This window comes from Pseudomonas sp. GW460-LB5 (assembly GCF_059423245.1).
Window position 1 is genome coordinate 48,629 of record NZ_JBWKXT010000002.1, and the last position, 225,323, is coordinate 273,951.

General features: G+C 62.5%; 203 protein-coding genes and 3 pseudogenes (1 of these 206 cut by a window edge). 110 read left to right on the top strand and 96 right to left on the bottom strand.

Translation table 11 applies throughout. The features are described from left to right. Positions 1 to 96 precede the first annotated feature (96 nt). The 16 genes from AC07XM_RS02315 to tssB form a co-directional block, all read right to left on the bottom strand. Entirely contained in the window at positions 97 to 558 is a 462-nt protein-coding gene (locus tag AC07XM_RS02315) for a histone-like nucleoid-structuring protein, MvaT/MvaU family (protein WP_256596970.1), read from the bottom strand. 330 nt (positions 559 to 888) lie between these two features. After that, positions 889 to 1,146: a PAAR domain-containing protein gene (locus AC07XM_RS02320; RefSeq protein WP_102689910.1), complete on the bottom strand. Its 258-nt coding sequence runs from the start codon at positions 1,144 to 1,146 to the stop codon at positions 889 to 891. After that, the gene (locus AC07XM_RS02325; protein WP_096425922.1) at positions 1,143 to 2,033 is read right to left on the bottom strand and encodes a hypothetical protein; all 891 of its coding nucleotides are present in this window, start codon (positions 2,031 to 2,033) and stop codon (positions 1,143 to 1,145) included. Before AC07XM_RS02325 ends, AC07XM_RS02320 begins: the two co-directional genes overlap by 4 nt. 2 nt (positions 2,034 to 2,035) lie before the next feature. Then, entirely contained in the window at positions 2,036 to 5,026 is a 2,991-nt protein-coding gene (locus AC07XM_RS02330) for a T6SS effector BTH_I2691 family protein (RefSeq protein WP_495044080.1), read from the bottom strand. Then, positions 5,019 to 5,882, bottom strand: coding sequence for a DUF4123 domain-containing protein (locus tag AC07XM_RS02335; protein WP_256596959.1), 864 nt, complete (start codon positions 5,880 to 5,882; stop codon positions 5,019 to 5,021). The genes AC07XM_RS02330 and AC07XM_RS02335 overlap by 8 nt, the downstream gene beginning before the upstream one ends. A gap of 56 nt (positions 5,883 to 5,938) precedes the next feature. Beyond that, positions 5,939 to 8,107: a type VI secretion system Vgr family protein gene (locus AC07XM_RS02340; protein ID WP_102689610.1), complete on the bottom strand. Its 2,169-nt coding sequence runs from the start codon at positions 8,105 to 8,107 to the stop codon at positions 5,939 to 5,941. 71 nt (positions 8,108 to 8,178) lie between these two features. Then, entirely contained in the window at positions 8,179 to 8,703 is a 525-nt protein-coding gene (locus AC07XM_RS02345; protein ID WP_023048048.1) for an Hcp family type VI secretion system effector, read from the bottom strand. Between the two features lie 131 nt (positions 8,704 to 8,834). Continuing rightward, positions 8,835 to 9,704, bottom strand: a complete 870-nt coding sequence (gene icmH / locus AC07XM_RS02350) for a type IVB secretion system protein IcmH/DotU (RefSeq protein WP_096425928.1) — start codon at positions 9,702 to 9,704, stop codon at positions 8,835 to 8,837. Between the two features lies 1 nt (position 9,705). Next, positions 9,706 to 11,043, bottom strand: a complete 1,338-nt coding sequence (gene tssK / locus AC07XM_RS02355) for a type VI secretion system baseplate subunit TssK (protein ID WP_096425929.1) — start codon at positions 11,041 to 11,043, stop codon at positions 9,706 to 9,708. Positions 11,044 to 11,098: 55 nt separating this feature from the next. Continuing rightward, entirely contained in the window at positions 11,099 to 11,896 is a 798-nt protein-coding gene (gene tssJ / locus AC07XM_RS02360) for a type VI secretion system lipoprotein TssJ (RefSeq protein ID WP_023048046.1), read from the bottom strand. After that, positions 11,893 to 12,462, bottom strand: a complete 570-nt coding sequence (locus tag AC07XM_RS02365) for an FHA domain-containing protein (protein WP_096425930.1) — start codon at positions 12,460 to 12,462, stop codon at positions 11,893 to 11,895. Before AC07XM_RS02365 ends, tssJ begins: the two co-directional genes overlap by 4 nt. Continuing rightward, positions 12,459 to 13,475, bottom strand: coding sequence for a type VI secretion system baseplate subunit TssG (gene tssG / locus AC07XM_RS02370; protein ID WP_102689611.1), 1,017 nt, complete (start codon positions 13,473 to 13,475; stop codon positions 12,459 to 12,461). The genes AC07XM_RS02365 and tssG overlap by 4 nt, the downstream gene beginning before the upstream one ends. Further along, positions 13,439 to 15,205 (bottom strand): type VI secretion system baseplate subunit TssF, encoded by a 1,767-nt coding sequence (tssF, locus tag AC07XM_RS02375; protein WP_023048043.1) that lies wholly within the window; start codon positions 15,203 to 15,205, stop codon positions 13,439 to 13,441. The genes tssG and tssF overlap by 37 nt, the downstream gene beginning before the upstream one ends. 3 nt (positions 15,206 to 15,208) lie before the next feature. Beyond that, positions 15,209 to 15,619: a type VI secretion system baseplate subunit TssE gene (tssE, locus tag AC07XM_RS02380; protein ID WP_031312002.1), complete on the bottom strand. Its 411-nt coding sequence runs from the start codon at positions 15,617 to 15,619 to the stop codon at positions 15,209 to 15,211. Next, positions 15,616 to 17,106, bottom strand: a complete 1,491-nt coding sequence (tssC, locus tag AC07XM_RS02385) for a type VI secretion system contractile sheath large subunit (protein ID WP_102689612.1) — start codon at positions 17,104 to 17,106, stop codon at positions 15,616 to 15,618. The genes tssE and tssC overlap by 4 nt, the downstream gene beginning before the upstream one ends. Positions 17,107 to 17,123: 17 nt before the next feature. Further along, a complete protein-coding gene (gene tssB, locus AC07XM_RS02390) occupies positions 17,124 to 17,627 on the bottom strand; it encodes a type VI secretion system contractile sheath small subunit (protein ID WP_102689613.1) in 504 nt (167 codons plus the stop codon). 327 nt (positions 17,628 to 17,954) lie between these two features. On the opposite strand from tssB, the gene vasI reads away from it, so the two are divergent. From vasI to tssM, 3 genes are read left to right on the top strand one after another with little or no spacing between them, the layout of a single operon-like run. Next, a complete protein-coding gene (gene vasI / locus AC07XM_RS02395; RefSeq protein WP_172455913.1) occupies positions 17,955 to 18,605 on the top strand; it encodes a type VI secretion system-associated protein VasI in 651 nt (216 codons plus the stop codon). After that, a complete protein-coding gene (gene tssA, locus AC07XM_RS02400; RefSeq protein ID WP_070086878.1) occupies positions 18,593 to 20,056 on the top strand; it encodes a type VI secretion system protein TssA in 1,464 nt (487 codons plus the stop codon). Before vasI ends, tssA begins: the two co-directional genes overlap by 13 nt. Then, positions 20,053 to 23,679 (top strand): type VI secretion system membrane subunit TssM, encoded by a 3,627-nt coding sequence (gene tssM, locus AC07XM_RS02405; protein WP_102689614.1) that lies wholly within the window; start codon positions 20,053 to 20,055, stop codon positions 23,677 to 23,679. Before tssA ends, tssM begins: the two co-directional genes overlap by 4 nt. 19 nt (positions 23,680 to 23,698) lie before the next feature. Here tssM and AC07XM_RS02410 read toward each other — a convergent pair whose 3' ends face one another. Genes AC07XM_RS02410 through AC07XM_RS02425 form a run of 4 tightly spaced genes read right to left on the bottom strand, consistent with a single transcriptional unit; the run spans position 23,699 to position 28,276 of the window. Continuing rightward, on the bottom strand, positions 23,699 to 25,381 hold the full coding sequence (locus tag AC07XM_RS02410; RefSeq protein ID WP_102689615.1) for an FAD-dependent oxidoreductase: 1,683 nt from the start codon (positions 25,379 to 25,381) through the stop codon (positions 23,699 to 23,701). 42 nt (positions 25,382 to 25,423) lie between these two features. Further along, entirely contained in the window at positions 25,424 to 25,744 is a 321-nt protein-coding gene (locus tag AC07XM_RS02415) for an NIPSNAP family protein (protein WP_016486126.1), read from the bottom strand. Next, positions 25,729 to 27,462: an FAD-dependent oxidoreductase gene (locus AC07XM_RS02420; protein ID WP_016486127.1), complete on the bottom strand. Its 1,734-nt coding sequence runs from the start codon at positions 27,460 to 27,462 to the stop codon at positions 25,729 to 25,731. The genes AC07XM_RS02415 and AC07XM_RS02420 overlap by 16 nt, the downstream gene beginning before the upstream one ends. 4 nt (positions 27,463 to 27,466) lie before the next feature. Next, positions 27,467 to 28,276 (bottom strand): shikimate dehydrogenase family protein, encoded by an 810-nt coding sequence (locus tag AC07XM_RS02425; protein ID WP_096425936.1) that lies wholly within the window; start codon positions 28,274 to 28,276, stop codon positions 27,467 to 27,469. A gap of 153 nt (positions 28,277 to 28,429) precedes the next feature. Here AC07XM_RS02425 and AC07XM_RS02430 point away from each other — a divergent pair, with 153 nt between their 5' ends. After that, positions 28,430 to 29,200, top strand: a complete 771-nt coding sequence (locus AC07XM_RS02430) for an IclR family transcriptional regulator domain-containing protein (RefSeq protein ID WP_102689616.1) — start codon at positions 28,430 to 28,432, stop codon at positions 29,198 to 29,200. Between the two features lie 162 nt (positions 29,201 to 29,362). Here the strand turns inward: AC07XM_RS02430 and AC07XM_RS02435 are convergent, their stop codons facing one another. After that, on the bottom strand, positions 29,363 to 31,216 hold the full coding sequence (locus tag AC07XM_RS02435; protein ID WP_016486130.1) for an ABC transporter ATP-binding protein: 1,854 nt from the start codon (positions 31,214 to 31,216) through the stop codon (positions 29,363 to 29,365). Positions 31,217 to 31,578: 362 nt separating this feature from the next. Between AC07XM_RS02435 and dapA the strand changes: the two genes are divergently transcribed. From dapA to AC07XM_RS02470, 7 genes are all read left to right on the top strand, one after another. After that, on the top strand, positions 31,579 to 32,448 hold the full coding sequence (gene dapA, locus AC07XM_RS02440; protein ID WP_023049339.1) for a 4-hydroxy-tetrahydrodipicolinate synthase: 870 nt from the start codon (positions 31,579 to 31,581) through the stop codon (positions 32,446 to 32,448). A gap of 212 nt (positions 32,449 to 32,660) precedes the next feature. Continuing rightward, a complete protein-coding gene (locus AC07XM_RS02445; protein ID WP_102689617.1) occupies positions 32,661 to 33,212 on the top strand; it encodes a YdeI/OmpD-associated family protein in 552 nt (183 codons plus the stop codon). Positions 33,213 to 33,294: 82 nt separating this feature from the next. After that, positions 33,295 to 34,119: an AraC family transcriptional regulator gene (locus AC07XM_RS02450; RefSeq protein ID WP_023049340.1), complete on the top strand. Its 825-nt coding sequence runs from the start codon at positions 33,295 to 33,297 to the stop codon at positions 34,117 to 34,119. Positions 34,120 to 34,191: 72 nt separating this feature from the next. After that, on the top strand, positions 34,192 to 34,578 hold the full coding sequence (locus tag AC07XM_RS02455; RefSeq protein WP_016486135.1) for a cupin domain-containing protein: 387 nt from the start codon (positions 34,192 to 34,194) through the stop codon (positions 34,576 to 34,578). Positions 34,579 to 34,863: 285 nt separating this feature from the next. Next, complete coding sequence (locus AC07XM_RS02460) at positions 34,864 to 35,388, top strand: sigma-70 family RNA polymerase sigma factor (RefSeq protein WP_016486136.1); 525 nt, start codon at positions 34,864 to 34,866, stop codon at positions 35,386 to 35,388. Next, positions 35,381 to 36,340: a FecR family protein gene (locus AC07XM_RS02465; RefSeq protein ID WP_016486137.1), complete on the top strand. Its 960-nt coding sequence runs from the start codon at positions 35,381 to 35,383 to the stop codon at positions 36,338 to 36,340. The genes AC07XM_RS02460 and AC07XM_RS02465 overlap by 8 nt, the downstream gene beginning before the upstream one ends. Positions 36,341 to 36,412: 72 nt before the next feature. Then, on the top strand, positions 36,413 to 38,836 hold the full coding sequence (locus tag AC07XM_RS02470) for a TonB-dependent siderophore receptor (protein WP_102689618.1): 2,424 nt from the start codon (positions 36,413 to 36,415) through the stop codon (positions 38,834 to 38,836). Between the two features lie 196 nt (positions 38,837 to 39,032). Here the strand turns inward: AC07XM_RS02470 and AC07XM_RS02475 are convergent, their stop codons facing one another. The 4 genes from AC07XM_RS02475 to AC07XM_RS02490 form a co-directional block, all read right to left on the bottom strand. Beyond that, on the bottom strand, positions 39,033 to 39,758 hold the full coding sequence (locus AC07XM_RS02475) for a Crp/Fnr family transcriptional regulator (protein ID WP_016486139.1): 726 nt from the start codon (positions 39,756 to 39,758) through the stop codon (positions 39,033 to 39,035). 92 nt (positions 39,759 to 39,850) lie between these two features. Beyond that, entirely contained in the window at positions 39,851 to 48,508 is an 8,658-nt protein-coding gene (locus AC07XM_RS02480; RefSeq protein WP_102689619.1) for a glycoside hydrolase family 94 protein, read from the bottom strand. Between the two features lie 231 nt (positions 48,509 to 48,739). After that, entirely contained in the window at positions 48,740 to 49,192 is a 453-nt protein-coding gene (locus AC07XM_RS02485) for a GNAT family N-acetyltransferase (protein WP_016486141.1), read from the bottom strand. Continuing rightward, positions 49,164 to 50,948: an NAD(P)H dependent flavin oxidoreductase family protein gene (locus tag AC07XM_RS02490; protein WP_102689620.1), complete on the bottom strand. Its 1,785-nt coding sequence runs from the start codon at positions 50,946 to 50,948 to the stop codon at positions 49,164 to 49,166. The genes AC07XM_RS02485 and AC07XM_RS02490 overlap by 29 nt, the downstream gene beginning before the upstream one ends. On the opposite strand from AC07XM_RS02490, the gene pdxR reads away from it, so the two are divergent. Further along, a complete protein-coding gene (gene pdxR / locus AC07XM_RS02495) occupies positions 50,949 to 52,424 on the top strand; it encodes a MocR-like pyridoxine biosynthesis transcription factor PdxR (protein WP_016486143.1) in 1,476 nt (491 codons plus the stop codon). It abuts the gene before it with no gap. A gap of 162 nt (positions 52,425 to 52,586) precedes the next feature. On the opposite strand, the gene AC07XM_RS02500 is transcribed toward pdxR, so the two are convergent. Continuing rightward, complete coding sequence (locus tag AC07XM_RS02500; protein ID WP_102689621.1) at positions 52,587 to 53,831, bottom strand: DUF1835 domain-containing protein; 1,245 nt, start codon at positions 53,829 to 53,831, stop codon at positions 52,587 to 52,589. A gap of 226 nt (positions 53,832 to 54,057) precedes the next feature. Between AC07XM_RS02500 and AC07XM_RS02505 the strand changes: the two genes are divergently transcribed. The 4 genes from AC07XM_RS02505 to AC07XM_RS02520 all read left to right on the top strand — a co-directional run bounded on the left by AC07XM_RS02505 (position 54,058) and on the right by AC07XM_RS02520 (position 60,614). Next, entirely contained in the window at positions 54,058 to 54,948 is an 891-nt protein-coding gene (locus tag AC07XM_RS02505) for an alpha/beta fold hydrolase (protein ID WP_102689622.1), read from the top strand. Positions 54,949 to 55,103: 155 nt separating this feature from the next. Continuing rightward, a complete protein-coding gene (locus AC07XM_RS02510) occupies positions 55,104 to 56,729 on the top strand; it encodes a methyl-accepting chemotaxis protein (protein WP_016486146.1) in 1,626 nt (541 codons plus the stop codon). A 765-nt stretch (positions 56,730 to 57,494) separates the two neighbouring features. Beyond that, a complete protein-coding gene (gene mgtA, locus AC07XM_RS02515; RefSeq protein ID WP_102689623.1) occupies positions 57,495 to 60,209 on the top strand; it encodes a magnesium-translocating P-type ATPase in 2,715 nt (904 codons plus the stop codon). A gap of 21 nt (positions 60,210 to 60,230) precedes the next feature. Beyond that, positions 60,231 to 60,614, top strand: a complete 384-nt coding sequence (locus AC07XM_RS02520) for a DUF2493 domain-containing protein (RefSeq protein WP_016486148.1) — start codon at positions 60,231 to 60,233, stop codon at positions 60,612 to 60,614. A gap of 255 nt (positions 60,615 to 60,869) precedes the next feature. Here AC07XM_RS02520 and AC07XM_RS02525 read toward each other — a convergent pair whose 3' ends face one another. Both AC07XM_RS02525 and AC07XM_RS02530 read right to left on the bottom strand, forming a co-directional pair. Then, complete coding sequence (locus tag AC07XM_RS02525; RefSeq protein WP_024717803.1) at positions 60,870 to 62,096, bottom strand: MFS transporter; 1,227 nt, start codon at positions 62,094 to 62,096, stop codon at positions 60,870 to 60,872. Between the two features lie 183 nt (positions 62,097 to 62,279). Then, the gene (locus AC07XM_RS02530) at positions 62,280 to 62,990 is read right to left on the bottom strand and encodes a TetR/AcrR family transcriptional regulator (protein ID WP_016486150.1); all 711 of its coding nucleotides are present in this window, start codon (positions 62,988 to 62,990) and stop codon (positions 62,280 to 62,282) included. Between the two features lie 246 nt (positions 62,991 to 63,236). Between AC07XM_RS02530 and AC07XM_RS02535 the strand changes: the two genes are divergently transcribed. Next, a complete protein-coding gene (locus AC07XM_RS02535; protein ID WP_231995325.1) occupies positions 63,237 to 63,620 on the top strand; it encodes a GNAT family N-acetyltransferase in 384 nt (127 codons plus the stop codon). Positions 63,621 to 63,647: 27 nt separating this feature from the next. On the opposite strand, the gene AC07XM_RS02540 is transcribed toward AC07XM_RS02535, so the two are convergent. The 3 genes from AC07XM_RS02540 to AC07XM_RS02550 form a co-directional block, all read right to left on the bottom strand. After that, positions 63,648 to 64,523, bottom strand: coding sequence for a universal stress protein (locus AC07XM_RS02540; RefSeq protein ID WP_102689624.1), 876 nt, complete (start codon positions 64,521 to 64,523; stop codon positions 63,648 to 63,650). Between the two features lie 153 nt (positions 64,524 to 64,676). Further along, entirely contained in the window at positions 64,677 to 64,979 is a 303-nt protein-coding gene (locus tag AC07XM_RS02545; protein ID WP_024717802.1) for an AzlD family protein, read from the bottom strand. Then, positions 64,976 to 65,695: an AzlC family ABC transporter permease gene (locus AC07XM_RS02550; RefSeq protein WP_102689625.1), complete on the bottom strand. Its 720-nt coding sequence runs from the start codon at positions 65,693 to 65,695 to the stop codon at positions 64,976 to 64,978. Before AC07XM_RS02550 ends, AC07XM_RS02545 begins: the two co-directional genes overlap by 4 nt. A 78-nt stretch (positions 65,696 to 65,773) precedes the next feature. Between AC07XM_RS02550 and AC07XM_RS02555 the strand changes: the two genes are divergently transcribed. Further along, complete coding sequence (locus AC07XM_RS02555; protein ID WP_024717801.1) at positions 65,774 to 66,028, top strand: Lrp/AsnC ligand binding domain-containing protein; 255 nt, start codon at positions 65,774 to 65,776, stop codon at positions 66,026 to 66,028. A gap of 43 nt (positions 66,029 to 66,071) precedes the next feature. Here the strand turns inward: AC07XM_RS02555 and AC07XM_RS02560 are convergent, their stop codons facing one another. After that, positions 66,072 to 67,010 carry a LysR family transcriptional regulator gene (locus tag AC07XM_RS02560; protein ID WP_102689626.1) on the bottom strand — a complete coding sequence of 313 codons (939 nt, stop codon included), beginning with the start codon at positions 67,008 to 67,010 and terminating at the stop codon, positions 66,072 to 66,074. 142 nt (positions 67,011 to 67,152) lie between these two features. Between AC07XM_RS02560 and gbd the strand changes: the two genes are divergently transcribed. The 3 genes from gbd to AC07XM_RS02575 all read left to right on the top strand — a co-directional run bounded on the left by gbd (position 67,153) and on the right by AC07XM_RS02575 (position 70,740). Then, positions 67,153 to 68,295, top strand: coding sequence for a 4-hydroxybutyrate dehydrogenase (gene gbd / locus AC07XM_RS02565; RefSeq protein WP_102689627.1), 1,143 nt, complete (start codon positions 67,153 to 67,155; stop codon positions 68,293 to 68,295). 45 nt (positions 68,296 to 68,340) lie between these two features. Continuing rightward, the gene (locus AC07XM_RS02570) at positions 68,341 to 69,684 is read left to right on the top strand and encodes an MFS transporter (RefSeq protein ID WP_102689628.1); all 1,344 of its coding nucleotides are present in this window, start codon (positions 68,341 to 68,343) and stop codon (positions 69,682 to 69,684) included. Positions 69,685 to 69,954: 270 nt separating this feature from the next. Further along, positions 69,955 to 70,740, top strand: a complete 786-nt coding sequence (locus AC07XM_RS02575) for a 2-keto-4-pentenoate hydratase (RefSeq protein WP_102688839.1) — start codon at positions 69,955 to 69,957, stop codon at positions 70,738 to 70,740. Here AC07XM_RS02575 and AC07XM_RS02580 read toward each other — a convergent pair. Then, positions 70,730 to 71,548 (bottom strand): helix-turn-helix domain-containing protein, encoded by an 819-nt coding sequence (locus AC07XM_RS02580; protein WP_024717800.1) that lies wholly within the window; start codon positions 71,546 to 71,548, stop codon positions 70,730 to 70,732. The genes AC07XM_RS02575 and AC07XM_RS02580 overlap by 11 nt on opposite strands. A 107-nt stretch (positions 71,549 to 71,655) precedes the next feature. On the opposite strand from AC07XM_RS02580, the gene AC07XM_RS02585 reads away from it, so the two are divergent. Together AC07XM_RS02585 and AC07XM_RS02590 are read left to right on the top strand one after the other, a co-directional pair. Next, positions 71,656 to 71,970 (top strand): DUF2834 domain-containing protein, encoded by a 315-nt coding sequence (locus AC07XM_RS02585; protein WP_016486161.1) that lies wholly within the window; start codon positions 71,656 to 71,658, stop codon positions 71,968 to 71,970. Positions 71,971 to 72,142: 172 nt separating this feature from the next. Further along, a complete protein-coding gene (locus AC07XM_RS02590; protein ID WP_016486162.1) occupies positions 72,143 to 72,370 on the top strand; it encodes a hypothetical protein in 228 nt (75 codons plus the stop codon). Between the two features lie 75 nt (positions 72,371 to 72,445). Here the strand turns inward: AC07XM_RS02590 and AC07XM_RS02595 are convergent, their stop codons facing one another. Beyond that, complete coding sequence (locus tag AC07XM_RS02595; protein ID WP_102688840.1) at positions 72,446 to 72,826, bottom strand: termination factor Rho; 381 nt, start codon at positions 72,824 to 72,826, stop codon at positions 72,446 to 72,448. A 188-nt stretch (positions 72,827 to 73,014) separates the two neighbouring features. Here AC07XM_RS02595 and pstS point away from each other — a divergent pair, with 188 nt between their 5' ends. The 9 genes from pstS (at position 73,015) to AC07XM_RS02640 (ending at position 82,812) form a co-directional block, all read left to right on the top strand. Next, positions 73,015 to 74,046 carry a phosphate ABC transporter substrate-binding protein PstS gene (gene pstS / locus AC07XM_RS02600; RefSeq protein WP_016486164.1) on the top strand — a complete coding sequence of 344 codons (1,032 nt, stop codon included), beginning with the start codon at positions 73,015 to 73,017 and terminating at the stop codon, positions 74,044 to 74,046. A 70-nt stretch (positions 74,047 to 74,116) separates the two neighbouring features. After that, entirely contained in the window at positions 74,117 to 75,085 is a 969-nt protein-coding gene (pstC, locus tag AC07XM_RS02605) for a phosphate ABC transporter permease subunit PstC (protein WP_016486165.1), read from the top strand. Continuing rightward, positions 75,082 to 75,975: a phosphate ABC transporter permease PstA gene (gene pstA / locus AC07XM_RS02610; protein ID WP_016486166.1), complete on the top strand. Its 894-nt coding sequence runs from the start codon at positions 75,082 to 75,084 to the stop codon at positions 75,973 to 75,975. The genes pstC and pstA overlap by 4 nt, the downstream gene beginning before the upstream one ends. A 50-nt stretch (positions 75,976 to 76,025) precedes the next feature. Continuing rightward, positions 76,026 to 76,814 carry a phosphate ABC transporter ATP-binding protein PstB gene (pstB, locus tag AC07XM_RS02615; RefSeq protein WP_016486167.1) on the top strand — a complete coding sequence of 263 codons (789 nt, stop codon included), beginning with the start codon at positions 76,026 to 76,028 and terminating at the stop codon, positions 76,812 to 76,814. Positions 76,815 to 76,907: 93 nt separating this feature from the next. After that, the gene (locus AC07XM_RS02620; RefSeq protein ID WP_016486168.1) at positions 76,908 to 77,606 is read left to right on the top strand and encodes a hypothetical protein; all 699 of its coding nucleotides are present in this window, start codon (positions 76,908 to 76,910) and stop codon (positions 77,604 to 77,606) included. Then, a complete protein-coding gene (locus AC07XM_RS02625; protein ID WP_016486169.1) occupies positions 77,606 to 78,205 on the top strand; it encodes a trehalose-phosphatase in 600 nt (199 codons plus the stop codon). The genes AC07XM_RS02620 and AC07XM_RS02625 overlap by 1 nt, the downstream gene beginning before the upstream one ends. Positions 78,206 to 78,453: 248 nt before the next feature. After that, complete coding sequence (locus tag AC07XM_RS02630; RefSeq protein WP_016486170.1) at positions 78,454 to 79,641, top strand: porin; 1,188 nt, start codon at positions 78,454 to 78,456, stop codon at positions 79,639 to 79,641. 140 nt (positions 79,642 to 79,781) lie between these two features. Continuing rightward, positions 79,782 to 80,945 carry a nitric oxide-sensing protein NosP gene (gene nosP / locus AC07XM_RS02635; protein ID WP_016486171.1) on the top strand — a complete coding sequence of 388 codons (1,164 nt, stop codon included), beginning with the start codon at positions 79,782 to 79,784 and terminating at the stop codon, positions 80,943 to 80,945. Next, positions 80,914 to 82,812 carry a PAS domain-containing hybrid sensor histidine kinase/response regulator gene (locus AC07XM_RS02640; protein WP_016486172.1) on the top strand — a complete coding sequence of 633 codons (1,899 nt, stop codon included), beginning with the start codon at positions 80,914 to 80,916 and terminating at the stop codon, positions 82,810 to 82,812. Before nosP ends, AC07XM_RS02640 begins: the two co-directional genes overlap by 32 nt. A 61-nt stretch (positions 82,813 to 82,873) precedes the next feature. Here AC07XM_RS02640 and AC07XM_RS02645 read toward each other — a convergent pair whose 3' ends face one another. The 6 genes from AC07XM_RS02645 to AC07XM_RS02670 form a co-directional block, all read right to left on the bottom strand. Further along, a complete protein-coding gene (locus AC07XM_RS02645; protein ID WP_060516772.1) occupies positions 82,874 to 83,539 on the bottom strand; it encodes a response regulator transcription factor in 666 nt (221 codons plus the stop codon). 52 nt (positions 83,540 to 83,591) lie between these two features. Continuing rightward, positions 83,592 to 84,140 carry a PQQ-dependent catabolism-associated CXXCW motif protein gene (locus AC07XM_RS02650; protein WP_016486174.1) on the bottom strand — a complete coding sequence of 183 codons (549 nt, stop codon included), beginning with the start codon at positions 84,138 to 84,140 and terminating at the stop codon, positions 83,592 to 83,594. Positions 84,141 to 84,301: 161 nt separating this feature from the next. Next, positions 84,302 to 85,093, bottom strand: a complete 792-nt coding sequence (locus AC07XM_RS02655; RefSeq protein ID WP_102688841.1) for an ABC transporter permease — start codon at positions 85,091 to 85,093, stop codon at positions 84,302 to 84,304. Continuing rightward, positions 85,090 to 85,830: an ABC transporter ATP-binding protein gene (locus AC07XM_RS02660; protein ID WP_102688842.1), complete on the bottom strand. Its 741-nt coding sequence runs from the start codon at positions 85,828 to 85,830 to the stop codon at positions 85,090 to 85,092. Before AC07XM_RS02660 ends, AC07XM_RS02655 begins: the two co-directional genes overlap by 4 nt. After that, positions 85,827 to 86,816 (bottom strand): YVTN family beta-propeller repeat protein, encoded by a 990-nt coding sequence (locus AC07XM_RS02665; RefSeq protein WP_060516768.1) that lies wholly within the window; start codon positions 86,814 to 86,816, stop codon positions 85,827 to 85,829. Before AC07XM_RS02665 ends, AC07XM_RS02660 begins: the two co-directional genes overlap by 4 nt. A 30-nt stretch (positions 86,817 to 86,846) precedes the next feature. Beyond that, complete coding sequence (locus AC07XM_RS02670) at positions 86,847 to 88,034, bottom strand: ABC transporter substrate-binding protein (RefSeq protein WP_016486178.1); 1,188 nt, start codon at positions 88,032 to 88,034, stop codon at positions 86,847 to 86,849. 150 nt (positions 88,035 to 88,184) lie between these two features. Between AC07XM_RS02670 and AC07XM_RS02675 the strand changes: the two genes are divergently transcribed. Both AC07XM_RS02675 and AC07XM_RS02680 read left to right on the top strand, forming a co-directional pair. Continuing rightward, positions 88,185 to 89,459, top strand: a complete 1,275-nt coding sequence (locus tag AC07XM_RS02675; RefSeq protein WP_096425950.1) for a sensor histidine kinase — start codon at positions 88,185 to 88,187, stop codon at positions 89,457 to 89,459. Beyond that, positions 89,459 to 90,097 (top strand): response regulator, encoded by a 639-nt coding sequence (locus tag AC07XM_RS02680; RefSeq protein ID WP_023046938.1) that lies wholly within the window; start codon positions 89,459 to 89,461, stop codon positions 90,095 to 90,097. The genes AC07XM_RS02675 and AC07XM_RS02680 overlap by 1 nt, the downstream gene beginning before the upstream one ends. A 159-nt stretch (positions 90,098 to 90,256) precedes the next feature. Here AC07XM_RS02680 and AC07XM_RS02685 read toward each other — a convergent pair whose 3' ends face one another. Both AC07XM_RS02685 and exaA read right to left on the bottom strand, forming a co-directional pair. Further along, the gene (locus AC07XM_RS02685) at positions 90,257 to 90,916 is read right to left on the bottom strand and encodes a pentapeptide repeat-containing protein (protein ID WP_016486181.1); all 660 of its coding nucleotides are present in this window, start codon (positions 90,914 to 90,916) and stop codon (positions 90,257 to 90,259) included. Between the two features lie 109 nt (positions 90,917 to 91,025). After that, a complete protein-coding gene (gene exaA, locus AC07XM_RS02690; protein ID WP_024717797.1) occupies positions 91,026 to 92,921 on the bottom strand; it encodes a quinoprotein ethanol dehydrogenase in 1,896 nt (631 codons plus the stop codon). Between the two features lie 254 nt (positions 92,922 to 93,175). On the opposite strand from exaA, the gene pedF reads away from it, so the two are divergent. The 9 genes from pedF to AC07XM_RS02735 all read left to right on the top strand — a co-directional run bounded on the left by pedF (position 93,176) and on the right by AC07XM_RS02735 (position 103,271). Beyond that, positions 93,176 to 93,637: a cytochrome c-550 PedF gene (gene pedF, locus AC07XM_RS02695; RefSeq protein WP_016486183.1), complete on the top strand. Its 462-nt coding sequence runs from the start codon at positions 93,176 to 93,178 to the stop codon at positions 93,635 to 93,637. A gap of 5 nt (positions 93,638 to 93,642) precedes the next feature. Further along, complete coding sequence (locus AC07XM_RS02700; protein WP_102688843.1) at positions 93,643 to 94,518, top strand: substrate-binding periplasmic protein; 876 nt, start codon at positions 93,643 to 93,645, stop codon at positions 94,516 to 94,518. A gap of 152 nt (positions 94,519 to 94,670) precedes the next feature. Next, positions 94,671 to 95,432, top strand: a complete 762-nt coding sequence (locus AC07XM_RS02705; protein WP_095114908.1) for a quinoprotein dehydrogenase-associated SoxYZ-like carrier — start codon at positions 94,671 to 94,673, stop codon at positions 95,430 to 95,432. Positions 95,433 to 95,472: 40 nt separating this feature from the next. Beyond that, on the top strand, positions 95,473 to 96,405 hold the full coding sequence (locus AC07XM_RS02710) for a quinoprotein relay system zinc metallohydrolase 1 (RefSeq protein WP_016486186.1): 933 nt from the start codon (positions 95,473 to 95,475) through the stop codon (positions 96,403 to 96,405). 163 nt (positions 96,406 to 96,568) lie between these two features. Further along, positions 96,569 to 98,356: a PQQ-dependent alcohol dehydrogenase PedH gene (gene pedH, locus AC07XM_RS02715; RefSeq protein WP_016486187.1), complete on the top strand. Its 1,788-nt coding sequence runs from the start codon at positions 96,569 to 96,571 to the stop codon at positions 98,354 to 98,356. Between the two features lie 140 nt (positions 98,357 to 98,496). After that, a complete protein-coding gene (exaC, locus tag AC07XM_RS02720) occupies positions 98,497 to 100,017 on the top strand; it encodes an acetaldehyde dehydrogenase ExaC (protein WP_102688844.1) in 1,521 nt (506 codons plus the stop codon). Positions 100,018 to 100,247: 230 nt separating this feature from the next. After that, on the top strand, positions 100,248 to 100,319 hold the full coding sequence (gene pqqA, locus AC07XM_RS02725; protein ID WP_010455123.1) for a pyrroloquinoline quinone precursor peptide PqqA: 72 nt from the start codon (positions 100,248 to 100,250) through the stop codon (positions 100,317 to 100,319). A gap of 140 nt (positions 100,320 to 100,459) precedes the next feature. Next, positions 100,460 to 101,623: an alcohol dehydrogenase-like regulatory protein ErcA gene (gene ercA / locus AC07XM_RS02730; protein WP_016486189.1), complete on the top strand. Its 1,164-nt coding sequence runs from the start codon at positions 100,460 to 100,462 to the stop codon at positions 101,621 to 101,623. Then, entirely contained in the window at positions 101,607 to 103,271 is a 1,665-nt protein-coding gene (locus AC07XM_RS02735; protein ID WP_016486190.1) for a PAS domain-containing hybrid sensor histidine kinase/response regulator, read from the top strand. Before ercA ends, AC07XM_RS02735 begins: the two co-directional genes overlap by 17 nt. Positions 103,272 to 103,341: 70 nt before the next feature. On the opposite strand, the gene dsdC is transcribed toward AC07XM_RS02735, so the two are convergent. From dsdC to AC07XM_RS02805, 14 genes are all read right to left on the bottom strand, one after another. Continuing rightward, positions 103,342 to 104,280, bottom strand: coding sequence for a DNA-binding transcriptional regulator DsdC (gene dsdC, locus AC07XM_RS02740; protein WP_102688845.1), 939 nt, complete (start codon positions 104,278 to 104,280; stop codon positions 103,342 to 103,344). Positions 104,281 to 104,315: 35 nt separating this feature from the next. Continuing rightward, positions 104,316 to 105,665 (bottom strand): D-serine ammonia-lyase, encoded by a 1,350-nt coding sequence (gene dsdA / locus AC07XM_RS02745; RefSeq protein ID WP_060516754.1) that lies wholly within the window; start codon positions 105,663 to 105,665, stop codon positions 104,316 to 104,318. A gap of 34 nt (positions 105,666 to 105,699) precedes the next feature. Continuing rightward, positions 105,700 to 107,043, bottom strand: a complete 1,344-nt coding sequence (locus AC07XM_RS02750) for a GntT/GntP/DsdX family permease (protein WP_016486193.1) — start codon at positions 107,041 to 107,043, stop codon at positions 105,700 to 105,702. A gap of 139 nt (positions 107,044 to 107,182) precedes the next feature. Next, positions 107,183 to 108,319 carry an MFS transporter gene (locus AC07XM_RS02755; RefSeq protein WP_070086342.1) on the bottom strand — a complete coding sequence of 379 codons (1,137 nt, stop codon included), beginning with the start codon at positions 108,317 to 108,319 and terminating at the stop codon, positions 107,183 to 107,185. Between the two features lie 219 nt (positions 108,320 to 108,538). After that, complete coding sequence (locus AC07XM_RS02760; RefSeq protein ID WP_016486195.1) at positions 108,539 to 109,261, bottom strand: proteasome-type protease; 723 nt, start codon at positions 109,259 to 109,261, stop codon at positions 108,539 to 108,541. A gap of 73 nt (positions 109,262 to 109,334) precedes the next feature. Further along, entirely contained in the window at positions 109,335 to 110,114 is a 780-nt protein-coding gene (locus AC07XM_RS02765; RefSeq protein ID WP_023049127.1) for a transglutaminase family protein, read from the bottom strand. Next, positions 110,111 to 111,061 (bottom strand): alpha-E domain-containing protein, encoded by a 951-nt coding sequence (locus AC07XM_RS02770; protein ID WP_016486197.1) that lies wholly within the window; start codon positions 111,059 to 111,061, stop codon positions 110,111 to 110,113. The genes AC07XM_RS02765 and AC07XM_RS02770 overlap by 4 nt, the downstream gene beginning before the upstream one ends. A gap of 3 nt (positions 111,062 to 111,064) precedes the next feature. Further along, entirely contained in the window at positions 111,065 to 112,474 is a 1,410-nt protein-coding gene (locus AC07XM_RS02775; RefSeq protein ID WP_016486198.1) for a circularly permuted type 2 ATP-grasp protein, read from the bottom strand. Positions 112,475 to 112,892: 418 nt separating this feature from the next. Next, a complete protein-coding gene (locus AC07XM_RS02780) occupies positions 112,893 to 113,264 on the bottom strand; it encodes a RidA family protein (RefSeq protein WP_102688846.1) in 372 nt (123 codons plus the stop codon). Between the two features lie 28 nt (positions 113,265 to 113,292). Then, positions 113,293 to 113,988 (bottom strand): DUF3726 domain-containing protein, encoded by a 696-nt coding sequence (locus AC07XM_RS02785; protein ID WP_016486200.1) that lies wholly within the window; start codon positions 113,986 to 113,988, stop codon positions 113,293 to 113,295. Positions 113,989 to 113,990: 2 nt separating this feature from the next. Further along, positions 113,991 to 115,685 (bottom strand): hypothetical protein, encoded by a 1,695-nt coding sequence (locus AC07XM_RS02790; RefSeq protein ID WP_102688847.1) that lies wholly within the window; start codon positions 115,683 to 115,685, stop codon positions 113,991 to 113,993. 26 nt (positions 115,686 to 115,711) lie between these two features. Next, positions 115,712 to 117,262 (bottom strand): BCCT family transporter, encoded by a 1,551-nt coding sequence (locus AC07XM_RS02795; protein WP_102688848.1) that lies wholly within the window; start codon positions 117,260 to 117,262, stop codon positions 115,712 to 115,714. 55 nt (positions 117,263 to 117,317) lie between these two features. Next, positions 117,318 to 118,304 carry a dipeptidase gene (locus AC07XM_RS02800; RefSeq protein WP_016486203.1) on the bottom strand — a complete coding sequence of 329 codons (987 nt, stop codon included), beginning with the start codon at positions 118,302 to 118,304 and terminating at the stop codon, positions 117,318 to 117,320. 13 nt (positions 118,305 to 118,317) lie between these two features. Continuing rightward, positions 118,318 to 119,760, bottom strand: a complete 1,443-nt coding sequence (locus AC07XM_RS02805) for an aldehyde dehydrogenase family protein (protein WP_102688849.1) — start codon at positions 119,758 to 119,760, stop codon at positions 118,318 to 118,320. A gap of 95 nt (positions 119,761 to 119,855) precedes the next feature. Here AC07XM_RS02805 and AC07XM_RS02810 point away from each other — a divergent pair, with 95 nt between their 5' ends. Beyond that, positions 119,856 to 120,743: a LysR substrate-binding domain-containing protein gene (locus AC07XM_RS02810; RefSeq protein WP_016486205.1), complete on the top strand. Its 888-nt coding sequence runs from the start codon at positions 119,856 to 119,858 to the stop codon at positions 120,741 to 120,743. A gap of 9 nt (positions 120,744 to 120,752) precedes the next feature. Here AC07XM_RS02810 and AC07XM_RS02815 read toward each other — a convergent pair whose 3' ends face one another. Further along, positions 120,753 to 121,667 (bottom strand): LysR family transcriptional regulator, encoded by a 915-nt coding sequence (locus tag AC07XM_RS02815; protein ID WP_095114916.1) that lies wholly within the window; start codon positions 121,665 to 121,667, stop codon positions 120,753 to 120,755. A gap of 267 nt (positions 121,668 to 121,934) precedes the next feature. Between AC07XM_RS02815 and speB the strand changes: the two genes are divergently transcribed. The 14 genes from speB to AC07XM_RS02885 all read left to right on the top strand — a co-directional run bounded on the left by speB (position 121,935) and on the right by AC07XM_RS02885 (position 139,287). Further along, positions 121,935 to 122,906 (top strand): agmatinase, encoded by a 972-nt coding sequence (gene speB / locus AC07XM_RS02820; protein WP_016486208.1) that lies wholly within the window; start codon positions 121,935 to 121,937, stop codon positions 122,904 to 122,906. Between the two features lie 15 nt (positions 122,907 to 122,921). Beyond that, positions 122,922 to 124,430 carry an aldehyde dehydrogenase family protein gene (locus AC07XM_RS02825; protein WP_102688850.1) on the top strand — a complete coding sequence of 503 codons (1,509 nt, stop codon included), beginning with the start codon at positions 122,922 to 122,924 and terminating at the stop codon, positions 124,428 to 124,430. Positions 124,431 to 124,526: 96 nt separating this feature from the next. Beyond that, positions 124,527 to 124,706 (top strand): hypothetical protein, encoded by a 180-nt coding sequence (locus AC07XM_RS02830; protein WP_016500197.1) that lies wholly within the window; start codon positions 124,527 to 124,529, stop codon positions 124,704 to 124,706. Beyond that, complete coding sequence (locus tag AC07XM_RS02835) at positions 124,703 to 126,172, top strand: cytosine permease (protein ID WP_102688851.1); 1,470 nt, start codon at positions 124,703 to 124,705, stop codon at positions 126,170 to 126,172. The genes AC07XM_RS02830 and AC07XM_RS02835 overlap by 4 nt, the downstream gene beginning before the upstream one ends. Positions 126,173 to 126,176: 4 nt before the next feature. Further along, positions 126,177 to 127,865: a choline dehydrogenase gene (gene betA / locus AC07XM_RS02840; protein WP_060516742.1), complete on the top strand. Its 1,689-nt coding sequence runs from the start codon at positions 126,177 to 126,179 to the stop codon at positions 127,863 to 127,865. Positions 127,866 to 128,313: 448 nt separating this feature from the next. Next, complete coding sequence (gene cycA / locus AC07XM_RS02845; protein ID WP_016486213.1) at positions 128,314 to 129,738, top strand: D-serine/D-alanine/glycine transporter; 1,425 nt, start codon at positions 128,314 to 128,316, stop codon at positions 129,736 to 129,738. Positions 129,739 to 129,831: 93 nt separating this feature from the next. Continuing rightward, a complete protein-coding gene (gcsR, locus tag AC07XM_RS02850; protein ID WP_016486214.1) occupies positions 129,832 to 131,364 on the top strand; it encodes a transcriptional regulator GcsR in 1,533 nt (510 codons plus the stop codon). 261 nt (positions 131,365 to 131,625) lie between these two features. Next, positions 131,626 to 132,003, top strand: coding sequence for a glycine cleavage system protein GcvH (gene gcvH / locus AC07XM_RS02855; RefSeq protein ID WP_023047041.1), 378 nt, complete (start codon positions 131,626 to 131,628; stop codon positions 132,001 to 132,003). 15 nt (positions 132,004 to 132,018) lie between these two features. Then, entirely contained in the window at positions 132,019 to 134,889 is a 2,871-nt protein-coding gene (gene gcvP, locus AC07XM_RS02860; protein WP_102688890.1) for an aminomethyl-transferring glycine dehydrogenase, read from the top strand. A 63-nt stretch (positions 134,890 to 134,952) separates the two neighbouring features. Beyond that, on the top strand, positions 134,953 to 136,206 hold the full coding sequence (gene glyA, locus AC07XM_RS02865; RefSeq protein WP_016486217.1) for a serine hydroxymethyltransferase: 1,254 nt from the start codon (positions 134,953 to 134,955) through the stop codon (positions 136,204 to 136,206). A gap of 104 nt (positions 136,207 to 136,310) precedes the next feature. Beyond that, positions 136,311 to 137,279, top strand: a complete 969-nt coding sequence (gene lipA, locus AC07XM_RS02870; RefSeq protein ID WP_102688852.1) for a lipoyl synthase — start codon at positions 136,311 to 136,313, stop codon at positions 137,277 to 137,279. A 251-nt stretch (positions 137,280 to 137,530) separates the two neighbouring features. Beyond that, positions 137,531 to 137,671, top strand: coding sequence for a hypothetical protein (locus tag AC07XM_RS02875; RefSeq protein WP_016486219.1), 141 nt, complete (start codon positions 137,531 to 137,533; stop codon positions 137,669 to 137,671). 88 nt (positions 137,672 to 137,759) lie between these two features. Next, positions 137,760 to 138,266 (top strand): peroxiredoxin, encoded by a 507-nt coding sequence (locus tag AC07XM_RS02880; RefSeq protein WP_016486220.1) that lies wholly within the window; start codon positions 137,760 to 137,762, stop codon positions 138,264 to 138,266. Between the two features lie 82 nt (positions 138,267 to 138,348). Further along, on the top strand, positions 138,349 to 139,287 hold the full coding sequence (locus AC07XM_RS02885; protein ID WP_016486221.1) for a LysR family transcriptional regulator: 939 nt from the start codon (positions 138,349 to 138,351) through the stop codon (positions 139,285 to 139,287). Here AC07XM_RS02885 and AC07XM_RS02890 read toward each other — a convergent pair. Further along, positions 139,264 to 140,394: a porin gene (locus AC07XM_RS02890; RefSeq protein ID WP_016486222.1), complete on the bottom strand. Its 1,131-nt coding sequence runs from the start codon at positions 140,392 to 140,394 to the stop codon at positions 139,264 to 139,266. The genes AC07XM_RS02885 and AC07XM_RS02890 overlap by 24 nt on opposite strands. 372 nt (positions 140,395 to 140,766) lie before the next feature. Here AC07XM_RS02890 and AC07XM_RS02895 point away from each other — a divergent pair, with 372 nt between their 5' ends. The 4 genes from AC07XM_RS02895 to xth all read left to right on the top strand — a co-directional run bounded on the left by AC07XM_RS02895 (position 140,767) and on the right by xth (position 144,635). Next, complete coding sequence (locus tag AC07XM_RS02895) at positions 140,767 to 142,068, top strand: MFS transporter (RefSeq protein ID WP_102688853.1); 1,302 nt, start codon at positions 140,767 to 140,769, stop codon at positions 142,066 to 142,068. 1 nt (position 142,069) lies between these two features. Then, entirely contained in the window at positions 142,070 to 143,269 is a 1,200-nt protein-coding gene (locus tag AC07XM_RS02900) for a M20 aminoacylase family protein (RefSeq protein WP_371919266.1), read from the top strand. Between the two features lie 320 nt (positions 143,270 to 143,589). Beyond that, positions 143,590 to 143,832, top strand: a complete 243-nt coding sequence (locus AC07XM_RS02905) for a hypothetical protein (RefSeq protein ID WP_016486225.1) — start codon at positions 143,590 to 143,592, stop codon at positions 143,830 to 143,832. Continuing rightward, a complete protein-coding gene (xth, locus tag AC07XM_RS02910) occupies positions 143,829 to 144,635 on the top strand; it encodes an exodeoxyribonuclease III (RefSeq protein ID WP_016486226.1) in 807 nt (268 codons plus the stop codon). The genes AC07XM_RS02905 and xth overlap by 4 nt, the downstream gene beginning before the upstream one ends. 41 nt (positions 144,636 to 144,676) lie before the next feature. On the opposite strand, the gene AC07XM_RS02915 is transcribed toward xth, so the two are convergent. The 3 genes from AC07XM_RS02915 to AC07XM_RS02925 form a co-directional block, all read right to left on the bottom strand. Further along, positions 144,677 to 146,464, bottom strand: coding sequence for a thiamine pyrophosphate-requiring protein (locus AC07XM_RS02915; RefSeq protein WP_102688854.1), 1,788 nt, complete (start codon positions 146,462 to 146,464; stop codon positions 144,677 to 144,679). Between the two features lie 159 nt (positions 146,465 to 146,623). Then, entirely contained in the window at positions 146,624 to 147,088 is a 465-nt protein-coding gene (locus tag AC07XM_RS02920; RefSeq protein ID WP_023047032.1) for a PA2171 family ribosome-binding persister protein, read from the bottom strand. 147 nt (positions 147,089 to 147,235) lie between these two features. Continuing rightward, a complete protein-coding gene (locus AC07XM_RS02925) occupies positions 147,236 to 148,093 on the bottom strand; it encodes an SDR family oxidoreductase (protein ID WP_070086340.1) in 858 nt (285 codons plus the stop codon). Between the two features lie 197 nt (positions 148,094 to 148,290). Here AC07XM_RS02925 and AC07XM_RS02930 point away from each other — a divergent pair, with 197 nt between their 5' ends. Then, positions 148,291 to 148,815 (top strand): hypothetical protein, encoded by a 525-nt coding sequence (locus AC07XM_RS02930; protein WP_016486230.1) that lies wholly within the window; start codon positions 148,291 to 148,293, stop codon positions 148,813 to 148,815. Between the two features lie 58 nt (positions 148,816 to 148,873). On the opposite strand, the gene AC07XM_RS02935 is transcribed toward AC07XM_RS02930, so the two are convergent. Next, entirely contained in the window at positions 148,874 to 149,413 is a 540-nt protein-coding gene (locus AC07XM_RS02935) for a type 1 glutamine amidotransferase domain-containing protein (protein ID WP_024717794.1), read from the bottom strand. A 272-nt stretch (positions 149,414 to 149,685) separates the two neighbouring features. Between AC07XM_RS02935 and AC07XM_RS02940 the strand changes: the two genes are divergently transcribed. From AC07XM_RS02940 to AC07XM_RS02970, 7 genes are all read left to right on the top strand, one after another. Then, the gene (locus tag AC07XM_RS02940; RefSeq protein ID WP_016486232.1) at positions 149,686 to 150,537 is read left to right on the top strand and encodes an STAS domain-containing protein; all 852 of its coding nucleotides are present in this window, start codon (positions 149,686 to 149,688) and stop codon (positions 150,535 to 150,537) included. Between the two features lie 4 nt (positions 150,538 to 150,541). Continuing rightward, a complete protein-coding gene (locus AC07XM_RS02945) occupies positions 150,542 to 150,904 on the top strand; it encodes an STAS domain-containing protein (protein WP_016486233.1) in 363 nt (120 codons plus the stop codon). Further along, positions 150,901 to 151,305 carry an anti-sigma regulatory factor gene (locus tag AC07XM_RS02950; RefSeq protein WP_016486234.1) on the top strand — a complete coding sequence of 135 codons (405 nt, stop codon included), beginning with the start codon at positions 150,901 to 150,903 and terminating at the stop codon, positions 151,303 to 151,305. The genes AC07XM_RS02945 and AC07XM_RS02950 overlap by 4 nt, the downstream gene beginning before the upstream one ends. Continuing rightward, on the top strand, positions 151,296 to 152,312 hold the full coding sequence (locus AC07XM_RS02955) for an ATP-binding protein (protein WP_102688855.1): 1,017 nt from the start codon (positions 151,296 to 151,298) through the stop codon (positions 152,310 to 152,312). The genes AC07XM_RS02950 and AC07XM_RS02955 overlap by 10 nt, the downstream gene beginning before the upstream one ends. Then, positions 152,305 to 153,180 carry a sensor histidine kinase gene (locus AC07XM_RS02960; protein ID WP_016486236.1) on the top strand — a complete coding sequence of 292 codons (876 nt, stop codon included), beginning with the start codon at positions 152,305 to 152,307 and terminating at the stop codon, positions 153,178 to 153,180. Before AC07XM_RS02955 ends, AC07XM_RS02960 begins: the two co-directional genes overlap by 8 nt. Continuing rightward, on the top strand, positions 153,170 to 155,116 hold the full coding sequence (locus AC07XM_RS02965; protein ID WP_023047031.1) for a PAS domain-containing hybrid sensor histidine kinase/response regulator: 1,947 nt from the start codon (positions 153,170 to 153,172) through the stop codon (positions 155,114 to 155,116). The genes AC07XM_RS02960 and AC07XM_RS02965 overlap by 11 nt, the downstream gene beginning before the upstream one ends. A 300-nt stretch (positions 155,117 to 155,416) precedes the next feature. Then, on the top strand, positions 155,417 to 156,760 hold the full coding sequence (locus tag AC07XM_RS02970) for a cation:proton antiporter (protein WP_102688856.1): 1,344 nt from the start codon (positions 155,417 to 155,419) through the stop codon (positions 156,758 to 156,760). Between the two features lie 29 nt (positions 156,761 to 156,789). On the opposite strand, the gene AC07XM_RS02975 is transcribed toward AC07XM_RS02970, so the two are convergent. The 6 genes and pseudogenes from AC07XM_RS02975 to AC07XM_RS03000 all read right to left on the bottom strand — a co-directional run bounded on the left by AC07XM_RS02975 (position 156,790) and on the right by AC07XM_RS03000 (position 163,136). Beyond that, positions 156,790 to 158,139, bottom strand: coding sequence for an SDR family oxidoreductase (locus AC07XM_RS02975; RefSeq protein ID WP_102688857.1), 1,350 nt, complete (start codon positions 158,137 to 158,139; stop codon positions 156,790 to 156,792). A 203-nt stretch (positions 158,140 to 158,342) separates the two neighbouring features. Next, a pseudogene (locus AC07XM_RS02980) lies at positions 158,343 to 158,579 on the bottom strand (DUF72 domain-containing protein); the annotation flags it as partial. 64 nt (positions 158,580 to 158,643) lie between these two features. Beyond that, a complete protein-coding gene (locus AC07XM_RS02985) occupies positions 158,644 to 160,842 on the bottom strand; it encodes a xanthine dehydrogenase family protein molybdopterin-binding subunit (RefSeq protein ID WP_102688858.1) in 2,199 nt (732 codons plus the stop codon). After that, positions 160,839 to 161,840: an FAD binding domain-containing protein gene (locus tag AC07XM_RS02990; protein WP_016486242.1), complete on the bottom strand. Its 1,002-nt coding sequence runs from the start codon at positions 161,838 to 161,840 to the stop codon at positions 160,839 to 160,841. The genes AC07XM_RS02985 and AC07XM_RS02990 overlap by 4 nt, the downstream gene beginning before the upstream one ends. After that, positions 161,837 to 162,364, bottom strand: a complete 528-nt coding sequence (locus AC07XM_RS02995) for a (2Fe-2S)-binding protein (protein ID WP_102688859.1) — start codon at positions 162,362 to 162,364, stop codon at positions 161,837 to 161,839. The genes AC07XM_RS02990 and AC07XM_RS02995 overlap by 4 nt, the downstream gene beginning before the upstream one ends. A gap of 382 nt (positions 162,365 to 162,746) precedes the next feature. After that, positions 162,747 to 163,136, bottom strand: coding sequence for a hypothetical protein (locus AC07XM_RS03000; protein WP_102688860.1), 390 nt, complete (start codon positions 163,134 to 163,136; stop codon positions 162,747 to 162,749). Between the two features lie 271 nt (positions 163,137 to 163,407). Between AC07XM_RS03000 and AC07XM_RS03005 the strand changes: the two genes are divergently transcribed. Then, the gene (locus AC07XM_RS03005; protein WP_023049284.1) at positions 163,408 to 163,680 is read left to right on the top strand and encodes a PepSY domain-containing protein; all 273 of its coding nucleotides are present in this window, start codon (positions 163,408 to 163,410) and stop codon (positions 163,678 to 163,680) included. Between the two features lie 79 nt (positions 163,681 to 163,759). On the opposite strand, the gene AC07XM_RS03010 is transcribed toward AC07XM_RS03005, so the two are convergent. Both AC07XM_RS03010 and AC07XM_RS03015 read right to left on the bottom strand, forming a co-directional pair. After that, positions 163,760 to 164,893 carry a pyridoxal-phosphate-dependent aminotransferase family protein gene (locus tag AC07XM_RS03010; protein ID WP_102688861.1) on the bottom strand — a complete coding sequence of 378 codons (1,134 nt, stop codon included), beginning with the start codon at positions 164,891 to 164,893 and terminating at the stop codon, positions 163,760 to 163,762. A 200-nt stretch (positions 164,894 to 165,093) separates the two neighbouring features. Next, positions 165,094 to 165,603, bottom strand: coding sequence for a ProQ/FinO family protein (locus tag AC07XM_RS03015; RefSeq protein WP_016486247.1), 510 nt, complete (start codon positions 165,601 to 165,603; stop codon positions 165,094 to 165,096). A 295-nt stretch (positions 165,604 to 165,898) separates the two neighbouring features. Between AC07XM_RS03015 and AC07XM_RS03020 the strand changes: the two genes are divergently transcribed. Further along, positions 165,899 to 166,207, top strand: a complete 309-nt coding sequence (locus AC07XM_RS03020) for a hypothetical protein (protein WP_016486248.1) — start codon at positions 165,899 to 165,901, stop codon at positions 166,205 to 166,207. Between the two features lie 62 nt (positions 166,208 to 166,269). On the opposite strand, the gene arsH is transcribed toward AC07XM_RS03020, so the two are convergent. The 3 genes from arsH to AC07XM_RS03035 all read right to left on the bottom strand — a co-directional run bounded on the left by arsH (position 166,270) and on the right by AC07XM_RS03035 (position 167,871). Beyond that, complete coding sequence (arsH, locus tag AC07XM_RS03025) at positions 166,270 to 166,971, bottom strand: arsenical resistance protein ArsH (RefSeq protein ID WP_016486249.1); 702 nt, start codon at positions 166,969 to 166,971, stop codon at positions 166,270 to 166,272. Positions 166,972 to 166,984: 13 nt separating this feature from the next. Continuing rightward, positions 166,985 to 167,455, bottom strand: coding sequence for an arsenate reductase ArsC (locus tag AC07XM_RS03030; protein ID WP_060516709.1), 471 nt, complete (start codon positions 167,453 to 167,455; stop codon positions 166,985 to 166,987). A 68-nt stretch (positions 167,456 to 167,523) separates the two neighbouring features. Continuing rightward, a complete protein-coding gene (locus tag AC07XM_RS03035; protein WP_016486251.1) occupies positions 167,524 to 167,871 on the bottom strand; it encodes a metalloregulator ArsR/SmtB family transcription factor in 348 nt (115 codons plus the stop codon). A gap of 275 nt (positions 167,872 to 168,146) precedes the next feature. Here AC07XM_RS03035 and AC07XM_RS03040 point away from each other — a divergent pair, with 275 nt between their 5' ends. Genes AC07XM_RS03040 through AC07XM_RS03050 form a run of 3 tightly spaced genes read left to right on the top strand, consistent with a single transcriptional unit; the run spans position 168,147 to position 171,182 of the window. Beyond that, positions 168,147 to 169,133 carry a DUF1852 domain-containing protein gene (locus AC07XM_RS03040; protein WP_023049282.1) on the top strand — a complete coding sequence of 329 codons (987 nt, stop codon included), beginning with the start codon at positions 168,147 to 168,149 and terminating at the stop codon, positions 169,131 to 169,133. Positions 169,134 to 169,160: 27 nt separating this feature from the next. Beyond that, the gene (locus tag AC07XM_RS03045; protein ID WP_031312561.1) at positions 169,161 to 170,210 is read left to right on the top strand and encodes a methionine synthase; all 1,050 of its coding nucleotides are present in this window, start codon (positions 169,161 to 169,163) and stop codon (positions 170,208 to 170,210) included. A gap of 27 nt (positions 170,211 to 170,237) precedes the next feature. Further along, positions 170,238 to 171,182, top strand: a complete 945-nt coding sequence (locus AC07XM_RS03050; protein WP_060516707.1) for a LysR family transcriptional regulator — start codon at positions 170,238 to 170,240, stop codon at positions 171,180 to 171,182. A gap of 7 nt (positions 171,183 to 171,189) precedes the next feature. Here AC07XM_RS03050 and AC07XM_RS03055 read toward each other — a convergent pair whose 3' ends face one another. Then, positions 171,190 to 172,197 carry a zinc-binding alcohol dehydrogenase family protein gene (locus AC07XM_RS03055; protein ID WP_023049280.1) on the bottom strand — a complete coding sequence of 336 codons (1,008 nt, stop codon included), beginning with the start codon at positions 172,195 to 172,197 and terminating at the stop codon, positions 171,190 to 171,192. Positions 172,198 to 172,485: 288 nt separating this feature from the next. Here AC07XM_RS03055 and AC07XM_RS03060 point away from each other — a divergent pair, with 288 nt between their 5' ends. Together AC07XM_RS03060 and ku are read left to right on the top strand one after the other, a co-directional pair. Next, the gene (locus AC07XM_RS03060) at positions 172,486 to 172,623 is read left to right on the top strand and encodes a PSPA7_2676 family Cys-rich small protein (RefSeq protein ID WP_305728981.1); all 138 of its coding nucleotides are present in this window, start codon (positions 172,486 to 172,488) and stop codon (positions 172,621 to 172,623) included. Positions 172,624 to 172,632: 9 nt separating this feature from the next. Then, the gene (ku, locus tag AC07XM_RS03065; protein WP_016486256.1) at positions 172,633 to 173,469 is read left to right on the top strand and encodes a non-homologous end joining protein Ku; all 837 of its coding nucleotides are present in this window, start codon (positions 172,633 to 172,635) and stop codon (positions 173,467 to 173,469) included. Between the two features lie 32 nt (positions 173,470 to 173,501). On the opposite strand, the gene AC07XM_RS03070 is transcribed toward ku, so the two are convergent. From AC07XM_RS03070 to AC07XM_RS03085, 4 genes are read right to left on the bottom strand one after another with little or no spacing between them, the layout of a single operon-like run. Further along, positions 173,502 to 173,969, bottom strand: a complete 468-nt coding sequence (locus AC07XM_RS03070; RefSeq protein WP_016486257.1) for a DoxX family protein — start codon at positions 173,967 to 173,969, stop codon at positions 173,502 to 173,504. A 10-nt stretch (positions 173,970 to 173,979) separates the two neighbouring features. Further along, positions 173,980 to 174,735, bottom strand: a complete 756-nt coding sequence (locus AC07XM_RS03075) for an HvfC/BufC N-terminal domain-containing protein (RefSeq protein WP_096425969.1) — start codon at positions 174,733 to 174,735, stop codon at positions 173,980 to 173,982. Then, positions 174,732 to 175,565 carry an MNIO family bufferin maturase gene (gene bufB / locus AC07XM_RS03080; protein WP_016486259.1) on the bottom strand — a complete coding sequence of 278 codons (834 nt, stop codon included), beginning with the start codon at positions 175,563 to 175,565 and terminating at the stop codon, positions 174,732 to 174,734. The genes AC07XM_RS03075 and bufB overlap by 4 nt, the downstream gene beginning before the upstream one ends. A gap of 16 nt (positions 175,566 to 175,581) precedes the next feature. Further along, the gene (locus AC07XM_RS03085) at positions 175,582 to 175,869 is read right to left on the bottom strand and encodes a BufA1 family periplasmic bufferin-type metallophore (RefSeq protein WP_016486260.1); all 288 of its coding nucleotides are present in this window, start codon (positions 175,867 to 175,869) and stop codon (positions 175,582 to 175,584) included. A 184-nt stretch (positions 175,870 to 176,053) separates the two neighbouring features. Between AC07XM_RS03085 and AC07XM_RS03090 the strand changes: the two genes are divergently transcribed. Together AC07XM_RS03090 and AC07XM_RS03095 are read left to right on the top strand one after the other, a co-directional pair. Continuing rightward, complete coding sequence (locus AC07XM_RS03090) at positions 176,054 to 176,638, top strand: sigma-70 family RNA polymerase sigma factor (protein ID WP_016486261.1); 585 nt, start codon at positions 176,054 to 176,056, stop codon at positions 176,636 to 176,638. Then, positions 176,628 to 177,269: a DUF1109 domain-containing protein gene (locus tag AC07XM_RS03095; RefSeq protein ID WP_102688862.1), complete on the top strand. Its 642-nt coding sequence runs from the start codon at positions 176,628 to 176,630 to the stop codon at positions 177,267 to 177,269. Before AC07XM_RS03090 ends, AC07XM_RS03095 begins: the two co-directional genes overlap by 11 nt. A gap of 67 nt (positions 177,270 to 177,336) precedes the next feature. Here AC07XM_RS03095 and AC07XM_RS03100 read toward each other — a convergent pair whose 3' ends face one another. Beyond that, entirely contained in the window at positions 177,337 to 178,155 is an 819-nt protein-coding gene (locus AC07XM_RS03100; protein ID WP_102688863.1) for a helix-turn-helix domain-containing protein, read from the bottom strand. Positions 178,156 to 178,311: 156 nt separating this feature from the next. Further along, positions 178,312 to 179,163, bottom strand: a pseudogene (locus AC07XM_RS03105) (zinc-binding dehydrogenase); the annotation flags it as partial. 199 nt (positions 179,164 to 179,362) lie between these two features. On the opposite strand from AC07XM_RS03105, the gene AC07XM_RS03110 reads away from it, so the two are divergent. Next, positions 179,363 to 180,289, top strand: coding sequence for a universal stress protein (locus AC07XM_RS03110; protein WP_060516701.1), 927 nt, complete (start codon positions 179,363 to 179,365; stop codon positions 180,287 to 180,289). A gap of 26 nt (positions 180,290 to 180,315) precedes the next feature. Here AC07XM_RS03110 and AC07XM_RS03115 read toward each other — a convergent pair whose 3' ends face one another. Beyond that, positions 180,316 to 180,864 (bottom strand): GNAT family N-acetyltransferase, encoded by a 549-nt coding sequence (locus tag AC07XM_RS03115; protein ID WP_095114953.1) that lies wholly within the window; start codon positions 180,862 to 180,864, stop codon positions 180,316 to 180,318. A gap of 483 nt (positions 180,865 to 181,347) precedes the next feature. After that, positions 181,348 to 181,917, bottom strand: a complete 570-nt coding sequence (locus tag AC07XM_RS03120) for a GNAT family N-acetyltransferase (RefSeq protein ID WP_016486268.1) — start codon at positions 181,915 to 181,917, stop codon at positions 181,348 to 181,350. A 349-nt stretch (positions 181,918 to 182,266) separates the two neighbouring features. Between AC07XM_RS03120 and AC07XM_RS03125 the strand changes: the two genes are divergently transcribed. The 8 genes from AC07XM_RS03125 to AC07XM_RS03160 all read left to right on the top strand — a co-directional run bounded on the left by AC07XM_RS03125 (position 182,267) and on the right by AC07XM_RS03160 (position 189,248). After that, positions 182,267 to 182,944, top strand: coding sequence for a thermostable hemolysin (locus tag AC07XM_RS03125; RefSeq protein WP_016486269.1), 678 nt, complete (start codon positions 182,267 to 182,269; stop codon positions 182,942 to 182,944). Then, entirely contained in the window at positions 182,934 to 184,397 is a 1,464-nt protein-coding gene (locus AC07XM_RS03130) for an AMP-binding protein (RefSeq protein WP_095114955.1), read from the top strand. The genes AC07XM_RS03125 and AC07XM_RS03130 overlap by 11 nt, the downstream gene beginning before the upstream one ends. Positions 184,398 to 184,405: 8 nt before the next feature. Then, positions 184,406 to 185,086: an iron-containing redox enzyme family protein gene (locus AC07XM_RS03135; RefSeq protein WP_095114957.1), complete on the top strand. Its 681-nt coding sequence runs from the start codon at positions 184,406 to 184,408 to the stop codon at positions 185,084 to 185,086. Next, entirely contained in the window at positions 185,073 to 185,879 is an 807-nt protein-coding gene (locus tag AC07XM_RS03140) for an SDR family oxidoreductase (protein ID WP_016486272.1), read from the top strand. Before AC07XM_RS03135 ends, AC07XM_RS03140 begins: the two co-directional genes overlap by 14 nt. Further along, a complete protein-coding gene (locus AC07XM_RS03145) occupies positions 185,876 to 186,517 on the top strand; it encodes a hypothetical protein (protein ID WP_060516697.1) in 642 nt (213 codons plus the stop codon). Before AC07XM_RS03140 ends, AC07XM_RS03145 begins: the two co-directional genes overlap by 4 nt. A gap of 2 nt (positions 186,518 to 186,519) precedes the next feature. Next, a complete protein-coding gene (locus AC07XM_RS03150; RefSeq protein WP_016486274.1) occupies positions 186,520 to 187,182 on the top strand; it encodes a response regulator in 663 nt (220 codons plus the stop codon). Continuing rightward, positions 187,179 to 188,543 carry a sensor histidine kinase gene (locus tag AC07XM_RS03155; protein WP_024717791.1) on the top strand — a complete coding sequence of 455 codons (1,365 nt, stop codon included), beginning with the start codon at positions 187,179 to 187,181 and terminating at the stop codon, positions 188,541 to 188,543. Before AC07XM_RS03150 ends, AC07XM_RS03155 begins: the two co-directional genes overlap by 4 nt. A 162-nt stretch (positions 188,544 to 188,705) precedes the next feature. After that, positions 188,706 to 189,248: a cytochrome b gene (locus AC07XM_RS03160; RefSeq protein WP_096425975.1), complete on the top strand. Its 543-nt coding sequence runs from the start codon at positions 188,706 to 188,708 to the stop codon at positions 189,246 to 189,248. Between the two features lie 66 nt (positions 189,249 to 189,314). Here AC07XM_RS03160 and chrA read toward each other — a convergent pair whose 3' ends face one another. Next, entirely contained in the window at positions 189,315 to 190,532 is a 1,218-nt protein-coding gene (gene chrA, locus AC07XM_RS03165) for a chromate efflux transporter (protein ID WP_102688865.1), read from the bottom strand. 214 nt (positions 190,533 to 190,746) lie between these two features. Between chrA and AC07XM_RS03170 the strand changes: the two genes are divergently transcribed. The 6 genes from AC07XM_RS03170 to AC07XM_RS03195 all read left to right on the top strand — a co-directional run bounded on the left by AC07XM_RS03170 (position 190,747) and on the right by AC07XM_RS03195 (position 194,495). Further along, positions 190,747 to 191,307 carry a hypothetical protein gene (locus AC07XM_RS03170; protein WP_016486278.1) on the top strand — a complete coding sequence of 187 codons (561 nt, stop codon included), beginning with the start codon at positions 190,747 to 190,749 and terminating at the stop codon, positions 191,305 to 191,307. A gap of 99 nt (positions 191,308 to 191,406) precedes the next feature. Continuing rightward, positions 191,407 to 191,934, top strand: coding sequence for a chalcone isomerase family protein (locus AC07XM_RS03175; RefSeq protein ID WP_024717790.1), 528 nt, complete (start codon positions 191,407 to 191,409; stop codon positions 191,932 to 191,934). An 11-nt stretch (positions 191,935 to 191,945) separates the two neighbouring features. After that, on the top strand, positions 191,946 to 192,482 hold the full coding sequence (locus AC07XM_RS03180; protein WP_060516728.1) for a DUF3833 domain-containing protein: 537 nt from the start codon (positions 191,946 to 191,948) through the stop codon (positions 192,480 to 192,482). Then, a complete protein-coding gene (locus AC07XM_RS03185) occupies positions 192,479 to 192,784 on the top strand; it encodes a DUF6482 family protein (RefSeq protein WP_102688866.1) in 306 nt (101 codons plus the stop codon). The genes AC07XM_RS03180 and AC07XM_RS03185 overlap by 4 nt, the downstream gene beginning before the upstream one ends. Before the next feature lie 8 nt (positions 192,785 to 192,792). Continuing rightward, positions 192,793 to 194,316, top strand: a complete 1,524-nt coding sequence (locus tag AC07XM_RS03190) for a cryptochrome/photolyase family protein (RefSeq protein WP_095114967.1) — start codon at positions 192,793 to 192,795, stop codon at positions 194,314 to 194,316. Then, positions 194,313 to 194,495 carry a DUF2256 domain-containing protein gene (locus tag AC07XM_RS03195; protein WP_082421981.1) on the top strand — a complete coding sequence of 61 codons (183 nt, stop codon included), beginning with the start codon at positions 194,313 to 194,315 and terminating at the stop codon, positions 194,493 to 194,495. The genes AC07XM_RS03190 and AC07XM_RS03195 overlap by 4 nt, the downstream gene beginning before the upstream one ends. Here AC07XM_RS03195 and AC07XM_RS03200 read toward each other — a convergent pair. The 7 genes from AC07XM_RS03200 to AC07XM_RS03230 all read right to left on the bottom strand — a co-directional run bounded on the left by AC07XM_RS03200 (position 194,433) and on the right by AC07XM_RS03230 (position 199,938). Beyond that, the gene (locus AC07XM_RS03200) at positions 194,433 to 194,921 is read right to left on the bottom strand and encodes a DUF2878 domain-containing protein (protein WP_016486283.1); all 489 of its coding nucleotides are present in this window, start codon (positions 194,919 to 194,921) and stop codon (positions 194,433 to 194,435) included. The two genes, AC07XM_RS03195 and AC07XM_RS03200, sit on opposite strands and share 63 nt — an antisense overlap. After that, entirely contained in the window at positions 194,921 to 196,183 is a 1,263-nt protein-coding gene (locus tag AC07XM_RS03205) for an SAM-dependent methyltransferase (protein WP_070086335.1), read from the bottom strand. The genes AC07XM_RS03200 and AC07XM_RS03205 overlap by 1 nt, the downstream gene beginning before the upstream one ends. After that, positions 196,158 to 196,967, bottom strand: coding sequence for a DUF1365 domain-containing protein (locus AC07XM_RS03210; RefSeq protein ID WP_102688867.1), 810 nt, complete (start codon positions 196,965 to 196,967; stop codon positions 196,158 to 196,160). Before AC07XM_RS03210 ends, AC07XM_RS03205 begins: the two co-directional genes overlap by 26 nt. Beyond that, entirely contained in the window at positions 196,964 to 198,211 is a 1,248-nt protein-coding gene (locus tag AC07XM_RS03215) for an NAD(P)/FAD-dependent oxidoreductase (RefSeq protein WP_102688868.1), read from the bottom strand. The genes AC07XM_RS03210 and AC07XM_RS03215 overlap by 4 nt, the downstream gene beginning before the upstream one ends. A 6-nt stretch (positions 198,212 to 198,217) precedes the next feature. Next, positions 198,218 to 198,970: an SDR family NAD(P)-dependent oxidoreductase gene (locus AC07XM_RS03220; protein WP_102688869.1), complete on the bottom strand. Its 753-nt coding sequence runs from the start codon at positions 198,968 to 198,970 to the stop codon at positions 198,218 to 198,220. Continuing rightward, on the bottom strand, positions 198,967 to 199,389 hold the full coding sequence (locus tag AC07XM_RS03225; protein ID WP_016486287.1) for a nuclear transport factor 2 family protein: 423 nt from the start codon (positions 199,387 to 199,389) through the stop codon (positions 198,967 to 198,969). The genes AC07XM_RS03220 and AC07XM_RS03225 overlap by 4 nt, the downstream gene beginning before the upstream one ends. A 102-nt stretch (positions 199,390 to 199,491) precedes the next feature. Then, positions 199,492 to 199,938: a PAS domain S-box protein gene (locus AC07XM_RS03230; protein ID WP_016486288.1), complete on the bottom strand. Its 447-nt coding sequence runs from the start codon at positions 199,936 to 199,938 to the stop codon at positions 199,492 to 199,494. A 154-nt stretch (positions 199,939 to 200,092) separates the two neighbouring features. Here AC07XM_RS03230 and AC07XM_RS03235 point away from each other — a divergent pair, with 154 nt between their 5' ends. After that, positions 200,093 to 200,980: a MerR family transcriptional regulator gene (locus AC07XM_RS03235; protein ID WP_060516683.1), complete on the top strand. Its 888-nt coding sequence runs from the start codon at positions 200,093 to 200,095 to the stop codon at positions 200,978 to 200,980. Positions 200,981 to 201,050: 70 nt separating this feature from the next. Here the strand turns inward: AC07XM_RS03235 and AC07XM_RS03240 are convergent, their stop codons facing one another. From AC07XM_RS03240 to AC07XM_RS03260, 5 genes and pseudogenes are all read right to left on the bottom strand, one after another. After that, positions 201,051 to 202,892, bottom strand: coding sequence for a potassium transporter Kup (locus AC07XM_RS03240; RefSeq protein WP_049870375.1), 1,842 nt, complete (start codon positions 202,890 to 202,892; stop codon positions 201,051 to 201,053). A 226-nt stretch (positions 202,893 to 203,118) separates the two neighbouring features. Continuing rightward, positions 203,119 to 203,610 carry a DUF1543 domain-containing protein gene (locus tag AC07XM_RS03245; RefSeq protein ID WP_102688870.1) on the bottom strand — a complete coding sequence of 164 codons (492 nt, stop codon included), beginning with the start codon at positions 203,608 to 203,610 and terminating at the stop codon, positions 203,119 to 203,121. An 89-nt stretch (positions 203,611 to 203,699) separates the two neighbouring features. Further along, positions 203,700 to 204,020, bottom strand: a pseudogene (locus AC07XM_RS03250) (type II toxin-antitoxin system YhaV family toxin); the annotation flags it as partial. After that, positions 204,020 to 204,337, bottom strand: a complete 318-nt coding sequence (locus tag AC07XM_RS03255; protein WP_096425982.1) for a type II toxin-antitoxin system PrlF family antitoxin — start codon at positions 204,335 to 204,337, stop codon at positions 204,020 to 204,022. The gene AC07XM_RS03255 and the pseudogene AC07XM_RS03250, both read right to left, overlap by 1 nt. Positions 204,338 to 204,521: 184 nt before the next feature. Continuing rightward, positions 204,522 to 205,865 (bottom strand): MFS transporter, encoded by a 1,344-nt coding sequence (locus AC07XM_RS03260; protein ID WP_231995328.1) that lies wholly within the window; start codon positions 205,863 to 205,865, stop codon positions 204,522 to 204,524. A gap of 239 nt (positions 205,866 to 206,104) precedes the next feature. Between AC07XM_RS03260 and AC07XM_RS03265 the strand changes: the two genes are divergently transcribed. The 4 genes from AC07XM_RS03265 (at position 206,105) to AC07XM_RS03280 (ending at position 210,080) form a co-directional block, all read left to right on the top strand. Beyond that, entirely contained in the window at positions 206,105 to 206,872 is a 768-nt protein-coding gene (locus tag AC07XM_RS03265) for a 2-dehydro-3,6-dideoxy-6-sulfogluconate aldolase (protein WP_033731983.1), read from the top strand. A 106-nt stretch (positions 206,873 to 206,978) separates the two neighbouring features. After that, positions 206,979 to 208,376 (top strand): MFS transporter, encoded by a 1,398-nt coding sequence (locus AC07XM_RS03270; protein ID WP_095114978.1) that lies wholly within the window; start codon positions 206,979 to 206,981, stop codon positions 208,374 to 208,376. Further along, positions 208,369 to 209,328 (top strand): 2-hydroxyacid dehydrogenase, encoded by a 960-nt coding sequence (locus tag AC07XM_RS03275; RefSeq protein WP_016486297.1) that lies wholly within the window; start codon positions 208,369 to 208,371, stop codon positions 209,326 to 209,328. The genes AC07XM_RS03270 and AC07XM_RS03275 overlap by 8 nt, the downstream gene beginning before the upstream one ends. Next, a complete protein-coding gene (locus tag AC07XM_RS03280; protein ID WP_016486298.1) occupies positions 209,328 to 210,080 on the top strand; it encodes a TSUP family transporter in 753 nt (250 codons plus the stop codon). Before AC07XM_RS03275 ends, AC07XM_RS03280 begins: the two co-directional genes overlap by 1 nt. Before the next feature lie 27 nt (positions 210,081 to 210,107). On the opposite strand, the gene AC07XM_RS03285 is transcribed toward AC07XM_RS03280, so the two are convergent. Continuing rightward, entirely contained in the window at positions 210,108 to 211,169 is a 1,062-nt protein-coding gene (locus AC07XM_RS03285) for a LacI family DNA-binding transcriptional regulator (RefSeq protein WP_016486299.1), read from the bottom strand. A 228-nt stretch (positions 211,170 to 211,397) separates the two neighbouring features. Here AC07XM_RS03285 and AC07XM_RS03290 point away from each other — a divergent pair, with 228 nt between their 5' ends. The 11 genes from AC07XM_RS03290 to AC07XM_RS03340 all read left to right on the top strand — a co-directional run. After that, complete coding sequence (locus AC07XM_RS03290) at positions 211,398 to 213,152, top strand: solute:sodium symporter family transporter (RefSeq protein WP_016486300.1); 1,755 nt, start codon at positions 211,398 to 211,400, stop codon at positions 213,150 to 213,152. Further along, the gene (locus AC07XM_RS03295) at positions 213,149 to 215,188 is read left to right on the top strand and encodes an alpha-glucosidase (protein WP_102688871.1); all 2,040 of its coding nucleotides are present in this window, start codon (positions 213,149 to 213,151) and stop codon (positions 215,186 to 215,188) included. The genes AC07XM_RS03290 and AC07XM_RS03295 overlap by 4 nt, the downstream gene beginning before the upstream one ends. Before the next feature lie 88 nt (positions 215,189 to 215,276). Next, positions 215,277 to 216,377 carry a porin gene (locus AC07XM_RS03300; protein WP_102688872.1) on the top strand — a complete coding sequence of 367 codons (1,101 nt, stop codon included), beginning with the start codon at positions 215,277 to 215,279 and terminating at the stop codon, positions 216,375 to 216,377. 12 nt (positions 216,378 to 216,389) lie between these two features. Then, positions 216,390 to 217,304 carry an aldose 1-epimerase gene (locus AC07XM_RS03305; RefSeq protein WP_102688873.1) on the top strand — a complete coding sequence of 305 codons (915 nt, stop codon included), beginning with the start codon at positions 216,390 to 216,392 and terminating at the stop codon, positions 217,302 to 217,304. Next, complete coding sequence (locus AC07XM_RS03310; protein ID WP_016486304.1) at positions 217,301 to 218,176, top strand: 6-deoxy-6-sulfogluconolactonase; 876 nt, start codon at positions 217,301 to 217,303, stop codon at positions 218,174 to 218,176. The genes AC07XM_RS03305 and AC07XM_RS03310 overlap by 4 nt, the downstream gene beginning before the upstream one ends. A 31-nt stretch (positions 218,177 to 218,207) precedes the next feature. After that, positions 218,208 to 218,990: a sulfoquinovose 1-dehydrogenase gene (locus AC07XM_RS03315; RefSeq protein WP_102688874.1), complete on the top strand. Its 783-nt coding sequence runs from the start codon at positions 218,208 to 218,210 to the stop codon at positions 218,988 to 218,990. A gap of 136 nt (positions 218,991 to 219,126) precedes the next feature. Next, on the top strand, positions 219,127 to 220,866 hold the full coding sequence (locus tag AC07XM_RS03320; protein WP_102688875.1) for a 6-deoxy-6-sulfo-D-gluconate dehydratase: 1,740 nt from the start codon (positions 219,127 to 219,129) through the stop codon (positions 220,864 to 220,866). Between the two features lie 22 nt (positions 220,867 to 220,888). After that, positions 220,889 to 222,349 carry a 3-sulfolactaldehyde dehydrogenase gene (locus AC07XM_RS03325; protein WP_016486307.1) on the top strand — a complete coding sequence of 487 codons (1,461 nt, stop codon included), beginning with the start codon at positions 220,889 to 220,891 and terminating at the stop codon, positions 222,347 to 222,349. Between the two features lie 78 nt (positions 222,350 to 222,427). Continuing rightward, positions 222,428 to 223,150: a gluconate 2-dehydrogenase subunit 3 family protein gene (locus tag AC07XM_RS03330; protein WP_060516667.1), complete on the top strand. Its 723-nt coding sequence runs from the start codon at positions 222,428 to 222,430 to the stop codon at positions 223,148 to 223,150. A 2-nt stretch (positions 223,151 to 223,152) separates the two neighbouring features. Continuing rightward, positions 223,153 to 224,925 (top strand): GMC family oxidoreductase, encoded by a 1,773-nt coding sequence (locus tag AC07XM_RS03335; RefSeq protein WP_102688876.1) that lies wholly within the window; start codon positions 223,153 to 223,155, stop codon positions 224,923 to 224,925. Positions 224,926 to 224,936: 11 nt separating this feature from the next. Beyond that, on the top strand, positions 224,937 to 225,323 hold the 5' end (the start) of the coding sequence (locus tag AC07XM_RS03340; protein WP_102688877.1) for a cytochrome c. 909 nt of this gene lie beyond the right edge of the window; the window shows 387 of its 1,296 coding nt (coding positions 1–387); it begins with the start codon at positions 224,937 to 224,939; the stop codon falls past the right edge of the window.

Below are 225,323 nucleotides of genomic sequence, written 5' to 3' on the forward strand. Positions count from 1 at the left end.
GGGTAAACCCGCTCCCACAGGTAATCGCGCAGGCTTCAGGCTTATGCAGTACCTGTGGGGACAACTGTCTTGCACAACGCCTAAACGCCAGCGCGATCACTGTGGGAGCGGGCTTGCCCCGCGAACACCGGCAAAGCCGGTGCCATCCACCGCGCTAGATTCTTCGCGGGCACGCCCGCTCCCAGTTGCCCAGCTTTCGACCTCCTCCCGGCCGTACTGCTGAATCCACAACCGCACGGTTTTGTGCAGGGTGCTCTTTGCTTCAACTTCCTGCCCTGTGTGTGGGTTTATATAGTATTTGCTTTGCCGGGCTCTATAAAGTCGGGGCGGTGCGACAGGACGGCATTGCTGATAGACCTCGTCAATGTTGGTCGTGCATTCGCTCTCGATGATGGCCAGGACATGGGACAGATTGAATTGATATTCGGCAAGCAGCATGTGGAGTTTGCTTTCAAATTCGAAGTCACGGATGAGGTTGGGGTCGATTTTAATGAAGGAAAGTTCGGGCTTTGCCGTAAGCAGTCGTTCGAGGGCACGGAATTCGGCGAGGCGGGACATGGCTTATCTCCATCGGGCGATGAGATAAGTGTTAGTGGTTGTCGGGCGTAAATGCAAGCGGTGAAATAATTTGATGGATTTTTCTTGATAACCCATGGGGCTGTGTTGAGCGTGGGCTGTTTAGTTCTAAGTGCCCTGTGTAAGAATATTCCCACGCTGGAGGCTATTATAATATCATCAATTACCATGGGGTACTGTGCCTGTGAGCGCATCCTCGTTATTTGGACCGAAGAACGGCCCAATCAATTGATTGACCGGCTTCAAAACCGAGGGAGAGGTTTGGTTTTAACGCTGGGGTTTACCGCATTCGGCTCAGTGCCGGTTTTGCTTTCAATCAATGAGCCAACCCTGGTCCCCCTCGATCAGAGCCCCTCCGTGGCTGGTAGTGTCTCCCTCCCTCGCTGCGGGTTGGCCCTCGATAATCGTGCATGCAGCGCCGGTTTCGATGACTGCGCCACAACTGATGCGGTCGCCCACGCGTACGACGGCCCTGCCATCCACGAATGTTGCGCTTGCGCCGGTTTCCACAGTGCCTTCGCCATGGAGCGGGCAGCTATGGCGATGGCCTACCAGTACGATGGGTTTCATTTGCGCTTCCTTTTGCGGAGTTGAACGGGGGGTTCTTCGAAGGCTGCTGGGGGCGGTGGTGCTGCTCGGACGTTGAAAAGTTTGCAGATGAAGTACCAGCAGATGGCAACGGTGAGGTTGTAGGGGAACAGCACGGCCCAGAACGGCAGTTGCCAGTTCTTTTTGCCCTGCATTTCACCGGGCTCGCCGGTTCGCCAGGGGGCGTAGTGTTGCCAGGCTTCTGCCGGCGTCAGGCAGATGGCGTGCAGCGGTTTGTACCACCAGTTGGGTTCGCCGGGTGGGGGGAGCTTGTCCGGGCCGTGGGCCATGAAGTGTCGGAGGTATTCCCAGACTTCAGCGACGTGCTTTACGCCGGGTTCGGTGGGTTCGTTGCTGTCGATCCAGAGGCAGTCTTTTTGGTGGAGACTGCCATCCGCTCGGCGAGGGGCGAAGGCGAGGGCATAGCTGGTGCTGAAGGATGAGCCGCCGTATTCGGTGCGTTTGAATATGCCCCCTCCGGTATTGCTCCACTCGAAGACTAATACTTTGCTCAAGCGTTGGTAGTAGATTTTTTGGGTTGAGCGGTTGAGGCAAAAGTTTGATAGGTTTTTTATAAAATAGATACGATAAATTAGAAATGGAACGAAAGGAAATGGAGAGATTAAGAACAAAAGCATTAATGCAGCATTTTTATTGTAGAGGTCTAAGGTGATTGGGAGGATTTGAGGGTAAAATCCGATGAGTGATATGACTGTTATTGCGCAGTACAGTTTTCCCATGAATACGGAGTCTGTTACCCATGGGTTTCGCAGGCATAAGATATTTTCGGATGCGTTTGCCAGCTGTCCCCCAATTGCAGGTTTGTGTCCAGAGTCTGACGTTGAATTGAATATCCAGGTGGTTGCCATAATTAACGCTTCAGATGAAAGACTGATTGGGTCTCATTATCTTCGTCCAAACCTTGATTGGCGCTGTAAGATAAATGCAGTGAGACATGACTTTGGTTGGCCAGTGTGTTCTCGAAATGAAGAACCAAACCACCACCTACGATATGGCCGGTCGGGGCGGCTGGGAATACGTGCATTCCTTGGTCGTCATGTAGGGTGCTCAAACTTCCTGACCATTCGCTTACCCCAGGCACAAAGCCAGGCAGCAGCACGGTGAACTCAACGGTTGGTTGAGGTGTGGGTACTTCGTTATGGGTGATGGCAATCCAGTTGGGCGGAGACCAGTGATCGTTCCGATGCCATTTAGTGTCAACTTTAGTTATGCCGAGTGACAGGGCCTGTTCGGCCGTTAGTAGTTTTGGTCCGTAATGCTCGTTGTGCCAGGCTTTGATTTCAGTTTGTAGCGAGGCGAAGGCAGGAAGTTTATTTTCAAAATCCAAGGTGATGCCAGGGTGCGACTCTCCATCATTAATACGATTGCCGAAGACGGTGCGTGCTGCCCACAGCTCAATTGGGCTATGAAGGTGCTCATGTGCCTTTGCGTGTAGATAGAGGCCTCCTGCAACGATGGCTACGCCTACGAGGACAAGGGCAGCTGCGGCCCATCCGGCAAACGGCACAACCGATGTAGCACCCGCAACGGCAAGTCCGGCTTCAAGGACGACAGCAGAACCAATAGCCATAGTTAAGCCACCAGTCATCGTGTATCCGGCAGCTGCCAGATTGCCGTTCGCTCTCTGGCGCCTCATCTTGGCGAAGTCAGAAGACAGGCTAAATGCTATCGCTGGGTAACCTGCTAAACGCGCAAATAGATTGCTACTCAAGAACTTGACAATCCCGTTACCAAAGGCCATGCCTGGTGCGGTCGGACTCAATCTCAACATCACGGCCTTCTGCGTTGCTCGCACGCTGACCATCGTCGCCGCCGCTGCACCGATCACCCCAAAAATCGATGAAGCAAAGCCCAAGGTGTATTCCGGTGCATCGTTCTTCTGCAGGCTGTTATAGGCCGTCTTCAGCGATAAGATGTTGAACCACAGCATCCCCGCATTCAAACCACCCCCGCCGCCCGAGGTGAGCAACCCGAGAAAGTTGGGCTTCACTCGCGCAGTGGTGGTCAGTTCTATCGATATTGTCCGGCTACCCGAGATCCGCAGTTGTTTCATTTCCTCAACCTGCGCCATGCCGCTCTTCAAATACTTCTGTGCCTCCTGGCTGAATGGATTTTCCGTGATGGCCTGCTCGGTGATCCGGTAGCGTTCCGCCAACAGCCCCAACGCCTTCTCGGCATTCGCCTCCCGCGCCGCCAACAGTACCTGCTGACGCAGGCCATGACTGGCATCCCAGCGGGTTTGCCCGCGCAGGCGCTTGAGCACTACGGTATTGACCGCCTGGGCGGTAAGGTCGGTGATGTCGGCCATGGCCGGGAAGCGACCCACCAATCCTTCGATCACGTTGTCGCTGGCACCGAACAAAGAGCCGGTCGAATCCGCTTTGTCCTTGAACGGATTGAACGGCGCCAAGGCGGTGTAAAGCGGGCTGTCGTGCTGGTCCAACCATTGCTCCAGGCGTTTGAAGCGTCGGTCATGCTCTTCGGTGCCGGGTGTCGGCTGGCCCATCGGGTGAATCAGCAAAGCCAGCGAGATTTCCAGGCCGCGGGCGGAGGTGCGTTCGTCGCGGTCGTAACACGCCAGGGCGGCGGCCAGGCTGTGGGGGTTGTCGATATGTTGCGATTCGGCAGTGGCCAGCCAGGCGTCATGATCATTGCTGGCTTGCAACGCCAGGTTGCGCAGGGCTGCAATACGCCGTTCGACCTCGTCGCGTTCGGCAAGGAAACGCCGGTATTTGGCGATATCGATGCGCTTTGCCAGGCGCGCGCCGTTGGGGGAGTAATCCTCATGGGTGAGGGCCTGGAAATGTGACTCGGCCGCAGACAGCGCAGGGCCACGCCGCTCCGTGCCCAGCCTGAACGCGGCCAGTTCCGGTGAAGGCGCATCGGCCGGGTACATGCTTTCCAGCGTCTTGTTCAGCAGCATGCCCACCAGGTTGCGATGGTGAAAATCGCGGCTGTGCACGCTCAGTTGCTCGGCATCCAGGCGGTAGCACGCCGGCACGGGTTCCTGCTCGGGAGGTTGCGCGGGTTTTGTGTGTGCCAGTTGTTCGGCGGGCATCAGGTCGCGCATTTGATGCTGGTAGGCCGAGACCGACAGGCTCAGGTCCAGGGCCATGCCTTCGGCGTCGGCGAGTGCTATCACCACCGGTACCTTCGGTTGGGTCCAAGGGTAGTGACGCGCCACGGCGACCAAGTTGCCGATAGGCAAGGTTTCGGTGATCGGGTCGCTGCTCCAGGTCAGCGGCATGCGCCGTTCGGTTGGCTTGAAGTCTTCGACCCAGGTTTGCAGGGCACTGACCGGCAACACATGGGGCTGGGTGGATGGCGCCTGGCTGCTGGCGATCAGTTCGGCCATGTCCAGCTGGCGCATATGCCGTTTGCGCAGGGCTGATGAACCGGTGATGCGGGCGGTCACGGCGTTGGTCCACAGGTGGGGGCTGTAGCCGATCCACACTTGCCTGGCGGTATCGGGGCAGGTATCGGCCCACACCCAGCCCATGCTCCGGCTGGAGAGATAGCGATCACGCAGGTGGTAGTTTTCCAGCCCTTTGTAACTCAGTTCTTTGTAAAGACCCGCGCCAACGTACTCATGGATGACCAGCTGTTCGCCCTTCGGACCTTTCATGAACACGTAGACATAACCCGGGCGCAAAGCGCGCAGGGTGTAGGCAGAGTGTTGCAGCGGGGGGAAGCTTTGTTCCAAATTGAAACCCGCACTGGCATAGCGGCAGGCGGGTGTGTCGCCGGTGCGTGGCACGATGGCATAGCGCACCGGCAGGATGGGGATGCGTGCGCTGCAGGCAGGGCCGGAGGTGGCACTGCTGACACTGGCGTCATTCATGGGTGGGTTCCTTGCTTTCGATCAGTGCATGCAGCTCGCGGAGGCGGCCTTGGGGTGACTCCTCAAGGTTGGTGTAGATCTTCCCCGCGTGGTCATCGGTCATGAGCCACATGTGCCTGGCAACCAGCCTGATGAATTCCCCAGTGACTTCCTCATCGCCAAAGTTGAGGGCTTTCAGTTGCGGCAGCAGGCGTTCGATCCATTGCCGGATGTCGGCCAATGTGTGGGTGGCGTGTTGTGGCAGTGCTAACACCTCATGCGCCAACGTGAGCACGAAGTGCTCGTGCATGCCTGCTTGCAGCCGCTCAAGTTCAAGCTGGCGAAGGGGTAATGCAGGTTCCTGATAAGAGCGGGCAGTGGTCGGGCTGCGCTCAAGCTTTTTCCACGCGTGCACCGGCCCCCAGTTGATTCGCCAGGCCAGCGACGTCACAGGGCCAAGCCACGTAGCTGCATGGTCTTCATCCAGTGCATCCAGCCAGGCCGCAAGGTGGTCAGGTTTGAATTGGTAAGTGGCCAGCCCCTGGTCTGGAAGCGCGATCTGCACAAGGCTGGTGAAGTGGTCTGCCAACGGGGCAAGGCCGATCTCGGCATCCAGCGCGATGGCACCGCCAATGGGCATCCAGGTCGATATTGCATGGGCAAGCAGTTCGGGCGCTTCTGACACGTCTACCAGCAATGGTCCAAAGTCGTGACGGTCGTCCAGGGTGCTGCGCCTCCACAGCCAGGCGTGCTGGGTATTTCGGCTGATTTCATTGATGAGCTCGAGTACCGAAGGGGCATAGGCCGGGACCCGTTCGCCCTCTTGAGGTATTGGTCGGTAGGCCCAGTGCTCGAGCACGCGGGTCAACAGCAACATGAACCGAGCGTTATTTGCGAAGTGCTCGTCTGGCCGCGCATTTGAAATGGCTGTTTTCATTGGCCTGGCCCTCTGATGCAGCGGCAGTCGGGCAAAGTGCAGGTGCCATCGGGCCGGCGTCCGCACTGGCGCTCCAGGGGCTTCCCATTGACCGGCGCGCCGCTGATGGAAAAGAGGTTGCTTGCCCCATCTGCCGACTTGAGCATCTGGCCGGTGATGCGAATCGTCGGGCTGTCCAGTGTGATGCCGGTTTCATCGATTCGAATGGAGCCCCCAGGGCCTTGGATGACCACTGCTTCCGATGCTCGAAGTTCATAACGGCGAGTACGTCTGCGGATTTCCCCTCGGGCTTCAAGCTCGGCATGCCCTTCGACCTGCTGCTCAAGGTTGCCGCCAATGCGGGTGTGGTGATTGGCTGTGATCTGGTCGTGGCGGTGATTGCCGATGGTTTCCACACGATCCTTGGCGATCTTGATTGTGTGGTTTTGACCGATGTCGAGCGTGGCGTCATGCCCGATGGTGACGTGCTCATCGTTGCCAACCGTTTCATTACGGTCGTGGCCGATCAGGATTGATTCGTCGTTATTGACCTGTTCTTTGCGGTCATTGCCTACCTGCGTATTCTCATCGTGCCTGACCACATTGTTCTGGTCCTTCTGGGCATGAATGAACACTTCCTCCTGACCCAGTTCGTCCTCAAAGCGCAGCTCATTGAAGCCATCGCCCTTGTGGGTCTGGCTCTTGATGGTCATGCGGGTCTTGTGGCGGGGAAGGTCATACGGCGGCAGCTGGTTGCCGCAGTAGGTACGGCCGGTGATCATCGGCTGATCGGGGTCGCCATTGACGTAATGGATGATCACGTCCTGGCCGATGCGCGGGATGGCCATCGAGCCCCAGCTGCCGCCGGCCCAGCCCTGGGATACCCGAATCCAGCAGGAACTGAATTCGTTGTCCTGGCTTTCGCGGTCCCAGGGGAAGCTGACCTTGACCCGGCCCCATTCGTCGCAGTAGATCTCTTCACCGGGTGGCCCGACCACAGTGGCCATGTGCGGGCCGTCAACGCGTGGTTTGGGCAACGATGCCGGGCGCCACTCGGTTCTGCCCGGCACCAGTACCGCCTTTTGCTCGTATCGTGTGCTCTGGTCAGCCCCGGCAGCTTCTTCCTGCAGGCTGGTGAACTGGCTGCCTTCGTGGCTGACTGTGCTCACTCGCCAGTGCACATTCAGGTCTTCGCGCGGGTGGCCGGTCAGGGTGAAGCTCAGGCCCGGTTGCAGGCGTATATCGTCGCCTTGCACCTCGGCAATGCGCACGTCGTGGCGCAAGGCGGTGATGCGGTTTTCGGTGAACGGCTTGCCAACGGCATCGCGTTTGTAGCGGCCTGGGTAGTCGAAGCACTCATAGTCGGCGGACTGGTGCTTCAGATAGGGGCCTGAGGCCCTGTGTTCCTGGCGGTAGGCGGGGTGGGTGAAGGTGTAGTCGCGTTGAACCTGCCGTGCGGGACGCACCTGTTCGCTGTAGCGCAAGCGCCGCAGGCAGGGTTGGGGCTGGTCGCCGCCTCTGTTGGCGTGGTACAGCACTGTGTAGGGTTTGGTTGATTCATCGCCATCGACAAACCCTTCATCGATGATCTTTGCTTTAGCTGCGTTGCACTCGATGTGTCCCAATGTCAGCAGTCGGTCGGTGATGATCAGCTTGTGATGCTTTTCAGTGTGCTCGAACCGATAGACCAAACCTTCTTCAGCAGCGATGCGCGCAAAAAAGTCGAGATCGGTTTCGCCGGCCTGTACGCAGAATTCCCGCGGGTGATAGTTGAAGCCAGTTCCGAAGTGATACTGGGTGATGCCTTGTCGTTTCAGCATCATTTCGAGAATTTGCGGCGCGGTCTTGTGCTGGAAGATGCGCCAGTTCGAGCGCAGTCTGGCGCGGGCCAGTTGCGGCTCGACCAATGCGTGATAGTAAGTGCGGTGGAAGCCGCTCTCGCCCTGGCTGAAACTGCTGACCAAGCCGTGCACGTAGCGGACGGGGCGTTCACCATCGCAGATGGTGAACAGCACGGGCTTGTCGAGCAGGTGGCCGAAGTCGACATCGTGTTCGAAGCTGATGAGTTTCAGGGTCAACTTGAACGGTTGGCTGAGTTCCTCCTTGAGCTCGAACGACACCACTTCGAATTCAGTTTTTCCGACCACGGGCTGGAAGCTGTATCGCAAATCAGATTGGGTAGGCATAAGCAGTCCTTGTCCGCCGTCTGAAGTATCAGAAGTCCGGGCAGGCAAGCCTGCCCGGCTCCGCAGCTAGATCACACAGCTGTTTCTTTGGGCTTGCGCCAGTCGTCTGCACCTGCGGTACTTGCCGTAATGTGCTCCCACTCAATGCCGCGGTAGGCCATCGAGACTTTGAAGAACTGGGTGAAGTCGCTGTTGTCCTTGTCCTGCACGTGTGGCATTTCGAGGTCGATATCGATGATCACAGCGTCGATCAGCTTGGTCGTAAAAAAGCGTTCCTGGGTGCCTTCAACCGAGGTCCGATACCAGCTGAGCTCGACATTGGGCAGCATTTCTCCGCTGGACAGCGCGCTGTAAAGCAGCGGTACCGCCTTGTTCAGGGCACAGGTGAAAATCAACGGCCCGTGTACCCGTTGGCCGGCCGGCTGCCCGCTTTGCGGATCTGTGGGCACGGTGATGCGGTGATTGACTTCCTGCACCAGGATCTGGTCTTCGTGACCTTCTACGTAGATGTTGCCGACTGAGTCGGCGGTGAAGGCGCCTTTGGTGATGTTGCCTTGGGTCTTGCCTTCGATGGCGATGTAAGCGGGTGTTGGCATGGCAGTTTCTCCTGCGTCCATGTGGATTGACACGCGCACAACAGTGGCGTGGCCATCGGAAACGATGGGCTTTTCAACAAGGCCGAAGCCTCATCAATTCGTTGATTTCTGTTGGCCTGGATAACCGCGGCTTACTGCTGCAAGATGCCGTTGAGCGACTCCAGTACCTCGGTGGTAATCAGGTGCAGGCGATAGCTGTAGATGCCGTAAGCGACCGCCATGGCGATGGCCGAGATCACCAAAGGACTCCACCAGGGCCACTGCCGGTTCATGCGGAAATTGCGTGGGGCCACGTTGGTGTAGGGGTCGCAGACTTCTTCTGGCGTGGGGCCGCGCAGTTCGCGGATGATTTCGTGCAGTTGGTGAATCAGTGCGTTGAGTGTTTCTTCGCCTTTTGGCGCGAGCGCATACTTGCCTTTCAGCCCAAGGCACAGGGCGTAGTACATGAACTCCAGTACGTCCTGATAACGCGTGGGCTCCTGCATCAGGCGGGTAATCACGGTGAAGATTTTTTCCCCGCCCCAGGTTTCGTCGTGGAAGATGCTCAGCAGTGGCTCCTGGCTCCAGCAACTGCTCTTGCCCCAGGATCGTTCCATGACGGCCTCGTCTATGAACAGGCACAGGCCGTAGGAATACGCCAGCAACTGAGCGGGCTCGTAACCGTGCTGGCGCATTTCTTCCTGAATGTTGTCGATCTGGTTACGTACTTGCTGGTGCACATCCTTGATGTTTGGCAGTTCGTCCAGCGTGCGCAGGCGTATGACCAAGCCGAACAACGGTGACGCGGCATCCAGCATCAGGTTGGCGAAGCCGCCACGCAGCTGAAATTCCGGGTCGGCGGGGTAGCCTTCCGAGGCGGGCTCTGGTTCAGGGGTTGCCGTGGATGCTTGCGCATTGGTTGCAGTGGCCTGGGCGCTGGATGCCGGCTTTTTAAGGGTTGGATCAAGCGGGCTGACTTCAGCGTTTTTGTCATCGATGGGCGTTTTATTGTCTTCTCCCATTTCACTCACTCCTGATTGCCCAGAACTGCAGTTCAAGCCCTGGGAAATCGCCCGCAATATGGATGCCGAAGCCATTCGCCTTGGCCATGCATGCCCAGGCGGGATCGCGCCGGTCCAGCTCGAAGTAACTGAAGCCCGCATGGAAGGGCAGGTCGCGTGGCGCCACCGGTAATGGCAACAGAGGGATACCCGGCAGTTGCAGCGGCACCAGGTTGCTCAGTGACTCAAGCGAGGTGATCTTGGCTTTCTGGATGAACATCTGGCGCAACGTTTGCGGTGGCAGGTCGGCGCGCACGGCGAGGATGAAGTCGGCTTCGTCGATCAGCCGACGGTCTTGTAGCGTGGTCGTCATCACGCCGAATTGTTCGCTTTCCAGCGGCAGTGAAACAGCGCGTGGCTGCAACACGGTGCTCAGGGACCGGCGCAGGGTGTCTTCCAGGGGCTTGAACGAGGCGCGCAGCGCAGTGTGGTGGTACGCGGGGTACTCTTGCGGCAGCCTGTTCTGGTCGGTGAAGGTGACGAATTCGCCACAGGCTTGGCTCATGCACAGGTACAGCTGCTCGGGGTGCGTTTGCGCTTGCCTGGCCAGATGCTGGAAACACGGCCACCAACGGTTCATTGCCTGCAGCAGGTTGAAGTCGCGGATGTCGGCGATACCGGACTGGCCCGAAGCGCCTATACGCGTGGCAAGGCCGCGCGCCCGCTCGCGCAACGTGTTGGTGATTTCGTCAAGGAACCGTTGCAGTGCCGGCACCGCCCGCACCGACACGCTGGTGGGGTAGAACGCTTCGTCCAGTTGCACGCTGCCGTCGGGGCGTCGTCCCAGAATACGTGCCAGGGCGAGGCGGGTGTAGGCGCTGCTGTCTTCGGTGGTGCGTCTGAGCTGCAGGTTGGGCACGGCAAGGTCTACCTGTACCAAGTCACCGTCAGCGGTGTGGGTATCCTTGATTTCCTGTGCCTGGGCGGTGTAGCGGAAGTTGGCGGCATTGTCGGGCCAGCTCACTTCGCGGCCGCCATTGGTGCGCAGCGGCAGGCACAGATACACCTCGCTGTCTTTACAGGCGTCGTCGTCGATTTCCAGTGGCGGCGGTGGAGGCAGGTCGGCGGGAATATCGAACACCGTCCCGTCCGGCATGACGCCCCGCGCCCGGGTGATGGCGATCTTGCCCAGGCTCAGGTATTCGTCGTTCAGCTGAAGTTCGCTGAAGCCGTAGAAGGCTGCATTGAGGCTGGCGAGGCGCTGGTGCAGGGCTGCTTCGCTGGCCCTGGCCGCCTGCTGGAAATGTTGTGGTTTGACGAACAGGCCTTCGGGCCAGAGGACGGGGTTACGTGAACTCATGGGCGCTCCGTGTCAGCGTGCGTAAGCAGTAAGGGCAAAGGGTGTCGAGGCGCCATCAGTCTTCTTCCTTGAGCAGGATGTGCGTGTCGTTGACCAGCACCGACAGCATGATCTGGCGGCCGCGCGGCGGAATGCGCAGCACTTGCCGCCAGGTGGCGTTTTCATGGCCTCGGTAGTCGCCAATCACCGCGACGAAGCGCGTTTCGGCGTGGATGGGCTCGAACGGGATGTACTTGAACTGGCCAGGGCGCAGCAGGTAGTCGTCACCACGGATGTAGGTACTGCGCAGTGCCTTGGCCGGGTCCTGGTCCAGCAGCTGGTACACCGTGTTGCGCAGCAGTGAGTCGTCGCGCAGTTGCAGGATCTTGATGGCGATAGGCGTGGCCACAGGCTCTGAGGTAACGGCCGTGGTGCGCGGCAAGGTCAGCACCACGGCAGGGTCGTCGTAGCTGCCAGGTGCGCCTTCTTCCAGGGGCGAGCGTGCCGGGTCGCTTTCGTCTTCGTCGTGCATTTCGACCGGGGACATCGCAGGAAATTGCACCTGCAGGTATTCGAACAGGGTCCCGATTTTTTCGGTCAGCGCATAGGGGTCCCCGGCACTCAGGGTCACTGCGTAGGGGCTGGGTTCCAGGGCCGGCTCCTGTTCGTCCGCTACGTCAAGGCTATTCGGATTGCCGTTGAGGGTAGGGCTGGCATTGATGCTGAACGCGACCTGGGTCGCATGATCCTTGGGCGGCCCGATGGGCAACGAAGGGTCCATGACGACCTGGCTCGCTCTGCTCAAAGAGGTGCAGCCGGTGAGCCCGACCAACGCAAGCAGCAGCGGCGCGATCAGTAGTGGATGACGCGTCATGGGTGTTCTCCTGCAATCAGGCGCTGCAGTGGGCATTCTCCGAATGCCTCGGCATCAGCCGCTGCGTCCAGCGCTGCCAGAGGGTCATTGCCCACGGCTGCCTTGAAGACCGAGCAGATCTCGACCGCTGGTTGAGGGGCAGAAGGATTTTTTGGCCAAGGGGTGGCAGGCTCTTCGGCTATCAGGCGGTCGAGCACCCTTTGGTCCGGGTTGAACAGGTCCTCCAGCGAGCGTGTGCAGGCTTGATCCTGGGCGTACTGAACCTGTAGCCGGTAAGCACCAATGCGAAGCTGGTCACCTTCAACAAGACGCCTGGGTGCAAGCGTTTCCAGGCTGGTGGAGCTGTCATTAAGGTAGGTGCGGTGGCAGTGGTCGATCACGCAGAAGCTGCCTTCGAGCCAGCGTATTTCGCAGTGCAGGGGCGCAACGGTCTGAGCACGGTCATTGATCCGCCAGCTTGCCCGTTCGCTGCCGATGGTGCCGCCCTTGCAATCGAACCGGTGCCGGGCAGTAACGTCGTGCTGCAGTTGGTCGAGGTTGGTGATGCTCAAGGTCACTGAATTCATGAACGTCCCCGGAAGCGTACAATCGGGCTGATCTGGCCATGCCGATCATCGACGAAGCTGGTCCAGCCCAGGTAAGCGCCCTGGCTGCGGTGCAAGCAGAAGGGTGACAACGCGTTCTGTTTCAAACGCAGCTCCAGGTCGTAGGCCAGACCGTCACGCAGCAGGAAGTCAATCAGTGCGCGCAAACGGCCGAAGTTGATGCCGCTGGGCAACAAGTCCCGCAGCTGGGCCTGGTCGAGCTCGCTGATCACGATGGTGAACTTGCTGCTGCGGGTGCGCGTGCGGCTGCCGACCATGAACGTGCTGCCCAACTGCCCGTTGGCACGCCCCAGGCTTACAAGCTGCCTGGATGTGGTGGTGACTGAGCGCGTCTCGAACTCGCGGATTTGCACATGCTTGAGGTCGAAGCAGTGCGCAATGATGCCGGCCACAGTGCCCGGCGCACGGCTGCGGCTGGCGATCACCCCGGCAAAACTGAGCAGGCGGCTCCAGGGCAGCGCCGTGTCCCCTCGTAACTGCGCGTCGTTAAGCCCCAGCAGGGCAAACACATACTGCGAAAACCCGTCACTGGCACCCGGCTGGAAACGGATGTAGTAGCGGTACTTGCGCCATATACGGTGCAACAGGCTGAGCAGGTAGTGGTTGAAAAAGTCGAAGAAGGCCGGGCGTACACCGATGCCCTGCGCATGTTCATAGGCCACCTGTTCCAGGTAGTAGGTGGGCAGTGGCGAATCGGTGCCATGCAAGCCCAGAAACGTGGCAACGACGCGGTAGCGTTCTTGCTCAGCGGGCATCCTCTGGGCTTTGTACACGTCCGACACCGGGAAGCTCAGCCGTGGGTCGCAGGCCAGGCGCACCCGCCGCCGGGTGACTTCGTCTGGCCAACGGGGTTCGAGGTCATCGCCATGCAGCCCGTGTAGCCGCTCCAGCAACTGGAAGAAGTTGTACTGATGCGCCTCCGAGAGCAGCTTGTCGGCTAGATCAGCGGTTGCTTGCCGGTCTGTATTGGCCATGTGTAGTGCTCGTTATTGGTGGTGTTGATCACTTCCAGCTGATGGAAGGAGTTGATGCTGGCGTACAGGGCGAAGAAGTGGGCCAGCACGCAGCTGAACAGGTACAAGTCGCCTTCGCAGAGGAAGGCGGTCTGGTCCAGTTTCAGGCGGGTGTGCAGGCCGCGAATGGGCTGCCCCTTGATCAGCCAATCCATGGGCTGTGTATGAATGTCGCGCATGCCGGCCAGGCGTTTACGGGTGGTGCGGGCCTGCTGGATGTCGTGCAGGGCCATGAAGTCGTAGGCGCGGATCACGGCTTTCAACGGCTCTACCGAGAGCAGGGACAGGTAGTTGAGCGACATGTTGGAGATCAATGCCCACTGCAACTGGCCGTCCAGCACCGGCCGACAGGGGCGGGTGGGCTTACAGAGATTGGTGTAGGTGGCCAGCGGGGGCGTCAGTTCGGTCAGGACGTTGATGTCATCGATGCCCAGCGCCAGCGGCAGGTCCCGATTGGTGCAGGTCAGGTCGATGGACGCGGTTTCCAGTTCGCCTATGTAGCTGTTGGCATCGGCGCGGACGAAGGCGATTCGATGCGTGACGCCATCGCCGCGCAGAGACTCTTCCAGCTGGCAGCGGTAGTACAGCGCTGTGCGCCCCTGAACCTGCTCGATTTCATGGGCGAACGACTCGAAGGGGCGGAAGGTTCGCAGCTGCTCACCGGTGTTCCCGTCAGTCGTCGTTCGGGTGCTGATGACCTGGTCGACACTGAAGATTTCGTAGCCGTGCGGCTCTGTGCCCTTGGGCTTCAGTGGAACAAGGGCCTCCTGGCCGGACAGGTCGATGGGCTCGGCGCTGTGCTGGAACAGGTTGACCGCAGGTGCGCAGAACAGGTTGAAATCTGCTCTGCCGACACGCAGCGTGTCGGGTAGCTGGCGGGTGAAGTGAAATTCGAGGCTTACCTGCTGGCTGTAGTGAGCTGGCCAGATTTTTTCCAGCCCGGTCACGCTGAAAAAATGGAAACGTTGGGGGAAGGCGAAGTATTCCTGCAGGATTCGGTAGCCATCAAAGACGTTCTGCGGGTAAGGCAGCAAGGCGTCGTCGGGGCTGAACCCCGGGAATGCGATGCTGTTTGCCGGCAGCCGGCGAACCTCGCCATTGATGGTCACGCTGACATGCTTGAGGTATTGAGAAACCCACAGGTAAAGCGTGCGCGCGCTGAGGGTATCGCCACTGAGGTAAAAGTCGAGGCTGGTACAGCCCAGGCTGTTCAACGGCCGCTCGACCAGTGTTTGAAGGCCGATGCAGACCACGGAACTGTCGAGTGTCTGGGTGGCGCCCACCGTGTCGATCTCGAACGGATGAATGTTGACCGCTGTGCAGGTGCGAAACTCGCAGGCCACACCGTCCACCCGTTTCGAGAACAGCCGCGACCCTCTTGGGATGCGCTGTGACTGGCTGAGGGATTGCCTGACCGGGCTGAACTGGATGATTGTCGCGCTGGGCAGGGGCCGCAAATAGTTCGGCCACAACAGCTGCAGCATGGGATGGGTCAGCTCTGGCAAGTCGTCTTCCAGCTTCAGCCGTAGCTTGGCGGTGAGGAACGCAAAGGCTTCCATCAGGCGTTCGACATCGGGGTCGCTGGCACCTTTGCCAAGCAACCGGGCAAGTTGTGGGTTGTCTTTGGCGAAGTCGTTGCCGAGTTCGTGCAGGTAACGCAGTTCTTCGCTGAAACTGTCTTTCAGTGACATCGGTCACCTCACTCGGGTGTAGCGGTTGTGCCCGTTGACCATCAGCTCGAGCTGCAGGTGCTCTGCGTGGTTGTTGACCTGGACCAGGCAATCCAGCCTGAAATGCAGCTCTAGCGGCGTATGAGCATCGGGCACTGCTTTGAGCGTGCGTATCTGTATGCGTGGCTCGAAGCGCTGTAGGGTGCGGCGGATATCCGCGCTCACCTGTACAAGCAGGTCGCCGTTGTTCACGTCATGCCCGTTGAAGTCGCGCAGGCCCAGCTCAGGGCTGCTCTGGGAGCACCCCAGGCGGGCATTCAGCAGCGTTTCGAGGTGGCACTTGATGGCGGCGAACTTGTGGGAAGCGCTCTCCCGTCGGGAAGGCTCCCGGCTGGTATCCTGATCCCGCATCAAACGATCAAAAAGACCACTCATTGCGTATCGAGCCGCCCGACCAGGGAGATTTCGAAATTCGCGCCCATGTACTTGAAGTGCGGGCGCACGGCGAGCGAAACCTGGTACCAGCCTGGGTCACCGGCAACATCCGAGACCTCGATTCTGGCGGCTCGAAGTGGCCGGCGGCTGCGAACGTCGGCAGATGGATTCTCCTGGTCGGCGACGTACTGCTTGATCCATTTGTTCAACTCGGACTCAAGGTCACGGCGCTCCTTCCAGCTACCGATCTGCTCGCGCTGTAACACCTTGATGTAGTGAGCCAGCCGGTTGACGATGAACAGGTAGGGCAACTGGGTACCCAGCTTGTAGTTGGTCTGAGCCTCCAGACCCTCGGGGGTTTTCGGGAAGTTCTTGGGCTTTTGCACCGAGTTGGCCGAGAAAAACGCCGCGTTGTCGCTGTCTTTGCGCATGGTCAGGGCGATGAAGCCCTCTTCGGCCAGTTCGAATTCCTTGCGGTCGGATATCAGCACCTCGGTAGGAATCTTGGCCTGCAACTGGCCGAGGGATTCGTACAGGTGAACCGGTAAGTCGTCGACGGCGCCGCCCGATTGTGGGCCGATGATGTTCGGGCACCAGCGGTAGCGGGCGAAGCTGTCATTGATGCAGCTGGCCAACAGAAACGCAGAATTGCCCCACAGGTAGTTGTCGTGCTGCCCGGCGATATCTTCGTCGTAGTTGAAGCTCTGGATCGGTTGTTCCTGCGGGTGGTAAGCGGAACGAAGCATGAAGCGAGGCCCGGCCAAGGCGACGTGGCGGGCGTCTTCGCTTTCACGAAATGCACGCCACTTGGCATGCCGTGGGCCGGCGAAGAGGTCTTTTATTTCCTTGAGGTTGGGCAGCTCCTCGAAACTGCTCAAGTTGAAGAACTCGGGGGCAGGTGCGGCAAGAAATGGAGCATGGGACATGGCGCCAACGGAGGCCATGTAACTCAGCAGCTTGATATCAGGGGAAGAGGGGCCGAAGTTGTAGTTGCCAACTATGGCCGCAACCGGCTCCCCCCCGAATTGGCCGTAACCTGCGGTGTAAACATGTTTGTAGATACCGCTGCAGGTAATGTCCGCAGCATTTTCGAAGTCGTCCAGCAGGTCCTCTTTACTGGCATGCAAGATTTCGAGCTTGATGTTTTCCCTGAAGTCCGTGCGGTCGACCAGAAGTTTCAGGCTGCGCCATGATGATTCGAGCTGCTGGAACTCAGGCTGATGCAGAATGGCATCCATCTGTTTGCCGAGTACCCGGTCGATTTCGGCAATCATCTGGTCGGCCCGGTGCTTGTTGATCAGTTGATCCGGGTCATTGCTTTTGAGGATTTCGGCAATGAACGCAGATACGCCCTGCCTGGCAACCTGGTAGCCCTCTTGAGCAGGTACCAATTTGGTTTCTGCCATGATCTGGTCCAGCAAGGAGGTACTGCCCAACGTGTCGGTCGTTGCGTCAGTGGTGATGGTGGTGTTGCTTGGCTTAGGCATGGGGACGCTCCGTTGTCTCAGTCTTTGTCGGGTGCTTCAAGCACCAGGTCCAGTTCTTGGGCGAGTTGTTTACGGGCCTGCTCGTTGTTAAGCAGGTGCTGCAGTTGCTTGCGGAAGGCGGGGACGTTGCCCAGCGGGCCTTTCAGGGCGACCAGCGCTTCACGCAGCTCCAGCAGCTTGTTCAGCTCAGGCACCTGGCGCGCGATCCGGTCCGGTCCGAAGTCGTTGATGGACCTGAACTGCAGGTGGACCGCCAGCTCGGCATCCGGGGCGGTGCTGAGCCTGGAGGGCACAGACACGTCCAGGCTCACGTCGGCGTCGTTCAACACGCTATTGAATGTGTGTTTATCAATGCGCACGACCTGGCGGTCCTCAAGCGCACGGCTGTCATCCAGGCCAAAGTCGCCCAGAACCAGCATCTTGTGGGGCAGCTCCACCTCAGCCTGCTCATTGCTCGTCGCGGGGACATACTTGATATTGACGCGTTCTTTAGGTGCGACGGATCCCGTGCTTTTAGACATCAGTACGTAACTCCCTGTTGAGTTGTAGGAGATTTAGAATCAAGTTGTGTTTAATGTTGTTGTGATCTTGTAGGAAGTTTCCTGCATATGTTTAATTGGTCGGGCTGGCTGCCCGTCTTCTATAAAAACCATGCATGGAAAAGTGTCCGGTGGTCGAGCGTGAAGATGTAAGTAAATATTTGTTTGTGTGCATTCGGAACTCTGTACTAGGCTTCCGCTGGATGTGTTCGAGTTGGCGGCATGCGCATATGTGCATTGGCATTTTTTTGTAGGAAATTTCGCGCCGTAATATAGGCCGTTTGTACTATTTCAGAGAGTAAGTTCAGGATGATTAACCGCTGTGCATATGGCGCTGGTCTCTCGTTGCTGTTTTGTCTGCAATCGGTGCTGGCGGGGCCCACGCGGGACTGCCCCCGGATTGTGTCCAACGTCGAGCGACTGGCCTGTTTCGATCAGGCCGCGGGCACGCCTGCGTACACACCAAAGCGACAGTGGTCAGCACCGGAGCAGCAGGCCCCCAGTGTGTTGCGCGTGATGGCAAATGAAGCTGCACGGGCACCGGATGACCTGACGTTTCGCATCGGCAGCCAGACGCAGGACAGCCCAGGCGCACCAGCGCTCGTGATTTCGGCACCCGCCATTGCATCGGGTGATGAACGTACCTACATGGCGATCAGTTGCATCCAGGCCATCTCCCGGCTACAGCTGATTGCCAGGCGCCCGATCGATGCAAGTTGGGTCAAGGTACGGCTGACCGGGGAGGGCTGGTCTACCCGTGAGACGTCCTGGCAGGTGATGGAGAACGGGCAGGTGCTCGATGCCGGGCGGGGCCTGCCAGCCATCGAGCAGATCAGGAAGCTGATCGGTGCCCAGCGTATCGAGGTTGTGAGTGAGCACGGCGAGGTCGACGGGCTGACCTTCGATGCTCAAGGCCTGGATCCGCTGATCAGCCAGGCGCGAAGCACATGCCGGTGGTAGCGCAGGTATCCGCGGCCGAAGTCGCTCGGCTGCTCGCACCGATTGATCCAGCGGTGCCTGCCGGGCTGTTCGATGTCGAGGACGAAACCTACCAGGCCATAGACCAGGAAATGGTCAAGCTGGGTGGGCTGCAGGACGCCTCGATCGACTGGGTCTACATCGAAGAAGCGTCCCGACAGTACCTGAGCCAGCAATGCAAGCATTTGCGAATTGTTGCGCACCTGAGTGCCGCATGGCTGCGTAGCGGCTGCTGGCAGCGTTGGGGATTCAGCTTGGCGCTGTTGGCCGGCATGATCGAGTGCTACTGGGAAACTGCTCATCCCAAGCCTGGGCCGAAAGGCTTTCTGGGCAAGCGCAAGTTGGTTGGCCTGGTGGTCAGCCGCTTGGTCGAGGCGCTACCGCGTCTTGACCGTTTCACCTTTAGTCCTACTCATGCAGCGGCGGCGCAGGCGGCGTTCAACCACCTGCAGCAACAGGGCACGGCACAGCTGGAGGCAGCTGTTCTCGACGAATTGGGGCGCCTGCTGCGAAAGCACATAGAGCTCGCCAACGGTGTCGGCGAGGGTGCGATACCCAAGCCACCGGCGGCGAGCGTGAAACCTGCGCCGCTGGCCGACGTCATCGCCACACCCGCGTCACACCTGTCGATGGGCAATGAGCGTGAGACACGGCGGGCTGTGCTCGCCATGGCCGAGCTCATCAACCAGCAGGACCCTTATGACGCTACTGGCTACCAGTTACGGCGTTTTGGGTTGTGGGCGCACATTCAGGCTGCTCCCCCGGCCAGGCAGGGCAACCGTACGGAATTGATGGCGGTTCCGCTGGATATCACGCGGGTCTATGAAGAGGCCATTGCCAGTACGGCATTTGACCCTGCACTGCTTCAGCGTATTGAAAAAAGCGTGACGGCTTGCCCCTACTGGATTCGTGGCAGCTTTCTGGCTGCGACCGTTGCCGCACGGCTGGCGATGGGCGAGGTGGCTGAAGCCATCCGTTGTGCGACTGCCCGGTTTGTACAGCGAATGCCGGCGCTGCAGCAGTTGTGCTTCAGTGACGGCACGGTGTTTGTCGACGACCAATGCCTGGCCTGGCTCAAAGGCATGCAAGGGCCCTCCGAGCAAAGTTCAACCTCCCACGAGTTTGGCGGCCTGCGCGAGGAGCTGGTCAGCCAGCTGGAAACCACTGGTGTAGAGCCGGTGCTCCTCAGGCTGCAAGGGCTGCAAGCGGGCTTTCGTGCTCCCCGTGAGCGCTGCCACGCCACCGTGATCGCTGCCGACCTGCTGGCCGCGCGGGGGGTGTCGTGGCTGGCCCAGAACCTGTGCGCCAGCGTTGCCCAAACGATGCAGCAAACCACCGCCAGCGCGTGGGAGCCAGAAGTGTTCCAGCGGCTTCAGCAGTACGCGACATCCCCAGCGCTGGCAGTTCAAGACAAGGAACAGGAGCCTCGATGAATCAAATATGGACGCAACTCAAACGTTGGGGCTTGCCGTGGGTAACGCGCATTGGCCTGGCGCTGCCGCTGCTGCTTGGGCTTGGCGCCTTGCTGATGCTGGTCGCTATTTGGTGGCTTGGCCCGCAATGGATGTGGCGTGAGCAACAGCCGCTGGCAAGTGTGGCTCATCGCAGCGTGGCAAGCCTGGTACTCGTGCTGGTGCCGCTTTTGTGCTGGCTTGTGGTGGTGCGCCGGCGCTTACGCCGCCTGCAAGCAGAACGCCGGCAGGCACGCGCCGTCGAACTGGATGGCACGCTACCGTTCATGCAGGCGCAAGAGAAGGCGTTGAGCCAAGGGCTTGAGCGATACCTCGACAATGCCGGTGGGCGACGCGCCCTGTACCGGCTGCCCTGGTACCTGGTGTTGGGCGATGAAAAATCGGGTAAAACCAGCTTCATCGACCGCACCGATCAGCGCTTTACCCTGACGCGAATCGACCAGGCCCAGGCACGGGGTCGACAGGCTGAAGCACTGGCCTACCCGGTCGGTTGGTGGGTCAGCGACGATGCCGTGATCATTGATCCGCCCGGTATCTTCATCAGTCAAAAGCCCCCGGCTGGTTCGGCCGCCAACGACCCCTCCGAGTCTGAACCCTTCGCGACGCTCGGTACCGAGGCCCGGTTGTGGGAGCACTTGTTGAGCTGGCTTGTGCGTAATCGAAGCCAGCGGGCGCTTAATGGTGTGTTGCTGGTCGTCGACTTGCCGGCGCTGTTGAATGGCAAGCCCGACCAACGCGTCGCGCTGGCCCATGGGTTGCGCACACGCCTGTACGAAGTCAGCACCCAGCTGGGGTCGCGCCTGCCACTGTACGTGGTACTGACCAAATTCGATCTGCTGGACGGCTTCGATCAGTTCTACGGCAAGCTTCCCGCCGCCAAGCGTGAAAGCCTGTTGGGATTCACGTTCAAGCTGGATGCAGTTGAGGCGTTCGATGCCTGGCTGGATGAGTATGACGAGCACTACGGACAGCTTCTCGCCACATTGAACGAGCAGGTGATCGATCGCCTGGACGTACTGGGCAAAACAGCGCCGCGCGGGCGCCTGTTCTCACTGCAAGCCCAACTGGTCGGGTTGCGACCCATACTGCTGGCATTTCTGCGCGAAGCCTTGGCAAGTGACCGTTTCACCACGCCACCGTTGGTACGTGGTGTGTATTGGTCGTCAGTGGTGCAGCACGGCGACATGAGCAATGCATTTGTCCGTGAAGCGGCACAGCCCTACAAGACGAAACTTCCCCTGCGTGAGGGCAAGGCACAGGGCAAGGCGTTGGTCTATTTCATCCAGCAAGCATTCAGGCGGGTTATCTATCAGGAGGCCGGCCTGGCGGGCGACAACGTCCGGGTAGCGCGCAGCAAGCGCCAATTGCTGTGGATTGGTTCTGGCGTAGGCCTCCTGGCGTTCAGTATCGCCATCGCCAGCTGGCAGCGCTACTTCGATATCAATAGCTCCAAGGCTGCCAGTGTGTTCGCCAAAAGCCAGGAGTACAGCCGTCACGAAGTCGATCTGCGGCTTGATCCGACCGGGCGCAACCTGCTGGAGCCACTGGACCAGATTCGCGATGCGGTGGCGGTGTTTGGCGACTATCGCGCGGCGTGGCTGGGTGTTGCCGATTTTGGTCTGTATCAAGGGCGCAACATTGGCCCCCTGGTTGATGAGGCGTACCTGAGCTTGTTGTCCAGGCGTTTCTTGCCGGCGTTGGCCAGTGGTGTGATCGATGCCATGAACGCAGCACCTTCTGGCAGCGAGCAGCAAATGGCCGCGCTCAGGGTTTACCGGATGATCGAGGACCGCGACAGCCGCCGGCCCGAATGGGTCGAGGACTGGATGGCCCGTCATTGGCAACGGGCATTTCCTGGGCAAGGGCAACTGCAGCGTGACCTCATGCAGCATTTGAAGTACGCCTTGGCCTATGCAGACACGGATTTGCCGCAGTACCGCCAGCGTGTCAGCGAAGTGCAGCAGGCATTGCGCAAATTGCCGTTGCCACAGCGGGTCTATGCAGGGCTGAAGCAACAGGCGCAAGAGCAGTTGCACAGCGGTCTGGACCTGCGCCACCAGGTAGGGCCTGCGTTCGATGTGGTGTACCAGCCGTCTTCCGGGGCCAGGCAAGGGGAGGAGGAGGTACTGCTGGCCGCCATGCTTACCGCCAAAGGCTTCAGGGAATACTTCGAGCCGCGCAGCCAGCGGTTCGCTGAAATGGCGATGGTCGATCAGTGGGCCTTGGGCGAGCGCAGCCAACTCGACTATTCGGACGTCGACCGCAATGCGTTGACCGAACGGCTGCATAACCTCTACAGCGCCGATTACATTGACAGCTGGCGACGCGCCTTGAATGCATTCACCGTCGCCGACTTCCGTGATCTGGACCATGGTGTCACGGTCCTGCAGCAGTTGACCGGCCCAGCAGCACCTTTGCAGCGGCTGCTGGATACGGTGAGGGATAACACCTCACTCGCTTCCCCGGCTGGTGTTGAAATAACGGGTGAACTGAATACGCTGCGCTCAGCAACGCGCAAACCCGAGCAACAGCAAGCCTTGGCCATCCAGCGGGCGTTTGCAGGCTTGGGCGCGATGCTGCAGGCCACAGGAGAAAAGCCGAGCTACTACGATGAAACCCTCGGCGCTGTTGCGGCCGTGCTGGACTACGCCAAGGCCGTACAGGACAGCCCGGACCGCGGCAAGGCCGCACTGCAAGCTGTGCATCAGCGCTTTGCGATGACCGGGCATGACCCGATAGGCACCCTTCAACGTATTGCTACAGGCTTGCCGGAGCCCATCAACCACCAGGTCAGAAAGCTCGCCGACCAGACCGCCCAGGTGCTGAACGTTGAAGCACTGCGCGAACTGGAGCGGCGTTGGGATGCTGAAGTTTACAGTTTCTTCCAGCAACGTCTGGCAGGCCGCTACCCCTTTATGGTGAAGGCACCCGATGCTTCACTCGATGACTTCGAGGCGTTCTTCGGGCCGAAAGGGAGGCTGCAGCAGTTTCATGATCAATACCTGGAGGTCTTCCTGAAGGAGAACCTTGAGGCCTTGCAATCCGCTCAGCACGGGCAATCCTTGATTCGCGCCGACGTGATCGAGCAACTCGAGCTGGCGGATCGCATCCGCGAAACCTTCTTTGACCAGCGCGGCAAGTTGAGTGTGCAGTTCAGCATCGAGCCGTTGGGGCTCAGCGCTAACCAGCGCACCAGTCTGCTGGACCTCGATGGTCAGCTGATTTCCTACACCCATGGGCCGAGCCAGATCACCGGGATCGTCTGGCCCAATACTTTGGGGCAGCAGGTGCGCAGCAACCTTACCTTGCTGAGGCAGAACGGTAACAGCAGCAGCCTGGAGTACCGCGGGCCGTGGTCGATGTTCCGCTTGCTCAGCCGCGGCTCACTCAATGGGCGGACGCCAACCAGCGTAGACCTGAGCTTCCGGACCGGTGATGGCGTGATGCGCTATCGACTGAATGCTGAAAAAGCCTTCAATCCCATCACCCAGCAACCGTTCAAAAGCTTCCGGTTGCCGCGAGGGTTGTTGCAACAGCCGCCCAAGGTGGCTCAGGTAGAGCAGGCGCATGGGCAGCCTTTATGAAAACCAGCCCTTGCGGTGTTCACTGTGAACGCAGGCCACTTAACGCTCTACCGGCCAGATACCCAAAGGTCATCCCCGGGCCAAGGGTAATACCACCACTCGGGTAATACCCGCCCATCACGCTGTGCATGTCATTACCCACCGCAAACAGCCCGGGTATCGGCTGCCCCGCGTGGTCCAGCACCTGGGCCGAGGCGTCGGTGCCCAGGCCGGCGAAGGTGCCAAGGCTGCCTGGCAGCAGTTTAACCGCATAAAACGGCCCCTCCAGCAACGGCCGAAGCGACGGGTTGGGTCCCTGCTGCGGTTCACCCTGGGCCCTGTTGTAGGCCGACGTGCCGCGCTGGAAGGTCGGGTCTTCACCCTGTGCCGCAAAGTGGTTGAAACCGTCCACAGTGCGCTGCAACTGCCCGGCATCGATCCCGCAGCGCTTCGCCAGCTGTGCCAGCGTAGCGCCGCTGTGCAGGTAGCCACAGCGTTGGTAAAAGCGGGTAGGGAAGGGAAACGGTTTGGCCCAGCCGATGCCGTAGCGGCGCTGCGCCGCGTGGTCGCAGATCAGCCAGGCTTCAGGCGGCTCGCCTTGCGGCGTGGCAGCGAACAGTGTGTTCATGAAGTCATGGTAGCAATCGGCTTCGTTGACGAAGCGTCGGCCATCGCGGCGCACGGCAATGAAGCCGGGTTTGGCGCGGTCGATCAGGTGCGGGAAATGGCCGAAGGTTCCATCTTTGCGTGGTACCCGCGAAACCGGTGCCCAAGCGCCGGCTTGGGCCAGCTCGGTGCTTACCAGGCCACCGGCCTGTTCGCCCAGGCGCAGGCCGTCGCCGCTGTTATCTTTGGGCGCGGCAGAGTAATGCCGGGTGCCATCCGGCGCATGCGCCATCAATTGAGCGATGCGCTGGCGGTCGTGCGGGAAGCCGCCACAGGCCAGCACCACACCCCGGCGTGCGTGAATCGCCTGGCCATCGGCAAACAGCGCGCCGCTGACCCGGCCTTCTCCCAACAGGCGGCTGGCCGGCTTGTCGGTCAGCAGCGTCACACCCAGGTCCAGGGCGCTGCGCAGCAGGCGTGCCACCAGTGCGTTGCCATTGACCAGTTGCTGGCCGCGTCGGTGTAGCAGCAGGTCGCGCCCGTGGCGCAGCAGGCGCTTACCTACATGCAACGCTGCCTTGAACGAGCGCGTGGCATTGAAAAAGGCGGCCATGTCGGTGCCGCCGGCAATGCCCATGCCGGCCAGGCTGACGATGTCCAGCGGTGGGCGCAGCCTGTGCAGCCAGGGCCCTAGCAGGCGGCCGTCGTAGGGCAGTGCGCACAGTGAACGGCCGCCGTGTGCGCTGCCGTCACCTTCGCGCATGTCGGGCATGCGGCTGCCGGACTGAAACTGCACAGCAGTGTGCTGCTGGAAAAACGCCACCATCTCGGGGCCGTAGCGCAGGAATGCCCGCTGACGTGGGTCCAGCTCGTGGGTGTGGGTTTGCGCACGCAGGTAGCGTTCTGGGGCATCGTCGGTTTCGACGATGCCTTCGGCAATGGCCAGCGGGTTGCGCGGTACCCATAGCCAGCCCCCCGACCAGGCGCTGGTGCCGCCCAGCTGGCTGGCTTTTTCCGCAACGATCACGCGCAGGCCGTGATGCGCAGCGGTAACGGCGGCTGCCAGGCCAGAAGCACCGGAGCCGATGACGAGTACGTCACATTCGAGGGGTTGCATGCAGGGGTTCCGCTCAGGGGTTGATAGAAGGTCGCTTACGGTTTACTTCAGCGGCGAAAAGCCGGTGGGCCGCATCAGTCGCGATTGCAGGCGTACTACCGCACCCAGTTCGCGGTTGCGCCGCGAGAATTCTGCCCAGCGCGGGTCTGCTGCCATCGCGGCGCGGCGCGCGATGCGCTCATCGAGGCTGGTATAGCCCCAGATGTGCACCACCTGGTTCACGTCGCCAAACTCGCTGGTAAAAAAGCCCACCAGGTTACCCAGGTGTTCGCTTTGCACTTCCAGCGCATGGCTTTGGTACAGGGCCAGCCAGTCGGCCATTTTCAGGGGGTCGAGGGTGTAGGTTCTCAATTCGTAGTACATGCAGAGGTCTCCGTTTGGGTGGCCGGCGCCTGCAGGCGCGCGGTGATGTGGTTGGCAGCGAGCCAGCCGAAGGTGAGCGCAGGGCCCAGGGTGATGCCGGGGCCGGGGTAAGTGCCTTTCATCAGTGAGTTCATGTCATTGCCGACCGCGTACAGCCCGGCAATCGGCTGGCCGCTGCGGTTCAGTACATTGGCATCGGCGTTGGTCACCAGCCCGCAGGCCGACCCAAGGTCGCCGGTGTGAATGCGAATGGCGTAGAACGGCCCGCTTGCCAGTGGCGCCAGGCACGGGTTAGGGGTGTGTTGCGGGTCGCCCATGTAGCGGTTGTAGCTGTTGCCGCCTTTGCCGAACGCGCGGTCGATGCCATTGCGGGCATCTGCGTTGAACTGCTCGAGGGTTTGCGCAAGCACCTGTGGGTCAACGCCGATGGCCTGGGCCAGGGCCTCTGGTGTTGCGGCCTGGTACAGGTAGCCGGCGTCGATCAGCGCCTGGTTGTTTACCGGTTTAGGCCGCGCCAGGCCCAGGCCGTAGCGGTTCATGGCCTCGGCATCGCAGACCAGCCAGCAGCTGGCAATGCCGTTGGCGAACATGGTCTGCACGAAGTGGTGGTAAGAGTCCGACTCGTTGACGAAGCGCCGCCCGGTCGGGTCTACCGCGATCACGCCAGGCTTGGCGCGGTCGGTGACCAGGTGCGGGAAGCGTTCACGCTCGCCACTGGCATGGCGCAGTTCGGAAACCGGCGCCCAGAAGAAGTTGGCCGCCAGGCCCTCGCCCTGGGCTGCCGACACAGCCTGGCCAAGGCGCAGGGCAGCGCCGTCGTTGGCAGCGGGCGACATGGTCAGGTGCGGTGTTGGCTGGGCGGGCCGGTAGCCAGCGGCGAGCGCGCCCGCCGCGAACCCACCCATGGCGCACACCACACCGCCACGCGCCAGTACCCGCACACGGCGCCCCTCGTGTTGTACCACCACGCCCGTGACCACGCCCTGTTCAACGATCAGCTCCAAGGCCTCGCTGCGCAACCACAGTTGGGTGCCATGGGCGAAGGCACTGGTGGCCAGGCGTGCGATCAGGGCGTTGCCGGTAGTCAGTCGGGTGCCACGTGGGTGCTGCAGGCGGTCCCGAGCGTAACGCGCCATCAGTTTCAGGCAGTGCCACAGCGACCTGGGTGAGCGGCGTATGCTGAGAAAATGCTGGATATCCACGCGGTTGACCATCATGCCGCCGAACAGCAACATCCCGGGCGGTGGCATCTGCAGGTCCTTGAAGCGCGGGCCGAGGTGCTTGCCGTCGTATTCGACCATTTCCAGCGCCCGACCAAACTGGGTGGCGCCGGGCGCATCGGGGTAATAATCCGGTGAGTGCGGGCGCAGGGCGTAGCGCAGCTCGGTGTGCTGTTCCAGCCAGCGCAGCGCCTGGTGGCCCTGCTCGATGAAGGCGTCTGCCAATGCAGGCTCGTAGCCATCGCCGATAACGTGCCTGAGGTAGGTGCGCATGGCCTCGGGGGAGTCCTTGGCGCCAGCGGCGCGGGCCTGGTCGGTGCCATACAGCCACACCGCCCCGCCGGAAATCGCCGACGTGCCGCCGAAGTGCTCGGCCTTTTCCACCACCAGCACCTTCAGCCCGCGCCGCGCTGCCGTGGCTGCAGCGGCAAAGCCTCCGGCGCCGCTGCCCAGCACAATAAGGTCAAAGCGCTGCTGTGTGTTTTCGATAGTGGCCATGGCCTCAGATCTCCAGTGGCGTCACGCCCATGAAGGCGCCGAGGTGGCCCAGTTGGGCGAAGGCCATTTCCGGGCCAGTCTGGATCGCACAGCCAACCTGCCGAGCCCGGTGCAACAGCGGGGTGATCTCGGGCGAGGTGACCACGTCGGCGACCAGGGTGTCGGGCTGCAGGGTTGCCAGCAGCGCGGCAGACAATGGCAGCTCTGCGCTTGTACCCATACCGACGGGGGAGGCATTGGCCACAAGGTCGAAGTCTTCAAGCCCGCTGACCTGCGTGCTGATGCCGAGCCCGGGGAAGGCCCTGCCAAGCAGTTCGCATAGCGCGCCCAAGCGTGCAGCACTGGGGTCATGGAGGGTGATGCTGGCAATACCGGCCTCACCCAGTGCATAGCTGATGGCACTGCCGACTCCGCCGCAACCAACCACCAAGGCCCGCTTGCCCGCCGGCTCGAAGCCATGCTTGCGCGCAGCCCCCAGGAAGCCGGCGCCGTCCACGTTGTCGCCCAGCAAGCGCCCGCCAGGCTCGCGGCGAATCACATTGACCGACCCCAGGGCGGCCGCGCGCGCGCTCAGGCCGTCCAGGCAGTTGGCCAGGGCTTGTTTGTAGGGCACAGTGACCACGCAACCACGCAGGTTCTGCCAGCCGCGCAGGCTGTCTGCAAAGCTGCCCAGCGCTGCTTCGTGCAGGTCGATGGGCAGCATGGCGATGTTGCAGTTGTTGTTGGCGAACCAGGTGTTGAAGTTCTCGGGGGACTTCACCTGGGCGATGGGCGAACCGACGATTGCGACGAGTTCAGTGGAACCACGAATCATGCTGACCTCCTTATTGTTTTGTTGTGGAGGCAAGCGTGCTGCACGGGCGGGGGCGTCAACAATGCGCTGATCGGGCTTTTAGTGCGATAATCGCAATCATGAGCCGGTTATCGCAGTGAACGGCAGTTTTGCGACCCGTTATGAGCCAAAACAATGAACACGTCCGTCATCCACTCCCGGGACCTGATCGCCGGGTTGCAGAAAGGCCTGGCCCTCATGCAATTGTTCAGCGCCGAGCAGCCACGCCTCAGCGTGCCGCTGGCGGCCAGGTTGTCTGGCCTTACCCCCAGCGCCACACGGCGGTTTTTGCTGACCTTGGTGCACGAGGGATTTGCCGAAACCGACAGCCGCGAATACTGGCTGACACCCAAGGCTTTGCGTATTGGCCAGGCGTATGTGGACTCGGCGCAACTGCCGCGCATGCTGCGGCCGATCATCGAGCAGGTGGCGCGCCAGACCCAGGAACATGTGTCGGTGGGTACCCGCGATGGGGACGAAATCATCCACCTGGTGCGCAGCCGTTATAGCCATGTGGCTTCGTTGTCGATCAGGCCCGGCTCGCGGGTGCCGATGTATTGCACGGCCGGGGGGCGGATCTGGCTGGCCTGGCTGGGTGAGGGGGAACGGGAGGCGTACTTTGCACGCAACCCCCTGCGGCCGTTGACGCCTTATACGCTGACAGACCGGGCGCAGCTGGACGCGGAGTTGCAGCGGGTGAAGGGGCAGGGTTTCTGTATCGTTGATCAGGAATTTGAAATCGGCATGCGGGTGCTGGGTGTACCGTTGCTGGACCGGGCCGGTCAGTTGAAAGCGACGCTGACCATCACAACCCACGCTTCGCGGTTGAGTGTTGATGAAATCCGTTTGCGCTATCTGCCACCGCTTTATGAGGCGCAGGCGCTGTTGCGGCCGGTGTTGGATTGAGGCGTTCATACCGCAGGTAGCCCGCTGCGATCCGAGCTGCGATAGCTGGCCTGGCGCACGCGCGACCACTGTGGGAGCGGGCATGCCCGCGAACACCGGCGCAGCCGGTGCCATCCTTCGCGTCGCCTGCTCCCACACTGTCCGCGTCAGCTTCAGCTGAGCCTATTCAACCACCTCGGCCACGCCCTGGTCTTCACCCAGGAACCCACCACTCTGGTGCTGCCACAGCCGGGCATAGGTGCCATTCTTCGCCAGCAGTTCGGCGTGTGTACCTTGCTCGATGATGCGCCCTTCATCCATCACGATCAGCCGGTCCATGGCGGCAATTGTCGACAGCCGGTGGGCGATGGCGATGACGGTCTTGCCTTGCATCATTTCGTCCAGGCTTTCCTGAATGGCCACTTCCACTTCCGAGTCCAGCGCACTGGTGGCTTCGTCCAGCAGCAGGATCGGCGCGTTCTTCAGCATTACCCGGGCAATGGCGATGCGCTGGCGCTGGCCGCCGGACAGCTTGATACCGCGCTCGCCCACCAAGGTGTCGTAACCGTTGTGGCCCTGGCGGTCGCTGAGCTGGCTGATAAAACCATCCGCTTGTGCATTGGCTGCAGCGGCGCGGATTTGGGCGTCGGTTGCGTCCGGGCGCCCATAGGCGATGTTATCCCGAATCGAGCGGTGCAACAGCGAGGTGTCCTGGGTGACCATGCCGATGGCGCTGCGCAGGCTGTCTTGCGTGACCTTGGCGACGTTCTGCCCATCGATGCGGATTTCGCCACTGTCCACGTCGTAGAAGCGCAGCAGCAGGTTGATCAAGGTGGACTTGCCGGCGCCAGAGCGGCCGACCAGCCCGACCTTTTCGCCTGGGTGAATGTGCAGGCTCAAGTCGTTGAGCACCTGGCGCTCGCCGTTGTAGTTGAAACTGACCTTGTCAAAGCTCACCGCGCCGCCGCGGGTTACCAGCTCGGTGGCACCTGGCGCATCCTGTACCTTGGGACCGCGGGTGAGGGTGGCCATGCCGTCCTGCACGGTGCCGATGTTCTCGAACAGCGAGGTCATCTGCCACATGATCCAGTGCGACATGCCATTGATACGCAGGGCCATGGCGGTAATGGCCGCGACTGCCCCAGTGCCGACCTGGCCCTGGTGCCACAGCCACAGCGCGTAGCCGCCGGCACCAAAGATCAAGCCCACCACCAGTGCCTGGTTGACGATCTCGAACTGGCTGACCAGGCGCATCTGGCGAAAGCCGGTCTGCTTGAAGTCCTCCATGGCCGCGCGGGCAAAGTGCGCTTCGCGTTTGGAGTGCGAGAACAGCTTTACCGTGGTGATGTTGGTGTAGGCGTCGGAAATTCGCCCGGTCATCGACGACCGTGCGTTGGCCTGTTCTTGCCCGACCTTGCCCAGGCGGGGCACGAAATACAGCATGGCCAGCCCGAACAGCACGAGCCAGGCAATGAACGGCAGCATCAGCTTCAAGGCAAAGCCACCGGCCAGGGCGATGATTGCAATGAAGTACACGCCGATGCCGGGCAGGATTTCGATGAGCGTGAACAAGACCTCGCGCACCGCCAGCGCCGTTTGCATCACCTTGGTGGTAACCCGGCCAGAGAACTCGTCGGAGAAGAACGACAGGCTCTGGCGCAGCATCAGGCGATGGAAGTCCCAGCGCAGACGCAACGGCAGATTGATTGCCAGCACCTGGTGCTGCACCAGGGTGCGCAGGGCCACCAGCCCGATGCTGGTCACCAGAACGATGCCAATCCCCCACAGTACGTGGCTTTCCTGTGTGCTTGCCGCGCCACCGGCCTGCCAGGCCGAGAGCAGGTCGACCACTTGGCCGAGAAAGGCAAACAGCCAGGCTTCGTAAATCGACACCCCGGCACTGAGCAGTGCCAGGGCAAGAATGTAGCCGCGGGCGCCCCGGGTGCAGGCCCACATGAAGCGCAGCAGGCCAACCGGCGGCGGCGGTACCTCGTCGGGGGGGAAGGGGTCTAGCCAGCGTTCAAAAATGCGAAGCATGCATGTCTCCGGTAAATCAGCATCTGCCTGACAGGTAACCATACCGCACATCGGCATGTTCGACCTGCGCTACAGCAGGTTGACAGCTTGTCCGCCGCCCGAGCATTATCCAGCCATACCTACGCAACGGGTTTGCCAGCATGTCCATGTCCAACCACGCCATTTCCGCTTCGGGCTTCATTGCTCAGGCAGGTGCGTGCGTTGCCGTTGCCAAGAAATCCAAGAAACAGCCGCTCATCTGACCGAGGCGCGCTGTCTCGTCAGGTGGGCTGACGAGACAGAAGGCGCCAGGTATCCCTGCCAGACCACTTCGACTCTTCACCCGCTGACGCTGACTTTCGGTCAACATCAGGAGTTTATGCATGTCGAATTTTCGTGGTATCTGGATCGCCCTTGTCACACCCCTGCGCGCCAATGAAGTTGACTTCGCCGCCCTTGAAAAGCTGGTGAAGAAGCTGCTCGAAGAAGGCGTGGCCGGTTTTGTGGTGTGCGGTACCACGGGGGAGGCGGCGGCACTGTCCAAGGCCGAGCAACTGGCTGTGCTGGACGCCGTGCTGGCCTGGGTGGCGCCAGACAAGGTGGTCATGGGCCTGTCGGGTTACAACTTGCGTGAATTGCTGGCCTTCCAGGCCGAGATCCAGCGGCGCAACATTGCTGGGCTTCTGGTACCGGCGCCTTGCTACATCCGCCCTTCGCAGGCCGGTATCGAAGCCTTCTTCAACACGGTAGCCGATGCCGCCCGCGTGCCGCTTATCGTGTACGACATCCCTTACCGCACCGGCGTGCGCATCGAGCGCGAAACCTTGCGCCGGATTGTGCGCCATCCGCGCATCGCGGCAGTCAAGGACTGCAGCGGCGACAGCGAAACCACGATGGCCTTGATCCAGGACGGCCATGCCCAGGTGCTGGCCGGTGAAGACCTGCAGATATTCAACAACCTGTGCCTGGGCGGTGCAGGGGCCATTTCGGCCTCGGCCCATGTGCATACGCACCTTTACGTGCGCATGCTGCGGCAGGTCGATAGCAGTGACTGGGCGGCTGCGCGTGGCACGTTCTACCAGCTGCTGCCCTGGATCAGGATGGCCTTTGCCGAGCCCAACCCGGCTGTGGTCAAGGCGGCATTGCAGTTACAGGGCTTGATGACCGACGAGCTGCGCGAACCGATGCAGCCTTGCACTCAACCAACCAGAGACAAATTGCTGGCGGTGCTGGCGCTACCCGGAGGCCTGTAGGAGTAGCCTTTTTGCTGCGAGGAGGCCTTGAAGCCGAACAAGGCCTTCAGGCCCGGCGCGCCACGCGTGCCGACGGCGAGGTAAAAGCCCCGGCGCGCGTCGTGGACTCCCCCGCTGCGTTCAACAGTAGGGTGGGTGCGGTGCTGGCGGCCCTGCCGGGTTAAAGTGTCTTTACTGCGACTGAAGCTGGCATCGTGACTGGAGGCGTTGCAATGACAAAGACCGTTGTGAAAGCCCGCTTCGAAGCAACGCTTCTTCGTCCGGTAAACCCTGGGGATGATTCGTCATGGGCATTCGTGGTACTGCCAAAAGAGGCGAGTGCACAGCTTCCCAGGCGCGGAAGGACGACAGTTGAAGGCACATTGAATGGATACCCTTTCCAGGCAACCCTTGAACCGGATGGTCAACTGAGCCATTGGCTGCAGATCAGCTCTACGTTACTCGACGCTGCAAATGCTGCCATTGGCGACATCGTTACACTGGAGGTGAGCCCTGTGCCGAAGGAGCCCGAACCTGGCATCCCTCCCGATTTTCAGGAGGCACTGGCAGCCACGCCTGAGGCTCGTCTGGTCTGGACCAATACGACGACCCTCGCACGAGTAGACTGGATACACTGGATCACGTCAGCCAAGCAGGCCCAGACGCGCGCAAAACGAATCGCCAATGCATGCGATATGCTTGCCTCCGGCAAGAAGCACGTTTGCTGTTTCGACCCGTCTGGTTACTACAGCAAGGCCTTCCGTGCGCCTGAGGCGCAAGATTGAGAAACGCCGCCGCGGGTGGGAATCCTGAAGCACAAGGGGTCAACCACCCATCCCAGATGCCTCACTAGCAGCAAGCATACTCATGGACCGAAAAGCAAACCCGTCATCCACCCCTGACTGGGTCATACGCAGCACTACGCCTGGCAGCGTGGAGCGCATCGAAGCCTGGTTTGGTGGCCATGGCTACGACCCGCATCGTCATGACACATACTCGATAGGCCGTACCCTTGCCGGGGTACAGAGCTTTCACTACAAGGGGGCGCTGTGCCACGGCGTGCCAGGCAATACCCTTGTCCTGCACCCGGATGAAGTACATGACGGCATGGCTGGCACGGAGGTGGGCTTTCGATACCGTATGGCCTACATCGACCCGTCGTTGATCCAGAACGTGCTCGGGGGCGAACCGTTGCCTTTCATCGCCGGCGGGCTCTCCTGCGACCCGCGTTTGTACCGCGCCAGCGAGGCGTTCGTACAAGCCTTGGACCATCCTCTGGAAACACTGGAGGAGCAGGACGCCGTGTATGACCTGGCCATGGCGCTGCGTGCCGTCGGTGGTAAGCCACGTGGCCGCAAACGCCTGGACTACCGCAGCGCCGAACGCGCCAGAGCGTTCATCATGGAGCATCTGCACGTAGGCATCACGCTGGAGATGCTCGAACAGGCCAGCGGGCGTGAGCAATGGAGCTTGTCGCGGGACTTTCGCGCCCTCTACGGCACCAGCCCTTACCGGTTTGTCACGCTACGGCGCCTGGACTGTTTTCGCAGGCTGATCCTGGACGGCTTCACCCTGGTCGATGCCGCCCTCGCCGCAGGCTTTCACGATCAGAGCCACATGACCCGGCACTTCACTCGCACCTACGGCGTACCACCATTGCGTTGGCTGGAACGCTTGCGTGCTGTTCGCTGAGTTGCAGGATCGTACAAGAAAGGCGTGTTTCCCATTCGATAGGCTGGTCGCTCCAACTAGAGAGGATCGGCCATGTCCGGCATACATCAGCAATGCGTACCGCAGCCTGTGAACCTGACTCAAAAAGCTTCGCTTATCGAGCAACAGTGGAGTCCACGGGTGGTCGCGGAAATGAACGACTACCAATTCAAGGTGGTTCGCATCGAAGGTGAATTCATTTGGCACTCGCACCCCGAGACCGATGAAGCGTTTCTGGTACTCGAAGGCCTCTTGCGCATCGATCTCCCAGAGGGCTGCGTGCATGTGAAGCCGGGCGAGTTGTATGTGGTGCCGCGTGGGGTAGAGCACAGAACAGCGGCAGAGACGGAGACGAAACTCATGATGATCGAGCCGCGAGGCGTGCTGAATACCGGTCATGAAGGCGGGGAGCGAACGGCTGTGAATGACGTCTGGATCTGAGTTGACGTCTCTGATATTGGCTGGCTTCTTCAAGACTTGGAACAGACAACTATCCGAGGTGGAGGGGCCGTTTCGCGAGTCACTGGCGACAAGTTCAGCTTCCGTCAGTGTTGCGTAGCCCTGGAGGTTTTGGTGCAATTCTTGTCGGAGCCGGCTTTCAGGCGATGAGGCCGGTATTTGACCAGATGAGGTCGACAATCGTCATCCGCCAGCGGTTGACAAGGATATGGCGAGGCTCCTGCATAAGTGATAACTTAGATTAATTCTCATTTGCAGCCAATTGTCATGGACCGACCTCGATCACCTTCTTCCGATCCCATTGGCGAGCTGTATGCGGGGCACCACCCCTGGTTGGTGGCGTGGCTGCGGCGGCGCCTGCAATGTCCGCATCAGGCTTCGGACTTCGCCCAGGACACGTTCTACCGTGTACTCACCGCCGGGCAGTATGCTTCCCCTCGTGAGCCTCGTGCATTTCTTGCGACCATTGCGCGCCGTATCCTGATCGACAACGGCCGCCGCTTGCGCCTGGAGCAGGCATACAGGGAGGCGCTTGAGGCCAGTGTCGAGCATATGGAGCAGGCGTTCTCGCCCGAGCAAATCCTGCAGGCCATAGAGCTGCTGGAACGTATCGACCGAGCGCTGTCACGCATGAAGCACAGAGTTCGTGAAACCTTTATCCTCCGTCACCTTGAAGGCTTGTCCCAGGATGACATCGCACGCCATCACGACATTTCGGTGAGGACTGTACAGGCCGATTTAGTCGAGGCCATGCTGGCTTGCGACGCTGCCATGGAGGTGAGCGATGCCTGACCAGACTGCCGATTCGGTCCTGCGCGAGGCTGCGCGCTGGCTGGTGCTACTCGACGATGAGGCCGACGTTCAGTTACAGGCGCAATTCCAGGCATGGATCAGCGCGGCCCCTGAACATGCGGCAGCGGTCGCGCGCTTGCAAGGGCGTCTGAGTTCGTTGCAGCAACTACCCCGCCAGGCTGCCGGAAAAGCCCTCCGCCACGCACCACGCGCGCCCCAGGCCAGCAAGATGCAGGCCCTGGCCTTGGCGCTGGCCCTGCTTCCCATGGCCTGGATCACCACGACTTGCTGGCAACAGGGATATCTGCTGGCAGACCTGAGCACCTCAGGGGGCGCTTGGCTTGATCGCCGACTAGACGATGACAGCGAAATCCATCTGGACGGGGACTCGGCCGTGAACGTGCATTTTGATGCAGGTGAACGTCGGGTCGAGCTGCTGCGTGGCGAAGTGTTGGTCGATGTGGCCAAGGACCCTCGCCCATTCCTGGTAGTGACTGCACATGGCAGTGTGCGGGCGCTTGGCACGCGCTTCACGGTGGCGCGGCAAGGCGACTCGACGCAAGTGACCATGATCGAGTCGACCACCGCCATCAGCAGTGCCGGCCACTCACTGAAGCTGACGGCCAACCAGCGCGTACGTCTTGGCGCACAAGGCCCAGGCAACGTCGAACAGGTACGGGCAGATGCCCTTGAACAGGCTTGGCACAAGCACCAGTTGCTGGCCGAAGATGAGCCACTGAGCGATGTGCTGACGCGCTTGTCGCGCCACTACCCAGGCCTGCTGTGGGCCGATCATGCTGCCCTCGCAGGGCTACAGGTGACGGTGATGCTGCCGCTGGATGATCCGCGCCAGGCATTGCGGCTGCTGCAACGCACCTTGCCGATCCAGGTCAGCCAGTACACCCCTTGGATAACCCGGGTAACCCTGAAGCCCGAGGTGGGGCGGAAATAGTTTCAATAATCATTTCGTGTTTTCGAATTTCGTCCGTCCTCCCATGGCCAACACCATAGGAGTATCGAAAACATGAAGTCGCCGATTCGAGCGCTTACCCGTTCTACCGCGCACGGCCTCTACCTGGCCGTGCGCCTGGCACTTTGTACGGCACCACTGGCAGTGCCTGCCAGCGCATTGGCCGAGCAATCCCTGCAGCGCTATGACATCGCTGCCGGGCCGTTGGGCGAAGCCCTGGGTCGGTTCGCCCAGGCCAGCGCAACGCCCATCTCTTTTGAGTCCCGCCAGGTGCAAGGATTGACCAGCCCCGGTGTGCACGGGAGCTTCACCATCGATGGCGGTTTTGCACAGGTACTGTCCGGGTCTGGACTGGTAGCGAGCCCAACCGAAGATGGCTATCAACTCCAGCAGGCCGTACCGGTCACAGGCGCAGTCCACCTTGCAGCGACCACCATTGCCGGCAATACACCCGGCTCGATTACCGAGGATAGCGGCTCCTACACCACAGGATCGACCAATACGGCGACCAAGATGGCCCTGAGCCTGCGGGAAACCCCGCAATCGGTGACGGTGATCACCCGCAAGAAGATGGACGACCAGAACATCCAGAACCTGGACGATATCGCGCGCACGGCAACCGGTATCACCCTGACCAAGATTGGCACTGACCGCTCCACCTATTACGCGCGTGGCTTCGAGATCAGCGATCTGCAATACGACGGGATTCCGACCAACATCTCGGAAAACTACTCGATGGACGTCATGTCCACGTCGAACATGGCTCTCTACGACCGTGTCGAAGTTGTACGCGGGGCCAACGGCCTGATGCAGGGCACGGGCAACCCGTCGGCGGCGATCAACCTCGTGCGCAAGCGGCCGACCCAGGACTTTCGCCTGGGCGCGGAATTGGGTGCAGGCTCCTGGGACAACTACCGGAGTCAGGTGGATGTTTCCGGGCCATTGACCGCCACGGGTAATATTCGCGGCCGCGCAGTGGCCTACTACAACAACGCCAACAGCTACCGGGACGGCGCCGAGCGGGACAACCAGTTGCTGTATCTGGTCGGCGAGGCGGATCTGAACGACTCCACCGTGCTGACGCTAGGTGCCACCCTTCAGAAGGACAACCAGAACGGCTATGACTGGGGCGGCCTGAATACCCGCAGTGACGGCTCCTTCTACCCGCTCTCGCGCTCCACCAACCTCAACGGCAAGTGGGCGCACCTGGATCGCAACAACTACACCCTGTTCGGCGATGTCACGCACAAGTTTGACAACGAATGGACGTTGACCTTGGCCATGAACGCGATCTGGTCGAACGCCGATTTCCTTTCGGCCTATCCGAGCCGGGTATCGGGCGACAACTATCGCATGACCGTCTCCCAGGCTGACTACGACGACACCCAGTTCGCGCTGGACCTCTATGCAACCGGGCCCTTTGAGCTGTTCGGGCGCAAGCACCAATTGATGTTGGGGGCCAACAGTCGCCAGGACGAGTTCACTGCCGTCATCAAGAGCGCGGTCAACAACCCCACGATCACCATCACCGACTTCGACTACAGCGCTCTGCCCAGCCCCATCCTCAATGCGCTCGGCTCGGACTACAACTACAAGCGCAAGGAGCGAGGCCTGTACGGTGCCTCGCGCTTCAGCCTCACGGATGACCTGAGCCTGATCCTCGGCACGCGGGTGAGTTGGTCGGACTACGAGGTGGCCAGCCCGTACACCAATGATCGATACCGGGAGAATGGCCGGTTGGTGCCGTATGCCGGGCTGGTACTGGACCTGGATAAGCACCACAGCTGGTATGCCAGCTACACCGAGATCTACAAGACTCAGAGTTACTACGGTGTCGGTAACACCTTGCTTGACCCTATCGAGGGCGACAACTACGAAACCGGCATCAAGGGTGAGTATTTCGATGGCCGCCTGAACACCACGCTGGCCATTTTCCAGACCAACCTAGAGAACATGCCCGAAGCCCTGTCGGTGTCGCCAACCTGTGGCGTGACGGGTACCAGCAAATGTTATGAAGCCGGCGCGAAAGTGCGTAACCGCGGCTTTGAACTGGAGATTTCAGGCGAACCACTGGAGAACTGGAACCTTAGCGCTGGATACACCTACAGCGATCCAGAATATGTGGCTGGCAGTAACAAGGGCTCGGACTACTATCGCAAGATCCCGCGCCGCCTGCTAAAGGTGTCGACGGACTACCGCTTGCCCGGTGCCCTCGACCAGTGGCGCGTGGGTGGCGACGTGTATGCCCAGAGCCGCACCGCCGCCGATGTCAACGGGTATGCCATCAAACAAGGTGGCTACGCCTTGCTCAACGTGCACGCCCATTATCAAATCAATCAACAGTTCAGCGTGCAGTACAACCTCAACAACGCCTTGGGCAAGGTCTATTACCAGTCCTTGCCAACTTCAAACAACTTCGGTGGCCTGTACTATGGTGATCCGCGCAATGTCGCAGTCACGCTACGCTACCAATATTGATGCCGTGGGTATTGGATGATCCGCATGCGCTACATGCGTGAAGCCTGTCGGATCATCATGCGGGCTCCCGAAGCAGTTGCCAACCCGTTCCGCAGGGTCATTTGAGAGATGACACGAGCTGAGTGGCCTGGCAGGTCGATAGTTAGCCATTGGTTCTCATCGGTTTGACTGACCCCCCAAGGCCCCCCCCAAGGCTTCAACCTTGGGTGCCCGGCAGGTAGGGCAGCAGTCGCTCGGTTTCTTTCTTCACCACCGCGTAGCATTCGCAGCTCAGCAGTTCCAGGCGTGCCCGGTCCAGTACCCTGATCTGCCCGCGGTTGTACTCGATCACCCCCAGGCGCTGCAACTTGCCGGCGGCATCGGTCACACCTTCGCGGCGCACGCCCAGCATGTTGGCGATCAGTTCCTGGGTCATGCACAGGCGGTCACCTGGCAGGCGGTCGAGCGACAACAATAGCCAGCGGCACAATTGCTGGTCGATGGAGTGATGTCGATTACACACCGCTGTTTGTGCCATCTGGGTGATCAGTGCCTGGGTGTAACGCAGCATCAAGGTCATCAATTCGCCATGGCGGTTGAACTCGTCCTTGATCTTTTGCACGGGCAGACGGTAGGCATGCCCGGCGCTTTGCACGATGGCCCGGCTGGGCGTGCTTTCGCCGCCCATGAACACGGCGATGCCAACCACCCCTTCATTACCCACCACGGAAATTTCGGCTGAGGCGCCGTTTTCCATCACGTACAGCAGCGAAACGATGGCATCGACCGGGAAGTGGACATGGCGCAGGCTATCGCCGGACTCGTACAGTGCCTTGCCCAGGGGCAGGTTGACGTGCTCCAGGTCCGGCGCCAAACGGCTGAACGCCTCTGGCGACAGGGCAGCCAGCAAGTGGTTGTGTTGGGGTTTTACCGTGTGTTGCATGCGTGGGACCATCGATGGCAGCGGCTGTGGCAACAAGATTAGCCTAGCTGGGCCAAGGCTTGCGCAAGTGCGGCCGTGACGCGCCCAACGGTTCAGATGGCAGGCAAGGAGCAGCCCCGGCACTCGGCAATGACGTGGTGCTCGCATCCGTCATCCTTCAGCCGCAGCTTGGGTTCGACAAGCCGTTCGCCGTCCAGGCTCAGGCTCAGTTCGCTACCGTTGCCGTTGCGTACCTCGATGCGGTAGCGGGTGCTACCAAACCGGTAATGCAGGACATAACCCGGCCAGCCTGCCGGCAGCAGCGGTTGCAGGCGCAGGGTGTCGCCACTGCGTTGCAGGCCCAGCAGGCTTTCGACGATCAAGCGGTACATCCAGCCGGCAGAGCCGGTGTACCAGCTCCAGCCACCCCGCCCGGCGTGGGGCGCAACCGCATAGACGTCGGCGGCCATCACATAGGGCTCGACCTTGTAGGTATCGATCAACGCGTCGCTGCCCTGGCGCACCGGGTTGATCAGGCGCAGCAGTTCCCAGGCCTTGTCAGCGTCGCCCAGCTGCGCGTAGGCCATGCTCGCCCAGATGGCCGCATGGGTGTACTGCCCGCCGTTTTCACGCACCCCTGGCAGGTAGCCCTTGATGTAGCCAGGGTCCAGGTGGCCCTGGTCGAAGGGTGGGTCGAGCAGTTTGACGATGCCGATGTCACGGCGTACCAGGTGGCTGTCCAGCGCCGCCATGGCCAGGCGGGCTCGTTCGGGCGAAGCAACACCCGACAGCACTGCCCAGCTCTGCGACAGCGAGTCGATGCGGCATTCCTGGTTGCTCGCCGAGCCCAGTACCTGGCCATCGTCGAACCAGGCGCGGCGATACCAGCCGCCGTCCCAGGCGTGCGCTTCCAGTTTTTCGGCGAGTGCGGCGGCCTGGGTGGTGCAGCGCAGCGCAAAGGCGCTGTCGCCCTGGCGCAAGGCGACGCAGCCGAATGCCCGCAGCACCTCGTGGCCAAAGAAGCCAAGCCACACGCTTTCGCCTTGCCCTTGTTCGCCGACCCTGTTCATGCCGTCGTTCCAGTCGCCACTGCCCATCAACGGCAGGCCGTGTGCCCCGCACTGCAAGGCGTGGCCGAGGGCACGCTGACAATGCTGGTACAGGCCCTCGACCAGGGCCGAGTGGCCAGGCAGGTCATAGTAGGATTCTTCCCCGGCGTTTAGTGCGCGACCTTCCAGATAACCGACCGGCTCGTCAAGCACAGCATAGTCCCCGGTGGCCTCTACGTAGCGGCTGGCGGCAAGCGGCAGCCACAGCAGGTCATCGGAGCAGCGGGTACGCACCCCGCGCTGCAACGGTGGGTGCCACCAGTGCTGCACGTCGCCTTCGACATACTGACGCGCAGCGCAGGCCAGCAGGTGCTGGCGCGCCGCCGCCGGCGCGGCATGGACCATGGCCATGCTGTCCTGCAGCTGGTCGCGAAAACCGATGGCACCGCCGGACTGGTAGAAGCCACTGCGCGCCCAGAACCGGCAGGCGATCACCTGGTACATCAACCAGCCGTTGGCCAGCACATCCAGTGCAGGTTCCGGGGTCTCGATCTGCACGGTGTCCAGTGTGCGTCGCCAGTAGGCGCTGACCTTGTCGAACTCGTCCATGGCGGCCTGCAACCCCCGGTATTGCTGGACGCAGCGGGTGGCGGCGCGGGTGTCCCGGGCGGCGCCCAGGCGGAACACCACCTCCCGGCTTTCGCCAGGCTCCAGCTGCAGCGCCACTTGCAATGCCGCGCAGGGGTCCAGACCGCCGCCGGTCCGCCCTGACAGCCGTGACTGGCGCATGCCCAAAGGCGCCTGGCAATCGCCGTTGCGCCCCAGGAATTCGCCGCGATCACAGGTCAGGCCCTGTATCGGCAGGTCGCAATCGAGAAACGCCACGTGCGTGGAGAATTCCACCGAGTAGCTGTTGCGGGCGAACAGCGCGCCGCTGAAAGGGTCGGTCTCACTGACCACGTGCATGGCGGTTTTGCCAGGCAGGTCGCCCAGCACCCACTCGACGAAGCAGGTCACCGACAAGCGGCGTACCCGTGCTGACGTGTTGTGCACTTTGAGCCGGCTGAACTTGACCGGCGCATCCTGCGCCACATGCACCCAGAGCTCGCTGCGCAGGTCTTGTTCGACATATTCGAACACGCTGTAGCCAAAGCCGTGGCGGGTGCAGTAACGGCCAGGGCCTGGGCAGGGCTGCGGCGTCGGTGACCAGTACTCGCCGGTATCCTCGTCGCGCAGGTAGAAGGTTTCACCACTGGCGTCGGTAACGGGGTCGTTGTGCCAGGGCGTCAAGCGGTACTCGTGGGCGTTTTCGTACCAGGTGTAAGCGCTGCCGGCCTCGGAGAGCACGCTGCCGAACTGCGGGTTGGCCAGGATGTTGACCCATGGCGCGGGTGGCGGTGAGCCGGGTAGCAGCGCAATGACGTACTCGCGGCCGTCGGCGCTGAACCCGCCATAGCGATTGCCCAGCATCACCGTGGTTTGTTCGGTCGGTGAGGGGTTGGCAGGTGCCGGTCGGCGGCTGGCAGGGTTGGCTTGAACAGCCGCCGGGACCTTTGGCTGACGGCGCAGCTGCAGTTGCTCTTCCAGCGTGCCGAGCGTGTCGTCAAGCACCAGCCGGGCGACGGACAAGGTCAGCAGCCGGTCCTCGGCAGACAGTTGCTGCGCAGGCCTTACATAAATGCCGCCGGGGCGGTCGAGCAGGGCCGCTTCACTGCCGGAGGTGACGATCCCCATGATCAGGTCTTGCAGTTGCTGGCGGTAACCGGCCTGGTCTTCGTTCCAGATCAGCAGGTCGAGTGCGAGCCCTTTCTGGCGCCAGTAGGCATGGGCCAGCACCATTTGCTTGACCAGATGAATGTTGGCCGGGTCGCCGATCTGCACCAGCACGATCGGCAAGTCGCCCGATACCCCCTGGCCCCACAGGCCGGACTGGTTGCGCCGGTTGCTGGCCAGCAGCGCTGCGTTGGGCCGCAGGCTGGCGTTGGGGTACAGCACCGAGGCGGCCATCTGTTCGAACAGCCTGGCGTCGGCCAGCGAGCCGTTGAGCTGGTGCAACAAAACCTGGCTGTGCGGCCAGGCGAGGTCGAACACCCGGTCGGCCAAGTGCCGGTCGCGGTACTTGGCCACTTGCTGCAGGCAGGTGTCGCGGCTGTCGGCGATGCCTGTGACCAGGTCGACCGTGGTCGCATGGCCGGGCATCAGGGTAATGCGGCAGCGGATGGCCACGATCGGGTCCAGCACCGCCCCCGCGCTATCGGACAGCGCCTCGCTGTCTTGATCCATGGCCGCCGGCCGCGCCAGGGTGCGCCCGCGGCCGATGAAGCGGGCCCGATCGGTTTCGTAGGACAACGCCTCGATGTCGGCCCCGTGCACCGCCAGCACGTGGCACATCCACGGCACGGCGTCCAGCTGCGAGCGCGGCCGCCGCGTGCACAGAATGGCTTGCAGCGGGCGGATCAGTTCGGTCTGGATGAACAGCTTGCTGAACGCCGGGTGCAGGGCATCGCTCAAGGCCGGTGCCAATACCACTTCGGCGTAGCTGGTCAGCTCCAGGGTGCGGGGCTGGTCGCCATGGTTGGTCAGGTGCAGGCGTCGCAGTTCGATGTCGTCTTCGGGCGACACGGCAATTTCGGTATGGCAGTCGAAGTCGTGTTCGCGCACGCGAAACTCCGCGCGGCCGTCGCTGAAGATCGCTTCCTGGAGTTTGGTGCGGTGCCGTGTTGGCTGGTAGGAGGTGGACCAGTAGGCGCCGCTGGCGACATCGCGCAGGTAGCAGAAGCTGCCCAGGTCGTCGCGGCTGGCGTCTTCGCGCCAGCGGGTCACCGCCAGTGTGTTGCGCTGGCTGTAGCCACTGCCCACGTGGTTGACCATGACGTGATAACGGCCGTTGGACAGCAGTTGCACAGCCGGTTGGGCCCGGTTTGGCTCTTTGAACACCCGCAGCCGTGCCTCGGGGTCGCGTTCGGCGGCGTCCTCGGCCGGGGCCTGGAGGGTATGCAGGTACGGCGCAGCGGTTTTCGGCACGCGCTCCTGCAACAGCAGCATACTGGCCTGGAACCGCGGGTCGGAGGCGAAGCGCCGTTGCATGGGCTTGTTCAGCAGCAACGCGGTCAGGGCCAAAAAACCCATGCCCTGATGGTGGGCCATGAAGGAGCGGATCACGACGGCGTCTTGCCCGGGGGGCAGGCGTGCCTCGCTGTAGTCCACGGCCTCGTAGAGCCCGAACCGGCCAGCCAAACCAAGTGTGGCCAGCCGCTGCAGGTTATGGCAGGCGGCAGCGGGCGTCACCATCAAGGCCAGTGCGCTGGCATAGGGCGCCACCACGCGCTCTTCTCCCAGGCCACGCTTGAGGCCAAGCCCTGGTACGCCGAATGCCCGGTACTGGTAGTTGAACTGCGCGTCCAGCGCGTTGTAGGCCGATTCCGAGACACCCCAGGGCAGGCCCGACAGTTTGCCGTGTTCGATCTGCCGTTTGACGGCGGCATGACAGGTTTGGTCGAGGAGTGTGCCCTCATAGTTCGGCATCACCAGCAGCGGCATCAGGTACTCGAACATCGAGCCGGACCAGGACAACAACACAGGCACGCCGGCATTGCTGGTGAGCAGCCTGCCGAGGGCGAACCAGCTGTCCTGGGGCACCTGGCCCTGGGCGATGACGACGAAGTTGGTCAGGCGCATCTCCGATGCCAGCAGGTCATAGAACGCGGTGTCCAGGCGGTGTTCGTCGGCGTTGTAGCCGATGGCGAACAGGTCGCGGTGGCTGTCGTACAGGAAGGTGAAGTCCATGCTGGCCAACGCGTCAATGCGGTTGGCCAAGGCGTGTGCCTGGGCGATGCGCTGGCGGGCAACTGCCCGGACGTTGGCCACCGCCAGGCGCTCGGGGGGCGGCCACTGGTCTGCGTCAAGCTGTGCCAGCTGGCGCCAGGTCAGCGGAGCGTGGGGGGCCTGATCGTTACCGGGGGGCAATTGCAGCTGCTGCAGTTCGCGGTTCAGGTCCAGGCATTGCTCATTCAGGGCATTCAGCCAGAACGTACAATCGTCGGCAGCTTCTGTGCCAGGCGCCAAGGCAGCCCGTTGCGTGATCAGCGGCTGCAACTGTTCGACCAGCATCGGCAACAGCGTGGCGTATACGTCGCCCACTTGTCCATGAGCGAGCCGCACCTGCTCGCGCAGGGCCGTGATCGGTTGGGTGTCCGCGCTTGTGCGGGCATAGGCGGCCAGCAGCGTGTCGAAGGTGTCGAGCAACCCCTGGGTCAGTCGCCGGTCGAGCAGGGATGTGTCGGCCATTTCCAGCAGGCCGGGCCTGAGCGTCAGCAGCAGGGCGGCCAGGTTGCCGCTGTCCACGCTGGAGACATACAGCGGTGGCAATGGTTTGAGGGTCTGGGTGTCGTACCAGTTGTAGAAGTGCCCTTTGAAGCGTTCCAGGCGGGCCATGCTGTCAAGCATGCAGGCCAGGCGCTCGAACAGGCGGCCCGTACTGAGGTAGCCGAAGTCATGTGCCGCCAGGTGCGAGAGCAGGGCCATGCCCATGTTGGTTGGGGAGGTGCGGTGAGCGATGCTGGCGAAGGGCGGTGCCTGGATGTTGTCGGGGGGCAGCCAGTTGTCGGCAGGGCAGACGTAGCGGTCGAAGAAGGCCCAGTTGGCGCGGGCGAGGCGATGCAGGAAGACCATGTCTTCGGCGCCGGGCATGAGGGCGGTCAGGGCACTCGGGCGGCTGAGCCACCAGGCCAGCGCCGGGCCGAGCAACCACAGCGCAAGGATCGGCGAGGCCATCAGCAGTACCATCGGCTGCATCGCCAAGGCACCGGTCAGCACCGCCACCAGGGCCGGTTGCCCCCATTGCTCGCGATACACTGCCTGCAAGGTATCTGCACTGCTGCGTTCGTCCTCGCGCGAGGGGTTCCATTGCAGCAGGCTTCGTTTGCTGACCGCCAGCCGCCACAAGGTGCGAAGGATGGCATCCAGGCTGTACCAGGTCTCGAAGGGTAACCAGGCCAGCGACAGGCCGGCGCGCACGAAGTAGGTACCCGAGGTGCGCAAAGCGGCCAGCAGGTGCTCTGACAGAGGTACATCGGTGGCCTTGCCCAGCACTTCGAGCAGCGAATCCAGCACTGGCCGCGTCAGCAACAAGGCCAGCAGGGCCAGCGTCCAGGCGAGCGGCGTAGCACTGGCCAGCCAACCCCACAGCAGCAGGGCCAGCAGCGCCGCCGGCTCAAGGCTGCGGCGCAGGTTGTCGAAAATCTTCCAGCGCGACAAGGCGCTGAGCGGGCTTTGCGCCACGCTGTGGCTGCCCGTGTGCAGCCACGGCACCAGCCACGGCACCAGCCACGGCAGCAGTTGCCAGTCGCCGCGTATCCAGCGGTGTCGGCGCTTGCTGTCGGCACTGTAGCGGGCCGGATAGGTTTCGAACAGTTGCACATCGCTGAGCAGGCCCGAATGCGCGTAACACCCTTCGATCAGGTCGTGGCTAAGTACACGGTTGTCGGGAAAACGGCCCTCCAGCGACTGCTCGAAGGCGTCCACCGCATAGATGCCTTTGCCAATGAAGGAGCCGCTGAGAAACAGGTCCTGATAAACATCCGAAACGGCCCGTGTGTAGGGGTCGACACCGGCGTCACTGCCAAACAGGCGCGCATAGCGCGAGCGCGACACGCTGGGCAGGCTGATGCCTACCCGCGGTTGCAGGATGGCGTAGCCTGCCTGGACCCGCCCCGTGTGCGCGTCGAACCGTGGGCGGTTCAGAGGGTGCTGCATGGCACCAACGAATTGCTGTGCGGCACCGCGAGGCAATTGGGTGTCGGTGTCCAGGGTGATCACATAGCGCACATGGCCGAGTGCTTGCAGGTCGCCGACAATACCCATGAAGCACGCGTGGCCGTGCCCGCGCAGCACCGCGTTCAACTCGGCGAGCTTGCCGCGCTTGCGCTCGCGGCCCATCCAGCAGCGCTCGGCGGCGTTCCATACGCGTGGCCGGTGAAACAGATAAAAGCGCGCGCCGCCCGGGCTGGGGTACTTGCGGTTGAGGGCCCGGATACCTTCACTGGCCTGCTCGAGCAGCGCCTCATCCTCGGGCCGGCTTTGTTCACGGGCATCCATGAAATCGCTGAGCAGGGCAAAGTGCAGGTGCTCGTCACGGTTGGCCAGAAAGCGTACTTCCAGCCCTTCGACCAGCTCTTCGACATCGCCGGCATTGGCCAGCAGGGTGGGCACCACCACCAGCGTGAGGGCGTCTGCGGGAATACCGGTGGTGTAGTCCAGCCTTGGCAGGAAGGAGGGTTTGACGGTCAGTGTCACCAGCCAGTTCACCAGGCCGATGGCCAGACGGCTGGTGCTCAGCAGAACCGGCAGGGCCATGGCGGCCAGCACTGCCAAAGGCCAGCCCTCCTGGTCAATGGCGCGCATGAAGCCCCACGCCAGCAGGCAGGACAGCAGTGTCACAGGCACAAGGTAGAACGCCAGCGGCGCCCGGTGCAGCAGGCGTTGCCAGCGCTCGGCCAGCGGCACCCGTACGGCCAGGCGCTGTTCCAGCAACGGCAGGCCGCCCCCCACCAGGTAGAAACCCACATGCTCAGCCGGTTCGCCCGGCGCGGTGCCTGCTGCCTGGGCCAGTTCGATAGCCGTGCGCGCCACCGCGACCTCGCTGAATGCGCTATGGCGCGCCAGGCGCTCGACGCTGTGCCGGTAGTGGTCACGGCTGGTGAAGTCCATGGCGGGGTAAATGCCCGTAGGGTCGCGGTTCAGCGCTTGTTCGACATGGCTCAGTTGCTCGACGAACAGCTTCCAGTCGATGGTCGACAGCAGGCGCAGGCTGCCGATGCTGTTGCTGATGGACACCTGGTCGATGGCCTGCTGCTGGGCATCGAGCTGCACATGGCCTTCGATGCTGCGCGCCGACTCGCTGAGCATCTGTTCCACCCACAGCAGCGGCTGGGTCAGAGAGGCACTGTGGCCCTGCAGCCGCCTGGCCAGTTCGGCGACGAAGGCAGCGGTCATCGGCGGTTGCGAGCGGGCCATGTCGGCGACCACCAGTACCACGCTCTTGGCGTCGCGCTCGGCGGTTTCGCCAAGCCGGTCGGCCCAGACATTGGCCAGGTCGCGGTCAGCCCAGTTGGCCATGACCCGGGCCGCCACACGGCGCAGGTTTTCTATCAGGGCCAGGCGCAGCATGATCGGGATGGCCCAGAGCTCACCCAGGGTCAGGGTGCAGGCCTGCTGATAAGCCTCGACGAAACGACTGAAGCTTTCCGCGTCGATGCGCCCGTCACCGTGGGAAATGGTTTCCAGGGCAATGTCGTAGACACGCGGCAGGCCGGTCGAAGGGCCGTTGTCCAGTTGTGGCAACTGCAGGCTGTAGTTGGCCGGCAGGTCGTGCTTGGCAATGCGGATATGGGTTTCGACCAGGTAAAAGTTGTCGAGCAACCACTGCGCGGCCGGTAACGCTGGCCGGGAGCTGGGCAGGGCGCCTGCGAGGGCAGTGCAACTGGCAGAGAGCATGCGTTCGTTGTCGGCCAGGCGGTCCAGCAGGGCGTCGTTGGCCGGCCGCAGGCTCAAGTGGTGCTGCTGGGCCAGCCGCAGGCCGTGCTCGGCCATCTGGTCGGCGTTGTACAGCTCCGAGCGCAGCAGGCTTTCATAGGTGAAGGTATGCCGGGGTGAACGCCAGCGCCCCGCGTGGGCGTACAGGCGTCGAAGGTAGCTGCGTGCGCGTAGCCAAGGATTGTCCATGGTGTGCCGGGTTGCCGATCTGGCCTTTCAGCACTCAGTCTGCGGCGGTTGCCCTGGCAGCGTCTGTACGTTAGCGAACAGACCCGCCACGGCGCTGCCCCTATGCTGAATCCCCGCAATCCCTGCACCGTTTTGCCATGGCGCGCGGTGCTTTCATGCCTGCCCATCCGGCAGGGGCAGCAATGCCCGCATCAGCTGAAAGCCAGGCACCCCTGCGCCACACGGGCGCGCCTACACTGTCGGCAGGCGCTTTTCCATTGGCTGGTAGACCAGCCCCGCAAACTCGCCCACTTCGCCTGCCAGGGTGAAACCGTAGCGTTGGTAGGCCGGCACCGAAGACAACGACGCCTTGACCGTCACCACGTCAACCCGGGCATGTTCCAGCGCTGCATTCATCAGGCGCGTGCCGATGCCCTGGCGTTGCCAGCCCGGAGCAATGAACAGCATCGCAACGTGGCGGCCTTCCTTGAGCTCGATCAGCCCCGCGATAGCGCCCTGCGCGACACAGGCGAGCATCAGGTTGTCACCTTGCATGCGCTCGGCAAAGGCTTGTGGCGCTGCCACCCTGGTGAAGGTTTCGACACCCTGCGCAGACAGCGAGGGTGCGACCGCCTGCGTGAAGGCGTCCAGGCACAAGGCGCTGACGTGGGGGAGGTCATCGGGGGTGAGGTTGCGTATTTGCATATTGCTCGTCCATGTCTGTAAACGTAATCAGGATGTCTTCGAAAAACGCCCCGATCGGTTCGGTGGGGTGGCACAACTGTATTTCCAGTACCCACACCACTTCGCTCGGGACGATTTCCACCTCGGCCAGCTTGTCCTGGCCATACAGTACGTGCGGGAAGTCGGCGACGCGATGCCCGGCCAGGTTGCGTTCCAGCTGCCAGCCCTTGGCCTGGGCACTGCGTTCGGCGAAGTCATAGAGCTCGCGTCCGGTCAACCCACGGCCCCACGCCAGGCGGGTTTCGTCGAACACCGCGTGCAGTGCCTTGACGCAGGCGTGGTACAGCTCGTGCTGGCCAAACACGAAGGTGTCGCCATAGTCGCCTTCGTAGCCATCCCAAACCGGGCCGACATCGACCACGACAATGTCCGTAGTACGTAATACACGATCCGGGTCGATGCCTTGGCGCGGTGTACGTACGGTGTCGTCGCCAAAGCGGATGTAGGTGGGGTGCCAGGTGTGGGACGCGCCCATTGCCTGCAGTGTTTGCGCCGCCATCTCCAGTGCCTGGGCGGTGGTCATGCCGACGTGCAATTGGCTGGCGATCGCGGCCACGGCCCGTACTGACTGCTCGCGGGCAGCGAGCATGCCATCCAGTGAGTAACGCGGGCCGACCTTTTCCAGCTCTGGGTGCAGTGTGTTGGCGGTTGAAAGCTGGGGCGCCAGTGCGCCGCTGGCGACAAAGGCCTCCGCGACAAAACGGTGGGGTGGCACGCCTGCGGCGAGGCATTGCTCGCGGGCCTGGCTGATCATCGTGGCATTTCCGCACGCGTAGACCTGGGTGTCGGCCCACCGATGCGCCTGGCCCAGCGCCACCTGCTGCACGCGTGCCTCAGCCGAGAGCACCGGGTGCCAGCGAAAGTGGGGGTATTCAAGGCTGGCCTGTTCGAGAAACGCGCGGTCATAGAAGTCCGCCGTCGATGAACCACCCCAGTACAGCGTGACGTCGGCAGCGTGGGCCATGGCCATCAGCAGTAATGGCTTGATGCCGGCGTAACCTGTGCCGGTGGCGAACAGCACCAGCGGGCGTTGGTCTTCATGCTGCCAGGTACATGCGCCCACCGGCCCCTCAAGCCTCAGTACAGCGCCTGCTTGCAGGGTGGGCAGCAGGCCTTCGGTGAACACGCCGCCGCTGACCTTACGGATGTGAAACACCAGTTGCCCCTGATCCTGAGCGGGCAGGTTGGCGATGGAGAAGCAGCGGCTGTCACCGTTGTCGAGCCGAAACCTCACGTATTGGCCGGCCCGCACTTCCAGTGGTTGAGCCGGTTGCAGCACCAGTTCGACGATATCTGCACTGAGTTCGCGCTTGCTGTGAACCTGTGCGTGAAACGCCAGCGACGGGGCGTCCAGCGACCAGCCGGGGATCTCCAGGCGCATGTCGCTGCAGGCGTGGCTCTGGCACAGCAGCATCTCATCGGCGGCCAGGGGGTAGGAGGGCGCGGGGGTGTCCGCATCTCGCTGCTTGTCCTGATACCGCCCCGACACGACTTTGACCTTGCAGGACCCGCAGGCGCCGCGGCGGCAGGAGAACGGTACCGGCAGGCCGCTGGCGAGCATGGCGTCGAGCAGCAGTTCCTGGCGGGTTTCGAAGGTTTTGCCCGAGGGCGACAATTCGATGACGTGGCGGTTTTGCATGAACACCTCGGGGCAATTGAAGGTTCGATTGTTGCTATAGTCCAGGACCAGCAGAACCTCCAGTTTTGGATAATTCACATGGTCCAGCTTCGCAAATGGCAGCCACTGCTCAGGCTCGATGGCGCGCAGGCTTCATACCGGCAGATCGTCGAAGGCCTGGTGGCCGCGATCAGCGAGGGCCGTCTGCGCCCTGGCACGCCGTTGCCGGGCACGCGGGAGATGGCGCAACTGCTGAACGTCAACCGCAAAACGGTGATCCTTGCCTATGAGGAAGCCGAAACCAAAGGCTGGCTGCAGAGCGTGCAGCGCCGGGGTACCTTCGTCAGCCAGCAGCTGGCGACTGGCACAATCACGGCGCCCGCCGCCTCGCGCTCCTTCGCCTTGGCGCTGCCAGAGGAGCCCGCCGTTGCCTATTTCGAGGCAAACGAACGGGCGGCAGCGCAGCAGGGGCGGCCAGAGGCCTTGTTCTTCGACAACGGTGCCTGTGACCATCGCCTGCTGCCCCAGGCTGTTCTGCATCGCTATTACCGCAATGCCCTGCGCAACAGCTTTGCCAGCAACAGCGTGCGCCACGGCAGTGATTGCAGCAGCCTCTACCTGCGCGCCGCCTTGGCCGACATGCTCAGGCACAACCGCAGCCTGAACGTGGGCGCCGAGCATATCTGCCTGACCCAGGGTGTGCAGATGTCACTATCACTGTTGGCCAGCGTGTTGCTCAAGCCGGGGGATGCGGTGCTGGTCGAGCGCCTGAGTTATCCGCCGGCGTGGGAGATTTTCCGCCAGCTGGGGGCCCGACTGGTGACCGTGGACCTGGACCATGAGGGTTGCCGGGTGGACCAGATCGATGCCCTGTGCCGGCAGCACAAGGTGCGGATGATGTATTTGACGCCCCATCACCAGTTTCCGACCACGGTCAGCTTGCCAGCCGGGCGCCGGCAGCAGTTGCTGGAGCTGGCGCGGCTGCACGATTTCTGCGTGGTCGAGGAAGACTACGATTACGAGTACCACTTTTCCGGGCGGCCCTATCTGCCTTTGGCCAGCGACCGGCAGCAGCGGCATGTGATTTACATCGGCACACTGTCCAAGCCCTTGGGCAGCACGTTCCGTTGCAGTTATATCGTCGCACCGGTGGAGGTAACGGCAGTGCTGGAGCGCAGGGCGACGCTGACCCTGGGGCAGGGCGATGCGGTGATGCAGCGGATGCTGGCGGACTTGATCAATGATGGCGAGCTGAAGAAGCACTTGCGCCGGGTCAACCGCGAGTACCGTCGGCGTCGGCAGACCCTGTTGGCTTGCCTGCACGATGCGTTTGGCGAGCAGATTACCGTGCAGGAGCCGGAAGGTGGGCTGGCGCTGTGGGTGCGGTTTGCCGACACGATCAATGTGGATCAGTTGGTCGACAAGGCACTGGAGCTGGACCTGGTGGTGCGCAGCGGTCGCCAGTTCTCGCCGTTTGGTCATGCCGAGAATGCCTTGCGCCTGGGTTTTGCTTCGCTGGATGTCGATGAGCTCCGGCAGGCCACCCAGCGCCTGGCGCAGGCAGCAGAAAGGTGATGTCACGACCACGGGGATTCAATTGTCTGGTGCCGCCTGGACTGGCCTCATCGCCGGCAAGCCAGCCCCCACAGCATTCATGCAAGACCTGAGGTCAATGCGGTCCAGGTGGGAGCTGGCTTGCCGGCGCAGGGCCGCACAGCGGCCCTGCGGTTGAGCAGGTTATCGGCGTTGCCACACCTCGCCTTGTTCGGTCACTACCCAAGGCCTGTCAGCCGCATCCACCAGCACCCCGCCAACCCAGCGCTGCGCAGGGTTGTGATCCAGCCAGTGGGCCTTGCCTGCAAGCACTTGCTCGGCAAGCGGCGTCAGCCGCAGCAGTCGCTGCGCCCAAGCTTCTCCCGGGCCTTCAACCAGCAGCGGGTGTGGCGCGTGGATCAACGGCTGCAGCAGCACATGGAACATCTGGTCACCGAGGTAAGGCAGCGGGTCATCCTGCATCATCAACTGGCCAAACACGCGGCCGGCCGGTAGCGCGCCGCGTGAAGCCAGCACGCGCAGCAGCAGGCGTTCGGTAAGGCTCAAACCGTCATGTGCCCCCGGTAGCTCCTGCAGCTGGCGCGCCAATGCCCCGCCCAGCAACGGCAAGGCCGGGTGTGCGTGGCCAGCGAGGCTCGCCCAGCCTTTTGGATTGGGTGCGGTGTAGGCCGCCCATGCCTCGCGGGCCAGGGCGAGTGCATCCTCACCCAGCGCGCGACGTTGCGGCCACAACCAAGCCAGCAGGTCGGGGGCCAGTTGCCCAATGCCGATAAAGCGCTCGATGCCGGGCACCTGGTCAATTTCGATCAGCTCCAGCCGACGCGGCAGGCCAGGCAGGCTGGCGAGTACGCGAATCAGGAACAGCTGGTCGTAAGCGTCGGCCTCGCACCACAGCACAATTTCGCTGTCGCGGTTAAGCCCTGCCAATGCGCTACGTTGTGCTGCCTGGCGCTGTTCAAGGTCTTGGGGGCTCAGCCGGAACGCTTGTTGAACGTAGGCGCTGCGAACCTGCCAGTACTGCTCATCAGGCAGTGCCGGTACAGGCCCCATCACCATGGGGTCGTCGAACATCTGGAAAGCGCCGGCAAACCCGGCGGTGCGCAAGCTGTGGGCGATGTCGTTGCCGCAGCGCCAGTGCTGCACGTTAGCCTCGTCATCGGCAGAAAAACCGGGGTGGCGTGCTGCAAAAGCCACGGCATCGGCATGGGCCTTGAGCTTGGGCCAGCTGGCAAAACCGGCCTCGCGGGCCACCAGCCATTGGGTATCGGCAAGCCGGTAGTCGGGGCCGGGCAGGCCAAGCGTGCGCAATTGCTCGCGGGTGTCGTCGGCTTGGTGGGTTTTCAGTTCGGTCAGCAAGCGCTTGGCGCGTTTGCGCAAGGCGGGCAGGTCGAGCAAGCCGTGCTGGCGGGAAGCATTGATGGCGGGCATGCCAACTCCTTTGGGGCTCGGTCCGCCGACAAGCCGGGAGCTGGTATGGAAATGGACTGAAGCATGGCTCGGGCAACCCCTTTGCGCGGACCGCAGGCGCAGCCGGCGCCCAGGCCCCGACTTTAACGGTGCAGCGCAGCGGGTTGCAAATGATAGTTTTCCCATGGGTTGCCGTGCGCTTTATAGTGGCGGGCTTTTCTCCGTTGAAGTCAAAGGAATGGCGACCATGCACATACGCACCCTGCTTGCAGCAATCGGGACCAGCTTGTCGCTGGGCTCGGCATTGGCTGCGCCAAGCCAGCCAGTGCCTGTAGCGGGCGAACGTATTTCGGTAAAGATCGAGGGCACCGGGCCGGACGTCATCCTGATCCCCGGGCTGGCCTCTTCCCGTGAGGTTTGGGCGGGGCTCGCCAGCACACTGCGCCAGCAGCATCGCCTGCACCTTGTGCAGGTTGCAGGCTTTGCCGGTTCGCCTGCCGTGCCCGCTGTGGACGGGCGCGTGGCCGCTCCTGTGGCCGAGGCGGTTGCTGACTATATCCGTAGCCAGCGCCTTGAGGCGCCGGCCATCATTGGCCATTCGCTGGGCGGTGAGGTGGCGCTGATGCTTGGCGCACGCCACCCGGAGCAGGTCGGGCGGCTGATGGTTGTCGATGCGCTGCCGTTTTACACGTTATTGATGGACCCCACGGCCACTGCCGAAACGGCTGCACCCCAGGCTGCCACATTCCGTGATGGGATGCTGCTGGCCCCGGCAGCGCAGGCCGAAGCCATGCAGCGTGCGGCCATTGACCGGCTGGCCAAGACCGCTGCGGCCAGGCCCGCATTGGTAGAGGCCGCGCTGCGCTCGGACCGCAAGGCGGTAGCCGACGCTACCTATGAACTGATGACCACCGACCTGCGCCCGGAGCTTGGCGATATCCAGGCGCCGGTGCAGGTCGTCTATGCCTATGACCCCTTGTATGGCATACCCGCTACCAGCGTCGATGCAACCTTCGCAAACGCCTATGCCGGGACGCGAAACATCAGCTTCAAACGTATCGATGGCAGCTTCCACTTCGTCATGCTGGACCAACCGCAGGCCTTCGCGCAGACGGTAGTCATTTTCCTCGATCGCTGAGGTTGGCCGCGGCGCAGCCTGCGCCCGGCAACATCTGTTCGGTTATCGCCCATAACCTGCTTCCTGCGCCTCAAGCCTGCGCCGGTACCTCCGATAGCAGCACACCCACCGTCGAATTTCGACCAGAAGTGGTGCCAATAAGGAGTACTGCCCGCATGCTTGCCAACCTCAAGATACGTACCGGAATGTTCTGGGTGCTGTCGTTGTTCAGCCTGACCCTGCTGTTTTCCACCGTCAGTGCCTGGCGGGCAGCAGTGGGCAGCGGTCAGCAGATCACCGAACTGGACCAGACCGCACACCAGTCGGACCGGTTGAACAATGCGTTGTTGATGGCAATCCGTTCCAGCGCCAATGTGTCCTCGGGCTTCATCGAGCAGTTGGGCGGCCATGACGAGAGTGCAGGCAAGCGCATGGCGCTGTCAGTCGAGCTGAACGACAAGAGCCAGAAGCTGGTCGACGAGTTCGTTGAAAATGTCCGCGAGCCAGCCCTTCGCACGCTGGCAACCGAGCTGCAGGCTACCTTTGCCGAATATGCCAAGGCGGTAGCCGGGCAGCGCGAAGCGACCCGCCAGCGTTCGCTGGAGCAGTACTTCAAGGTCAACATCGATGCCGGCAATGCCATGGGCCGACTGCAAGCGCTACGCCAGCAGCTGGTTGGCGTACTGAGCGAACGTGGCCAGCAGATCATGCTGGAGTCAGACCGTCGTCTGGCGCGTGCACAAATGCTGAGCCTGGGGCTGCTAGGGGTGACCTTGCTGCTGGCTGCACTGTGCTGGGCCTTCATTGCCCAGCGAGTGCTGCATCCGCTGCGTGAAGCCGGTCGGCACTTCCAGCGCATTGCCGGTGGTGACCTGAGCGTGCCGGTGCAAGGGCAGGGCAACAACGAGATCGGCCAGCTATTCCATGAACTGCAGCGTATGCAGCAGAGCCAGCGCGACACCCTGGGGCAGATCAACCACTGTGCCCGGCAGCTGGACGCAGCCGCCACTGCGTTGAACGCGGTTACCGAGGAAAGCGCCAGCAACCTGCGTCAGCAGGGGCAGGAGCTGGAGCAGGCAGCTACTGCTGTGACCGAAATGACCACGGCCGTGGAGGAAGTTGCGCGCAACGCTATCACTACATCGCAAACCACCAGCGAGTCCAACCAGCTGGCCGCACAAAGCCGCCAGCAAGTCAGCGACAACATCGATGGCACCGAGGCCATGACCCGCGAGATCCAGACCAGCAGTGCGCACCTGGAGCAATTGGTGGGGCAGGTCCGGGATATCGGCAAAGTACTTGAAGTGATCCGCTCGGTGTCCGAGCAAACCAACCTGCTGGCACTCAATGCTGCCATCGAGGCGGCCCGCGCCGGTGAGGCCGGGCGCGGCTTTGCGGTGGTGGCAGATGAGGTACGCACGCTGGCCTACCGCACGCAACAATCGACCCAGGAAATCGAACAGATGATCGGCCGCGTGCAGGCGGGCACCGAGGCGGCGGTGGCGTCGATGCAGGCCAGCACCAACCGCGCCCAGTCGACACTGGACGTGACCTTGGCCTCGGGGCAGGTGCTGGAAGGTATCTACAGTGCGATTGGCGAAATCAACGAGCGCAACCTGGTCATCGCCAGTGCGGCCGAAGAGCAAGCTCAGGTGGCGCGGGAAGTGGACCGCAACCTGCTGAACATTCGCGAGCTGTCGATCAACTCGGCGACAGGAGCGCAGCAGACCAGCGAGGCGAGCAAGGCGCTGTCGGGGCTGGTGGGGGAGATGACGGCATTGGTGGGGCGGTTCAGGGTGTAAGGGTAGCCGGGCGACGGGCGTAAAACTCGCACCTGATCATTGTTACATTAAAAGTGGGTGAAACTTATTTAAAGTTCCCCTTGCGGGTTGACTTCGATACTACCCTTGAATAAAGTTCGATCGCCCCGAGAAAGGGCCTTTTTTCCATTCACTGAAGAATTCAATGGACACAGTATCTAGTCGCTGCCTGACCCCTGCCGTATGGCCTGGTCAGGCAATTGAACCGGAACACCGGTCCCGACACCCTGGTCGGGCAAGCCGCGCCAGAGCCTGATGCTCCGTCGTGACTTGCCGCCACCGGTGTCTGCCGGTTGGAGGCAAGCTCATGAACCTCACTTCATTCGCTTCACACCGCCTGTTCGCCGGCCTTGCGCCGCAGCTGGCCCGTGCCCGACCGTGCCGCCTGCACGGGTACCCTGACGACAGCCAGGAGCCCCCAAGTAGATGCGGGCCGCTGGCGCGTCTTCATGCCCGCTTGAGCGCCCAGACTTCTCACTGAATAAAAGATATTCAGCGGTATCTTCCCTCCCGAACTTACTAAGTTGAAAGTTTGCCGGGTAACTATTGCCCCGTGTTTATGAAAAGGAATCAATCCATGGACTGCGCGAGTAGAAAGTTCGCTGCCGACACAACTTCCGACCCTCGGCAGCGGACAGACAACTGTCGGAAAAACCCAGCATTTTTCTGCGACCCGACATGCCTTCGTTCACTGGCTGAGTGAAACGTCTGTGTGTCGTGCCGCCGCAGCGGCAGGAGCACAGCAACATGACTGTCAAACACCGCAACACCTCATCGGCCAAGGCCGAACGCGAAACTCGCCTGTCTACCCGCGCCGCCCGTGAAGCGCGCAATGGCCTGGCCGTTACCCTCGCCAACCTCGATGCCAGCGAGCAGGGCCTGACCGAGCACGAAGCTGCCAAGCGCCTGGAGCGCGATGGGGCCAACCAGGTTGCCCACGATCCGCAACCCCACGCCTTGGTGCAATTGCTCAAGGCCCTGCATAACCCGTTCATCTATGTACTGCTGATTCTGGCCGGGATCAGCTTCGTCACCGACTACTGGCTGCCGGTCAGCGCAGGCGAAACGGACGACGCCGACCTGACCAAGGTCATCATCATCATGACCATGGTCAGTCTTAGCAGCCTGCTGCGCTTCTGGCAGGAATACCGCTCGAACAAGGCCGCCGACGCGCTCAAGGCAATGGTGCGCACTACCGCAACCGTGCTACGCCGCGAGCAGGTCGGGCAGGCCCCGCGCCTGCGCGAAGTGCCCATGGACAAACTGGTGGCCGGCGACATCGTGCAGCTATCTGCAGGCGACATGATCCCCGCCGATATCCGCCTGCTTGAATCGCGCGACCTGTTCATCAGCCAGGCGGTGCTCACTGGCGAAGCGCTGCCGGTCGAGAAGTACGACACCTTGGGCAATGTCGCCCAGAAGTCCGCCACCGGGCATGGCGCCAACCCGGACAACCTGCTCGAGCTGCCAAACATCTGCTTCATGGGCACCAACGTCGTCAGCGGCCGCGCGCGCGCTGTGGTGGTCGCCACCGGCCGACGTACCTATTTCGGCTCGCTGGCCAAGGCCATCGCCGGTTCCCGTAGCCAGACCGCCTTCGATCGCGGCGTGAACAGCGTCAGCAGCCTGCTGATCCGCTTCATGCTGGTGATGGTACCGGTAGTGTTCATGATCAACGGTGTGGTCAAGGGCGACTGGGGGGATGCCTTCCTCTTCGCGCTTGCCGTGGCAGTGGGCCTGACCCCTGAAATGCTGCCGATGATCGTCAGTGCCAACCTGGCCAAGGGCGCTGTGGCCATGGCCCGGCGCAAGGTGGTGGTCAAGCGCCTGAACGCCATCCAGAACCTGGGCTCCATGGACGTACTGTGCACAGACAAGACCGGCACGCTCACCCAGGACCGGATCATCCTCGAACACCACGTGCGCTTCGATGGCCAGTGCGATCGGCATATCCTTGAACTGGCCTGGCTCAACAGCCACCACCAAAGCGGCATCCGCAACCTGATGGACCAGGCCGTGCTGCATTTTGCTGGCCAGGACAGCCAGTTCCAGGTGCCTTACGCTTACGCAAAGGTAGACGAACTACCGTTCGACTTCATCCGCCGTCGCCTGTCCGTGGTAGTGAAAAATGCACTTGGCGATCACCTGCTGGTAAGCAAGGGGGCGGTCGAGGAAATGCTCGCCATCGCCACCCATGTGCAGGAGGGCGACCGTGTCGTTACCCTGGACCCGCTCCGCCGCCAGCAGCTTCTGGCCAGCGCCGATGCCTACAACCAGGACGGCTTCCGCGTGCTGGTGGTCGCCACCCGCGAGATCCCGTCGGCCGAAGGCAAGGCGCAGTACCACACCGACGATGAGCGCGATTTGGTGATCCAGGGCTTCCTGACCTTCCTCGACCCACCCAAGGAAACTGCCGGCCCGGCCATTGCCGCCCTGCGTGACATGGGGGTGCGGGTGAAGGTGCTGACCGGCGACAACCCGGTGGTTACCTGTAAGGTCTGCCGTGAGGTGGGCCTGGAGCCAGGCCTGCCACTGCTCGGCCAGGACATCGAGCGCATGGACGACACCACCCTGAAGCTTCAGGTCGAGGAACGCACTGTCTTCGCCAAGCTCACCCCGCTGCAGAAATCACGTGTGCTCAAGGCCCTGCAGGCCAATGGTCACACGGTCGGTTTCCTCGGCGACGGTATCAACGACGCCGCCGCCCTGCGCGATGCCGACGTCGGTATCTCGGTGGACAGCGGCACCGACATCGCCAAGGAGTCGGCCGATATCATCTTGCTGGAAAAAAGCCTGATGGTACTGGAGGAGGGGGTGCTCAAGGGCCGCGAAACCTTCGGCAACATCATGAAGTACCTGTGCATGACTGCCAGTTCCAACTTTGGCAACGTGTTCTCGGTCCTGGTGGCCAGTGCGTTCATTCCGTTCCTGCCGATGCTGGCGATCCACCTGCTGCTGCAGAACCTGATGTACGACTTCTCCCAGCTGTCGCTGCCGTGGGACCGCATGGACAAGGAGTTTCTCAGCAAGCCCCGCAAATGGGACGCCCGCAACATCGGCCGCTTCATGCTGTGGATCGGCCCTACTTCGTCGATCTTCGACATCACCACCTTTGCCCTGATGTGGTATGTGTTCGCCGCCAATAGCGTCGAGATGCAGGCGCTGTTCCAGTCTGGCTGGTTCATCGAAGGGTTGCTGTCACAGACCTTGGTGGTGCACATGCTGCGCACCCGCAAGGTGCCGTTCTTCCAAAGCACCGCTGCGCTGCCGGTGGTGCTGGCAACGGGGCTGGTGATGGCATTGGGTATCTACATCCCGTTCTCGCCGGTGGGCGCGATGGTGGGCCTGGTGCCGCTGCCATGGGCATACTTCCCTTGGCTGGTTGCTACCCTGCTGGGCTACTGCGTGGTCGCGCAAGGGATGAAGACCCTTTACATCCGCCGCTTCGGGCAGTGGTTCTGAGCCAGGCGAGGAGAGCAGAGCATGCGAGTACTGATCTGTGCGGGACGCAACTATGCCGACACCCGGCGCTGCCGCCAGGCCCTGGATGACGTTCAGCGCCAGCGGCCGATCCGGGTGTTGATCCACGGTGGCAGCCAGTTCCTGGGCGGCGAGATCGAAAGCTGGGCACGTGAGCACGGTGCCGATCTGGTGCGCTACCCGCCGAACTGGCAGTTGCACGGCAAGCAGGCCGAACGCCTGCGCAACCTGTTCATGCTTAACGACAGTCGCCCTGATCTGTTGCTTGCCCTGCCCGGGGGCGATGACACAGAGGAACTGCTGGCCAGGGCTCGCGGCGCGGAGGTTCCGGTGATTTGCGGCAGGCAACCACGGCGGCCCGAGCGGGATGAACCTGGCGTGGGATAAGCCTGCCTGCCACCAGTCCTGTGGGAGCGGGTTCACCCGCGAAGAAGACACCGCCGTGGATGGCACGGGCTTCGCCCGTGTTCGCGGGGCAAGCCCGCTCCCACAGGGATCGCGCCAGCTTTTAGAAGTTGAGCAAGACAGTTGCGCCCACAATGACCGCGCTAGGTTTCACGTTTTTTGCGAGACAGTCGCTGGTACAAGTACAGCGTGGGCCGAAGCCGGCGCTGTACTTGCGGCGCCTCGGTGCCGAGCTGCTCAGCCCGGCTGCGCAGCAAGGTTATTGCTCACGTTGCGCCCCAGCACCAGCACGGTGACAAAACCACAGCCCACCAACGCGGTAGCCAGGCTCAACAGCACCGCCGTGCCCATATGGTCGACCACCTGCCCGCCGAAGAAAGAGCCCAGCGCAATGATCACCTGGAACATGGCTACGAACAGCGGCATGCCACGTTCAACATCCTTAGGTGCCACCACGAACATCCAGATGTTGGCGCAGGCCGGGAACGCACCGAAAGCGAAGCCCCACAGCGCGATCAGCATGGCAGCGCCCGTCATGCCGGTGGCGAAGTGCGGGAACAGGGCGGTGCTGACAGCAATCATCAGCGCAACCAGCATCAGGGTATGCCGCACGCTGCGGTTGGCAGCGTAGCCCGCGAAAATGTTACCCATGAACCCGGCGACGCCATACAGCAGCAACAGCGATCCAATCGTAGGCCCGTCAAAGCCGGCATTCTGTTTGAAGAACGGGGCAACATAGGTGTACGCGGCAAAGTGCGCCAGGCCGATCAGCAGCACGGCAATCAGCCCGACCCGCGCTTGTGGGTTGATGAACAAGGCCGGCAGGTCGCTGATGCGAATGGCCTTTTCCGGCAGCAGCCGCGGCAGCAGGAATACCTGCGCCAGCAGCACAGGTATGCCCACCAGTGCGGTGACCAGGAACGTCATGCGCCAGCCCATCAGGCCGCTCAGCCAGGTGCCCACGGGCACGCCCACTACGGTCGCCAGGGTTACGCCGGCCATGATGATCGAGTTGGCCTTGGCTACGCCCATGCCGTCGGGGGCCAGGCGGCCGCTGAGGGCGATGGCGGTTGCCCAGAAACCACCGATACTGACACCCAGCAGCACGCGGCCGACCAACAGCAAATTGAAGTCGACGGCGTAGGCCACGATGGTGTTGGCGATGATCATGATCAGCGTCAGGCCGATCAGCAGGTAGCGCCGGTCCAGCGCGCCGACCCCCACGGAAATCAACGGCGCGGCCAGCGCGGCCATGATACCGGGCAAGGTCACCATCAGGCCGGCAAGGCCTGCACTGATGCCAAGGTCACTGGCCACATCGTTGAGTACCCCCACCGGGAGGAACTCGCTGGTGACCAGGGCGAAGGCACCCACGGCGACCGAGAGGATTGCCAGCCATTGCTGTGTGACGCTCTGCTGATTATGTTCGGGAAGGCCGCGAGGGGCCTGGCGGTTGCTTGGCATGGGGGTCGGTTCCATGAGGGATGGCGCCTGTAGCAGGCGCAGGAGCGGAGGGATTTGCAGGCGATTATAGGGATGGCCTTGCCAGGCCGACAGGCAGCCCGCTTGATAGTCATCATCAGCGTAATCGATGAAACCCCTGGTTTAGAGCGGAAACTATTGCGTTGTGGGGCCACGAAGCCAGTTTCAGGGCGGTGTCACAGCCGTTTGCTTCACCGGTAAGACACCGCCCAGCACCATCTGGGTGACCGTGCGGGTGGCGCGATCAAAGTCCAACTTGTCAGGTATAGCCACGCCTCTGAGCTGCGACATTTGCCAGGCAAGATTGGTATAGGTACGCGTTGCCGACCAGATGAAAATCATCAGGTGTTCGGGGTCACAGGGCGCCAACCGGCCATCCTCGATCCAGTTGCGCAGGCAGGCGACGTTGCGCCTGGCTTCCTCCTGCAGCATGTTCTTGCACACCTCAGGCAGGCGCGTGCCCCCTGAGAGCAACTCCTGGCTGAACACGGCGGCGCTGAACGGGTGCTCTCGAATGATGCGTATCCGGGCTTTGACATAGGCCCGCAGGCCCACTATCGGGTCGTCGCTTTTTCGCAACGCTGCCGAGGCCCTCACCAGCGGCTCGATGAAGCTCATCAGCACCTGGACGTACAAATTCTCTTTTGTCTGGAAGTAGTAATAGAGATTGGCCTTGGGCAACCCGGCGCGCTCGGCAATTTCGTGCGAATGGGTGGCGGTGAAGCCGGTGACGGCAAACGCTTCGCTGGCCGCCTGCAGAATAAGCTTGTGATTCTTGCGCCGGATACCGGGGTTGCCCAGCGCGTGGTCGACCGAGCCGAAAGTGGCGTCAGCACCCTCGCTGGTCGTGTGTGGCAGGTCGGGTTGGGCGTACATCACGGTTTCATCTGGGCTTTTTGAGAATCGGTGTATAGAAAAGTATATAGCGAGTGTTATGCTTTTCTTCAGCCGTTGCAAGGCTGCCATTTACACACCAGGGCCAAACTCATGCATTTTTTGATCAGGCAGGCGACGGCCGCGGATTGTGATGCGATCAGCCAGGTCGCGGCACGCACTTTTGCGCTGGCTTGCCCGGCAAATACGCCTGCGACGGAAATTAGCGCCTACATCCAAGGCGCGTTGATGCCAGCCGACTTTGAACGCTTGAACCGGGAACCGGAAATGCGCCTGTCGGTAGGCCTGATGCGCCGTACGGTCGTCGGCTACAGCCTGGTCAACCTTGCCCCAGAGCCCCTGGGCATTCCGGCTGCCGATGGCATCGCCGAGCTCAGCAAATGCTACGTGCTGCCCGAATACCACGGGGCGGGTGTGGCCCAGCGGCTGATGGCTGATGTGCTGCAGGGCGTTGTGGGGGCTCTGCGGTTGACGGTCAATGACAGCAACAGCCGGGCTATTGCTTTCTACTTGCGCAACGGCTTTGCAGTGGTAGGTGAAACCACGTTCCAGTGCGGGGCGGATGTACATCGGGACCTGGTGATGCTGCACGCAGGCCGGGCAGCCCCCTGAGGGGGGCGGCCCGCCTGGTCTTGCGTGCTAGGGCGTGACCAGCACATCACACTGCGATTCGTTCAGTACATGCTTGGTAACGCTGCCAACCAACAGCTCCTCCAGCGCGCTCGCACCCTGCTTGCCGACTACGATCAGGTCGCACTCCAGCGCCTGTTCCTGCTCGGCAATGCGCCAGCCAGGGTCACCGTGCTCCAGAGTCTGCCGTGCATCGGCAATGCCCGCGGCCTCACTCAATGCAGCGAGTTGTGCCTGTGCGTCCTTGCGGATGACATTGCGGTAGTGGGTGAGGGTGTCGTAGTCGATATGGGCGAAACGCACGCTGCCTTCGAACGGGGCTTCGTACACATGGAGCAGAATGATTTCGGCCTGTGGGGCAATGGCCCTGGCCAGTTTGATGGCGCGCAGCGAAGCGGGAGAGAAATCGACCGGCACCAGCACCGTGCGATAGGCATCACGAGGCGCCGGCTTGACCACCAGCAAAGGGCAGGGCATGTGGTTGAGCATTTTCTGCACGGTCGAACCCAGCAGCAGGCGCCGCGCCACGCTCTGGCCCTTGGCGCCGCATACCAGCAGGTCGCTGTGTTTGTCCTGCACCACCCGGGTGATTTCCGTGATCACCGACCCGCTGGCGACCTGCACACCCGCGGAAATGTTGTAGCGCTGGAACAGCAGGGCTGCCAGTGCGCGGGTTTTTTCGCCGGCGCTGTCCAGTACCCGCTTCAACAGGTCGTCATCAGGCGCCACCAACTGCTTGAGGCGCTCGAAGGGGGCCGGGTTGGCAACGTAGAGCAGGTCCAGTGAGGCCTGTTGCGCGTTGCTCAGGTAGGCAGCGCGCTCTGCCGCGTTGCGGGCATGGGGGGACAGGTCGGTGGCTACCAGTATGTGTTTCAGCGGGTTCATGTGGGGCTCCTTGTCCATGGCCGCGCGCAGTGTTCGACGGTTGTGCACTGTGCGCCTGGCGGTGCTTGAGTCATTCCTTGCTTGCAGCCATCGTCGCGCGAACCCGGCGCGAGGGCTTGATTTGAGTCAATGGAGCGTAGATGCCGCAGCGGATCATGCCGGCAGCAACAGGCGCAGCCCCCCCGTCATCACGATGGTAAATACCACCACCGGCAAGAGGGAAAACCGCGTTGCTGCGTACACCGTAAGCCCTAGCGCAATCAGGTCGGCCGGGTGCCCGGAAACGAACTTGGGTGCGATTACGGCAATCAGCACGCAGCCGGGCGCGGCGTTCAGCACCTGCGTCAGTTGCGGCCCAAGGGTGCGGTTGCGCAGCAGTAAAAAGCCCAGCGCACGGGTCAGGTAGGTGACCACGGCCATGCCCACGAGGGTGACCAGTGTAGGAAGGTCAATCATGGTTTGGCCCATAGGTAAGCAGTGACCAGGCCGGCCACGGTGCCCGCGAGCACGTACCAGCCACCGGGAATCAGCAGGTAGAACAGTGCGGCGGTGAGCAGGCTGAACAGCCAGGGCACGGCGGCGTGTACGCTTTTCCACATGCCCTTGAGCAGCACCAGGAAGACCGCGGCAAAGGCCATGTCGAAGCCATAGCTGCGCAGGTCGCCGAGCAGCGGCCCAACCTGCGCCCCGAGGCTGGTGAACGTGACCCAGGTGGCCCACAGGCACAGCGACACACCCATGAAATAGCGCAGGCTGAACCCGCCGCGCTGGCGCGCATCGGCCAGGCCCATGGCCCAGCTTTCGTCACACATGAAGAACAGCGCCCCCAATGCCTTTGGCAGCGGCAGGTGGCGCATGTACGGCGCCAGGATTGCGCCCATCAGCAGGTGGCGGCTGTTGACCAGCAGGGTCATGGCGATAATCACCCATATTGCCGGCGGTGAGGTCCACAGCTCGACAGCGGCAAACTCCGAGCCGCCACCGAAGTTAAGGCCTGTCATCAGAGCCACTTCGCCTGCTGCCAGCTGGTGCTGGGAAGCCTGCGCGCCGAGTACCAGGGCACAAGGGATGAACCCCAGCAGCACCGGCAGGGCGGCAACGGCACCACGGCGCAGTTCGCTTTGCGGCGTGGTGGCAGGGGGATCGTTCAGTACAGGTTCAAGGGTATTCATGGTCACCTCCAGTGGAGGTAAATTATTCCAATGGAGCGCTAGGACCCGGCCAAGGTCGCGCTGGGCCTCACCCTGTTCGTGCGGGTGTGGCTCAAGCGCCAGGACCAGGACACCACCGACGCGTTCGTCGAAGCCGTGCGCCAGTTACCCGAAGTGGTGGAGTGCCATGTGATGGCGGGCGATTGCGACTTGCTGTTGCGGGTGGTGGCGGCAGACCTGGAAGCCTATCGACGCTTCCAGATCAAGCACCTGACCAGCCTGAGCGTGGTGCAGAACGTCAAGACCGAAGTGCCGATGGAAAAGATCAAGCTGACCACCGAGCTGCCGGTGTAGTCGTGCTTTGGCTCAGGCTCGCCTGGCGCGTTCTGCAACACGCCTAACTGCTACTGGGCTGTCCGCCCTGCAAAAGCAGCTCGCTAAGTTTGTCCATGGCCGGTGTCGCTTGGCTGCCTTTGCGAGTGACCAACTCGTAAGGGTCGCTGACCGAGCCCATGGCCAGGGGCAGCATGCGTACTTGCTGGTTCATCGCGCATTGCCGGGCCACGTCAATCGACACCAACGCCACAAAGTCGGGGCGGTCCTGCAGCAGCGACAAGGTCGCCAGGATCGAGGTGGTTTCAACCAGGTGCAGCGGGAAGCGCAGCCCGGCGTCGTGGAATTCACGCTCCAGTTGCACGCGCATCGGCATGTTGGCCCGGTATACGATCCAGCGGCTTTCGGCCAACTCGGCAAGGCTGACGGTTTGGGCGTGTTTGAGCGGGTGGTCGACATTGGCGATGACCGCCAGCGTCTCATCCTGGACAAAGGTGCTGGCAAACAGCTGCGGCGCGTTGCTGACACTGGTGCGGCACAGGGCCATGTCCAGCCGGCCGCTTTCGATCTGTGCCAGCAGCGACTGGCTGGTGTCTTCGATGATCTCGAACGACATCTGCGGCTGGATACTGGCCAGCTGTGATACGGCCCGCATCAGCAAGGGCACGGCGCCCATGATGGCGCCCACCGCCAGCCGGCCGCCCACACCGCGCAGGATGGCATCCAGGTCATGGCGCAGGTTGGAAATATCGGTTTGCACCACGCGCGCGTAGCGGATGGCGCAGTGCCCGGCGGCAGTGGGCTCCAGCCCGCGGTTGGTGCGGTTGAACAGCACCGTGCCGAAGGTGGTTTCGATTTCCTGCAGCGCCTTGCTGGCACCGGGCTGGGTAAGCCCGACGCTGCCAGCCGCACCCAGCAGCGAGCGGTGCTCGTCCAGCTCGATGAGCAGGCGCAGGTGACGGGCGTGCAGCCTGGACATGATCGAATTGAGTGACGGGGTCATCTGGTATGCGTCCTGGTTATACCGATATGGATTGTTCTCAATACCATGGCCAGGCGCGCATTCCTATACTGGCGCTGCACAGTGTCGCATCCAGTGCGGCTAAACCGCCCAGAAAAACAAAGCCAGGAGCCTGCTGAGCCTTATGTCCCTGATCAACTACATCACCCAGATCCAGTTCGATATCGGCGCCATTGCCCTTTTGCCTGCGGAATGTGAGCGCATTGGTATAACCAAGCCTTTGATCGTGACCGACCGTGGCGTGCGCGCTGCCGGTATCGTCGATACGGCGTTGAACACCTTTGCCGACAGCGCTGCCCAACTGCCGATCTATGACGGTACCCCACCCAACCCCAACGAGACCGCGGTGCGCGAAGCCGTGGCCATGTTCAAGGAGTGTGGCTGTGACGGCATCATCGCCATCGGCGGCGGCTCGGCGATCGACCTGGCCAAAGGTGTGGCCGTGTGTGCCAGGCACGATGGGCCATTGAGAAACTTTGCGGTGATCGAGGGTGGCCTGGCGCGAATCACGCCGGCAACCGCGCCGGTGATTGCCGTGCCAACCACGGCAGGGACGGGCAGCGAGGTAGGGCGGGGCGCCATCCTTATTCTCGACGACGGGCGCAAGGTGGGCGTGATTTCGCCCCATGTGGTGCCCAAGGCCGCCATCTGCGACCCGGCGCTGACCCTTGGCCTGCCTGCACAACTCACCGCTGCCACCGGGATGGATGCGATTGCTCACTGCCTGGAAACGTTCATGGCGCCTGCATTCAACCCACCTGCAGACGGCATCGCCCTGGACGGCCTGTGGCGCGCTTGGCGCTTTATCGAAAGCGCTACCCGAGACCCGCAGAACCTCGAAGGCCGTATCAACATGATGAGCGCTTCGCTGCAAGGTGCACTGGCCTTCCAGAAGGGCCTGGGCTGCGTGCACAGCCTTAGCCATGCATTGGGCGGGATCAACCCGCGCCTGCACCATGGCACCCTCAACGCGATTTTCCTGCCTGCTGTCATCACCTTCAACCGCAAGGCCGCAACTGTGCTGAACGAGCACAAGATGGCGCGTATCGCCCAGGCGATGGGGCTGGCAGACGAAAACCAGATCGAACAGGCCATCCGCGACATGACCCGCGCGTTGGGCCTGCCGACCGGCCTGCGCGAACTGGGTGTCAGCGAAGAGCAGTACCCACGCATAATCCAGGGCGCGTTGGCCGATCACAGCCATCGGACCAACCCGCGTGAGGCGTCTGCCGAGGACTACCAGGGGTTGCTTGAAGCGTCGATGTAAGGCGCCAATCCGCTGTTCAATCAATAACAACAAAAGTGAACGCCCATGAATACCAAGTATGCGCAAGCCGAGCTTGCCCCCTCGGGGGAAGCGGTCGCCAGCCCGAACCCGTTCAAAAAGTACCAGGTCATTACCGTCAGCCTGTTGCTGGTGATCGGCATCATCAACTACGTCGACCGCAGTGCGCTGTCGATCGCCAATACGTCTATCCAGCGCGACATGGGCATCACGCCGTCGCAGATGGGCATTTTGCTGTCAGCGTTTTCCCTGGCGTATGCCTTCTCGCAGCTGCCGCTGGGCATGATCATCGACCGCCTGGGCAGCAAGATCTCGCTGGGGGCGGCACTGCTGGGCTGGTCAGTGGCGCAGACGGCCTCCGGCCTGATCAACAGTTTTTCCGCATTCATCGGCCTGAGGGTGGTGCTGGGGATTGGCGAAGCACCGATGTTCCCGTCGGCCGCGAAAGCCCTGGCGGAGTGGTTCGAGGCCGAAAAGCGCGGCACACCGACGGGCATCGTGCTGTCATCGACCTGCATCGGGCCATGCCTGGCGCCACCGTTGCTGACCCTGCTGATGATCACTTGGGGCTGGCGCGGCATGTTCATTGTCACCGGGGTGTTCGGCATCCTGGTCGCCGCCTGCTGGTTTGCCTTCTACAAGAGCAAGGCGCGTTACCTGGCCGAGCTGCCTGCAGAGGAACGTGAGCGGCTGCTGGCGACACAGGCCCATAAACAGCCGGTGGCAAGCGCCAGGCCGAGCCTGCGGGCACAACTGGCGGCCTGGACCGAGCTGTTTCGCCACAAGAGCACCTGGGGCGCCGTACTGGGCTTCATGGGGGTGATCTACATGCTGTGGCTGCACCTTACCTGGCTGCCGGGCTACTTCGAACGTGAGCATGGCTTGAGCTTGTACCAGACGGCCTGGGTGGTATCGCTGGCCTATGTATTCGGCGCGTTGGGCACCATTGTCGCGGGCCGCATCTGCGACCGCCTGGTGAAGAACGGCGCCAGCGTGTTGGGTAGCCGCAAGCGGGTAGTGGTGACGGCGTTGTTCGCGGCGGCGGCATTCACCGTTCCCCTGTCGTTCGGCAGCGGCTTCATGCTCAGCGTGGCGCTGCTGTGCTGCGCGCTGTTCAGCGTGAACATGGCCAGCTCGACTGCCTGGATGATTGCCAACACTGTGGTCGATAGCCAGCGCGTGGCCTCGTTTGGCTCGATCCAGAACTTTGGTGGCTACCTGGCAGGCTCGGTGGCACCGATCGTGACCGGGTTCAGCATCCAGCAGACCGGGTCGTTTGCCTCGGCGTTCCTGATCAGTGCTGCGGTGGCGACGGTGGCAGCGATGGCTTATGTATTGCTGCTGAAGCAGCCGGTTTCTGCTGACCAGTGATCGTCAGGCCTGTGCGATCCCTGTGGGAGCGGCCTTGTGTCGCGATTGGGCCGAAGAGCGGCCCCAGGATCCTTGCAGGACCGTCGAGACCGGTGGGGCCGCGTTGCGGCCCAATCGCGACACAAGGCCGCTCCCACAAGGATCGCATCAGCTTCCAGAAGTCGTTTCATAACGGTTTGTGATGCCAGGCATCATGACAATATATTTATCCTTATCAATTCCAGGCCCTAGCATCGGTTGCCCGGCATCGCCCATTTCCATGAGGTCTTGATGAACAGTTCGCTTTTCGTACCCCAACGTACCGCGGCCCTGTTGCTGCAGCACTGGCGCAGCGGTGAATTGCTGACGGAACTGCCTGCCAGCCTCAGGCCCGAAACCTTGAAACAAGGCTATGACAGCCAGGATCAGTTCTTCGCCGCCGCCGCTGGTCAGCGTGCCGGGTGGAAGCTGGGTGTCGGCAGCCCCGCAGGCATGCGTGCGGCCAACCTGTCCCGGCCGCTGATTGGCCAACTGGAAGCAAAGCGCTGCCACGCTGATGGTGTGCGCATCGAGCTGCCGGCGGTGACACCTGTGACCATCGAATGCGAGATCGCCTTCGTGCTTGACCGCGATATCCCCCCGCAAGCGGGACGCCTGCCGGCCAGCGAGGATATTCGCGCAACCTGCGTCACTTTCGAGGTGGTGCGCTCACGCTTCGTCGACCGCAAGCGCGTCGGCTGGCCAAGCTTCGTGGCGGACAACGTGGGCTTTGAAGCGTTGGTCGTGGGCAACAGCCTTGGGGCAGGCATCAACGTACCCTTGCTTGCAGACCTGGCCGAGACCACCGAGGTGTACGTAGATGGCGAGTTACGCGCCCGCGGCTTGTCTGGCGATGCTGCGACCGACCCGCTGGTGTCGCTGGCCCACCTGTATGCCCATGCTGCCGAACGCGGCCAGACATTGAAGGCAGGTGATGTGGTGACCACGGGGGCCATGTGCCAGCCGTTCGACCTGAATCAAACAGGCCATCAGGTTAGCGCCAGGTTCCTTGGCCAGGCGCTGTCGTTCACGCTGTAACCGCCGACCATTGATCAAACGCCGCCTGCATCCTCTGCCGGGTTTGTGGGTCGGCGGGGATCAGGTGCTCGATCCGCAGTGATTCCACGGTGATATCCAGCGGCATGCCGAAGGTGGTGAAGGTCGACAGGAACCTGAGCTCGCCATAGGGGGTGCTCACGCGGGTCAGCAACACGGGCGCGATACCTGCCGCCTGCTCTGGGTTGGCCGGGGTTGGAAGATTGCGCAAGTGTTCTGCCAGCGTCGGGTTGCCCACTGCCTCCCTGGATGCACGTTGCCAGGCAACGGCACGAATTTCCTGCGCATTGGCCAGATGATCGCCCAGGCCGCCAGGGCGCAGCAGTGTATCCAGAAGGTTAAGGCCAGGCGCCGCCTGCGCCGCAACACCCACCATCGCCAACAGCAGGCCGGTACTGGCATTGGCAGCGATGACCTGCCAGTTGCTGTCGATGACGATTGCAGGTGCAGGGTTGTTCGCCTGCAGGATGTGTTCGATGGCGGCATGCACCAATGCCAGTTCAGGCGCGTCGAGCGGCGAGGCCGCGTAGCGGGGCGCGTACCCGGCGGCAATGAACACTTCGTTGCAGTGCTCCAGTGGCGCGCCAAGGGCCGAAAGCAGGGCATGCAAGGTGCCAGGGCTGGCCTTGGCGCGCCCGGTTTCCAGGCAGCTCAGGTGGCGCTGCGATACGCCAGCCAATAGCGAAAGCGCCAGCTGGCTGAGCCCGGCCTGCTGGCGCAAGTGACGCAGATGCTGGCCTGCCGAAGTATCCGGCGCAGGGCTTTTGCGATGGAACAGATGATGACTCATGCCTTGATCCTTATCGTCCTTGATTGCAGCGTCCATGACCTCACAGGTCATTGAGCGCAGGCAACCCTATCACTACTGTGCCGGCAAACCCTACAGAGGAAAGGACGATGGGCTTGCGTATCTGCGCGCTGGCGTTGCTGGTGCTGTTTTCGCTGTATACCGGCTGGACGATGCAGATTGCCGAGCAGTCGCTGCTGGCGTTCGGGCTAACGCTGCTGTCGCGGCCAGACACTGCTCAGGTGGTCATTGACCTGTATCTGATGGCGGGGCTGGCCTGCGTCTGGATGGTGAGGGACAACCGTATGCGGGGCGGGAAGGGGATATCGTTGCTGCCCTACCTGTTGCTGACGGCTGTGTTCGTTTCGGCGGGGCCGCTGTTGTATCTCGTCAACAGAGGCGTTGCCGGGGTGCGTCAGCCATGAGCAATGCCTTGAGTGTTTATGCGCTGTGGATGCCATCGGGGCTGTCTGCCTGTTGGGTTTCTGCGCACTCATTACCGCGAGCGTAGGTAAATGAACCAAAATATTGCATGAGTCATCTTGATGCTTTGACATAAGACTACTAATACTTAAGCACTGCCGAAGAGGGACGATCATGCAGACGCGCTTCGTTGTGGTGCCCGCAGTGCCAGTAAAGCGAGAGGTTTACCCTCGGCGTCTTGGCTTTCCCGCCGCCCTGGGAGAGGGTTATGACCTTTACGACACCCAGGAAAAGATGCGCTTGAGCCTCAACTTTGTCACACGGGCCCAAGCCGAGTTCGAGTGTGCGTGCCGCAACCGCAGCCAGGAAGGCGATGAAGCGGGTATTGTCGGTATTGGCTGATTCGGTGAAGCCCAGATAAGGGACGGGATAGCTTTAATGATGGCACCGGCGCAGCCGGTGCCAGCCATCGAGCCCTCAACCTTGTTTGCGCAGCGCTTCTACCAACTCTGCCTTGGTCATGGTGGAGCGGCCCTTTATGTCTTTGCTGCGCGCTTCCTTCATCAGGCTTTGCTTGCTCTGGCTTTCCAGAGAAACACCCGAACTGCGCGAATGACCCTGGCGTGACTTGGCCGCGCGTTTGGCTGAGTCGGAGCGGGCTGTCTTCTTCTCGCTGGCAGCCGTGTGGCTCCCCGAGCCACCCTTCTTGTCGCCACCTCCGGACTGTTTGTTGACGGTGGCCCAGGCACGGGCTTCGGCCTCTGCTTTCGACAATCCCCTTTCTTCGTAACTCTCCTCTATATGCTCGGCCTTGCGCTTCTGTTTGTCTGTGTATTTGTCCTTGTCACCGCGTGGCATGGTGTTCACTCCTGCTGGATTTGCCTGCACGGTTGAGGCCAGGCGTCCATCGAGAGTGCCGGACCATGGACGAGCGGTGCGTCATGGCATAGGCAAAAAGCTCTACCGTGCGGCCTGCCACTCAACAGTCACAAAGCTGTAACACAGCTGATGCAAAGTGTGCCGGCCATCACAAGGAGCACTTTTTGATGAAACGCCTGATGAAGTCTGCTGCACTCGCCGTTGCGGTCTCCCTTTGCGCCACTTCGGCAGCCTTTGCTGCAGAAAACGTTCGCCTGACAGGTTCCGGCGCCAGCTTCCCTGCACCGATCTACCTGACCTGGTTCAAGGACTTCAGCAAGAACACTGCTGGCGTCACCGTTGACTACCAGTCCAAGGGCAGCGGGGCGGGCGTTCAGGACTTCCTGAACAAGACCGTCGACTTCGCCGCCAGCGACTCGGCCATGAGCGAAGCAGACATTGCCAAGGTTGGCGAAGGCGTGCAGTTGCTGCCAATGACCGCCGGTGAAATCGTCCTGGCCTACAACCTGCCGGGCAACCCTAAAGGGCTGAAGCTGCCGCGCGAGGTGTACTCCAACATCTTCCTGGGCAAGATCACCCAGTGGAACGACCCGCAAATCGCCGCGGCCAACCCTGAGCTGAAACTGCCAGCTACCCCGATCACTGTGGTCGTGCGTGCCGACTCCAGCGGTACCACTGCGGTCTTCACCAAGCACCTGTCGGCCATCAACGCTGACTTCAAGCAAGGGCTGGGTGAGGGCAACACCGTCAACTGGCCGGCCACCGACAAGTTCATCAAATCGCCGAAGAACGATGGCGTAACCGCCACCGTCCGCCAGACCCCGGGCGCCATCGGCTACATCGAATACGGCTTCGCCAAGCTGGCCAAGGTCGACTTCGCCGTGCTGCAGAACAAAGCTGGCCAATACGTCGTGCCAAACGCAGAGAGCGGTGCCGAAGCACTGGCTGCGGTAAACATGCCGGAAAACCTGGTGGCCTGGCTGCCTGACCCGGACGGTGCCAAGTCCTACCCGATCACTTCCTACACCTGGATGATCTTCCGCAAGGACAACGGCAACCCGGCAAAAGCCAAGGCCATGCGTGAAATGGTCGAGTACAGCCTGACCAAAGGCCAGACCATCGCCGACTCGATGGGTTACATCCCGCTGCCTGCGTCGGTTGTCGACCAGGTGCGTAAAGCGTCTGCCAACATCCAGTAATACCCAGGCGCTCCCGGTATCGGCATGAAGCCATGCCGGGGGTGTTTGTCCCTTGTCCCGGAACTTGCCCATGAACACACCCTTTGCCATACCGGATAACCCCGATTCCGCGTGCCAGCCACCGTCTGCGAAAGACTTCCTGGTCGATCGCACCTTCCGTGCGCTTGCACGCATTGGTGTGGTGCTGGTACTGGCGCTGGTCTTCGCGCTGGTCTACGAAGTGGGCCGCAAGGCACTGCCCGGCATCGAAAAGCATGGCTTTGACGTGCTGTTCGGCAGCGTCTGGGACGTCAACCAAGGCAAGTACGGTATTCTGCCAGCGATCTGGGGCACGCTTTACAGTGCCTTCATCGCCCTGTTGATCGCCGGTTTCTTCGGCGTCAGCATGGCCATTTTCCTCACCCAGGATTTCCTTCCGGCCAAGCTCGCCGCAGTGTTCCGCACCATCGTCGAACTGCTCGCCGCCATCCCCAGCGTGGTCTACGGCCTGTGGGGCATCTACGTTGTCATCCCGGCGATTCGCCCGCTGACCGCCTGGTTGAACAGCGAGCTGGGCTGGATCCCGTTTTTCGGCACCTCCCTGAGCGGGCCCGGCCTGCTGCCTGCTGCGCTGGTACTGGCGATCATGATCCTGCCGACCATCGCTGCCGTTTCCCAGGATGCGCTGACCAGCGTACCGATGAAAACCAAGCAGGCTGCCTACGGCATGGGCACTACCCACTGGGAAGCCATCCTCAAGGTGATGGTGCCATCGGCTGCTACTGGCATCTTTGGTTCGCTGGTACTGGGCCTGGGCCGCGCGCTCGGTGAAACCATGGCACTGGCCATGCTGGTCGGCAACGCCAACACCATTTCCCTTTCCTTGTTCGCCCCGGCCAACACCCTGGCGGCGCTGCTGGCGCTGAACTTCCCGGAAGCCGGCCCGAACGAGGTCGAAGTGCTGATGTACGCGGCACTGGTCCTGATGTTCATCACTCTGCTGGTGAACGTGCTCGGCTCGATGATCATGCTCTACGCCCAGCGTGGTAACAAACAATGACTGACTTGACGACCCCTGTAGCCGCATTGCCCAGCCTGCAACGCAAGCTGGAAGGCCGTGCCCTGCGCAGCGTGCTTTTGACCACCCTGGCATGGCTCGCGGCGCTGGTGGCCAGCGTGCCGCTGATTTCCGTGCTGTACATGCTGATCACCCGCGGCGGTGCACGCCTGAGTCTGGAAGTGTTCACCGAGCTGCCGCCGACCGGCTTCGAGATGGGTGGCGGTTTTGGTAACGCCATGGCCGGTACCTTCGTCATGGTCGGCATTGCCGCCGCCATCGCGGTACCGGTCGGTATCCTGGCAGCAGTGTTCCTGGCCGAACTCGGCCCCGACAGCAAGCTGGCCAACGCCGCGCGCTTTGCCGCCAAGATGCTCACCGGCCTGCCGTCGATCCTGGCCGGGGTGTTTGCCTACGCCCTGGTGGTGATGACCACCGGAACCTACTCGGCGCCGGCTGGCGGTGTGGCCTTGGCAGTACTGATGCTGCCGATCGTGGTGCTGACTGCTGAAGAGTCGATGAAGATGGTGCCCAAGATCATGAAAGACGCCGCTTACGGCATGGGCTGCACCCGTGCTCAGGTGATCTGGAAAATCGTCCTGCCCACCGGCCTGCCGGCGATCCTCACCGGCGTCATGCTGGCCGTGGCCCGCGCCGCTGGCGAAACCGCGCCGCTGCTGTTCACCGCATTGTTCAGCAACTACTGGATCTACCATGACGGCAGCCTGGCGGTCATGAACCCTACGGCTTCGCTCGCCGTACTGATTTACAACTTCTCCGGCATGCCATTCGACAACCAGCTCGAGCTCGCCTGGGCGGCCTCGCTGGTGCTGGTCATGATCGTGCTGGTCATCAACATTCTGAGCCGAGTCTTCGGCAAGCCCAAGTATTGAGAAAGGGAGCATCCAACTTGAACGTATCCACTGCGCAAAGAGCCGCTCCCATGGTCAATGAAGCCACCCCGATCGTCATGGACTGCAAGCTGGACAAGATTTTCTACGGCAACTTCATGGCCGTGCGTGACAGCCATGTGCCGATCAGGAAGAACGAGATCACCGGCTTCATCGGGCCGTCGGGCTGCGGCAAGAGTACCGTGCTGCGTAGCCTCAACCGCATGAACGACCTGGTGAAGGGCTTCCGGTTTGAAGGCCATGTGCACTTCCTGGGCCAGGATGTCTACGGCAAGGGTGTTGACCCGGTGGTCGTGCGCCGCTACATCGGCATGGTATTCCAGCAGCCCAACCCGTTCTCGATGAGCATCTTCGACAACGTCGCCTTCGGCCTGCGCCTGAACCGCTACAAGGGCGACCTGGGTGACCGCGTGAAGCACGCCTTGCAAGGCGCCGCGCTGTGGGACGAAGTGAAGGACAAGCTCAAGGTCAGCGGCCTGTCGCTGTCCGGCGGCCAGCAGCAGCGTCTATGCATTGCCCGGGCCATTGCCACCGAACCGGAAGTGCTGCTGCTGGACGAACCCTGCTCGGCACTCGACCCGATTGCCACCCGTCGCGTGGAGGAGCTGATGGTCGAGCTGAAGAAGGACTACACCATTGCCCTGGTCACCCACAACATGCAGCAGGCGATTCGTGTGGCGGACACCACGGCGTTCTTCTCGGTCGATATTTCCCAGGGCAGCCGCACCGGTTACCTGGTCGAGATGGGCCCTACGGCGCAGATTTTCCAGAACCCACGCGAGCAACTGACCAGCGACTACATCAGCGGCAAGTTCAGCTGAGTCAGGCACGCCAAGGTGGCCGGGTGTTGCAGCCAGGGAGGTTGCAGCAACCGGCCGCGTTACCTTCCGTTAAAGTGTTACCCGGGATTTCCAATGCGAGCAACGCGTCGTCTTGATCTTTCAGCGGTAGAGCGCGCACTGCGCGAGGTGCAAGGCCGCTTTGCCGAACTCAGCCGGCATTTCACCGAACCGCGGGATCCGTTTACCGACGAGGTGCTGCTGAACGTACTTGAAGGCTATGCACTGATTGACGACTATGTCGCTCGCGGTATCGACCTGTTCGACCTGCAGCAGCTGAACCTGATGCTGGAAATCAACGCCACTGTGCTGTGCGGCAGCGACCCGGCCCGTCGCCTGGAATATGCCCCGCACCTCGCCGCAACCGAGGCGCACTTTTTCAACAACGTCGAAGGTGGCATCAAGGACTTGTACAACTGGTACTGCTCGTACCGCAGCGATTCGATCTGGAAGCGGGCAGCCGGTGTTTATGTACGAATCCTCAGCAAGCCGCAGTTGTTCATCGAAGGCAACAACCGCACAGGTTCGCTCATTGTCAGCTACCTGCTGATGCGTGCCGGCTTGCCGCCTTTCGTGCTGTCGCTGGACAACGCCGAGGGTTACTTCAACCCGTCCTCGGTCATACGCAACTCCGCTAAACACGGTGTCAAGGCTTTGTACGAACTCCCCAAGATCAAGAAAAAGTACGCCGCTTTCCTCGAAGAGAAGGCGCCTGAGCCCGGCAAGTTCTTCCTGAGCGGCACGCCTGTGCCTGTCTGTGAGGGGCGCCGCTGATGCAACGTTACTCCATGTTCGCACGCGGGCGCCAAGCCCTTGAACGCAAGCTCAAGCGTGGCCAGGTACGCATTTCGTTCGATATCGACGACACGCTCGCCTGCCTGCCCGAACACGCTGCCGCCGAAGACAGCAAGCTGCCGAATTTCGTCCATCGCTGGTTGGGCGAGCCCCTGCGCAGTGGCACGCGCTCGCTGATCCGCGACCTGCGCCGCCAGGGCTGCAGCATCTGGATCTATACCTCGTCGGGGCGCACCCCGGCCTACATCCGGCGCTGGCTGATGCTTTATGGCATCCATGTCGATGGTGTGGTCAACAGTGACCGGCACCAGCATATCCTGGCCCAGAACGGCCTTGAGCATTCGCCTTCGAAGTTGCCATCGGCGTTCGATATCGATCTGCATGTCGATGATTCCGAAGGCGTGCGGCTTGAGGGCGTCGACCATGGTTTTCGCGTAGTGGTGGTGTGCCCGAAAGACGAAAACTGGGCCCAGAAGGTGATGGACGCGGCGGTCGACGTGCAAGCACGGCTGGCCTGGCAGCAACCGCACCGCTATGAGATGCCCGAGCGCCAGCGCTCGCAGGCGCTTGCTTCCTGAGGGCAGTGGTCAGCGCAACAACGGGGCCGCAGGGCGGCCCCAGTTCGTACAGATGTACTGATACCCGCCTGCTATTCATGCGTACACCCTAAGTCTTGCCTCCTGGCCAGACCTGGTACCGCGACCAAATCATCAGGCCGCATTCGCCAGCCCAAGGCCGCTACCCGCTCGCCCGAAAGCAGCGTATCTGGCCATTTGGCCACTTCCGATAATCGCCTCCGACATCCTGTCCCCGTTTGGAGCGCGCCATGCACAACAACAATAAGCACCTGCCGCCTCGTTTCCTCGCAGCCGCCATCGCCAGCTTTTCTGCCCTGGGCCTGAGCGGCGTCGCCGAGGCCGAGATCATGCTGTACGACAAGGACCAGACAACGTTTTCCACCGACGGTTACATCAATGCTTTCTACGTCAACAGCAAGGTCGACCGTGAGGGCGAACAGTTCGACCGCCGCCAGTCGCGGGTGAAAATGGGCTTCTTGCCTAACTACCTGGGCTTCAACATGGGCAAGCAGGTGGATGACCTGAAGCTCGGCGCGCGTGCCTCGTTCTGGGTAACCATCAACGACAGTGAAACCAACGGCACCGACACCGCCATCGACGTGCGGCAGTTCTACGGCACCGTGGCCAACCCCGCGTGGGGCGAGGTGTTGATCGGCAAGGACTTCGGGCTGTTTGCCCGCTCCAACATCCTGCTGGACGAGCTGCTGGCAGGGTATGGCCAGGTCAGCGACACGCTGGGGCTGGTGGACGGCGGCGGGGTGTCGTTCGGCAACATCGGCAGTGGTTACCCGTACCCGTTCCCCACCTCGCAGATCACCTACCGCACCCCGGTGATGGACGGCCTGCGAGTAGCAGTGGGCATCATGGACCCGGTAGACACCAACGACAGCAGCCCGACCGGCAAGGCCTACCAGGAAAACCCGCGCACCGAAAGCGAGATCACCTACCAGTTCGACCTGGGCGGGGCGCAGATCTACAGCTGGGTCAACGGCAGCTACCAGACCTCGGACAATACCGATTCGACGGTGAAGTCCGTCACCTCCAAAGGTGTCGGCTATGGCGTGCAGGCCAAGATGGGGGGCTGGTCGCTGACCGGCTCGGGGTTCCAGGCAAAGGGTATCAACCCGTTCTTCACCAACAACGCTGGCGAACCGGTGTTGCGCAATGTCGACAGTGACGGCTACCTGCTGCAGGGCTCGTACACGTTCGGCAAGAACCGCGTGGCGCTGTCCTATGGCAAGACCAAGGACGATGGCAATGGCGCGGTGGGCAGCGGGGCAGACTATGAAACCCGCGGCGTGGCGCTGTTCCATGATGTGAACGACAACCTGAAGCTGGTGGCTGAGTACAACCAGTTTTCCATCGACGGGCATGACACCCGTGCGCAGAACGAAGACACCGATACCTTTGCGGTGGGTGCGGTGTTGACCTGGTGAATCCCTGGGGCCGCAAGGCGACCCCAAATGATGCGGGCTATTACGCCCATGGAACCGCCCACCCGCTACCCAAGTAGCATTCGTCCCCCTTGCTCACCTTCGTACACTGACCCCTCAGCCACCCCGCGCCGGAGACCACGATGCAGCAGGCTCAAAACGACGGTGTGGTCCGCGCCATGTCCCAGGCTAACGACGCACGGCAGGCCGCCCAGGACCTGGCGCGCCAGTTGCTGCACCCGCACCTGGGTTTCGTGCTGTTCTTCTGTTCCGCCGAGTACGACTTGCAGGCCCTGGGCGAAGCATTGGAGCAGGATTTCGGCGGCATCCGCCTGGTCGGCTGCACCAGCGCTGGCGAAATCACCCCGCTGGGCTACGGCCGCAATTGCGTGACGGCGGTGGGCTTCGATCACCGGCACTTTTCGATTGCCACCGAATTGATCGATGAAATGGAGCACTTCAGCCTGATCGACGCGCAGCAGATGGTCGAGCGCCTGGTCGGCACCTGTCGCAGCAACACCCTGGCACCGATCAAGGGCCACAGCTTTGCCCTGACCCTGCTCGACGGCCTGTCCAGCCGGGAGGAGATGGTGCTGGCCGCCCTCAGCGCAGCCTTGGGGGACATCCCGCATTTTGGTGGTTCGGCAGGCGACGACAACTACCTGACCCGCACCCATGTGTACTTCGGTGGCGTGTTCCACAACGGTGCCGCTGTGGTGGTGCTGGTCAACACCTGGCTGGATTTCGAAGTGTTCACCACGCACCACATCCTCCCACGTGAGGAAAAACTGGTGGTAACCGGCGCCGACAGCGGCCAGCGTCGCGTCTTCGAGCTGAATGCCGAGCCTGCTGCGGAGGAGTACGCCCGCCACATCGGCGTGCCGGTGGCAGCGCTCGACTACCGGGTATTCGCTGCCCATCCGCTGGCCGTGCGCATTCATGATCAGTATTACGTGCGGGCGATCCAGCAGGTGCACCCGGACCTGAGCCTGAGTTTCTACTGCGCGGTGGAAAACGGCATCGTGCTTACCGCCATGACTCCAGGCCCGCTGTTGCCGAACCTGCACCAGCTGTTCGACGGCTTGCAGCAGCGCCTTGGCCCGCCGCTGCTGACCATCGGTTGCGATTGCTTTCTGCGGCGCCTGGAGCTGGAAGACCGGCACGGCCTGGAGCCGGTCGGTGCGTTCTTGCGCGAGCAGCGGGTGATCGGCTTCAACACCTACGGAGAACAGTTCAATGGCATGCATATCAACCAGACCTTCACCGGGGTCGCCATTGCCCGCAACCGGCCTCCTGTCGGGCGCTGAACTGCAGGCCGAGGTCATCCGGCTGCAGCACGAAAACCACAAGTTGCAGCGAATCAACGGCGCGTTGATTGAACGCATCGAGTCGGGGGTAACGCGGGGTAACGACCCCTATGCGGCGTTCCAGCATTCGGTGGTGCTGGCCGAGCAGGTACGTGAACGCACTGACGCCCTGAACCAGGCCATGGCTGAGCTCAAGGCCGTCAACCGCCTGCTCAGCGAGGCCCGACAGCGGGCCGAGACCGCCCACCAGCACCAGATTCGCCTGATCACCGACAATGTCCCGGCGCTGATCGCTTACCTGAATGCCGATCTGGTCTACGAATTCACCAACAAGGTTTATGAAGAATGGTATTGCTGGCCGCACGGCGTGATGCTCGGCCAGAGCCTGCGAGAAGCCCACAGCGAGCAGCATTACCAGCGGCTGGAAGCTTACGTGGCGCGGGCGCTGGCGGGTGAAAGCGTCACCTTCGAATTTGCCGAAACCAACATCAATGGCCAGGAGCGCTACATGCTGCGCTCCTACGTACCGAACCGCCTGGCCAATGGCGAGGTGGTGGGCATTTTCGTGTTGATCCGCGACATTACCGAGCGCCGCAATACCGCTCAGGCGCTGCACCAGGCCTATCAGCACCTGGAGCAACGTGTGCGCGAACGCACCGCGGAACTGACCAGCCTCAACGACCAGCTACTGCGTGAGATCGAGGAGCGCAGCCGGGCCGAGTCGCGCCTGCGGGAGGCCAAGCGCGAGGCCGAACAGGCCAACCTGTCGAAAACCAAATTCCTCGCTGCGGTCAGCCACGACCTGCTGCAACCGCTGAACGCGGCGCGGCTGTTCACCAGCGCGTTGCTCGAGCGCCGCGAGCTGCAAGACAGTGCCCACCTGGTTCGAAATGTCAGCAACTCGCTGGAAGATGTAGAAAACCTGCTAGGCACCCTGGTGGACATTTCCAAGCTCGATGCCGGGGTGATCAAGGCCGATGTGGCCCCGTTCGCCCTCAGCGAGCTGATGGACAACCTTGCCGCCGAATACGCCCAAGTGGCGCGCAGCGAAGGGCTTGAACTGCATTTTGTAGGTTGTTCGGCGGTGGTGCGCAGTGACACCCAGCTGCTGGCGCGGATCCTGCGCAACCTGCTCAGCAATGCCATCCGCTACACCCGCAGCGGGCGCGTGGTGCTGGGCTGTCGGCGCCAACGTGGCGGCCTGCGGATCGAAGTGTGGGACAGCGGTATCGGCATTGCCGAAGAACACCTGGAAGACATGTTCCAGGAGTTCAAGCGCGGCGACGTCCAGCGGCCGGACCAGGACCGTGGCTTAGGCCTGGGCCTGGCGATCGTGGATAAGATCGCCGGCATCCTCGGCCACCGGATCCGGGTGCGCTCATGGCTCGGCAAGGGCTCGGTGTTCGCCGTCGAAGTGCCGCTGAGCGCCACCGCGCCCAAGCCCCAGCCAAGCCAGGTGATCTGCGAGCCGATGCTTGACCGCCTGGGTGGGGCGCGGGTGTGGGTGCTGGATAACGATGCGGCGATCTGCGCAGGCATGCGCACCTTGCTGGAGGGCTGGGGCTGCCAGGTGGTCACTGCGCTGTCGGAAGAAGACCTGGCGCGGCAGGTGGACAATTACCACGCCGAGGCCGACCTGCTGATCGCCGACTATCACCTGGACAACGACTGCAACGGTGTCGACGCCGTGGCGCGGATCAATGCCCGCCGCGCCCAGCCGCTACCGGCGCTGATGATCACCGCCAACTACAGCAACGACCTCAAGCAGCAGATCCGCGAGCTGGGGCACACCCTGATGCATAAACCGGTGCGGCCGATGAAGCTCAAGACGGCGATGAGCCACTTATTGGCCAGCAGCATGACATAGCCGCTGGCCTTTTCGCAGGCTTCTGTGGGAGCGGGTTCACCCGCGAAAAGGCCGTTACAGGTCAACGCCTCAAGTAATCGGCAAAATCGATATCGCCGGCACTCAGGATCGCCTGCACCCGATTATGCACGTTCAACTTGCGCAAGATCGCCGAGACGTGCGCCTTGACCGTGGTTTCGGCGATATCCAGCGTGTAGGCGATCTGCTTGTTCGATTCGCCCTTGGTCATGCGCTCGAGCACCAGCAGCTGCTTGCGGGTCAGGGCCTGGAGCATTTCCGGCGGGAAGCTCGGTGTATCGTTGTGGCGCCGGCTGGTACTGCTTTTTTGCGCGCGGATGATGTCGGGTGGCAGGTAGACATTGCCATTGAGGATCTGCTCGATCGCTTCGATCATCTGCGAGCGCGGCGAAGACTTGGTGATGAATCCCACGGCACCGTAGGTGATGGCCTGCAGCACGATCTGCTTTTCCTGCTCGGCTGAAACGATCACGACCGGCGTGGTCGGCGCCTCGTTGCGCAGGGTGATCAGGCCGTTGAGGCCGTGCATGCCGGGCATGTTCAGGTCGAGCAGGATCAGGTCGAGGTCGTCGTGCGCCTGGGTCAATGCCAGGGCGCTGTCCAGGTCGGCCGTCTCCATGACCTCGCTGCCTTCAAAACCATCGCTGATGACGTTGTGGATGGCTTCGCGAAACAGCGGGTGATCGTCGGCAATCAGAATTTTGTACATGGCCTTTTCACCTTGTTTTTATTGGATGGGCACGCGTTCGCAGGCAAGTGATTCAGGGAAAGGGCACGGGTTGCGCCGGCTGCAGCGGCAAGTTGGCCTGTTGCCAGGCGTCCAGGCCGTCGCGGTACCAGTACAGGTTGTTATAGCCCAGGGCCTTGGCGCGTTTTACCGCGTTCCAGCTTAACCAGCAATCGGAGCGGCAGTAGAAGACCAGCGGTTGCTCTGGCTGCCCGGCGGTGGCTTTTTGCAGGTTACGCATGAAGTAGTCCTGCCAGGCCGGGCTCAGTTCACCGTCGCCGGTGTTGGCCAGCCACAGGCTGCCGGGGAGGTTGCTGTGCGGCTCGTCTTCGATGAAGCGGCCTTGCAGCCACTGGCGGCGATAGACGTCCACCAGCACCGGCCTGGGGGCCTGGCCTAGCAGGCGTTGCAGCGTGGCGGTGTCGATGACCTGGCCACCTTCGACCTGTTGCGGGGTGGGGCTGCGGTAGAGCGTGGTGCGATAGCCTTCGGCGGAGAACAGTGGGGTGGTGTCGGCCTGGGCAATACCCAATGACAGACACAGCGAAAGGGCAGCCAGCAAGGGGCGCAGGGCACGTGGCATGGGGATTTTCCTTTTTGTTATAGGCCCATTACATGCCAGTGGCGGTGCTTTGTGAATGCGACGATTAGACAGCAAAGGCAGTACTAAAGTAGTAGCTTGCGGTTAAAAAGAGAGATGCCACTTCAGCCCTGACGCTCCTGCACAGAGCAAGCAACAGAAGCTCAGCGGGGCTTGCGCAGCGCCGCATGCTGGGGGTTGAAGGTGAGTACCGCCAGCAGGGTAAACAAGGCGGTCAACCCCAGGCACACCGCCAGCGCCAGCAGGTTCAACCGCTCATAAAGCGCAAACCTCACCAGTTCCACGGCATGGGTAAACGGGTTAACAGCACACAGCCAGTACAACCACTGGCTGGCCTCGCGCATCTTCCACAGCGGGTACAACGCCGACGACAGGAAAAACAGCGGAAAGATCACGAAATTCATCACCCCGGCAAAGTTCTCCAGCTGGCGGATCGCGTTCGACAGCAACAGGCCCAGGGCGCTGAGCATGAACGCCACCAGCAGCAATGCCGGCAGCGCCAGCAGCAAGCCCGCGGCAGGTGGCTGCACGCCGTAGAGCCAGGCGATGGCGAGAAAGGCATTCACTTGCAGCAGGGAAATCAACGAGGTCGCCAACAGCTTGCTGCCCAGCAGGAACGGCCGCGGCAATGGGCTGGTCAGTAACACGCGCATGCTGCCCATCTCCCGGTCATAGACCATCGACAGCGAGCCCTGCATGCCGTTGAACAGCAGAATCATGCAGGCCAGTCCCGGAATGATGTACACCTCGTAAGGAATATAGGTGTCGTAAGGCTCGATGATGGCAATGCCCAGCGCCGCGCGAAACCCGGCGGCGAACACCAGCAACCACAGCAGCGGGCGCACCAGGGCACTGAGCAAGCGCGTGCGCTGCAACACGAAGCGCAGCCATTCGCGCAGCATGATGCCGTTGAAACATTGCCAGTAAGCGTTCATCGGGCGTCGGCTCCTGAGTGGGCGCTGGTCAGGCGGGCAAAGGCGTTGTCGAGGTCGCCGCCGTGCTCCAGGCTCAGCGCATCGGCGGTACCACGGGCTACCAGGCGCCCGTGATGCAGAATCAGCAGGTCATCGGTGGGCTGCACTTCGTCCAGCAGGTGGGTGGTCCACAGCACACTGAGCTGTTGCTCGCGGCATAACCGGCGCAGGTGCTGGTTGAGCGCCAGGCGGCTGGCCGGATCGAGGCCGACGCTGGCTTCGTCGAGCAGCAGCACGCGGGGTTCATGCAGCAGTGCGCGGGCAATTTCCACCCGGCGGCGATGGCCGATGTTCAGCTCGCGCACACGATCGCGACGGCGTTCGCCAAGCCCCTGGCGGGCCAGTTCGGCTTCGACCCGCAGGTTGCTCTGGCGCCGCGACAGGCCATGCAGCGCGGCGTGGTAGCGCAGGTTCTGTTCAACGCTCAGGTCCAGGTCCAGGGTGCTTTGCTGAAACACCACGCCCAGCTGACGCAAAGCCGGGCGTGCAGCGTTGCGCAGCGAGCAGCCGCACACGCGGATGTCGCCGTGTTGCAGGTCGTACAGCCGGGTAAGCAGGGCGATCAAGGTGGACTTGCCGGCGCCATTGGGGCCCAGCAGCGCGGCGAAGCGCCCGGGCGCCAGGCTGAAAGCCACCTGTTTGAGCGCTTCGCGGTGGCCGTAGGCGAAGCTCACATCAATGACGTCGAGGGCATTCATGGTGTTACCACCACGCCCCAGGGGTAGCGCCCGACCTTCACCGACTTGAGTACCTTGAGGTTCTTCGCGTCGATCACCGAAACGTCGCCACTGACGCCGTTGGTGGCCAGCAACTGGCTCTGGTCCGGGGTGAACGCCAGCTGCCAGACCCGCCGCCCGACCAGCAGGTAGTCGAGCACATCAAAGGTCGTGGCATCGACCACCGCCACATGGTTGGCCGGCCCCAGCGCGACGAACGCGTACTTGCCGTCGGCGCTGAGCTTGATGCCCACCGGTTGCACCTTGTCCGGGTGAACACCCTTGATCTGGAAATTCAGGGTTTTCAGCACCTGGCGCGTGGCCACGTCGAGGATGGTCACCGTGCCACCAATTTCCGCCGAGGCCCACAACCGCGAACCGTCCTTGTTGAACTCGACGAAACGCGGCCGCTGATCGACCAGGGTGCTGTCGGCCAAGGTCTGGGTGCTGGTGTCGATCCAGTGCAGCATGTTGGTGGTCTCACTGGTATTGACTGCCCACTTGCCGTCGGGGCTCACCGCCATGCCTTCGGGTTCGATACCAACGTCGATCTGCCCCAGCACCTTGTCGGTGACGGTGTCGATCACCGTCACCAGTGCGTCGTCCTCGTTGGACACATACAGCCAGCGGTCGTTGGGGTGCAGGGCAAACTGCTCGGGGTCCTTGCCGGAGGGCAGCTCCTTGATGATCTTGCGGGTGGCCACGTCCATCACCTGTACCCGGTCCGAGTCGCTGGCGCAGATGTACAGCAGCTTGTTGTCGTGTGACAGCAGCAGGCCGCGCGGGCGCTGGCCCACCGGCAGGGTCTCGGTGACTTCAAGGGTTTGCATGTCGATCAGGCTGAGGCTGTTGTCCTTCTCGTTGGACACCCAGGCAGTGGCGGCCATGGCCTGCCCGCTGGCCAGCGCCAGGGCGCCCGACAGCAGGCTGGGGTAAAGCAGGGCCCGGTGGAAGAGGGGGCGGCGCATGGCGAATTCCTTATTGTTGTGGTTATCGGGTCAGGGGTAGCTGCAGGTCACTTCGGGTTTGTCGTAGCCCAGGCTGTCCATTTCGTTGAAAGGGTGCAGGAAGCCCTCCTGCGGCGACGTGCTGACCAGGGCGCGCGGCTGCACCAGCGCGATTGGCTGGCGCAGTTCGCCGTTCCACGGGCGGTAGCTGAGCTTGCGGCCCTTGAAACCATCCAGTGGCAACTGTTCGCTGAGCAGCAGTTGTTGTAGCGCGCGGGGTTCGGCCTGGCGCAGCTTGCTGGCCGCGCTGGCAATGCTGCGCACGGCCATCCAGGCAGCAAAGTCACGGTCATTCATCCAGCGCCCGGCCTGGGCTTCGAAGCGTTTTTGCAGCTGCGCGGCGCCAAAGGTTTCCACGGTCTTGTGCCAGCCGGTGGGGGTGAGGCCCTGGGTGCCGGCCACGGGGCGGGGGTACCAGGTCTGGTAGGGCAGGTACTCGCCAAAGTCGCCGCGCTCGTCGGCCACCAGTACAACGTCGTATTCAGCGGTTTGGGTGAACAGCGGCATGTCGGCCTGGGCGCTGCGGCGCTGGTCGTTGTCGAAAGTCCAGGTCTTTTCCGCGACCAGTTGCAGGCCAAAGCGTTTCATTGAGCGGCGCAGGGCTGCGGCGTAGGCCTGGTCGTCTTCGGTCTGGCCGGCCACCAGCAGCGCCCGCTGCCACTTGCGCAGCACCAGGAATTGCACCAGCGCATCGGCCAGCATGGCGCGCCCCGGCAAGCTGTGCAGCACATTGCCCAGGCACTGGCTGCTGCGCAGGCCGTCGTCGGGGCTGCCGGCGTTGAACAACAGGCTGTCGGGGAGGGCGGCAGACAACGCGCGCAGGCTGGCGGCCGGGGCATTCACCACGAACAGCCGCAGGCCTTGGTCGTGCTGCGCCCTGGCTGCCTGCAACAAGGCCTCGGGGCTGTCGACTGTGGCGGGGGTCAGCTGGAATTGCTGCTTCAGGAAGCGCCCGGTGCTGTTGCTGTCGACAACCGCCAGCTCGGCGCCCTGGCGCCCGGCATCGGCAGGCTCAGGAATGATGTTGGACAGCAGCGGGCCGGGATCGGGGCGATAGCCCAGGTAGCCGATGCGTACGTTTAGCGCGTCTGTGGGCTGAGCGGCGGGCGCCAGGGGCGCAGCCAAGGTCGCGGCCAGGGCCAGCAGGCAGGTCAGGGCAAGGTGGGCAGGCTGGCGCATAACACACTCCACGGCAGATGGCGCCAGCATAGGAAGCCCGCCGTGAGGGGGAAATATGCAGAAAGTAGCGCCAGGCCGGTACCAAGGTAGTAATTCGGCGCGGCTGTTGCGGTTTTACGATGGGCCACAACGCCCCGAGGAGAATCGCCTGTGCGCCTTGTCAACCTGTCGGCTCTGTGGCGGATCAACCTGTGGGTCACGTGCTGTTTCGCCCTGGTGACGCTGGCCTGTGCCGGCGCGCTGTTGCACCAGGCGGTGGCGGATGTCGAGCGTGAATTGCAGTCTGCCGAAGCGGTGGTGGCGTACCTCGGTGACACTGCCGAACGCGACCCGGCAAGCCTGCAACCCCGGCTGACCCAGAGCCTGCGCCATGTGCGGGTGCACTGGCTAGCGGCGGGTGAAGCGCTGCGGCGACCGGCGCAGAGTGGCCTGGATGCCTGGTTGGGCCGCCAGCTGTTTGACGAGCGCCACAGCAGCCGCCGGCTGCTGGACCTGAATGACGGGCGCCGGGTGTTGATTGCTGTCGATCCACGGGATGAGATCGATGAAGTCTGGGACTCCCTGCAGCAACTGCTGGGTTTGTGTGGCGTGGCCTGGCTGTTGAGCCTGCTGACCATCCGCTGGGCGGTACGGCGGGCCATGGGCCTGCTGGATGAACTGCTGTGCGCCTTGCGTCAGGTTTCGGGCGGGCAGTTGACTGCGCGCTTGCGCGAGGCTGGCCTGCCGGAGGCACGCCAGCTGGCTACCTACTTCAACCACATGACCGCGACGCTGGAGCAGGCTCGGGCCGACAACGCCCGACTGACCCAGGCCCTGCTGGCGGCGCAGGAGCAAGAGCGCACCCAGCTGGCGCAGACCCTGCACGACGACCTTGGGCAATACCTGGCCGGTATTCGTGCCCAGCTCTGTCTGTTGCGTATGGTGGCTGAGCAGCCTGCGGTGGTGACACAGACGGCGCACGACCTCGAACTCAATTGCGAGCGCCTCCAGCAAGGCTTTCGCGCGCTGGTGCACAACCTGTACCCGGTGGCGCTGCACTACATGCCGCTGGCCGAGGCTTTCGGCCTGCTGGTGAGCCAGTGGCAGGCCAGCCAGGGTATCGAATGCCGGCTGCGGGTTGGCGAGCACTTGCCGGCGCTCCCCGGGGCGAGCAGAACGCACTTGTACCGCTTGCTGCAAGAGGCACTGACCAACGTCGCTCGGCATGCCGGCGCAAGCCAGGTGCGGGTGCGCCTGCAGCGCAGTGCCAAGGGTTTGCGCCTGTTCATTCGCGACAATGGCCGCGGGGCGCACCCGCCCCAGCGCCCAGGGGTAGGCCTGCACTCGATGGCCGAACGCGCCCGTAGCCTTGGCGGGGAGCTGCGCATCTTGAGCCGGCCGGGTAGCGGCTGGGCATTGGCCCTGAACATTCCCAAGGAGGTGTGATGAATATCCTGTTGGTCGATGACCATGCCGTGGTCCGCCAGGGCTATGCCAGCCTGCTGCGGACGGTGTTGCCGGCGATGCAGGTACGAGAGGCGGCCAGTGGAGAAGAGGCCTTGACCCGTGTGCAGGAGCAAGTGCCGAACCTGGTGGTCATGGACTTCGGCCTGCCCGGTATCAGCGGCCTGGAAACCACCCGCCGCCTGCGCCAGCGCCTGCCTCAGCTGCGGGTGCTGTTTTTCAGCATGCACGACGAGCTGCCGCTGGTGCGCCAGGCGCTGGAGGCGGGGGCTTCGGGCTACCTGACCAAGAACTCGGCGCCCCAGGTGTTGATCGAGGCGGTGCAGCGGGTGTTGGCCGGGCATGCCTACATCGAACAGCCCTTGGCTACGCAGTTGGCGTGCACGTCACAGCAAGGCAGCAGTGACCCCCGCTTGCAGCGCATGACCCAGCGTGAACTGGAGATTTTCACGATGCTGGCCAAAGGTACACCGATGCGGGTGATTGCCGAGCAGCTGTGCATCAGCGCCAAGACTGTGTCCAATCATTTGACCTTGCTCAAGAGCAAGTTGCAGGTCAGTTCGCATGCCGAGCTGGTGCACCTGGGCATCAACCTGGGGGTGGTGCGGGTGGCGGGGTGAGGTGTGTCAGCTGCGCTTGCTGGGGCTGCTTCGCAGCCCATCGCGACACAAGGCCGCTCCCACAATGACCGCGTACACACAGCAGTTGGTATGTACGCGGTCATTGTGGGAGCGGCCTTGTGTCGCGATGGGCCGCAAAGCGGCCCCTGCTAACTGAACTCATTTGTCCCATGTATCCGGGCATCCCTTGCACCCCTCCATGTTGGCCTCCTGGAAGTTCCCGTAATGCTGCCGCGCCCCGCGCAAATCCGCACGCGCCAGGTTGCTCTGGCCAAACTTGGCCTCCTGCAGGTTGGCATCGCTGAGGTTGGCCCCTTGCAGATCAGCCTTGCTCAGCCAGGCCATCTCCAGGTCCGCCGCCTGCAAGTTGGCCTGCTGCAGCTTCGCCCCGGACAACCTGGCGAACTGCAAGAAGGCAGCACTGAGGTCGGCCTTTTCAAACTGTGCCCCTTGGGCGAACAAGCCCCAGCCCTGAATGGCCACCAGCTTGCTGTTGCTCAGGTCCGCCACACGCAGGTTGCTCTGTTGCAGGCTGGCACGGGTCAGGTTGGCGCCCTGCAGGCGGGCTTTTTCCAGGTTGGCCAGGTCGAGCCGGGCATGGCGCAGGTCGGCATCACGCAGGTCGGCGCCGGCCAGGTTCATCTTGCGCAGGTCCTGGTTGGCCAGGTTGGCACCGCGCAGGTTGGCCCCCGGGCATTGGCTGGCTTCGGCAATGACGCAGCCGTTGATGGTCAACGGGGCATCGTTGCCATCGTCGTCGGCGCTCACGGCCAAGGCAGGGGACAGTACCAACAGCAAGGCAAATGGCAGGTAGTTCATGGTGAAAGGCTCTCAGTTGGAACAGGGCAGTTGTGGGGCGGACCTGAATGCATTCGGGATAAGCGTTATGGGGCCGCAATGCGGCCCCATAACGCTTTACCTCAGGCAGTCAACGCTGCGCAGTCTTGTTGTCCCAGCTCGGGATCTTGAACACCCAGAACGAGCCGCCCTGAGCCACCGGCTTGGTCAGCTCGGCCATGTCGCCGCCCCACAGCGGCACCGCGCCGCCGTAGCCCACGGTCACGCCGATGTACTGCTCGCCGTCCTGCTCCCAGGTGATGGGCGGCGAGACGATGCCGCTGCCGGTCTGGAACTTCCACAGCTCCTTGCCCGTCTTGGCGTCGAAGGCCTTGAAGAAGCCGTCGCCAGTGCCGGTGAACACCAGGTTGCCCTTGGTTGCCAGTACGCCCGCCCACAGCGGCAGATGCTCCTTGTGCTCCCACACCAGCTTGCCGGTGGTGGGGTCCATTGCCCGCAGGGTGCCGACATGGTCGTCGTACATGCGCTTGATACGGAAGCCCATGCCCAGGTAAGCCGAGCCCTTCTTGTAGTTCACTTCCTCGGTCCAGTATTCCTCTTTCCACTGGTTGCCCGGGATGTAGAACAGGCCGGTGTCCTGGCTGTAGGCCATGGGGTTCCAGTTTTTGCCACCCAGGAACGGCGGCGAGACTTCCACCGGCTTGCCCTTGGTTTCACCGGGCAGCGGTTTGGCCGGGCGTTGGCCGGGGTTTTCCACCGGGCGCCCGGTCTTCAGGTCGATATGGCTGGCCCAGGTGATGTTGTCGACGAAGGGGAAGGCGTTCTGCAGCTTGCCGTTGTTGCGGTCCACCACGTAGAAGAAGCCGTTGCGGTCGGCGTGCCCGGTGGCCTTGACCACCTTGCCGTCCTTGTCCTTGTAGTCGAACAGCACCAGCTCGTTGTTGCCGGAGAAGTCCCAGGCATCGTTTGGCGTGTGCTGGTAGAACCACTTCACCTCGCCGGTGCTGGGGTCGACACCGACCTGGCCTGAGGTGTAGAGGCTGTCGTAGTCGTGGGGGTTGCCATCCTTGGAGGTGCGCGCCCAAGTGTTCCAGGGGCCGGGGTTGCCAGCGCCAACGATGATGGTGTTGGTCTCGGCATCAAAACTGGCGCTTTGCCAAGGGGCGCCGCCGCCGTGGCTCCAGGCTTCGACCTTGCCGGTTTCGGTGGTCGGGTCGTCTGGCCAGGACGGCGCCTTGACGTCGCCGGTCGGGGTGCTGTCCTTGCCGTTCAGGCGGCCCATGTGGCCTTCGACGAAGGGCCGCATCCATACCTCTTCGCCAGTGTCCGGGTCGCGGGCGAACAGCTGGCCGACCACGCCGAACTCGTCGCCGGAGCTGCCGTGAATCAACAGCACCTTGCCGCTGGTCTTGTCTTTGATCAGCACCGGGGCGCCGGTCATGGTGTAGCCGGCGCTGTGGTCGCCGAACTTCTTGTTCCACACCACCTTGCCGGTATTTTTGTCGAGGGCGATGAGCCGCGCGTCCAGGGTGCCGAAGTAGATCTTGTCGCCGTAGATTGCCGCCCCGCGGTTGACCACGTCGCAGCACGGGCGAATGTTGTCGGGCAGGCGGTGGTTGTAGGTCCACAGGCGTTTGCCGGTCTTGGCATCGAGGGCAAATACCCGCGAGTACGAGCCCGTGACGTAGACCACGCCGTCGCTGACGATGGCCTGGGATTCCTGGCCGCGCTGCTTTTCGTCGCCGAAGGAATAAGACCAGGCCGGGGTCAGCTTGAACACGTTCTGGTCATTGACCTGGGCCAGCGGGCTCCAGCGCTGGGCATTGGTGCCCATGCCGTACTGCAGCACGTCCTGGGTGGTCAGGTGGTCGTTGGCGATGTCTTCCCAGGTGACGCTTTTGCCGGCAGGTGCAGCAGGTGCGGTGGCCGCTGTTGCCACATTGCCCAGGGCCAGGCTACCGGCCAGTAGCAGGACGCGCACGCTCAGGGCCAGAGGGGAAAGGGCAGGTAGCGATCTTATTGTCATGGTTGCAGTTCCCAGTGGAGGTTTTGGCCTGCACAGGGTGGGGCGGGGGCGCTGTCGCGGGATACGGAAAAAGTCCCGCCCTTGCCGGGAAGACTTCCCGAACGGCACCTCAATTGGCCCTTCGCCACAAGCCCTACTACCAAGGGAGTAAGGCCCGGCCACCAAAGCAGCATTCGAGCGTCCGCAGGCTGTTTCTAAGATGGCGGCACGGCCTCTGTGGTTGAGGCTTTGCGTGCAATGGTGAGGGCATAACAATGACAACAAAACGCAATGTGTTGCTTGCTGCAGGGCTGCTGGCCGCAGCGGTGCTGACCGGTACGGCCTGGGCTCATGGCAACGTGGTGCCCCAGGCGGTGGAGACCAAGGGCCTGACCCCGATCAAGGACGCCGGCGTAAGCCTGGACGGCGACGGGTGGGCTGCAGTAAACCCTTACCGCAGCTCGCCCGAGCACGACAAGGCCGTGGAAATCGGCGCCTCGGCTTACAACCAGAACTGCGCTGCCTGCCATGGCCTGGAGGCCAAGTCCGGCGGTATCGCCCCAGACCTGCGCATGCTCGATGCCGGTGACGCCGGGGATGAATGGTTTGTCGAACGGGTACGCCATGGCGCGGTCCGCGATGGCCGTGTGTACATGCCGAAGATGGCCGACTACCTCAGCCAGGAAGCCCTGTGGGCGGTGCGCACCTACCTGGACAGCGTGCACGTCGAGGAGTGACGGCCATGCGTCTGTTTGCCGTGCTGTTTTGTAGCCTGCTGCTGTGGTGCGCGACGGCCCAGGCGCAGGTGCGCAACTACGACGCGATCATCGCCGCCGGTGAGCTGAAAGTGGCGGTGTACAAGGATTTCCCACCTTACAGTTTCGAAGACCACGGCAAGCCCCGCGGCGTCGACGTTGAACTGGCGCAGGCGTTGGCCTCGGCCTTGGGGGTACGTTTGCAACTGATCTGGGCACCGCCCGGGGAAAAGCTCGATGACGACCTGCGTGACTACATCTGGCGCGGCAGCCCGCTGCGCCACCAGCAGTTGGCCGACCTGATGATGCGGGTGCCCTACGACCAAGCCTACGCACAAAAGCGCAACGAACTGGGCGAGCTGGAAAACGCCCAAGTGGCGATGTTCGGCCCTTATCAGCAAGAGCGCTGGCAGGTGGCCTACGACCGTCGTCGCCTGGCGTCGGTGGCCAGTGTGGCGGTGTTTCAGCAGCACCCGATCGGGGTCGAGGTGGACAGCGTGCCGTCGTTCTACCTCACTTCGGTGTTCAACGGCATGCTCAGTGCCAAAACCCACCACTACCCCGGCGTGCAGCAGGCGTTCAGCGCCATGCAGGCCGGCCAGGTGGACGCGGTGATGGCGATGCGCGGCGAAGTTGACTGGCAGTTGCACCAGGCCGCAGACCCGCAACTGGCCCTCGGGGAAAACGCCTACCCCAACCTGGGCAAGCAGGCCTGGGAAATCGGCATGGCCGTGCACGAAAGCAACCGGCAGTTGGCCTATGCCGTGGAGGAAGCCCTGGAGGCGATGATCCGCGATGGCCGGCTCAAGGCCATGTATGCCGCTTACGGCCTGCGCTACGAGGTCCCGGAGATGTATCAATAGCGGGGCACACACCTTCCCTGTGGGAGCGGGCATGCCCGCGAAGAATGCAACGCGGTGTCTGGCACCGGCTTCGCCGGTGTTCGCGGGCTTGCCCGCTCCCACAGGGCCTCGCTGAATCAGTGGCTTATGTGTTGTTCAATCAGGAGCAGGCCATGAACTGGCGAGCGACTTTCCTGCTGGCCTGCTGGATGCCTTGTGCAGCCCAAGCTGCCACCCCAGCCCCCCAGACGGACCCGGTGCCCTCGGTGATGTGGGACTTCTACCACAAGCAGCTGCTGGGCCAGGCCGCGTTCGTCTTCGATGAGCGCGTAAAGCTGCTGGCGCCGCCCTTTGCCGAGGACGCAAGGCAGGTGCCGCTGGAGATCGACGCCCGGGCATTCGCTGGCGAGGTGGTGCGGATAATTGCCTGGGCTGAACTCAACCCGCTGCCGCGCATTGTCGACTTTCAGCCCGGCGAGCGCGTGTTGCCCTGGTTGTCGATCCGTATCCGTATCGAACAGGCCACCCCGCTGCGCGCCGCCGTGCTGACACGCGATGGCCTGTGGCACGTCGGCTCAACCCTGATCGATGCCGCCGGTGGCGGATGTACCGCGCCCAGCGTGGTGCGCACCCAACCCGGTTGGGAAGACCACCTCGGAGAGGTGCTGGGCGGGCGCTACCCGCGTGGCGACAGCAGCCGCTTGCGCCTGCAGGTGGCCCACCCGATGGACAATGGCCTGGTCAGCGGTATTCCCGAGTTCTTCCTCAACCATGCCGAGTTGCTGGACGCGAACGGCCAGCGCCTGGCCAGCCTCGAGCTGTACCCGGCGGTCAGCGAAAACCCCAACCTGGGCTTCGATATCCAGGGTGCCGGACCGACCCGGCTGCTGTTGCAGGACAACAGCGGCAACCAGTTCGAGGCGGCGGTGCCCTGACCGCGCTGCCGCACTTTACCCCTGACCAGAGGCGCCCTTCATGCGTTGGATGATGCTGTTGCTGCTATGCCTGGGGCTACCGGCCTGGGCAGACCTGGACTACCGTCTCACGCCTCGGCAGATCGCCGAGGGCACCTGGTTGCTGGAGGGCAGCACCGACAACTTCGCCAAGGCCAATGGCGGCAATATCGTCAATACCGCGTTCATCGTCACCGACAGCGGCGTGGTGGTGATCGACAGCGGGCCGTCCAAACGCTACGGCGAAGCGTTGCGCCAGGCCATTGCAGCCACCACCGACAAGCCGGTGCTTGAAGTGCTGCTGACTCATCATCACCCTGACCATGTACTGGGTAACCAGGCGTTTGCCGATGTACCTGTCGGCGCTTTGGCCGGTACCGGCGACTTGCTGCGTCAGCAGGGCGAGGCCATGGCCGAGAACATGTACCGGCTGGTCGGCGACTGGATGCGCGGCACCGAAGTGGTGCTGCCGACCCGGGTGCTGCAGCCTGGTATCCACGAGGTGGGCGGGCACCGCCTGCGGTTGCTGGAGTTGAGCGGGCATACCGGCGCCGACCTGGCGATTCTGGATGAGAAGACCGGCGTGCTGTTCGCGGGCGATCTGGTGTTCTACGAGCGTGCCCTGACCACCCCCAACAGCCCCGGGCTTCAGGTGTGGCAAAAGGACTTGGACACCCTGCAAGCCTTGCCCTGGAAGCAGCTTGTGCCCGGCCACGGGCCGCTGGCCAGCGATGCCCGGCCGTTTGCACAGATGCGTGATTACCTGGGCTGGCTGGATGGGTTGATGCGCGACGGCGCGGCGCGTGGCGACGACATGGCCGAGATGATCCGCAGCCCCATCCCCGAACGCTTTGCCGGGATCAACCTGACCCGTTATGAGCTGATTCGCAGTGTCAGCCATCTGTATCCCCGCTACGAACGCCAACAACTGCAGCGCGTCGACGCCAACCCCTGACGCATTCCCCTGCAGGAGCGCAAGTCGAGGGGATGCGGCCCCGTACCAAGGAACTAGAAAACTCCGCACTGCGGGTAATTGTTGGCAACCGGGTCGGGACCAAGAATTCCCGGCACACCGGGAAATTTTCCCGGGCACAACAAAAAAACCAAAGGTAGCCGTCATGACCCGATCCCCGCGTCGCCCCTTGTTTGCCGTGAGCCTGGTGCTCAGCGCCATGCTGCTTGCCGGCGCGGCTCACGCCGCTGTCAGCAATGAAGAAATCCTCCAGGACCCGAAGAACCCGCAGCAGATCGTGACCAATGGCCTGGGCGTCCAGGGCCAGCGCTACAGCCCGCTGGACATGCTCAATGCCAACAACGTCAAGGAGCTGCGGCCGGTCTGGGCATTCTCCTTCGGCGGTGAGAAGCAGCGCGGCCAGCAGGCACAGCCGCTGATCAAGGACGGGGTGATGTACCTGACCGGTTCCTACTCGCGGGTGTTCGCCGTGGATGCCCGCACTGGCAAAAAACTGTGGCAATACGATGCACGGCTGCCGGATGACATCCGCCCTTGCTGCGACGTGATCAACCGCGGCGTGGCGCTGTACGGTGACCTGGTGTTCTTCGGCACCCTGGACGCCAAACTGGTCGCCCTGAACAAGGACACCGGCAAGGTGGTGTGGAGCAAGAAGGTGGCCGACCACAAGGAAGGCTATTCCATCAGCGCCGCGCCCATGATTGTCAACGGCAAGCTGATCACCGGCGTTGCCGGTGGCGAGTTCGGCGTGGTGGGCAAGATCCAGGCCTACAACCCCGAGAACGGCGAGCTGCTGTGGATGCGCCCCACCGTCGAAGGGCACATGGGCTATGTGTACAAGGACGGCAAGGCAATCGAAAACGGTATTTCCGGCGGCGAGGCGGGCAAGACCTGGCCCGGCGATTTGTGGAAAACCGGCGGCGCTGCGCCCTGGCTGGGCGGTTACTACGACCCGGAAACCAACCTGATCCTGTTCGGCACCGGCAACCCGGCACCGTGGAACTCGCACCTGCGCCCCGGTGACAACCTGTATTCCTCGTCGCGCCTGGCGCTGAACCCTGACGACGGCACCATCAAGTGGCACTTCCAGAGCACGCCGCATGACGGCTGGGACTTCGACGGCGTCAACGAACTGATTTCGTTCAACTACAAGGACGGCGGCAAGGAGGTCAAGGCTGCCGCCACGGCCGACCGCAACGGTTTCTTCTACGTGCTGGACCGCACCAACGGCAAGTTCATTCGCGGCTTCCCCTTCGTCGACAAGATCACCTGGGCCACCGGCCTGGACAAGGACGGCCGGCCGATCTACAACGACGCCAGCCGCCCAGGCGCACCCGGCAGCGAAGCCAAGGGCAGTTCGGTGTTCGTCGCCCCGGCCTTCCTTGGCGCCAAGAACTGGATGCCGATGGCCTACAACAAGGACACCGGGCTGTTCTACGTGCCTTCCAACGAGTGGGGCATGGACATCTGGAACGAAGGCATTGCCTACAAGAAAGGCGCAGCGTTCCTCGGCGCCGGCTTCACCATCAAGCCGCTCAACGAAGACTATATCGGCGTACTGCGTGCCATCGACCCGATCAGTGGCAAGGAAGTGTGGCGGCACAAGAACTACGCGCCGCTGTGGGGCGGGGTGCTGACCACCAAGGGCAACCTGGTGTTCACCGGCACGCCGGAGGGCTTCCTGCAGGCCTTCAACGCCAAGACCGGCGACAAGGTCTGGGAATTCCAGACGGGCTCCGGCGTGCTCGGTTCGCCCGTGACCTGGGAAATGGACGGCGAGCAATACGTGTCGGTGGTCTCTGGCTGGGGGGGCGCGGTACCGCTGTGGGGGGGCGAAGTGGCCAAGCGGGTCAAGGACTTCAACCAAGGCGGCATGCTCTGGACCTTCAAGCTGCCCAGGCAGCTGCAGCAAACGGCAAGCGCCAAGCCGTAGAGCAGTGGCCTGAGGCAAGCGGCCCTACTACCAAATGACGAGAGCCCCGCTGCCAACGATGCATTCGCCTGGCACGCGGGGCTTTTTACCATCGGTCCATCGCCTGTCGTGGGACAGGCATCGACCCGCAGAGGCTCAGCATGATCTACGCACAACCCGGAACCCCAGGCGCCGTCGTGTCCTTCAAGCCACGTTATGGCAACTTCATCAATGGCGAGTTCGTGCAGCCGTTGGCTGGCCAGTACTTCATCAACAGCTCGCCGGTCAATGGCCAGCCGATTGCCGAGTTCCCGCGTTCCACTGCCCAGGACGTCGACCGCGCCCTGGACGCCGCGCACGCAGCCGCCGAAGCCTGGGGCAAGACCTCGGTGCAAGACCGCGCCCTGGTGCTGCTGAAGATTGCCGACCGTATCGAACAGAACCTGGAAGTGCTGGCCGTCACCGAAAGCTGGGACAACGGCAAGGCGGTGCGCGAAACGCTCAATGCCGACGTGCCGCTGGCAGCGGACCACTTCCGCTATTTTGCCGGTTGCATCCGAGCCCAGGAGGGCGGCGCGGCCGAAATCAACGAGGGCACCGTGGCTTATCACATCCATGAGCCGCTGGGCGTGGTCGGGCAGATCATCCCCTGGAACTTCCCGCTGCTGATGGCTGCCTGGAAGCTTGCCCCGGCCCTGGCCGCCGGCAACTGTATGGTGCTCAAGCCGGCCGAGCAGACGCCTCTGTCGATCACCATTTTTGCCGAGCTGGTCGCCGACCTGCTGCCGGCGGGCGTGTTGAACATCGTCCAGGGCTTCGGCCGTGAGGCCGGCGAAGCGCTGGCCACCAGCAAGCGCATCGCCAAGATCGCCTTTACCGGCTCTACGCCTGTGGGGTCGCACATCATGAAGTGCGCGGCCGAGAACATCATCCCGTCCACCGTCGAACTGGGCGGCAAGTCGCCGAACATCTTCTTCGAAGACATCATGCAGGCCGAGCCCGCGTTCATCGAGAAGGCCGCCGAGGGCCTGGTGCTGGCGTTCTTCAACCAGGGCGAAGTGTGCACCTGCCCGTCCCGGGCGCTGATCCAGGAATCGATCTACCAGCCATTCATGGCCGAGGTGATGAAGAAGATCGCCAAGATAACGCGGGGCAACCCGCTGGACACCGAAACCATGGTGGGTGCCCAGGCCTCGGAGCAGCAATACGACAAGATTCTGTCCTATCTGCAGATTGCCAAGGAGGAGGGCGCGCAGCTGCTCGCCGGCGGCGGTGCTGAGCAGCTGCAGGGCGACCTGGGCAGCGGTTACTACATCCAGCCGACCCTGCTCAAAGGCAACAACAAGATGCGTGTGTTCCAGGAAGAAATCTTCGGCCCGGTGGTGGGCGTGACCACCTTCAAGGACGAAGCCGAAGCGCTGGCAATTGCCAACGACACCGAGTTTGGCCTGGGCGCCGGCCTGTGGACCCGCGACATCAACCGCGCCTACCGCATGGGGCGCGGCATCAAGGCCGGCCGCGTGTGGACCAACTGCTACCACCTGTACCCGGCGCATGCAGCGTTTGGCGGCTACAAGAAGTCTGGCGTGGGCCGTGAAACCCACAAGATGATGCTCGATCACTACCAGCAGACCAAGAACCTGTTGGTAAGCTACGACATCAACCCGCTGGGCTTTTTCTAGGCCGCGTCGCGGCCTTTTCGCGGGCTCGCCCGCTCCCACAGGGATCGTACAGGGTTTGAATGCTGTGCAATCCCTGTGGGAGCGGGCATGCCCGCGAAGAGGCCGGCACAGGAAACAAACTCCCCTACCAACGCACCCCGCAAGTTCCTTCCAAAGTAGCATTCGGCCCTGGCGCCCCCCGTGCATTAATGCATCTACCGGACTCCCCCGGCACAACAAGAGGACTGCCCATGTGGAATAAACCCGCCTTTACCGACCTGCGCATCGGCTTTGAAGTGACGATGTACTTCGCCAATCGCTGATGTGCCACCCGGCCACTACGGTGGCCGGTTCCTCTGACTGCCCGTGGCTGAGCCAGTGCTGCTCATTGGTCTGGTTGCTTTCGCTGCGGGATGCTTTACGCTGGCGGTTACCTTCCAGAACAATAAGAACAGGCTTGCCAATGAGCCAGAGTTTCAGCCCGCTTCGCAAGTTCGTATCGCCTGAAATCATCTTTGGTGCCGGCTGCCGGCATAACGTCGCCAATTACGCGAAAACCTTCGGTGCCCGCAAGGTGCTGGTGGTCAGTGACCCGGGCGTTATCGCCGCCGGCTGGGTGGCGGACGTGGAGGCCAGCTTGCAGGCCCAGGGCATTGATTACTGCCTGTATACCGCCGTGTCGCCCAACCCGCGGGTCGAAGAGGTGATGCTCGGCGCCGAGATCTACCGGCAGAACCACTGTGACGTGATCGTCGCCGTCGGCGGCGGCAGCCCGATGGATTGCGGCAAGGCCATCGGCATCGTGGTTGCCCACGGGCGCAGCATCCTCGAATTCGAAGGCGTGGACATGATTCGCGTGCCCAGCCCGCCGCTGATCCTGATCCCGACCACGGCCGGCACCTCGGCGGATGTGTCGCAGTTCGTGATCATCTCCAACCAGCAGGAGCGCATGAAGTTCTCCATCGTCAGCAAGGCGGTGGTGCCGGACGTCTCACTGATTGACCCGCAAACCACCCTGAGCATGGACCCGTTCCTGTCGGCCTGCACCGGTATCGATGCGCTGGTGCATGCCATCGAAGCCTTTGTTTCCACCGGCCACGGCCCGCTGACCGACCCCCACGCGCTGGAAGCCATGCGCCTGATCAATGGCAACCTGGTAGAGATGATCGCCAACCCGGCCGATATCGGCCTGCGCGAGAAGATCATGCTGGGCAGCATGCAGGCGGGGCTGGCGTTTTCCAACGCGATTCTGGGTGCGGTTCACGCCATGTCCCACAGCCTGGGGGGCTTCCTCGACTTGCCTCATGGCTTGTGCAACGCGGTGCTGGTGGAGCACGTGGTGGCGTTCAACTACAGCTCGGCGCCGGAGCGCTTCAAAGTGATTGCCGAGGTATTCGGCATTGATTGCCGCGGCCTTAACCACCGGCAGATCTGCGGGCGCCTGGTGGAGCACCTGATTGCGCTGAAACACGCCATCGGTTTCCATGAAACCCTGGGGCTGCACGGCGTGCGCACTGCGGACATTCCGTTCCTGTCGCAACATGCGATGGGCGACCCGTGCATCCTGACCAACCCCCGTGCGTCGAGCCAGCGTGATGTCGAGGTGGTTTATGGCGAGGCCCTCTGAAGAACAGCAGCGCGCGCTGGCCGGGCTGTTGGGGCTGGGTGACCATTCGGCACGCAAAAGCCATTACCCGGAGCTGGCGGCCCGCCTTGACGAACTGGAAGCCGAACGCAACCGTTACAAATGGCTGTTCGAAAACGCCGTGCACGGGATTTTCCAGGCCAGCCTGCAGGACGGTATGCGTGCCGCCAACCCGGCGCTGGCGCGTATGCTCGGTTACGACGACCCGCAAGCGGTGCTGTTTTCCCTGACCGACCTGGCCGCCAACCTGTTTGACGGCGGTGCCGAAGAGTTGCAGGCGATTACTGCGGTTCTCGCCCGTGAGCGCAGCCTGCACGGTTACGAAACACGCTTGCGGCGCAAGGACGGCAGCCACCTTGATGTGCTGATGAACCTGCTGCTCAAGCCTGGGCAGGAGGGCCTGGTGGAGGGTTTTGTCGCCGACATCACCGAACGCAAGCTGGCGCAGCAACGCCTGCAACAGCTCAATGACGAGCTGGAGCAACGGGTTGCTGCGCGTACCGATGAATTGCTGGAGGCCCGCGATGCTGCAGAAGCTGCCAACCGCAGCAAGGACAAATACCTCGCTGCCGCCAGCCATGACCTGCTGCAACCGCTGAACGCCGCCCGCCTGCTGATCTCCACGTTGCGCGAGCGGCCATTGCCAGAGGCCGAGCATGTGCTGGTGGAGCGTACCCACCAGGCTCTTGAGGGCGCCGAAGACTTGCTGACCGACCTGCTGGACATTTCCCGGCTCGACCAGGCAGCGGTGAAGCCGGACGTGGCCGTGTACCGCCTCGACGAGTTGTTCGCACCCCTGGTCTCGGAGTTCCGCTCGGTGGCCGATGCGCAAGGCCTCAAGCTGCATGCGCGCATCCCGGACTGCGCCATCAGCACTGACCTGCGGCTGATGACACGTATCCTGCGCAACTTCCTCAGTAACGCCTGCCGCTACACCGACGAAGGCCGGATCTTGCTGGGGGCAAGGCGCCGGGGTGGCCATTTGCGGCTGGAAGTGTGGGATACCGGGCGGGGTATTGCCGAAGACCGGTTACAGGCGATCTTCCTTGAGTTCAACCAACTGGACGTCGGCCGCGCAGCGGATCGCAAGGGCGTGGGGCTGGGGTTGGCCATCGTCGAGCGGATTGCCAAGATTCTCGGCTACCGGATTGAGGTACGTTCGTGGCCGGGGCGTGGCTCGGTGTTCAGCATCGAGGTCCCGCTGGGTAAAGAGGTGCCGCTGGCCGCTCACCAGGCTGTGCCGCTGCCAAGCGTCGGCAACCCGTTACCGGGCCGCCGCCTGTTGGTACTGGACAACGAAGTGAGCATCCTCGAGAGCATGGGCGCGCTGCTTGGGCAGTGGGGCTGCGAAGTGGTGACCGCGACCGACCAGGCCGGTGCCTTGCTGGCCTTGCAGGGGCAGGCCCCGGAACTGATCCTGGCCGACTACCACCTGGACCATGGCGTGGTGGGTTGCGAGGTGGTCAGGTATTTGCGTGAGCATTTTGCCACCGCCATACCTGCGGTGATCATCACCGCCGACCGCAGCGATCAATGCCGGCGGGGCTTGCAGAAACTGGGCGCGCCGCTTTTGAACAAACCGGTCAAGCCTGGGAAATTGCGCGCGGTATTGAGCCAGTTGCTGGGGTAAACCCATGCGGCATGGCACAGGCCTGCTTGGTGCTTTGCGGGAGCGGCCTTTTATTGCGACAGGGCCACGCCTAAAGTTCAGTGCATGCCTCTTTCACCAGCCAGTCGATCAATACCTGCAGGCGTCTGGGCATCGGGTCATGATGCGGGTAGACCAGGTAATAGCCATAGTGGGGGGTGTCGACGAACCCCCCGAACGGCAAGACCAGCTCACCTTGTGCAATGCGATCCTTGACCAGTTGTTCCCGGCCGATGGCGATGCCTACGTGATTCAGGGCGGCGAGCGTGCAGAGGTCGGAGCGATCGAATGTGAGGAACCGGCGCGCAAGGCTGACGCCAGCGCCTGTGGTGTCCGCCCAGAGTTGCCATTCTGCATCGAATGCAGCGTTGTCCCAGGCTGCTACGTCATGCAGGGTGGTGCAGTGATCCAGCGGTTGCAGGTCGCCGTTCAATGCATGGGTTTCTGCGTAACGGGGGGAGCACACCGGGGCGATCCGCTCGTTCATCAAGTGAATGCTCTGCAGGCCGGGATGATGGCCATCCGAATAACACAGGACCAGGTCGATCTTGCGTGTGCGGTAATCGATGCTCTCGTTGCCCACCCTGATATCCAGCTGAATATCAGGGTAGCGGGCGGTGAACTGCGCCAGCCGCGGCACCAGCCAGCACTGTGCTACTGAGGGGCGAACGTAAAACGTCAGCTGGCCGGCGATCTCGGCGTGAGCGCGTTCCTGCACGGCCTCGCTGAGCTCATCCATGGTCCGCTGCATGACCGCGAACAGGCGCTCGCCGTCTTCGCTAAGGCGGACCTTGCGCGGCATGCGGTGGAACAGCTTGAGCGCCAGCTCATCTTCCAGGCGATTGATGCGATGGCTGACGGCACTGGCCGTCAGGCATAGCTCATCGGCGGCGCGCGAGAAGCTCAAGTGCCGTGCGGCCACCAGAAAGACATGCAGGCTGCCCAGGTGCGAGCCATTGAGTTTCACGGCGCCGCCGCCGGGCTTTTTCATTGTTCAATCCTTCCTGCGCAGTTCACTGATTGCGGTTACAGGCTAGCCTGCGTGCTGCGCCCTTTCGCCAGATAAGCGTTGAATTCCTCCTCCGGCACCATGCTGCCACCCGTCCCCCAGACGAGGTGGGTAGCCTGCTGCAGCTGGGCTGGCGTGAAGCCCTGGCGAGCCAGGTACTCGCCTGCTTGCAGCACCCGTAGCATACCGGGTACGCCTGCCAGGGCAGAGGGTTCGAGTTTGACCTTGTCCTGCTCATGGGCAATTACCATCAAGCGGTACAGGGCTTCGTCAGTCACGGTGTAGTAACCATCGATAAGCCGCTGCATGGCTTTGCCGACAAACCCTGATGGGCGTCCGACCGCCAGGCCGTCGGCGGCGGTGATGTTGTCGATGCCGAAGTCCTGCACGCTGGTTTCATCATGCAGGCCGGTGTACACCCCCAGCAGCATGCAAGGGGAGTGGGTGGGTTCGGCAAAGACGCAGTGCACCGCATCGCCGAACACCAGCTTCAGGCCGAATGCGACACCGCCTGGGCCGCCCCCTACGCCGCACGGCAGGTACACGAACAACGGGTGATCTGCGTTCACCTGGATACCCGCCTGCTCGAATTGCCGTGCCAACCGTTCGGCGGCCACGGCATAGCCGAGAAACAGCTGCGGGGAGTTTTCGTCGTCGACAAAGTAACAGCTGGGGTCTGATGCCGCCTGCTGGCGGCCTTGCTCGACCGCCACGCTGTAGTCGCAGGCGTGTTCGACCACCGTGACGCCGTTGGCACGCAGCTTGTCCTTTTTCCATTGCCTGGCGTCAGACGACATGTGCACGCTCACCTGGAAGCCCAGTTTGGCGCTCATGATGCCAATCGATAGCCCCAGGTTGCCGGTCGACCCTACGGCGATCTTGTACTGGCTGAAGAATGCGCGGGCCTGGTCGCTTGCCAGTTTCGTGTAGTCATCCGCTGGCGTGATCAGGCCGGCAGCCAGGGCCAGGTCCTCGGCGTGCTTGAGCACTTCATGGATGCCGCCCCGGGCTTTGATCGAACCGGAGATCGGCAAGTCGCTGTCCGCCTTGAGCCACAGGCTGCCTGCGTTCTGCAGCGATCCTTCCTCGACAAGCAGCTGGCGCAGCTGTGGCAGCGGGGTAATGTGCGACTCGATGACCCCGCCGGCCGCTGCCGTCTCGGGGAACACGGTGGCCAGGTAAGGCGCGAACCGTTGCAGCCGCGCGCTGGTGGCTTGCACGTCGGCCGCTGTAAGGCCCACATCGTGCAGGGCTTCTGCTGCCTTGGCGATGCCAGGGTTGAACCAGCTGGTTTGTTTCAGGGCAACCAGCTCGGCGATGATCGGGTGGCTTTGTTGCCAGGCTTCCAGGGTTTTTCCGTGAATCATGATTTCACCTGTAGTGCGGTATGTGCAGAGTAGATCAGACAATCTTTGAAAGGAGCAGGGTCAGGCACAAGGCGACTACCGAGGCCAGCACTGTCGCGGCAGTGAATTTTTTCAATGCATCACTCAGGGAAAGGCCCAGGTATTCCTTCACCACCCAGAACGCCGAGTCGGTGATGTGGGTCCAGCCTATGGCGCCGGCACCGATGGCGATCACCAGGATTTCCCGGTTGTATTCCGGGTGCTGGCCAAGGATCGGCATGACCATGCCGGCCGCGCTGATCATCGCGACGGTGGCCGAGCCAACGGCAAAGTGCATGATCCCGGCGATCAACCAGGCGAGGATGATCGGGTTGAGCTGCGTCTGGTTGAGCACATCGGCCAGTGCCTTGCCGATGCCGCTGCCCACGAGCATGTCATTGAAGGCACCGCCTGCACCGATGATCAGCAGAATGCCGGCCAGGGGAGGGAAACAGCGCTGGGTCAGGCTCAGCAGGTCTGCCATATCAAGGCCGCGACGCAAGCCCAGGGCCCAGTAGGCAAACACCACTGACAACGTCAGGGCAATCAGTGGGCTGCCCAAAAAGGCCACCCACTCGTACAGTGCAGCGCCCTTGTCCAGGACCGTGACGGCCAATGTTTTGCCCACCATCAACACCAGCGGCAGCAGTACGGTGGTGAGTGTGATGCCGAACGCGGGCATTGCCTGTTCTTCTGCTGGGGTCACCGTGCGTGCAGACAAAAAGGCCTGCTGGGAGTCGCTGGCTTCGCGTCTACAGGTAAAGCGAACCCACACCGGGCCCGCGATGATAGCGGTTGGAAGGCCAACGATCAGGCCGTACAGGATGACAGTACCGATATCCGCATTGAGCATGCCGGTGATGGCCGTGGCGGCCGGGTGTGGCGGGAGAATGCAGTGCACCACCATCAGCGAGGTGGCCAGCGGCACGCCGAGGTACAGCATGCTGATGCGGGTTTGCCGTGCGACCACGTAGATCAACGGAATCAGCAGGACAAAGCCGACCTCGAAGAACACCGGGATGCCGGCGATGAAGCCGACGAGCATCATTGCCCATGAAGCATTGCGTTCACCCAGCCTGTTCAATAGCGTGGTGGCGATGCGCCTGGCGCCTCCGGATTCCTCCAGCAATTTGCCGAGGATACTGCCCAGGCCGATGATGCCGGCAAGAAAACCCAGCGTGCTGCCCATGCCTTTCTCGAAGGCGGCCACGATTGCCGTGGGTGCCATGCCGGTGCCGACACCCACTACCAGGCTGGCGGCCATCAAGGCCAGAAAGGGGTGTACTTTAAGCTTGCTGATCATGACCACGATCAGGAGTATCGCAGTGCCCAGGACGAGTAATGAGAACGTTGGAGTCATCGTGTGGTTATCTCTATCGCTGATCGCTTCCGTGCGAGCTTCTTGTTGGTTTGCACCCATTAGATTTCAGCGATTTGATCGACTCAAACGATCACTCCTCACCCCATAGGTGAGCCCATGTCATGCATGGCGCCGGCACTCAATGCCGTGCCGACAAGCCACAATTCAACGCTGCCACCGCAACCGCCAGTGCCGCCCCGGCATAGGCCCAGATCGCCGGTACCTGGGGCAGCAATACCCCCGCAAGCATCGGCCCGAGCCCGGCGCCGATGTCGCGCCATATGGCATTGCCGGCCAAGGCCTGGATGCGTTGTTGCGGGTTGCGCAGGGCGACCAGTGTCATCACCAGCGGCAGTTGCAGGGCACGCAGCACCAGTACGAAGAAGGCGCCGATAAACAGCCAGTGGCTGCCAAACAGCAGCAGCGCCATCGACGTGGCCAGTGACAGCACTACCAGCATGCGCAGCGGCCCGAAGCGGTCGGCCAGGCGCCCACCGAAGGGGCTGAAGAGCATTTCGCTCAGGTAGCGCACCGCCATCAGCACACCCGCTGCCAGCACGCCGGACTCACCCAGGTGGGTTTGTGCGTACAGCGAAAGGCCAAAAATGAACAGGCCGTCCAGGGTCACCCCTTCGATGAAGGACCAGGTGGCAATGCTGTCTGGCAGGCGCAGGCGTCGGCCACCCCGGCTGGCAACCGGGTGGCCGGTGCTGGGCAGGGCACGCGCACGCCACAGCCCGAACAGGGCACTGATGCAGAGCACAAAGAACACACTGCGCGGGCCATAGGCCTGAGCCATCAGCGCGCCTAGCGGCAAGGCCAGCATTGGCCCGATGGAAATGCTCGCCCGTGAACGCCCGGCACGCCGCGCCGCGCCTTGTGCTTCAGCGGTGGCGAGGGTCTGGGTGCTGAGGTTGAAGGTGGCAAAGCACAGGCCCCAGACCAGGCGCAGCACCAGCAGCGCGGCGAAACCGGTCAGCACCGCATTGCCCAATGCACACACGGCGGCGGCGAAGGCGGCAAGGCTGCACGCCGCGCGGTCACCATGGCGAGCGTAGAAGCGCACAACCCAGCCGTAGCCGATGATGCGCACCAGGCGGTTGGCCGCCAGCAGAATGCCAGCCTCGGCCAGGGTCACGCCGAAATCGGCTGCGTACATCGGCAGCAGCAGGTAGAGCAGAACGTCACTGGGCAGGCACAGGCTGAGCACCTGGGCGGCATTGCGGGAGTCTTGGTCGGCGCGGTGGGTTTGCACCGGTGTGGCAGCGGACGACATGACAGCCTCGTGACAGGGGTGAGGGGGGCAGGATAACCCACAGCGTCTCGAATATTGCACATTGGCTTCACTGACGTGTTGCCTGTAATGGCCTCTTCGCGGGCTTGCCCGCTCCCACAGGTACTGTGCAAATATTCAAGATTGTGATGATCCTGTGGGGGCGGGCGAGCCCGCGAAGAGGCCGGTACAGGCACCAGAGGATCTGAACAGTTTGCTCATTCAGCCATAAGGCGGCGCTGGCAGTTCGGCCAGCAGGTTTTTCAGACCGTCACTCCACTGCCTGCGAATCTGCTGGTAATAGGCATCGTCGCTGGTAATGCGCTTGGGCGTCATGCTTTCCAGGCTGTTAGTGCGGTACACCAGCAAGTCCAGCGGCATGCCCACCGACAGGTTGCTGCGGATGGTGGAGTCGAACGAAATCAGGCCGCAGCGCAGCGCTTCATCAAGCGGCGTGCGGTAATCCAGGTTACGGTCCAGTATTGGCCTGCCGTACTTGCTTTCACCCAGCTGCAGGAACGGCGTATCCGGCGTGGCCTGGAAGAAGTTGCCTTGCGCGTAGACGTTGTAGATGGCCATGGGCCCACCGGCTATCTGGCCGCCGACAATGAATGAGCTGCTCAGGTCGATGTCGGCCGTCAGCTTGCTGCGGTCTCGGCTGACCACTTCACGCAGGGTGTCGGCAACCAGCACCGTTGCATCGTACAGCGTGGCAACGTTCTGCAGGTGGGGGCCGCTGCCTTGGGTGCGCTGGCGCAGCAGGTTCACCACCGATTGCGAGGTTGCCAGGTTGCCGGCGGTCTGCAGCACGATCAGCCGCTCGCCCGGTACGCTGAAGATGAACAATTTGGCAAAGGTGGAGATCTGGTCGATGCCGGCATTGGTGCGTGAGTCGCTGATGAAGACAAGCCCGTCCTCCAGGTGCATGGCGACACAGTAAGTCATGGGGTTTCCCTTGTGTTGCGTGTGGGGTGATCTTGCCTCAAACGCGCGGCAAGATCGGCCTGCAGCAAACCCGTCACTGGCGGTGCACGTGGACGCTGGCCTGCATCGCTTCGGCGCCACCGCCGCGGCGTACGCCCCTGACCGGGCAGGCGTCCAGGTAGTCCAGGCCCACTGCCAGTTTCAGGTGACGTTCTGGGCGTGTCAGGCGGTTGGTGATGTCGAAGCTGTACCAGGCCTGGTCAACCCAGGCTTCGGCCCAGGCATGGCTGGCCAGGTGCTGTTCGTCCTCGGTGCACAGGTAACCAGACACATAGCGTGCCGGTACCCCAAGGCTGCGGGCGCAGGCCAGGAAGGCGTGGGTGTGATCCTGGCACACACCGGCGCCACCGCTGAATGCTTCGATGGCCGTGGTGCCCACCGAAGTCGCCCCAGGGCTGTAGGGCATGTGCTCGGCCAGGCCTTGCATCAGCCCGATCAGCGCTGCCCGGTCGCGGTGGCTGCCGCATTGCCTGGCGGCAAATGCGATGAGCGCGCCATCGGCCTGGGTCAGGTGGCTGCCGCGCAGGAAGGGCAGGGGAGACTGCTGTTCGGCTTCGTGTTCGCAGTCCGGGTCGATCTCGACCTGGCCGCGGGCAGTCAGCGCCAGGTGACCATGGGGTTTGTCCAGGGTCAGTACATGCAGGATGTTGCCATAGGGGTCGATCTGGCTCCTGACCTTGCAAGGCAGGTCCAGTTGCCAATCATTGATGCGCTGGCGTTCACTGCTACGCGGGGTCAGGCGCAGAAACTGAATGCTGTTGCTCACATCGCTGGCGTAGCTGTAGGTGGTGTCGTGGCGGATGGACAGTTTCATACGACCTCCAGGTAGGAGTGATGGACGGCCTGGCCCAACTGGTTGATGCGGCCGATGAAGTCGCTCAGCCAAGGGTGGAGGCCTGCGTCGAGTATTTCGTCGATGGCGGTGTAGCGCAGGCGCGCGTTCAGCTCGGCGGCCATGCGTTGGGCGGCGCGGCCGCTGCTGCCCGGCAGGCCGGCCAGGATCAGGTCCAGCTCCTCGATGCAGGCATGCAGTGAACGCGGCACGTCCACCCTCAGCAACAGCAGCTCGGACACCGGCCGGGCACTGGGCGCGGCGCGGTAAAGCTCGTTGAAGGCTTCGTACGAGGTCAGCGCGCGCAGCAAGGCGCTCCACTGGTAGTAGCCGCGGGCGGAGCTGTCGCTGACCTCTTCGGAGGCCTCGCCGAACATTTCGTAGCGCGCATCGAGCAGGCGCAGGGTGTTGTCCGCGCGCTCCAGGAAGGTGCCCAGGCGAATGAAGCTGTAGGCGTCGTTGCGCATGATGGTGCCGGATGTCGCGCCGCGGAACAGGTGCGAGCGTTCCTTGACCCAGTCGCAGAACTGGCTGATGCCGTAGCGGCCAAGCCCATTGCTGGCGATGTTGCGCATTTCGATCCAGGTGGCGTTGATGTTCTCCCACATGTCGGCGGTGATCCGGCCACGCACCGCATGGGCGTTGGTCCTGGCGGCCTGCAGGCAGCAATAGATGCTGCTGGGGTTGGTCGCATCCAGGGCGAAGAAGTGCAGCATGCGCTCGGTGTCGAGCTCGGTGTGGCGGCGGATGTAGTCGTCCAGCGTGCCAGAAGCGAGCAGCGACATCGCCAGCTCGGCATGGCCGTCGCTACGCCCGGCCTGGGGCATCAGTGACAGCGAATAACTGACCTCAAGCATGCGCGCGAGGTTTTCTGCACGTTCCAGGTAGCGGGACATCCAGTACAGGTCGGAAGCGGTTCGCGAAAGCATGGTTCAGTCCTCCACCACCCAGGTGTCCTTGGTGCCGCCGCCCTGCGACGAGTTGACCACCAGCGAGCCTTCCTGCAAGGCCACGCGGGTCAGCCCGCCGGGCACCAGGCGGGTTTCGCTGCCCGACAGCACGAACGGGCGCAGGTCGATGTGGCGCGGCGCGATGCCGCTGTCGACGAAGGTGGGGCAGGTCGACAGGCACAAGGTGGGTTGCGCGATATAGGCGTGCGGGCGGGCTTTGATCCGCGCGCGGAAATCCTCGATCTGGGCGCTGGTCGATGCTGGCCCCACCAACATGCCATAGCCGCCGGAGCCCTGGGTTTCCTTGACCACCAGCTCGGGCAGGTGGGCCAGCACATGGGACAGGTCTGCGGGTTTGCGGCACTGCCAGGTCGGCACGTTGTTGAGGATCGGCTCTTCGCTCAGGTAGAAACGGATCATGTCGTCCACATACGGGTAGATCGACTTGTCGTCGGCCACGCCCGTGCCGACGGCGTTGGCCAGCACCACATTGCCGGCGCGGTAAACCGAGATAAGGCCCGGTACGCCCAGCGTCGAGTCAGGGTTAAAGGACAGCGGGTCGAGGTAGTCGTCGTCCAGCCGGCGGTAGATCACGTCCACCTGCTGGGGGCCGGCCGTGGTGCGCATGTAGACATGCTCGTCACGCACGAACAGGTCTGCACCTTCGACCAGCTCGATGCCCATTTCCCGGGCCAGGAACGCATGCTCGAAGTAGGCGCTGTTGAAACGGCCGGGGGTGAGCAGCACGGCAGTGGGGTTGTCCAGCGGGCTGGCGCTCTTGAGCGTGTCCAGCAGCAGGTTGGGGTAGTGGTCGATGGGCGCGATACGCTGGGCGGCAAACAGTTCGGGGAACAGGCGCATCATCATCTTGCGGTCTTCGAGCATGTAGCTGACGCCGCTGGGGGTCCGCAGGTTGTCTTCCAGCACGAAGTAGCTGCCATCGCCGTCACGCACCAGGTCGACACCGGCGATATGGGCATACAGCCCACGGTGCAGGTCCAGGCCCTGCATGGCGATCTGGTAGCCCTCGTTGGCCAGTACCTGCTCAGGCGGGATGATGCCGGCCTTGAGGATGCGCTGGTCGTGGTAGATGTCCTGCAGGAACAGGTTAAGGGCCTGCACTCGCTGGATACAGCCACGCTCGACCGTGCGCCACTCGCTGGCGCGGATGCTGCGCGGGATGATATCGAAGGGGATCAGGCGCTCGGTGTCCTGGCTATCGCCATACAAAGTGAAGGTGATACCTGCACGGTGAAACAGCAGGTCGGCCTCGCGCCGGCGCTGTTCCAGCAGCTCCAGCGGGGTGTTGGCCAGCCAGCGGGCGAACTCCTGGTAATGCGGGCGGCAACTGCCGTTCGCTTCGTACATTTCATTGAAAAAAGCCCGGGACATACCCACTCCTTGCCGCCGTCGCCGGCAGCTCATTGCGTTTCTCTAGCGGTCTTCTGGGTGTGGCCTTGCTGGTTGATGGGCGCTGTGTCTCGTGTGAGCCTCTGTTGCGTTTGATTGCCTGTGCCTTGCGCACAAACAGCCTTTGCAATGACAGTGCCGAAAACGCTTGGCAGTGCCGGGAATGCGGGAAATGCGAGGGGCATTGCGGACCGGCGCTGTCGGGGGGCTCTGGCCGATGCATCAAAAAAGGGCGGTTTTGATCAGGGAGAGGGTATTGAACCGAGATGGGGCACGGGCCGGTGCCTGGCGGGGAAAAAAGGAAGTGTTCCGGGTGCATGTCTTGGGGTGTATGTGATGCGTATATCGAGCGCCGCCCGCGCGGCGCTCGATCGTACAGACGCTGAAAACCTCAACGCCCTCAAAGGCAGGCGTAAACCACCAGTTCCACCAGCATTTCTTCGCGGGCCAACCCTGCCACCACGATCGCCGCGCGGTTAGGGTAGGGGGCCTGGAAATAGTCGGTATACAGGCTGTTGACGGTAGCCAGGTATTTACGGTCGGTCACGTAGATCAGCACCTGGGTCACGGCATCCAGCGAGCTACCGGCGGCTTCCAGGGTATGGCGCAGGTTCTCCAGTGTCTGGCGGGCCTGCGCCTCGATGCCGCCTTCCACGACTTGCCCCTGTGCATCGATGGGTATCTGGGCGGTGTAGAGCGTGCCATTGCCCACCACTGCCCATTCCAGAGGGGCTCTGGAGGCGAACAGCTCGGTCTTGATTGCAGTTTTCATGGGGTGGTTTCCTGAGTGTTTAACCGCTTCAGTCAGCATCGCTGCCGCCGCCTGCGCCATGGCGGCGCGAGGTATCGGTGCTTTCGACGAGGATGTTTTCGGCCAGCTGCTTGAGCCGTTGCCAGGTGCGTTCGTTGACTGTAAAGCCTTGCTGCAAGGTGCTCTGCGCAGGGGCGCACGCCGGTGCGGTCTGGCCAGGCCGGCTGAACAGCACCGTGACGCTTTGCTCGGCCGCATCCATGGCGCCGGGCCGGCCTTCGCTGCGCAGGTCCGGGCGCTGGACGCCGGCGGTAAAGTCGGCCATGTGGCACTGACGGGCGTCCTCCCAGCGGGCTTGCACGTGCAGCCCCAGCACCGCTGCCCGGCTTAGGTACCCCAGCAGCAGCAAGCGGTTGTGGCAGTGCCGGATGCGCAGTTCGGCCTGACCACGGCGCATGGCCTTGGCTGCCGCCAGCTCCACCACTGTCGCAGCGCAGCGCAGCACGCTCTGGCCTTTGGCGTCGATTACCAGCAGGGCGCTATCCTCATGGCACAGGGTGTACGGCTGGGCAGCTTCGGCTTGCAGGTAGAGCAGGGCTTTTTCCAGCGCACCGACGCCATCCAGACCCTGCAGTTGCAGCCAGCCCACCAGCTCGGCGGCATCCTCGCAGTCGCCAGCGGCAAAGCCCATGCCTTCGAATGCCTTGCGGCACATCACCTGTATTTCGTTTAGCGATACGCGCATGGTCAAAGCTCCCCTTGCGGCATGACCGCAAAATTCCAGTCGTCTGCGAACGGCTGGCCGATGTCACTCACCAACGGTGCGCCTTGGAACAGGGTAATACGTACCCAGCGGCTGGACTTGGGGTCGAACTTGCCCGCGCCGAAAAACGCCAGTTTGCAGCGCAACAGGTGAATCGGCAGCATGTCCCGGGCCAACAGGTTGGCGCGGATTTCACCGTAGGCAGTCTGTGCCATGCCTTGCAGGCGGCGCACTGTGCCTTTGAACGCCGGTTGCGCGATCAGGAAGTGCGCGGTCAATGCCTGAGGCTCTAGCAGCAGGTGTTGCAGCAGCGCGGCATGGCACTGCTGGAGATTGCGGGCAATGCCCAGCTGCATTTCTTTGTCGGCCCCCGGTTCCTCGGCGCGCATGCCCAGGCGCGGCTCCTCTTTTTCGGCCGAGCGGTACCAGAAGAAGTGCTCGGCATCCACCGCACCGAAGTCGTAGCCCAGCGCCCAGCCGTACTGCTGCTCTATCAGCTGGCGCAGTTGCTCAAGGGGCATTTGGGCATCCAGCTGCCAGCTTTCGTTGACACCCATGTGCTCGGCCAGGGGCGTGACCTGCGCCGGGTACAGCTCCAGCAGCAAGCTTGCCAGCAGCTCCTGGCAGCCCACCCCGGTGTGCGCCTGCGCCCAGGCCTGCAAACGCGGCCAAAGGCCCTCGCCGGCGGCTTGCGCGTCTAGCCAGGTGGCCACCAACGCAAGCTCGGTCACGGTTTGCCGGTTTTGCTCCTGCTGGCGCTGGTCTTCGGTCTGAGTCTGGATCACGTGCACGCGGGCCCGCGCCAGCAAGCCCTGCAGGCGCGCCAGCTGGTCAGGTTCGGCCGCCTGCGCCAACACCACGGCCAGTGCCGTTTCCCGCGTGTGGATCCAGCGTTCCACCAGTTGCGGGTGGTTGATCAGGAACGGTGCCATGCCCAGCCCGGTCGCGTTGCCGACCCCCAGGTAGCGTTGCAGGGCCGGCGCCAGTTGCACTGCCCGCTGTGGGTCGAGTGCCTGGGCCATGTGGTTGATCTGCTCGATGCTGAAGTGGCGCAACAGGTAGACCGTGAACATCTGCGCGCTGAACGGCTGGTTGAAGTCCGGGTTGTCTTGCAGGCAGCCAAAGTCGGCGATGCCGAACTTGCCGTTGCCGTAAACCGCAGTGGTGCGATACAGGTAGCCGACTTCAGCCAGTTGCTGTGGGTCGGGCTGGCGGCCTTGCGCCAGCGCCGTCAGAAACCGGTCGAAATTGCGCAAGCTACGGTTGGCCCGTGACAGCACCAGCACGCGGGCATCGAAGCGGCCAGCCTCCTGCAGCGGCACGTTGCGCTGCAGGTCGGCCAGTTGCGCCGCATCGACATCGCCATTGACCATCACGAAGGTGACGTCCCACTGGTCGGCGATCACCCGGTCGCTGCGCTTTTCTGGCGGCAGGTAGGCCGAGAAGATCACGCAGTGGTAATGGCCATTCGGCGTGTCGATGCGGTAGATCGCGGTGCCGAAGCCTTGGCCGTCAAGGTCGAAGCAACAGCGCTGGATGCGCCAGTGCTGCTGCATCATCCGGCGCATGCTGCTGCGCACGAAGCTCAGCGGGCTCTGGAAGTGGCTGCCCAGCCGGGCCAGATCCATGACCTGGCTGGCAGGGCGCAACACCGGTATTGCAGGCACGTTGGCGGCCATTGTTGTTGTACCTGGATGGATCATGTTCAGACGCCTTGTTCGCGGGCCATGTGCCGGGCGATGCGCACTGCATCCCACAACGCTGGCAGGATCACCAGCGACACCGGCACTGCGGTAATGACAATGAAGGACTGCAGGGCCGTCACACCGCCTGCGCCGATGGTGATCAGTACCACCGCCGCCAGGCCCATGCCGATGGCCCAGAAACCGCACAGCCATTTCTTGGGTTTATCGTTGCTGGACATCGCCAGCGCCACGGTGAAGGCCATGGCGTCGCCATTGGTGGCCACCGAGATGAAGCTCAGGAACAGGAACAACGCGCTGATCAGGCCTCCCAGTGGCAGGTTCTGCGTCACCCCCAGCAGCAGGTCTTCGGGCTGGGCGCCATGGGCGGTGACGATGCCTGGCGTTTGCAGCTCCAGGCCGATACCGGTGCCGCCGACCACGGTGAACCAGAACATGGTCACCAGCGGCGCGATGATCGACAGTGTCATGATGATCTCGCGAATGGTGCGGCCGCGCGAGATCCGCGCGACGTACAGTGCCACCATAGGCGCGTAGCCGATGAACCAGCCCCAGTAGAACACCGTCCACCAGTCCAGCCACTTGGGGTCGGCGCGGAACATTGCCATCAACAGGAAGTGTTCCACATGCAGGGCAAAGGCCGCCGGGAAACCGCCGAGGATGAACAGCGTCGGCCCGAACACCACCATGAACAGCGCCAGGCCGATCATCAGCCAGACGTTGATCTCGCTGACAAAGCGGATGCCTTTGAGGCCCACCAGGCACGAGACGGTGTACATGGCCGTGACCAGCACAATGGTCAGCGACTGGGTGACGATATCGTTAGGCAAGCCCCACACCGCATGCATGGCGCTGCTGATCTGCAGGCCGAGAAAGCCGATCGGGCCGATGGTGCCGGCCACCACGGCGATGATCGAGCTGGCGTCGGCCAGGGTGCCGATCGGGCCTTTGAGCGCCCGCTCGCCGAACAGCGGGTAAAGCAGGGTGCGCGGCGCCAGCGGCAGGCCTTTGTCGTAGTGCAGGTGCATCAGCACGATCGCCAGCAGGCTGCCCAGCACGGCCCAGGCCAGAAAGCCCCAGTGCACGAACGATTGCGCCAGTGCCGCGGTCGCTGCAGCTTCGCTGTGCGGTTGCAGGCCGGCGAAGAAGGGCGGCGGGCTGGCAAAGTGCATCAAGGGTTCGGCAGCGGCCCAGAAGGCGCCGCCACCTGCCAGCAGGGCGCACATGATGACGGCGATCCAGTTGAAGGTGCTGATGTCGGGGCGTTGGGTAACGCCGCCCAGGCGTACGCGCCCGCTTCTGGAAAAGCCGATGAACAGGCTGACGGCGAAGGTTGCCAGCATCAGCACTTGCCAGTAGAGGCCAAAGAACCTGGTCGACCAGGCGAACAGCGTGTTGACCAGCGCCGACACGCTGTCGATGTCGATCAGCGCCGCCAGCAGGAAGGCGCCGAGGAAGCCGCCGCTGATCAGGAACAATGGCCAGTCGATGTCGCGTGCCATTGGCAGGCCCATGGCCTGGCCTTCAGCCTGCAGGGTGGTTGGGTTTTTCATGAAGCCTCCGGAACCTGCGATTGTTGTTATTGTTGATGCTGTCCGTGCAAGGGGCTCAGGCCTGTGCCGTGGTGGCGGTTTCCAGCAGGCGCAACCAGTTCAGCCCCATGATGTTGGCCACGTCCTGTTCGGCAAAGCCACGGGCGCGCAGGCCCTGGGCGATGTTGCCGAAATCGCGGCTGTCGCGGAACCACTGCAAGGGCGCCGGCCAGTTGGCGTTGTCCTTGGAGCCTTCGCCGTAGTCCTTGTCCTTGCTCCAGCGGCCGTTGCGCATCCATTCCAGCACGGCCAGCGGTTGCGCCTGGCACAAGTCGGTGCCGATGCCGATATGCGCCACGCCCATCAGGTCGGCGGTGCGCGCGACCATGTCGCAGAAGCTTTCCAGGCTGCACTGCGAAGCACCCTTGAGGTGGAACGGGTAGGTGCTGAAGCCCAGCAGCCCACCTGATGCTGCGATCCCGCGCAGCACCGCATCGGACTTGTTGCGTTTGGCGGCGTGGAAGCTGGCCGGGTTGGCGTGGGAGATGATCACCGGTCGGCTGGACAGCTCGATCGCCTCCAGGGTGCTGCGCTCGGCGCTGTGGGACATGTCGATGAGCATGCCGACCCGGTTCATTTCGGCGATCACCTGGCGGCCAAAGCGGCTGATGCCGTTGTCTTCGCGCTCATAGCAGCCGCTGGCCAGCAGGCTCTGGTTGTTGTAGGTCAGTTGCATGACAAACACCCCGAGCTGGCGGAAGACCTCCACCAGGGCGATGTCGTCCTCGATCGGCGAGCAGTTCTGGAAACCGAAGAAAATCCCCACCCGGCCTTCCTCGTGCGCCAGGCGGATGTCGCTGGCCGTGCGCACCGGGCGGATCAGCTCGGGCCAGGTCTCGAAGCGGCGGTTCCATTCACCCAGGCGTGACAGGGTTTCGCGGGCGTTTTCGTGGTAGGCGATGGTGGCGTGTACCGCACTCAGGCCACCGGCCTGCATCTGCTGGAAAATTTCCGGGCTCCAGTTGGAGTACTGCAGGCCGTCGATCATCAAAAGGTCATGCATGGCGTGTACTCCTTCAGGGCCGCAGGTAGGTGGTCTTGACCACGGTGTAGAAGTCACGGGCGTACTGGCCCTGCTCCCGTGGGCCGAAACTCGAAGCTTTGCGGCCGCCGAACGGCACGTGGTAGTCGGTACCGGCGGTCGGGAGATTGACCATCACGCAGCCGGTCTGGGCACGGCGCTTGAAGTGGCTGGCGTGGCGCAGCGACTGGGTGATGATGCCGGCGGTAAGGCCGTATTCGGTGTCGTTGAGCGTGGCCAGCGCCTCTTCGAAGTCACGTACGCGGATCACGCAGGCGATGGGGCCGAACACCTCCTCGCGGTTGATGCGCATGTCGTTGCGGCTGTCGATGAACAGCGCCGGGCGCATGTAGTAGCCGTCGCTCTCCAGTTGCAGGCGTTCGCCACCTTCGATCAGGGTGGCGCCTTCGGCCTGCGCCAGCTGCAGGTAGGCCAGGTTCTGTTCCAGCTGGCGCGCGTCGGCAACCGGGCCGATCTGCACGCCGGCCTCCAGGGCATGGCCGACCTTGAGCTGGCGCATGCGCTGGCGCAGGGCCTCGACGAAACGGTCGTGGATGGCGTCGCACACGATCAGCCGTGAAGACGCGGTGCACTTCTGCCCGGTGCCGAAGAAGGCGCCGTTGAGGGCGCATTCCACGGCCAGTCCGAGGTCGGCGTCATCCATGACCACCAAGGCATTCTTGCTGCCCATTTCCAGCTGGCAGCGCACCAGGTTACCTGCGGTGGCGACCGCCACGCGCCGGCCAGTCTGCAGCGAACCGGTGAACGTCAGGGCATCGATGTCAGCGGACTGCACCAGCGCCTCGCCGACGTCGGCGCCGCTGCCCATCACCAGGTTGAAGGTGCCGCTGGGCAGGCTCTGGCGGCTGATGATCTCGGTGAGTGCCCAGGCGCTGGCCGGCACCAGGTTGGCCGGCTTGAACACCACGGCGTTGCCGAAGGCCAGGGCCGGGGCGATTTTCCAGGCGGCGGTGGCCATGGGGAAGTTCCACGGGGTAATGATGCCCACCACACCCACCGGTTCGCGATGCACTTCGATGTCGATCCCGGCGCGCACCGAGGCGGCGGTCTCGCCCATCTGGCGCAGTACTTCGGCGGCGTAGTAATGGAAGAACTGGCCGCTGCGGTTGACCTCGCCGATGCCTTCGGCCAGGGGCTTGCCTTCTTCTCGCGAGAGCAGCTCGCCGAGCTCCTGCTTGCGCGCAATCAGTTCATCGCCGATGGCCATCAGCACTTGCTGGCGAGCTTCCAGGCCGCTGGCGGCCCACAGGGGCTGTGCGGCACGGGCGGCCTGGATGGCCTGGCGGACCTGTTCGGCGCTGGCCTGCTGGTACTGGCCGATCAGGTCGCCGGTGTCCGAGGGGCTGTAGTTTCCCAGGGTGGTTTGGCCTTCGCACCACTGGCCATCAATGTAGTTGTTGTAGGGCTTGTGTGACATGGATGAACGCCTCTGTTTGCATGGCATTCATGATGAGAGCAATATGCAGCAAATAAAAATTAATAAAAAAAATGCTTTGATAAGGAATGCTAACCATGTTGCCCGAGCTGAAGATCGCCCAGTTGCGCTACTTCGTACTGGTCGCTGAACTCAAGAGCTTCCATGCGGCCGCCCGACAGGCCTTTCGCACCCAGCCGGCGATATCCCTGGCCGTGCGTGAGCTGGAGCAAAAGCTGGGGCAGGCACTGGTCGAGAAGGGTGGGGGGCGGGTAGAGCTGACGCCATTCGGCGAGCATTGCCTGCCGTTGTTTCGCGGCTTGATCGAGCACCATGACCGCATTGCCCGTGAAGCCACGCTGCTTGCCCGGCATGAAATCGGCCAGGTCAGCATCGCCACCGTGCCTTCAGTGGCCAGCCGCATGCTGCCAGGGCCGCTGGCCCGCTTCGTGGCCGCGCACCCGAACGTACAGGTCAGCATCCAGGATGGCACGGCCGAACGTGTGCAGCAGTTGCTGGCCCAAGGTCAGGTGGATTTCGGCATCAGCAGCCTGTGGGTGGACGATGAGCAGCTCGAATTCGCCCCGATCGTGAATGATCAGGTGGGCGTCGTGTGCCGCAGTGACCACCCGTTGGCGCAGGCGGGTGATGCCCTGCACTGGGCGCAGTTGCAGGGCGAGCCGATGATTCGCAATGGCACCTCGCAACTGCTGGCCGGCACCGAGGCCGAGGGGTTGCTGACGCACAGCCGGCTGTTCATTTCCAACATGATTTCGTTGATCGCCATGCTGGAGGAGGGGGTGGGGATCAGCACGCTGCCGTACCTCGCCTTTCCGCAGGAGAACGAAAAGCTGGCGTTCGTACCGCTTGTGGAGCCCAAGGTCGAGCGGCATATCGGCATGCTCACCCGCAAGGGGCGCAGCTTGTCACCTGCGGCAGGGGCATTGATGGCGTTTCTGCAGGTGCAGCTGGCCCAAGCCGGCTGAGCCTGCGGCTCATGGCACCCCAGGCTGGCTGGTGCAGGCCGCCAGGTCCTCCAGAAAGGCCTGCAGGATGGGCGGGCGCGACACTCCGCGCCGGGTCACCACTTCGAAGGGTGAGCTGAGGTTCAGCGTGCTGGCCCCCAGGCGACGCATTTCGCCCGTCTTGACCCACTGCTCGGCAAAGTGCTCGGGCAAAAAACCGATGTAGGCCCCGGAAATGATCAGGATCGCCGCTGCCTCGATGTTCTCCACCGTTGCGTCGGCCTTGGCGATGCCCAGTTGCTCCAGGTCGTACTGCTGCATGTAGCCACGCACCACGATACGGCTCTGGCGCACGTCTTCCATCAGCCGGCCGTTGGCTGCATTGCTGGCGAACAACGGGTGGCGCCGGCCACAGTAAAGCCCCAGGGCCTCGTCATACAGCGGCAGGTAGGACAAGCCAGCCACCCGTAGTGGGAAATGGCCGATGGCCAGGTGCAGCCTGCCATCCAGCACGCGCTCTTCGAGTTCTGCCGGGGCACCGATGTAGATGTGCAGGTGGGCATCGTGCCCGCGTGAAACAAAGCGCTGGGTGGTGCGCGGTAGCGGCGAGACGGGGTCGGTCAGGGTGGAGTCGATGATGCCCAGGTTGAGCTTGCCGCTGATGTGCTGCTTGAGCACGTCGGCGTCCAGGCAAAAGCTCTCCACGGCACTGAGCAAGCGCAAGGTTGCCTCATGGATCGCCACCCCTTGCTCGGTCAGGCGAAAGCCGCTGCGCCCGCGTTGGCACAGCTTGACCCCCAGGCGGGTTTCCAGGTGCGTCATCTGTTCGCTGATGGTCGACTGGCCGGCATTGAGTGCCGCCTGCGCGGCAGAAAAGCCGCCGCACCGGACGATAGTGGTGAATACCCTGAGCAGCTTCAGGTCGACATCGTGGAGCTGGATCACCTTAGCCTCCCGGCCGGGCCTCACATCGCCCGTGCTGATATGAGCGCCCGTGCATTGTTCTTGTTGCGCAAGCTAACCATGAGTGCCAGGCCGCTGCAATGCCTGGCGTTGCCCGCCCGTATCGCCTTCGGATACATCGGAAGGGGCGATGTATGTATCTGCACTTGCGCATTTTTCCCTGCCCCGGTGGTTGCCATAGTGGCTGCAACGGTGGTCGAGCAGTCGCCCCGTCTCCTGACATACAACAAGAAGTGGAGAAACCAGAACATGGCAAAACACGGTTATGAGTCCGGCCGCCTGAACCTGCCTTTCGTGGGCCATTGCACGTTCGCCAAGGCGCCGGTATGCACCGACTGGGAGGCTATCGACGCCGACGTGGCGATTTTGGGCGCGCCCAACGACATGGGCACCCAGTGGCGTTCAGGGGCGCGTTTCGGGCCGCGTGGCATTCGCGAGGCATCCACCCTGTTTTCCTTCGGCCATGCCGGTGCCTACGACTTCGAGGATGACGCCACCTACCTGACCGAAGACCAGGTGCGCATGGTCGATGTGGGCGATGCCGACATCGTGCACACCGACATGGTCAGCAGCAACGCCAACATCGAGGCGGCCGTCAGGCAGATCCTCGCAGCCGGCGCCATGCCGGTGGTACTGGGCGGTGACCATTCGGTGCATGCCCCGGTGATCAAGGCGTTCGAAGGCCACGGGCCGATCCACATCGTGCATTTCGATGCCCACCTGGACTTCGTCGACGAGCGCCATGGCGTGCGCTATGGCCACGGCAGCCCACTGCGCCGCGCCTCGGAGCTGGATCACATCGTCGGCATGACCCAGATGGGTATCCGCAACGTGTCGTCATCCAACCGCGACGACTACGACGCCGCTCGCGAGGCCGGCTCGCAGATTCTTTCGGTACGTGACGTACGCCGCCTGGGCTGCGAGGGGGTGCTGGCGAAAATCCCGGAAGGGCGCAACTACTACATCACCATCGACATCGACGGCTTCGACCCCTCCATTGCCCCTGGCACCGGCACGCCGAGCCATGGCGGGTTCCTTTACTACGAAGTACTGGAAATCATCCAGGCGCTGGCCAAGCGCAGCCACGGCCGCATTGTCGGTATGGACCTGGTCGAAGTGGCCCCGGCCTACGACCCCACCGGCATGACCTCGATCCTTGCCGCGCAACTGCTGATGAACAGCATCGGCTTCATTTTCCACGCGCGCGCCAAAGCCCGCTGACCCGGAGACTGTACTGTGGACAACAAGGTAAAAGCCTATTTGCAGGCCTTTGGTGTTAGCGAGGCGACCCAACGCTTTCTCAGCAAGCCGCAGCGCATGTTCATTGGGGGTGCCTGGCTGGAAGCCAGCGACGGTGGCAGCGCCGAGGTGGTCGAGCCCTCTACCGAAGGGGTACTGACGCGCATCCCCATGGGTACCGCAGATGACCTTGACCGTGCGGTGCGCGCCGCGCGTGCGCAGTTCGACGGTGGCGCCTGGAGCCAGCTGAAACCGCTGGAGCGCGAACGCCTGATCCATCGCCTGGCCGACCTGATCGAAACCCACGGCGACGAACTGGCGCAGATCGAAGCCATCGACATGGGCAAGTCGGTGGTGCAGGCGCGTGCTGTCGACATTCAGGGCACGGTCGACACCCTGCGCTATTTCGCCGGTTGGGCCAGCAAGATTCATGGCCGCACCGTCGAGCCTTCGCTACCAGGCAATTACCTGGCATACACCCGCAAGGAAGCGGTAGGGGTGGTCGGCGCCATCGTGCCGTGGAATTTCCCGCTGCAAACCATGGCCTGGAAACTGGGCGCAGCGCTGGCCACCGGCTGCACCGTGGTGGTCAAGCCGGCGGAGCTGACCTCGCTGTCGGCATTGCGCTTTGCCGAACTGGTACAGGCGGCAGGCCTTCCCGACGGGGTGGTGAACATCGTGACCGGGCGCGGCAGCGTGGTCGGCCAGGCGATGTCCAGCCACCCGGGCATCGACAAGCTGAGCTTTACCGGCTCTACCCCGGTGGGTTGTACAGTGGGCAAGACGGCGATAGACCAGATGAAGCGCCTCACCCTCGAACTGGGCGGCAAGTCGCCAGTGATCGTGTTTGCCGACGCGGACATCGAGGCGGCGGCGCAAGCCGTGGCCAACGGCGTATTCTTCAATTCCGGGCAAGTGTGCGACGCCGGTACCCGTGCTTACATCGAGCGCAGTGTCTACCCGGCATTTCTCGAAGCGCTGGCGCGCTACACCGCGACGTTGAAGATCGCCCCGGGGCTCGACCCTGAGTGTTTCATCAGCCCCATGGTGTCGCAGCAACAGCAGCAGCGGGTGCTGGATTACATTGCTCTGGGCAAGGCTGAAGGCGCGCAGGTGCACTATGGCGGCGAGCCGCTGGACGGCCCGGGCTTTTACGTGCAGCCGACAATCTTCGCCCACTGCCGCAACGACATGCGCATCGTCAGCGAGGAAATCTTTGGCCCGGTGCTGGTCACCCAGCCGTTCGATACCCAGGAGCAGGCCCTGGCCCTGGCCAACGACTCGCTGTTCGGCCTGGCCGCGGCGATCTACTCCAACGACCTGGGCAGGGTGCACGGGCTGATCCCGCAGTTGCGGGCCGGTACCGTGTACGTCAACGCCCACAGCACCCTCGACCCGGCCATGCCGTTCGGTGGCTACAAGCAGTCGGGCTATGGCAAGGACCTGGGCGCGGAACAACTGGAGTTTCTGCTGGAGACCAAGGCGGTCTGGATCACCTTGCCCTGAGGTTCAGGGCCTGTCTGCGTCGCTGAGGTTTGGCGAGCGACGCAGGTTCAATCAAGCATCGAATTTCAAGAACAAGAACCTGTCGAGGTGATGCCGATGAACAGCCAAGTAGATGTGGAACGTGCGCAGGACCTGGAAAGGCGCCTGTGCGCCTACGAGGAATTGGAGAAGCGTGTGCAGTGGCCGGGCGCCTTGACGGCGGCTGACGTGGTTGCACTTACCCTGCTGGTGCTGGTGATGATTGCTGGCGCGTACTACCTGGGAGGCCAGCCATGAGCGCCTCCCGCGAGCAGGAGTTTCGCCTGGGTGCGGAACGTGGCGACACCCCCTTGCTACCCGGTGAGCGGGTCTGGGGCTTCTGGGGCTTTGCCTACGCCAACTCGGCGCTGGCGGTGGCCACCTGGGTGTTCCTGATCGGCGGCGCCACGGCGCTGTTCGTCGGGCCCTTGCAAGGGATTGCGGCGATCATCATCGGCAACATTATCGGCGTGGTGCTGGCTGCCTCGTCCACCTGCCTGCCCTGTGGCAAGTACGGCGTCGAGCAGTTCACCTTCCTGCGCAGCATGTTCGGCCTCAATGGCAGCCGCCTGGTCTACTTCCTCTCGGTGGTGGTGCTGACCATGGGGTGGCTGGCGGTGCTTGGGCTGATGTGCGGGCGGGCGCTGGACAACCTCGAGACCCTGGTGCAACAGCGCCAGCCCGGCGCAGACGGTTGGCTGGTAACCGCCGGGGCTTTGCTGGCCATTGTGCTGGCGGCCCTGGTTGCCATGCGCGGGCCGGACATGATCCGCCGCCTGAGTGCGGTGATCGCACCCAGCCTGATCCTGATCATGCTGGCACTGATGTACTTCATTTCCCGGCGCTACAGCCTCGACGAACTGCTGGCCATGCCGCCCTTGCAGCCACCCTTCCAGAACCCGCACGTCAACTTCATGGTCGCGGTGGAAATCAACATTGCTGCGGGCTTTTCGTGGTGGCCCTACATCGGCAACCTGTCGCGCCTGTGCAGCAACCAGCGTACGGCCTTCTGGCCCAACCTGGTGGGCATCTTCGGCGCCGCTTCGCTGGGTGAGTCGGTCAGCCTGTTCGCGGCCACCACCCTGGGCAGCAGCGACCCCACGGCGTGGATGCGCCTGGCCGGTGGCATGGGCTTCGGTATCATCGCCTTGAGTTTCCTGGCGCTGGCGAACCTGACCGGCATGGTCAACATCCTCTACACCGCAGTGATCGGCTTGCGCCAGCTGGCAGGCGAACGCCTGCGCAGTGTGGGTTGGGGGGTGTTGATCGCGCTGTTCTGCATCATCCCGGTGGTTATCGTGGTGTTGCTGCCGGGGATCTACGATGGCTTCTTCATCTTCCTGGTATGGACCTCCGCCCTTAACAGCGCTCTGGCCGGTATCGGCATCGCCGATTACTTCTTCCTGCGCAAGCAACGCCTGAACCTGCGGCACATCTACGCCGAACAGAGCGTGTCGCCCTTGCGCTACTGCAAAGGCTTCAACCCCGTCGCGCTGGTGGCGCTGGCGGCGGGCTTTGCGGTCTACGTGGTGGTGTTCAACCCGCAAACCCTGGCCCATACCGACTTCTTCACCTTCGCCACGGCCTCGCTACCGTCCTGCCTGCTGGCCGGGCTGGTGCACTACGGCCTGACCCGACTGCTGGCAGCACGCCTGGGTTGGGGCGGCTACCCAAAGCGTAATGCACGCAATATCGAGGCCGTAGGCCTTCGCGCACAGGACTAGAACAATGACCAAGCGATACGACTACATCATCATCGGTGCGGGCTCGGCCGGCTGCGTGTTGGCCAACCGCCTCAGCGAAGACGCCGGTACTTCGGTACTGGTACTGGAGTTCGGCGGCAGCGACCGCAGCGTGCTGATCCAGATGCCCAGTGCGTTCTCCTTGCCGATGAACACCAAAAAATACAACTGGCACTACGAGACCGTGGCTGAGCCGCACCTCGATAACCGGCGCCTGCACTGCCCACGGGGCAAGGTGCTGGGCGGTTCGTCGTCGATCAATGGCCTGGTGTACATCCGTGGCCATGCCTGTGACTTCGATGAGTGGGAAAGCCTGGGCGCGAAAAACTGGAGCTACCGCAATTGCCTGCCGTATTTCAAACGTGCCGAGCAATACAAATTCGGTGGTGACGACTACCGGGGCGGGGCGGGGCCGCTGTCGACCAACAACGGCAACAACATGAAAAACCCGCTGTACGGTGCCTGGATCGAAGCCGGTGCCGAGGCCGGCTACATCAAGACCGACGACTGCAACGGCTACATGCAGGAAGGCTTTGGTGCCATGCACATGACGGTGAAGGATGGCGTGCGCTGGTCCACCGCCAATGCCTACCTGCGCCCGGCCATGAGCCGGCCGAACCTGACCGTGATCACCCATGCCATGACCCGGCGCATCTTGCTGGAGGGCAAGCGGGCGGTGGGCGTGGAGTACGACCAGGGCGGGCAGACGCACAAAGTCATGTGCAACCGCGAGGTGCTCGTGGCGTCTGGCCCGATCGGTTCGCCGCACTTGCTGCAGCGCTCCGGCATCGGCCCGGCTGCGGTGCTGAAAAACGCCGGTATCGAGGTGCGCCACGACTTGCCTGGGGTGGGCGAGAACCTGCAGGACCACTCGGAAATCTACATCCAGTATGCGTGCAAGGAGCCGGTAACCCTCAACGGCAAGATGAACCTGTTGGGCAAGGCCCTGATCGGCTTGCGCTGGTTGCTGTTCAAGGACGGCCTGGGGGCCAGCAACCACTTCGAGGCGGGCGGCTTCATCCGTTCGTCCAAGGGCCTGCGCTGGCCGGACATCCAGTTTCACTTCCTGCCAGCGGCCATGCGCTACGACGGCGACAAGCCCTTCAAGGGGCATGGTTTCATGGTGCTGACCGGGCCCAACAAGCCCAAGAGCCGGGGCCATGTGCGGGCGTTGTCGGCCGACCCTTACCAGCACCCGCAAATCCGCTTCAACTACCTGGCGAGCGAAGAGGACCGCGAGGGCTTCCGCCGCTGTGTGCGGCTGACCCGCGAGATCATCGCCCAGCCGGCCATGGACCGCTACCGCGGCGAAGAGCTGGCGCCGGGGCCGCAGGTGCAGACCGACGAAGAAATCGACGCCTTCGTGCGCGCCAACATGGAAAGCACCATGCACCCGTGCGGCTCGTGCCGCATGGGCGAGGATGACATGGCAGTGGTGGACTCTGCGTTGCGTGTACACGGCTTGCAGGGGCTGCGGGTGATCGACTCCTCGGTGTTCCCGAGCGAGCCCAATGGCAACCTCAACGCCCCGACCATCATGCTGGCCGAGCGCGCCGCCGACCTGGTGCGCGGGCGCCAGCCGCTGGCACCGGCTGATGTGCCGGTTGGGCTGGTGGGGGGCTGGGAAGAAGAGCAGCGTAGCCGCAAGCCGGTGCGCGAGATGCCTGTCCGTTAAACTACCGGTTGACGCGGTCAATGTGGGAGCGGCCTTGTGTCGCGAAAGGGCTGCAAAGCAGCCCCAGGATTTCAGCGCAGAAGCACAAATTGCTGGGGCTGCTTTGCAGCCCTTTCGCGACACAAGGCCGCTCCCACAGAGGCCAGTCCAGGCCATGAGATTGGACTGAATGCGCTCCATTGGAATGATTTCGATACAGGTCGTGCAAGGACAGCGCTGGCGATGCCTTGGGCAGTTCTAGGGCCTGATTGACACAAATAGATGGAGTGACTTCTTTACAGCCGGTCCAGCCCTTTACGCCAGAACCCCTCTAACTCGCAGTATTTGCGCTTGGCACAGACCTTGCTCCCCCACCTTGCACTCGCTCGGCACTGAACGTTGTTCATCCGGTCCCGAGGGTTGAACTTGTGACGTTATAAAAACAATTAAACCAGCAAGGTACATAACAATGACTAACTTGCCGCACGGTCACTGCCCGCCTGAAGGTGACGCACACGCACTCAAACGCAACCTGTCCAACCGCCATATCCAGCTGATCGCCATCGGCGGTGCCATCGGCACCGGCCTGTTCATGGGCTCTGGCAAGACCATCAGCCTGGCTGGGCCTTCCATCATCTTTGTCTACATGATCATCGGCTTCATGCTGTTCTTCGTCATGCGCGCAATGGGCGAGCTGTTGCTGTCCAACTTGCAATACAAATCGTTCATCGACTTTGCTGCTGACCTGCTAGGGCCGTGGGCGGGGTTCTTTACCGGCTGGACCTACTGGTTCTGCTGGATTGTCACCGGCATTGCCGATGTGATTGCCATTTCTGCCTATACACAATTCTGGTTCCCCGACATGCCATTGTGGATACCGGCGCTGACCTGCGTGGGGCTGTTGCTGACGTTGAACCTGATGACCGTCAAGATGTTCGGGGAAATGGAGTTCTGGTTCGCCATGATCAAGATCGTGGCCATTTGCGCGCTGGTCTGCACCGGCTTCTACATGGTGGCGGCGGCCTATCAGTCGCCGGCCGGGCATGCCGCAGCGCTGGCCAACCTGTGGAACGACGGCGGGATGTTCCCCCACGGCGCCATGGGCTTTTTCGCGGGCTTTCAGATAGCGGTGTTTGCCTTCGTCGGCATCGAGCTGGTGGGTACGACTGCGGCCGAAACCAAGAACCCGGAGCGCAACCTGCCGCGGGCGATCAACTCGATTCCGGTGCGCATCATCGTGTTCTATGTGCTGGCGCTGATCGCCATCATGGCCGTTACCCCGTGGCGTGAAGTGGTGGCCAACAAGAGCCCCTTCGTCGAGTTGTTCGTGCTGGCCGGCCTGCCGGCAGCCGCAGGCATCATCAACTTCGTGGTACTGACCTCGGCCATGTCGTCGGCCAACAGCGGCGTGTTCTCGACCAGCCGCATGCTTTACGGCCTGGCGATGGACGGTGATGCGCCTGGCAAGTTCGGCGCACTGTCCCGCCGTGCCGTGCCCTCCAATGGCCTGATCTTCTCGTGTATGTGCCTGACCGGCGGGGCGCTGGTGATCTACCTGGTGCCGAACATGCTCGATGCCTTCACCCTGATTACCACGGTATCGGCACTGCTGTTCATGTTTGTCTGGTCGATCATCCTGCTGTCGTACCTGGCGTACCGCAAGCAGCGCGACCCGTTGCACCAGGCGTCGAAGTACAAGATGCCGGGCGGCACCGTGATGTGCCGGGTATGCCTGGCGTTCTTCGCCTGCATCCTGGCATTGCTGGCATTGGAGGCCGACACCCGCATGGCGTTGTACCTGGTGCCGGTGTGGTTTGCCGTGCTGGGCCTGGCGTACCGGTCCATCCGCCAGAAAAAACAGGCGACGGCGCAGTTGTCGTTTGACGCTGATTGACCGGCCCATTCATGTGTTGCCCAAGGGGACGGCGCGCTGCGCTGTCCCCTTGTTGTCTTGTTGCCAAACACGGATTTTGGCTGAGGAGCTTAGATGAGAATCCACGTCAATTTTGTCGACCGTGTCGGCATCACCCAGGAAATCCTGTCGCTGCTCGGGGCGCGCAACCTCAACCTGGACGCGGTGGAAATGATTCCGCCGAATGTCTACATCGATGCCCCGACGCTGTCCCCGGTCGTGCTGGATGAACTGTATGCCGCCTTGTTGGGGGTGGACGGTGTGCAGGAGGTGTCGCTGGTCGACTTCCTGCCCGGCCACCGCCGGCGCTTGCAGCTGGAGGCCTTGCTGGCCGCCATGAGCGACCCGGTGCTGGCAGTGGACCCCACTGGCCATGTGCTGCTGGCCAACCCGACGCTGGTCAGCCTGGTGGGCCACGAGCCGGCGGGTGAGCCGTTGAGCAAGCTGTTTGCCGAGCCGAACCTGGCGCAGAACCTGATCGACAAGGGTTTTCGCCTGCCCATGTGCGAGGTGAGCTTTCAGGACCAGTCCCTGCTGCTGGAGGCCACGCCCATCAGCGGCGGCGCCGAAGGCCTGGTGGGGGGCTTGCTGACCCTGTACCCACCCAGCCGCATCGGCGAGCGCCTGGCCTCGCTGCTGCATGACAACGGTGAAGGGCTTGGGGCGTTGCTGGGGGAATCGGCCGCGCTGCAGGCGCTCAAGGCGCGCTTGCACAAAGTGGCGAGCCTGGAGGCGCCGTTGCTGATCCAGGGCGAGACCGGTACGGGCAAGGAGCTGGTGGCCCGTGCCTGCCATGCGCTCAGTGCCCGGCGCGATACGTCATTCCTGGCGCTGAACTGCGCAGCGCTGCCCGAAAGCCTGGCCGAAAGCGAGCTGTTCGGCTACGCCGCCGGCGCCTTCACCGGCGCCCAGCGCGGTGGCAAGCCGGGCCTGTTGGAGCTGGCCGATGGCGGTACGGTGTTTCTCGATGAAGTGGGCGAGATGTCGCCCTACCTGCAGGCCAAGCTGCTGCGCTTTCTCAACGACGGCAGTTTTCGCCGGGTGGGGGGTGGCAACGAGGTGCGGGTGAATGTGCGGGTGGTCTGTGCCACCCACCGTAACCTGGAAAACATGGTGATGGAGGGCAGTTTTCGCGAAGACCTGTACTACCGGCTGAACGTGCTCAACCTGAAGGTGCCGCCCCTGCGCGAGCGCGGCAAGGACATTCTGCTGCTGGCCGAACATTTCCTGCGCCAGGCCTGTGCGCAGATACAGCGCTCACCCTGCCGCCTGGCGTTGGCCACCCATCCGCTGCTGTTGGGCAATCGCTGGTCAGGCAATGTGCGTCAGTTGCAGAACGTGATTTTCCGCGCAGCAGCCATCAGCGAAGGCGAGGTGATCGACTGCGACGACCTGGAACTGGCCGGCACCGCATTGAGCAGTCAGCAGGCCGAGGGGGCGGAAATCGTCAGCCTGGAGGCCGCCGTGCAGGCCTTTGAAAAGGCCTTGCTGGAGAACTTGTACCAGAGCTACCCCTCAACCCGGCAACTGGCCGTGCGGCTGCAGACTTCCCACACGGCCATCGGTCAGCGCCTGCGCAAGTACGGCATTGCCAGCCGGGTCTCGTAGCTGACCCGGTTCGAATGCGCTCCACTGGAGTGATTGCGCTCCGTTTTGCTGTGGAGCCCGCATCCAGTGGCGGGCCCCATAATCGATGATTGCCGGGCGCTGGCGGTGGAGCGAATACGCTCCGATGCAGGTACTTCGAAACGTTCGATCGCATGCTCCAAGCTACTGATAAATATAGAAAATACTGAGTTGGCATCGCCCTTGCTCTTGTGTCTGGCAGTCCCGCACAGGGACCCACCCGCTAACAAGAGAGGAACGTCCATGAGCACTCTGCGTTTTACGCCCGAACACGAATGGCTGCGTCTGGAAGCGACCGGCGAGCTGACCGTTGGCATCACCAGCTATGCCCAGCAGGCGCTGGGTGACGTGGTGTTCGTGCAACTGCCGGAGCCTGGCGAGTACGGGGAAGGCAATGAAGTCGCGGTGCTCGAGTCGGTAAAGGCCGCCAGCAACATCACCATGCCGGTGAAAGGCACGGTGGTGGCGGTTAACCAGGCACTGGCCGACGACCCTGAGCTGATCAACGCCTCGCCCATGCAGGACGGCTGGTTCTTCCGTATCCAGGCCAGCAACCCTGCTGACCTCGATAGCCTGATGGACCAGGACGGCTACGACCGCTTCCTGGCCGACAACGCCTGAACCGGGGTGGCCGCCATGAACAACCCGTGTATCCCGCTGGGCACGCTTGATGAATTTGTTGCCCGTCACATTGGCCCGCGCGAAGGCGATATCGCGGCCATGCTGGCGCTGACCGGCCATGATTCGCTCGACGCGCTGGTCGACAGCGTCATCCCCGTCAGCATAAAAGGCAGCAGTGTGCTCACGCTGACCCCGGGGCAGGGCGAGGCAGAGGCGCTGGCCGCACTCAAGGCGATTGCCGCGAACAACCAGCTGTATCGCAACCACATCGGCCAGGGCTATTACCCTTGCCATACCCCGGCTCCGATTCTGCGCAACCTGCTGGAGAACCCGGCCTGGTACACCGCGTATACCCCGTACCAGCCGGAAATTTCCCAAGGCCGCCTGGAAGCACTGCTGAACTTCCAGACCCTGATCAGCGACCTGACCGGTATGGAAATCGCCAACGCCTCGTTGCTCGATGAAGCCACCGCTGCCGCCGAGGCCATGACCTTCTGCAAGCGCCTGGCGAAGAACAAAGCCCCGGCGTTCTTCGCCTCCCGCCATTGCCACCCGCAAACCCTCGATGTGTTGCTTACCCGTGCGCGGCCACTGGGTATCGAGGTGGTCATCGGTGATGAGGCGGCGCTGGAGGGCCAACCCCTGGACGGCTATTTCGGCCTGCTGTTGCAGTACCCGGCCAGTACCGGTGCAATTGTCGATCACCGCGCCCTGGTGCAACGCGCCCATGCAGCGGGCGCGCTGGTTTCGGTATCCGCAGACCTGCTGGCCCTGACGTTGCTGGCGCCCCCGGGGGAGTGGGGCGCAGACGTGGTCATCGGCAGTGCCCAGCGCTTTGGTGTGCCACTGGGTTTCGGCGGCCCGCATGCGGCGTACTTTGCCACCCGCGATGCGTTCAAGCGCGACATGCCCGGCCGCCTGGTCGGCGTGTCCATCGACCGCTTCGGCAAACCGGCACTGCGCCTGGCCATGCAGACGCGCGAGCAACATATCCGCCGCGAGAAAGCCACCAGCAACATCTGCACCGCACAAGTGCTGCTGGCCAACATCGCCAGCATGTATGCGGTTTACCACGGCCCCCGAGGCCTGGCACAGATCGCCCGGCGGGTGCATCGCCTGACGGCGATCCTGGTGCAGGGGTTGCGCCAGCTTGGGCATCATGTCGAACAGGCGCACTTCTTCGACACCGTCAGCGTGGTAACCGCCAGGCCGTTGGCCGATGTGCTGGCGGCGGCCAACGCTGCCCGGCTGAACCTGCGCCTGATCGACGACGTTCGGGTTGGCGTCGCGCTGGATGAAACCTGCGAGCAGGAGAGCGTCGAGGCCCTGTGGCAGGTGTTCGCGGGCGCCGGGCAGGCGCTTCCGGAGTTCGCCGCTTTGGCTGCCGACGGTGCCGATTGCCTGCCGTCGGTGCTGCTGCGTGACACGCATTACCTGCAGCACCCGGTGTTCAACCGTTATCACTCTGAAACCGGGCTGATGCGCTACCTGCGTCGCCTGGGCGACAAGGACCTGGCCCTGGACCGCAGCATGATCGCCCTGGGCTCATGCACCATGAAGCTCAACGCTGCCAGCGAGATGATCCCGATTACCTGGCCCGAGTTCGGCGCCCTGCACCCGTTCGCCCCGGCCAGCCAATCGCTGGGCTACCGTCAACTGACCGATGAGCTGGAGGCCATGCTGTGTGCGGCCACCGGGTATGACGCCATGTCGTTGCAGCCCAATGCCGGGTCCCAGGGCGAGTACGCCGGCCTGCTGGCCATACGCGCCTACCACGCCAGCCGTGGCGAGGCCGGGCGTGATGTGTGCCTGATCCCGTCGTCGGCCCATGGCACCAACCCGGCCACGGCGCAGATGGCCGGCATGCAGGTGGTGGTGGTCAACTGCGATGAGCGCGGCAATGTCGATGTGACCGACCTGCAGCACAAGGCCGAGCAACACAAGGCCAAGCTGGCGGCCCTGATGATTACCTACCCCTCGACCCATGGTGTGTTCGAAGACGGCATCACGCGAATCTGCGACATCATTCATGCGTGTGGCGGCCAGGTGTACCTGGACGGCGCGAACATGAACGCCATGGTCGGGCTGTGTGCGCCCGGCAAGTTCGGTGGCGATGTGTCGCACCTGAACCTGCACAAGACCTTCTGCATTCCCCACGGTGGCGGCGGCCCCGGCGTCGGTCCGATCGGCGTCAAGGCGCACCTGGCGCCGTTTCTGCCGGGGCACGGCCACCTGCCCAAGCAGCAGGGTGCGGTCAGCGCGGCGCCGTATGGCAGTGCCAGTATCTTGCCGATCACCTGGATGTACATCCGCATGATGGGCGGGGCAGGGCTCAAGCGTGCCTCGCAGCTGGCGATCCTCAGTGCCAACTACATTGCCCGGCGCCTGGAAGAGCACTACCCGGTGCTGTACACCGGCGAGAACGGCCTGGTGGCCCACGAGTGCATTCTTGACCTGCGCCCGCTCAAGGACAGCAGCGGCATTGGCGTCGAGGATGTGGCCAAACGGCTGATCGACTTTGGCTTCCATGCCCCGACCATGTCCTTCCCGGTGGCCGGCACGCTGATGGTCGAGCCGACCGAGAGCGAGTCCAAGGAGGAACTCGACCGCTTCTGCGCCGCGATGATCTGCATCCGAGAAGAAATTCGCGCGGTGGAAAACGGCACCCTGGACGCGCTCGACAACCCGTTGAAGAACGCCCCGCACACTGCCAGCGAACTGGTCGGTGAATGGGCCCACAGCTATAGCCGGGAACTGGCGGTGTACCCGCTTGCCGACCTGCGCGAGAGCAAGTATTGGCCGCCGGTGGGGCGCGTGGACAACGTTTACGGCGACCGCAACCTGGCCTGCGCCTGCCCGCCGCTGTCGAGCTATCAAGACGCCTGACCCTGCTGACCCGGAGCCGCTCCGGGCCATATTTGCCGACCAGACAATCAAGGAATCACACCCATGTTCCATAAAAGCCTGACCCTGTCCGATTTCGACCCTGCGCTGTCCGGGGCCATCCGCCGCGAAGTGCAACGCCAGGAAGACCACATCGAGCTGATCGCTTCGGAAAACTACACCAGCCCGCAGGTGATGCAGGCCCAAGGGACCGAACTGACCAACAAGTACGCCGAAGGCTACCCCGGCAAGCGTTATTACGGTGGCTGCGAGCATGTCGACGTGGTCGAGCAGTTGGCCATCGACCGCGCAAAACAACTGTTCGGTGCGGGTTATGCCAACGTCCAGCCGCATTCTGGCTCCCAGGCCAACGCTGCGGTCTACCTGGCCTTGCTGCAAGCCGGCGACACCCTGTTGGGCATGAGCCTGGCGCATGGCGGCCACCTGACCCACGGTGCCAAGGTGTCGTCCTCGGGCAAGCTGTACAACGCTGTGCAATATGGCATCGATGCCAACGGCATGATCGACTACGACGACGTCGAGCGCCTGGCCGTCGAGCACCAGCCGAAGATGATTGTGGCGGGCTTCTCGGCCTATTCGAAAACCCTCGACTTCCCGCGTTTTCGGCAGATCGCCGACAAGGTCGGGGCCTACCTGTTCGTCGACATGGCCCACGTCGCCGGGCTGGTAGCGGCGGGGTTGTACCCCAACCCGCTGCCGTATGCCGACGTGGTCACCACCACCACCCACAAGACCCTGCGCGGGCCACGTGGTGGCCTGATTCTGGCCAAGGCGGACCCGGAGCTTGAGAAAAAGCTCAATTCGGCGGTGTTCCCGGGCGGGCAGGGCGGGCCGCTGATGCACGTGATCGCGGCCAAGGCGGTGTGCTTCAAGGAAGCTTTGGAGCCTGGCTTCAGGGACTACCAGCGCCAGGTCATCAGCAACGCCCAGGCCATGGCACAGGTGTTCATGCAGCGGGGCTTCGACGTGGTTTCAGGCGGCACCGACAACCACCTGTTCCTGGTCAGCCTGATCCGCCAGGGCATTACCGGCAAGGACGCCGATGCTGCGCTGGGGCGTGCGCACATCACGGTGAACAAGAACGCCGTGCCCAACGACCCGCAGTCGCCGTTCGTGACCTCGGGCCTGCGCATCGGCACCCCGGCGGTGACGACCCGTGGCTTTAAGGAAGCGGAGTGCCGTGCCCTGGCGAGCTGGATCTGCGACATCCTCGACCACCTCGGTGATGCTGACGTCGAGGCCCATGTGGCGGGCCAGGTCTCTGAATTGTGCAAGCTGTTCCCGGTATATCCGGCCTAGCAAATGGGGCCGCTCTGCGGCCCTTCGCGGGCTTGCCCGCGAAGGCTGCAAAGCAGCCCCTGTGATGCTGTCGGTCAATATCAGCCCAGAGCCAGGAGCCAGCCATGTCAACCGAACAACTGCAACACACACCACCGCGCCCGCAGCCGTTGCAGGCCGGGGTAAAACTGCGCGGCGCCGAAAAGGTGGCGCGTATCCCGGTGAAAATCCTCCCCACCGAGGATGTGCCACGCAAGCCCGACTGGATCCGCGTGGCCATCCCTACCACGCCTGAGGTAGCGCGGGTCAAGGCCCTGCTGCGCAAGCACAAGCTGCACAGCGTGTGCGAGGAAGCCGCCTGCCCGAACCTGGGCGAGTGCTTCTCTGGCGGCACGGCGACATTCATGATCATGGGCGACATCTGCACCCGGCGGTGCCCGTTCTGCGACGTCGGCCATGGTCGGCCCAGGCCGCTGGACGTCGACGAGCCGAAGAACCTGGCCATCGCCATCGCCGACCTGGGCCTGAAGTACGTGGTGATCACTTCGGTGGACCGTGACGACCTGCGCGATGGCGGCGCCGGGCATTTTGCCGATTGCCTGCGCGAGATCCGCAGGCTGTCGCCGGGCATTCAGCTGGAAACCCTGGTGCCCGATTACCGCGGGCGCATGGAGGTGGCCCTGGCCATCACCGGGCAGGAACCGCCAGACGTGTTCAACCACAACCTCGAAACCGTGCCGCGCCTGTACAAGGCGGCCCGGCCGGGCTCGGATTTCGAGTGGTCGCTGGACCTGCTGGAGCGCTTCAAGCAACAGGTACCGAGGGTGCCGACCAAGTCCGGGCTGATGCTCGGCCTGGGCGAAACTGATGAAGAAGTGATCGAAGTGATGCAGCGCATGCGTGAGCATCAGGTCGACATGCTGACGTTGGGGCAGTACTTGCAGCCGTCACGCAGCCACCTGCCGGTGCAGCGCTTTGTGCACCCGGACACCTTTTCCTGGTTTGCCGAGCAGGGCTTGGCAATGGGGTTCAGAAACGTGGCGTCCGGGCCACTGGTGCGTTCGTCCTACCATGCTGACCAGCAGGTGCAGTGAGCGGAACGGGTCGTTGCCGGTTGAGCGTTGTGCGCTGATCGGGGTATAAAAAGGGAGGGAATTCAAAGTTGGCATGAAAATCTCATGTACAGCGCTAGGCATGCGATTTTCGTAACCTTGCGTTCACCCTCCATGGACAAAAACAACAGGGGGCTTACATGAGTTGTCTGATTTGCGCAGGGCAGGCGCAATCCGTTGAATGCACCCATGGATGGGAAGAGCGGCATTGCTCCCAGTGTGGATGTTACCGAATGTCACAAGCGCTCATCCTGGTGATGATGGAAGAGGGGCAGATTTTCGATACGGCGCGCATGCGGGAATGGCTGGCGGCTCGGCGCGTGCTGGTGCCTGTTCCTTCCATCGATCATACCCAGGCAATATTGGCGCGTTGAACGCATGTAGCCGCGGGCATGGTGTACCTGGCTTGGTGGACTGCGGCATCATAGCGTGCCCGGCCATCAACGCACCCAGGAGACCACGATGATCAACACTGGCGATCTATTGCCCGACGTTACGCTGTACGCGTACAACAATGACGAAGGCGCCTGCGCGATCGGGCCGAATGCCTTTTCCGTTCACGAGCGCTGCAAGCATAAAAAAGTGGTTGTTTTCGGTTTGCCCGGCGCGTTCACGCCTACCTGTTCCGAACGCCACGTCCCAGGTTATGTGGCTGAGGCACAAGCGTTGTTCGCCGCGGGCGTTGACGAAATCCTCTGCGTGTCCGTGAACGATGCGTTTGTCATGAATGCCTGGGGCAACAGCCTGCAGGTGGGCGAAAAGGTCAGGATGATTGGCGATGGCAACGGCGAATTCAGCGACGCACTGGGCTTGATCCAGGACCTGTCCGCGCGTGGATTGGGGCGCCGTTCCCTGCGTTATGCCATGGTTGTCGACAACCTGGTGGTCAAGCACGTTGCTGTCGAAGCGCCTGGCCAGTTCGAGGTCAGTGATGCAGCGAGCGTGCTGGCGGCGTTGCGTCAGTTGTAAGCGCCAGGCCTTTCAGTCAAGGACTGTCATGGGCGCCGAAGAATATGTTCAATCCGACCCGATAACAACAAGGTATACCCGGTTGAAACTTCACCAACTCAAGGCGTTGGTCGCCATCCACAACGCAGGCAGCATCCTTGAAGCTTCCAAGCTCATGCACATTACCCAGCCTGCGCTGAGCCGTTCGATCAAGGAGCTGGAACGGGAAGTCGGCTTCAGCCTGTTGCAGCGGTCGCACAAAGGCATGGCCCTTACCGAGGAAGGCAAGCGCGTCATCCGCCACGCCAACCTCGTGGTGGAGAGCATCCGTCGCCTGCAGATCGAAGCGGCGAGCATTCAGGATGCCGCGCTGGGCGCGGTGTCGATCGGGGTGACCTCGCTGACGGCGATGCTCGATGGTGTCGATGAAAGCATCCTGGCCTTCCGGCGCAAGTACCCGCGGGTGAAGATCACCATCACCGACTTGCGTCCCAGCCAGATCCTGCAACGCCTGCGCGACGGCAGCCTGGACTTTGCCATTACCTCGCAGCAACCCCTGAGCCGGCTGAGCCTGGACTGGGAGGCGCTCGGCAGCATCAAGGGCAGGGTGATTTGCCACGCGTCCAATGCACAAAAGTTTTCCAAGTCTTTGCGCACCTTGCAGTACGGCCACTGGATCAGCCTGGATGAGCTGTCGGACCAGGCTTCGCAGTTTCACCAGCTGTTCGAGGTCAACGGCCTCCAGGTGCCGCAGAACACCGTTGAATGCACCTCGGTGATGATGGCGCTCAAGCTGCTGAAGAATACCGAATCGTTGATGACCATCAGCGAGCTGGCGGTGGACCAAGGGTTTACCTTTAGTGTGGATGGCGAGTACGTGGTCATGGCCGTGCAGGAGTTGATTCCGGACTACCCCATCAACCTGGTCTGTATCGACCGCCACAGCCTTACGGCGCCTGCCCAGGAGCTGTTTCACAGCTTGCGCGGGCAGGTGCTCAGGCAAACCCGTCCCGTGGCCTCAGAAGTGGTAGTACATGCCTAGCGAGACATTGCTGGGGTTGTCGCCAACCTGATCCACCGGGGTGCCAGCGTAGGTGACCGACGACGCACGCTGGTTGGCAATCAGGCCCAGCCGGCCATAGATGGCCCAGCGTGGGTTGATGAAATGGTCATAGCCAATCATCACGCCTGCTGCGTCCTTGTCGCGGGCGGTAACCTGGCGCTGCATCACGGCCAGGCGCAGCACGTCCCGCTCGCCGACCGGCGCCATCACCCCGAAGGTGTACAGCGTGGTACTGGGCGTGCCGGCCTGGTCTACGTCCTGGCGTTGCCAGGTCAGGCTGGTGGCCAGTGGGCCGAAATCGTAGAACGCCGACAGGCTCTTGTAGTAGTTGGCGGTCTGACGCGAGGTGCCAGCGTCGTCCCAGGGGTCGCTGTAGTACAGGTTGTAGGAGGCCAGCAGCATCACCCGGCTGTTACGATACTGCAGCCGGGCGCCACCACCACGCACGGTGCGCCCCTGGCTGGCGGCATCGTCGAAGCCGAAGCTTAGCGCGGTGCCGATGCTGAAACCGTTCAGGTTCGGGCTGGTGTAGGCCAGGGTGTGCTTGGGGCGCAGGTCCAGGTAATAGGCGCCCTTGCCGGCGGCAGGCAGGGCCAGGTAGGTGTAGGGCGAGCCATATGTGGCCAGGAACGGGTCGGCGTAGGTGGGCGTGCCCATGCTGTAGGTCTTGCCGAACTCAAGCTTGCCCAGGGTGCGCGAGCGCAGGGCTAGCGTTGCCAGGCGCAGGGTGCCAATGGTGTCCCAGGTGCCCTCCAGGGCTTTGCCATTGACGTTGAAGCCTTCCTCGACGTCCAGTTCCAGTACGGTGTCAGGGGTAAGCCCCTTGCGGGCATACAGCCCGACCTTGTTGGTCCAGGCGCCGCCGCCGGCCAGGCGAAAGCCCGAGTGGTGCTGCGAGTCGTGATAGCTGGCGAATGCATCCACGGTGCCGTAGACCTTGAGCTTGTCATCGAAACCGTAATCCACCCCGTAATAGCCAAAACCCGGTGCAATCCGGCCGAGCGTCGGAAAGCCCTCGGCCTGTGCCTGCACGGCAAGGCATGCCCCTTGGATCATCAACAACAACGACGTAGTGCGAGTGTTCATTCACGACTCCAGGCCAGCACAGTGATGTGGTGGCTGTAGCGTCGGTGAACAGCACGTTGCAGCGTGATTGCTTATTCGGCCATGTCATGCCGTTTGGTTAATCAAGGCCCCGCGGGGCGTTACGGTTGGCGAGAACGTCTGCGCTAGACAGGCTTCGAACCCGCGCGAGGCCGCGCTTGCTGCCCGGTTGAGTGAGCACTGATGGGGCAGCGCGCAGAGGCAGGGCAATCTGCGCGCCAGTTTAGGGCAATTTGGTCAATGACCGGGTCGGTCAATTAACCATCGGTTAGCCACATGCCGAAACTGCAAGTGTGTTGGGTGCCCGATTGGCCGATATTCGCTGCACGCCGCGAATTGCCATCGGAGATAACAATGACCAGACCGCTACCCGCACCGCCCCTTATGCAGACGGGCGCGCATTCAGCCGCGCAGGCATCTTCCTCACGTAAAACCTTGATTGCCTGCTCGCTGGGCAATGCACTGGAAATGTACGACTTCACGATCTACAGCTTCTTCGCTGTGCTGATCGGCAGGCATTTCTTCCCCTCCGAGTCGGCAATGGCATCGTTGTTGATGTCGCTGGCCACCTTCGGCGTCGGTTTCCTGATGCGCCCGGTGGGGGCGATGGTCATCGGTCGCTATGCCGACCGGCGCGGGCGCAAGGCGGCGCTTAGCCTTACCATCGGGCTGATGACCTTGGGCACAGCGCTGATCGCGTTTGCGCCCACCTACTCGCAGATCGGTATTTTTGCCACGGTGCTGCTGGTGGTCGGCCGGCTCATCCAGGGTATGTCGGCAGGCGGGGAGGTGGGTACTGCGTCAGTGTTCCTGATGGAGTCCAGCGCGGTTGGCAAGCGTTGCCAGAACGTCAGCTGGCAGGCCGCCAGCCAGGGCTACGCCGCCCTGCTGGGCGCCGGCTTCGGCTTTGCGCTCAGCCAGTTGCTCGACCCCGCTGCCCTGGAAAGCTGGGGCTGGCGCATACCGTTCATCTTTGGCCTGCTGATCGGCCCGGTCGGTTGGTACATACGCACGCGCTTGCCGGAAACCCACGAGGCCGCCGCAGCGCACAAGGCCGAGCCGGCGCTGGACGCCGAAGTGCTCAAACGTATCGCCCAAGGCATCGGCCTGATGGCCAGCTCGACCATCGGCATGTACCTGTTCGTGTTCTACATGCCCACCTACCTGACCACGGCCTTGCACTACCCGCCAGGCAGCGCAATGGCCATTGCCTGTATCAGCAGCGGCTGCATGGCGATCATCTGCCCGCTGGCGGGCAAGTTCGCCGACAGGTACCAGCTGCGCAAACGCCTGCTGGGGTGGACGGTAGCCACGCCAGTGGTGCTGACCCTGCCGGTGTTCTACCTGCTGGGGCAGGTGCAACACATGGGCCTGGCCATGATGTGCGTAGCGGTGCTGATCTTGCCCACCTGCATCGGTGCCGGTGCGTTCTTTGCGCTGATGATGGAGGGCTTCCCCAAAGCGCAGCGCTCCTTCGGTACCTCGGTCAGCTACAGCCTGGGGGTGACCATCTTCGGCGGGTTTTCGCCGCTGGTGGCGACCTGGCTGATTGCGGCGCTCGGCACCCCGTTGGCGCCGGCCTACTTCCTGCTGGCTGGCGGCGTTCTCAGCCTGGCCTGCCTCAAAAACTTCCCCGAAAACACAGGATGCGAATGACATGGGCACTTTGAACATGACTGTCTTCCAGAATGATCAACCTCAGGCCCCGGCAGCAGAGCTGGATGAGTTCGTCGTGATCCGCCGGCAGATTCACGCCGCGCCGGAGCTTGGTGGCGACACGCCTGACACGGCGGCGCTGGTAGCCGACAAGTTGCAGGCCTGGGGTTATGAGGTGCATCGCAACGTGGGCGGGCATGGGGTTGTCGGGGTGTTGCAGGTAGGGGAAAGCCCCCGCAGCATTGGCCTGCGAGCTGACATGGACGCACTGCCCATGAGTGAGAAGAACCCCTTTGCGCATGCCAGCAAAATCCCCGGCCGCATGCATGCCTGTGGGCATGACGGGCACACCGCGATCCTGTTGGCAGCTGCAGCACAGTTGGCGGCAACACGCAATTTCAACGGCACGTTGAACGTGATCTTTCAGCCGGACGAAGAGGGCCTGGCCGGGGCCAGGGTGATGATCGACGACGGCCTGTTCGAGCGCTTCCCGTGTGACTCGGTGTACGCGCTGCACAACATGCCCGGCATGCCGGTGGGCACCTGCGTGGTGCAAACCGGCCCAACCATGGCGTCCTCCGAGCGCGTCAGCATTCGTATCACGGGCAAAGGTGGCCACGGGGCGATGCCGGAACTGTCGGTGGACCCGGTAATGGCGTTGAACAGCCTGATCAGTGGCATCCAGACCATCAAGTCGCGCAACCTGAGCGTCGAGGACTATGCCGTCATCAGCATCGGCATGATCCAGGCCGGTACCGTCTACAACATCATTCCTGACGAGGCCAGCATGCTGCTGAGCGTGCGCACCGACACGGCCGAGACCCAGCAAAAGATCAACAGCCGCATTGACGCCCTGGCCAGGGGGCATGCCGAAAGCTTTGGCGTGGAGATCGATGTGCAATTCACTCAACTGGCGCCCGCGTTGTGCAACAGTGATCACGAAAGTGCGTTGCTGCGTGAAAGCCTGAGGCCATTGTTCGCCGACGGCTCGTTACTGGACAAGATGCCGAAGAAGGTCATGGGCACCGAAGACTTTGCCTACATGTTGCAGGCGCGACCTGGCTGTTACTTCATGCTGGGGAATGGTACAGGCGAGTTCCATGGGTGCTCGGTGCATAACCCGCACTACGATTTCAATGATGCGTTGGTGAAGATCGGCGCCGATTGTTGGGTAAAGTGGGTGCAGGACTACCTGCGTTGATGCCGTTGTCGGGGGGCCACGGCCCCCACAGCCCCTGCGAGCGCTGCTTCACCCTGTGGTAGCAGCTGTTTTGCACAGCGCCTGAAAGCCTGCGCGATCACGGTGGGAGCAACTGTCTTGCTCAACTTCTAAAAGCTGGCGCGATCACTGTGGGAGCGGGCTTGCCCCGCGAACACGGGCGAAGCCCGTGCCATCCAGCGCGCAGCCTGCTTCGCGGGCACGCCGCTCCCACAGCAGCCAACCCTGCCACGTGCTACAGCAATTGAACGTCCCGCCACGCCAGGGCTCTCACAAGCAAAGGGTACAGCGAGGCCACCTTCATGAGCATCGAGCGCAGCATTCCCGAACTGAAAGCCTGGTACGCCCAGTACGATGACATCAGTTACCGGCGCGAGTCACCGGATGCCTACCACCATGAACTGGTTCGTACCGCAGAAGCCCTGCGCGACGATGGCACCATCGACTGGGATGACTGGCTGGCGCTCAAGGCGCTGGCCGATGAGGCGCATATCCGCGCCCTGGAAGATGCCGTGCAGGCCCATGTCAGCGACCCTGACGCATGAAAGCGATGAAAATTGCCACCTTCAATATCAATGGCATCCGCAGCCGCTTGCCCGCGCTGCTGGCCTGGCTGGAGCGCGAGCAGCCCGATATCGCCTGCCTGCAGGAGCTGAAGGCGAGCGACCAGCAGTTCCCTCGCGCGCAGTTGGAGGCGGCAGGTTATGGCTGCCTTTACCAAGGGCAACCCTCCTGGAACGGGGTGGCCATCCTGGCGCGGGGCAGCGATCCGCTGGAGGTTCGGCGCGGCGTGCCAGGCATGGAGGATGACAGCCAGAGCCGCTATCTGGAAGCGGCGGTACACGGGGTGCTGGTAGCGTGCCTCTACTTGCCGAACGGCAACCCGCAGCCAGGGCCCAAGTTCGATTACAAGCTGCGCTGGTTCGAATGCCTGATCAAGCATGCGCATAGCCTGTATCAAAGCGGCCACCCCACGCTGCTGGCCGGTGATTTCAATGTCGTGCCCACCGACATGGATATCTACAACCCCCGCTCCTGGCTGAAGGACGCCTTGCTCCAGCCTGAGTCGCGCGCGTGTTACCAGCAACTGCTGGACCAGGGCTGGGTCGATGCCATACGCCATCTGTACCCGGACGAGCGTGTCTACACCTTTTGGGACTATTTCCGAAACCACTGGCCGCGCAATGCCGGGTTACGCATCGACCACCTGTTGCTGAACGCCGAACTGGCCCCCTACCTGAAGCAGGCGGGGGTGGATGCCTGGGTGCGCAACGAGGTCAAGGCCAGCGATCATGCACCCGCCTGGATAGCGCTGGGTGCACGTCGCGCCCGATCAAAGAACGTGTGAAAACGCCTGGCCCGCGCAGCTGCGCGGGCTCTGTTCGGGCGTCATTTTTTGCCGGGCAGCACTGAGCTGAGCACTTGCTTGGCCGTCTGCACAATGACCCCGGCCTGGTTCGGGTCACCCTTGAGCAAGGTGCTGGCGAACTTCTTTGCCTGCTCCAGCTTGATATGAGGTGGCAGAGGTGGCACGTTCGGGTCGGTCTTGAACTCGATCAGTACCGGCCGATCAGCGGCCAGTGCGCGCTCCCACGCTTCGGCGACGTGCTCTTCGCGGTCTACGTAGATCCCTTGCAGGCCAATGGAAATGGCGAATAAATGGTAGGGAACGTCAGGAATGGATTGCGAAGCCTCGAACTTGGGGTCGCCCTCCATCACCCGTTGCTCCCAAGTGACCTGGTTGAGGTCTTCGTTGTTGAACACTGCGCAGATCCACTGCGGGTTGTCCCACTGCTGCCAGTACTTGGCCACCGTGATCAATTCAGCCAGGTTGTTCATCTGCATGGCCCCATCACCTACCAGGGCAACCACCGCGCGCTGCGGGTGGGCGAACTTTGCCGCGATCGCATAGGGCACGGCCGCGCCCATGCAGGCCAGGCCACCGGACAGCGAGCACTGCATGCCCTGGCGGATCTGCAGGTCGCGGGCAAACCAGTTGGCGCAGGAGCCAGAATCGCTGGTGATGATGGCGTGCTCGGGCAGGCGCGGGGACAGTTCATGGACCACGCGTTGTGGGTTGATCGGGTCAGCCTTGACCAGGGCACGTTTGGCCACGGTCTTGTCCCACTGCGCACGCCAGGTCTCGACCTTGTCCCGCCAGCGCCGTTCGGTCTTGTGTTCGAGCAGTGGCAGCAGTGCGCGCAAAGTTTCACTGGCATCGCCGACCAGGTTGACCTCCATCGGGTAGCGCAGGCTGAGCATGTCGGGCTGCAGGTCGATCTGCACACCGCGCGCCTGGCCTTCCTTGGGTAAAAACTCGGAATAGGGGAAGCCGGAGCCGATCATCAGCAACGTGTCGCATTCGGTCATCAGCTGATAACTGGGTTCGGTGCCCAGCAGGCCGATCGACCCGGTAACCCACGGCAGGTCGTCTGGTAGAACAGCCTTGCCCAGCAGTGCCTTGGCCACGCCAGCGCCGAGTGTTTCGGCCACCGCAATAACCTCATCAGTCGCCTGCAGGGCGCCAGCGCCCACCAGGATTGCCACCTTGCGCCCGGCATTGAGCACATCGGCGGCGCGCTGCAGGTCTTCATCGAACGGCAACACCCGGGGCTTGCTGTAGCCGATGCCGGAATGCACGGTACCGTGAGCCCTCGGTGGTTCGTGGTAGGGCAGGTCCTGCAGGTCGTTGGGCAGGATCACAGCGGTGACGCGGCGTTCGCCGACGGCCGTACGCACCGCGCGGTCGAGCAGGTGGCGCACCTGCTCCGGGGTCGAAGCCTGTTGCACGAACGCGCCAGCGACGTCCTTGAACATGGACACCAGGTCAAGTTCCTGCTGGTAATGCCCGCCCAGGGCCGCACGGGCCTGTTGGCCGACGATGGCCAGCACCGGCTGATGGTCCATACGCGCATCGTACAGGCCAGTAAGCAGGTGCGAAGCGCCCGGGCCGGAGGTGGCCATGCAAACACCGAGCTCGCCGGTGAACTTGGCATGGGCGCTGGCCATGAAGGCGGCCATTTCCTCGTGGCGGGCCTGGATGAATTCAATCTTGCCGTTGGCCCGGCTCAGCGCGCCGAACACGCCGTTGATGCCGTCGCCGGGGTAACCGAAGATGCGCCGCACGCCCCATTGATACAAACGCTCCACCAGAAAGTCGCCTACCGTGCCGGTCATTGCCTGCTCCCGTTCCGTGATTGATAGGTGTCTGGACTTGGCACGCGTCGATAAAGTTTCAACGGTGTGCACACTGCAGTGAGCGGTCTGCAAGACGTGGCATCAGCGCCACCCTGTGCCTTTCTCCGGTCGCGCCCGATCTGGCGAGGCGCCTTCTCCTCATGCAGCCCGCTGCTCACCCTTGAGCAGTTTTTTCTGGGCTTCCATGGCAGCCCCCAGTTCGTCCAGTTGGTCTTTACCAAGAAGCTTTTTCGCCGTGGGGAAAAGCGCCTCTTCCTCTTCCTCGATGTGATGTTCGAGCAGCTCCTTCATCACCTTCACCCGACCGGCGAATTCAAGGGTGCCGGTGTCCGTATGGAGCAGATCAGGGAGCACCAGGGCATCGACAGTCCGGTGTTCTTCCTTGGCTTCGTAATACATCTTGGCTTCCTCCTTGCCACCGGCCTGCTTGATGGCGGGGTAGAGGATGTCTTCCTCAAGGGCCGTGTGAACCTGCAATTCCTGCTCGATGCGGTGGAGCAGATCGGCGCGCTTCTTTACGGCACGCTCAGTGGTCGAGGAGAGCTCTTCCAACAGCTTCTTGACCAGTTTGTGGTCTTGAATCAGCAGATCGATAGCATTCATGGTGTCACCTCGTTGCGGGCGAATGGATAATGGCTTCCTTGGTGTTGAGTGGCAGTGGCGGGCAGGGTTCAACGATGTTGATGTCTGGTAGCACAGGCGCGATGCGTTATCACCTGTGCTCTTGAGCGACTGGGGCCGTCGTGCGGTTCAAAGGATAGGTTTGCCCCCTGTAACGCCGTAGCGCGAACCCGAGATGTAGCTGGCTTCATCCGAGCCCAGCAAGACGTAGATCGGCGCCACCTCGACCGGTTGCCCCGGCCGCCCCATGGGGTAACCTGAACCGAAGTTCTTCACCGCTTCATCAGGCATGGTGGCCGGGATCAGTGGTGTCCAGATAGGGCCTGGGGCCACGCTGTTCACTCGAATCCCTTGTTTGCCCAGCAACTGGGCGAGGCCAGCGGTGAAATTGGCAATAGCCCCTTTGGTGGCGGCATAGGCCAACAGGCTGGGTGACGGGTCGTCGGAGTTGACCGAGCTGGTGTTGATGATCGAACCGCCCTTGGGCATGGAGGGCAGAGCGCGCTGGCAAATGCGGAAAATGGCAGTGATGTTGGTGTCGAACGTCATCACCCATTCTTCGTCGTCAATGTCGGCCAGGCTCTCGTGGGCCATCTGGAACGCGGCGTTGTTGACCAGGATATCGATGCGCCCGAACTGTGCCACGGTCTTGTCGACAATGTCGTAGCACTGCTGTTTCTGTGCCAGGTCGCCGGGTAGCAGCAAGCATTGGCGGCCAGCGGCCTCGACCCAGCGCGCCGTTTCCTGCGCATCTTCATGTTCATTCAGATAGGCAATGGCCACGTCAGCACCCTCACGCGCATAGGCGATTGCCACCGCGCGCCCGATGCCGCTGTCGGCTCCGGTAATCAGGGCGATCTTGCCTTCGAGCCGGTTGTTGCCGGTGTAGGTCTGCTCGCCACAGTCCGGATACGGCTCCATCTTGCGTTGTGAACCGGGAACGCTTTGCGGTTGGGATGGGAAGGGAGGGGTAGGGTAGTCGCTCATGGTGGTCACTCCAGCAGTCGGAAACGTTCGTTACCGTTCGAGGGGGGCAGCGCTGCCGGTGTTGAAGTGGATACTGGCTTTGTGCGACGGGCGGTTGTCCCATGCATTGCCAATGAATTTTCGTTGCCTGGACAGCTCTACCGCTGACCGGTCTTGCGCTGTCACGGGCAAGGCTCACGCATTCAAGGAGTACCGCAGTGCCTCGAATCATCACGCCCAGCACACCTGAACATGAGATCGATCAGCAAAATGCAAGGATGTTCGGTACGCCGAAAGAGCGGCTGGACTTCTATCGACGCGAAATTCAGTACGAGACCAGCATCCTGGCCAACCGCACTGATGCCTATCTCACGGCGCAGTCGTTTCTGGTCATCGCGTACGTCTCGGCGATGAATAACCTGAACCAGGGCTGGGGCGAGATGTTCACCTTGATGGTGCCGGCTTTTCTGGCACTGCTCGGTGTGCTCAGTACACTGAACGCCTGGCCAGGCATTCGCGCGGCGTTCCGCATCATCGAGCACTGGCAGTTGAAGCAAAGCCACTTGCTGCGCAGCGAGCCAATGATGGGGTTGGCTTATGATGAATCGCCGCTGTTCTGCGAGGCTGAAACTTCTCAGGCGGGCCACCGCAAGTCGTTGCTGTTTTCCTTGCGTACGCCCTGGATTTTTCTCGGGTTCTGGATCTTGCTGGGCAGCTATTCGGTTTTCATTCAGCTGGCGTGACCAGCGCCTCCTGGTCGGCAACCGGTGCGACCAGGAGACGGGCTGACGATGATCAGACTCAGCCTGCCAGCGCCTTGATCAATTGTTCATTGAAGGCAGGAATATCATCCGGCTGGCGGCTGGTGATCAGGTTGCCATCCACGACCACCTGTTCGTCCACCCACGTGCCGCCGGCATTGCGAATATCGTCCTGCAAGGTCTTGTAGCTGGTCATTCGCTTGCCTTTGGCCAACCCGCTCGACACCAACAGCCACGCGCCGTGACAGATGACGGCCAGCGGCTTGCCCGCCGCATCATGGCTTTTTACCAGCTTTTGCGCGCCGGGGATCAGGCGAATCGTGTCGGAGTTCTGCACGCCGCCGGGCAGCACCAGGGCGTCGTAGAGGTCAAGCTGCGCGCTGTCGAAGGTAGCATCCACATTGAATTCGTCGGCGGGTTTGTCATGGTTCCAGCCCCGTACGGTGCCTTCCTTTTCGCCCAGGATATCCACCACCGCGCCACTGTTTTGCAGCGCCTCACGCGGGCCGGTCAGTTCTACCTGCTCGAAGCCATCGGTGACCAGAAAGGCCACGCGCTTGCCGTTAAGTTGTGCACTCATCATATGTTTCCTCGTACTGATAGGCCTTCCATAAGGGCCCACAAACAGCGAGCAAAGTTCCTGCTAGATGCTCGGCGGGTCATCCAGCCATGACGAGCAAGCTGCATGAGGTAGCAACGCCCCCTGCTAAATTGGCTACAGTTAGCGTCACAAAAGATGGCGCAATGAAATTATTGACCGGCCGCACAACTATTTTCACCGGTAGATGTCATTTTCAACGCCGGTACGAACGTCGTTCAGCCGGCCAGGCATTTTTCAGGAGCGAAGCGCATATGGCAGCACTGCAGAACAGCACGTTGGAAGCAATTGTCGGTGGTCAGGGGCAGTTGTTGGCGGAGTGGCTCAGCGCCCTGGAGGCCAACGGCGCGACGCGCAACATTCGTGAACATGACTTGCGCCAGGAAACCCGTGACTTCCTGCAGTTGGTGATCGACGGGCTGCGCAAAGAGGCGGGTACGCACATTGGCGCAGAAGGTTGGGAGGAGGCCCGACGTTTCCTCGAAAAACTCTCTGCCAGCCGTGCCCAGGTGGGGCAGGAGTCGCACCAAACGGCCTATTTCATTTTCGCCCTCAAGGGGCCGCTATTCAGACTGTTGCAAGCCCATTACGCAGAGCACCCTGCGCTGTTGGCTGAACAACTGTGGGAAATCTCCCAGCTGTTCGATGCATTTGGCCTGCACACCATCCGCACCTATCAGAAAAACCGCGAAGGCGTCATCAAGCGCCAGCAGGAAGAGTTGCTCGAGCTTTCCACCCCGGTGGTCAAACTCTGGGAGGGTGTACTGGCACTGCCGTTGATCGGCACACTGGATTCGCAACGCAGCCAGACAGTGATGGAGTCGCTGCTGCAACGCATTGTTGATACCGGCTCCGAGATTGCCATCATCGACATTACCGGGGTGCCTACAGTCGACACCTTGGTCGCGCAACACCTGCTCAAGACGGTAACGGCTATCCGCCTGATGGGCGCCGATTGCATCATCAGCGGTATTCGTCCCCAGATCGCCCAGACTATCGTGCACCTGGGCCTCGATCTGGGCACGCTGACTACCAAGTCCAACCTTGCTGACGCCTTGAAGCTGGCGCTTTCGCGTCTGGGTACCAGTACTGGCGAGAAGGTGTGAGGCGATGGAGCGTATTCCCATTCTGCAAATGGGTGAATTCCTGCTGGTAACCATCCAGGTCGACATGCACGACCAACTGGCGCTGCGCCTGCAGGACGATCTTACTGAGCGTTTAGACCATACTTCGGCCCGCGGCGTGCTGATCGATATTTCCGCGCTGGATATGGTCGATTCGTTCATTGGCCGCATGATCGCCAGTATTTCTGGCCTTTCGCGGATAATGGATGCCGAGACCGTGCTGGTCGGCATGCAACCTGCGGTGGCCATCACCCTCGTGGAGCTTGGCCTGACCTTGCCCGGGGTAAGCACGGCATTGAATGTCGACCGCGGCATGCATCTGTTGCGGCAGCGGGTAGGCCACTCATGAGCATCCGCCAGAGTGGCAGCCAGCCGGTGCGCGTGGAGCAGGACGTGGTACTGGCCCGGCAACTGACCCGCAAGCTCGCCACCGACTGCGGCATGCGGCTGGTCGACCTGACCAAACTGGTCACGGCTGTCAGTGAGCTGGCACGCAACACCGTGGTATACGGGGGGGGCGGGGATATGGACTGGGCGGTCATCGAAGAAGCCGGGCGCGTAGGCCTGCGCCTGTTGTTTCGTGACGAGGGGCCGGGCATCGCCGATGTCAAACTGGCCCTCACCGATGGCTGGACGTCGGGTGGCGGGCTTGGCCTGGGCTTGACCGGCGCTCGCCGGCTGGTAGACGAATTTGATCTGGACACCACTCCCGGGCAAGGCACCCGGGTAACGATCACCCGATGGGCCTGAACCTGGCAGCGAGTTTGACGCAGGTGCTGCACATTGATGAGGCCAGCCAGGTCGGCCATGCCCGGCGTGTGGTCCAGAAGCTGGCCGAGCAGCTGGGTTTCTCTGCCGCCGACGCTGGCCGGGCAGCTATTGTTGCCACCGAGCTTGCCAGCAATGTGCTCAAGCACGCCGAGCGTGGCGAACTGCACCTTCGCGTGCTTGCGCATGGCGCCCCCCCGGGTATGGAGCTGGTGGCGGTGGACCGTGCCCAGGGGTTCGACCTGGCCAGTTGCCTGGCTGATGGTTATTCCACCGGCGGTACCCAGGGCATCGGGCTAGGGGCGGTCAGCCGGCTGGCACAAGTGTTTGACGTGCACGCCGACGCGAAAGGCGCTGTGGTACTCGCGCGTATTTACCGGCAAGAGCATACGGCCGGGGATATACGCATCGGCGTGTCCCAGCATTCGCTGCACGATGACCCCGCCTGCGGAGACAGTTGGCACGTGACGCTTGCCGAGCAGCGTTTCAGCGCCGTGATGATCGATGGCCTCGGCCATGGCGAAGAGGCCGAGCGTGCGGCCAAGGCGGGTATCCAGGCTTTTGCTTTGGCGCCATTCAGCGCGCCGGAGCACGTGCTTGGCGAAATGCACCATGCCATGGCCGGAACCCGTGGCGGTGCGGCTGCCATTGCCCAGTACGACGGCGCGGGTGACCGTCTGTCGTTTATCGGTATTGGCAATATCGGCGCAACCCTCGTCGGTACAGACCGGCCTCGCGGCCTTGCCTCACACCCGGGCATCGTCGGCGGGCAATACCGCAAGGGCCAGGTGTTCGACTACGCTCACGTGAAAGGAAATCTGTTGATCATGTTCAGTGACGGCCTGCAGTCCCGTTGGAATCTGCAAACCTACCCCGGGCTTGTTCACCGCCACCCGGCGGTCATCGCTGCCGTATTGCATCGCGATTTCTGCCGTGGGCGGGATGATGTGACGGTGTTGGTCATCGACCTGGAGACTGTGCATGGCTGAACCCTCATCGAACAACAGCGTCGAGCAGGCCGACCTGATCGCCCGCTTGCAGGCCGAAAACCAGGCGTTGTGCGCTGAACTGGAGGACACCAACCAAGGGGTGCTGGCACTGTATGCCGAGCTGGACAGCCAGGCTGAGCAGCTGCGCCAGGCGTCGGACCTGAAAAGCCGCTTTCTGTCCTACATGAGCCACGAGTTCCGCACGCCGCTGGGTTCGATCCTGAGCATCACCAGCCTGCTCGCCGACGAGGTGGACGGGCCGTTGAGCAAGGAGCAGCAGTTGCAGGTGGCGTTTATCAATACCGCAACGCGTGAGCTGGGCGACATGGTCGACGACCTGCTGGACCTTGCCAAGATCGAGGCCGGCCGCATCACCATATCGCCGGCCTGGTTCGATATGCTCGACCTGTTCGCGGCCTTGCGCGGCATGTTCCGCCCGATCGTCGACACCGGCGCGGTGGATTTGATCTTCGAAGAGCCCCAGGGCCTGCCGAAGATGTACACGGATGACAAGAAGCTGGCGCAGATCCTTCGCAACTTCATCTCCAACGCCTTGAAGTTCACCACCCGCGGCGAAGTACGCGTGTCGGCGCAACTTCTGGGTACTGACCAGGTCCGTTTTGCCGTGAGCGATACAGGTATCGGTATCGCCCCTGAGCTGCTCGGCAGCTTGTTCGAAGACTTTGCCCAGGTCGATTCGCCGCTGCAGAAGCGCTTGCGCGGCACTGGGCTGGGGCTGTCGCTGTGCAAGCGTTTTGCCGCGCTGCTGGGCGGCAAGGTAGGGGTGGAAAGCACGCCTGGCAGCGGGTCGTGTTTTTTTGTCATCCTGCCGATGGCGCTGGCCCCGGAGAGCGCTGATGAACGCTGACATCCGCCTGCTGATCGTCGACGACAACGTTACCACACGCTATGCGCTGCGCCGCCGCCTGGCACTGCATGGGTACACGGTGACGGAGGCAGGCACCGGTGGCGAGGGGCTGGCGTTGATCGGCAGCGGGCAGTTCGATGCGCTGATCCTGGATGTCAACCTGCCGGACATGAGCGGCTTCGACATCGTCCGGCTGCTGCGTGCCAGGCCGGAAACGGCCTTGCTGCCGGTGATCCATGTATCGGCAGCGTCGATCCAGAGGGGTGACATCATTACCGGGCTCGATGCAGGCGCGGACGCTTATCTGGTCCACCCTGTGGACGCTGATGTGCTGGTGGCCACCCTCGGCACCCTGCTACGGGTGAGGGACACCGAACGGGCCTTGCGGGAAAGCGAGGCCCGTTTTCGGGAAATCTTCACCAATGTGTCAGCCCCGATCGCCGTGGTTGATGCAGGGCTGAAGGTGCATGAATGCAACCATGCCTTCGAGCAGTTGATCCAGGATAATCGCAACCCCGATGCGTTGCAGGAATGCTTCGCCGATGACCAGCAGACCGCCATCGCCGATTTGCGTCAGCACCTGCTTGCGGGGCAGCGCTGGCGTGGCACGTTAGCCATGCACGTGGGCGGCATGCCCCGGGATACCGAATGGCAGCTATCGCCCTACCGGAAGCCGGGATTGTGCCTGGTGTTTGTCGAGGACGTCACCGAGCATCGCCACCGCGAGCGCTCGCATCTGGCGCGGCTGGAGGATGCCAACACCCAGTTGGCGCGAGAGACGGCCCAGCGTGAGCAGACCGAGGCGCAACTGTTGCAGCTGCAGAAGATGGATGCGCTGGGCAGCCTGACAGGCGGTATTGCCCATGACTTCAACAACCTGTTGACCGGCATCATCACCAGCCTGGAGCTGATCCGCAAACGGGTAGCAGAGAACCGGACCGAAAAGGTCCCTGCCTACGCCGACGCGGCCTTGACTTCTGCCATGAGCGCCGCCTCGCTGACTCACCGTCTGCTCGCCTTCGCACGGCAGCAACCTCTGGACACGCGGCCAGTGGACATCAACGAGCGGGTTCGTTCACTGGAGGAACTGATCAATCGCACCATTGGTGAGCGAATCGTGCTGCAACTGCAGCTGTCACGCGAGCCCACCACCGCGCTGGTCGACCCGATCCAGCTGGAGAGCGCGGTACTCAACCTGGTGATCAACGCCCGCGACGCCTTGGCCAAGGGCGGGCATATCTGGGTGAATACGGCGGCGACCTTCTCACTCGGCGACCCCAACCTGCGCGATGGCCCTTACGTGGCGGTGACGGTGCGCGATGATGGCTGTGGTATCGCGCCGGAGCTGCTGGAAAAGGTCTTCGATCCATTTTTTACTACCAAGCCGGTAGGACAAGGTACCGGTCTTGGGCTATCGACCATCTACGGTTTTGCCCGCCAGTCGGGCGGGCACGTGTCGATCCACAGCGCGCCGGGGGTGGGCACCGAAGTCACCCTGATGTTGCCTGCCAGCGACGAGCAGGAGGCTTGCGAGGCGCACAGGCCGCAAGTCGACCAGCAAGGGGCCGGTGAATATGTGCTGGTGGTCGAGGACATGGCGTCGGTGCGCCTGTCAGTGGCAGAAGTACTGACCGATGCAGGATATCGTTGCATCCTGGCCCAAACCATCGAGCAGGCACTCGATCATCTGCGTGGAGATAGCGGCATTCAGTTGTTGCTGACCGACGTTGGCCTGCCAGGCATAAGCGGCCGCGAGCTGGCCGATATGGCGCGGATCTACCGGCCAGGGCTGCCGGTACTGTTCATGACGGGCTACGCGGAAACCGCTCTGGACCGCCAGGCGTTCCTGGGCAGCGGGATGGACCTGCTGATCAAGCCGTTCCAGATCAGCGAGCTGCTCGTCAAGATACGCCGGGCACTGGGTCATGCGACATGAGGTGCACTTTGCAGCAACTGCCTGCATAAGGCCGGTCAATATGGCCCCGGCTGCGCCGGGGTTCGCGGGGCAAGCCCGCTCCCACAGGTACGGCGCATGAGTTGCACGCAATGCGGTCCATGTGGGAGCGGGCTTGCCCCGCGAACACGGGCGTAGCCCGTGCCAACCACCGCGCAGCCTGCTTCGGGCGCAAGCCCGCTTCCACAGGTTGTTTACAGGGAATCGGTTATCGCAGCTGAACGACCCGTCGCCACTGAACGTCAAACCATCATCGAGCACTTTACCAAGGCTGCTGCGCAGATGACCTTCATCGTCTGGTTCGCCATGCTGGGCGCAGTCTTGCTGCTGCTGGCGCTCTCTTCCTCCTATTTACGCTGGATTCCGGTGACTTCCTCGGTGGTTTGTCTGGTCTTGGGCATCGGCCTGGGAGCGTCCGGGTTGGGTCTTCTCCACCTGGATGTCAGCGGTTCCAAGGGATGGATGGAGCACCTGACCGAGGTGGCGGTGTTGTTTTCGCTGTTCTTCAGCGGCTTGAAACTGCGCTTGCCCTTGCACGACCGCCGATGGGGGAGCGCGTTTTACCTGGCGGGGCCTGTGATGATGCTCTGCATAGGTGGCGTCACGCTGCTATTGCACTACGGCCTGGACCTTGAATGGGGTATTGCAGTACTGATCGGGGCAATTCTTGCACCCACAGATCCCGTGCTTGCAACACTGGTGCAGGTGGCTGATGCCCAGGACGATGATCCTGTGCGCTTCAGCTTGTCCGGTGAGGCTGGCCTGAACGACGGAGTGGCCTTTCCCTTCGTCATCCTTGGGCTGTTGTTGCAACAGAACAGCGGGCATGCCTGGCTCGGCGACTGGTTGATCAAGGACATGCTCTGGGCAGTGAGTGCGGGTCTGCTGCTTGGCTACTGGATGGGGCGCGGGCTGGGCAAACTCACTCTGTTCCTGCGCCTGCGCAACGACGACAGCACTGTATCGCCCAACGATTACCTGGCCTTGGCACTGATCGCGCTGGCCTATGTGTTTGCCGAAACGATCCAGGCCTATGGGTTTCTCGCGGTATTCGCCGCTGGGCTGGGCTTGCGCCAGGCGGAGGCCAGTACCTCCAGCAGCCCTGGGCAGCCGGCTGCCGAACATCTGGTGCAGCCGGTAGTGGGCCACCAGCATGTGGCGCCGGAACAGGCCGTCAAAGGTGATGTTCGCGGGCTGGACGATTCCCAGGTTGCAGCAGGGATCATGCTCGGGGACATGCTGGCCTTCGGCAGCTTGATCGAGCGGGCAATGGAGGTTTTTCTCGTGACCTTGCTCGGGGTGGTGTTGATGGAGCATTGGGACTGGCGGGCATTGCTGGTCGGCGGAGCACTGTTTCTGGTGATTCGTCCCTTGAGCATTTTGCTGTTTCCGATTCGGGGGATGCTGGGTATTCGAGAACGTGGGCTGCTTGGATGGTTTGGCATCCGGGGTATCGGGAGTTTTTACTACCTCTTCTACGCCCTTAACCACGAGCTGCCTCCTGGTCATGCGGCCCAGAGCACCAACCTGGTGTTGTCAGTGGTGGCGTTGAGCATACTGCTGCATGGGTTGAGCGTTCAGCCGCTGCTTGCCCGATACGAAGCGTGGAAGCAGCGGACGTCATGAGGGCGCTTCAAGCCCTTTGTCTTCGATGCTCAGCGGTCAACGCTTCGGCGGCGCTGGCGCTGCAAGTGAGTGATCGCAAACCCGGCAATGGCGCCGAGCACGGCGGCGCTCACCAACACCAGTGTCTTGTCTTTTCGGGCTCTCCAGCCACCGTCCACACTGCGCCGGTCACTCGGTGGTTCAAACAGGTTCCCCGGTGATGTTGCGGCGCTTGGGCTACGGCTCAAGCCCCAACGGGTCAGCCATCCTGAAAGCAGCGGTAGCCCCGGCACGAGGTAGCTGGCCAAGTGTGCAAGGCGAGCGGTTGCCCCGACCGTAGTGCGCGCGCGCGGGGAGATGGCGCAAGCCACCATGGCCTTGGCCACCCACTCCGGGTCATAGACTGGCCCGGGGGGCGTCAGCGTGTGGCCAGTGTAGTTGCCACCATCCCTGAAACCAGGGGTGTCCATGACCGCAGGATAGATATCGCAGACATGAATGTCGGGGAACGCCGTCAGTTCTCCGCGCAGGGCGTCGGTCAGGCCACGCAGGCCGAATTTGCTCGCCGAATAGGCCGCTGCATAGGGTTGCGCGATCCAGCTTCCGAGTGACAACGTGTTGATCAGGATGCCGCTGCGCTGCGCCTTGAAATAGGGAAGGGCGACGTAGGCGCCACGAAGGTAACCGATCAGGTCGGTTTGGATGACTTGCTCGTGCGCCTCCAGTGGCGTGTCCTCAAAATTGCCGACCGCGCCGACGCCAGCGTTATTGACCCAGATATCGATTCGCCCATTGCCAAATTCGGCAGCCTGCGCTGCCAGCGCCTGCACCTGATCGCTGCGGCTGACATCGGTAGCGATTGCTACGGCGTCCGTACCGCAATCAGTGCACTCGTCCAGCACATCGAACAACGCTTCCTCATCTCGCGCAGCAAGCACCAGCCGAGCGCCTTTGCAGGCAAAGGCATGCGCAGCGGCCCTGCCTATGCCACTTGAAGCGCCAGTGATGACCACGACCTTGCCGCGCAACGGGCCTTGTGTTGATACAGCGGCGGCCGGTGGGGCAGGCTCGGCAGCCTGGGCTGGCGTGAGGTCCTCAGGCGCAGGCGCAAGGGTGGCGCTGGCTTCTATCATCGAGAGCTCAAGGGCGGTGCCGTCGACCAGCACCAGTTTCAAGCCCTCGACAGTGCCCGCTACCCTGTCCGCGTACACGGGCTCGCCCTCTGCATCCAGGCTGTCATAGATGAATCTGGTCCCTTCGAGCCAGCCGACTGCAGTCAGCAGTTCCGGGCCCAGGTAATATTTGCCGTCCTGAAAGAAACCGGGAAATTGATGGGCGCGTTCGATGTTCTCCACGCAGTAGCGTTCGCCTGGTTTCATGCCTGTCGCTTGATCAATCATGGTGCAGAACCCCTTTTGAAGTGTGTCAGCTAGCGTTCAACCTTCGTTGTGGACAAAGGCATCGAGTAAGCAGGGGAATGCGTGGGGCGCTGTAAAGTTCAGGTCGAGGGCTTCAGTGGCGCAAGGTGACCGCCGGTGTGCTGCGCGTGAACCTGTCGCGGTACCCGAGCCTCGACCAAGAGAGTGAGGACCAAGCGATGCCCGCACTCATCGAGAAACGGCTCGAGCAGGCCCGCACAGCCTTGCAAGCGGTGCTCATGGGTGATGGCGTTGGGTAACTTGACGGAAAAACGAAAGTGCTCAGGCACCGACGCGGCCCACCGGGCATGAGTTTGCGATCGATGAGCACGGTAAAACGAGGAGTTGATTTCTACCGCGTTCAAGCGCGCCGCGTAACGCTGCAAATGAGCCCCCTGCCGGGGAAAATGAAACACCGCAATCGCAGCGGCCCCGGGCGACGCGCTGGTTACCGAGGCCTGCTTGCAAAGGCGCTGAGCTGCCCGTTTACAGCACCTTGTCGAGGGTGATCGGAAACGCTCTCACACGCTTGCCAGTGGCATGGTAGACAGCGTTCGCCACTGCTGCTGCCACCCCGACCACGCCGATCTCGCCCACCCCCTTGGAGCCCAGCTCGTTGACGATGTCATCGTTCTCTTCAACGAAAATCACCTCGATATCGCCGCTGTCGGCGTTCACCGGAATGTGATACTCCGCCAGGTTGTGGTTGACGATGCGGCCCAACTGGTGATCGGTCAATGCTTCTTCGTGCAGGGCCATGCCCACGCCCCACACCACGCCCCCCAGAATCTGGCTACGCGCGGTTTTCGGGTTGACTACCCGTCCGGCTGCCACGGCGCTGACCACACGGGTGACCTTGATCGTGCCAAGGTCTTCGTCAACATGCACCTCCACAAAAACCGCCGAATGTGTGGCGGTGGAGAAGGGTTGGCGTTTGGCACCTGGCTCGGCTTCTATCTGCGCTTCAACATTTCGCCCCGGGGTGCTGGCGGCGATCTCGGCCAGGGCCAGGCGATGGTTGCCCGCATGCAGGTAGCCATCGGCGAAGACAATCTGCTCTGTCGGGGTGCTGGCCACTTCAGGGTACGACTTGCGCGCATGTTCCAGCAGCTTGCTGCGCAGCACCAGGCAGGCCTGGCGCACGGCCGAGCCCACCGACGACACGGTGAAAGAGCCACCCTGTAGCGGTGCTGTCGGCAGGGAGGAGTCCCCCAGCAGGAAGGTGACATCCTGAACCCTGGCGCCCACCGCATCCGCTGCTATCTGGGTCATGACGGTGTAGGTGCCGGTACCGATATCGGTGGTGGCGCTGCTGACGGTCAGGCGCCCTTGGGCATCGATGTGCGCCTTGGCGCTGGCCTTCATTTGCAGGGCCTCCCAGACGCCGCCAGCCATTCCCCAGCCGATCAGCTGGTGGCCATTGCGCATGCTGCGCGGTTGCGGGTCGCGGTTATGCCAGCCGAAACGCTCGGCACCTTGCTGGTAGCACGCCAGCAGCTCCTTGCTGGAGTAGGGCTTGCCCTCGTTGCCATTGTTAGCGGCGAAGTTGCGCCGGCGCAGGTCGAGCGGGTCGATCTGCGCTGCACAGGCGAGCTCATCCATGGCGCATTCGAGGGCGATCATGCCTGACGCGGCCCCGGGGGCGCGCATGTCCAGTGGGGTAAAGACATCGAGCGGCGCCAAGTGATAGCTGAGCGCAACGTTGTCACACTGGTAGAGCATGCCGCTCCATTCGACCAGGTGTTCGGTAAAGTCCTCGAAGCGTGATGTCTGGCCCAGCGCATCGTGGGCGATCGCCAGCAACCGCCCGCCTGCGTCCGCACCCAGGCGCAGGCGCTGCTCGGTACGGGGCCGGTAGCCGAAGGTGAACATCTGCTGGCGGGTCAGTGTGACGCGCACCGAACGTTGTAAATGCAGCGCCGCCATCACGGCCAGCGGTAACTGGTACTGCGGGCGCAAGCCCGAGCCGAAGGCGCCACCCACGAACGCCGCGTGCACGCGTATGTTGGCCTTGGGCAGGCCAAACACTTTGTGCAGGTAGTCCTGGCAATTTTGCGTGCCTTGGGTCTTGTCGTGGATTTCGAGGCTGCCGTCGGCCTTGTAGTGCACGGTGGAAGCATGCGGCTCCATCGGGTTGTGATGCTCGTTGGCCGTCAGGTAGGTGGCATCTACCCGCACCGGGGCGGCGGCAAACTGCCCGGCAAAATCGCCACGTGGTGCCGGTGTTTCGGCGGGGGCCTCATGCGACTGCCGGGTAGCACCCAGGTCTGTCTGGTGGGCCTGCTCGGCATAGTCGATTCTGATCAGCGAACCTGCGTACCGCGCCAGTTCGAGGGTTTGGGCGACCACCAGGGCCAACGGTTGGCCGCTATAAAGCACGCGGTCGTTGAACAAGGGGCGAAACGGCGACCCCTCGGCCGAGTCGGCGTCACTGTAATCGTCGTCATAACTGGAAATGTGCGGCCGATGGCCATGGTCGAGCACAGCGATGACCCCGGGCACGCGCATTGCCTGTGTACTGTCGATGGCGAGCACTCGACCACGGGCGATAGTACTGCACACGACGCTGCCGTGTAGCAGCCCGGCTTGAGGGTATTCACCTGCGTAGCGCGCCTGCCCGGTGACCTTGGCGACGCCGTCCACGCGGTCCAGGGGCGTGCCGACAATGGGTGTGGTGTCGATCATGGTCTTGCCCCTCTGGCTGAGGCACCGAGCACTGCCTCGCTCAATGCCCGAACGATTGCACGCTGCGCGAGTGCTACCTTGAAACCGTTGTGGCTCAGGGGTTGGGCCCCTTGCAGCACGGTGTGCGCGGCCTGGGTGAAAAGCGCTTGCGAAGGCGCCTGGCCGGCCAGCATCCCTTCTACCGCCGTGTCCCGCCAAGGCTTGTGGGCAACGCCACCTAGCGCCAGTCGAGCCTGCTGGATCACGCCGCCATCAAGGTTCAAGGCCGCGGCGACGGACACCAGCGCGAACGCATAGGAGGCGCGGTCGCGGATCTTCAGATAACGGTAATGCTGTTCGAATGCAGGGGGCGGCAACTCGATGGCGACCACCAGTTCATCAGTTGCCAGTTGATTGTCGCGCTCCGGGGCATCGCCGGGCAGGCGGTGGAAGGCCGCGAAGGGTATCTGGCGTTCAGCGGCAGGCCCCTGTACATGTACTACCGCTTCGAGCGCCGCCAACGCCACGCACATGTCCGAGGGGTGGGTGGCGACGCAGGCATCGCTGGCGCCGAGAATCGCATGGATACGGTTCAAGCCCGTACGCGCGGGGCAGCCGCTGCCCGGTTCGCGCTTGTTGCAGGGTGTGCCGGTGTCGTAGAAGTAGTAACAACGGGTGCGTTGCAGCAGGTTGCCGCCGGTGCTGGCCATGTTCCGCAACTGAGGCGATGCCCCGGCCAGAATGGCTTCGGACAGCAGCGGATAATGCTGTTGGATGATCGGGTCCCAGGCGAGGTCGGCATTGCTCACCAACGCACCGATCAGCACGCCGCCGTCGGAGGTGGCCCGAATGCCGTTCAGCCCAAGGCCGGAGATGTCGATCAGGCGGTTGGGGCGGACCACGTTTTCCTTCATCAGGTCGACGAGGTTGGTACCGCCGGCAATGAAGCGCGAGCTGGCATCTGCCAGGTTGATGGCTTCGCTGACTGATGCGGGCTTGTGGTAACTGAATGGCGTCATGGGGTCGTCCTGCCTTGCTGCCGGGGCACGTCCTTCATCAACAGCATGGCTTCCTCTACTGCGGCGACAATGTTGCCGTAGGCACCACAGCGGCAGAGGTTACCGCTCATCTGCTCGCGAATGGCCTCACGGGAGTCGGCATGCCCTTCGTGTACAAGACCGACTGCGGAGCAGATCTGCCCTGGTGTGCAATAGCCGCATTGGAACGCATCATGGCGAATGAAGGCGCGCTGCAGTGGGTGAAGTTCACCGTCGCTGGCCAGCCCTTCGATGGTCACCAGTTCGGCCCCGTCGCACATGATGGCCAGCGTGAGGCAGGCGTTGATACGTTTGCCGTCGCGCAACACGGTGCAGGCCCCGCACTGGCCATGGTCGCAGCCCTTTTTGGTGCCTATCAGGTCTAGCTGCTCACGCAGCAGGTCGAGCAATGTGGTCCAGGGCTGCACCTGCAGTGATCGAGGCTGACCATTCAGGGTCAGGTGGATGGGGTGTTCTACGACACCCTCGGGGGCTGTTGCGCTCATGGGAGGTCCTCACGGTCGGTCTTGCACTTGACTGCATCTCTGTGGTGCGACCGGGCCGGCTGTGCAAACGTTCAGCCGAACTGGCCAAAAACCGCCCGTGCCTTGTCTCGAAGCTTGCGCAGTCCCTGTGGGAGGCTACTCATCCCTGTGGGCTGCGCTGTCACGCAGAGAACAATGGCTGGTGTGGGAGCGGGCTTGTCCCGCGAAGCAGGCAACGCTGTGTATGGCACCGGCTTTGCCGGTGTTCGCGGGGCAAGCCCGCTCCCACAAGTTGAAGCCAACTCAATACGTTGTTCTATGAGGGCGGGCATGCCCGCACCCACAGGGCGCTCGCTAGCTTTCGGAGTTTGAGCTGCTCGCACGCAGACTTGGATGGGTTGGGTCAACCGCCTGAACCACCGCCACTACCGCCAGCGCCAGCGCCAGCGCCAGCGCCGGAACCGGAACCGCCCGAGCCTCCGCTGCCGGCGCCCGGGCCAGTGCCGCTCCCTGCGGCGCCACCCGTACCGTTACCGGCGCCTGTGCCCGTGCCCGAGCCGTTGTCGGTGCCGTCACCCCCGGTATTGTCGGTGCCATTGGTACCCGTACCGCCAGACCCGGTTCCCATGCCATCCCCAGGCGTGCCGGAGCCAGTGCCATCCAACGGGCCGTTGTCCTGTGTCTGCGCCCCAGGGGCGCGTTGGTCGTTCATGTCGGTGGCTGCCAACACCAACGGTGTGCTGGCACCGAGGCACAGGGCGAGCAGCAATGAATGGGGCTTGATGATGTTCATGCGCAATCACCTCTTTGCGTTGGTCACTTCTTCTTCGTCCTGCGCGTGCAGCCAATTGTGCGTCGGTACTGACGAACGGAATGCCCTTACTGGCGCTGATTACCACCACGACCAAAGCTTTTGGGGAGGAGCCCGCTAGCGGTTACGGGCGTTGACCGATGCAGGTGGCCACACCGTGTGACCGCTGAGCGCGGCTGCAATCGAAAAAAACTGAACGGTGGCATTGGCGCGCCAGTCAGAGCGTTTAACCTCATGAAAAAGGATGTTAGCGATGAAAGCGATGACTCGACTGCTCACCGGCCTGGCCATGGCTGGCGCATTGGCAAGCACTACAGCTTGGGCAGATCAACCGGGCGCTGACTGGAAGGTGAACAAGGATCAGGCCGAAGCCACCCTCAAAGGTGCCGGCTACACGCAGATCACCAAGATCGAGGCCGATGATGGGCATTGGGAAGGTGAGGGGATGAAAGCAGACGGCAAACAGTACGAATTCCAGGTCGATCCCCATGACGGCAAGATCATCAAGGATCAACTGGATAACTGATGAGTTGTCCACCCGTGGCATCAGCGCGCTGCCCGTTTCACGGGTAACGCGCCCGACCTTACTGTAATGGGATGACGGCTCAGTCCGTCATCACTTCATCGATTGCCTGCTCCAGGGTGCTGACCGTACGCTCGATATTGTGCAGTTTTTCGAGCCCGAACAGACCGATGCGGAAGGTCTGGAAGTCGGCTGGCTCGTCGCATTGCAACGGTACGCCGGCCGCAATCTGCAGGCCGTGATCGGCAAATTTCTTGCCGGTCTTGATGTCGGCATCATCGGTATAGCTCACCACGACGCCTGGGGCCTGAAAGCCGGCTGCGGCCACGCTCTTGATACCTTTGGCGGTCAACATGGCGCGCACCCGATCACCCAGCGCCTGTTGTTCGCTGCGCACCTTGTCGAAACCGTAGGCTTGCATCTCGTTCAACACGTCGTTGAACCGGGCAAGCGAATCGCTGGGCATGGTTGCATGGTAGGCATGTCCGCCCTGTTCGTAGGCCTGCATGATCTGCAGCCACTTCTTCAGGTCGCAGGCAAAGCTGCTGCTCTGCGTGTGCTCGATGCGCTCCAGGGTCAAGGCGCTGAGCATCACCAAGGCGCAGCAAGGGGAAGCGCTCCAGCCTTTTTGCGGTGCACTGATCAGCAGGTCGACTGCGCACTTTTCCATATCAACCCACAGCGTGCCAGAGGCGATGCAGTCCAGCACGAACAGGCCACCCACCGCATGCACGGCGTCACCGACGGCCCGCAGGTAATCGTCGGGCAGGATGATCCCGGATGAGGTTTCAACGTGGGGGGCGAAGACGATCTGAGGCTTGTGCGCCTGGATGCTTGCCAGCACTTCCTCCAGCGGCGGGGGCGCGTAGGCAGCCTGGTGCCCTGTGTCGACCGGGCGGGCTTTGAGCACCGTGGTGGCCGCCGGGATGTTGCCCATATCAAGGATCTGGCTCCAGCGATAACTGAACCAGCCGTTGCGTATCACCAGGCATTGCTGAGCGGTGGCAAACTGTCGCGCTACCGATTCCATGCCGAATGTACCGCTGCCCGGCACTACCGCAACAGCCTGGGCGCCATAGACCTGTTTCAGCGTGCTGGAAATGTTCCGCATCACGCCTTGAAAGGATTGTGACATGTGATTGAGCGAGCGGTCGGTGTAGACCACCGAGTACTCGATCAGCCCCTCAGGATCATTACTGGGATAAAGCGTAGACATGGGCGACTCCTAGGCAGAGATGTCAGTGGTATCGACCCTGCCCGAACCCTTGGCAAATGACAAGACAGATCGGGGCTGATTGCGCTGAAGCCCTTCCGCCGTGTGTCCGAAGCAGGCACCCGGAGCCGGCGAGCCCGGCTCCCACAGGTATAGCGCAGGCCTCGGTGGCTGATGACCTTCCTGTGGGAGCGCGATTGAATTCAGTCCGGAGTCTGCGCCGCCGTGATCTCGGCGGCGGGGGCCGCAACAGGCGCTTTTGCCTTAGCACGATTGCGACGTTCCTGGCTGCGATGCCGCGCAGCTTGTTGCTTGGCATGGATCGCCTGAGTCGCTGTCACTGTGCCAGCGACTTGACCATTCAAGTCCAGGCGCGGCGCATTCTCCACCATGCTTGCCCAGTACCGGGTACCCCGGCACCAGGTAGAAATGCCCAGCTTGAGCTGTTCACGGGTGATGCCGAGCAGCTCAAGGTGCTGCTCGGCATCCTTGAAAATGCCCTCTTTGAGCGGAACCTTGGGGGCCGGATTGACAGGGAAGGCCAATGGAAAGTGCTTTTGCAATGGCCAGATCGCTGCCACCGCCGGGTCCTGCTCACGAGGCTTTGCCTGTGGCGGGGACTTGCGCTTGGGTTGTTTCGGGCTATCGGCCTTTTCCTGCACTTTTTCCGCCCGCAGACGGTCACGTAGCTCAGCTAGTTGTTCAAAACCCATTGTTCAATTCACTGCTTCGAAGTTGATTGCGAGGCATAAGGATATGCCATGCAGCGCCACAGATCAGCTTAAACAGATGAATTGTGCCAATTTTCCTGGCCGAGGCATCCCCATTCATCAGGATGCCGGCTCATTCCGGATGCTGTGGCATATCGGTATTTAGCGCAGCTCAGTATCAGGCCCCTGCATTTGGTATCGCTCATCCGAAAGGCTGTGAATAAATACATCCACGTCAGGCAAGCCGCAGTCGTACGAACACACAGGCCTTTCTGTGTCTGACTTGAGGTAAGCGATCATGGCTAATAACCAAGACAAGGGCGCCAACCAGGGCAATGCCAGTGCAGGCGCCGGGAACAACACGGCGGGTACCGGCCAGCAGGGTGGTCAAGGCTCGGGCGGTGGCATGCCCAACCACCAGCAACAAGGTCAGAACCAGCCGGGGCAGAAGCCCGAGGACAAAATGAACAAAGACTGGGGCCGCGATACCGGAAGCAAGGGCGGTCGGCAGGAAGACAGCATGACTGACAAGGAGAACCCGGCGGATAAAGACCGCATGGGTCAGCAATCGCAACGCGATAACCCGCAGGGCGAACAGGACCGCTGATCATTGCTGATGCGCACCAGGGTGGGCAAGCCATCCTGGTGCAAGCGGGCCGCATGGCGGCTTCAGATTGAGCGCTGATTGACGCGTGCAGATAGCTGTTCGGCGGTTTCCTTGCGCTCTGAATAGCGATCCACCAGGTAATCCTGACGATCACGTAGCAGCGCGGTGAATTTCACCAGTTCCTCCATCACATCAACAACGCGGTCATAGTACGGCGAAGGCTTCATCCGGCCGGCATCATCGAACTCAAGGTAAGCCTTGGGTACCGAGGACTGGTTCGGCACCGTGAACATCCTCATCCAGCGGCCAAGCACACGCAACTGGTTGACCACGTTGAACGACTGCGAGCCGCCACACACCTGCATCACCGCCAAGGTCTTGCCTTGGGTGGGGCGCACGGCGCCCAGCGCCAGGGGAACCCAGTCGATCTGCGCCTTGAACACTGCAGACATCGCCCCATGGCGCTCTGGCGAGCACCAGACCTGGCCTTCCGACCATTGCACAAGTTCACGCAATTCCTGCACCTTGGGGTGCTCAACCGGCGCATCGTCAGGCAGCGGCAGGCCCGAAGGGTCGAAGGTTCGTGCTTCGGCGCCGAAGTGTTCCAGCAGACGCGCGGCTTCCTCCACCAGCAAGCGGCTGAAAGAGCGTTCGCGGGTAGACCCATACAACAGCAGGATGCGTGGTTTGTGCTCGCTTGCCACGGTTGCCGTTGGGGGCAGCTCGAACAATGCGAGGTCGAGGTTAGGGAGATGCTCGGACATTTTTGACTCCTGCTTATTGCGTGCCGATGCGATCCAGCTCGTGCTTGAGCTGATCACGGTCGAGGCGATCGAAGGGAAGGGCGAAGAAAGCGCGGCAGCGCGATGCGATGTGGGCCAGCGTGGCGTGGAAAGCCGCGTCGACTTGCGCCTCTTCACCCACGACATCGGACGGGTCCTGCAACCCCCAATGCGATTTCAGCGCGGGGCCGAAATAGACCGGGCAGGCTTCGCCGGCGGCCTTGTCGCAGACCGTAATAACGACGTCCGGCGGGCTGTTTTCGAAAGCGTCGTTGCCCTTGCTGCTCAGGCCAGCAGCCGAAATACCGGCCTGCTCCAGCGTGCTCAGGCTACGGGGCAAAACCTGCCCCTTGGGGACGCTCCCGGAGCTGACTGCCTCGAAACCGGCAGGGGCCAAGTGGTTGAAAAGTGCTTCGCACAGGATGCTTCGGCAACTGTTGGCCGTGCACATGAACAGGACTCGCATGGAGGGCTCCTCCGCCTTGTGGCGGACGTCAGAGGCGCTGGCGCTTGGGCCAGAGCCGAAAGGGTGATTCAGCAGCAGGCGGCATCGCGCACGGGGCGGTCGTCCATGCACGTGAGCCGACGTGTGTTGTCGGCCAGCCAGTGCGAATTGGCCTGCAAGGTGACCTGCAGCATCTCGTGAACCCAGGCCGGTAGCGCCGGGTTAAGGCGGTAATACACCCACTGACCCTGGCGCCGGTCCAGCAACATGCCATTGCTGCGCAGTTGCGCCAGATGGCGACTGATCTTCGGCTGGCTTTCGCCCAGCGCGCACATCAGCTCGCAAACACAGAGTTCTCCCAAGCTGGCGATGAGCAGGGTGGCGCGAGCGCGGGTTTCGTCAGAGAGGCTCTTGAAGACATCGGGCGGGGTAATCATGGCTGCACCAGAACATATGGATAATCGAATATACGCATTACCATATGTTCAGGGCAAGCCTCATGACACGCGCGTGCTGCCTGGATCGACAGCTATCGTTCACCGAGGGCTGCAATGGGCGGATAGCGAAGCGTGTACAGCCCGTTCAAGGTGGGTGCCTTGTCATGAGCGTGGCTAAAGGTTCTGTGAAATCAATTCAGTTCCATCGCCCAGTACCCCAACTTAAACTACGGGCCAATTATAGAAAATATGGATATTTGAGTGGGCGCCCCGCCATGACCAGTAACGACTTCAATTTTTTCATCAAGAGCATCCGCTTTGACGAGCATTATCAACCCTCCGAAAAGACGCGCCTCACTACCAACTTCGCCAACCTGGCGAGGGGTGTGAGCCGGCAAGAGAACTTGCGCAGCACCTTGCAGATGATCGATAACCGCTTCAATGCATTGGCGCATTGGGATAACCCCAAGGGCGACCGTTATACTGTTGAGCTTGATATTATTTCTGTCGAGATGGGTATTGAGGCTGAAGGCGGCAATCAGGCGCTACCCCTGATTGAAATGTTGAAAACAAGCATTATTGACCGACCCACCGGCGAGCGCTTTGCGGGCATGGTGGGGAATAACTTTTCTTCCTACGTGCGGGATTACGATTTTAGTGTGCTGTTGCGTGAGCATAATGCAAACCAGGCTGTATTCAGTACGCCAGACCATTTTGGTGAGCTGCATGGCAAGCTGTTCAAGTGCTTCATCAATTCAAGCACGTACAAGGCGCACTTCGACAAGCCGCCCGTCATCTGTCTGAGTGTTTCGAGCAGCAAGACTTACTCTCGAACGGATAATCACCACCCTGTGTTGGGCTTTGAATACCAGCAGGATGCGTATTCCTTGACGGATACGTATTTCGAGAAGATGGGATTGCACGTGCGTTACTTTATGCCGCCCAACAGTGTGGCGCCGTTGGCGTTCTATTTTTCCGGCGATTTGCTCAGTGATTACACCCACCTGGAGCTGATCAGTACCATCAGTACCATGGACACGTTCCAGAAAATCTATCGACCTGAAATCTACAACGCCAACTCTGCCGCCGGGAAATGCTACCAACCTAGCCTGCAGCATCAGGATTACTCCCTGACGCGCATCGTGTATGACCGAGAAGAACGAAGCCGGCTGGCCATTGAGCAGGGGCGCTTTGTCGAGGAGCACTTTATCAAACCGCACCACGCGCTACTTGAGCAGTGGTCCAACCACTACGCCTGCTGATCAACTGAATAGATAAGGTCTTCCTTCGTGAACAAATTGTTACCCACTTCGACTGCCGGCAGTTTGCCCAAACCCGCCTGGCTCGCACAACCCGAAACGCTCTGGTCACCCTGGAAACTGCAAGATGAGGCATTGATCGAAGGCAAGCAGGATGCCCTGCGCTTGTCATTGCAGGAACAGCAAGACGCCGGCATTGATATCGTCAGTGATGGTGAACAAACGCGCCAACACTTTGTGACGACTTTTATCGAGCACCTGAGCGGTGTTGACTTCGAGAAACGCGAGACCGTCAGGATCCGTGATCGCTATGATGCAAGCGTACCCACCGTAGTAGGCGCTGTTGCTCGGCAAAAGCCGGTATTTGTCGACGATGCCAGGTTCTTGCGTCAGCAGACCCGCCAGCCCATAAAATGGGCGCTGCCAGGCCCCATGACGATGATCGATACGCTGTATGACAGCCATTACAAAAGCCGCGAAAAACTGGCCTGGGAATTTGCCAGGATCCTCAATCAGGAAGCCCGGGAGCTGGAGGCTGCCGGGGTTGACATCATTCAGTTTGATGAGCCCGCCTTCAATGTGTTTTTTGACGAGGTCAATGACTGGGGGGTTGCCACCCTGGAGCGGGCCATCGAAGGCCTCAAGTGTGAAACTGCCGTGCATATCTGCTATGGCTATGGCATCAAAGCCAACACCGACTGGAAAAAAACCTTGGGGTCAGAGTGGCGGCAATATGAAGAGGCCTTCCCCAAACTGCAAAAGTCCAGTATCGATATCATCTCGCTGGAATGCCATAACGCTCATGTGCCCATGGAGCTGCTTGAGTTGATTCGCGGTAAAAAGGTGATGGTAGGCGCAATTGATGTGGCGACCCACACCATTGAAACACCCGAGGAGGTTGCCGATACCTTACGCAAGGCACTGCAATTTGTAGAGGCTGACAAGCTCTACCCTTGCACCAACTGTGGCATGGCTCCCTTGCCGCGTCGGGTGGCCAGCGGCAAGCTCAGGGCTTTGAGTGCCGGTGCAGAAATGGTTCGCAGCGAGCTCTCGGGCAATGACCATCGGGCATCATGGTGACCCGATCACTCGCGTTGTGTGCTGCTCATGATTGACTTGAGACACTTGCGCACACTCCATGCCTTGCGTGAAACGGACAGCCTGCCCGAGGCGGCCGAACGCCTGCACCTGACCCAGTCGGCGCTGTCGCACCAGTTCCGTGAGCTGGAAAGCCGCGTTGGCATGCCTGTGTTTGTGCGCAAATCCAAGCCGGTGCGCTTCACCACTGCGGGCCTCAAGCTGCTGCAGCTGGCCGACCAGGTGCTGCCGCTGATCCGCACAACGGAGCGCAACCTGAGCAAGCTGGCAGGCGGCACGGCCGACCGGCTGCACATCGCGATCGAGTGCCACAGCTGCTATCAATGGCTGATGCCCTCACTGGACGAGTTTCGCTGCGCCTGGCCGGAAGTTGAACTGGACCTGGCGTCGGGGTTGTCGTTCGCCCCACTGCCGGCCCTGCAGCGTGGTGACCTCGACCTTGTGGTGACCTCCGACCCGATGACCCTGCCGGGTATCACGTACGTGCCGTTATTCGGGTACGAGGCAATGCTGGCCATCGACAAGCATCATCCGCTGCGCGATAAGCCCTACCTGGAGCCTGCCGACATCGCCAGCCAGACCTTGATCACGTACCCGATCGAACGAAACCGCCTGGACATCTTCACCCGTTTCTTCGACCCCGCCGACATCGAACCTGCGCGGATACGTACGGCAGAAATGACTGTGATGATGATGCAGCTGGTGGCCAGCGGCCGTGGTGTTTGCTGCCTGCCGAACTGGGCGGTGCATGAGTACACCTCCCGCGGTTACGTGTTGGCCAAGCGCCTCGGCGAAGCAGGGTTGCAGGCCACCCTGTTCGCAGCGGTACGCAGCGACATGCTCGAAGTGCCCTACATGCGTGATTTCCTGCTCACGGCGAAAGACATTTCGTTTGCGACGCTGGAAGGCGTCAATGCGGTGTCAGGGCGAGCGGCGTGGGCGTCGGGCGCCTGACAGGGCGTCAGAAACCTTCCAGGACGATTTTGCCGCGTGCTTTTCCACTCTCGATCATGGCGTGGGCGCGCTTGAGGTGCTCGGCATTGATCGTACCGTAGTGCTCGCCGAGGGTGGTTTTAAGCACGCCATCATCGACCAGCTGCGAAACGCGATCGAGCAGTTGATGCTGTTTGATCATGTCTTCGGTCTTGTACAGCGAACGCGTGAACATGAGCTCCCAGTGCACTGACAGTGACTTGCGCTTGAGCGGCATGACATCCAGTTGCGCCGGGTCGTCGATCAACGCGAGCTTGCCTTGTGGGCGAAGCACCTCCACCAGTTGCGGGAGGTAGGTGTCAGTGTGGGTCAGGCTGATGACGTAATCGACCGGGCCCAGCTTGAGTGCTTCCAGCTGGGGCGCAAGCGATTCGCGGTGGTCGATCACGTGATGGGCTCCCGCTTCCTGAACCCAGGCCTGAGTCTCGGGCCTGGAGGCGGTGCCAATCACCGTGAGCTGTGTCAGCTTGCGGGCAAGTTGAACCAGAATCGAACCAACCCCGCCGGCAGCACCGATCACCAGAAGGCTCTGGTTCTTGCCACCGTTTTCTTCAACGCCCAGGCGGTCGAACAGCAGTTCCCAGGCGGTAATGGAGGTCAGCGGCAAAGCGGCGGCGCTTGCGTTGTCCAGGCTGCGAGGCTTGTGCCCGACAATGCGTTCGTCCACCACATGCAGTTCGCTGTAGCTGCCAGGACGGTCAATGGCACCGGCGTAGAAAACCTCATCGCCCGGTTGGAACAACGTGACCTGCGGCCCTACCTCGCGGACCACGCCAACTGCGTCCCAACCGAGCACTTGTGGTTGCTCGCCACCACGGCTTGCACGGATCTTGGTATCAACCGGGTTGACGGCAATTGCCCTGACTTCGACCAGCAGATCACGGGCACCTGGCTGTGGCGTGGGCAGTTGCGCGTCATACAGCGATTGTGGGTCCTGGATCGGCAAACCGGGCTGGGTGTAAACGACTGCCTTCATTGGCGCTGCCTCTTGGGGATGCGAAAAGTGGGTTCAGACTATCCGTTTCGATTCACACAAAAAACCGCCTGAATGGAGTAAGACTTTCTCGCTTGCAATGAAAATGGTGCGCAGCACCCGAGACGGGGGATGGCCGCTGCTCTGCATCCTCGAGCACGTCTGCTTCAATTGCCGATCCCTGCGTTCTTCACCCTGTGCTGCAAAGGGCGCATCCAGACTAAACCTTCGCCCGTGCCGTCAGTCAGTTCCAGTAAGGGGTCCGTCCACTGAGACCTTGGGAGGTGGCTGATGAAACTGCTGTGCTTGTTGCAGGGTTGCCAGTGGCACTGCGTGCCGAACCATGAACCGGGCGAGCTCCAATGCCAGTGTTGCCGGCGCTGCGGCGCCGTGCGCCATCGGCGGGCCGTCACACTGTCAAAGGCATAGGAGGTCGACATGGCGCGGGCCATCTGGAAAGGTGCAATCAGTTTCGGGCTGGTGCATATCCCCGTTTCGCTCAACGTTGCGGTGAGCTCCGAGCGGGTGGATTTTGACTGGCTCGACAAGCGCAGCATGGAGCCTGTGGGCTACAAACGGGTGAACAAGGTCACCGGCAAGGAAATCGACAAGGACAACATCGTAAAGGGCGTGGAGTACGAGAAGGGCCGCTACGTGGTGATCAGTGAGCAAGAGATCCGCGACGCCCGACCGGAAGCGACCCAGACCATCGATATATTCTCGTTCGTGCAGGCGGGCGAAATTCCGCTGCAGCACTTCGACACCCCCTATTACCTGAGCCCCGACCGCCGCGGCGGCAAAGTCTATGCACTGCTGCGCGACACGCTGGAGAGCACCGGCAAGGTTGCACTGGCCACCGTCGTGCTGCATACGCGCCAGCACCTGGCGCTGCTGCGGCCACTGGAAGATGCCTTGGTGCTGATTACCCTGCGCTGGCCCGAGGAGGTACGCGGGGTGGAAACCCTTGAGCTGGACAAGAGTGTGACCGACGCCAAGGTCGACAAGCGCGAACTGAGCATGGCCAAACGCCTGGTCGAAGACATGAGTGGGTCATGGGCGCCGGATGAGTACCATGATGCGTTTCGCCAGACCATTCTCGACCTGGTGGAAGAAAAGGCCAGCAAAGGCAAGATCGAGACGGTGGATAAAGGGGAGGGCAAGGGCGTGGAAAAAGGCGCGGATATCCTCGACCTCACCGAACTGCTCAAACGCAGCCTCGGCGGCAAGCCAAAGGGCGGCAAGCCTGCCGCCAAACGGCCCCGCAAGGCTTCATGAAGGTGGATCCCCCTGGCATCCGACAGAGGAGCTCAACGCAGTCCTATTGCCCGATCCAGTGACAACGCACCGGCTCCTCGTGCGATCAACAGTAGCAACAAGGCTGCCCACGTGAGATGTGTCGGCCAGGCGTCCGGGTAGACGAACACTTCGATCACCGTGGTCATGCCCAGCAGGGCCAGGGCCGACAGCCGGGTGAACAGGCCAAGCACCAGCAACAACGGGAACAGGTGTTCCGCATAGGTTGCCAAGTGGGCCGCCAGCCACGGTGACACCAGCGGCAGGGCATATTCGCTCTGGAACAGGTCATAGGTACTGGGTGTGATGCTGAGAAACCCTTCGACCTTGGTGCGGCCGGACAGAAAGAAGGTCGAGGCGATGGCCATGCGCGCCACCAGGCACAGCACGTTGTCGCTGAGCAGTTGCTGTGCACGGTCGGTGAGGTGGTTCCAGCGTTGGCGCAGGCTCTTGTCGGGGCGGGTGACGTGGATGATGTCCATGGTGCTTCCTTCAGGCGAATGCAAGTGGACGAAAGGCCTGGGCTGCCAGCAGCCGGCCGAGCAGGTCGGTGAAGTCCAGGTCGGGTTGACTCGCTTGTGCAATCAGTGAGGCCTGCGCCAAAGGCAAACCTTGGGCGCATGCATCGAGAAAGGCGCAGCCGCCGACCTCCAGTGCCTGCAGGGCAACACCTTCGTCGGTGCCGCTTAGTACCGCACCCTCGGCCACCCACGGGTGGTCATTCGGCCATGGCTGGCCTTCGCGGCTGTACCGCCACAGGCTGAAGGCCGGGTGCTGCGCGAACCAGCGCCAGCGCACGCTGCTGCGCGGGGCCAGGTAACTGTTGGCCAGGTCGGCAGCGGTCATGCCGGCCAAGTCTGCAAGTGCAAGGCAGGGTTCGCGGGGGGCGCTGAACACCTCGCACCAGGCAAAATCCAGGCGTGCCACGTCGGCCAGGTACGGCAGGCCGTGCTGGGCCTGGATCTGTTCAAGAAAGTCGGCGAACGCCGCCCCATAGTGGATCAGCCTTGGGTCGTCGGGGGGCGTTGTTTTCGCATAGGCCGCAGCGGCATCCTGCATCCAGGCCGGGCCTGTCAGCGCTTCGACACTGGGGAAGTTTGCACGCAGGGCATCGGTGCAACCCGCCAGCACAGTATTGCGATACACCGCGAATGCAGCATGCTGGGTCAGCGCGGCCAATTGCGGGGCCGGGCGGTGATACAGCGCTTCGACGAAGGCGGCCTGAAACTGGCCAAGGGAAAGCGTCATGGGCGTACTCCTGCCTGATCGAGCAGTGCCTGAGCGGTACCGCGTTCGGCCAGCAACTCGGTGAACGCCGGCAGGTTGCCGTCACGCTCGATCAACGTCGGGCGCGGGCCGATGCGCGTGATCAACTGCTGGTACAAGGCCCAGACCGGTGCGGCGATGGCGGCGTCATGGGAGTCGATCAGCAGGCTGGCCCGGGCGTCGTGGCTGTGGCCAGCCAGGTGTATTTCAGTGATAGCTTGGGCCGGGAACCTCGCCAGGTAGGCTGAAGCGTCGAACCCGAGGTTGTGGGCGCTGACGTGCACGTTGTTGACGTCCAGCAACAGGCCACAGCCCGTGCGCCGCGTCAGTTCGGCCAGAAAGTCGATTTCGTCCCAGTCGTGCCCTTCCATGGGCAGGTAGTGGCTGGGGTTTTCCAGCGAGATGCTGCGCCCGAGCGCATCCTGTGTGCGCTGTACATTGTCGCTGATACGGACCAAGGCCTCGTCGCTGCGGGGGAAGGGCAGCAGGTCGGGGAGGTATTGCCCGTTCCAGCTTGACCATGCCAGGTGCTCCGAGACCAGCGCCGGCTGCACCTGGTCGACAAGTGCCCGCAGGCGGCGCAGGTGTGTGTCATCCGGCGCGGCGTCCGCCGCGAGCGACAGCGCAACACCGTGCAGCGACAGCGGATGGTGTTCGGCTATGCGCTGTAGCCAGGCCATGCGTGGGCCGCCGAGCATGTAGTTTTCCGGGTGTACTTCGAACCACAGCCCATGGGCCCGGCACGCCCAGGCCTCGGCATAGTGGTCAGCCTTCAGCCCAAGCCCGGCACCTGAAAGGTAAGTCCCGTTCATGATCGGCGGCCTGTGCTCAGGACTTGAGCGGGGTCAGTGAGCCCATGCCGTTGGGCGTCTTGATGGAGGTGCAGGTACCTGCGGGAACGTTCTTCCAGTGCATGCCGTCGTAGTCCATCTTGGCACTGCCAGCGCAGCTGGTGCCGGCGCCGGCCTTGCAGTCGTTCTTGCCAGCCATGGCGACGCCGTAGCATTTTTCCATGGCGGCACCGGTGGTGGCTGGTTTGGTCGCATCGGCAGCCTGGGAAATACCGGCCAGCGAAGCCAGGGCGAGCGCGGCAGTGGCGAGGGCGAGGGTTTTCATGATGTATCTCCGGGAAGTGGGGCCGTGGTGGTTTACCGGCGGCTCATGGAGTAGTTCGCAGCCTGGGTTGAACGGGTTACAGCAGCTGCAAAATTTTTTTCCGGCGGTGCGTCAGTCGCCTACCGTATGAAGGCGACACGGGTTGAATGGAAAACTTTCACGCTCGATGTAACCGGGGAGGCTGATGGCACGAACTAATACTCAGCAGGCGCTCAGCGCGCGCGAGGCCCAGTTGCAGGCTTTGCTGCTACAGGGGCTGGCGGGGGACGCGGCGGCCTATCGGGCGTTCCTGGCGGCGCTGGCGACGCATGTGCGTGGCTTTCTGCTGCGGCGGCTGTGGCAACGCCCCGCTGATGTCGAAGATTTGCTGCAGGAGGTGTTGCTGGCGGTGCACAACGCCCGCCATACCTACGAGGCACAGCAACCGTTGACCGCCTGGGTGCAGGCCATTGCCCGCTACAAGCTGGCGGACCACTATCGCAGCTACGCTCGCCACGGTGCGTTGCACGAGGAGCTGAACGATGAAAGTGATCTGTTCGCGCCCGGCGAGGAGGAAGTGGCCCAGGCGACACGTGACCTGGGCAAGCTCCTGGAGCGATTGCCAGCGCGCCAGCGGCTGCCCATCGTCCATGTCAAACTGGAGGGGATGTCGGTGGAAGAGACCGCGCGCATGACCGGTCTTTCCAGTTCGGCGGTGAAAGTGGGCATCCACCGGGGCCTCAAGGCACTGGCCAAACTGATTGGAGGCAAGGGCAAAAATGAAGACTGATGACTTGATTGCCCTGCTGGCGGCCGGGGAAGGGCCGGTGAGCCGTCACGCACCGGCGCGGCGCTTGGTGCTGGCACTGGTGGGCGGCGGATTGGGCGCGGTACTGCTGACGGTGGCCATTTTCGGCGTGCGCGGTGACCTGGCGCAGGTGGCGCACACCCCGCTGTTCTGGGCCAAGCTGGCCTTGCCCGGCAGCCTGGCGCTGCTGGCACTGTTGCTGACTCAGCGGCTGGTCAGGCCGGGGGTGAACGGGGGGCGGCTGTGGGGCCTGATGGGGCTGCCGCTGCTGCTGGTCTGGCTGGGTGCGGCGGTGAGCCTGCTGGGCGCGCCGGTGGATGCCCGGGCGGACCTGCTGCTCGGGCGCACCTGGCGCACCTGCCCGCTGAACATTACCTTGCTTTCGGTACCCACCTTCATCACCGTGTTCTGGGCAATGCGCGGCCTGGCACCCACCCGCCTGCGACTAGCGGGTGCTGCAGGAGGCTTGCTTGCGGGTGCCACCGCAACGTTGGCTTATTGCCTGCATTGCCCGGAGATGGCTGTACCGTTCTGGGGGCTCTGGTACGTACTGGGTTTGCTGGTGCCGACGGTCTTGGGGGCGGCGCTAGGGCCACGTTTTCTGCGCTGGTGATACCGGTTTTTCGACGCTGGGCCTGCTGGGGTACCGCGTACAGACGTGCTTGCGCCATGGTGGTTTCTCAGTCAGCCTTGACTGGTTTGAGTTCAGCGATGGCATAGCTGCCCGCGGACCCCAGTTCGAGCGCACTCAGTGCTGGCATGTCGAGGATCTCCACCAGCCGCCCCCGCAGGTTGACGATACCCAGCCCGCGCAAGTGAGCGACCGAGCGGCATATGGTTTCCAGGCGTAGCCCGAGGTAGGAGGCGATGTCTTCGCGAGACATGCACAACATGAAACCGTTGGATGAATACCCGCGGCTGACGAAGCGGCGGGAAAGACCGAGCAGGAAACTGGCAAGCCGCTGTTCGGCAGAGAGGTTGCAGAGCATCAGCACGCGCTCATGCTCGCGGATGATTTCCCTACTCATCAGGCGGTTCAAGCTCTGTTGCAGCGGGGGAAACTCACGCGCCAGGGCTTGCAGACGATGATAGGGCACCGGGCACACTTCGCTGTCTTCCAGGGCGATGGCATCACAGACATGAAGCTCGGTGGCGATGGCATCGAGCCCGAGGACGTCCCCCGGCATCCAGAAATTGATGATCACACCCTGGCCTTCGGCGTTGTTGAGGTTCGTCTTGAAGCTGCCTGAGTACACCGAGTACAGGTGACTCAAGGGCACATTTGCGTTGAACAGCGCAGCCCCCTTTCTCACCCGGATGCGAGAGCCGATCAGGGTGCCGAGGTAACGGTTGTCGTGCAGGGGCAGACCCGTGGGCAAGCACAAGTCGTTGACCCGGCACTCATTGCATCGGTATGCCAGGCGTTTCAAATGAAGGGGCAGCGGTTCGCGCGCTGGCACAGGCTGCTCGAGCAGTGGAAAGTCGGTCAGGCCCGACATTTCATGCCTCCTTCGAAGGGCGGAGTGCTGCGGTGGTAATCGTGTTCAGCAAATGAGGCGCGTTCAGCCGGGCGCTCAGCACGCTCACGAACTGCTTGGCTTCAGACGGGGTTCGGAAACTCACTCGCCAGTCGTCCATGTGTACCCACCAGCGGTGGGAATTCGCAGGTCGGTGCTGTATACGCCCAGGCTGGACAACGTACCCCCGGGGCGCAGCACGCGCAGCGCCGATTCGAACGTGGTCTGGGTGCCCAGGGCTTCGATGGCCACATCCACGCCACGGCCATCGGTCAGCGCCATGATGCGTTCCACCACATTGCCTTGCTTGAAGTCGACCACGTGCGACGCACCCATTTCGCGTGCCACACGCATGCGGGCCGGCACGCTGTCCACGCCGATGAGGGTGGTGGCGCCCAGCATTTTGGCACCGGCGACTGCGCACAGGCCAATCGGGCCCAAGGCGAATACGGCGACGGTATCGCCGATCGTCACTGCGCCACGTTCTGCACCGGAAAAACCGGTGGACATGATATCGGGACACATCAGCACGTGTTCGTCACTGAGCCCGTCAGGAATGGGGGAGAGGTTGGCCATTGCGTCCGGTACCCGAACGTATTCCGCCTGGCAACCGTCGATGACATTGCCGAGCTTCCAGCCACCGATGGCCTTGAAGCCATGCACGGTATCGGCGCCGTCCTGGGCGCCGCAGCCGCACAGGCAGGCATTGCTGTGGCCGCTGGGGGTGATGGCGCCGGCGATGACGCCTTGCCCTTCATGAAAGCCCCGAACCTCTGAACCCCGTCTTTCGATGACACCCACTGGCTCATGGCCGACGGTGAGCCCTTTTGCCACTGGATACTCGCCACGCAGGATATGCACATCAGTGCCACAGATTGTCGTGGTGCTGATGCGCACCAGCGCATCCAAAGGGCCGATCTCGGGGATGGGCTTGTCGTCCAGCACGATGCGGTTCTTTTCGACGAAAATAGCCGCTTTCATGAGCGCCATGGCTAGCCTCCGGGGCATCGCTGATTTGTGTTGGCAACTACAGCCTGCGCCCAAAAAGCGCAAAAGTCTTGATTCGCGTCAATGGCGCGGCACGCGGCGATAGCCGTTGGTCAGTGCCCTGGGCTTTTGATAAACATCAAACCGGGCAAACGCACCTGGCAGATCATCGAGGTACTCATCGAGCCCGCAGAGGTGTGCCATGACCAACCCGCAAAGACTTCTTCTCATTGCTTCGCCCTTGATGCGCCGCACACCGGTCTATGATCGTGCAGCTGCGCTGGCCAAAGCCAAGGGCATGCCATTGCACATCGTCGCCTTCGACTACCTGGAGGGTCTTGCCACGGCCGGCCTGGTCAACGAACAGGCCTTGGCGGTCATGCGGGAGGGCTATGTGCAGCAACACCGTGAATGGCTGGAAACCCAGGCATTGTCGATGCGCCGCAACGGCGTGACGGTGACCATCGAGGTGTTGTGGGTGCAGCGCCCGCTGGACGAGATCCAGGTGCACCTGCGTGAGCAGCCGTTCGCCATGCTGATCAAGGGGCTTGAGCATGAGCCATGGTGGATGCGGGCAATGTTCACCTCGCTCGACGTCCAGTTGTTGCGCGACACCCGTTTTCCGTTGCACCTGGTCCACAACGCCAGCAATGCCCTGCCGCGCCGGATATTGGCAGCAGTTGACCTGTCGCGCCCGGAGGATCAGTTCGAAGGCTTCAACGACCACATCATCAGTGAAGCGCTCAAGCTGGCCTTGCAATGCAACGCCCAGATCGAGCTGCTGTATGCCTATGACATGGGCGCCATGTACCTGAATGCCGAAGACAACCGGGAACATTCGTTCCTGTTTGATTCCAACCTGTCACGCACACTGCACGAGGCCCAGGCCGACGCCTTCCAGGCATTGGCCGAACGTAACGGGATCCCCGCCGAGCACCGCCACATGCGGGTGGGGGACCCGACCAAGGTGCTCGCGCTGTTCATGGACAGCAATGACATCGATGTGCTGGTGATGGGGAGCTACCACCATCACGGCATCGGCTGGTTCATCGGCAGTACGGCCGAGCGGATCCTGCATCGGCTCAGCAGCAGTGTGCTGGTGATCTCGCCCGAGCATTCGCAAGGTTGAAGTACGAGGCCCGCAAGGGCCTTGTTTCAGGCGCGCAGGTCAAGTTCATGGAGGATTTCGCTGACATCGCCGCCCAGGTAGCGCGCGGTGAACCCCAGGGCCTTGGTCAGCCGGTGCATGGCGTAATTGCCAGACAGGTCCCTGGACACCATGCACTGGTAACCATTGCGCCGAGCCGCTGCTATCAGGTGCTGCAGCAACAGCTTGGCCAGCCCTTTGCGCTGCCATTGCTCGCCAACAGCGACGGCGCATTCGCAATTGTGGCTACCCGGGATCGCCGCATAGCGGCTTACGCCAAGCTGATGCAGCTGGCCGTTTTCATGGGCCAGCGCGACATACGCCATGCGCTGGTGGCTGTCGATCGGCATCAACTGCGTATCCAGGCTGGGCAAGCCACCGCTGAGCCCGGCGATAAAGCGAAAGCGCCGGGCCTCGTAGGTAATTGTGCTCACAAAGCGTCTGTCCCGTTCATGATCGTCAGCGCGCAATGGGCGAATCAGCACAGCTGTGCCGTCAGCAAGGGTGTCTATCCAGTACTCGCTATTGCCTGGGTCTTGGAACAGCTGCTTGTTCATGGGGCCTCCAGAGGGCGTGATCAACGTGGCTGTACTGGTTGTACCGTGAGGCGTCGGTCCGGTTCTGACATTGATCAAGTTGGTGGGCGGCTGATGACTTTCTGATCTGCAACAAACCCGACATCGACCCACACTCGGCGGCCTTGCGCAGGCACATGCCAGCGGCGCGGCGGTGCATATCCTTGGGCTGTTCGAACCCCGCGCAGAGCATGTGTTACGCGAGGCAAGGCTGAATGAAGCCGAGGCACAGCGCCAATTTGAGCACTATCGTGAGTAGCTCGAGGGGTTGGCAGCACGGCACCGGGCCAGCGGTACGTGTCTGACTGTGCGCTAGCACCGCACCGGAGTTTTTCAAGGACCTGCAAGCAAGGGCAAGGCTCAACGGCTAGGCAAAAAGGCCCGGGGAGGGGCGACCGTAGCCGATGGGCGGCAGTGTCAGAGGCACCTCGGCCTGCTGCCGGAGGCCACTGCCGCGGCATTGCCTCAGGCCAGCGAAAGCTGGTGAATCAGCTGGCTTGGGTCATCCGGATCTCTGGCGCTGGTAAACCCCGCTGCCTGAGCCAGCTCGCGCATTGCCACATTGGCCGCAGCGTCCATGGAATACATGTGTCGCAGGCCCTGGGCGCGTGCGTGATCGATCAGGTGCTGGAGCAGCAATGTGCCCAAACCGTGGCGCTGCCAGCTATCGAGCACGGTGACAGCACACTCGCAATCTTCACCACCGGGGCTGGTGGCATAACGGGCAATACCGACTTCCTGCAGTTCGCCGTCGACATGGGCGAGGGCGACATAGGCCATGTGCTGGTCCTGGTCAACGACCATCAATTGATCCAGCATGGCTTCGCCAGGCTCCTTGAGCTGGCACAGGAAGCGGAAGTGGCGCGACTGTGGCGACAGGCGTTCGATGAAGTTCCTTTCGCGCTGACGGTCTTTGGGCTGCAAAGGCCTGATCAGCACATGGGTGCCGTTGTCGAGCGCTTCGATCCAGTGTTCGCCAGCCGTGGCAGGAAATGACGCTGCGGCATGGGGGCGGGGTGTTTCGGCGGATGCCATGGCAAGCCTCCTTACGTGATGGGGTGTACACAGGAGGTTCAGTTTCGACGCGTCGCCTTGTGCGCGCTTGACAGTTGTCAATTACCGGGCTGGTAGGGTCACGCTTCGCTACTTGGTCTTCCCGTACTTTTGCATTTCCAGAAAGGCCGGTAATGGCCATCGCGTCGGTTCTACGCTTGAACAGCACCGGGTCATTGATAAAGGTCAGTCGGTGGCCGCTCTTGTCGCGCTGGCTTCTGTCTCCAACGATCAGCACGCGCCCTGCGACCAAGGTCGAAGCCCTGACTTCAGATTCCCTTCAGATTGACCACTGATACTCACCCCATCAAGCCCAAACGGGGGGAGTTTCATGACCCAGTCTCAGTGGAGCAGCCTGCTCCCACTGCCTATCGGCAGCCACGTCGACCATCACGCCCACTTGTCGCTTCATCTGCACAAGGACCCTGGCCGCGATGAGCTGGAGCACTTCATTCATCAGTGTTTTGCCAACGTGCACCACGCTGATGTGCACCATTACCTGCCCGAACTGCTGGCGCTGCACGACAGTCATGGCCGGCTGATTGCCGCCGCAGGCTTGCGCCCGGCCAGCAGCGGGCCGCTGTTCCTCGAACATTATCTGGATGAGCCGCTGGAAGCCGCAGTTTCGCGGGTAGCGGGCTGCCCCCTTGAGCGTGAGTGCATGGTCGAAGTGGGCAACCTGGCCTCGCTCAGTGCCGGTAGCGCGCGAATCATGATCATAGCGGTGACCTGGTTGCTGGCCACACGGGGCCTGAAGTGGGTGGCGTTCACCGGCGCGACGACACTGATCAACAGTTTCCAGCGCCTGGGGTTGGTGCCGTCGGTGCTGGCGTCGGCCGACCCGGCCCGGCTGAATGGGAAGTTGGACCACTGGGGTACCTATTACGCTCAACACCCACAAGTCTATGCCGGCAGCATCGGCCATGGCTTCGATGCCTTGAGCAAGGCTGGGGTGTTCCAGCGCCTGGGGTTGCCAACCGCCTTCCAGGAGACTGGCCATGCCGCATGAACTGGAGCGCTTTCATCAACTGCTGGTCACGTTTGCCCGCGATCACGGTGACGCCGTGGCCGTGCAAGGGGCGACCGAGCGCTTCACCTACAGGCAGTTGCTGGCCGAAGTGGGGTTGCGCACTCACAGCTTGCGCACGTGTTCGCCAGGCCCGCTGGTACTGGCCCTGGATAATGGCCCGCAGTTGCTGTTCTGGGATTTGGCGGCGCTGTTTGCCGAACGCCCCTGTGTAATCGTGCCGTCGTTTTTCAGTAGTGCCCAGTTCAGCCATTGCATCGAGCAGAGTGGTGCCAGCCATGTGCTGTGCGACCCGCAATGGCATGGGACGCTCGGCGAGCTGGGGTTCGCTCAGCAGGACGTGTTCTGGGTTCGCGAGGCTCAGCCTGCTGCCGCGCTGCCTGCCGGTACCGCCAAGATCACCTACACCTCTGGCAGCACGGGCAAGCCCAAAGGCGTGTGCCTGTCTGTAGAGGCTCTGTTGCGTGTCGCCCGGGAACTGGAGGTGGCCAGCCGGCCCAGTGAACCTCAGCGTTACCTGGCGGTGCTGCCGCTGGGTGTGCTGTTGGAAAACCTGGGTGTCTACGCCGCCTTGATGGCCGGGGCAAGTGTGTTGCTGTACCCCCAGGCGCAACTGGGCATGGGCGGTGCAAGCCAGGTCGATTTCAAGCGCTTGCTGGGGGCCATCGCCCTGAGCGGTGCGCAGAGCCTGATTCTGGTGCCGCAGCTGTTGATGGGGCTGATCACTGCTATCGAGCGCGGGCTGATGCGGGTGGGGGCGTTACGGTTCGTTGCGGTTGGCGGTGCCCGGGTGGCGCCCAGCTTGCTGGCCCGCGCTGAAGCGATCGGCCTGCCGGTGTTCGAGGGCTATGGTTTGTCCGAGTGTGCTTCGGTGGTGGCCTTGAACCGGCCAGGCGCAACCCGCCGCGGCAGTGTCGGCAAACCGCTGCCCCATGTGCAGGTGCGTATCGCCGAGGACGGGGAGGTACTGGTGGCGGGCTCGGTGCTGCTCGGCTATCTGGAGGAACCACCCGTCTGCGATAGCTGGTGGGCCACCGGCGACCTAGGCCATTTCGACGAGGAGGGCTACCTGTACCTCGATGGCCGCAAGAAACACCAGTTCATCACCAGCTTCGGGCGCAACGTCAACCCGGAATGGGTGGAGGCCGAACTGACCCAGAGCGGCGTGATCGCCCAGGCGTTCGTGCATGGCGAGGCCCTGCCAAAGAACCTGGCATTGCTCTGGCCGCTGGACCCCGCTACCCCCGATACCCTCATCGACCAGGCCGTGCAGCAGTGCAATGCCTTGCTGCCGGACTACGCCAGGGTCCATGCCTGGCGTCGCCTGCCGTGCCCCTTGTCCAGTACCGACGACACACTGACCGCCAATGGCCGCCCGCGCCGCGAGGCCATCCTGCGGCGTTACCACTCCCTGTTATCCGACATCCCGTTGTGAGGTCTGCCATGTCCTTTTTCGATACCCTGCAAATGCAAACTACCCAGGAGCGTCAGGCCCTGTTTGCCGTACCGGTCATACGCGATGCGCTGGCTGGGCACGTCAGCCTCGACAGCTATGTGGCGTTTCTGACCCAGGCATACCACCATGTGCGCCACACCGTGCCACTGATGATGGCGTGCGGGGCGCGGCTGCCATCGCGTTTGGAATGGCTGCGCGGCGCCGTGTGCGAATACATCGAGGAGGAGTACGGCCACGAGCAGTGGGTCCTCAACGACATCAACGCCTGTGGTGCCGATTGGGAGGCGGTGCGTGACGGTCGCCCGGCGCTGCCGATCGAGCTGATGGTCGCCTACCTTTACGACTTGATTGCCCGTGGCAACCCGGTCGGGCTGTTTGGCATGGTCAACGTGCTCGAAGGCACCAGCATTGCCCTGGCCACCCAGGCCGCCGGCACAATCCAGAGCACGCTGGCGTTGCCCGACAGGGCCTTCAGCTACCTCAGCTCCCATGGCGCGCTGGACCAGGACCACATGGTCACCTACCGGCAGCTGATGGACCGCCTTGATGATGCTGACGACCAGCGGGCTGTGATTCATGCGGCCAAGGTGGTTTACCGCCTGTACACCGACATGTTCCACGGGCTGCCGCGTGCGGGCCTGCAAGAGGTGCGTCATGCGCTTGCCTGAGTGTGTAGTGATACTCACCGGCGCCAGCGGAGGCATCGGCCTGGAGTTGGCCGAGCAGCTGTGTGCAGCCGGTGCCCGGGTACTGGCGGTGAGCCGGCAGATGGGCAAGCTCGCCAGTTTGATGAACCGTTATCACGACAGGCTGCTGTGGCAATCGGCCGACCTGCGCAGCCATGGCGGGCGTGAGCAGGTGCTCGCCCGTGCCCGGGAGATGGGCGGGGTCAATGTCCTGATCAATGCCGCAGGCGTGAACCGTTTTGCCCTGTTCGACCAGATCGACGAACAGGCGCTGGACGAGTTGCTGGACATCAACCTCAAAGCCGCCTTGCAACTGACGCGTGTGTGCCTGCCGCTGCTGCGCGCACAACCCAGGGCACTGGTGGTCAACGTCGGATCCACCTACGGCTCGATCGGCTACCCCGGCTATGCCACCTACTGCGCCAGCAAGTTTGCCCTGCGCGGCTTCTCTGAGGCGCTGCGCCGCGAGCTGGCGGATACCTCGGTGAATGTCATGTACGCCGCCCCCCGGGCAACCCGCACAGCGATGAACAGCACCGCCGCCACAGCGCTCAACCAGGCGCTGAAGGTCGGCATGGACGACCCGGCAGATGTGGCCCGCGCTGTGCTCAAGGCCGTGCAGTCAGAACGCAGCGAGCTTTACCTGGGGTGGCCAGAAAAGCTTTTTGTACGCATCAACGGCATGTTGCCCGGCGTGGTCGACCGCGCACTGCGCAAGCAATTGCCGGTGATCCGCCGCTACCTTGCTAGCCATTCCAAGGAGTCGATCAAATGAAACGTCTGTTCATCGCTGGCCTGCTGGCGTTTGCACCGTTCACCTGGGCGCTGGACCAGGCCGGCAGCCAACAATTGGCTAACTTGCAGCAGCGCTGGGCGCAGATCCAGTACCAGACGCCTAAAGACAAACGCGCCGAGGCGTTCGAGAAACTGGCAGCCGACGCTTCTACGCTGGTCCACCAGCACCCGGGCTCGGCCGAACCCTTGATCTGGGAGGGCATCATCAACAGCAGTTGGGCGGGAGCCACCGGCGGCCTGGGGGCGCTGGGCAAGGTCAAGTCGGCCAAGGCCAGCCTCGAAGAGGCGATGAAACTCGACCCCAATGCCCTGCAGGGCTCGGCGTATACCAGCCTGGGCACCTTGTACGACCAGGTGCCAGGCTGGCCTATCGGTTTTGGTGACAGCGACAAGGCAGATACCTTGTTGCGCAAGGCGCTGCAAATAAACCCCAATGGTATCGACAGCAATTACTTCTGGGCCGATCATCTGTTCCGGCAAAAACGCTACGCTGAAGCCACCGCTGCCCTGGAAAAAGCACGCCAGGCGCCGCCACGGCCAGGCCGCGAACTGGCCGATCAGGGCCGGCGTGGCGATATCGATGCTTTACTCAAGGCCATCAAGGACAAACAGGACTGAACATGCGGCTGCTGCTGGTTGAGGATGATACCGCCCTGGGCGAGGGGATCTGCGACGGGTTGCGCCAAGAGGGCTACACCCTCGACTGGCTGCGCGATGGCCTGAGCGGGCTGCATGCCCTGCAACATGAAGTGTTCGACCTGGTGATCCTCGACCTCGGGCTGCCGCGGTTGGGCGGCATCGAGCTGCTGCGACGGGTGAGGGCAGGGGGCAACAGCTTGCCGGTACTGATCCTCACCGCGCGCGATGCGACCGAGGACCGTATCTCTGGCCTGGATGCCGGTGCCGACGACTACCTGGTCAAACCTTTTGACCTCAATGAGCTCAAGGCCCGCCTGCGCGCCTTGCTCAGGCGCAGCGCCGGGCGGGCCAAGGTGCTGATCGAGCACGCAGGCGTAAGCCTGGACCCTGCCACCCAGCAGGTGCACTACAACGGCGTGCTTGTGATACTGACGCCCAAAGAGTATCGCCTGCTGCACGAGTTGCTGGCGCAACCGGGCAAGGTGTTCACGCGCGAGCGGTTGACCCAGCTGCTGTATGGCTGGGACGAGGAGCCTGAGAGCAACACGCTGGAGGTGAACATCTATCACCTGCGCAAGAAACTGTTCAACGGCCTGATCCGCACGGTGCGCGGTATCGGTTATCTGGTCGAGGCCAAGCTGTGAGCTCGTTGCGCCAGCGCACATTGTGGCGGGTGATGGCGCTGATGCTGCTCGGCACCGGCTTGTTGGCGTTGTACAACTATCACGACAGCCGCCGCGAGATCAACGAAGTCTACGATGCTCACATGGCTCAGAATGCCCGGCTGTTGCAGGGGGTGATGAACCTGCCGGTGCAGGATGGCAATCGCGAAAAGCTGTATCAGGCATTTAACGAGGCGCTGGGCAAGGCCGGGCGCCACCGTGTGGGCCACCCCTATGAGAGCAAGCTGGCGTTCCAGGTGTGGGGTGAGGGAGCACGGTTGCTGGTGCACACCCCCAGTGCGCCGACGCTCGACGCACCGCCTACGGCGGCGGGCTTCTACGATTTTGCCAGTGGTGGCGAACAGTGGCGCGGCTTTGTATTACCGGTGCCCGAAAAACAGTGGGTAATCTGGGTGGGTGAGCGCGACGATGTGCGTTACGACCTGATCGACCGCATCGTACGCCATACCCTGTTCCCGTTCCTGCTTGGCAGCCTGGGCCTGGCACTGTTGGTCTGGGCGGCCATCGGCTGGGGCTTGCGCCCGTTGCAGAACATGGCCGATGTGATTCGTGGGCGCCATGCCGACTCCCTCGAACCCCTGCAACTGGTGCCGTTGCCGACCGAGCTTGAGCCTATGCAAGCCGCCATCAACCGCCTGCTGGCGCAGATCGATGACCTGCTGCGGCGTGAGCATCGCTTCATTGCCGACGCCGCCCATGAGATGCGCACGCCGCTGGCGATCCTGCGCCTGCATGCGCAGAACGCACAGGCCGCCAGTACCGATGCCGAGCGCCAGAAAGCCCTGGGCTTTCTGATTGGCGGCGTGGACCGGCTGACCCGGGTGGTCAACCAGTTGCTGACCCTCGCCCGGGTCGAGCCGCGCCTTGGTCAGCGCGCCACCACCCGTGTCGACCTGGGCGAAGTGGTCACCGATGTGCTGGCGGATCTCACCCCCTGGATCCTGGATCGCGGCCTGGAGCCCTCGCTGGATCTCAGCGAAGGTGACCATGGCCTGATGATCGATGCCGGAGCGTTGGGCATCGCCTTGCAGAACCTGGTTTCCAATGCGGTGGAGCATTCACCGCCTGGCGGGCGCATCACGGTATCACTCAGGCGCCTGGCCACTCGCTTCGAACTGGTGGTCGAAGATGAAGGCCAGGGCATAGACGACGCGGATCTTGCGCGGGTATTCGAGCGCTTCTATAGCCGCAATAGCCCCAATGGCGCAGGGCTGGGGTTATCCATCGTGGCCACCATCGTCGAGCGGCTGGGGGGGCAGGTGCGCCTGGAAAACAGGGCCACTGGCGGGCTGGCTGCCATCGTGTCGCTTCCCTTGCAGTGAGCTGCTCAAGCCAATCGCTGCACGGCCTCACCTGTTTCAAATAACGTATCGGCACTTCAGACTTCTTTAAGCTTGGGCTGACAACGTGGTGGTGTACGTTGCCCGGTTTGCCTTCAGCGCCGATGGGCAGCGAATACTTCCCTGTCACAAGAGGCCCTGGATATGGCACGCACGTCGAACCCCGCCCGTTACGGGCAACTTTCGATAATCATGCATTGGAGCATGCTCGTTTTATTCATGGGCGTTTATGCCTGTGTCCAATTGCGCGAGGTATTGCCCAAAGGGCACTTTCTCAAGGGCCCCCTGTTAGGCGTGCATGCCTTGATGGGTATTGGCATCTTCACCCTGGTGTGGCTGCGCCTCCTTGGTCGGCTCAGCCCACGGCCTGCAATCGTGCCGACGCCGCCTGCCTGGCAGGGCTTGATGGCCAGCGTGCTGCATATTGCATTGTACGTCCTGATGATCCTTACACCTCTGCTGGCCTGGCTGATGCTCGCGGCCGCTGGCAAGCCGTTGCCCTATTGGGGTGTGGCCATACCTGCACCCGTGGCGGTGGACCCGACGCTGGCCAGGGCGCTCAAGGGGTGGCATGAGTGGCTGGGGAATGCGGGTTACTGGCTGATCGGGCTGCATGCCTGTGCAGGCCTGTTGCATCATTACTGGCTGAAGGACAATACCCTCAAGCGCATGTTGCCGGGGCGGTGAGGCCGCAACGCTGGTTTCAAGGCTGAAGGCGAATGAGCCCTCAGCCTGGTTGTTTTCGTTGCGCGGCTATAAGGTGCCGCTCAGCAGCCAACCGAACACGCCGCAGCCCAGGACAACCAACCCTGCAGGCCACTTCCAGAACATCAGGGCCATCAAGGCGATCAGCGCCCATGCCAAGTCTGCTGGCTTGGCGATGGCGCTCGTCCACACCGGTTGGTACAAGGCAGCCAGCAGAAGCCCGACCACGCCGGCGTTTACACCGGCAAGCGCTGACTGGCTGCGGGGGCTGCGCCGCAGTGTTTCCCAGAAGGGAACGACACCGATCACCAACAGGAAGGAGGGGGTAAAAATGGCGAGAATGGCAACCGTCGCGCCCACCCAGCCGGAGGGCTGCGCGCTCATGGCTGCACCCAGGAAGGCTGCAAACGTGAAGAGTGGGCCCGGTATGGCCTGCGCCAGGCCATAACCTGCGAGAAAGGTGTCATTTGTGACCCAGCCGTTGGCCACTGTGGCCGACTCAAGCAACGGTAGCACCACATGCCCGCCGCCGAATACCAGCGAGCCTGCGCTATAAAACGCGTTGACCATTGCCAGTGCTTGCGAGGGCCAGATGCGAGTCAATAGCGGCAAGCCTACCAACAAGGCAAAGAACAGGACCAGCGCAGCCAGCCCGGCCCTTCGGCTGACTGAAAACGGCAGCTCTTCCCCTGCCGGGGAGCCCGGAGGCTTGAGCAGGATCAAGCCTGTGATGGCCGAGCCTGAGATCACGGCTATCTGCCCGATCGCGTTAGGCCACAGCAACGCGGTACAGGCAGCGAACAGGGCGATGGTTACCCGCGCAACATCGGTGCAAAGGCTACGTGCCATGCCCCACACCGCCTGGGCCACCACGGCGACTGCGACGATTTTCAGGCCGTGCAACAGGCCACTTGGGGCGCCACCTCCCCATGCCCCCAGGCCCTGAGCACACAGCGTCAGCAGGAGGGCCGATGGCAATGTGAACCCTGCCCACGCAGCGACAGCGCCCGCGAAACCCGCCCGTGACAGGCCCAGAGCGATGCCGACTTGGCTGCTAGCGGGGCCGGGAAGCAGTTGGCACACCGCGACCAGCTCGGCATAACTGCGCTCGCTGAGCCATTGGCGGCGAGCTACAAATGCTTCACGAAAGTAACCCAGGTGCGCAATGGGGCCACCGAAAGACGTCAGCCCCAGGCGCAAGAACAGCAGAAACACCGACCAGGCAGAGTCGCTGGGCTTCACGCCGCAGTGGGTGCGTTCTGACAAGGCAGGCTCCTTGGGTGAGTGACGCTGCAGGTTTTGGTGAGGAACAGCCAGCCTCGAGGCTTATTTTGGGGGAGTAGACCCGCGCCGCCCGCGCGGCGCTCGGTTTCACAGGCACTGAAAATCCTGCGACACGCCCCCAGAACCCGTACTCATTTGTGCAAAGTTTGCTGTTCGCCGCCTACGCTGTCCAGAGTCTTGGTCTGCAGGAGGCACCATGAGCAATTTCCCTATCGTTGCTACCGTCCTGTCTATGGTCTTGGGCCTTTCTGTCACACGCCTGCTTCTGGGGGCGCTGACCGTCTTCCGAATCCGGCGCAACGCTGCTCCAGACTGGGTGGCTCTGGTCTGGGCGGTCATGCTCTTCACCACCCAGATGGATTTCTGGTGGGCGGTCAATTCGCTGCCGCAAGTCAGGGCCACCTTCTCGTTCCAGGAGTTTTTGCTCTTGGTGTTGCTGGCACTTGCGCTGTTCGTTTCCTCGGCGCTGATCTTGCCCAGCCGCAGCGAGGACGAACGTGAAGGGCTTCGCGTGTACTTCGAGCAGGATGGCCGCTTCGCGCTGTTATTTCTGTCGGGCTATTACCTGCTTGGGTTCATCGTCAACATTCTGTTGTTCGGCGTTTCGCCCATGGCGCTGTGGGGCGCCTTTGACGTGGTCATGATCATGATGCCGCTGTGTGTGTTTGCAGCCAGCTCGCGCAAGGCCTATGCGCTGCTGACCGTGGCATTCGTGCCTCTCAATATTGCGGACCTGGTGATATCACTGGTGACGTGACCGAGGTCTGGCGCTGCGCATTAAAATCTATGCAGTTGGAACACAATATCTGTACAAGATGCTATTGTTGTACAGTATTTATGCGTGCTCGAGGTCAGTATGGCGCACCGTGCTCGTTGGGCTTGCCTTTGTCTGCTACTGGCTACCTTTTCAGCGGTGGCGGGCTGGAGGGCGGAGCTGCCTGGGGCGCAACGGCTTGGGAGTGGTGAGTTCACCTGGTTTGGTCTGCGTCTGTATACAGCCCAATTATGGACTTCAGGGCCAGTTCATGACTGGAACCAGCCCTTCGCCCTTGAGCTCCTCTACCACCGTTCGTTGTCCAGGGACACCTTGGTACAGGCCAGCCTCGAGGAAATGCGCCGCCTCAACGGTGGCAGCATAACGCCGCAACAACGTACGGCCTGGACCCGTGGGATTGAAGAGGCATTCGTGGACGTGCGCCCCGGCATGCGCATTACCGGCTTGTACCTGCCGGGGCAGGGCTGCCGCTTTTACGTCGACGATAAATTCAGCCGTGAAATCGCCGACCCGGTCTTTGCCAGGGCGTTTTTTGCCATCTGGCTCGACCCCGGAGCCCGGGATACACAACTGCGCCAGCGCCTGCTTGGGCAGGCTGGCAACGACTGAGGGACATGAACATGTACAAAGTGCTGTTGCTGGTTTCCTGCCTGCTTCTGGGCAGCTGTGGCAATGTTGGTGTCGAGCACTATGCCCAGGAGCAACCGAAACTGGACCTGGCTGCATTCTTCTCGCGACCAGTGCAGGCCTGGGGCATGTTCCAGAAGCGTTCCGGGGAAGTGGTCAAGCGCTTCCACGTGCGTATCGACAGCCGCCGCGAAGGTGAGCGGCTGATCCTCGACGAACATTTTCTCTACAGCGATGGCACTCGCCAGCAGCGTACCTGGACACTGGTGCCAGACGGCCCTGGCCGCTGGCGCGGTACCGCAGGGGACGTGATCGGCGAGGCGCGCGGCGAAGTGGCGGGTAACGCGCTGCGCTGGCGGTACCAGCTGGACTTGCCAGTTGACGGGCGGCATTGGCAGGTAGACCTGGACGACTGGATGTACCTCATGGATGACGACACCCTGATCAACCGTTCAAGCATGAGCAAGCTGGGCGTTGAAGTCGGCCAGATCACCCTGTTCTTCCGTCGCCTGCCAGAGGGCACACCATGAACCTGATCGCGCTTACCCAGCTGGTTTCGACCGGCGAAGCAAAGGAACTTGAACTGCTGTCGCTGGAAGGTGGCTTCTACCTCCTGCGCGCCTTGACCGACGCCGGCCCCGTGACATTGAGCGATGCCCATGGGGAGCCCGTTCGCGTGCGCTCCACTACCGAGCTGCGGCAGCTGTTGGCCGACCTGCCACCCGTGCCTTGCATGTTGGTACAGCAGGTGATGCATGATGAGATGTGCGGGCAACGTGACGGCCCCATTGCGCCGCTGCGCGTACCGGTAACGCTCACCAGCCAGTGGTAGCCTGAACGATGCGCCTGGGCCTTGTGCTGGGTGACCAGCTGTCGTTCGACCTGGCCAGCCTGGCTGCCCTTGACCCCGCCCGCGATGCTGTTCTGATGGCGGAAGTGGAGGGTGAGGCCCGCTACGTGCCGCATCATCCGCTCAAGATCGTGCTCATCTTCAGCGCCATGCGGCACTTTGCCCAGGCCCTGCGTGAACGGGGTTGGCAGGTGCATTATGTCGAGCTCGATGCTGACGGCAACAGCGGCAGCATCGTGGGCGAATTGCAGCGCTGGCAACAGGCACTGGGCGCCACGCACGTTCACCTGACCGAGTGCGGGGAGTGGCGCCTGGAGCAGGCTTTGCGTGATGCCGCATTGCCCCTCGTGTGGCATCGCGACACGCGTTTTCTGTGCTCCCGCGAAGCCTTTGCGCGCTGGGCCCATGAGCGTCGTCAGCTGCGTATGGAGCACTTCTACCGTGGCATGCGCAAGCGAACCGGCCTGCTGATGGAGGCCGACGGCCCTGCAGGTGGGGCCTGGAATTTTGACGGTGACAACCGCAAGCCATTACCTCGCCAGTTGCGTGGGCCGTTCGCTGCGCATTTTGCGCAGGACGGGATCACGGCAGCGGTGGTCGCCCTGGTACGTCGGCGCTTCAGCGACCACTACGGGGACATCGACGGCTTTGACTACCCCGTGACCCATGCCGAGGCACAGCAGCTATGGCAGCACTTTCTGGATTTTGGCCTGGCGGCTTTCGGCGACTACCAGGACGCGATGGCCGAGGGCGAGCCGTACCTGTTCCATGCGCGCATCAGTGCGGCGCTCAACATTGGGCTTCTGGATGTGCGATGTCTGTGTGAGGAGGTCGACAAGGCCTGGCGCGAGGGGCGGGTGCCGCTTAATGCAGCTGAAGGCTTCATTCGCCAGTTGATCGGCTGGCGCGAGTATGTGCACGGTATCTACTGGCTGCGCATGCCGGAGTATGCCGGGCTCAATCACCTGGGCAACGACCGAGCGTTACCTGAATTCTATTGGACCGGGCGCACCCGCATGCGCTGCATGGAGCAAGCCATCGGGCAGACCCTGCGGTTGGGCTACGCGCACCATATCCAGCGGCTGATGGTGACCGGCAACTTCGCCTTGCTGGCCGGTATCTTACCCACCGCGATTTGCGAGTGGTACCTGGCGGTTTACATGGATGCCTTCGACTGGGTCGAGCTGCCCAACACGCTTGGCATGGTGATGCACGCCGACGGCGGCTACCTGGGGTCCAAGCCGTACTGCGCCAGTGGTCGTTACATTCAGCGCATGTCCGATCATTGCAAGGCTTGCAGTTACAAGGTCGATCATGTCAGTGAGGACGATGCCTGCCCGTTCAATGCGCTCTACTGGCATTTTCTCATCCGCCATCGTCCGCTGCTGTCGACGAACCCGCGTTTGACCCTGGTCTATCGCAGCCTTGATGGTATGACGGCTAGCCGGCGCGACGCCGTGTGGCAGCGTGGCCAGGCGCTGTTGGCGCGGCTCGATGCGCAGCAGCCGCTATGAAAAAGAGCCTTTTGCCCAGCAAGGTCTGCGTGGTGTGTGGTCGGCCGTTCAACTGGCGCAAGCGCTGGGCTCGCTGTTGGGAGCAGGTGCGCTATTGCTCCGAGCGATGCCGCAGGTCAGCGCCGCGCCGCGAGGCGCGCGAGCAGGGGCAGGGCCAAGGCCCAGATCGGCATCAGTAGCAGGCCGGTTTGCAGCGCGCCAAATGGCAGGGCGACATCCGCAAATCTTGCACCGCCTACATAGGCCAGCGGGCCACCCACTGCGCCCAGCAGCGCACCGAGCTGCCAGCGCCTGCCGGCCCATGCCAGGCTGTGGCGCATGCCGCTGGCCAGCACCAGCCACAGCAGCGCCAGCCACAGTGGTAGCGGCCAGGCGTCGAAACCGAACACGCCCAGCGCCCCCAGCGCGCTGTCGAGTACACACCCGGCCAAGGAGACGCGCAACAGGGCCTTGACCTCGGCGTTGACGTCCGGGCAGAGGCGCAGGTGCACCACCACACCTGCAATCACCAGCAGCAATAGCCAGGGACGTTCGGCGCCCAGCACGCAGATCCACCAGCCAGCCTGTAACCAGACGGCATTGGCGACCAGCCAGCGCCCGGGCATCAGGCACCGTCAGGCAAGGGGGCGCGCCGAGCCAGTGGCGCTGCCCACAGCAGGTGCGCAACGCCGATAGTGCGCTCCTCGAAACCGCCCTGGCAGTAACACAGGTAGAACTCCCACAGGCGCTGGAACATGTCGTCGTAGCCCAGGTCCATCAGTGCTGTGCGCGCCTGGCGCAGGTTTTCACGCCAGTGCTGCAGGGTGAGGGCATAGTCCTGGCCGAAATCCTCCATGTGCACCAGGTTGAGTGCGGTGTGGCGGCTGGCGGTGTCCAGCAACACGCTGAGCGAAGGCAGGGCGCCACCTGGGAAAATATAGCGTTGGATGAAGTCGACCGAGCGCCGTGCCTGGGCGTAGCGCTGGTCGCGGATGGTGATCGCCTGCAGCAGCATCAGGCCGTCGGGCTTGAGGAGCGAGGCACACTGGCGGAAATACACAGGCAGGTAACGATGGCCGACTGCCTCGATCATTTCGATCGAAACCAGTTTGTCGAAGGTGCCTTGCAGGTCGCGGTAGTCTTCGCGCAGCACCTTCACGCGCGCGTTCAGCCCCAGGGCCTGAACGCGCGCCAGGGTATGGCTGTACTGTGCCTCGGAGATTGTTGTGGTAGTGACCCTGCAGCCGTAACGGGTGGCCGCGTGGATTGCCAGGCTGCCCCAGCCGCTGCCGATTTCCAGCAGGTGATCGTCGGGGTGCAGTTCAAGCTTCTGGCAGATGCGCTCCAGCTTGTGCAACTGGGCTTGCTCCAGTGTTTGCCCAGCATGTTGGAATTGGGCCGCCGAATACATCATGGTGGGGTCCAGCAGCCGCTCGAACAGGGCATTGCCCAAATCGTAATGGGCGAGGATATTGCGCCGGGCACCGCGTTTGTTGTTGCGGTTGAGCCGGTGCAGAAGCCGCAGGGCAGGGCGGCCGAAACGGGCCAGGCCACCCTCGAGCGCGTCGAGCACCTCAAGGTTGGCGACGAACAGGCGGGTCACCAGCGCCAGGTCGGGGCTTCGCCAATAGCCGTGGATGTAGGCCTCGCCAGCACCGATCGAACCATTGCCGGCGATCAGGCTCCAGGAGGCGTCATCGAGGATCTCCACCTCGGCCTGCAACGGGCTGTCGACATCACCGAAACTCCACTGCTGCCCGTGGCTGAGCAGGCGCAGGTGGCCGTGGCGCAGCTTGCCCAGCTGGGCGAGCACGGCGCTTCGTGCCAGCCCGCCGAGCAAGGGGGCAAGGCCTGCGAACTTGCTAACGCTCAGTGTGGGATTTGACATCTTCAGGGTCCTCGCAAGGTTGGCCGAGCGCCAGGTCATTCTGGCGGGTGGTGTGGTCATGCACGGGGGTGCGTTTGAGTAACAGGCGTAGCGCTTGCCAGTAGATGGCCGAGACAGTGCGCAGGCTCATCCATGGGAAGGTCATGACATACCGGCGTAGCGCGGTTCCATCCAGTGGCTGACGGTGCAGGGCGAGGTCGGCCTCGAACACCTTGCGGCCGTCTTGCCAGTTCTGCATGTGGATGCGTACATGGTCCGCGCTCAGGAAAAAGCGCAGGTGATAGTCCATGTCCAACGGCATGAACGGTGAAACATGAAAGGCCTTGGCCACGGTGAACCGCTTGGCAAGGTCTTCTTGCACCGGCAGTACGTAATGAAAACGCTCACGCCACGGGGTGTTGCGCACCTCCATCAGGATTGCCGTCAGGCAGCCGTCGCGGTCGTGGCAGAAATAGAAACTCACCGGGTTGAACGACAGCCCCCAGCAACGCAGTTGCGTGAGCAGCCGTACCGGGCCTTCGGGCATATGCCCAGTGGCCTGACACACCAGCAAGCGTGCGGCCTGTGCCAGGGTTTCACCGTGGCGGGTCTGCGCTGGCAGGTAGTCGGTCTCGCGCCAGCACAGCGGCGCGAGGCGCCAGCGCCCAAGCCAGCGTGACAGGCCCATAAACCAGGTTTGTTCGTCCAGGTCCAGGTAGAACATGCCAATCCGGTAGCGGAAAGCATGCAGCCGCGGCGTCAGCCGACGGTGGCTGATCCAGCCCAGGCAAAGGCTGCTGTTCACAATTGCTCTCCGAAGTGCGCAGCCACCTTCAGCGCGCTGACCACCCCGTCCTCATGAAAGCCGTTGCCCCAATAGGCACCACAGAAGTAACTGTGCTGCTGGCCCTGTAGTTGTGCTTGGCATGCCTGTGCGGCGGATGCGGCAATGCTGTACTGCGGATGGGCATACTGGAAGCGCGCGATCACCTGCGCCGGGTCTATCAATGCGGTCTGGTTGAGGCTTACGCAGAAGGTGGTCGGTGCCTGGATACCTTGCAGGATGTTCATGTTGTAGGTCAGCGCGGCGGGCGCTTGCTCTGGGCCGCCCAGGCGGTAGTTCCAGCTGGCCCAGGCGCTCTTGCGGCGTGGCAGCAGGCGGGTATCGGTGTGCAGCACCACATCGTTGCTGGCGTAGCCGATGGCGCCGAGTACCGCACGCTCCTGCATGGTTGGGGTTTCCAACAGGGCCAGAGCCTGGTCGCTGTGGCAGGCGAACACCACATTGTCGAAGCGTTCGCTGCCGGCCGCGCTCACCAGCGTCACGCCTCCCTCATCGCGGCTGACCCGGGATACCTTGCAGCTGAGCCGTATGCGTTCAGCAAACGGTCGGCACAGCGGCGCGACATAGCTGCGTGAACCGCCTTCAATTACCCGCCACTGTGGACGTTGGTTGACCGACAGCAAGCCGTGGTTGCGACAGAAGCGCACGAAGAACTCAAGCGGGAAGTACAGCATGTCTGCCCGCGACATCGACCAGATCGCCGACCCCATCGGCACGATGTAGTGGTCGATGAAGCGTTGCCCGTAGCGCTGTGTCTGAAGGTAGGCGCCCAGGGTGGTGTCTGCATCGATGCGCTGGTTGTCCAGGTCGGCCAGCGCCTGGCGGTTGAAGCGCAGAATATCCCGTATCATGCCCCAGAAACTTGGGGAAACCAGGTTACGGCGTTGGGCAAACAGTGTGTTCAGATCGTGACCGTTGTATTCCAGCCCAGTGATCGGGTCGTGCACGGAAAAACTCATTTCGGTCGGCTGCGAGGTGACCTTGAGCCGGTCAAGCAAGCGTATGAAGTTGGGGTAGGTCCAGTCGTTGAACACGATGAAGCCGGTATCTATTGCATGGCGCTGGCCCTTCCAGACCACATCGAGGGTATGCGTGTGCCCTCCGATCCATTGCTCGGCTTCGAAAACCGTTACTTCGTGCTTGCGTGACAGCAGATGGGCGCAGGTCAGCCCCGCGATGCCACTGCCGATGATTGCGATACGCATGGATCATCATTCCTGTTCATGACGGGCGAGGCGTTGGCCGAGTGCCAAGCGCAGGCGCGCGGGTAACGCCCCTGACAGGCGCAATACCAGGGTGAAAAGACCGGGGAAGTTGATTTCCAGAGGCTGCCGGGGCAGGCGCGTGGCGATATGCCGCGCGGCGCGCTGTGCAGTCCACAGCTGCGGCATGGGGAAATCGTTGCGACGGGTCAGTGGCGTGTCGACGAAGCCAGGGCTGACCAAGGTGACCGCGATCCCCTCGCGAGCCAGGTCGATTCGCTGTGACTCCACCAGGTAGCGCACCGCAGCCTTGGACGCACCGTAGGCGCCGGCGCGGGGCAGGGCCAGCCAGGTCACCGAACTGCCCATTACCACCAGGTGGGGGCGCTGGCCGGTGCGAAGCAAGGGCACGGCCGCCGCCAGGCAGTAGCTGACACCCAGCAGGTTTGTGCGCATTACACGCTCAACCAACCCAGGATCGAAGTGGCCCGGCTCCAGGTATTCGCACGTACCGGCATTGAGAATGGCCATGTCCAGCCCACCCCAGGCTTGCTCGATCCGCTCGGCGATCGCGGCGACCTGCTCCGGGTTGTCAAGATCGCCGATGGCCAGTAATACCTGCCCCGGAAACTGTTCGGCCAGAGGGGCAAGGCGATCGGCATGACGCCCGCCCAAGGCAACCTGGTGGCCTTGCTCCAGCAGGATGTGGGCGAGTGCGGCACCGATACCGCTGCTTGCGCCGGTCAACCAGCAGCGGCTCATGCCAGCCTGCCTTTGAGCCAGCGGATTGCACCACCCATGAGGGGGAGGTGTTCATAAAGCAGGGCACCGGCGTCGAAATAGTCCTGGTGAAAATGCACGCGGTCGCGCCAATGCAGGCAGCTACAGCCTTGCAACGTGATCGGCTGACCCCGGGCCAGGCGTGGGTGGCAAAACTGCAGTGTCCAGCGCAGGTAGCCCTGCCCGGGCCTTACCTCGTCGGCGCTGGTGATGGCATAGCGGATATCCCTGGCGTTGGCATACAACTGCTCGAAATAGGCGCGCAGGGCCTGCAGCCCCTGTATGTGATGCAGTGGGTCACGAAAGGTGACATCTTCGCTGTACAGTTCTTCCAGCGTGTCGAGGTTAGCCCCATCGAGGCTGGCGAAGCGCTCGGCGAATTGCTGTAGGTATGCTGACATGCTGGGCTCCAGGCAATCCTGTACAAAATGGGTTTGTTGTACAGGTATAGCTGAAACTCAAGCATTAATCTATACAGCTAGAAAATCTTGTACAGGTTTTTGTCAGCCCTCGGTCTGGCCCAGTTGCCCGCGTAGTTCAGCCACTTCAGCCTCCAGCTCGCGTACCTTTTCTTCGGCGAATATCTGCGCTGTGACGTCACGCTGAATGCCGATGTAGTACGTCAGCTGGTCCGCTTCGTTGTACACGGGCGTGATGGACAACTCATTCCAGAACAGGCTCCCGTCCTTGCGGTAGTTGCGCAGCACCTGGCAGCAGGGGCGGCCTTCACGGATCGCCTCGCGGATGTTTGCCAGTCCTTCCTGGTCATGGTCCTCGCCCTGAAGAAAACGGCAGTCCTGATAGAGGATATCGTCGGCGCGATAGCCCGTGAGGCGCTCGAAAGCGGGGTTGACGTAAATCAGGATGCTTTCAGTGCCTTCCTGCTCGGCGACGACGATGCCATCGTTGGAATGCTCGACCATCAGTTGCAGGAGTTTCGCGGTGATCATAGGGCCCACCTACTGGCGTTTCATATGCGATATGCGCAGCGTAGCTTCTGTGCAGAAGGTATCGGCGCTGTTTGTTGCATGATGAACCAAGGCGGCTCGCCGCAGAAGGTGCATATGGGTTTAGAATGGCCTACCACTCGGATATCGCCTCGTTATGACTGACGCTCCCCCACCCGATTTGCTACCTATGCGCGATGTTGTCAGCTTGACCGGCATCAATCCGGTGACCCTGCGTGCCTGGGAGCGGCGCCACGGGTTGATACGCCCGCAGCGTACCGAGGGTGGCCACCGCCTGTACACGGCGCGGGATGTTCAGCGCATACGCGACATCTTGCGCTGGACGGCAAACGGCCTGTCCGTCAGCAAGGTCGGTGATCTGCTCGCCGCCCAGCCTGAGGCGTCTGTGCAGCAGCATTCGGCCTTTGACGATTGGCGCGCGGCCGTTGCGCGTGCAACCAAGGCATTCGATCGGCCGGCACTGGAGGGGATCCATGGTCAGTTGTTCACACTCCTGCCCAAGGCCACCGTGCTGCGTGAAGTGCTGATGCCAGTGTGGCATGACCTGGCTTCAGGCTCAGCGCCAGGCCAGCGTAGCCAATGGTTGTTTCTCGACACATTCTTGCGCGCCCGCTTGTTGCTGCGTCTGCAAATGAACCAGGTCGACGCGCCGCAGGTTTTGCTGGCCGGTAACGAGGGGCAAGCCGAACTCAGTGTGTTGTGCGCCGGGCTCCTGTTGAGCAGCGAGCTACAGCGCATCGACGTGCTCGGTTGCGGGCAGCCACTTGAAGAGCTCCCCATCGTGTGTGCGGCCATGCAGCCTGCGGCACTGGTGATAAAAGTCCAGGCGCCGGTGAGCCCGGCCTTGGCCAAGCGCTTGCGCTCGTTGCAGATGGAAATCGCATGCCCGCTGGCCTTGATAGGCGAGGGGCTGGCCGATTCGCAACCCGTCCTGGGCGGAATCCCGCTATGCCTGCTGGACGAGGGAGGCGCTGACGCCGCGCGCATGCTGAACGCCTTGCATCGCGGTGCCCTTGACGTTTGACCCAGGGGGTTGCCCCGTTGCCTTCGCTTTGTCGTAGGGCACGTATGGCGTCATGGCTGAGGCAGGCATCTCACATCTCGACCTGAGTGCCAAGCTCGATCACTCGGTTAAGCGGCAGCTGGAAGTACTTGAGATTGCTGTTGGCATTCTTGAGCAGGAATGCGAACAGGTGCTCTCGCCAGCGCGCCATGCCCATCTGCTTGCCTGCGATGACGGTCTCACGGCTCAGGAAATAAGTCGTTTGCATAGGGCCGAACTGGAGTTCAGCTTGCTGGCATCGGCTCAACGCCAACGGCACGTTGGGTTCCTCCATGAAGCCGAAGTGCAGGTTCATACGGAAGAATCCCCCACCAAATGCCTCGACCTCACAGCGCTGGCCAGCGCTGACCCGTGGCTCATCCTCAAAGACCACGGTCAACAAGACCACCTGCTCATGCAGCACCTGGTTGTGCAGCAGGTTATGCAGCAGCGCGTGGGGGACAGCTTCGGGCCGGGCAGAAAGGAAAACTGCCGTACCGCTCACCCGGTGCGGCGGCTGAGCCTGCAGGCTGGCGATGAACAGATCCAGTGGCAGTGAACTCTCGTCCAGCCGCTCGACGATCATCCGACGCCCCCGCTTCCAGGTGGTCATCAATATGAAAAGTGCCACGCCCGCGATCACCGGGAATGCACCGCCCTGGAGGATCTTCGGGGCGTTGGCGGCAAAATACAGGCTGTCCACCAGCAGGAACATGAGCAATGCAGGAATCGCCAGCCAGCGTGGCGTCTTCCACAGCAGCAGGACCACCGCTGAGGCCAGCAAGGTGGTAATCAGCATGGTGCCGGTTACCGCAACGCCGTAGGCCGCCGCCAGCGCGCCGGATGACTCGAAGCCGATTACCAGCAGCACTACGCCGACCATCAGCGCCCAGTTCACCATGCCGATGTAAATCTGCCCTTGCTCCTCGCTGGACGTGTGCTGAATGAACATACGCGGCACATAGCCCAGCTGAATGGCCTGGCGCGTCAGGGAGAACGCGCCGGAAATGACCGCCTGGGAGGCGATGATGGTGGCCAGGGTGGCCAGCCCTACCATGGGTAGCAGTGCCCACTCAGGTGCAAGCAGGTAGAACGGGTTGCGGACGGCTTGCGGATTGCCAAGGATAAGCGCGCCTTGGCCGAAGTAGTTGAGCACCAGCCCGGGCAGTACCAGCATGAACCAGGCGCGTGCGATGGGTTTGCGGCCAAAGTGCCCCATGTCTGCATACAACGCCTCAGCACCCGTGAGCGCCAGTACCACCGCGCCAAGGATGGCGACGCCCATACCTGGATGAAGCAAGAAAAACTTCACCGCCCAAATCGGGTTCAGCGCTTGCAGCACCTCGGGCCGCTGCACGATGCCATAGATGCCCAACGCACCGAGAACTACAAACCAAAGCACCATCACCGGCCCGAACAGGATGCCTATCCGTGCGGTGCCGTGCTTCTGGATCAGGAACAGCGCCACCAGCACCACCACTGACAGCGGCACGACCCAGTGCTCGATGCCGTCAAAGGCGAGCTGTAACCCCTCTACAGCCGACAACACCGAGATTGCCGGCGTGATCATGCTGTCGCCATAGAACAGCGCGGCGCCGAACAGACCGAGCAGCACCAGTATCTGGCCAAGCCGCTTGTAGGGCGCCGCAGCACGGTGCGCCAGCGCGGTCAGGGCCATGATGCCCCCCTCACCCTGGTTGTCGGCCCGCAGGATGAACAGCACGTACTTGAGTGAAACCACCCAGATCAGCGACCAGAACACCAGCGACAGCACGCCAAGCACCCCGGCGGTGTTGGCCTGTACGCCGTAATGGCCTGCGAATACTTCTTTGAGGGTGTACAGCGGACTGGTGCCGATGTCGCCGTAGACCACACCGACGGCGGCGACGAGCATGCCGATGCCGGTAGTTTTGCTGGGATGGGGGTGGTTTGCTGCGATGGCGGTCTGGGTCACGAACTGTTTCTCTGCACGGTCGAATAGATGCGCATGCCATCCCTGAGCATCGCGCGATCAGTATCCATTCAGGTAAACCGTCTGGTCGTAAAAAAGGCGTAAAAAATGATCCTCTCAGTTCAGTGCCGCTCCACGAGCTGGCAGCCGTTAGCGCGGTGTGCGAACCTCAGAGCAGGATATAGTCGCTGTATTGACGCGACCCGCCATGTTCACCTTCGATCAAGTGCACATAGTGCCCGCCCACCAGGTCGACTGGCAGGCAATCGTCAACTTCCAGTACTGCATCGGTATGCGGCTTGAGCCAGCCTGCCTGCATGCGTTGCTTGCCCAGTTGCTTGGCCTGGGCCTTGTCCCTCGCCACTATCAGCAGGTAGCGGTGCGCCTCGCCAAATACCTGCGGCTCGTAGCCGCCCAGGTTGATGAAGAACAGCCGCGGGTCATCCGGGCCTGGGGCCAGCTGGCTGAACGTGACACGGTAGTGATCGATACCGTCAACTTCCAGCCACGAGTCGATGTGCAGGCCTGCACGGCTGCCGAACCAGCCTTCGCGCAATTGCGGGTACGCTTGCTGCAGGGAATCTGCCTGCGCGAACAGCACATCGTGTACCTCGATACTGGCCCGTGGGTGGCGGCCACCGAGCATGACTACATACAGCATGAGCAATTCCTTGAGGGGGCAGAAGACGCGTTATTCTGCGGGTTGTACAGGGTTTCCCATTTGCGCCACACCCGGGCCTTGGTTGTACCTAAGGTATTTTCGTCGTTGACCCATGCATAGACGATGACCTTGGACCTTGAGTCGTAGCGAAAGAACAGCCGAAAGCGCCTGCCGATTTTTGCGCGGCGCCAATGTCTGTAGGCGGTGCCCAGCGTGTTGCCTTGGCGGAACTCATCACGGCCTGGGTCGGCAGGCACAGCCTCCATGATCAGATGGCTCAATGCCCGCGTTGGCGTTGCTCTCAAAACCTTGCAGGTCGTTCTGCTCGGCCCGGGGGCGGCTTCTTGCAATTTGCGTAGCTGTAAAGTCACGCCTTCATGGAACAAAAGTGTCCAGTCATGTCGCAGCATCAGATCGCGACCTCACCATCGATATCTTCATCGAGGTTTACGCAGTGATTTGCGTTGGCGAGCATGGTTTGCGCCAAGCCTTTCGGCAAAGTGGTGAGGTTGCGGCCTCCTCGGATATCAGCCTCCAGCAAACCCAGGAACGCTCCGATGGCAGGGTCTTCGTGGGTGGTTTCTACGCGGCTGACCACGATTTCACCCCCACGTACGTCGAATGCAATCTTGCCACCAGCGTCAATGCCCAAAAGCTGGCGAGCGGATTTGGGCAGTGTGACCTGCCCCTTTGAGCTCAACGTGGCGATTTCGTGGATGGCAGGCATGAGCGTTCTCCCGGATATACAGATTGAACGGTAAGGAATAATCCTTACATGGTCAGTCTTGGTTTTCTGCTGATCAGGCACAAGTAGGGTTAAGGCTCAGAAATTTAACAGAATGAGTTTCACCGCTTCCCGGGCCGCGACGGCCCAGATGATCGATGCATTTTCGCTGACAGGCATGGGGTGTTCAGTGTCCAGCAGGCTTGGGCTTAGGCGTAGACGAGGGCGACGGCGAAGCGCCTGGGAGGGTTTCCGGAAGCGCTACCAGCACCAGTATGAAGGCGGCCCCGGCAATGGCCGCCAGGGTCAGGAATGCCGTATCGTAGCCAGCGTTCTGGACTACCAGCCCGGCAATCCCAGGGCTCAACGCAGCACCCACCCCGAATACCGTCGTCAGCGCGCCTAGGCTGACATTGAATCGTCCGGTACCTTCGGTCAAGTCCTTGACCACGATCGGGAACAACGCACCGAAAATGCCCGCGCCGATGCCGTCGAGCAGTTGCACACCCACCAGCCAGAACGGGTTGTCGGAAACCATGTAAAGCACACCTCGCAGCGGCAGGATGAGAAAGCCGGCCAGCAGGAACGGCTTGCGTCCCCAATGCTCGGCCTTGGCCCCTACCAGCAACGCCATCGGCACCATCACCAACTGCGCCGCGACGATGCAGGCAGAGGTGAGCGGCGTGGCGAGGCGCAGATCAATCTGCGACAGCTTCTGGCTTACCAGCGGTAGCATCGCCGCGTTGGCCAGATGGAACAGCGCGCAACACACGGCGAATACCAGCAGGGTGCGGTTGTGCAGCAGCAGCTTCAACCCGGCAGGGTGGTCATCACCTCCGGGGCCGTGGTCGAGGCCACGTGCCAACTGGTGGTCGATGGCTGCGGCGTCTAACTGGGCCACGGCCACGATGCTGGCCACGGTCATGAAGGCCATCAGGTAGAACACCACCACCGGGCCGAACAGGTAGGCCAACCCTCCTGCCAGCAAGGCCGAGCAGGCATTGCCGGCGTGGTTGAACGTTTCGTTGCGGCCCACTCGGCGTGTGAATGCCTTGGGGCCGCTGATGCCCAGCGAGATGGCGGCGATTGCCGGCGCGAATACCGAACCCGCCAGGGCACCGACCGCCTGCGTAATGGCCACTGCAGCGAATGACGATAGCCACGGCAGTAGCAGGCAACTACCGGTCACCAGCAGGGCGGCGGCGACCACCACTGCGCGCTTGGCCTTGGTGCTGTCGATCAGCGCTCCGGCTGGCGTTTGCGCCAGCAATGCCGTGATGCCCGCCAGGCTCATCACCAGGCCGATTTCGGCCGGTTGCCAATGGTGCACGGCAAGCAGGTAGATGGCCAGGTAAGGGCCGAGCCCGTCGCGCACGTCGGCCAAGAAGAAGTTCAGCCAGTCCAGAGCGCGCCGTTGTGAGGGGAGGGGCTTTGTGTTCAAGCACGATACCTCGGACAAGCCAAATGCGTGATTGGCAATGGCAAGCCCCGCTATCAGGCAAAGCCGATGCTCACCGTTATCTGTGAACATTGACTGTGAAGGCGAGTGACAGGTTCCGGCTGGCTCGTACTGACCTCTGGCCCTCCAAATTTCGGGCGTCTGACACGGGTTCAGAGGAGCCAAGCGGATAAAATCGTAGCGCTGCGATTAATAATCCAGTAGGCTCTCTGGAAAAATCGTAGCGCTACGATTTTGCTTCGTAGCGCTGGTTGATCAACCCTCAGGAGGTCGCCATGTCCACTGCTGTCACGCCCCCCACCTTCACCCCTCTGCTGAAACGCCAATCTGCACCGCTCGGTACGTGGCTCATGTCTGCATCGCCCAGCACGGCAGAAGCGCTGGGTTACGCAGGCTTCGACTGGCTGCTCGTGGACATGGAGCACGTACCGATCGAGTTCCGCGACCTCTGGCACATTCTGCAGGCCATCCAATACACCGGTGCGCAGCCGATCGTGCGAGTGGCCGCCAATGATCCGGTGCTGCTCAAGCGCGCACTGGACCTGGGGTCGACCAATGTGATGGTGCCGTTCGTGGAGAATGCCGAGCAGGCCAGAGCAGCAGTCAGCGCGGTCAAGTATCCACCGATGGGCACCCGCGGCTTCGCAGCCGTGCACCGCGCCAGCCGCTACGGCACCTGGAAGGGCTATGGCCAGCAGGCCAATGATTCGGTGTGCTGCATCCTGCAGATCGAGACCGCCACCGCGTTGGCCAACCTCGAGGAAATCGCAGCCGTGCCGGGTGTCGATGCGCTGTTCCTCGGCCCAGGTGACCTGTCCAGTGTCTGTGGCCATATCGGCAACCCGGCGCACCCTGATATCCAGGCCATGATCAGCGATGCGATCGTGCGCTGCAAAGCCATCGGCATGCCCATCGGCATCGTCGGCGGCACGCCGGAGCTGGTCGGCAGCTACCTGGAGCAGGGCTACGCCTTCGCCGCCGTGGCCTCGGATATGGCGATGATGATGAGCAAGGCCAATGAACTGCTGGTCGCCCTGAAAGGCCGCCAGGCGCCCGAAGCGGTAGCGACAGCCTACTGACCGCTACCGTTGCACCCAGCGCAGGCTACCTCCGTGTTGCGGTAGTCGATTGAGCATCCCTACAAGAACAACAAACCGGCGCCATCGCGCGCCGGAAGGACTCTCGATGAATCAGGCACCCATTTCCGGCCACGTCGCGGCCAGCACCGCGGCAACAGCGACGCCTTCACGCACGCGCTACTGGATCATTCTCATCCTGTTCCTCGTGTCGACGCTGAACTACGGCGACCGCGGCATCCTGTCGATCACCGGCTCCGCCATCCAGGGGGAGTTCGCGCTCAGCCCGGTGCAGATGGGCTGGATATTCTCGGCGTTCGCCTGGGCCTATGTGCTGGGCCAGTTACCCGGTGGCTGGCTGCTGGACCGCTACGGTTCCAAGCGCACCTATGCCGTCAGCATTTTCTGCTGGTCGCTGCTGACGTTGGTCCAGGCGTTCAACGGCGGCTCGAACGTCAGCCTGGTGGTGACGGCATTCTTTGCCCTGCGCTTTCTAGTGGGCCTGGCCGAAGCGCCTGCGGCACCGGGCAACAGCCGGATGGTCGCCTCATGGTTTCCGGCCAGTGAGCGGGGCACGGCTTCGTCGATCTTCAACTCCGGCCAGTATTTCGCGATCGTGCTGTTCGCGCCGATCAGCGGCTGGCTGATCCACGCCTATGGCTGGCGTTCGGTGTACCTGATGATGGGCGTGCTGGGGTTCATCATGGCCTGGGTCTGGGTACGCAAGGTGCATTCGCCCCTGGAACACCCGCGTATCAATCAGGCCGAGCTGGACTACCTGCGTGAAGGCGGTGCGGTGGTCGACATGGATGCCCACCTCGGCAAGCAGCGCAAAGCCGACGGCGCACTGAAACTGCCTGCGATCCTCAAGGGGTTGCTGACCAGCCGGATGATGGTGGGGATCTACATCGGCCACTACTGCTTCTCCACCATTACCTACTTCTTCACCACCTGGTTCCCGATCTACCTGGTGCAGGAGCGCGGCATGTCGATCCTGCAGGCCGGCTTCCTGGCCTCGATCCCGGCGATCTGCGGTTTCGTCGGCAACCTGCTTGGCGGCCTCTGTTCCGACGGCATCATGCGCAAGACCGGCTCATTGAGCCTGGCGCGCAAGGTGCCGATCATCGTCGGGCTGCTGGCCTCCACCAGCATGATCATCTGCAACTACGTGTCCTTGCCCTGGATGGTCATTGCGATCATGGCGTTCGCCTTCTTCGGCAAAGGCTTCGCCTCACTGGGCTGGGCGGTCATGGCCGACGCCGCGCCACGGCAGGCCGGAGGGGTGACGGCCGGGCTGTTCAACACCTTCGGCAACATCGGTGGCATCACCACCCCCATCATCATTGGCTTCATCGTGCAGGCCACCGGTTCGTTCAACATGGCACTGGTGTTCGTTGCGGCCAATGCGCTGCTGGCGATGTTCAGTTACCTGGTGGTGGTCGGCCCGCTGCGTCGCCTTGAACTGACCGCAGCTATACCTGGCAAGAGAGAGAATCGTGATGTCTGATGCAAGACCGTGGGTGCTGACCGTTGGCCCACTGCTGCCTGCCTTGCAGTCACAGCTTGAGCAGCACTATCGGCTACTGGATCTGTGGCGCTGCGATTCGCCTGCCGCGCTGCTGGCCGAGCAGGGCGCACACGTGCAGGCGGTGGTGACCACGGGAGTGCACGGTGCCAGCGCGAACCTGATCGAGCAGTTACCGGCCTTGCGCGCCATCGTCTGCTTCGGTGTGGGTACCGACGCAGTCGACCTGAAAGCAGCCAGCGCCCGGGGTATCCAGGTCAGTAACACACCGGATGTGCTCAACGATTGCGTGGCCGACGCCGCCATGGCCCTGCTGCTGGCCGTCGCCCGGCAAGTGGTGGTGGCTGACCGCTTCGTCAGAGCCGGGCGCTGGGGTGCAGAGCGCTTTGGTCTGACCACCGCGCTGGGCGGCAAAAGGTGCGGCATCCTTGGCATGGGGCCGATCGGCCAGGCCATTGCCCGGCGTGCCAGCGCCTTTGGCATGCAGGTGAGCTATTCGAGCCGTAGGCCAAAGCCGCAGCTGGCATACGCCTACCACGAGTCGTTGCTGGCACTGGCCGAGCGCAGTGATTTCCTGGTGCTGGCTGTGCCCGGTGGCACTGCCACCGACGGGCTGGTCAACCAGCAGGTGCTGGAGGCACTGGGCGCCAATGGGATGCTGGTCAACGTGGCGCGGGGCTCGGTAGTGGATCAGCCTGCCCTGATCGAGGCGCTGAGCAACGGCCGGATTGCCGGGGCGGCACTGGACGTGTTTGCGGATGAGCCGCACGTGCCTGCCGCCTTGCGTGAACTGGATACGGTTGTGCTGTCGCCGCATGTGGCCAGTGGCACCCAGGAAACACGTCAGGCCATGGCCGACAGGGTGCTTGCCAACCTGGCAGCGCTGTTTGCCACCGGCCGGGTGCTGCACCCGGTGCGTGAGGGCGCGCAGTGATGGAGCTGTGGCAGCATTTTGGTTTCATGTTGTGTGTCGTCGTCGCCACCTTTGCCCAGAACGCCACCGGCTTTGCTTTCGGCCTGTTGTTGCTGGGGCTGACGGGCATGTTAGGCCTGGCGCCCATGGAAACCGTGGCGAACGTGAGCTCGATTCTGACACTGGCCAACGCGCTGGTCATGGTGCGCAAGTGGCCGGAGCTGCCGCGCCGCCTCGTACTGCTGGTGCTGGCCTGCAGCCTGGTGGGCGTCGTGGGAGGCGTGCAGTTGCTGTCATTGCTGGGTACGCATGAGCGAGACCTGCTGGAGATCATCCTCGGCATCACCATCATCGTCTGCAGCTTCATGCTGGTGCTGCAGTCCCAAGGTCGCCAGCAGATGTCGGGGCGGGTTGGTTTCGCCTTTTATGCCAGTGTTTCCGGGGTGATGGGCGGGCTGTTTTCCAGCGCCGGGCCGCCGTTGGTCTACCAGCTCTATCGCCAGCCACTGGCCGTGCAGGTCATCCGCGACACGCTGATCGTGGTGTTCGCGGTCAATGCCTTGATGCGCCTGAGCGTGGTGGTGGCGACACACCGGTTCGAGCTGCAGGCGGGCTACCTCGCGCTGGAGGCATTGCCGATCGTGTTCCTGCTGACCTGGTGGATGCGCCGCCACCCGTTGGCCATTTCACCGCGGGTGCTGCGCCTGGCGGTGTTCGGCCTGTTGCTGCTGGCAGGCGCGAGCCTGATCGGCAAGGTGCTGGTGGCCGCTTAGCCTGGCTGGTGGTACTGCGTGCGCCTGTTACTGGCGCACACTGCTCTCGCGCACGACCAACTCGAAGCCCAGGTCAACGACCTGGGGTTGATCGGGGAGGGTGCCCGCTTCAATCCAGGTCAACAGCTGGCTGGCCACGGTCCGCCCGATCTCGGCAGGGTAGGGGCGTACGGTGGTCAGGCGCGGCGCGCTGAGCTTGCTCAGTGGCAGGTCGCCAAAGCCGGCGATCGCCAGTTGTTCCGGCACGGCAATGCCGCGGCGCTGGGCTTCGAACAGTGCCGCGATGGCCAGCACATCGTTCGAGCAGCACAGCCCTTGTGGCCCGTCGCCGTGGCGGGCGATTTCATCGAACACTTCGCTGAGCTCGGCCTGCGAGGTGTTCTGTTCCAGCGCGATCACTTGCGCGGTCTGCCCCTTGTCGGCCAGCCACGCAGTGAACCCTTCGGCACGCTGACGGGCGCGGTGGTCGAGGTGCATGCGCGTGCCGACATAGACGAAACGCTCCAACCCCTGGGCATACAAGTGCTCGGCCAGGGCCGCGCCGACGGCCTCGTGGTAGAAGCCGACTTGCAGGTGGAACGGGTCGTTGCCCAGCTCCCACATCTGTGCCACCGGAATGCCGGTGGCTTCGAGCAGCGGGCGGGCGGCAGTGTGGTCACTGCCGGTGACGACAAGGGCCGACGGCGACCAGGACAAGTGGGCGCGCAGCAGTTCCAGCTCACGTTCCGGGTCGTAGTCGCTGTTGCCGATCAGCAGCTGGTAGCCACGGCTCTCGAACACTTCCTGCATGGCGCTGAGGGTTTCCGAGAAGAACGCGTTGACCATCGAGGGCACGATCACGGCGACTGTCCGGCTGTGGTTGCCTGCCAGTGCGCCGGCCAGACGGTTGATGGTGTAGCCGGTGTCGGCGATGGCCTGGCGGATTCGCTCTGCACGTTTGCTGGAGACCGCTTCGGGATCACGCAGAAACAGCGAAACCGTGCTGGGGGACACCTTGGCCTGTTCAGCAACCACACCCATGGTCACCCGGCTGGCTCGGGGGCGGCGTGCTTCGCCGATGCTGATTTCGCTGTCTGATCTGTCGCTCATCGCCACCTCATTTTTCGAAGGCAAAAGCATGCGAGCGCGGCGATGCCAAGTCAATCGCAAAAGCGCCTCGTTGACCCACAGGTGTTCGTTTTCGAAAATCAGTGTGTCATTTCGAATAAAATCGTAGCGCTACGATTTTGCCTGCGATAAGCTCATCGGGTAATTTTGCAGCGCTGCGATTTTGCCGTTGCAACGCTGCCCAACCCGCGTTGGAGAACAAATATAAAAATGAGCACTTCCCTTTTTACCTTCCTGAGCATGCTGTTTTTCACTGTGCTGGTTGCAGTGATCTCCTATCGGTTCACCCGCCAGGCCAAGGACGTCGGCGCCCATGGTTACTTCATGGCGAGCGGCGGCCTCAATGGCTGGTTCATTGCCGGCTCGATGATGCTGACCAACCTGTCGATCGACCAACTGGTCGGCCTCAATGGTGACTCTTACGCCCACAACCTAAGTTCCATGGCTTGGGAAGCGACTGCTGCCGTTTCGACGATCGCCCTGGCCCTGTTCTTCCTGCCACGCTACCTGCGCGGCGGCTTTTCGACCCTGCCGGAGTTCATCGAGAAGCGTTACGACCGCACCACGCGCCGGGTGGTCAGCGCGCTGATGGTTGCCACCTACACCTTGGTGCTCAACCCGGCCTCGCTGTACCTGGGGGCGATCACCTTCAACCAGATCTTCGACCTGCAGGGCATTCTCGGCTGGTCCTACCCGGCCACCATCAGCCTGCTGATCGTCGCTACCGGGGTGATCGGCGCCGCCTATGCGGTGCTGGGCGGGCTGCGGGCGGTGGCGGTGTCAGACACCATCAACGGCATCGGCTTGCTGGTGGTGGTGATACTGATTCCGATCATCGGCCTGTGGACGCTGGGGCAGGGTGACGTGTTGTCCGGTGCTCAGACCCTGTTGCACGACAACCCACAGAAGCTCAACGCCATTGGCGGCAGTGAAGACAAGGTGCCGTTCGGCGCGGTGTTCACCGGGATGATCTTCGCCAACCTGTTCTACTGGTGCACCAACCAGGCCATCGTGCAGAAGAGCATGGCCGCCCGAAACCTGGCCGAGGGCCAGAAGGGCGTGCTGCTGTCGGGTTGCCTGAAGCTGCTGGTGCCGCTGGCCATGCTGATGCCTGGGGTGATCGCCTGGCACCTGTTCCGCGACCAGCCACTGGCCAACTCGGACCTGGCCTATCCGGCACTGGTCGCGGCGCTGATGCCCTGGTGGATGAAAGGGTTCTTCGTGGCGGTGATCTTCGGCACCGTGATGAGCCATTTCAACGCGATCATCAATGGCACGGCCACGCTGCTGACCTATGACTTCTACAAGTCGATCCGGCCCATGGCCTCGGACGAGGCGCTGGTGCGCTTCGGCAAACGCGTCAGTGTGATTGCGGCACTGGTGTCGCTGGTGGTGGCACCGATGCTGATGTACACCCCGGAAGGCATCTATGCGGTACTGCGCCGCTTCACCGGCTTCTTCAACATGCCGATCATTGCCATCATGCTGTTCGGTTTCTTCAGCGCCCGTGGCGGTGCGACACCGGCGAAACTGGTGCTTGGCCTGCATGCGGTGTGCTACGCGGTGCTGGTGCTGGGGCTGAAGATCGACACACGCCTGGGCATCAGCTTCATCCATGTCATGGGCATCATGTTCGCCATCGAGATGGCCTTGCTGGTGCTGCTGCGCAAGCACTTCGACCGCGCTACCCCGTATGTCTCGCCGACCCCTGCGCGCACCGTGGACCTTACCCCATGGCGACATGCCGGCAGTTTCAGTGTGGTGCTGTTCGCAGCCCTGGTTTCCATCTACCTGACCTTCTCACCGCTGGGGGTCGCCCGTGTCGGCGGACCTTCCGGCCTCTACCTGCCGCTGCTGGCGCTGACCTGGCTGCTGGCCTTTGCCGGCGTTGCCCTGTGCCGCCGCCGTTTTCGACACCTGACTGTCACCCATGCCCTGCCTGACTATGAGACCAACCCACGATGAATAGCGTATCCATCCCCCAGAACGTGAACCTGCACCAGGCAGGTGAGCAGATCCGCCTGGAAGTGGACGGGCGCCTGCTGTGGTGCCACAGCCCGCTGCAGCCGGCGGTGTTTGCCGGCTACGGCGAGGCCGATATTGAAATGCAGCGCGGCAATTTCCGCATCCGTGACTACGTGCAGGAGCGGGTTGCCCTGCGCCACGCCCGGCTCGATGCGCAGGCGGGTCTGATCGAGCTGCGCGCCTGGGCCGAGGGGCCGCTGCTGCTGACCCTGCGCCTGGACTGCCAGGGCGAGCGCGTGCGCCTGCTCATGCAGGCGCCGCAGCCAGGTTGCAACCGCCTGTGGCTGCGTCTGCCGGCCGAAGCGGATGAGCAGGTCTGGGGCTGCGGCGAGCAGATGTCCTATCTGAACCTGCGCGGACGCAACTTCCCGCTGTGGACTTCCGAGCCGGGCGTAGGCCGGGACAAATCGACCTGGCTGACCTTGCAGGCCGACAACGAAGCCAATGCCGGTGGTGACTACTACCACACCAATTACCCGCAACCGACATTCATGTCCTCGCGCCGCTATTGCGCGCACCTGGTCACCTGCGCCTATGCCGATTTCGACTTCCGCCAGGGCGATTTCCACGAGCTGCAGGTGTGGGCGATACCGGAGGCGCTGGAATTCTTCGTCGGCGACAGCTACATCGATCTGGTCGGTGCGTTGAGCCGCTATTTCGGCCGCCAGCCACGGCTGCCGGAGTGGGTGCTCGACGGGGCGATCCTCGGCCTGAAGAACGGCCGAGAGCATGCGGAGCAGCACCTGAAGACCGCGCTCGAAGAGGGTGCGAAAGTCAGCGCACTGTGGTGCGAAGACTGGGAAGGGTTGCGCATCACCTCGTTCGGCAAGCGCTTGTTCTGGGACTGGCAGTGGAACGCCGAGCGCTACCCGGACCACCAGGCCTGGGTCGGCAGCCTGCATGAGCGCGGATTGCGTTTCCTCGGCTACGTGAACCCTTACCTGTGCAATGACGGCCCACTGTTTGCCGAAGCCCAGGCAGCTGGCTACCTGGCCACCACTGCCGAGGGCGCTACCTACCTGGTCGACTTCGGCGAGTTCCTCTGTGGGGTGGTCGATTTCACCCTGCCGGCGGCGGCGCAGTGGTTCGAAACCCGGATCATCGGTCAGGAAATGCTCGACAAGGGGCTGTCAGGCTGGATGGCGGACTTTGGCGAGTACCTGCCGATCGATGTCAAGCTGGCCGGCGGTGCCGACCCCATGCTCGAACACAATGCCTGGCCGGTGCGCTGGGCCGAGGTCAATGCCCGCGCCATTGCCGCGGCTGGGCGCACGGGGGATGCGCTGTTCTTCATGCGCGCCGGGTACAGCGGGGTGCAGACGCACTGCCCGTTGCTCTGGGCGGGTGACCAGTCGGTCGATTTCAGCCGCCACGATGGCCTGCAGACAGTGATCTGTGGCGCATTGTCTTCAGGCCTGCTGGGCAATGCCTATCACCACAGTGATATCGGTGGCTACACCAGCCTTTATGGCAACTGCCGTACCGCCGAGCTGTTCCAGCGCTGGGCGGAAATGGCGGCGTTCACCCCGGTGATGCGCACGCACGAAGGCAACCGCCCGGACCAGAACCTGCAGTTCTGGCAAGACCCGGCCACCCTGGCGCACTTTGCCCGCATGACTCGGCTATTCGCCGGCATGAAACCCTATGTCGAAAGCCTGATGGATGAAGCCCAGGCCAGCGGCCTGCCATTGCAGCGGCCACTGTTCCTGCATCACGAACAGGACACCGGCTGCTATGGCGTCCAGGACCAGTACCTGTATGGGCGCGATCTGTTGGTGGCCCCCGTGCATGCCGAGGGTAAAACGCACTGGAGCGTCTACCTGCCGGCTGGCGAGACCTGGCAGCACTGGTGGAGCAGCGAGCGCTTCGAGGGCGGCCAGCGTGTCGAGGTGGCGGCGCCACTGGGGCAACCGCCGGTGTTCAGCCGGGTGGGCAGCCGCTGGCAAGCCTTGTTCGAGAGCCTGACCGTGCTCTGATCCGGCACGGCTACCTGGATTTGTCCCAATGCGCGCCTGCCTTGGCAGGCGCGTCGGCCCACTGCGGCCATGAAAGAGCGCTGCTGACATGAATAACAAGAATCAACGTGTCCTTGGCTTCACCCTGCTGGCCAGCGTCTGCGCGCTGCCCAGTCATGCCGAGCCGATCGTGTGGAAGGCCGGCAACCTCAGCATCAACCCCTACGGTATTCTCGATCTGAACGTGCAGACGGGCTCGTTCAGCAAGACCGCCCCCGACCACACCATGGTCTCGGACGGCAACCTGCAGGCCTCGCGCTTCGGGGTAAAGCTTGACTATGCCCTGGGCGACAGCGGTTACGTTCTGCAGGCGTTTGGCGAGCGCGGGCTGGTACTGCGCAGGATCTGGAAGGGCGGGCAGGTCTCGACCAACCGTGGCTATGGCGCGGGCGTGAGTGGCCCGTTCGGCTCGGTGGCCATGGGGAGCCTGTACATGCCAATCTACTGGGTGTTCCTGGATTCGGACGTGGCCTTGTACGGGTTGTCGAACATGGCGGCGATCATGAGCCTGGAGCACACCGCGGTATTGGGCAAAAGCGGCACCGGCGGTTTCTACGACACCACGGTGCGTTACCGCTCGCCTGAAGTGAACGGGTTTTCCACCGAGCTGGGTTACTCCTACGGCAATTCCAGCATCGAAAACGGCCCCAATCAGAATCGCACCAGTGGCTTCAACGTGCGCTATCGCAATGGCTTCACCAAGCTGGGTTATGGCTTCAACCGCCATGAGTCGGCCCCCACCGAAACCAGCAGCGAGCTGTATACCCAGACGACCCACGTGGTGTCGGGCAACTACCAGTGGGGCGGTGTGATCTGGGGCGCCAACTACATGTATACCGAGCGTGATACCGACGCACGCTGGTTCGCCTCGGCGAAGATGGTCAATGCCAGGATCGTCCTCGACAAGCACAATGACCTGACCTTCGGCGTTTCTCAGCGTATCGGCGCAGCCGGCGCCCGGGCCTGGGCGGCTCATGCCGGCTACATCTACTCGTTCAACCCTAATACCCAGCTGTATACCTATGTGTCCCACATCAACAACAACAGCCACTCCACCCAGGGTTTCTCGCTGCTCAGCGAAGATTACCCGAGCGTGGCGGCCGGCTATGACCCTTGGGCAGGCACCTTGGGTATTCGCTGGAGCTTCTGAGTCTTGATACCGATGAATCACACCGTGCACCCGCTGCTGAAACTCACCTGCGGTGCCTTGAGTGCCGGGGTGTTGCCAAGCCTTGGCGGCGCGCTGGGTTACCTGCGCCTGGGCCGCTTCGAGCTGTTGCGCCCTTGGGACGGCAGCGACAGCGTGCGGCGCAGCGCCTGCTATCCGCTGGTGCCGTACTCCAACCGGATCGCCCACGGGCGCTTTAGCGCCAACGGCCAAGCGCAGCAACTGCGCGGCAACTTCGGCGACCATCCGCACCCGCTGCACGGCCTTGGCTGGCAGCGGGCATGGCAGGTCGATGGCCACTCGCCGCAAAGCTGCAGGCTGAGCTTGCGTCACACCGCCTGCGGCATCGATGCCGAGGATTGGCCGTGGGATTTCGTTGCCTGGCAGAGCCTCGTCCTGAGCGAGGAGGGGCTGTACCTGCACCTGGGGCTCACCAACCTGGGTGAGCAGCCGATGCCGGCAGGGCTTGGCTGGCACCCGTACTTCGAGCGCCAGGGTGAGCTGCAGCTGGGCTTTAGCGCCGCGCAGGTCTGGCAGGCCGGGCCGGATGGCCTGCCGCTCAAGCGTACGGCGCTGCCCGAGGCCTGGGACTTCAGCCAGCCCCGCGCGGCAGGTGCAGTGGGCCTGGATAACTGCTTCGAGGGCTGGGATGCTCGCGCCAGCCTGTATTGGCCCGACGCTCAGGTCGGCCTGCGCCTGCAGGCCGGCCCAGGGCTTGGGCACCTGGTGGTGTTCACGCCGCCAGCGCCTGCGGATTTCATCGCGGTCGAGCCGGTCAGCCACCTGAACAATGCCATCAACTTCCCTGAGCCCACGGCGCACGGCCTGGTCTGGCTGGGGCCGGGGGCGTCGATCGAACGTGAGTTGCGCTTGCTGCCTGCCAGCGGCAACCTGGAGAACCCTGCATGAATGAAACGTTGAACTGTGTGGTCCGGCAGCCGTCGGAGCTGGGCGAGTGCCCGGTCTGGTCGGTCCGTGAACAGGTCCTGTACTGGGCCGATATCCTGGCCGGGCGGCTGCATCGCCTTGACCCTCGCGATGGCAGCGTGAGCACACTGCAATTGCCCGAGGAACTCGGCTGTTTCGGCTTGCGCGAGCAAGGCGGCTTCATTGTCGCGCTGCGCAGTGGTATCTACCTGCTCGATGCCCAGGGGCAGCTGGGCGAGCGCCTGGCCGAGAACCCGACGGGCGCCGAGTACAGCCGTTTCAACGATGGCCGCGTCGACCCCTGGGGGCGCTTCTGGGCCGGCACGTTGTGGCAGCCGCGTGACCGTAATGGCGGGCAACTGCTGCGGGTCGATGCCGAGCATCGCGCCCAGGTCATGGCGGGCGATGTGATGGTGTCCAACGGCCTGGCCTTCAGCCCGGACCGCGCGTGGGCCTACCACAGCGACACGCCGAACCATGTGCTTTACCGCTACCCACTGGATGAGGATGGCCAGCCCGGCCCACGGCAACTGCTGCGCGAGTTTGCGCGGGGCAGCGGCGGGCGTCCTGATGGCGCGGCTTTTGACAGCGCCGGTTGTTACTGGAGCGCGCAGTTCGACGGCGGCCGGGTGTTGCGCCTGAGCCCTGACGGGCAGGTGCTGGACGAAATCCAGCTGCCGACGCGTTGGCCGACGATGGTCGCCTTCGGCGGTGAGGACCTGCGCACGCTGTACATCACCAGTTCCCGCGAAAACCGCAGCGCCGAAGAACTCGCCGACTGGCCGTTGTCCGGCTGTGTGTTCGCCACCCGGGTCAATGTGCCCGGCTGCGCGGAACCGCTGTTCGCAGGCTGAACCTTTCCCACGCATTCACGAGCTTCCTATCATGAACCGTCATACCGATACGCAATATCCAAGCCTCGCCGACAAGGTGGTCCTCATCAGCGGAGGTGCTTCAGGCATTGGCCGCGCCTTTGTCGAAGCCTTCGTTGCTCAGGGCAGCCGCGTGGCCTTTCTCGATCTCGATGCCGAAGCGGGGCAATGGCTGGCGCAGGCGCTGGGGGCCAACTCGCTGTTCCTGCCTTGCGATGTACGCGACATCGAGCGGTTGCAGGCCTGCGTGGCAGAAGTGGAGCGTACCTGGGGCGCCGTCGATGTGCTGATCAACAACGCCGCCCGCGATGACCGTCATGCCTTGGCCGATATCAGCGTCGAGTACTGGGACGAGCGCATGCAGACCAACCTGCGCCACGCCTTCTTCGGGGCCCAGGCGGTTGCGCCCGGCATGGCGCGTCGCGGCAGCGGGGCAATCATCAACATGGGGTCGATCTCCTGGATGCGCGGGCGCCCCGGGATGGTCTGCTACACCACCGCCAAAGCGGCGCTGAACGGCATGACCCGTACCCTGGCACGTGAACTGGGCGGGCAGGGCATCCGGGTCAACAGCCTGGTACCGGGCGCCATCCGCACCGAGCGCCAGGATGCCATGTGGGCCGCCGACCCCGCTGGCCTGGAGGCGGCCAGCCAGGCCTTCATCGACCAGCAGATGCTCAAGTTCCGCCTGGATGCCAGCGACTGCGCGCGCCTGGCGCTGTTCCTGGCCAGCGACGACAGCCGTGGCTGCACCGGCCAGAACTTCGTTGTCGATGCAGGGTTGTCGATTCAGTAATCCGGTCTGATTGGCGTCAGGGCACTTCTTCAGGGAAAAAAATCGTAGCGCTACGAAATCGATCTGAGTATGCTCCTGAAAGAGAATTTCGCAGCGCTACGATTTTTCGTCGCGCCCTTGTTCAAAGGCTTAGCTCATGTCCGAAAAACACAAGAAAATCGAAGAACTGCGCAGCCAGCGGTGGTTTGCTCCAGACACCATCCGTGCGTTCGCCCACCGTCAGCGTCTGCAGCAGATCGGCCTGCGCCGTGAAGAGTTCATGGGCAAGCCGGTGATTGCCATCCTCAATACCTGGAGCGAGATGTCGCCCTGCCATTCGCACCTGCGTGAACGTGCCGAAGCGGTCAAGCGCGGTGTCTGGGCAGCGGGCGGCTTTCCGGTGGAGTTGCCGGTGCAGTCGGTGGGCGAGGTGATGGTCAAGCCGACCACCATGCTCTATCGCAACCTGCTGGCGATGGAGGCCGAAGAGTTGCTGCGCTCTTTGCCGATCGACGGCGCCGTGCTGCTGGGTGGCTGCGACAAGTCCACCCCGGGTTTGCTGATGGGGGCACTGAGCATGGACCTGCCGGTGATCTACTGCCCGGCCGGGCCGATGTCCAACGGCCAATGGCGCGGCGTCAAGACCGGCGCTGGCACCCACACCAAGAAGTACTGGGATGAACGCCGCCTGGGGCTGATCGACACGGTCGCCTGGGAAGAGCTCGAAGGCGCCATGACCCGCTCGATCGGCACCTGCAACACCGTCGGTACGGCCTCGACCATGACCAGCATCGCCGACGCAATGGGCTTTACCTTGCCTGGTGCATCGAGCATTCCCGCCGCTGACGGTGCGCACCCGCGGATGGCCTCGCAGTGTGGTTCGGTCATCGTCGACCTGGTCTGGCGCGACCGCCGTCCCTCGACCTGGTTGACCGACAAGCATGTCGCCAACGGCGTGGCGGTGTACATGGCCATGGGCGGCTCGACCAACGCGGCGATCCACCTGATCGCCATTGCCCGGCGCGCCGGCATCGACCTGACCCTCGACCAGCTGGCAGCGGCGGCCGCGAAGATCCCGGTGCTGCTCAACCTGTTCCCGTCCGGCACGGCGCTGATGGAGGACTACCATTTCGCCGGCGGCCTGCGCGCACTGATGCGCAAGATCGAACCGCACCTGCACCTGGAATGCGAAGGTGCCACCGGCCAGAGCTGGGACAGCCTGCTGGCCGATGCACCGTGCTACGACGATGACATCATTCGCCCCCTCGACAACCCGGTGGTCAGCCTCGAGCAAGGCGCGACCCTGGCGCTGCTGCGCGGCAACCTGTGCCCCGATGGCGCGGTCATGAAGTCCTCCGCGGCCGACCCGCGCCTGCGCCGCCACAGCGGCCCGGCACTGGTCTTCGATGACCATGAAACCCTCAGCCGGATGATCGACGACCTGGCCCTGGAGGTCACTGCGGACACCGTGCTGATCCTGCGTAACGCCGGTCCCGTAGGCGCGCCAGGCATGCCCGAGTGGGGCAACCTGCCGATCCCCAAACGCCTGCTGGAGGCCGGGGTGCGTGACCTGCTGCGCATCTCCGACTCGCGCATGAGCGGCACCCACTATGGCAGTTGCGTCCTGCACGTGGCGCCCGAAGCCGCCGTTGGCGGGCCGCTGGCACTGGTGCGCACAGGCGACATCATCGACCTGGACGTCGCCGCCGGCACGCTGAACATGCGCGTCAGTGACGACGAGCTGGCCCGCCGCCGTGCTGGGCATGTGCCGCAGCACAAGACCTACGGTCGCTCCTTCGCTGCGCTCTACCAGCAGCACGTGACCCAGGCCAATGAAGGCTGCGACTTCGATTTCCTGCAGGCCGGCGAAGCCGTGCCCGAGCCACCCATCCACTGAACCTGCCCAGGACAACTGACCGATGCTCGAACTCAAAGACCCTTCTTTGCTCAAACAACAGGCGTTCATCGACGGCCTCTGGGTGAGTGCCGATTCCGGCGAAACCTTTGCTGTCACCAACCCTGCCACCGGCGAAGAACTGGCGCGCATTCCGCAAATGGGCGCCGCCGAAGCCGAACGCGCGGTGCTGGCTGCGCACCGTGCCTTCAAACCGTGGAAGCGCAAGACCGCCAAGGAGCGCGCCGAGCTGCTGCAGCGCTGGTACGCGCTCATGCTCGAAAATCAGGAGGACCTCGCCCGCCTGCTGACCGCCGAACAAGGCAAGCCACTGGCCGAAGCCCGTGGGGAATTGGGCAACGGCATGTCCTTCGTGCAGTGGTTTGCCGAGGAAGCCAAGCGCGTCTACGGCGACACCATCCCGCAGCCCTCGGCAGACAAGCGCATCATCGTCACCAAGGAGCCGATCGGCGTCACGGCGGCCATCACGCCGTGGAACTTCCCCCACGCGATGATTACCCGCAAGGTGGCCCCGGCCCTGGCCGCCGGTTGCCCGATGGTGCTGCGCCCGGCCAGCCAGACACCACTGTCGGCCCTGGCCCTGGCGGCCCTGGCCGAACGCGCCGGTATCCCCGCTGGCGTGTTCAGTGTGGTCACCGGCAGCGCGACCCAGATCGGCAGCGTGCTGACCGGCCACCCGCTGGTGCGCAAGTTCAGCTTCACCGGCTCCACGCCGGTGGGCAAGCGGCTGATTGGGCAATGCGCCGAGACCGTGAAGAAGGTGTCCATGGAACTGGGCGGCAACGCGCCGTTCATTGTCTTCGATGACGCCGACCTCGACCTGGCCGTGGAAGGCGCGATGCTGTCGAAGTTCCGCAATGCCGGGCAGACCTGCGTCTGCGCCAACCGTATCTATGTGCAGGACGGTATCTACGAACGGTTTGCCGAGAAGCTCGCCGCTGCTGCCTCGGGCCTGCGCCTGGGTAATGGTGTAGAGGCCGGTGTGACCCAAGGCCCGATGATCGATGAGAACGCCGTGCGCAAGGTCGAAGAGCACATCAGTGATGCCCTTGAGAAAGGCGCGCGGCTGATCGCAGGTGGCCAACGCCACGCGCTGGGTGGCAGCTTCTTCGAGCCGACCGTGCTCACTGAAGTTACCGCGCAGATGAAAGTGGCCCACGAGGAAACGTTCGGGCCACTGGCGCCACTGTTCCGCTTCTCCAGCGAGGACGAGGTGGTCGAGCTGGCCAACGCCACGGAGTTCGGCCTGGCCAGCTACTTCTACAGCCGCGATATCGGCCGCGTGCTGCGCGTCAGCGAAGACCTCGAATACGGCATGGTCGGCGTCAACACTGCGGCAATCGCCAACGAGATGGCGCCGTTCGGAGGCGTCAAGCAATCGGGCCTTGGCCGCGAAGGTTCGCGCTACGGCATCGAAGACTATCTGGAAATCAAGTACGTGTGCCTCGGCGGCGTCGACCGCTAAAGCCTGTCACAGGGGGCAGGCGCTGCCCCCTGTGACTGAGCACCCATAAGAACAACAAGCCCCGCATGGAGTAGCCCCATGTCCGATACCCCCAATGCGCGCCGCCGCTTCCTGCAAGGCGGCCTGGCGCTAATCCCGCTGGTGACGCTAGCCAGCCACGGCGTTCCGACCGCTTTCGGCGATACACCTCGTCAGCCAGCCACCCCGCAACTGCAGCCGGACGACTATCGACCACGGTTCTTCACAGACGTTGAATGGGCGTTCGTGCAGGCGGCCTGTGAACGACTGATCCCCACCGATGAACTTGGGCCAGGCGCCATCGCCTGTGGCATCCCCGGGTTCATCGATCGTCAGATGGACACGCCCTACGGCCACGGCGCGTTGTTCTACAGCCAAGGTCCGTTCATTACCGATCAGCTGCCGGAGCTCGGCTATCAAGGCCGCCTTGCGCCCCGGGACATTCTGCGGCTGGGCATTGCCGGCTGCGATCAGTGGTGCCGGCAAACCCACGGCCAACCTTTTGCCGGGCTCGCCAGCCTGATGCAGGCGCAGGTGTTGCACCTGCTGGAAGAGGGTGAGGTGCCGCTGGAAGCGTTGCCCAGTTCGCAGTTCTTCAATCAGCTGCTGCGCAACACCCGCGAAGGTTACTTCGCCGACCCTGTCTACGGCGGCAATCGTGATATGGCGGGGTGGAAGATGATCGGTTTCCCCGGTGCCCGTGCCGACTTCATGGACTGGATCGACCACCCCGGCGAGCGCTATCCGCTGGGGCCGGTGTCGATCAGTGGGCAAAGGGGGTAGACATGGCGATCAAACATCCCCCGGTGGACGTGGTGCTGGTCGGCCTGGGCTGGACTGGCTCGATCATGGGCATGGAAATGACCGACGCGGGCCTGCAGGTACTGGCCCTTGAGCGCGGCGAGATGCAGGACACGCCCACCACGGCGAACTACCCCAACGTTATCGACGAACTGGCGTACACCGTGCGCGGCAAGCTTTACCAGGACCTGGCCCGCGAGACGGTCACGTTCCGGCACAACATCAGCGGTGTCGCGGTACCGTACCGCCAGCATGGATCGATCCTGCTCGGCACCGGTGTCGGTGGCTCGGGCTTTCACTGGAACGGCCTGACCTGGCGCGCCCAGGCGAGTGACCTGCGCCTGCGCAGCCATTACGAAGAGCGTTATGGCAAGCACTTCATCCCCCAGGGCATGACGATCCAGGACTTCGGCGTCAGCTACGAAGAGCTCGAGCCGTACTTTGCCCGTTTTGAAGCGGTTGCAGGGATCGCTGGCAAGGCCGGTAACCTCAACGGCACCGTGGTCAAGGGTGGCAACCGTTTTGAAGCACCACGCAGCAGCGAGTTTCCACTGCCAGCGCTGAAAGATGTGTATGGCGCGCAGTTGTTCGCCAAGGCCGCACGCGAACTGGGCTACGAGCCGTTCCCGATTCCTGCCGCCAACGCCTCCGAGCCTTACACCAACCCCTACGGTGTGCGCATGGGGCCGTGCAACTTCTGCGGGTTCTGCGAGAACTACGGGTGCTACATGTATTCCAAAGGCTCGCCGCAGACCACGATCCTGCCGGTGCTGCTCAAACGTCCGAATTTCAAGGTCAAAACCCAGGCGCAGGTGATCAAGGTCAACCTCGACAGCAGCGGCAAACTGGCCACTGGGGTGACCTACATCGATGCGCAGGGCCGCGAGGTCGAGCAACCCGCGCAACTGGTGATCCTCACGGCCTTCCAGCTGCACAACGTGCGCCTGTTGCTGCTGTCGGGGATCGGCAAGCCCTATGACCCGGTCAGCGGGGATGGGGTGGTTGGCAAGAACTATGCGTACCAGATGAATGGCGGTGTCAGCGTGATGCTGCCCAAGGGCACGCAACTCAATCCGTTCATTGGCGCCGGTGCCGGTGGCCAGGCCATCGACGACTTCAACGGTGACAACTTCGACCACGCGCCGCTGGGCTTCCTTGGCGGGGCGAACATTCGTCACAACCGCACCGGTGGGCGCCCCATCGGCCAGGCGACCACACCCAAGGCTGCGCCCAAGTGGGGCAAGGGCTGGAAAGCCGCGACCCAGGACAGTTATCAACGCCTGATGGGCATCAACGCTCAAGGTTCGGTCATGGCCTATCGCGACAGCTACCTGAGCCTGGACCCGACCTACCGCGATGCCTACGGCCAGCCGCTGCTGCGCATCACCTTCGACTGGCACGACAACGAGTTCAAGATGACCCAGTACACCGTGGGCAAGGCGCAGCGTATCGCCGAGGTGCTCGGTGGCAGCGTCGAGAACAATGCCAAGAAGCCCGGCAGTCATTACGACACCCGGGTCTATCAGAGTACCCACACCACGGGTGGCGCGATAATGGGCAGCGACCCCGCCTCCAGTGTCGTCAACCGATTCCTGCAATGCTGGGACGTACATAACGTGTTCGTCACGGGCGCGTCGGCATTCCCGCAGAACTTCGGCTATAACCCGACCGGTCTGGTGGGGGCCTTGACCTATTGGGCCGCGCACCACATCCGTGAGCACTACCTGCCCAACCCCGGGCCGATGGTGCAAGCATGAGGTACGCAAATATGAAATACCTCGCCTCATTGCTGGCCTATGCGGGTTTGTTGGCTACACCTGCGCACGCTGGCGAAGACCCCTTGGTTGCCAAGGGCCGTTATCTGGCACGAGCGGGGGACTGCGTCGCTTGCCACACTGCCAAGGATGGCAAGCCGTTTGCCGGCGGCCTGCCGATGGCAACGCCGATTGGCGTGGTGTACTCCACCAACATCACCCCGGACCGTCAAACCGGTATCGGGACATACCGTTTCGAGGACTTTGACAAGGCTGTTCGCCATGGCGTCGCCAAGGCCGGTTACAGCCTTTATCCGGCGATGCCTTATCCGTCGTATGCGCGGGTGTCCGATGAAGACATGCAGGCGCTGTACGCGTACTTCATGCACGGTGTCACGCCG

What these genes read in the sequence shown, in the direction of transcription:
- pedH (WP_016486187.1), top strand. Translation starts at nt 96,569, where the DNA reads ATGACCCGATCCCCGCGTCGCCCCTTGTTTGCCGTGAGCCTGGTGCTC.
- AC07XM_RS03225 (WP_016486287.1), bottom strand. Translation starts at nt 199,389, where the DNA reads ATGTCAGCATACCTACAGCAATTCGCCGAGCGCTTCGCCAGCCTCGAT.
- AC07XM_RS02955 (WP_102688855.1), top strand. Translation starts at nt 151,296, where the DNA reads ATGGGCCTGAACCTGGCAGCGAGTTTGACGCAGGTGCTGCACATTGAT.
- AC07XM_RS03220 (WP_102688869.1), bottom strand. Translation starts at nt 198,970, where the DNA reads ATGAGCCGCTGCTGGTTGACCGGCGCAAGCAGCGGTATCGGTGCCGCA.
- AC07XM_RS02705 (WP_095114908.1), top strand. Translation starts at nt 94,671, where the DNA reads ATGAACTGGCGAGCGACTTTCCTGCTGGCCTGCTGGATGCCTTGTGCA.
- AC07XM_RS03215 (WP_102688868.1), bottom strand. Translation starts at nt 198,211, where the DNA reads ATGCGTATCGCAATCATCGGCAGTGGCATCGCGGGGCTGACCTGCGCC.
- AC07XM_RS03295 (WP_102688871.1), top strand. Translation starts at nt 213,149, where the DNA reads ATGAATAGCGTATCCATCCCCCAGAACGTGAACCTGCACCAGGCAGGT.
- tssA (WP_070086878.1), top strand. Translation starts at nt 18,593, where the DNA reads ATGCCGGTGGTAGCGCAGGTATCCGCGGCCGAAGTCGCTCGGCTGCTC.
- AC07XM_RS03010 (WP_102688861.1), bottom strand. Translation starts at nt 164,893, where the DNA reads ATGTCTACGCTTTATCCCAGTAATGATCCTGAGGGGCTGATCGAGTAC.
- gbd (WP_102689627.1), top strand. Translation starts at nt 67,153, where the DNA reads ATGTCCCTGATCAACTACATCACCCAGATCCAGTTCGATATCGGCGCC.
- AC07XM_RS02900 (WP_371919266.1), top strand. Translation starts at nt 142,070, where the DNA reads ATGGGCACTTTGAACATGACTGTCTTCCAGAATGATCAACCTCAGGCC.
- AC07XM_RS03270 (WP_095114978.1), top strand. Translation starts at nt 206,979, where the DNA reads ATGAATCAGGCACCCATTTCCGGCCACGTCGCGGCCAGCACCGCGGCA.
- AC07XM_RS02940 (WP_016486232.1), top strand. Translation starts at nt 149,686, where the DNA reads ATGGCAGCACTGCAGAACAGCACGTTGGAAGCAATTGTCGGTGGTCAG.
- AC07XM_RS03330 (WP_060516667.1), top strand. Translation starts at nt 222,428, where the DNA reads ATGTCCGATACCCCCAATGCGCGCCGCCGCTTCCTGCAAGGCGGCCTG.
- tssB (WP_102689613.1), bottom strand. Translation starts at nt 17,627, where the DNA reads ATGTCTAAAAGCACGGGATCCGTCGCACCTAAAGAACGCGTCAATATC.
- AC07XM_RS03245 (WP_102688870.1), bottom strand. Translation starts at nt 203,610, where the DNA reads ATGCTGTATGTAGTCATGCTCGGTGGCCGCCACCCACGGGCCAGTATC.
- AC07XM_RS02685 (WP_016486181.1), bottom strand. Translation starts at nt 90,916, where the DNA reads ATGAACTACCTGCCATTTGCCTTGCTGTTGGTACTGTCCCCTGCCTTG.
- AC07XM_RS02785 (WP_016486200.1), bottom strand. Translation starts at nt 113,988, where the DNA reads ATGCGCGTATCGCTAAACGAAATACAGGTGATGTGCCGCAAGGCATTC.
- AC07XM_RS02830 (WP_016500197.1), top strand. Translation starts at nt 124,527, where the DNA reads ATGAACAGCCAAGTAGATGTGGAACGTGCGCAGGACCTGGAAAGGCGC.
- AC07XM_RS02670 (WP_016486178.1), bottom strand. Translation starts at nt 88,034, where the DNA reads ATGCGCCAGCCTGCCCACCTTGCCCTGACCTGCCTGCTGGCCCTGGCC.
- AC07XM_RS02430 (WP_102689616.1), top strand. Translation starts at nt 28,430, where the DNA reads ATGAACACGTCCGTCATCCACTCCCGGGACCTGATCGCCGGGTTGCAG.
- AC07XM_RS02540 (WP_102689624.1), bottom strand. Translation starts at nt 64,523, where the DNA reads ATGAACCCGCTGAAACACATACTGGTAGCCACCGACCTGTCCCCCCAT.
- AC07XM_RS03310 (WP_016486304.1), top strand. Translation starts at nt 217,301, where the DNA reads ATGAATGAAACGTTGAACTGTGTGGTCCGGCAGCCGTCGGAGCTGGGC.
- AC07XM_RS02460 (WP_016486136.1), top strand. Translation starts at nt 34,864, where the DNA reads ATGGACCGACCTCGATCACCTTCTTCCGATCCCATTGGCGAGCTGTAT.
- AC07XM_RS02590 (WP_016486162.1), top strand. Translation starts at nt 72,143, where the DNA reads ATGCAGACGCGCTTCGTTGTGGTGCCCGCAGTGCCAGTAAAGCGAGAG.
- AC07XM_RS02485 (WP_016486141.1), bottom strand. Translation starts at nt 49,192, where the DNA reads ATGCAAATACGCAACCTCACCCCCGATGACCTCCCCCACGTCAGCGCC.
- AC07XM_RS03135 (WP_095114957.1), top strand. Translation starts at nt 184,406, where the DNA reads ATGTCCTTTTTCGATACCCTGCAAATGCAAACTACCCAGGAGCGTCAG.
- AC07XM_RS02620 (WP_016486168.1), top strand. Translation starts at nt 76,908, where the DNA reads ATGCGAGCAACGCGTCGTCTTGATCTTTCAGCGGTAGAGCGCGCACTG.
- AC07XM_RS03090 (WP_016486261.1), top strand. Translation starts at nt 176,054, where the DNA reads ATGGCACGAACTAATACTCAGCAGGCGCTCAGCGCGCGCGAGGCCCAG.
- AC07XM_RS03055 (WP_023049280.1), bottom strand. Translation starts at nt 172,197, where the DNA reads ATGAAGGCAGTCGTTTACACCCAGCCCGGTTTGCCGATCCAGGACCCA.
- AC07XM_RS03195 (WP_082421981.1), top strand. Translation starts at nt 194,313, where the DNA reads ATGAAAAAGAGCCTTTTGCCCAGCAAGGTCTGCGTGGTGTGTGGTCGG.
- AC07XM_RS02585 (WP_016486161.1), top strand. Translation starts at nt 71,656, where the DNA reads ATGGGCTTGCGTATCTGCGCGCTGGCGTTGCTGGTGCTGTTTTCGCTG.
- AC07XM_RS02835 (WP_102688851.1), top strand. Translation starts at nt 124,703, where the DNA reads ATGAGCGCCTCCCGCGAGCAGGAGTTTCGCCTGGGTGCGGAACGTGGC.
- gcsR (WP_016486214.1), top strand. Translation starts at nt 129,832, where the DNA reads ATGAGAATCCACGTCAATTTTGTCGACCGTGTCGGCATCACCCAGGAA.
- AC07XM_RS03125 (WP_016486269.1), top strand. Translation starts at nt 182,267, where the DNA reads ATGACCCAGTCTCAGTGGAGCAGCCTGCTCCCACTGCCTATCGGCAGC.
- AC07XM_RS03205 (WP_070086335.1), bottom strand. Translation starts at nt 196,183, where the DNA reads ATGTCAAATCCCACACTGAGCGTTAGCAAGTTCGCAGGCCTTGCCCCC.
- AC07XM_RS03240 (WP_049870375.1), bottom strand. Translation starts at nt 202,892, where the DNA reads ATGCTCGTCGCCGCCGTCGGTGTGGTCTACGGCGACATCGGCACCAGT.
- AC07XM_RS03070 (WP_016486257.1), bottom strand. Translation starts at nt 173,969, where the DNA reads ATGGACATCATCCACGTCACCCGCCCCGACAAGAGCCTGCGCCAACGC.
- AC07XM_RS02570 (WP_102689628.1), top strand. Translation starts at nt 68,341, where the DNA reads ATGAATACCAAGTATGCGCAAGCCGAGCTTGCCCCCTCGGGGGAAGCG.
- dsdA (WP_060516754.1), bottom strand. Translation starts at nt 105,665, where the DNA reads ATGATTCACGGAAAAACCCTGGAAGCCTGGCAACAAAGCCACCCGATC.
- AC07XM_RS03040 (WP_023049282.1), top strand. Translation starts at nt 168,147, where the DNA reads ATGACCAGTAACGACTTCAATTTTTTCATCAAGAGCATCCGCTTTGAC.
- arsH (WP_016486249.1), bottom strand. Translation starts at nt 166,971, where the DNA reads ATGTCCGAGCATCTCCCTAACCTCGACCTCGCATTGTTCGAGCTGCCC.
- pdxR (WP_016486143.1), top strand. Translation starts at nt 50,949, where the DNA reads ATGGTCCAGCTTCGCAAATGGCAGCCACTGCTCAGGCTCGATGGCGCG.
- tssF (WP_023048043.1), bottom strand. Translation starts at nt 15,205, where the DNA reads ATGTCACTGAAAGACAGTTTCAGCGAAGAACTGCGTTACCTGCACGAA.
- AC07XM_RS02450 (WP_023049340.1), top strand. Translation starts at nt 33,295, where the DNA reads ATGGACCGAAAAGCAAACCCGTCATCCACCCCTGACTGGGTCATACGC.
- AC07XM_RS02525 (WP_024717803.1), bottom strand. Translation starts at nt 62,096, where the DNA reads ATGCCAAGCAACCGCCAGGCCCCTCGCGGCCTTCCCGAACATAATCAG.
- exaC (WP_102688844.1), top strand. Translation starts at nt 98,497, where the DNA reads ATGATCTACGCACAACCCGGAACCCCAGGCGCCGTCGTGTCCTTCAAG.
- AC07XM_RS03160 (WP_096425975.1), top strand. Translation starts at nt 188,706, where the DNA reads ATGGCACGCACGTCGAACCCCGCCCGTTACGGGCAACTTTCGATAATC.
- AC07XM_RS02985 (WP_102688858.1), bottom strand. Translation starts at nt 160,842, where the DNA reads ATGATCGACACCACACCCATTGTCGGCACGCCCCTGGACCGCGTGGAC.
- AC07XM_RS03260 (WP_231995328.1), bottom strand. Translation starts at nt 205,865, where the DNA reads ATGTTCACAGATAACGGTGAGCATCGGCTTTGCCTGATAGCGGGGCTT.
- speB (WP_016486208.1), top strand. Translation starts at nt 121,935, where the DNA reads ATGGCAAAACACGGTTATGAGTCCGGCCGCCTGAACCTGCCTTTCGTG.
- AC07XM_RS02915 (WP_102688854.1), bottom strand. Translation starts at nt 146,464, where the DNA reads ATGACCGGCACGGTAGGCGACTTTCTGGTGGAGCGTTTGTATCAATGG.
- AC07XM_RS02750 (WP_016486193.1), bottom strand. Translation starts at nt 107,043, where the DNA reads ATGACTCCAACGTTCTCATTACTCGTCCTGGGCACTGCGATACTCCTG.
- AC07XM_RS03140 (WP_016486272.1), top strand. Translation starts at nt 185,073, where the DNA reads ATGCGCTTGCCTGAGTGTGTAGTGATACTCACCGGCGCCAGCGGAGGC.
- AC07XM_RS02345 (WP_023048048.1), bottom strand. Translation starts at nt 8,703, where the DNA reads ATGCCAACACCCGCTTACATCGCCATCGAAGGCAAGACCCAAGGCAAC.
- AC07XM_RS02995 (WP_102688859.1), bottom strand. Translation starts at nt 162,364, where the DNA reads ATGAGCGCAACAGCCCCCGAGGGTGTCGTAGAACACCCCATCCACCTG.
- AC07XM_RS03120 (WP_016486268.1), bottom strand. Translation starts at nt 181,917, where the DNA reads ATGGCATCCGCCGAAACACCCCGCCCCCATGCCGCAGCGTCATTTCCT.
- AC07XM_RS02890 (WP_016486222.1), bottom strand. Translation starts at nt 140,394, where the DNA reads ATGAACACTCGCACTACGTCGTTGTTGTTGATGATCCAAGGGGCATGC.
- AC07XM_RS03050 (WP_060516707.1), top strand. Translation starts at nt 170,238, where the DNA reads ATGATTGACTTGAGACACTTGCGCACACTCCATGCCTTGCGTGAAACG.
- AC07XM_RS02735 (WP_016486190.1), top strand. Translation starts at nt 101,607, where the DNA reads ATGGCGAGGCCCTCTGAAGAACAGCAGCGCGCGCTGGCCGGGCTGTTG.
- tssC (WP_102689612.1), bottom strand. Translation starts at nt 17,106, where the DNA reads ATGCCTAAGCCAAGCAACACCACCATCACCACTGACGCAACGACCGAC.
- AC07XM_RS02770 (WP_016486197.1), bottom strand. Translation starts at nt 111,061, where the DNA reads ATGCTTTCGCGAACCGCTTCCGACCTGTACTGGATGTCCCGCTACCTG.
- AC07XM_RS02645 (WP_060516772.1), bottom strand. Translation starts at nt 83,539, where the DNA reads ATGTACAAAATTCTGATTGCCGACGATCACCCGCTGTTTCGCGAAGCC.
- AC07XM_RS03315 (WP_102688874.1), top strand. Translation starts at nt 218,208, where the DNA reads ATGAACCGTCATACCGATACGCAATATCCAAGCCTCGCCGACAAGGTG.
- AC07XM_RS03150 (WP_016486274.1), top strand. Translation starts at nt 186,520, where the DNA reads ATGCGGCTGCTGCTGGTTGAGGATGATACCGCCCTGGGCGAGGGGATC.
- dapA (WP_023049339.1), top strand. Translation starts at nt 31,579, where the DNA reads ATGTCGAATTTTCGTGGTATCTGGATCGCCCTTGTCACACCCCTGCGC.
- AC07XM_RS02445 (WP_102689617.1), top strand. Translation starts at nt 32,661, where the DNA reads ATGACAAAGACCGTTGTGAAAGCCCGCTTCGAAGCAACGCTTCTTCGT.
- AC07XM_RS02880 (WP_016486220.1), top strand. Translation starts at nt 137,760, where the DNA reads ATGATCAACACTGGCGATCTATTGCCCGACGTTACGCTGTACGCGTAC.
- AC07XM_RS02420 (WP_016486127.1), bottom strand. Translation starts at nt 27,462, where the DNA reads ATGGCCACTATCGAAAACACACAGCAGCGCTTTGACCTTATTGTGCTG.
- AC07XM_RS03325 (WP_016486307.1), top strand. Translation starts at nt 220,889, where the DNA reads ATGCTCGAACTCAAAGACCCTTCTTTGCTCAAACAACAGGCGTTCATC.
- AC07XM_RS02970 (WP_102688856.1), top strand. Translation starts at nt 155,417, where the DNA reads ATGACCTTCATCGTCTGGTTCGCCATGCTGGGCGCAGTCTTGCTGCTG.
- AC07XM_RS02660 (WP_102688842.1), bottom strand. Translation starts at nt 85,830, where the DNA reads ATGAATGCCCTCGACGTCATTGATGTGAGCTTCGCCTACGGCCACCGC.
- AC07XM_RS02920 (WP_023047032.1), bottom strand. Translation starts at nt 147,088, where the DNA reads ATGAATGCTATCGATCTGCTGATTCAAGACCACAAACTGGTCAAGAAG.
- AC07XM_RS02650 (WP_016486174.1), bottom strand. Translation starts at nt 84,140, where the DNA reads ATGCCACGTGCCCTGCGCCCCTTGCTGGCTGCCCTTTCGCTGTGTCTG.
- AC07XM_RS02320 (WP_102689910.1), bottom strand. Translation starts at nt 1,146, where the DNA reads ATGAAACCCATCGTACTGGTAGGCCATCGCCATAGCTGCCCGCTCCAT.
- betA (WP_060516742.1), top strand. Translation starts at nt 126,177, where the DNA reads ATGACCAAGCGATACGACTACATCATCATCGGTGCGGGCTCGGCCGGC.
- AC07XM_RS03015 (WP_016486247.1), bottom strand. Translation starts at nt 165,603, where the DNA reads ATGGGTTTTGAACAACTAGCTGAGCTACGTGACCGTCTGCGGGCGGAA.
- AC07XM_RS03170 (WP_016486278.1), top strand. Translation starts at nt 190,747, where the DNA reads ATGAGCAATTTCCCTATCGTTGCTACCGTCCTGTCTATGGTCTTGGGC.
- AC07XM_RS02545 (WP_024717802.1), bottom strand. Translation starts at nt 64,979, where the DNA reads ATGATTGACCTTCCTACACTGGTCACCCTCGTGGGCATGGCCGTGGTC.
- AC07XM_RS03190 (WP_095114967.1), top strand. Translation starts at nt 192,793, where the DNA reads ATGCGCCTGGGCCTTGTGCTGGGTGACCAGCTGTCGTTCGACCTGGCC.
- AC07XM_RS03085 (WP_016486260.1), bottom strand. Translation starts at nt 175,869, where the DNA reads ATGAAAACCCTCGCCCTCGCCACTGCCGCGCTCGCCCTGGCTTCGCTG.
- AC07XM_RS02500 (WP_102689621.1), bottom strand. Translation starts at nt 53,831, where the DNA reads ATGCCCGCCATCAATGCTTCCCGCCAGCACGGCTTGCTCGACCTGCCC.
- AC07XM_RS02330 (WP_495044080.1), bottom strand. Translation starts at nt 5,026, where the DNA reads ATGAATGACGCCAGTGTCAGCAGTGCCACCTCCGGCCCTGCCTGCAGC.
- ercA (WP_016486189.1), top strand. Translation starts at nt 100,460, where the DNA reads ATGAGCCAGAGTTTCAGCCCGCTTCGCAAGTTCGTATCGCCTGAAATC.
- glyA (WP_016486217.1), top strand. Translation starts at nt 134,953, where the DNA reads ATGTTCCATAAAAGCCTGACCCTGTCCGATTTCGACCCTGCGCTGTCC.
- AC07XM_RS02315 (WP_256596970.1), bottom strand. Translation starts at nt 558, where the DNA reads ATGTCCCGCCTCGCCGAATTCCGTGCCCTCGAACGACTGCTTACGGCA.
- AC07XM_RS02990 (WP_016486242.1), bottom strand. Translation starts at nt 161,840, where the DNA reads ATGACGCCATTCAGTTACCACAAGCCCGCATCAGTCAGCGAAGCCATC.
- xth (WP_016486226.1), top strand. Translation starts at nt 143,829, where the DNA reads ATGAAAGCGATGAAAATTGCCACCTTCAATATCAATGGCATCCGCAGC.
- AC07XM_RS03290 (WP_016486300.1), top strand. Translation starts at nt 211,398, where the DNA reads ATGAGCACTTCCCTTTTTACCTTCCTGAGCATGCTGTTTTTCACTGTG.
- bufB (WP_016486259.1), bottom strand. Translation starts at nt 175,565, where the DNA reads ATGAACGGGACTTACCTTTCAGGTGCCGGGCTTGGGCTGAAGGCTGAC.
- AC07XM_RS03075 (WP_096425969.1), bottom strand. Translation starts at nt 174,735, where the DNA reads ATGACGCTTTCCCTTGGCCAGTTTCAGGCCGCCTTCGTCGAAGCGCTG.
- AC07XM_RS02550 (WP_102689625.1), bottom strand. Translation starts at nt 65,695, where the DNA reads ATGAATACCCTTGAACCTGTACTGAACGATCCCCCTGCCACCACGCCG.
- AC07XM_RS02520 (WP_016486148.1), top strand. Translation starts at nt 60,231, where the DNA reads ATGCGAGTACTGATCTGTGCGGGACGCAACTATGCCGACACCCGGCGC.
- AC07XM_RS03235 (WP_060516683.1), top strand. Translation starts at nt 200,093, where the DNA reads ATGACTGACGCTCCCCCACCCGATTTGCTACCTATGCGCGATGTTGTC.
- AC07XM_RS02965 (WP_023047031.1), top strand. Translation starts at nt 153,170, where the DNA reads ATGAACGCTGACATCCGCCTGCTGATCGTCGACGACAACGTTACCACA.
- AC07XM_RS03275 (WP_016486297.1), top strand. Translation starts at nt 208,369, where the DNA reads ATGTCTGATGCAAGACCGTGGGTGCTGACCGTTGGCCCACTGCTGCCT.
- AC07XM_RS02475 (WP_016486139.1), bottom strand. Translation starts at nt 39,758, where the DNA reads ATGCAACACACGGTAAAACCCCAACACAACCACTTGCTGGCTGCCCTG.
- AC07XM_RS02530 (WP_016486150.1), bottom strand. Translation starts at nt 62,990, where the DNA reads ATGTACGCCCAACCCGACCTGCCACACACGACCAGCGAGGGTGCTGAC.
- AC07XM_RS02455 (WP_016486135.1), top strand. Translation starts at nt 34,192, where the DNA reads ATGTCCGGCATACATCAGCAATGCGTACCGCAGCCTGTGAACCTGACT.
- AC07XM_RS02895 (WP_102688853.1), top strand. Translation starts at nt 140,767, where the DNA reads ATGACCAGACCGCTACCCGCACCGCCCCTTATGCAGACGGGCGCGCAT.
- AC07XM_RS02560 (WP_102689626.1), bottom strand. Translation starts at nt 67,010, where the DNA reads ATGACCCCGTCACTCAATTCGATCATGTCCAGGCTGCACGCCCGTCAC.
- cycA (WP_016486213.1), top strand. Translation starts at nt 128,314, where the DNA reads ATGACTAACTTGCCGCACGGTCACTGCCCGCCTGAAGGTGACGCACAC.
- icmH (WP_096425928.1), bottom strand. Translation starts at nt 9,704, where the DNA reads ATGGGAGAAGACAATAAAACGCCCATCGATGACAAAAACGCTGAAGTC.
- AC07XM_RS02950 (WP_016486234.1), top strand. Translation starts at nt 150,901, where the DNA reads ATGAGCATCCGCCAGAGTGGCAGCCAGCCGGTGCGCGTGGAGCAGGAC.
- ku (WP_016486256.1), top strand. Translation starts at nt 172,633, where the DNA reads ATGGCGCGGGCCATCTGGAAAGGTGCAATCAGTTTCGGGCTGGTGCAT.
- AC07XM_RS03335 (WP_102688876.1), top strand. Translation starts at nt 223,153, where the DNA reads ATGGCGATCAAACATCCCCCGGTGGACGTGGTGCTGGTCGGCCTGGGC.
- AC07XM_RS02625 (WP_016486169.1), top strand. Translation starts at nt 77,606, where the DNA reads ATGCAACGTTACTCCATGTTCGCACGCGGGCGCCAAGCCCTTGAACGC.
- AC07XM_RS02665 (WP_060516768.1), bottom strand. Translation starts at nt 86,816, where the DNA reads ATGCGCCGCCCCCTCTTCCACCGGGCCCTGCTTTACCCCAGCCTGCTG.
- AC07XM_RS03320 (WP_102688875.1), top strand. Translation starts at nt 219,127, where the DNA reads ATGTCCGAAAAACACAAGAAAATCGAAGAACTGCGCAGCCAGCGGTGG.
- gcvP (WP_102688890.1), top strand. Translation starts at nt 132,019, where the DNA reads ATGAACAACCCGTGTATCCCGCTGGGCACGCTTGATGAATTTGTTGCC.
- AC07XM_RS03300 (WP_102688872.1), top strand. Translation starts at nt 215,277, where the DNA reads ATGAATAACAAGAATCAACGTGTCCTTGGCTTCACCCTGCTGGCCAGC.
- pedF (WP_016486183.1), top strand. Translation starts at nt 93,176, where the DNA reads ATGACAACAAAACGCAATGTGTTGCTTGCTGCAGGGCTGCTGGCCGCA.
- AC07XM_RS02580 (WP_024717800.1), bottom strand. Translation starts at nt 71,548, where the DNA reads ATGAGTCATCATCTGTTCCATCGCAAAAGCCCTGCGCCGGATACTTCG.
- AC07XM_RS03030 (WP_060516709.1), bottom strand. Translation starts at nt 167,455, where the DNA reads ATGCGAGTCCTGTTCATGTGCACGGCCAACAGTTGCCGAAGCATCCTG.
- AC07XM_RS03115 (WP_095114953.1), bottom strand. Translation starts at nt 180,864, where the DNA reads ATGAACAAGCAGCTGTTCCAAGACCCAGGCAATAGCGAGTACTGGATA.
- AC07XM_RS02335 (WP_256596959.1), bottom strand. Translation starts at nt 5,882, where the DNA reads ATGTTGCTGTTGACCCGCGTGCTCGAGCACTGGGCCTACCGACCAATA.
- AC07XM_RS02780 (WP_102688846.1), bottom strand. Translation starts at nt 113,264, where the DNA reads ATGAAAACTGCAATCAAGACCGAGCTGTTCGCCTCCAGAGCCCCTCTG.
- AC07XM_RS03145 (WP_060516697.1), top strand. Translation starts at nt 185,876, where the DNA reads ATGAAACGTCTGTTCATCGCTGGCCTGCTGGCGTTTGCACCGTTCACC.
- AC07XM_RS02775 (WP_016486198.1), bottom strand. Translation starts at nt 112,474, where the DNA reads ATGTCCCGGGCTTTTTTCAATGAAATGTACGAAGCGAACGGCAGTTGC.
- AC07XM_RS02655 (WP_102688841.1), bottom strand. Translation starts at nt 85,093, where the DNA reads ATGAACGCTTACTGGCAATGTTTCAACGGCATCATGCTGCGCGAATGG.
- AC07XM_RS02435 (WP_016486130.1), bottom strand. Translation starts at nt 31,216, where the DNA reads ATGCTTCGCATTTTTGAACGCTGGCTAGACCCCTTCCCCCCCGACGAG.
- AC07XM_RS02925 (WP_070086340.1), bottom strand. Translation starts at nt 148,093, where the DNA reads ATGAGCGACTACCCTACCCCTCCCTTCCCATCCCAACCGCAAAGCGTT.
- mgtA (WP_102689623.1), top strand. Translation starts at nt 57,495, where the DNA reads ATGACTGTCAAACACCGCAACACCTCATCGGCCAAGGCCGAACGCGAA.
- AC07XM_RS02535 (WP_231995325.1), top strand. Translation starts at nt 63,237, where the DNA reads ATGCCAGCCGACTTTGAACGCTTGAACCGGGAACCGGAAATGCGCCTG.
- AC07XM_RS02505 (WP_102689622.1), top strand. Translation starts at nt 54,058, where the DNA reads ATGCACATACGCACCCTGCTTGCAGCAATCGGGACCAGCTTGTCGCTG.
- AC07XM_RS03005 (WP_023049284.1), top strand. Translation starts at nt 163,408, where the DNA reads ATGAAAGCGATGACTCGACTGCTCACCGGCCTGGCCATGGCTGGCGCA.
- gcvH (WP_023047041.1), top strand. Translation starts at nt 131,626, where the DNA reads ATGAGCACTCTGCGTTTTACGCCCGAACACGAATGGCTGCGTCTGGAA.
- dsdC (WP_102688845.1), bottom strand. Translation starts at nt 104,280, where the DNA reads ATGAAAAAGCCCGGCGGCGGCGCCGTGAAACTCAATGGCTCGCACCTG.
- AC07XM_RS02415 (WP_016486126.1), bottom strand. Translation starts at nt 25,744, where the DNA reads ATGTACTACGAATTGAGAACCTACACCCTCGACCCCCTGAAAATGGCC.
- AC07XM_RS02595 (WP_102688840.1), bottom strand. Translation starts at nt 72,826, where the DNA reads ATGCCACGCGGTGACAAGGACAAATACACAGACAAACAGAAGCGCAAG.
- AC07XM_RS03230 (WP_016486288.1), bottom strand. Translation starts at nt 199,938, where the DNA reads ATGATCACCGCGAAACTCCTGCAACTGATGGTCGAGCATTCCAACGAT.
- AC07XM_RS03060 (WP_305728981.1), top strand. Translation starts at nt 172,486, where the DNA reads ATGAAACTGCTGTGCTTGTTGCAGGGTTGCCAGTGGCACTGCGTGCCG.
- AC07XM_RS02795 (WP_102688848.1), bottom strand. Translation starts at nt 117,262, where the DNA reads ATGAAAAACCCAACCACCCTGCAGGCTGAAGGCCAGGCCATGGGCCTG.
- AC07XM_RS02425 (WP_096425936.1), bottom strand. Translation starts at nt 28,276, where the DNA reads ATGATTCGTGGTTCCACTGAACTCGTCGCAATCGTCGGTTCGCCCATC.
- AC07XM_RS02905 (WP_016486225.1), top strand. Translation starts at nt 143,590, where the DNA reads ATGAGCATCGAGCGCAGCATTCCCGAACTGAAAGCCTGGTACGCCCAG.
- tssG (WP_102689611.1), bottom strand. Translation starts at nt 13,475, where the DNA reads ATGGCCAATACAGACCGGCAAGCAACCGCTGATCTAGCCGACAAGCTG.
- AC07XM_RS02710 (WP_016486186.1), top strand. Translation starts at nt 95,473, where the DNA reads ATGCGTTGGATGATGCTGTTGCTGCTATGCCTGGGGCTACCGGCCTGG.
- AC07XM_RS02575 (WP_102688839.1), top strand. Translation starts at nt 69,955, where the DNA reads ATGAACAGTTCGCTTTTCGTACCCCAACGTACCGCGGCCCTGTTGCTG.
- AC07XM_RS03255 (WP_096425982.1), bottom strand. Translation starts at nt 204,337, where the DNA reads ATGCCTGCCATCCACGAAATCGCCACGTTGAGCTCAAAGGGGCAGGTC.
- AC07XM_RS02810 (WP_016486205.1), top strand. Translation starts at nt 119,856, where the DNA reads ATGTTGCCCGAGCTGAAGATCGCCCAGTTGCGCTACTTCGTACTGGTC.
- AC07XM_RS02340 (WP_102689610.1), bottom strand. Translation starts at nt 8,107, where the DNA reads ATGCCTACCCAATCTGATTTGCGATACAGCTTCCAGCCCGTGGTCGGA.
- AC07XM_RS03200 (WP_016486283.1), bottom strand. Translation starts at nt 194,921, where the DNA reads ATGCCCGGGCGCTGGCTGGTCGCCAATGCCGTCTGGTTACAGGCTGGC.
- AC07XM_RS03130 (WP_095114955.1), top strand. Translation starts at nt 182,934, where the DNA reads ATGCCGCATGAACTGGAGCGCTTTCATCAACTGCTGGTCACGTTTGCC.
- pstC (WP_016486165.1), top strand. Translation starts at nt 74,117, where the DNA reads ATGAACACACCCTTTGCCATACCGGATAACCCCGATTCCGCGTGCCAG.
- nosP (WP_016486171.1), top strand. Translation starts at nt 79,782, where the DNA reads ATGCAGCAGGCTCAAAACGACGGTGTGGTCCGCGCCATGTCCCAGGCT.
- AC07XM_RS02875 (WP_016486219.1), top strand. Translation starts at nt 137,531, where the DNA reads ATGTCACAAGCGCTCATCCTGGTGATGATGGAAGAGGGGCAGATTTTC.
- AC07XM_RS02510 (WP_016486146.1), top strand. Translation starts at nt 55,104, where the DNA reads ATGCTTGCCAACCTCAAGATACGTACCGGAATGTTCTGGGTGCTGTCG.
- AC07XM_RS03180 (WP_060516728.1), top strand. Translation starts at nt 191,946, where the DNA reads ATGTACAAAGTGCTGTTGCTGGTTTCCTGCCTGCTTCTGGGCAGCTGT.
- AC07XM_RS03305 (WP_102688873.1), top strand. Translation starts at nt 216,390, where the DNA reads ATGAATCACACCGTGCACCCGCTGCTGAAACTCACCTGCGGTGCCTTG.
- AC07XM_RS03100 (WP_102688863.1), bottom strand. Translation starts at nt 178,155, where the DNA reads ATGTCGGGCCTGACCGACTTTCCACTGCTCGAGCAGCCTGTGCCAGCG.
- AC07XM_RS02960 (WP_016486236.1), top strand. Translation starts at nt 152,305, where the DNA reads ATGGCTGAACCCTCATCGAACAACAGCGTCGAGCAGGCCGACCTGATC.
- AC07XM_RS02365 (WP_096425930.1), bottom strand. Translation starts at nt 12,462, where the DNA reads ATGAATTCAGTGACCTTGAGCATCACCAACCTCGACCAACTGCAGCAC.
- AC07XM_RS02975 (WP_102688857.1), bottom strand. Translation starts at nt 158,139, where the DNA reads ATGATTGATCAAGCGACAGGCATGAAACCAGGCGAACGCTACTGCGTG.
- AC07XM_RS02630 (WP_016486170.1), top strand. Translation starts at nt 78,454, where the DNA reads ATGCACAACAACAATAAGCACCTGCCGCCTCGTTTCCTCGCAGCCGCC.
- AC07XM_RS02465 (WP_016486137.1), top strand. Translation starts at nt 35,381, where the DNA reads ATGCCTGACCAGACTGCCGATTCGGTCCTGCGCGAGGCTGCGCGCTGG.
- AC07XM_RS03020 (WP_016486248.1), top strand. Translation starts at nt 165,899, where the DNA reads ATGGCTAATAACCAAGACAAGGGCGCCAACCAGGGCAATGCCAGTGCA.
- AC07XM_RS03285 (WP_016486299.1), bottom strand. Translation starts at nt 211,169, where the DNA reads ATGAGCGACAGATCAGACAGCGAAATCAGCATCGGCGAAGCACGCCGC.
- AC07XM_RS03035 (WP_016486251.1), bottom strand. Translation starts at nt 167,871, where the DNA reads ATGATTACCCCGCCCGATGTCTTCAAGAGCCTCTCTGACGAAACCCGC.
- AC07XM_RS02325 (WP_096425922.1), bottom strand. Translation starts at nt 2,033, where the DNA reads ATGGCAACCACCTGGATATTCAATTCAACGTCAGACTCTGGACACAAA.
- AC07XM_RS02935 (WP_024717794.1), bottom strand. Translation starts at nt 149,413, where the DNA reads ATGAGTGCACAACTTAACGGCAAGCGCGTGGCCTTTCTGGTCACCGAT.
- AC07XM_RS03175 (WP_024717790.1), top strand. Translation starts at nt 191,407, where the DNA reads ATGGCGCACCGTGCTCGTTGGGCTTGCCTTTGTCTGCTACTGGCTACC.
- exaA (WP_024717797.1), bottom strand. Translation starts at nt 92,921, where the DNA reads ATGACAATAAGATCGCTACCTGCCCTTTCCCCTCTGGCCCTGAGCGTG.
- pstB (WP_016486167.1), top strand. Translation starts at nt 76,026, where the DNA reads ATGGTCAATGAAGCCACCCCGATCGTCATGGACTGCAAGCTGGACAAG.
- AC07XM_RS02480 (WP_102689619.1), bottom strand. Translation starts at nt 48,508, where the DNA reads ATGGACAATCCTTGGCTACGCGCACGCAGCTACCTTCGACGCCTGTAC.
- vasI (WP_172455913.1), top strand. Translation starts at nt 17,955, where the DNA reads ATGATTAACCGCTGTGCATATGGCGCTGGTCTCTCGTTGCTGTTTTGT.
- AC07XM_RS02680 (WP_023046938.1), top strand. Translation starts at nt 89,459, where the DNA reads ATGAATATCCTGTTGGTCGATGACCATGCCGTGGTCCGCCAGGGCTAT.
- AC07XM_RS02755 (WP_070086342.1), bottom strand. Translation starts at nt 108,319, where the DNA reads ATGTCGTCCGCTGCCACACCGGTGCAAACCCACCGCGCCGACCAAGAC.
- AC07XM_RS03000 (WP_102688860.1), bottom strand. Translation starts at nt 163,136, where the DNA reads ATGAACATCATCAAGCCCCATTCATTGCTGCTCGCCCTGTGCCTCGGT.
- AC07XM_RS02470 (WP_102689618.1), top strand. Translation starts at nt 36,413, where the DNA reads ATGAAGTCGCCGATTCGAGCGCTTACCCGTTCTACCGCGCACGGCCTC.
- pstA (WP_016486166.1), top strand. Translation starts at nt 75,082, where the DNA reads ATGACTGACTTGACGACCCCTGTAGCCGCATTGCCCAGCCTGCAACGC.
- tssK (WP_096425929.1), bottom strand. Translation starts at nt 11,043, where the DNA reads ATGAGTTCACGTAACCCCGTCCTCTGGCCCGAAGGCCTGTTCGTCAAA.
- tssE (WP_031312002.1), bottom strand. Translation starts at nt 15,619, where the DNA reads ATGAGTGGTCTTTTTGATCGTTTGATGCGGGATCAGGATACCAGCCGG.
- AC07XM_RS02410 (WP_102689615.1), bottom strand. Translation starts at nt 25,381, where the DNA reads ATGCAACCCCTCGAATGTGACGTACTCGTCATCGGCTCCGGTGCTTCT.
- AC07XM_RS03095 (WP_102688862.1), top strand. Translation starts at nt 176,628, where the DNA reads ATGAAGACTGATGACTTGATTGCCCTGCTGGCGGCCGGGGAAGGGCCG.
- AC07XM_RS02945 (WP_016486233.1), top strand. Translation starts at nt 150,542, where the DNA reads ATGGAGCGTATTCCCATTCTGCAAATGGGTGAATTCCTGCTGGTAACC.
- AC07XM_RS02760 (WP_016486195.1), bottom strand. Translation starts at nt 109,261, where the DNA reads ATGACTTACTGTGTCGCCATGCACCTGGAGGACGGGCTTGTCTTCATC.
- AC07XM_RS02800 (WP_016486203.1), bottom strand. Translation starts at nt 118,304, where the DNA reads ATGCATGACCTTTTGATGATCGACGGCCTGCAGTACTCCAACTGGAGC.
- AC07XM_RS03185 (WP_102688866.1), top strand. Translation starts at nt 192,479, where the DNA reads ATGAACCTGATCGCGCTTACCCAGCTGGTTTCGACCGGCGAAGCAAAG.
- pstS (WP_016486164.1), top strand. Translation starts at nt 73,015, where the DNA reads ATGAAACGCCTGATGAAGTCTGCTGCACTCGCCGTTGCGGTCTCCCTT.
- tssM (WP_102689614.1), top strand. Translation starts at nt 20,053, where the DNA reads ATGAATCAAATATGGACGCAACTCAAACGTTGGGGCTTGCCGTGGGTA.
- AC07XM_RS03280 (WP_016486298.1), top strand. Translation starts at nt 209,328, where the DNA reads ATGGAGCTGTGGCAGCATTTTGGTTTCATGTTGTGTGTCGTCGTCGCC.
- AC07XM_RS03110 (WP_060516701.1), top strand. Translation starts at nt 179,363, where the DNA reads ATGACCAACCCGCAAAGACTTCTTCTCATTGCTTCGCCCTTGATGCGC.
- tssJ (WP_023048046.1), bottom strand. Translation starts at nt 11,896, where the DNA reads ATGACGCGTCATCCACTACTGATCGCGCCGCTGCTGCTTGCGTTGGTC.
- AC07XM_RS02805 (WP_102688849.1), bottom strand. Translation starts at nt 119,760, where the DNA reads ATGTCACACAAGCCCTACAACAACTACATTGATGGCCAGTGGTGCGAA.
- AC07XM_RS02700 (WP_102688843.1), top strand. Translation starts at nt 93,643, where the DNA reads ATGCGTCTGTTTGCCGTGCTGTTTTGTAGCCTGCTGCTGTGGTGCGCG.
- AC07XM_RS02790 (WP_102688847.1), bottom strand. Translation starts at nt 115,685, where the DNA reads ATGGCCGCCAACGTGCCTGCAATACCGGTGTTGCGCCCTGCCAGCCAG.
- AC07XM_RS02765 (WP_023049127.1), bottom strand. Translation starts at nt 110,114, where the DNA reads ATGAAACTGTCCATCCGCCACGACACCACCTACAGCTACGCCAGCGAT.
- lipA (WP_102688852.1), top strand. Translation starts at nt 136,311, where the DNA reads ATGTCAACCGAACAACTGCAACACACACCACCGCGCCCGCAGCCGTTG.